A 227,834-nucleotide genomic window follows, 5' to 3' on the forward strand; every position below is an offset into this window, starting at 1 on the left:
GGGCGGAGGGAAGGCAGGTAATATTATCTCACCGAATCCGAATACGATTGCTGCTGCGCGCGGCTTTGATCTTGATCTCAGCAATGTTATGCTCGCAGGCGTAATCCCGGCAATCTGTGGATTAATTGTAACCGTTATCTTAGCAACCCTGCTGAAGAAAAAAGGCGTCATGGTTACCACGGCAGAAGCTGCGAACGGTGCGGACAACGCGAATACGGCCGCTTACCCGCCGCTTAGCAGAGCTATTGTGGCTCCGCTCGTGGCCATCGTCCTGCTCATGATTAACCCGATCGGCTCCATCTCCGGGATCGAAGCGTTGACCAAGCTTAAGGTGGATGCGCTATACATTCTGCCGCTGGCGGGGATTATCGGGATGCTGGCGATGGGGCAAGGCAACAAGGTGCTACAATATACATCCTCCGGCCTTAGCAAAATGACTGCAACCGTCCTGATCCTGATCGGAGCAGGCGGCATCGCCGGTCTGATCTCCGCTTCCGATCTGTCCGCCCAGGTGGTGCATCTGATTGAGCTGTCCGGGATTTCCGGGACGTTCCTGGCACCGATCTCCGGGATACTGATGGCTGCGGCTACCGCCTCAACATCCACGGGTGTTATTGTCGCTACCGGCTCCTTCGGACAGGCCATTCTGAATATGGGCACGGCTCCGCTGGCTGCAGCTGTAATGGTTCATACCGGAGCTACGGTGATCGACTCGCTGCCGCAGGGCACTTACTTCCATGTCACAGCGGACAGTATGAAAATGTCGATCAAGCAGCGCATGGGACTCATCCCGTATGAGGCCATAGTTGGCGGTACAATGACGATTGTGGCTACGCTGGTTTACGGATTTTTACTCTAAGATCAATATTATAGATGAGGTGTGGAAATGAGAGAGAGAACCTTTGTGCTGGCGCCGGATTCCTTCAAGGAGAGCATGACCGCGAAAGAAGTATGTACAGCGATGGAGGCCGGACTCCGCAAAATATACCCTGAAGCAACCTACATCCATGTTCCGATGGCTGATGGCGGGGAGGGAACCGTGCAGTCCCTTGTCGACGCTTCCGGCGGAGAGATTCATTATTTAGAAGTTGCAGGCCCGCTGGGACAGACGGTGACGGCACAATTCGGCATTCTCGGCGACGGCCTGACGGCGGCAATCGAGATGGCTTCGGCCAGCGGCATTCAGCTAGTGGACAAGGCGGAGCGGAATCCGCTAATCACCACCACCTATGGGACGGGCGAGCTGATTCTGGAATGTCTGAACCGTGGTATCCGCAAAATCATCATCGGCATCGGCGGCAGCGCCACCAATGACGGGGGTGCCGGAATGGCGGAGGCGCTCGGCGCCCGATTCCTGGATGAAGCGGGAGAGTTACTTCCGCGCGGCGGCGGCAGCCTGGGACGGCTGGCGAGTGTAGATGTTAGCGGGCTAGATGCGAGACTGCAGCAGGTTCAGCTCATTGTTGCCTGTGATGTGACCAATCCGCTCTGCGGGGAGCAGGGGGCTTCAGCCGTATTCGGTCCGCAAAAAGGCGCCACGCCCGATATGGTGCAGCAGCTTGACGCCAATCTGGCCCATTATGCGGCGGTGGTGAAGCAGCAGCTTCACAAGGATGTCCGCGACCTTCCCGGAGCCGGTGCAGCGGGGGGGCTGGGTGCGGGTCTGATGATCTTTACGCAGGCCACGCTGCAGAAGGGAATCGAGATCGTGATTGAATACACAGGGCTTCAGCAGAAGCTGGAGCAGGCGGACTTCGTCTTCACCGGAGAAGGCGGGATTGACTTCCAGACCAAATTCGGCAAAACGCCGTACGGCGTAGCCCGCACCGCCAAAGCCAGCGGCAAAAAAGTCATCGCCCTGGCCGGTTATATCGGCGAGGGAATCGAAACGCTCTACGCCGAAGGGATCGACGCCGTCTTCGGCATCGTTCCCGGCGCTTCGAGCCTGGAGAAGCTGCTGGCTGACGGCCCCGCCAATGTCGAGCGGACCTGCGAGAATATCGCCAGGCTGCTGAAGCTGGCCGAATAGAATGTGAGAACAGTGGCCCCGGGAATAAAATTTCCCCGGGGCCACTGTTTTGTGGTTGAGCGGCTGAAGGCTGCCTAATAGCTGCATCGGCCATATGGATGAAAGAAGTGGAAAAAGGGCATTTAATTCTCGCTAATCCGTACATTGGGGTATTTTAGATGGAAAAAGTACATTTGTTCACCCGGAAACCTGCGTTCGGTGGGGGGCTGGGCTGAACTAAATGCCTTTTTTCCAATTAAACTCCCCAGCTTGTCATTCAGCCGGAAATTAGATGTACTTAATCCACCTATGATCGTGCTGAAATTTAGCTTATAGAAGAAGCACTTAAGAAATTAACAAAAAGCAAAAAGAAGCGGAGGGGAAATTTGGAACTGGAGGAGCGTTAGCGACCGCCTTTGTGTTTGGATTTCTACCGCGAGGAGCGGTTAAAATCAGGAAATCCAAACACAAGAGCGGCCGGAAGTCCAAATGTTCACCGCAGCGACGACCAGGCTTTGAGTTCTAATCGCAAGTGCTTCTTTTATAGTATCTACTTATACAACGCCAGCAGCTCATGCGTAAGCTCGAAGAGCTGCAGCAGGTTCCTCGGGTCCTTGCCGATGATGCTCTCGATCCGCTTCAGGCGGTATTGCAGTGTATTGCGGTGGATGTTCAGCTGCTCAGCCGTCTGCGAGACGCTGCAATTGTGATTGATGAAGCTGCGGAGCGTCTCCAGCAGATCGGCGGTATCCTCCAGCTTGATCACCGTGCCGGGCTTGTCTGACAGCTTCGCCTGACTGAGCTTCACCAGGAATTCCGCATCCTCGTAGCGGATCGATTGCGCAGCAGGGCGGAGCGCCAGAAGAACGCCGAGAGCAGCTTTGGCTTGGCGGTAGCCCTCCGCGATGCTGGTCTCCAGCCGGCTTGAGGCCAGCAGGAGCTGCGGCTGATTATGCATCAGCTCCCCGATCAGTCGGCTGCAGTCCGGCCGGTTCTGGACTAGGATTACCCATGTATCCCCGTCGAGCTGGAAGGACGGGTGAAGGAACAGAAGCTTCGCCTCATCCAGCTCCGGCTGCACATGCTTGAGATACAGCACGGTGGTCTTCAGCAGAAGATCGATCTGATAGGCTGCGGCTTCTTTTCGCAGTTTCTGGGAGTACGCTCCCTGATGGTCAAGAAGCATCTCCAGCAGAGCCTTCTTGCGACTGGCTTCGCTGGCCAGATGCTCCAGCGTATTTCTTTGTTCAATGAGCAGCGATACCGTGGTTCTCACGATATTGCAGAAGGGCCGGACCTCTTCCGGGCTGCCGGAGATTCCGATTACACCTACGCGGGTGTTGCCGATGACAATCGGTTCGTTGGTGCCCTTTTTCTCATATCGCCCGTCCTCCATGACTTCGACCCTCTGCCCGGTGGACAGCGCCTCGACAGCCCCCTGATGAACGGTGCCGACCCTTGCCTTATGTCCGCTGCCGATGATGATCCCCTCATGATTCATGATGTTGATGTTATAAGGGATGTCCATCATCATCTTGTCTACAATCTCCTGCGCCTGCTTCTCCGATAGCTGAAACAACCGGAACGCCCTCCTCGTCTTGAGCGGGTAACCGCCAATATTGCCTCTACTTCACTCATTGTGCATCTGAACAAAATTATAGACCAACCTTCACCGCGAAGAAAGGAGGAACCTCACTAAGAGCCTTGCAAGAAGCCTCACTAGGCACCTTACAAGGAACCGTGCACAAGAAGCAGCCGCACTAGGAAAAGCACAAAGCACCGCCCAGCACCAAAAAAAGCCAGCCCCAATACGGGCTGACCTTAATAGAAGGGGTGATTGTGAAAAATAAGAATGGATGAGTAGGTGCTATAAATTTCGCTTACCCTTGGGCAATACCCGCCCGGCTGAAAATCAGCTTGAGCTTCTCTTCATGCTCCGCACTCCATATACCAGGCGAAGCCAGACTGAAGGTGGATACCGGTACGCCGGACAAGCGGACGGCTTCCTTGATCGAAGCGATGAACGGGTCATCGATGGCATACAGCGCCGGAATCTCAATCAGCCGCTGCTGGAAGGACAGCACTCCGGCTAAGTCCCCCTGCTTGAAGCTGTCATACACGCCGAGCATCAACTGCGGAGCGAAGTTCGCACTGGCAGCAATCGCCCCGTCTCCTCCGGCAGCCAGCGTGGGCAGCAAATATTCGTCGAAGCCGCAAAAGACGGAGAAGTCCGGACTAACCGCCTTAACCTGCATGATCATCTGGCGGATATGGCTAAGCTGATCCACGGTATCTTTGATGCCGAGTACATTCGGATAATGTGCGGCCAGACGGGCCACGAAGGCCGGAGTCAGATCCTGGCCGGTCATGGCCGGGAAGTTGTACAGCATGAGCGGTACATCGACCGCTTCCAGCACAGCGGCATAATGCGCGAACAGGGCGTCCCCGTTCAGCTTGTAGTAATACGGATTCATAATGACGATGCCGGTAGCCCCATGCTCAGCGGCATGGCGGGAGAGCCGGAGGGTCTCAGGGGCCGTGTTGCTGCCGGTGCCGATCCAGGCCGGAAGACGGCCATTCGTATATTCCAGGCATAGCTCTGCGATCTCTTCACGCTGCTCTGCGGTGAACAGGGTGAATTCTCCGGCCGTTCCAAGGAAGAACAGACCGTGAACCCCTTTGGCGATCAAGCTGTCGATGAGCAGCTTCATTCCGTCACGGTCGAATTTCCCGGCGGAATCCAGAATGGTCGGGACGGGAGGAATGACACCTGCATTCGGGTGGCTAAGTTTCATTTTATTTTTGCCTCCTGGTTTGGTATTATAAACATATGATTATTATAGTGAACTTGGAAGGCTTAATCAATGGATTTATGAGAGGGGAATGAAGGTGTGGACCAGAAGTACTGGGTTCCGGCATTGGAACGGGCTGATCTGATTCTTAAGGCCATCTCAAGACAGACCGGAGCGCTCAAAATGACAGATCTCTGCGAGGAGACCGGCATTAACAAAAGCTCGATGTTCTCGCTGCTGCGCACAATGGAGACTCTGGGGTGGGTGGTGAAGGATGCGGGCGAGAGGTATGTGCTTGGCGCCGGGATCTCCTATTATAATACCGTCTATAATGATTCTCTTAAGCAGAATATGAATCTGGTAGAGCGGTTTCTGGCAGAGTCGGTGCAGAGTGTCGGGGCGGTGGGGGAGACCTTTCAGCTGTCGGTGCTGGACCGCGATGAGATTATTTATCTGGCCAAGCAGGAGGGGCAATCCCTGGTAAGGCTGGAGTCCAGCCCCGGGATGCGGTTTCCGGCACATGCGACGGCGATGGGCAAGATGATGCTGGCGCTGCTGCCGGAGGGAGAGCTGGAACGGCGTTATTCCGGCAAAAGCTTATCCGCAGTCACCTCACATACGCTGACGGATTGGGCTGAATTCACAGCGGCCTTGGCCGATATTCGCAGAACTGGCTATGCTTTGGACCGCGAAGAGATTATCCAAGGCATCAGCTGCGCCGCTGCACCGGTACTGGATGCCTCAGGCAAGGCTGTTGCCGCTGTCAGTACTTCGATGCTTCAGCATGCCTTCACCGCGAAGCAGGAAGCTGCTGTCCGGGAGGTAGCCCTGCTTGCGGCGAAGCTCTCGTTGTCATAGACATCTGGGCACATTCATTCTGAGGGAGAGAAGGGATTCATATGAAATTGACCGTACAAGAGATTATGAAGGAAGACATCATCGAAGCTGTTCCGGTACATACCGCTGCGGAAGGTCCGGCAGGCCAGCTGCCGATCACCGGGGAGGTGCTGCGGAATGCGCCGAGCGGAGAGATTTTTGGGATGACACAGAATGCCGGGATGGGCTGGAATCCGTTGCTGCTGAACCGGCCCCAGTACCTGATTCTCGGAACGATGGGCGGCATCCGGCGTGAGGACGGTACTCCGCTGGCGCTCGGATACCATACCGGTCACTGGGAGATCGGCGTGATGATGGAAGAGATTGCGGAGGAGCTTACCGCGAATGAGGGGATTCCGTTCGCCGGTTATGTCAGCGATCCCTGTGACGGCCGTTCCCAGGGAACCACAGGCATGTTCGATTCCCTGCCTTACCGCAATGATGCGGCCATCGTGCTGCGGCGGCTGATTCGTTCACTCCCTACCCGCAAGGGTGTGCTTGGCGTAGCTACCTGCGACAAAGGCCTGCCCGCCATGCTGCTGGCTCTTGCCGGTATGCATAAGCTGCCGGGAGTTATCGTCCCCGGCGGCGTAACCCTTCCGCCGGTGGAGGGGGAAGACGCAGGTAAGGTACAGAGCATCGGGGCACGGTACAGCAACGGAGAGCTATCCCTCGAAGAAGCGGCGGACCTCGGCTGCCGGGCCTGCGCGACGCCGGGCGGAGGCTGTCAATTCCTCGGCACCGCCGCGACCGCCCAGGTGATCGCAGAGGCGCTGGGCATGGCGCTGCCGCACTCGGCCCTGTCCCCATCGGGGCAGCCGATCTGGAAGAACATCGGCCGCCAGTCGGCCCGGGCCCTTCAGCACCTGGATCAGAACGGAATCGTCATGAGCGATATTCTGACAGATCAGTCGATCCAGAATGCGATGGTGCTGCACGCTGCCTTCGGCGGTTCAACGAATCTGCTGCTGCATCTGCCGGCCATCGCCCATGCCGCCGGGCTGAAGGTTCCGACTGTCGAGGACTGGAACCGGGTGAACCGGATGGTTCCGCGCCTCGTCAGCGTACTGCCGAATGGTCCAGTACCGCATCCGACAATTCGGGTGTTCCTGGCAGGGGGCGTTCCTGAGGTGATGCTCCATCTGCGCAAGCTGGGACTGATTGACGAGTCCGTGCTGACGGTGACCGGGCGGACACTGGGCGAGAATCTGGATTGGTGGGAGAGCTCAGAGCGCCGGACGGAGCTGCGCCAGCGGCTGCTGGAAGCGGACGGCGTAGACCCGGATTCCGTGATCATGAGCCCGGAGGAGGCCAAGCGCCAGGGCATGGCGTCCACCATGACGTTCCCGGTCGGGAATCTCTGCCCGGAAGGAGCGGTCATCAAATCGGCCGCGATCGATCCTGCCGTTCTGGACAGCGAGGGTGTCTATCGCCATACCGGACGAGTGAAGGTGTTCACCACAGAGAGAGCCGCCATCCGCAGTATCAAGCTGGGTATGGTTCATGCCGGGGATATTCTGGCCGTTATCGGCCGCGGACCGAGTGGAACGGGGATGGAGGAGACTTATCAGCTCACCTCGGCGCTCAAGCATCTGCCTTACGGCAAATATGTCACGCTGATCACGGATGCCCGCTTCTCCGGCGTATCCACCGGTGCCTGCATCGGCCACATGGGTCCTGAAGCGCTGGCTGGCGGCCCGCTCGGCAAGCTGCGCGATAATGACTGGGTGGAAGTGCGGATTGATACCGTGAGTCTGGAAGGAAGCGTGAATCTGGTCGGAGAAGGAGATGAGCCGCTGACCAAGGAAGCGGGAACGCTGATTCTGGCTTCGCGGACGCCGCATCCGGGCCTGGCGGTAGACCCGGGTCTGCCGGAGGACACCCGGCTGTGGGCTGCTTTGCAGGCGGCCAGCGGCGGAACCTGGAAGGGCTGCATTTACGACACTGACAAAATCATTGCCTTACTGGAAGCAGGACGGCAAGCATTGGAGGAGAAACTATGAGCCGAAATCTGATTCATAATCCGATTCTGCGCGGATTTCATCCGGACCCGTCGATCTGCCGGGCTGGAGATGACTACTACATTGCTACTTCAACCTTTGAATGGTTCCCCGGCGTGCGGATTCATCATTCGCGCGATCTGGTGAACTGGCGGCCGCTTACGTATGCGCTGACCCGCAGCTCGCAGCTCAATATGGAAGGGGACCCTGATTCGGGCGGCATCTGGGCACCTTGCCTCACGTACGACAATGGACTCTTTTATCTGATCTATACCGATGTCAAAAGCCGCCAGGGTGCCTTCAAGGATACACCTAACTATCTGGTGACTGCGGAGAATATCGAAGGCCCCTGGTCAGAGCCTGTGTACCTGAACAGCAGCGGTTTCGACCCTTCGCTGTTCCATGATGAAGACGGGCGCAAATGGCTGGTCAATATGCTGTGGGATTACCGTACCGGCCGCAACAGCTTTGCCGGTATTGTGCTCCAGGAATATTCGGTGGAAGAGCAGCGCCTGGTCGGACCGGTTACTCCGATCTATAAGGGAACGGAGCTGGCCCTAACCGAAGGCCCGCATCTGTACCGCAAGGACGGCTGGTATTATCTGATTACCGCTGAGGGCGGTACGCAGTATGATCATGCGGTGACCGTAGCCCGCGCCAAGCAGATTGAAGGTCCCTATGAGACCGCTCCGGTTAATCCGCTGCTGACCTCGGCAGGCAACCCTGAACTGCCGCTGCAAAAAGCGGGCCATGCCAGCCTGGTCGAGACCCAGACCGGTGAATGGTACATGGTCCATCTGTGCGGCCGTCCGGTCAAGGACAAGTACTGCAATCTGGGCCGGGAGACTGCGATTCAGCGCGTCGAATTCACCGCCGACGGCTGGCTGGCCTTGTCCGGGGGCGGAAACGCTCCAGCGCTGACGGTGGAGGGACCGGATCTTCCGGCGCATCCTTTTGCCGCAGCCGCTCCGCGTGACGACTTCGAGGCTCCGCAGCTGGATGTCCGCTGGAGCACGCTCCGCGTGCCGGCTGATGAATCCTGGCTCTCGCTTCAGGAGCGTCCGGGCTATCTGCGTCTGAAGGGCAGGGAGTCGATGAGCTCCATGCACCGCCAGAGCCTGGTCGCCCTGCGTCAGCAGGCCTTCCGCTGCAGCGCCGAGACCTCGGTCGACTTTGAGCCGGAGCATTTCCAGCAGATGGCCGGCCTGATCGTCTATTACGACACGAAGGATTACCTCTATCTGCGGATCACGCACGATGAAGTCCTCGGTGGCCGAACCCTGGGACTCATCCGCTCCAAGGACGGGGTCTATGAAGACACCCTGACACCTGAGATTCCGTTGCCTGCCGGAGTAAGCGTGTCGCTTAAGATCATCATCGACGGCGAGTTCGCCCAGTTCTATTACAAGGTTAGCGAATCCACTTGGGAGCAGATCGGCCCGGCCCTGGAAATCTATCATCTGTCCGATGACTTCCCGGCCTATATCCGTTTTACCGGAACTTTCATCGGTATATGCGCCCAGGACCTCAGCGGCACGCTGCATCCGGCGGATTTTGATTACTTTGAGTATCTGGAGCAGGAGTAGGGCGGCCTATACCTGGAGCATCGAAAAGGATGCTCCCATGAGACTCCATGAGACTAAGGCTGAAAGGGAAAAATCCCACTGATTCCGCCGAAAGCGGCCGACGGGAGTAATTGAAAGGGATAAATCTCACTGATTTATCCAGATGCGCGCCAACTGAGTTAATGAGGAGCATAAGTGCCCCTGAATCCCTGAAAAGTTGGCTAAACGAGCAAATGAGGGGCAAAAGTGCCCCTGAATCCCTGAAAAGTTGGCTAAACAAGTAAATGAGGAGCACAAGTGCCCCTGAATCCTCCGGAAGCGGGCAAAGTGAGTAAATGAAGAGCAGAGTGCCCGCCAGCGCGGGCCAACTTCCGCAGTCTAGTGTGATTTGGTGCAGCAGAAACGCAACACTCAGCTAAGCAGACCGGTTTATACATTATCACCCTGCCACCGACATCCTTACAACGCTCACCATACAAGAAAGGCTAGGCCCTCCTTTTTCAAGGAGGGCCTGGTCTTTCTACTTATATTCGACGCGTATCCGCCCACACTCAGGCCGTATACTTCTCCAGCGTAGCTCTTACCGCGCCCGGACCAGCCAGCATCTCGGTGAACATGCCCTCGATAGTCCCGCCGAGTCCGGCGGCGTACAGGTCCACGCCGAAGATGGCCTGGTCCTCCAGCACCGCGCGCACGCCAGCGGCCGTGGCAGCATCCGCGCCCAAGGCAACGCCTGCAAGCCGCGCTTGCAGCGATTCCAGCAGCGGATCGGAACTGAGTGTGAACGCAGCGCCTTCATCGTTCACGCCGAGCAGATAGCGGCACCAGGCGGCAATCGCTAGCGGTATAGCGGTCAACTCCCTAGGGTCGAGATCCCCACGCCGGATGTACGACTTGATCGTCTCGCCGAAGCGGATGCCGACCTTCTGTGAAGTATCGGTGGCGATCCGTTGCGGAGTGTCAGGGATGAACGGATTGGCGAACCGTTCCTGCAGCACCTCGTCCAGGAATTGCTTCGGACTCAGGATGCCGGGATCAACCACAACCGGCAGGCCTTCCTTGTAGCCGATGGTCTCCACGAGCTTGCGAAGCGTGGCGTCCTTCATCTCATCGGCAATGAGCGTGTAGCCGAGCAGACAGCCGGTTACCGCCAGCGCCGTATGCAGCGGGTTGAGGCAGGTGGTTACCTTCATCGTCTCCACGTTATTAACCGTGTCGCGGTCCGTGAAGATAATACCGGCTTCTTCAAGCGCCGGACGTCCGTTGGTGAACTTATCCTCAATGACCAGATACTCGCTGATCTCCGCGTTAACGAAGGGAGCAGTGTACGTGTTCTTAGAGGTGACGATCACATCCATGCCGCCGATTCCCTGTTCCAGCAATGCTGCCTGGACGGATTCGGACGGGCGCGGGGTGATTTTGTCGATCATGGACAGCGGGAAGGTGATCTTCTGCTCATCCTCCAGGTAAGCCACGAACCCTTCCTCTACAAGACCTTTGGCGGCCCATTCCTTGGCGATGGTAACCATGCCGTTCTTCAGCTTGTCGCCGTTATGCGAGCAATTGTCCATGCTGACGAAGGTCATCGGGTACTGGCCCTTCAGGTAACGCTTGTAGGCGAAGGAAGCCACGATGCTCATAGCATGAACCGGATGCTCCGGCCCGCCGGCGATGTCCTTCTGCACAATGCCAAGGTACTGCCCATCAGGACCCGCCAGGGAATATCCCTTCTCCGTAATCGTGAAGCTCGCCATCTGCAGACTGGGATTCTCGAAAATCTCAGTCAGGCGGCTGTAGTCCGCTTCCCTCGTCTTATCTGCGGTGATGCCTTCGACAATGCTGCTGACGATCCGCTTCTGGAAGTCGCCGGCTGCATTCATCAGCACCAGCAGGGTCAGATTATCGTAAGGCTTATAGACCTTGTCAATCATCTCGAAGTCGAAGGTCTCGGCGGCGATGATGCCGGTATCGGCCTTGCCGCTGTCCAGCAGCTTCTGGTGCGCATTCGCCACGAAGCCTCTGAAAATATTCCCCGCCCCGAAGTGAACCCACTCCGGCTTCTCTAACGTATTCTGCGCTACCGCTGCGAAATCGAACTGCGGCAGCTCTACCCCTGCGGCTTCCCAGGCTTCCCGGTCCGCGATGCTGCTTCTGCTCAGACTCAGCATTACTTGGCCCCCTTGACATTCTCCAGGCTGTCCCATAAGCCGAGCAGATACATGATGCCCATCGCTCTGTCGTAGAGGCCATACCCCGGACGGCAGTTCTTTTCCTCGCCCCAGAGATGTCTGCCATGGTCGGGACGCACATAACCGGTGAAGCCGCTCTCATGATACGCCTTAACAACCTCCGCAACATCTACGCTGCCATCACGGCCCCGGTGGGATACCTCAATGAAGTCGCCGTTCTCGAACACCTTCACATTACGGATATGGGCAAAATAAATCCGGTCGTGGAACTCGCGGATCATCGCTGGAAGATCATTCTCCGGGTTGGTGCCGAGAGAGCCGGTGCAGAAGGTCAGGCCGTTATACGGGCTGTCCACCATGTCCAGGAAGCGGCGGATCGTATCGCGGCTGCGGATAATGCGCGGCAGTCCGAAGATCGGCCAGGCCGGATCATCCGGGTGAATCGCCATGCGGATATCCACTTCTTCACACACCGGAATGATGCGCTCCAGGAAATATTTCAGGTTGTCGAACAGCTTATCTTCGGTAACGTCAGCATAGGCCGCGAACAGCTCATCCAGCTTGGCCAGCCGCTCCGGCTCCCAGCCAGGCATCGTGAATTGTCCGGCGCCCTTCAGGATACGGTCCACCATGTCGCGCGGATTATCGGTAATGGCAGCCTTTTCATAAAAGAGGGCGTTCGAGCCGTCCGGCAGCTCCTTGTACAGCTCGGTACGGGTCCAGTCGAACACCGGCATGAAGTTGTAGCAGATGACCTTGACGCCAACCTTGGCGAGCTTGCGTATGGTATCGATATAGATGTCAATGTATTTGTCGCGGGACGGCAGTCCGATTTTGATATCATCATGAACGTTGACGCTTTCAACAACCGCTGTACTGAAGCCCTTGGCTGTGATCTGATCGGCAACCTTCTGGATGTCTTCCATCTCCCAGACCTCACCGGCCACCTTGTGGTGCAGCGACCATACGATGCCCATAACGCCCGGGATTTGACGGATGTGGTCAAGAGTGATGTTGTCATTGCCCTCGCCGTACCATCTCCAAGTCATATTCATTATCATTTTCCTCCTTAAGTAAGATAAGCATAAATACAAATGATAACCATTCGAAGCCTTGTGACAATTGACCTTACAGAACCAGCGTTACATGTGGCATAATCTTGTATACAAGATGGGATTCGTAATGATCATAGAATATGCGTTCATCTTTGTCAATGAAATTCATATCCCTTTTCTATATAATGGGGGGAAGAACAATCCCGAACAGAAAGTTGGTCTATTCCATGACTTCCAAAAAAGAAATAATGGCCTACCTCAAGCAGGAGATTCTCTCCCTTGAGCTGAAGCCGGGGGCGATGATCAGTGAGACGGCTCTGTCCGAGCGCTTCCAGCTGTCGCGGACGCCGATCCGTGATGTGCTGAAGCAGCTGTCCCTGGAGCAATACGTCGATATTTATCCCAAAAAAGGCAATCTCGTATCCTTCATAGACCTGGAGTCCGTGGAACAGATTATCTACCTGCGCAATGTGCTGGAGAAGGAGATTATGAAATCGCTGGCCGGGAATATCCCGCTTAAAGGGCTGCATGAGCTGAGGGACAACCTTGCGCAGCAGCAGAAGTGTATTGAGCAGGCGGAGGGAGCAGAGGTGTTCCTGCAGCTTGATGACCAGTTCCACCGCACCATGTTCGGCCTGGCCGGGCGCGAATTCCTGTGGGGTGTGCTCCAGCAGTTCAATGTGCACTATATCCGCTACCGGAAGCTGCACATGCTGAAGGATGAGAAGCTGGCCGCCATCCGGCAGGAGCACCAGCAGCTGCTGGATTATATCGTGCAGGGGGACACCGCCGGGATCGACGAGCTGCTGCACCACCATCTGCGGGCGGATATCGACTCCAAGAACCTCCAGGAGCATTTCGCCACGTATATCAAAAAATAGGGCTGGCCTTCAGCAAGCCCCGCCCGCAATAGCGCAAAAAGCCCGCCCTCATCAACGATGAAGGCAGGCTTTTACTAAAAATATAAGAACTTATAGGTTGCACACGATAACTTATCCTTCTATTTCTCGCTGAAACGGTACCGTCCTTTAAAAGGACGGCGAAGCCGCTTCTACTTGATATACAGCTGTACAGGCTCCGCGCTCTGCCTAGCTCCTGCCCTCGCGGTATTCCCGCGGCGACTGGCCGCTCCAGCGCTTGAACTGTCTGCTGAAATGGGCGATATCGCGGTAGCCGAGCAAGCCGGAGATCTGGCTGACGCTCAGGCTGTGGTCATCCAGCAGTACCTTGGCTTCATGCAGCATCTGCTCAGACAGGTAGACGCGGGGGGAGAGGCCGAATACCTGGCGGAAGACCCGGTAGCAGTGCGAGGGGCTGATCCCCAGCTCAGCGGCGATGTCGTCAACGCCATAATGGCTGTCATAGGGTACCTCCTGCTTGAACTGCTGATAGACCAGCCCCTGGAGACGGCTGCGGATCTGGTGGGCCAGCTCGATCCGCTCATAAGTGCCCGGGGAGGAATTGTCAGCCTCCAGGGAGAAGACCTCCCAGAGCTGGGCGAACAGCTCGAAGACGGCAGACTGCAGCCTCATGCGCTGGGAGATCGTGATGCTGCCGGAGCCGGAGGTGGAAATCTCCACCAGCCTGCTGAGGAGCGGTCCTAATCTGTGGGCAACATTGCTCTCTGAGGTGAATAATACATGATTCAACCGGCTGAGAAGTGAAATGAACAGCTTGTCATCAATATCGAAATGGATGCAGAAATAGGTGAAGGCCCCGCCGTTTCCGCTGCGGCTGGAGTGGATGTCGCCCGGCCTCAAGAGGACCAGATCCCCGGCGCGCTGAAGGTAGCTGTTGTTGTTGACGGTGAGCAGCTGCTCTCCTTCAAGCACATAATTGAATTCATATTGGGGATGGGCGTGCTGCGGATAATCCCATTCCCCGCTCACCTTGCGCAGATGCATGCCGAACAGGTTGAGCGTGGTTTTCACATCCGGGATGATAGTTTCACTAAGGCTTTGCCCCGGGACCGGCGGTTCAAAAGCTGCAACCAATAGGATCGCCCCCTGATACTTTGCGTTCTCTTGATAGGGATGTACACTTGTTATTAGTATACAGGATTCTGCTTGATTTGGGTAAATATTAGCGTGATTTGACAATGTTCCGGGGCTGCGGCTGCGTGGTAGGATGAACCTGAATGAAATCTAGTATACAAGATGTATGCAGAGGAGATATGGACATGAGACAACAATCCGGGAATGAGTATGCTGCACAATATGACAGCGGATACAATGCGTGGTTAAGCTATCCTAAGCTTCAACAAGGCCCCCTATATAAGCAATATGCGAAATGGTGCGGAGCAGTATCCGTTACAGAAGGCGGGGAGACCATCCAGGCTGCACTTCAGGAATGGACAAGAGGCATTGCCTCACTATTGGACCTTGAGGCTGTCTCCAAGCCGCAGCTGGAAGATTTCGGTGTGGCCTTCGGCACCTTCACGGGTGATCATCCGCTGCTCCAGGGCTTGTTCGAGGACAAGACCGTCCAAGCTGTAGGAGCAGAAGGGTTCGCCATCCGAACCAGCCAGTCCCTTAAATGCATCGCTGTAGGGGCTTCCTCCCAGGCAGGTGTGTTATACGGCGTCTTCCATCTTTTGCGCCTGATTGCCAGCGGCAAGGACATTGAGAATCTGGATGAAATAGTGAATCCTGTGAATTCGCTGCGGATGATTAATCACTGGGATAATTTCGACGGCAGTGTGGAGCGCGGCTATTCCGGCAGATCCTTCCTGTATGAGAATAACCAGTTCACGAAGGATATGGACAGAATTACAGACTATGCGCGGCTGATGTCCACCGCCGGCATTAACGCAATAGCGATCAACAACGTGAACGTTCATGCGCTGGAGACGCTGTTTATCTCCACCTATCTGCCTGATGTGGCAAGAATCGCCGATATCTTCCGCATCTATGGCATCCGGCTGTTCCTGTGCGTGAACTTTGCCGGACCTATGCATGAAGGGGAAGTGGGTACGGCAGATCCGCTGGATGCAGGGGTGCGGGAATGGTGGAAGTCGAGAGCAGCCGACATCTATGCTGCTATTCCCGATTTCGGCGGCTTCGTGGTCAAGGCCGATTCGGAGAACCGTCCCGGCCCGTTCACTTACGGACGGAACCATGCAGACGGGGCCAACATGCTGGCGGAAGCCCTGGAGCCTTACGGCGGCATCGTGATCTGGCGCTGCTTTGTATACAACTGCAAGCAGGACTGGCGTGACCGCAAGACAGATCGGGCCAGAGCGGCTTATGATCATTTCAAGCCGCTTGACGGCCAGTTCCATGATAACGTCATTCTGCAGATCAAGAACGGCCCGATGGATTTCCAGGTCAGAGAGCCGGTATCTCCGCTCTTCGGTGCCCTGGAACGGACGAACCATGTGATCGAATTCCAGATCGCCCAGGAATATACCGGACAGCAGCGCCATGTCTGCTATCTCGTTCCGCAGTGGAAGGAGATTATGGAATTCGATACGCAGGCCAAGGGCGGTCCGGCCCCAGTTAAGCGGATCGTTGACGGATCACTGTGGGGCAACCGCCTGAGCGGGATTGCGGCGGTATCCAATGTGGGCAATGACCGCAACTGGACCGGCCATCTGCTGGCTCAGGCGAATCTCTACGGCTTCGGCCGGCTGGCCTGGAATCCTGAGCTGAGTGCGGTGGAGATTGCGGCCGAATGGATCGCCTTGACATTCGGCACGGACACAGCGGTTGCCGGAGTGATCAGCCGGATTTTGCTGGACTCCTGGGAGATCTATGAGTCTTATACATCGCCGCTTGGCGTAGGCTGGATGATCAATCCCGAGCATCACTACGGCCCGAATGTGGACGGCTATGAATATTCAATGTGGGGCACCTACCACTATGCCGATCATCAGGGCATCGGGGTAGACCGGACCGTGGCGACAGGCACAGGGTACAGCGCCCAGTATATGGGCAGCAACGCCGTACGTTATGATTCCCTGGAGGAATGCCCGGATGAGCTGCTGCTGTTCTTCCATCATGTGCCGTACACTCATGTGCTGCATTCCGGCAAAACCGTGATCCAGCATATTTACGATACGCATTTCGAAGGTGCAGAGCGTGCCGAGGGGCTGCTGGACGCATGGGGCGGACTGAAGGGCAGCATCGCAGAAGGCCTGTACACTCAGGTGGAGGAACGCCTTAAGGGGCAGGCGGCTCATGCCAAGGAATGGCGCGACCAGATTAATACGTATTTCTTCCGCAAGAGCGGGATTGCAGATGCATTGGGACGGACTATCTATTAAGTTATAGGTAACAACAAGGAGGAGAAGATCTCATGGCACTGACGTTCAGTGATGTGATGGAGCATTTAGCCGCAGGGATACAGCTGCCCGTGAATACGGTGGATAAGCTTGAGCCGGACGCTGCGGGAACAGAAGTGCAGGGAATCGTGACTGCCTTCGCCGCTTCACAATATGTAGTGGAGCAGGCGGCCCGGCTTGGCGCCAACCTGGTGATCACGCATGAAGGTGTATTTTATAGCCACCAAGGTCACGGTAGCGCGCTGGAGCAGGATTCCGTCTACCAGGAGAAGTCTGCACTGATTTCAAGCAGCGGGGTAGGCATCTACCGCTTCCATGACACGATACACCGCTATGCGCTGGACGGGATCGTGGAAGGACTGCTGCAGGAGCTGGAATGGGAAGCCTATGTGGAGCGGCATCTGCCCGAGGTGTCGATCCTCTCCATTCCTGAGATGACCGTTTCCGGGGTTGCAGAGTATCTGAAGCAGAAGTTGAATATCCCTTATGTCCGCGTTGCCGGGAACCTCTCCGCCACCTGCTCCAGAGTGGGGGTACTGGTCGGTTACCGGGGGAATGGCCATTCGGTCATCCCGATGTATGAGCAGGAGTCGCTTGATCTGGTCATCGCCGGTGAAGGGCCCGAATGGGAGGTGCCTGAGTATATCCGCGATGCGGTCCGGCAGGGCAAGGACAGGGCACTCATCATGCTCGGCCATGCCGAGAGCGAAGCGCCGGGAATGAAGCTGCTGGCGGCGCGGCTGGCCCGGCAGTTCCCGGATGTGCCGGTGCATTACATTCAGGAGCAGCCCGTATTTCAGATTGTATAACTGGAGAAACCTCTTTGAAGGTGTAAGACCAAGGGACAATGGCTGTCCCTTCAGGTCTTCTGCCGGCAAAGGGGTTTTTAGTGTTCAACTGGATTGTTCGGCCGGATTGCGCACTACAGCGGTCTTGTTTACAAATTGTCGATGTGTTTCATATTGCGGATTGCCCGCCGGGCTCAACTATCATATAGTGGAATTCTATATGAGGTGAACTTGAAAACTTCACAAAAAAGGCAAAGTAACGAAGGTGAAGTCCGATCCATCCAGAATCCAGATAAGCAACAGTAAGGGAGCACAGCAGATGAATTACAAGCGCTTTAGGTTCAGTAAGAGTATAGCCTTTAAATGGATCGTCTCCTATTCTGTGATCATGCTTATCCCGCTTATTGTTAGCGCTATCATCTATCTGCAGACAAAACAGATTGTTGAGTATGAGATTGAACGTGCAGGCAGCGCCATGCTTAAGCAGATGCAGAATACAGTAGACAGCGAGATTAATCAGGCTGAGAAGCTGGCCATGCAATTATCCATTCATAGCAGTGTGAATAAATACTTAACACTTACACCTGAGACTGAGGGAGCAGGGGCCTTTCAGATCTATCAAACCCGGCAGGAACTGAGCAAGTACAAATCCGCCAATGATTTCATTGATGGAATCTATCTGTATTCTAGCAGTCTGGACAGGGTGCTGACGGATGAGACGTATACAGACAGTGAAGCCTTTTATGCGATGAACAGCACGATGATCGGCTTGACCTATGAAGAATGGCTGGCGCAGCTGAACGGTGAGAGTGACATTAGCGAGGCCCCCATGCCGTTTATCAAATTTAGGCGCTGGGAGAATAAGGTTGTAATGATGAAGCCGTTCACCAGCAGCGTTGCTGACAATGGACTAAAGGGGATGCTGGTTCTGCCGCTGAACGGCAGCAAGATTCAGAGCATGCTGCAGAATGTGGACTGGGTGAATAACGGCGAGGTCTACATTGCCGATGATCATAATCAGATTTTATTTCAGAATAACGAAGCTGCTCCGCAGCTAGCTGTGCCGGACGCCCGGGCTGGGGATGAGACAGCAGGCACTTCGTTCCAGGATATCGCCGGTACGGAGAATATGGTATCCTTCATCGATTCCGATAACACCAAGTGGAAATATATCAGTGTGTTTCCTTCAAGCGTATTTTGGGAAAAAGCGCGGCATATCCGCAATTTGAACCTGCTGGGACTATTTATCAGCTTTTTGATCGGGACGGTGGTCATCTCCTACTTTGCCCGCAAGAATTATAATCCTGTCCGCGAGCTGGTTAATATGTTCTCTCCCTCCACAGATGAGCAGACACAGCGGGTGCTGGATGAATTCTCATTCATCCGGGAGAGCGCCTTGGCTACTATTCGGGAGAGGGATGACATTAACAGCCAGCAATTCAGGCAGCTGCGTGTGTTGCAGACCTACTACTTATCAAGGCTGCTCAAAGGGCAGGTGGAAGATGGATTATCACTGGAGGAAGCGGCGAGAGTCCATCACTTCCAGTGGGATTCGGAGGATTTTGCGGTACTTCTATTCTACATTCAGGCCAACGGAGAAGGCAGTCCGTCGCCAAGCCTTTCCAATTTCATCGTGTCCAATATCATTATGGATTTCACAGGTCCGAATCACGGCCTGAGCTTCACCGAAATGGACGGTATGCTGGCGGCGGTGATGAATATTAACACCGGCCGCTCCGGCAACTGGAAGGAGGATATTGAAGAGGCGCTGGGCCAAACCCTGGATTTCATTCAGCAGAAATACGGTCTGCAGATTGCGATGGCTGGCAGCGGGCTGCTTCATGGGATGGGCAGGTTGCATCAGGGATATCTGCAGGCGTTGGAGGCTCAGGAATACCGGCTGGTGCTGGAAGAGAATATATCAATCTGGTATGGGGATATTGAACCACAGGAGACGGATTATTATCTGACAATCAATGATGAAGTTGTATTTATTAATCTGGTCAAAAGCGGTGAATTTGAGAAGGCTGCGGTGATGGCAGATGAGATTCTGGCCCGCTTCTTCGGTTCCCAGGCGTCCATAGAGCTTGTGAGATATGCCATGATTGATTTAACCAGCTCCATTATGAAGGCTGTCCCGCATGAAACGAAGCGCTCGAAGCTATGGGAGGAATGGCGTCCGATGAAAAGGCTCTTGGCCTGCTCCACCCGCGCAGATTTTCGTCATGAGCTGACAGAGCTGATCCAAATGGCTTGCAGCAAAGCCACGGAGAAGCTTGCACTGGTCTCAAATTCGGGAATCGGAGACGAGGTATCTGCCTATGTGCAGAATCATTATGCGGATATCAATCTTAGTGTGTCCATGATTGGTGCCAACTTCGGCATCACTCCGCAATATGTGTCCCGGTTGTTCAAGGAACAGACGGGTCAGGGGCTGCATGATTACATCAGTCAGGTTCGTACTGCCGAGGCCAAAAAATTGCTTCAGGAAGGAGTCACCATTGAGGAGGTTTCTTCCCGTGTGGGCTTCTCCAGCAGCAGTGCGTTCATCCGGGTATTCAAAAAATATGAAGGCATCACACCTGGGAGGTTCAAAACTCTGCAATAAACAAACCGGATACCCAATTTCTCTACAGGAGGATAGAAGCAGGCTGATTCTATCCTCTTTTGCGTTTTTAACAATGGATTCCGCATTTTGAATATTGTTTGTATACAAGATTCAGCTTACATTGTAGAGGCATCAAGTCGTTAACTAAACATATAACGGAGGTCGAATTAGCGATGAAATTATTTGGAACGAACAGGCTTCACAAACCGGTTGTCGTTTTGTTAGGTCTCACATTGCTGGCTTCAGGCTGCAGCAGTTCCAGGAATGTGAACAATGAGAGCGCTCCAAACACATCTGCAGGGAACGCCCCTGCTTCAAATGAAGCCGCTGCAGATTTCACTTATCCGATGACGGGCGGAATAGAGCTGACTTATATGAACGAACAGCTGGGAGGCACGCCGGAACGTCTGCCGGTCGATGACGAATACGAGAAACGCACAGGAATCATCATCAAACAGCTGGGCGGAACACCCATGACTGATCAGAAGTTCAGTCTGCTGCTGGCATCAGGTGAACTGCCGGATATCTTCCTGAATACATGGCTGCAATATCCGGGCGGTCCTGACAAGGCTGTAGAGCAGGGATATATTCTGAAGCTTAATGATCTGATTGAGCAATACGCGCCTAACCTGAAAAAGACCCTCCAGGAGCACCCGGAAATTGACAAAATGATCAAAACGGATGACGGCACCTACTATGCCTTCCCGTTCATCCGCTCGGAAGCCGGACGTGTCTATGGCGGGCCGATTATCCGTCAGGATTGGCTGAAAGAGCTGAATCTCAGCATCCCGGAAACGATTGAAGAGTGGCACACCGTATTGACTGCTTTTAAAGAGAAAAAGAATGCTGCCTCCCCTGTAACCTTTCGCACGATGTTTTTGGGTGAACGAACAGGCGGATTCGCCGGAGCCTTCGGCGTGATGGGGAACTTCTATGTCAATGATGGAAAAGTAGTGTACGGCTATCTGGAGCCGGGCTACAAGGATTACCTGACTACGATGAGCCAGTGGTACAAAGAAGGGCTGATCGACAAGGATTTCGCCTCTATTGATGCAGCTACAGTCGATAAAAAAATGACTTCAAATGTAAGCGGTGCAACGATTGGCTGGCAGTACTATATTGAGAAATATAATTCAGCCGTACAGCAAACTGATCCGAAGGCTGACTTCGTAGCCGCTCCATACCCGTCTGCTGTCAAAGGTGGACTTCCGGAGTTCGGACAGCTGGATAATGCCTATGCGGGGACAAGCTCGGCGGCCATCTCTGCCACCACCAAGAATGTCGAAGCTGCCATGCGCTGGCTGGATTATGCTTTTACCGAAGAAGGCAGAATGCTGAATACCTATGGGGTTGAAGGCACTACTTACACGCTCAAAGACGGAAAGCCCGTATATACCGATCTTGTAGTTAAGAATCCGGAGGGCCTCGGCAGTGATCAGGTCATGTCCAAATATTCTCACGGTACCAACTTCCCGATGATTCAGCAGGACAACAACCTGCCGGCAAAATATCCGGCAACTACTGAATCCATCGGCATTTGGAAACAGACCAATCATGAGAGCCACCTGCTTCCTCCGGTAACACCAACTGCCGAAGAAGCGGATGAAATGAGCAGTATTATGAACGATATCAACGCCTTTGTGAAAGAAACGGAGATTAAGATCATCCTGGGTACCGAATCTGTTGATAAATACGATCAAGCTGTTCAGCAAATGAAGGATCTGGGCATCGAGCGCGCACTGGAAATTCAACAAGCGGCCTACGAACGTTATTTGAACCGCTAACTAAACTTATAACGGCAGGGGCTGCTACAGAGAACAGATACGGGCAGTCCCTGCGTTAAACATTGCAGCAAAGGAGAGGGAAATATGCTGAAAACCAGACTGGGAAAAGACTTACTGCGCAATAAATGGCTGTATCTGATGATGCTGCCTGTCATCCTGTATTATGTTTTGTTCCACTATGTTCCGCTTTACGGAACGATTATTGCCTTCAAGCAATTTGTGCCTTCCCAAGGAATATGGGGCAGTGAATGGGTGGGGTTCAAGCACTTTGAAGCTTTTTTTTCGAGTATTTACTTTTTCCGCGTAATTAAGAACACCGTTCTGTTAAGCTTCTTCAATCTGCTCATCGGATTTCCGGCACCGATCATTCTGGCCTTGCTGCTAAATGAATTGAAAAGCCCGCTTTTCCGCCGGATCACTCAGACTATTACCTACATGCCGCATTTTATTACACTAGTAGTTGTGGCGGGAATTGTGCGCTACTTCACCTTATCGGATGGTTTGATTAACGATGTCATTGCCTATTTTGGCGGCACCCGGATCTCATTTCTGCAACAGCCCGAGTCCTTCCGCCCCATCTACATAATCAGTGAGATCTGGCAGCAAATCGGCTGGGGAACAATCATCTATCTGGCAGCCATCACCGGCATTGACCAGCAGCAGTATGAGGCTGCCAAAATCGACGGAGCGACCAAGGTTCAACAGATCCGCCACGTTACCCTGCCCGGCATTCTGCCTACGATTATGATTATGCTGATCCTGGCACTCGGAAATATTATGAATGTCGGATTTGAGAAAATCATTCTGTTATACAGCGCCAGTATTTACGAGACGGCTGATGTCATATCCACTTTTGTTTACCGTAAAGGGATTCTGGAATTCAGCTACAGCTACAGTGCGGCGGTAGGTCTGTTCAACTCCGTCATCAATTTCACCATTCTGCTGCTCGCTAACTCTTTCAGTAAACGTGCAAGTAAAAACAGTCTTTGGTAAGGGGGGACAACTATGATTAAAGCATCGCTCGGTGAACGAATCTTTGATATTTGCAATTCGATTATTATGGTGCTTATGATTATTCTGACACTTTATCCTATGCTGTATATTTTGTTCTCCTCGTTAAGTGACGGGAACCGCCTGATCTCCTTCGATGGCATTCTGCTCTGGCCGCAAGGCTTCTCGCTGGCAGCTTACAAGGCGGTGCTTAACAACCCAGTCATTCTGACCGGCTTCAAAAATACACTGTTCATCCTGGTGGTGGGACTTGGCATTAACATGACGCTTACCTCCCTGGGCGCTTATTTCCTGTCACGGGAAGGGGTCATGCTGCAAAAGCCGATCATGTTTTTCATTGTATTCACCATGTTTTTCCAAGGGGGACTGGTGCCTTTCTATCTGATCGTGAAATCCTATGGCCTGCTCGACAGCCTCTGGGCGCTGATTCTGCCTACGGCAGTTAGTACGTTTAACCTAATCATCATGCGCACTTATTTCATGGCGATTCCGAGGGAGCTGGAGGAGTCCGCTTTCCTGGACGGTGCAGGTCACTTCACGATCCTGTTCCGCATCTTCATTCCGCTGTCTATGCCAGTTGTCGCTGTGCTGATCCTGTATTATGGCGTAGGCCACTGGAACAGTTGGTTTAACGCGATGATCTTCCTGCGGAACCAGAGCCTGTTCCCGATCCAGCTTGTGGTCAGAAATATCATTCTTGAGAACGATAATGCCAGCATGCTGGGCACCACAACACTGCTCCATAGCCGGGATGTGACCGAGACGCTGAAGTATGCAGCAATTATCGTGAGTACAGCCCCAATCCTGGTGCTGTATCCGTTCCTGCAGAAGTATTTTGTTAAAGGCGTGATGGTAGGGGCATTAAAGGGGTAGGACTATCAAGGGGGAAGTGCAGCAATGAGTCTAAAAAGGAAACTCAGCAAGGGGTGGCAATTCAGCAAGCAACCGCTTTATTCGGAGCTCGCCAAGGTAGCCGCAGATAAGGAATGGATGCCGGTTACGCTGCCGCATGACTGGCTGATCTATGATACTCATAATCTCTATGAGAACGGAGAGGGCTGGTACCGCACCAGCCTTAAGTTCGATAAAGTGCCTGCCCATGAGCTCGTTTCCCTGCGTTTTGAAGGAGTGTATATGAACTCCACATTATACGTGAACGGGCAGGAGGCGGGGGAGTGGAAATACGGATATTCTACCTTTGAATTCGATATTACCCCGTACCTGATAGAGGGAGAGAATGAAATATATATGCGTGTGATCCACGAATCTCCCAATTCCCGCTGGTACTCCGGGGCTGGAATCTACCGTCCGGTCTGGCTGAAGACGACACCGAAGACGCATATTGCCGCTGACGGGATCTATATTGCAGCCAGAGCAGCGGAAGGTGATACCTGGACGGTGGATGTCGATGTGGAGCTGCGTATCGCAGACGAAGCTGCGGCACAGGGAACGAAGCTGAAGCTGCGGCACAGCATTCTGGATGCGCAAGGAGCGGTAATTACCGGGCACATCACGGAGGTGCCTATGCAGGCCGGGAGGACCGTACACTGCCTGAGCCGCCTGACTGTTGACCAGCCCTTGCTATGGGATATTTCCAGTCCCCATCTCTACACTCTGCAAACCGAACTGCTGGCTGAGGATGAAGTGATTGAAGTGGAGAAGGAGAGGTTCGGCTTCCGGACCCTGGAGCTGGACAGTGACAAGGGCCTCTTCCTCAACGGCCGTCATGTCAAAATAAACGGAGTCTGCCAGCATCACGACCTGGGCGCTCTGGGGGCTGCTGTGAACAAGGCGGCGCTGCGCCGCCAGCTCGTCCTGCTGCAGGAAATGGGGGTTAACGCCATCCGTACCGCGCATAATATGCCGGCGACAGAGCTCATGGAGATGGCCGATGAAATGGGGCTGCTGATCGTATCAGAAGCCTTCGACATGTGGGAGCGCAGCAAAACGCCTTATGATTACGCACGCTTCTACCCGCAGTGGTGGAAGCGCGATGTGGCCAGCTGGGTGCGGCGTGACCGGAACCGTCCAAGCCTGCTGATGTGGAGCATCGGCAACGAGATTTATGATACCCATGCGGACAGCCGGGGCCAGGAGCTTACCCGCGAGCTGCAGGCTGAGGTGCTGATCCATGATCCGCGGCGCAATGCGTTCGTCACCATCGGCTCGAACTATATGCCCTGGGAGAATGCGCAGAAATGCGCCGATATCGTTAAGGTGGCGGGCTACAATTATGCGGAGAAATATTATGAGCAGCATCACCGTGAGCATCCGGACTGGATCATCTACGGCAGCGAGACCTGCTCGACCGTACAGAGCCGGGGAGTCTACCATTTCCCGCTGGCCCAGTCCGTGCTGGCCGATGATGACCAGCAGTGCTCCTCCCTCGGGAACAGCTCTACCAGCTGGGGAGCCAAGAGCACGGAGGCCTGCATCACCGCAGACCGGGATGCCGCCTTCTCGCTGGGGCAGTTTCTCTGGACCGGCTTTGACTATATCGGGGAGCCTACCCCGTATCACACCAAGAATTCGTATTTCGGGCAGCTGGATACCGCAGGCTTCCCTAAAGACTCCTATTATATTTATCAGGCGGAATGGACGGATTACCGTACACATCCGATGGTTCATATCTTCCCGTACTGGGACTTCTCTCAGGGTCAGCTGATTGATGTGCGTGTCTGCTCCAATGCTCCGCGCATCGAGCTGTTCGTGAATGAAATCCCGCAGGGCATTGTGGAGATTGATCATGTTCACGGGCATAAGCTGCTTGGAGAATGGCAGCTGCCTTATGCGGAAGGTGTTCTGCGGGCTGTAGCTTATGATGAGCAGGGGGAGGTTATTGCCACAGATCAGATTTCCTCTTTCGGAGATGCAGCGTCGATTGTCCTTACTCCCGACAAACAGATAATTACGGCAGACGGTACGGATCTTATCTTTGTAACGATCAGCACCCTGGATCAGGAGGGGCGTCCGGTAGCGAATGCCAATAACCGGGTCCGTCTCCGTATTGAAGGCCCCGGACGGCTGATCGGTCTGGATAACGGGGACAGCACGGACTATGATTCCTACAAAGGCGTCAGCCGCCGGTTGTTCAGCGGTAAGCTGCTGGCAGTGATTGCCGGTACACTGGAGGCTGGAACAATTACGCTGCGGGCAGCTTCGGAGGGACTAGCTTCCGCCGAGCTTACGCTGCAATCGGTGCTGCCGGCACCGGGAACGGCTGCCGGGGATGAGCTGTATCTGTATGCGCACAATCCGCTGGAGGCAGATGCGGCATCCGGATATCCGGAGAGTGGACGGGATGGAGAGATCCCGGTCCGCAAGCTGGAGATTATCTGTCCCGAAGGCAATGTTCTGACACCGGAGCAGCCGTCGCTTCCCGTCCGCGTCAAGCTTCATCCACAGGGTGCCTCCTGGCAGGATGTCGAGTGGCGGCTTACGAACGCTGCCGGGATTGATGCCAATATTGCTGCCATGGAGACGGATGGGCATGAGGCGGTCATTACGGCTCTCGGTGACGGAGATGTATATATCCGCTGCGGAACAGCCAATGGCGCTGACGGAATACGGCTCTATTCACAAATGGAATTCAGGCTGACAGGCTTTGGTCAAGCTTATCTGAATCCGTATGAATTTGTCTCCTCCGGGTTCAGCAGCAGCCACAGCCGGAATCTGACCAATGGCAATGAACGGGGTGTTGCCACTGCCCGCGAAGGGGAGAGCCGGATCTGCTTCGAACGGATTGACTTCGGGGAGTATGGGGCTGATGAGATTATTCTGCCAATCTTCTCGCTTGATGATCAGGAATTCCCGATTGAGATATGGGAAGGCGTGCCCGGGCAGCCTGGTGCCGAGCGGCTCACCACCATGACTTACCAGAAGCCATCCCGCTGGAATGTATATCAGGAAGAACGTTATACGCTTCCCAGACGGCTGACGGGTATCACCTCTCTGTCCTTCGTGCTGCGCAAGAAGATTCATCTGAAGGGCTTCTACTTTGTCCGTAAGCCTAAGGCGTTCGAGCGTCTGAATGCCCTGGCCAACACTGCGGTCTACGGGGATACCTTCACCCTAACTGAAGATGCCGTCGAGGGAATCGGCAACAATGTGTCGCTTATATTTGCCGGAATGGACTTCGGCGGAGCGGAAGGCTCACGGGTGGTAATCTGCGGACGCTCAGCGCTTGCGAACAATACACTGCAGATCCTGTTCAGCGGTTCCGGCGGCGAAACGAAGCAACTGATAGAATTCGCCGGAAGCGGCAGCTACATTGAGCGTGAATTCACCCTGGAGCCGCCGGTCAGCGGCAGCGGGACGGTTACCTTCCTGTTCCTGCCGGGCAGCCGGTTTGACTTCAAATGGTTCCAGTTCCTGCCGCCGTCCGTCTAGAATCTGCGCAATACAGTGATCCGTCCGCAGCACTCCTGCTCCTAACATAGTGGGCAACAGCCTTCACCACTAATAAGGGATATCGTAAACGGCCAGCTATTCTGGCGTTTGCGATATCCCTTTTGCCTGTGGCGGCGGGATCTGCGAAGAAGCCCTGGAGCTTCATATCAGCAGCCGTACACCCGCCCGTCGTCTCCTCCTTCGCCAGTCCGTACCTCGATCAGCTTCATTGCACTGAAAGCTCTGAGCGTATGCTGTTGCCCCCGGGCTATTGTATAGATCCCGCCTGCCGCTGCTTCAGCTGCGCATCCATCCACCCATACCTCTCCGTGACCGGACACAATCATCCAGGACTTGGCACAATGCTCACAGGTCATCTCAGGTATGTTATGGCCCGGCAGCAGGCTAAGCATTGCCGTAAGGACAATCCGGGAGCCGTCTGATTCCCGGTCCAGCACGGTATAGCTGCCCCAGCCTGTTTCACCATACCTCGGCTGCGTTACTGAATTCTCCGCCAGAATATCCTTGATGGTGTTAGCGTCCTTCTTATCTGCGATCAGGATGCCTTCGGGACCGGCTATGGCGACTATACCGGAGACCCCAATGACATGCAGCGGCACCTCCAGCTCGTTAATAAGGTGACTGTCTCCGCATTCTCCCCATAGCCCGCCTACTCCAATGACCTGTGAGGGCAGCCGGGCCGTCAGCGTATCCCAGCTTCCCAGGTCGGACCATTCTCCTTCATGCCGTAAGACAACAGCCTTGGTGTTGCGTTCTGCCACTTCCTTGTCGAAGCTGCGCACCGGGAGCTCTGGATACAGTGCGGTTAATACTGCGAATTCCACAGGCAGCCCCAGCCTCTCCAGATGCTCCAGCAGGAAGCTGAGCCGCGCAGCGAACACCCCGCAATTCCATAAGGCCTTCTCCTGCATCAACTCCAGGGCTTTAACTTTATCCGGCTTCTCTGCAAAAGATAGTACCGGAGCATACCCGCCATCGTCCTCCTGTGCCGGGACGATATAGCCGTATTGCTCTGAGGGATAGGAAGGCCTCGTTCCAAGCAGGAGGAGTTCGGCCCCAGAATCGGCCAGAAGTGCCTCGAATTGATGGAACTGGCGGAAGAAATCATCATCCGCATACATGTCTGCCGGAGCGATACAGATGATGTCCTCCGGCTGTGCCTTTCCGGTGGCAAGCAAGTGCAGCGCGCCGAACGCGGCAGCAGTAAAGGTACCGCGCTTGCACGGCTCTCCGATTACCGGATAATTGCTTCCGGTATACCGCTGCGTGAGGGCTACCTGCTCCTGATGGGCCACGAGCAACAGGGATTTATCCAGTCCGGCCTGACTGAGCTGACGGCATACCCGCCCGATCATGGATTCTGTGCCCCCGCCCGGTGCAGGCAGCAGCTGCAGGAACATCTTGGAGCGGATGCTGCCGGACAGAGGCCACAGCCGCTGGCCGGAGCCGCCGCACAGAAGAATAGTATGCATCACGTTTCTTGCCTCCTTAAGGCTTGCCCGGAGTGGAGTATCCCTTGCGCTGGTGGAAGGAGAGCGAACGGTAAGTCCCGGCGTACTTCCGGATTTGCGCCTCAGTCAGCGAGCCCGCCGGGGTCTTCAGCGCTTTATTATTGGCATTCTTGAGCAGCACAGAGGTGCGGTTTGCGCTGTATACGTAGTTGGCATAAGTCTCGAATTCGGAGAAGCCGAACTGCCGCTTCTTGTTGATCGAGTGCAGAATAGCCGCGTGCCAGGACATGCCGTGGCGGGCTGCAATTTTTCGTTTGAGACTGGCCAGCTTTGCGGACTCAAACAGCATGTAGTGGGTCACGAACGACTTGGGTGAAGGCGCAGGGGCACCGAGCAGCTTACGGTAGGTGCGGAAATACTCCGGCTGGCTCCAGTTGCGGCAATAGAAGATGCTTTTCCCGCCGGTACGGAAGCGATGGGGACGGATGAGCACCGTATCTGCATCAATGACCAGGAAATACTTCTCACGGCACACCTGATCCCCGTTCATCTTTAGCAGCTGCTGATACAGCCAGCCTGACCGGTTCCAGCGGGAAGAGGAATAGCGGATCGCTTTTTTGGTGAATGGGAGGACGGTGGTTTCATTGACAAAGACGCAAGCTTTCCGGGAGCACAGCTGTCTGATTCTACTATTCTCCGGCGAGACAATGTAGATATTGCTGATAGAGTGCTGGACATAACGGCGAAGACTATCAATCACATAAGGGAGGGTGGCGAGATCCTTTTCGATAGCAGGAATCAGGACGTCGATCGGTGGAGCGCTTGAGGTTACACTTACAGCAGCAAGGGACATAGATTCATCTCCATACATATATTGACATTTGATCGTCTTCACTAGCGTATGCCTGCTGAGCTGCTATGGAGAGGGCAATTATCCTGCACAAGTTAATCTTTCTATACGGGGCAAATGATATATTCCACGGCACCTCCGGCGGCATAGGATGCAGTGAATATGTAATTTTATGTTAAAACGGAGCGTTGGCTCCCAGCCCGGACAGGAGAGTGCATAAGTGACAGCCAAACCAATTCATTCAGGACTGAGCAAATGGTATAAGACACAACTGCTGCTTAAGAACGAGACCATTAAGGGGTTCATCCCCGATACCCGGAGATTTAACAGGCGTAATCTGGAGCAGATGATGCACGGCTATGGAATGATCTATATCAAGCCGGAACGGGGAACATATGGCATGGGGGTGATCCGCGCGGAGCGGAAGGACCGGCAGGGATATATGTATCAGTATGAGGAGACCGTGCGCCGTTTCGCTACGTTTGAGGCTTTTCATCACAGTCTGGCGACAAGAATCGGGAAGAGGAGCTATCTGCTGCAAAAAGGTATCCACCTGCTGAAGCATCACGGGCGCCGTTTCGATATCCGGGTAATGGTGCAGCTCAGTCCCAAGGGCGTATGGGAAGCTACGGGGATTATCGGGCGGCTGGGGCATCCGCGCAAAATTGTGACCAATTACCACAGCGGCGGCAAACCGACCGCAGTGGAGCATTTGCTCTCCACCCATCTGTCTGCGCAGCAGATTGTGCAGCTTAAGGGGGAAATGAACCGGCTGGGCACACGCATAGCGCGGCAACTGAAAAAGACTTATCCGCACCACCGGCAATTCGGTGTAGATGTCGGACTAGACCACTCACTGAAGCCGTGGATCATTGAAGTGAATATGAATCCCGATCCCTACATTTTTAATCAGCTGAAGGATAAATCCATGTACCGCAGAGTGATGCGTTACCGGCGTTTGGGCTTGACCAAATAATACGATATGCCAAAGGAGGGCCTGCCAAGCTGTGCAAGGCCTTTCTTCGGCATAAGGCTGTGATGTGTAACCTTACTCCGGCATAGCTAAATCCCGCTGTCTTATAGTAAAATAAGATGAATTTAATGACATAGAAGTTATTGTATGCTAGACAGAGGTGAGGCCTTGTGTCTGGCGGGCAATAATGAGCGGAAAAGGTGGCAGGACAAGCCCATGAGAAAAAGTGTTGTATTTAAAGCGGTTTCATGTTACTTTAGAGTCAATAAAAACGTTTTTATCAAAAAGGAACATTGATATGGCTAAGATAACGATCAAAGATGTCGCACGGGAAGCCGGGGTCTCCATCTCGACGGTCTCCAACGCCCTGAATGATGTGGATGTGCTGAGCCCGGAGACCAAAGCGCATATTCTGAAGGTGGCCCAGCGCCTGAATTACGTGCCAAATCTGAACGGTAAGCTGCTGAAATCGGGTACCACGAAGATGCTGGGTTTTTTCACAACAAGTGTATCCGGTCCATACTTCTACAAGCTGGTTGAATCCATGTCCCGTCAGTGCGACCGGCTGGGCTATGGCCTGAATGTATTCGTCACCAAGGACAAACAAGTCATTATGAGCAATATCCTCGGACGGCGGGTGGATGGTGTCATTATCTATGAGGAGCTGGGCATCGACGAGCAGGACATTGCCGCTATGAAGAAAGACAAGATCAAGGCGGTGTTTCTGGACCGGGTGCTGGAGGATGAAGGGATGGGCAGCATTATCTTTGATTCCTATGAATCAGGCTATGAGGCTACGAAGTATTTGATCAGCCTGGGGCATAAGCGGATTGCCTATATCTCCGGCGTGGATACGATGTTCGACAGTGTGCAGCGGAAGGAAGGCTATCTGGCCGCGCTGCGTGAATACCAGCTTCCGGTGGAGGAGGAGTTTATCCTTCAGGGGTATTTTGAGGAGGACAGCACCTATAATGCCGTGAAGTCTTACCTCCGCCTGCATCCCGCGAGAGTCCCCGACGCCTTCCTGGCCGGCAACGATATCAGTGCCATGGGCTGTATTCAAGCGCTCAAGAGCTATGGGTATGAAGTGCCGCAGGATGTCAGTGTGATGGGCTTCGATGATATTGATATCGCTCCTTATTATTCGCCGCCGCTCACGACGGTAAGGAATCAGATTGCAAGACAGGGCATGCTGGCGATCGATCATCTGGTCCGCATGATTCAAGACAAGGAGCAGGGCGCAGCACAGAAGCTGCAGGGCGAGCTGGTCGTAAGAGGCTCAAGTCATGTGAAGCTGGAGCGGAAGGACCGCAGATAGAGGGCAGCGGGTGAAACTGATTTTACAGGAGGGGGATTTTTTGCGCCAAAATAAAAACGTTTTTATTGCTTTGAGCACCAATGTGAGCACCAACTGGATATCTAAATGGAGAGGGGGACAAGAACATGAATAAAACATCAGCGTCTGCAACATCAGCTTCCATCCCGCCAGCGATTCCGCCGTCCGCCAAGAAGCCCATGGGGCAGCGGATCAATGAATTTGTAACCGATTACAAGAGGCAGTGGGAGATTCAGTCGATGGTGCTGCCGGGCATTATTTTCATGATTATTTTCTGCTACATACCGATCTACGGGCTGACGATTGCCTTCAAGAATTACACGGTCATTGATACCTTGTCCACGGCACCCTGGGTGGGTCTGGACAACTTCAGAATTATTCTGTCAGACGAATATTTCTGGGATGCTGTCATCAATACGCTGGGCATCAGCTTCCTGAAGCTTGGGATCGGGTTCATCATTCCGATTATCCTCGCCATTATGATCTACGAGCTGAACATGGGCCGCTTCAAAAAATTCGTCCAAACGATCTCCTATCTGCCGCATTTCCTGTCGTGGATCGTCCTGGGCGGGATGCTGATCACCTGGTTCTCCACCTCGGGGCTGTTCAATGAGCTGCTGCTGAATCTCGGGCTGATCTCGAAGCCTTCCAACATCCTGCTGGATGCAGGCAAGTACTGGTGGATTGCCACGTTGTCCGATATCTGGAAGGAAGCCGGCTGGGGCACCATTCTGTATCTGGCGATTATGGCCAAGATTGACCCCACCTACTACGAAGCGGCCCGGATTGATGGAGCCGGCCGGCTGCGTCAGATCTGGAATATCACCCTTCCGAACATGAAGGCGATCATCAGCCTGAATCTGATTTTGACGGTAAGCGGCCTACTCGGCTCGAATCTGGATCAGACGCTGGTCTTGATGAACTCGCAGAACCGGGAGAAAGCAGAGGTTATCAACTCTTACGTCTACCGCATGGGGATGACGCAGGGCGATTTCTCTTATGCTACGGCTGTCGGCCTCGGTGTCTCCATTGTGTCGGTAATCCTGCTGCTTATGGCCAACAAGGTCACCAGTAAATTGAACGATAATCAATCCGTGTTGTAGAGGGGGCGTTAGAGTGAATCGGAAGGTCATACGGGAAGATCTCGACAGCCGGATCTTTGATGCGGTGAATAAGGTGCTGTTGGTCTGCTTCATGGTTATTATCCTCGTTCCCCTATGGAACGTAATTATCTCCTCCCTTAGTTCGGGCAGGGCGCTTGCCGAGGGCGGATTCATCTTCTGGTCCAAAGAATTCTCGCTGGAGAATTACCGGGCGGTCTTCAATGACAGCACGATCGGTCAATCCTTCATTGTCTCGGTCGCCAAGACGTTTCTCGGGGTGATCACCCACGTGTTCTTTTGCGCAATGATCGGCTACGGTCTCAGCAAAAGATACATCCGCGGCCGCAAGCTGTATGTGGCGATGGGCGTCATCACGATGTTTTTCTCCGGCGGAATGATTCCGACGTATCTGCTTATCAAATCGCTCGGGCTGCTAAACAGCTTCTGGGTCTACATTATCCCCGCATTATTCAGTTATTACGATGTGGTGATTCTGATGAACTTTTTCCGGAACGTGCCGGATTCGCTGGAGGAGTCGGCCAAGATTGACGGCGCAGGCGACTGGCATATTTTCCTCAAAATCTTCATTCCGCTGTCCATGCCCGCGATGGCCACCATCGCCCTGTTCAATGGGGTGGGACAATGGAACGACTTCATGACCACGAAGCTGTACATTACTGATCAGGCGCTCTACCCGCTGCAGATGAAGCTGTATGAGATTATTGTGCAGTCGCAGACCCAGTCCATGCAGAATATCGGAGGCTCCGTCGTCATTGAGACCACCACCAAAGGAGTTCAGCTGGCCACCATCGTCATTACCACACTGCCGATTGTTGCGATGTATCCCATTCTTCAGCGGTACTTCATCTCGGGCATGATGCTGGGAGCGGTCAAGGAGTAGAAGAAGTTCACTACATTATAGGAGGTCAAGAAGATGATCAAGATGACTAAGGTTCTCGGCACAAAAACGCTAAAATCCGCGCTGCTCCTGATGGCGGCTATGCTGGTGGCGGCAGGCTGCAGCTCGGGCGGCGGCTCCACTAAGGCGGTAGAGGTGTCCCTGGACAACCGGTATACGGTAGACCCGGAGACTCCGGCCTGGCAGCTCGATAAGAAAGAGGAGACTACGGACTTAACCTGGTATGTGAACGCAGACTGGTGGAATACGGACTTCGGCAAGGATGTGGTCACCAAGAAGATCAAAGAGGATCTGAACATCAATATCAAGTTCATTACCGGGGACGATACGAAGCTGAATACGTTCTTCGCGGGCGGCGATATGCCGGATCTGCTGACGATCTTCGACTCCAATTCCCCGGTTGTGCAAAAGGCCTCCACCTGGGCGCTTCCGCTCAATGAGCTGGCGGAGAAGTATGACCCGTATTTCAACAAGGTGGCCGCTGCCGACACGCTGAACTGGTTCCAGCTGAAGGACGGCAAAACCTACGGTTATCCGAACTATTCCAATACACAGGCAGATTATGACAGTGGCAATATTCCGGCGAAGACGGCTTTTGTCATCCGCAAGGATGTGTATGAAGCGCTGGGTAGCCCTGACTTCGGGACCCCGGAGGCCTTCCAGAAGACAATGAATGAAATTAAGAGCAAATTCCCGGACATGATCCCCTTCGGGTTCAATGCCATCGGGGAAGGGACCGGCTCGCTCGGGGATGCGCTGCAGGATTTCATTGGCGTTCCGCTGGAGACGGAGGACGGCAAGTTCTACAACCGCAATCTGGATGAGGATTATCTGACCTGGCTGCGGACGCTGAATGCCGTGTACCAGGACGGGGCGATCAGTGATGACAGCTTCGCGGATGACGGAACTGGCTTTGAGGAAAAGGTGAAATCCGGCAAATACGCAACGATGCTGCTTGACGGTACGCCTCAGCAGGGCGGCAATCTGCAGATCTTCATGAGTGCCAATCCAGGTAAGGAGTATATGGCTGTTGACGGGCCGCAGAGCACCGTCGGACATCAGCCGACCCTCAATCAATCCGGGATTACCGGCTGGATGATCAATTACATCACCAAGAATTGCAAGGACCCGGCCAAAGCGATTCAGATCTTCACGTATCTGCTGAGCGAAGAAGGGCAGAAGCTGATGAACTACGGGATTGAAGGTGTAACTTATAAATCCAATCCCGACGGTACGGTTGAGCTGCTGCCGGAAGTGAAGGACCTGCAGCTTAATAATGCGGATAAGTTCAAGAAGGACTACCGGATGGGCGAATTCATGTTCTTCGGACATGACCGCCACAAAGCGCTGAGCAAGGACGCCTTCCCCGAGTCGATCAAGCAGATGCAGGAATGGGGTAAAGGCAAGCTGAAGCCGCATTTCATCCTGGAGAATATTAACCCCGATCAGGGGACGGCGGAAGCCCGCGGCCAGACGGCCATTAATACGAACTGGAACACCACGCTGGTCAGCATGATCCGTGCCAAGGACGAGGCAACCTTTGACAGCATTCTGGCGGAGCATAAGGCCTTCCTGGACAAGAACAACTGGAGCAAAATCGTAGAGGTCCGCAGCGAGAAGATGAAGGCCAATAAGGCCAAGCTGGGCATTAAGTAGTCAAGGCGCAAGGGAGGGCCCGTTTTGGGCCCTTTTATATAAGAAGATGGAGGGATAACACATGCGGGAAATGATCATGTACCAGTCCAGCGGAGAGAACGAGCTGTTTATAGAGCAGTCCGCAGCACAGCTGCCGCAGATTTCTGATGATGCAGTTACGGTCACCGTAGACATTGATGCGAGTAAGACCTATCAGGAGATGGATGGCTTCGGGGCTTCCTTCACCGACTCGGCCGCCTACCTGATCCATCAGGTGCTAGGTGCAGAGCAGCGGACGGAGGTAATGCGCAAGCTGTTCGATCCGCAGGCGGGGATCGGCTTGTCCTTCCTGCGTAATCCCATGGGCGCATCGGATTATGCCAGAACGGTCTACAGCTATAATGATCTGCCTGAAGGCGGGAGTGATCCGGAGTTGGCCGGATTCTCCATCGCCCACGATGAAGCAGACATCATTCCTTTGGTGCAGGAGGCACTCAGGCTTAATCCTGAGCTGAAGCTGATGGCCTCCCCCTGGAGTGCGCCGGGCTGGATGAAGACCAGCGGCTTGATGATCGCCGGGCGGCTGAAGCCGGAGCATTACGGAGTCTATGCGGATTATTTTGTTCGCTATATTCAGGCCTATGCCGCTCATAGCTTACCTATCTATGCTGTCACTGTGCAGAACGAGCCGCTCTATGAGCCGCAGCATTACCCCAGTATGCTGATGCTGCCGGAGGAGCAGCGGGAGTTCATCCGGGACTATCTGAAGCCTGCGTTCAGGCAGCACGGGCTGGCCGCCAAAATCTTCTGCTATGACCATAACTGGGACCGGCCGGATTATCCGCTGTCTGTTCTGGAGGAAGCCGGGGCAGAGGTGGACGGCGTAGCCTGGCACTGGTACGGCGGCGCGGCGTCCGCGCAGTCGGAGGTGCAGGCGGCCTACCCGGATCATGAGGTCCATTTCACCGAAGGCTCCGGCGGGGAATGGATTCCCCCGTTCGAGCAGGCCTTCTCCAATGTGATGCGCACGGGAATTGAGATTCTGCGGAATCACAGCAAATCGTTCGTGCTATGGAATATGGCCTTGGATGAACTGAACGGCCCTACGGTGCCCGGCTTCGGGGAGAGCACCTGCCGCGGGGTAGTGACGGTCAACCAGCAGACCCGGGAGCTGACGTACACTCTGGACTACTATGCACTGGCACATTTCAGCAAGGTGATCCGCCCCGGGGCATTGCGCCTGGAGTCTGCCGCCAGCCATGAGCCCGTGCGTTCCGTGGCCTTCCGCAACCGCGACGGGTCCATCGCAGTCGTCCTGTTCAACGACGGAGAGACCCCGGAGACCGTGGCTGTGCGGATGGAGGGGGAAAAATTATTGACCCTTGATATCGCCGCGAAGGGTGCGGTTTCGGTGAGGGCGGGCAGGTAAGCGGGAGTAGAAGTATAGGCTAGACGAAGACTTAGGCTGCAGGGATTTTCCCGGGCAGCCTAAGTCTTTTTTGCGATGAGTTGTAAGCGATTATCGCACGGGCGGAATGTATTCGGAAAACCGAATACAATGGGTACTCCCGAAGGTACGTGGCGAATTGTATGCTATAAACCGAATACAATTCGCCAGCGCGATTAATTTCTAATTACTGTTTACCTTTTTACTCTTTACCCTTGCTGCCAAAAATCTCAACGATCTCATCCAGCAGCCGGTCGAGGGTAATCGGGTCATCGAAGTTATATTTGCTGTCGAAGGTGTATACACGGCCTTCCTTGACGGCAGGGATCGCTTTCCATAAGCCGCTGTCCATCAGCGCGCTCTGTCTTGCAGCCGTCTTGCTGCTGGTGTCGGTAAGGATGAACATGTGCTTTCCAATATACTGTGGCAGCACCTCGTCAGAGATGGTTACGAACCGTTCGCCGGCATCGACCAGCTTCTGTACGCCTTCAGCCGGTTTGAAGCCAAGCTGTCCGTACAGGGTTTCGTTCAGCCCTTTGCCGCCCATAATGTACAGCTCGGAGCCAAGCACCAGCAGGGAGGTAGCTGTATCACCTTCAGTTAGATTGAGCTGCTTCTTCACGGAGGCAACCTTCGCCTGGTAATCGTTGAACCAGCGGTCAGCAGCTTCCGTGCGGCCGAACAAGTCAGCGAGCTGCCGGACACGCTCCTCCGTCGGGAAGGTGCCGTCCAGTCCCACGACCACGGTCGGTGCGATTTTGCTTAACGCTTCAATCCCGGTCTCATCCCAGTCGTCGAAGATAATCAGGTCCGGGGACAAGGCCAGAATCTTCTCAGCAGAGAACGGATACCCGATGTCCTCAATCCCTTCGAGCAGATCGGGGTAAGCCACCTGAGTGCCGATGACGCTTAGCGAAGCTCCCGCAGGCTTAATCCCCAGCGCCAGCAGGTCACCCGGATTACTGCCGACATAGACAATGTGCTGCGGATCAGTTGGGATTTCAACCTCTCTTTTTTTGTAATCCGTGTACAATCTTGTTGTAGCCGCATCTCCGGTTGCTACCGGACTGGCCGTAGGGGACTCAGTTGCAGCAGCCGCAGATGGGGCGGCGTTATTCGTGTTGATTGACTGGCCGCAGGCTGCCAGGATTAAGGTGAGGATCAGAAGGGTTAACGGAAGAAATATCTTTTTTGTGCTCAGCATAGGTGACGCTCCTTTATGATGAATTTTTCCATAAAAAAACCTGTTTCCGCAGACAAATGGACACCAGTGCACTTATGTACCTTATGTATGGAAATTAACAGGTAAATGCCTGCTGGAGAGGCAATAAAGAATCTATTCTAGATAATGATTATCATTATCATTTAATTATAATAGAGAGGAATAAGATAGTTGTCAATCCTCAATAGTACTGATTAACAGCCACCGCGTACAATCGGCTTACAACACAAAGATGCCTCTACAGCATCCATATGATGCAGAGGCGTCCTTTTATATAGTGTACCTATGAGTACCGGATGCGGATACTGATCTTTCTTATATTCATTCGGAAGGCTAATTTAGTAGGAAGTATGCCAAGGAGATTAAGGCCTAACCACCTCATCATACCCGGCAGCCCCAGGATCATCTGGATCATAAGGGATTCCCTTCAAATGCTCGTTGAAGAAATCCAGTACCAGCCGGTTTACAATTTCGTTGCTTCGCGCACTATGAATGCTGCCCGTCATTCCGGTATATTTTAGCAGGCTTGAATAGAACTGCAGATCAGTAAAGTTGTAGTGTGCAGTGCCTTTGATATAGAGCCGGCCGCCCCCGTTCAGCGAGACATTATTCATTATTTTTTCCTCGGCATCGATGTCAGGATCTGTATTCTGCTTCTTCACGTTATAGTATTCCTCTGACTCTATGAACAAGAACGGTTTGCTCATTTTCGGCCCGGTAAGGGTATACAAGGATCCATCCATGTCTATCCCGGCCTTCATTGCTGGAACCGAGAACATCGCCTCGTACGCAGCCGCTCCCCCGAAGGAGTGACCTATCACCCCGATTTGTTCTGCATTTATGTAATCTGCGAATTGCTGCTTCAGTTGGCCGAGGACAAAGCGGTTATCGCCGTTCCATATGTTGCCCAGCTGGGTGCCGGTTCCTGTGAAATTATCGGCGCTTAAAGAGTCATTAAACCCGGTAACTGTGCCGTTTGGAAACAAGGTCGCTGTTGAACTGTAGGTATGATCTACGGCTGCTACAATATAACCGTTTGATGCCAGATTCTCTGCAAGCGAGGTATGCAGAAGGCTGGAGGAACCGAGGCCATGATTGATCAGGATCAGCGGATAAGGTCCTTCAGAGCGAAGCCAGTCCGCATCAGGATAAGCATTCGTATGAATGTAACGCCAATAATCCAGGGCGAAGGAGGGGACTCTCAATGATCCGGCAAAAGCGGACATCAGCTTCCGGTTGCTTTGACGGTCACCAGGGAGCCAGGGAGCAGTGTGCATCCCGTGCTTCACAGCGGCTGGATACCAGACATAAACCATCAGCTCTCTTGAATCCCCCGGATCTGGCGTCTGAGGTTCTGGCCGGCTGCTGTCGGTGAGATGAAGAGTCTGCACACCAACGGCATAGGGCCCTTCCGGAGCGGGAAGCTCCACAACCGGGAGAATGGAAGACAGCACTGCCGAGCCGATCACCATGAGTAGACCTGCAGCTACAGAGCAGCGTTTCAGCAAGCGGAAAATAGATGTTCCGGAGGTTTTTCCACTAGACAACGGTTCCTGCGAACGGCCTCTAATGATTTTGGAAATGCGGATGAACATGCCAAGAAGTACAATTACATACACGCCCGCCATTTGCCAACGGTACCCTTCGAACCAGAGCTGTGCAGCACATAATGTAATACTAACCGCAGTTAATCCCATTTGTACCTTGAGAGGTAATTTGCGAAACACAAAGCTTAGCATAAATAATAGGGTTGACACGGTTAATATAATCTCTAATACTCTCATAATATAGCTCCTATCATTACACTCATAATAAGACCGTACGTTTCTTACATTCAGCCTATCTAAAAGCATAATAAAAATGTAGTACGCCAACTTACGTTCTAACGGTTACTTCTCTAGTTTAACATGGAGGAGCTGGCAGATTCTAATACAGTAGATTTCCGATCAGATATAGCCAAATAGAATCATCGGCAAAGAGGCACGGACGGCTATAAAATGATAGAATAATAGTCATAGTCTTAAATACAGGGAGTGAATTTCTTATGAAAAAGATTGCTGCCGGAGTCATCGCCGGAGCGATATTGATGATGGGGGCGCAGGCGCTGGGCGCTTCTGCAACACTAGTAGGAAAGGCTATTCAGGCGGAGTATAGCGTGAAGGTGTACGGGAAGAAGCTGGCCGATCCGGCCATCGTAATTGACGGCAAAAGCTATGCGCCCGTTCGCGCAATCGGAGAATTAGCCGGGTTCAAAGTTACTGTAGAGGGCAAAACGATCAGCCTGGTGGAGAAGACGGGGACGGATTTTTTCTCATCCAGCGATAGAATTCCAACTGCGACTCCTGTGCCGGTTGCAACGCCGGATCCTGCTTTGACCTTGACCAAGAGCAAGCTGGAAGTTATAGACGCTAAAATTGATATTGCAGTCAACAATATTCTGACGACCAGCAGCGAGCTGAAATCAAATCCCGGCAGCGCCGAGCTGAAGCTGAAGCTTGAGCAACACAAAGCGGAATACGCAGACCTGCTGAAGCAGAAGGATCTGGAGCTGCAGAAATAAACGGAAGCCGAGTGTCAGAAAAGAAGCAGGAACAGGGTGCCAAACAGCCGTGAAGGAAGTTGATCATGGCCGGAGGGTACCCTTTTTGACGTGGATGGGCTTAAGAACAGACCGTGCAGCGTAGCGGAATGAAGCCTGATACTTCACAGAAATTCTGATCCGACGGCAATATTCTCAGCACTGTATTGTCTGTCCAGATCCCGCATGCTATATTTTGACGGTAAAAGGAATCCAGCTTCGCGGAAAGGAAGCAGCCTATGATGAAGGGGACCAGTCTCCGAATCCGGCTCCTGGTCATTATGATGTGCCTGACCACATTGCCGGTGCTCACTGTCACTACCATTGCCACCTACAACACGCGGCAATCCGTTGAGAAGGAAATGATCAATGCGAATGATTCCCGGATGCAGTGGGCCGACCAGTATCTGGAGGAGCTGATCGAACAGCTGGATACCCTGTTCTACACCCTGCAGATTAATCCGCAGCTTATGGCCGGACTTACGGATACAGACAGTCCGGACGCCGGTAACCAGTACCGCTCGCTGAACAATATCCGTGAAGCCATAACCTCGCAATTCTATACTAACTCCCGGAAGGTAGATGAGCTGACGCTATACATGCACGAGAAGCTGAAAGCCATTTCCGTTGACTTTGTCAATAGTGGAAGCGTTTCCCCGCTTAATATACACACGGGTCCCTGGAGCCGGCTGTCGCGTGAGCCAGTCAATATGTATTTCAAACAGAATGGCAGCGGGATCTACGCGTATCACGGAATCAACAGGTTTGAGGATCACCGGTTACTCGGAGGCATAGGAGTGCGGATTAATACAGAGGTATGGGAAGAGGTCAGCCATATTCTCCAGTCCGAGGCCGAGAGCTCGGTCTTCCTGCTGAATGATGAAGGGGAGCTGCTCTCAGGTTCGACGATGTCCGAGAGCTCCGGTGATATCGGCAGGCGGCTGCAGGAGCTGAATATCTCTGAGCATGGACTGGAATTCCGGCAGAAGGACGGTTACTTCTTCTTCATGAAGACAGTGGCGGATGGCCAGCTCACCCTTGTGAAGGCCATACCGTTGACTACTGTCGCCAGCAGCGCAAGGCCTACGATTGCTGCCGGATTCCTGACCGGCGGGTTATTCGTCATCGCCTCTATTCTGCTGTCCATCCTGTTCTCGCTGCGGATTACCCGCCCCATTGTCGGTCTGGCGATGTCGATGCGCAAGGCGCATGTCAGCAACTTCGAACAGCATTCTGTGCAGAGCCGCGATGAGATCGGGCTGCTGGAACGCGGCTACAACTCGATGATGGAGCGGATCAGGGAGCTGATTGAGGTAGAGTACCGCCAGGAAATTGAGGTCAAGAATGCCCAGCTGCTTGCCCTTCAGGCGCAGATCAATCCGCATTTCCTGAATAACACGCTTCAGCTGATCGGGGGGATGGCACTGTCGAGGAATGCTGATGATATCTATAGCATTACCCGGGTGATTGGCGATCTGCTGCGGTATTCCATCAGCCATGAAGGCGGGCTGGTGAAGCTGGAGGAAGAGCTTAAGCATGTGCGCAATTATGTATTCATTCAGGAGAACCGTTTCCTCGGACGCTGCACCGTAGTGATGGAGGCGGATGAGTTCTCCCGGTTCAGCCTGCTGCCGCGATTTACGCTGCAGCCGTTGGTGGAGAATGCCTTTGAGCATGGCCTGCAGCCGCAGCGGGGACCCTGGAAGCTGATCATCCGGATCAGGACCATCGGCAGCCGCACCGTGTTCATGGTGAAGGACGAAGGGGTCGGCATGGCGCCGGAGCGGCTCGGGGAGATCCGTGCTGCGCTTAGGGGCAATGTCACCATGGCGGCCGATCCCGCGCCACAGGCCGGGGAACCTCCGAAGCGGAGAATGGGGATCGGACTGAGCAATGTCCATTCGCGGCTTGTGCTGCAATTTGGAGAGAAGTATGGAATGAGCATATACAGCAAGGCCGGAGCGGGAACAATGGTTGTGATCCGGTGGCCTGCGGCCGCAGAGGGGGATGAACGAAATGCTGAAGGTACTGATTATTGACGATGAGCCCTGGTCCAGACAGGTGGTGAAATCGCTGGGGGCCTGGGAGGAGCACGGAATGCAGGTGATCGGCGAGGCGGAGGACGGAATAGAAGGGCTTGAGCTGATCGAGGCATTGCATCCCGGGCTTGTCATCACCGATATGCGGATGCCCGGACTGGACGGGGTGGAGCTGCTGGAGAGGCTGAACCGCCAGTACCCGGAGGTACAGATTATTGTAATGAGCGGGTATGACGACTTCGTCTATCTCAAGCAGGCCATCCGCTCGAAGGCGGCTGAATATTTGCTGAAGCCTGTGGACCGGACGGAGCTGAATCATGTTCTCTCAGCATGCGCGAAGGAACGGGAACGGCAGCGCTTAACCGGGTCGCCCTTAATGCTCATGGAACAATCGCTGATGGAGCATTATCTCGCCTACCGCCAGCGGATCTATGACCAGCTGCTGGCGCTGAACAAGCCGGCAGTGAGGGAGGAGCTGGAGAAGCTGGGACGGGAGCTGGAACACTCGGTGCCGCAGCATCAGCTGGAAGCGATGCTTGAGCGGACCTCCCGTGATCTGCTGCTGCTAGCAGGGGAAGCTGCGAAGACCAGCGGGATGGACCCGGGAGCTGATGCGGGAACGACAGATAAGCCGTGGCCGTCGGTCCAGGCCATGGTGACGGGGCTGGCAGCTCACTTCACAGAGCTCGTCAACACGGCTCTGGAGCAGCGCAGGAACCGCATCAGGCTGGATATGGCGGAGGTTGAGGCTTATATCCGCGGCCACTTTCATGAGCCGCTGTCTCTGGAAGGAATCGCGGCGCATTTCCTGGTGACGAAGGAGCATCTGAGCCGAGCCTTCAAGGCTGCAACCGGTGACACTGTAATCGAGCATATCACCTCCTTGCGGATGGAACGGGCCAGGGAGCTGATTGCTGCGCGTGATCTGCCGATCAAGGATGCCGCCGCACTCTGCGGTTATGAGGATCTGGCGTACTTCTACCGTGTCTTCAAGAAGCACTTCGGCATCCCTCCCGGTGAGCTGCGGAGCGAGAAGTGAATTTTGCGGATGATAAATAAAAATGAAAGCGTATCAATATAATACAACTCCCGATGTTAATATCCTCAAAAGACGCTGCCCCTTATATCCCCTACACTAAAGAGGCAAAGATAACAGAAGGGGGTAACAGAGATGAAGAAAGCGCTTAATACGGCAATGACACTGATGCTTGTTCTGGGAATTGTATCGGGGTGCAGCTCCGGCTCGAATGGAAATACGGCAAGTGACAGCCCGAGTTCCACTCCGGCGGAGAGTGCGGCAGCGGCGACAGAAGGACCGGCCCGGCAAGTCGAGCTGAAGGTATTTATGAGCTTCCCGCGCTTTAAGGATCAGTTCGATAAGTACTTCGAGCAATTCAAGGCCAAGGAGCTGGCGGAGAAAAATATTGATGTCACCGTGAAGCTGGAGATGCCGAACCCGGATCAGGCCAAGCAGATTCTGGAGACCCGCATGGCTTCCAATGATGCGCCGGATGTATTCACCCTCCATGCCATTGCGGATGTGCCCCGGTATTACAAGGCCGGCTATCTGAGCGATCTGTCAGATCAGGCTTTCGTACCGAAGCTGTATGACAGTGTCCGGGATACCGTTACCTATGACAGCAAGGTTGTGGCCCTGCCGCTGGAAAGCCTGTCCTGGGGGTATCTGTACAACAAGCAGATCTTCAGCAAGCTCGGCATTCAGCCGCCGCAGACGCTGGATGAGATGAAGGCGGCGATTGACAAGCTGGATGCGGCCGGGATTAAGCCGTTCGAGCTGAGCTTTCAGGAATCGTGGATTCCGCAGCTGATGATGGCGCTGTCTCTTGGGGGCATCGTCTCCTCCGAGCATCCGGACTGGGTGGAGAAAATGAACAAAGGCGAAGCCTCCTACGCGGATGTGAAGGATGTCTTCAACATAATTGATCTGATTATGGCTAACGGCACGGATAAACCGTTTGAGGTGGGCAGTGCGGCCGGCTCTACAGATTTTGCAAACGGCAAAGCAGCGATGTGGGTGCAGGGACCCTGGCAGGCGGAATCCATCCTGAAGGCTAATCCTGACATGGAATTTGGTGTAGCTCCGCTTCCTGTAAGCAATGATCCTGCTGCTACACAGATTAATCTGGCGACCTCCACCTCACTGGCCGTATCCCCTAACAGCAAGAACAAGGAAGTGGCGCTGGATCTGGTGAATTATGTGCTTGATGACAAGGATTCTTCGGCGCTGTTCGAGGAACTGAAATTTAATCCGGTAGCGAAGCAGCATACCTACAATACCTACCCGTGGGTAACCGAGGCCAGCTCCTATGTCTCTGAAGGCAAGGCTTATCTGGATCTGTCGCTCCCGAATGGTGTAACCGATGAGACAGCTAAGCTGCTGCAGAGCTACTACACCCAGGGGGTAACCCAGGATGAATTCATCAAGACACTCGACAAGACCTGGGCTAATGCGGTAAAAGCAGGCAATTAAGGGATTCCCAGAAACAGCATAGGAGTGATAGAGATGAGTGGAAGCCGTGCAAGAAGACGTTCCTTCATCCTGCTGGCCTTCGTGTTTCCCGCGCTGCTGTTCTACGCCGTATTCATGCTCGCTCCCGCCTTCGGCGGGGCATGGTACAGCTTCACGGACTGGAACGGACTGAATCCCGCCTACCATCTGGTGGGATTCTCCAATTATATCGAAGCGCTGACGGATGATGCCTTTTTCATTGATTCAGTCTGGTTTACCCTGAAATTTGTAGTCGTTATGGTTGTAATGCAGAATGTGCTGGCGGTCCTGCTGGCGGTCCTGATCGAATCACGCAGCCGGAGCAAGGCCTGGTTCCGGACGATCTTCTTCATGCCTAACATGATCAGCATGATTATCGGCGGCTTCATGTGGCTGTTCATCTTCACCAAAGCTTTGCCTTATATCGCTGAGCATGCAGGACTCGCCTTTCTGGACCAGTCGTGGATCGGCGATCCGAAATATTCTTTTCTGGCGATTGTCATTGTCTCCCTGTGGGGCGGCGTTGGCTATCTGATGGTGATCTATATTGCAGCGCTGCAAGGGGTGCCGGATGCGCTCAAGGAGGCGGCCGCAATCGATGGTGCGAACAGCTGGCAGACCTTCCGCAGCATCACGCTGCCCATGGTCTATCCTGCGGTAACGATTGGAATATTCGTGACGCTGAACAGCTCCTTCAAGGCATTTGATGCCGTGTTCGCGCTCACGGGGGGCGGGCCGGGGCGGGCGACGCAGGTCATGGCCCTGAATATTTTTGAGGAAGCGTTCAAGATGAGCAGCCGTTACGGCTACGCCAGTGCCAAGGCCATGATCCTGTTCCTGGCGGTTCTGGTGATCACGCTGATCCAGCTGAGCCTCATGAAACGAAGAGAGGTGGAGGCATGAGCACAGTCCGGGTGAATTCCACATTTAAGCCGGGTACGGGGGCACGGCGCAGAATCTCTTCGGTAATCGTTATTCTGATCCTGCTGGCCGGGGCATTAATTACGCTCTTTCCGATCTATATGGGCGTGCTGAACTCTCTGAAGACGGAAGGGGATATGATGAACAATATTCTCGCCGTTCCGCGGCAGCTGGAATTCGGCAATTACAGCGATGCTTTTGAGAAAACCAATTTCCTGCGCAGTCTAGGCAACACTGTGGCGGTCGCGGGTACCGGCCTTACCGGCATCATTCTCTTCTCATCCATGGCCGGCTACAAGCTGTCCAGAACACCCGGCAGACTGAGCACCTTCCTGTTCAACCTGTTCGTCCTGTCGATGCTGATTCCGTTTCATTCCATTATGATCTCGCTGAACCGGATCTCCATGAAGCTGGCGGTGCAGGGCTCAACGTTCGGCCTCGGCCTGATCTATATCGGACTTGGGGTGTCGATGGCGATCTTCCTGTACCACGGGTTCGTCAAATCGATCCCCCGGGATCTGGATGAAGCGGCGGTGATCGACGGGTGCGGGGAGCTCAGGCTGTTCACGACGATTATTTTTCCGCTTCTGCTGCCGATTACGACAACTGTAGCGATTCTCAATCTCCTGTGGATGTGGAATGACTTCCTGCTGCCGCTCTTGATGCTCACGGATGCCGATCAATATACACTGCTGCTGTCCACCAATATGCTGTTCGGGCAGTACGGCAATAATGACTGGTCGGCGATTCTGTCTTCGCTTGTGCTGACCATGCTGCCCGTTGTTGTGCTATATCTGCTGCTGCAAAAATATATTCTGAATGGCATCGCTGATGGCGCCGTCAAAGGGTGATAGGAGGAAATACAGATGATTCACCGGGAAGAGAATGAAGTAAACGGATTTCTATACGCGGACGGACACCGGATCCGAAACGGGGAAGGGCGCGAGCTGCTGCTGCGGGGTGTAGGGCTTGGGAGCTGGCTGCTTCCGGAAGGCTACATGTGGCGTTTCCCGGAGCAGGGAGACCGTCCGCGCCGGATCGAGGCGATGATTACAGAGCTGATCGGTCCGGAGGACGCGGAGGTGTTCTGGGAGACCTACTATGACCGTTACGTGGCCGAAGCGGATATCGCGCGGATTGCGGAAGAAGGCTTCAACTCCGTGCGGATTCCGATCAATGCGCGGTATATCCTGCGGGGAGAAGAGGACGGGTCAAGCTGGCACGAGGAGCATCTCCAGCGGCTGGACCGGGTTATCGGCTGGTGCAGGGATTATAGAATCTATGCGATTCTGGATCTGCACGGAGCACCAGGTGGCCAGACCGGGGCGAATATCGACGACTCTGTACAGGATCTGCCGGAGCTGTTCACGGATGAGCACAACAAGCAGCTGACGGTCGCCATCTGGCAGATGCTCGCGGAGCGGTACAAGGACGAATGGATCGTGGCAGGCTACGACCTGCTGAACGAGCCGCTGCCGGAGTGGTTCGCTGAGTATAACGATCAGGTGATGCCGCTGTACCGCGAGATTATTGCAGCCATTAGGGAAGTGGATGCCCGGCATATGATTATTCTCGAAGGTGTGCACTGGGCGACGGACTGGTCGATCTTCGAGGGGGTGCCGGGCAATGAACTGCCGGACCAGAATCTGATGCTGCAGTTTCATAAGTACTGGAACAACCCTGATACCGAGAGCATTCAGAAGTATCTGGACGCTAGAGAGCAGTTGAATGTTCCGCTGTTCATGGGGGAGGGCGGAGAGAACAACAAGGACTGGTACGCCGGTGCATTCCGGTTGTTTGAGGATCACGGAATCTCCTGGAACTTTTGGACCTGGAAAAAGCTCGATACGGATAATTCGCCCTGCTCCATCGTCCTTCCGCAAGGCTGGCACAAGCTGGTCAGTTATCTGGAGGGAGGCGCGAAGCCGGAGCGCGTGGAGGCTCAGGTGATACTGGACGAATATTTGCTCAATCTGAGCCTGGTTAACTGTGTGTACCATGCAGATGTTGTCTGCTCTTTGTTGCGGCGGCTACCGGTGCGGATTCCCGCTATTTTTTATGGTTACAAGGGGAGCGGTGTCAGCTTCGGGCGCGCTCCCGGCAGGCAGGCGGCGGCAGGTATCAGCTACCGTGAAGGGGACGGCATGGATTTCCGCTTCGTGGAGGGAAATCGTACGGCCCCCAATTTCCAGCATGGACGCGGCGAAGCCTGGCAGCCTGAGGAGAGGCTTAGCGTGGAGCTGGCGGAGGGGGACTGGGTGGCGTATACCTTCACTGTTCGGGATTCGGAGCGGCTGAGTCCGCAGGAGTGGGAGGGACCCCAGCACTGGCGGGAGTCGCAGAAGCCGGAGGGACCGAAGGATTGTCGGGAGTCGCAGGGCTCGAAGGGACCGAAGGATTGGCGAGAGTCGCGGGGCTCGCAGGACTCGCTGGCTCTGGAGTTGCGGGTGCTGATGTGCGGGCCGGAGAGTGAGCTGCTGGTGAAGCTGGACGGTCAGGAGATCGGCCGGGTGAACGGCTGCGGGCAGGATTGGCAGACGAGGCGGATCGTAAGCGGCGGACGGCTGGAGGCAGGAAGCCATGAGCTGACGGTCAGCACTGCGGCTGGCTCTGCGGCTATCGAATGGCTGGATTTGCGGTAGTGCGAATATGCAACAGACACGATTGGAAAAGCAGTCAAGCTTTCCGGTCCGCACCAATGAAGAAGCTAGTAGAGCACCAATGACTTCACTCTTTTAATCCTTCAGGCCTCATCTTGCCCATCCACAATTTAAAGACTGATGTTCTACTAGCATCAATAATTGTAATAGTAACCGGGGTCCGTAGATTGCGTTTTTGCAGTTTACGGGCCTGTTTCCTGTAGTAGATATTCATCTATTTTGAAGATGATTAATAATATGAAATTCTGTGGAGCAGGGGAAGACGCCGGATATTAAAATTCAGGAGACTGGAATTCAGAGGACTAATTTGACTGGCACAGGGATTGGAGAAAACGGTATACATCTTTTAATAACACGTGTTATACTCTCGGTGAGGTGCTGATATGGGTAAAAAAAGAGTAACCAGCTTTGACGTAGCCAAGCGGGCTGGAGTGTCCCGCAGTGTGGTTTCTGCGGTACTGAATGATACTCCCGGCATCGGGGTTGGCGCGGAGACGCGCGAAGCCGTACTGGAAGCCATCCGTGAGCTGAATTACCATGTGGACGCCGGTGCACGCAGTATGAAGACAGGAAAGAGCATGACGCTTGCTGCCTTTGGAGATACGCGCCATCCGTTGTTTACCCGGCTTCTGGAAGGGATGCAGCGGGAGTGTGAGCTCAGCGGGTATCATATACTGCTCTGCTCTCCACGTCATAAGGGAAACGCCAATGGTCGGGCCGAGCTGCTGGAGCTCTATCATCAGCGGAAGATTGACGGGATTGTGACGCTTGATCACACGAGTTATGGTGATATGGAATGGGCAGCCAAGATCGAAGCTGCCGGGATTCCGTATGTTTCAGTGGAAGGGTACGCAGAGGTGCAGGGTGTATATTCGGTATTAGCCGATTATTCAGGCAGTGTGGAGACCGCGCTGAATTATTTGCTGCGGGAAGGTTCAGCGCAGCAGCCTGGTCCGGCCTACGCTGAGATATACCATGGGGATAGCGCGGATAACTGGGCGGAGCGGAACCGCCGCGATGCTTATACCGGCTGGTGCAAGGCACATGGACTGCAGCCCGTGATAATTCAACTGGATGAGCAGCAGGGAGACTGGGCCGGGTGCCTGCAGCAACTGGCGGCGGATAACGGCCGGCCCTATGCGCCGCTGCTGGTCAACTGGTCGAGCGCCATACCCGATCTGTACCGGGCAGCGCACAAGCTTGGCCTGCGCATCGGCGAAGATGTACGGATCATGGCGGCAGACAATACGATTCAGGGCCACCGGCTTAGCCTGCCATCCCTAAGCTGCGTGGAAATCCCCTACGTCAGCATGGGCGAGGAGGCAGTCCGCTGCCTTCTGAAGCAGATGAACGGGGTCATGGAGAAGGAACAGGCGGACAAGATTTGGCTGCCTGCGATATTGCGTGCGGGAGAAAGCGCGTAAGTGCTTGTTTTGATGTTCTTTCTCTGTTGAAATGATGTGTGAAAGCTAGGATTGGGTTCTTTGGAGCTGAGGGATCAGAGGGATAAATCCCTCTGAATCCGCTGGAAGCAGGCCGGGGAGCGGCACCGTCAATTGGTGGCCGGCCGCCATAATTTTTGTTTAATAACACGTGTTATATAAGGGAGGAGAACGGAAATGAATATGTTCTGGACAGAAGAGAAGCTTGGGGCGCGGTTGAGAGAGCTGGAGAGTTACAGGTACCGTGAGGGGATTATGCTTGAGGAGTGGCAGGTTACTGAGGATCTGGAGGGGGCTAATGGTGCCTATCCGCCTGTTCTTGATGGTGACAGGAAGCTGCGGACAGGGGAGCATTGGACCGGCTATGATGCTTATCTGTGGCTGCACCGCAAGGTAACCGTTCCAGCCGAATGGCAGGGGAAACGTGTTGTCGGGCTGTTCGATTTCGGACGTACCGGCGGGGGCAATAACAGCGGGTTCGAATCGCTGCTGTACCTGGACGGGAAGCCTTATCAGGGGGTGGACTCCAACCATCAGGAGGTATTTCTGGAAGACGGCGCGGCTGGGCGGGAGCTGAAATTCACCTTCCGCTTATGGTCAGGCCTGAACGGCGACGGGCAGCTCATCCCGCAGGAGCACAAGATCAAGCGGGCGGAGCTGGCCTATCTGGATGAGTCCACTGACAATCTCTATTATACCGGCCGGGCTGCGCTGGGTACGATCAAGCAGCTACAAGACAGCCAGATTCAGAAGCATGAGCTGCTAACCGCCTTGAACAAGGCCTTTAACAAGCTGGACTGGTCCAGACCCGGAAGCGCGGCGTTCTATGCCTCAGTTCAGGAGGCCGAGTCAAGCCTGCTCGCAGACCTGTCCCGGCTGGAGCAGGAGCATCCCGTAACTGTAACCGCCATCGGCCATACACACATCGATGTGGCCTGGCTGTGGCGGCTTACCCACACCCGGGAGAAAGCGGCCCGCTCCTTCTCCACCGTACTGCGGCTGATGAAGGAGTTCCCGGAGTACATTTTTTTGCAGACCCAGCCTCAGCTCTATGCCTATATCAAGCAGGATTACCCGGAAATTTACAGTGAGATCAAAGAGCGTGTAGAGGAAGGCCGCTGGGAAGCCGGAGGGGCGATGTGGCTGGAAGCGGACTGCAATCTGACGAGCGGTGAGTCGCTGGTGCGGCAGATTCTGTACGGGACGAAGTTTTTCCGCGAGGAGTTCGGGGTGGACTGCAAATATCTATGGCTGCCGGATGTGTTCGGGTATAGCTGGGCGCTGCCGCAGATTCTGCGCAAGTCGGGTATTGACACCTTCATGACCACCAAGATCAGCTGGAGCCAGTACAACCGGATGCCGCATGATACCTTCCAGTGGAGGGGGATTGACGGCAGTGAGGTGCTGACCCACTTCATCACCACACCCGAGGGACCGGATTCGGGGGCCTGGTATTACACCTATAACGGCCTGATCGAGCCTTTCTCTGTGCAGGGCATCTGGGAACAGTACCGGGACAAGAACCTGAACCGTGAGCTGCTGTTGTCCTATGGTTACGGGGACGGGGGCGGCGGTGTTAACCGCGAGATGCTGGAGATGCGGCGGCGGCTGGATACGATGCCGGGTCTTCCACAGGTGAAGACGGGCCGGGCAGCGGAGTACTTCGAGCGTCTCCATGAGACGATAGATGCTACGGAGGAGTATGTGCATACCTGGGACGGGGAGCTATATCTGGAGTACCACCGGGGAACTTATACCAGCCAGGCCTATAATAAAAAAATGAACCGCAAGCTGGAGCTGCTATACCGCGAAGCGGAATGTCTGCAGATGCTCTGGGCGGCGGAGAGCGGCGGATTCGGCCAGTATCCTGCGGACGCGCTCCTGGAAGGCTGGCAGATCATTCTGCGCAACCAGTTCCACGATATTATTCCCGGCTCCTCCATTCATGAGGTGTACCAGGATTCCCGGGTGGAATATGCCGAAGCAGAGCAGCTTGGCCTAGCGGCGCGGACAGCGGCTGTGGAGGGACTTGTCGGTCCCGCGTCTGCGTCTGCCGAAGGTTCGCTTGCGGCGCAAGCAGACCTCCCTCCGGCGGAAGCCCCGGTGCAGACAGAATATACGCTGTTTAACAGCGCATTCTTCACCGCTCCCCGGCTGGCAACTGTGCCTCATGATGCGGAGAATGCTGTCTGGACAGATGCTGAAGGTAACCGGCTTACTGCACAGCGCTCCGGCGGGCAGTGGCTGGTGGAGACGCCGGCGGTCCCGGCAATGGGGAGCGCAGTGATTGTGGCCGCTGAGCCTGGCGGTTCCGAAGCCGCTCAGCCGGAACCTACCGTTCCTTTCCACTGGCAGGATTCCACACTAACGACTCCTTATTATATTCTGGAGTGGAATGCATCTGGACAGCTAAGCCGGATCTTCGACCGCGGCGCGGCACGCGAGGTGCTGGCACCGGGCGAATGCGGCAATGTACTCCAAGTGTTCGAGGATAAGCCGAAGATGTTTGATGCGTGGGATATCGACCTCTTCTACCAGGAGAAAATGCAGGTCATCACCAATCTGCGCTCCGTCAAGCTGACCGAATGCGGCCCGCTCCAGGCGGTGCTGGAATTCGCCTGGAGTTATATGGATTCCTCCATTGTCCAGAAGGTCAAGGTCTATGCCGGAAGCGCGCGGATTGATTTCGAGACCTATGTAGACTGGCATGAGCAGCACCAGTTGCTGAAGGCGGCCTTCCCGGTTGCCGTGAGGGCTACGGAAGCGACCTATGATATCCAGTTCGGCAATGTGAAGCGGCCGACTCACTGGAATACAAGCTGGGATTACGCGCGGTTCGAGAGCGTGGGCCATCAGTGGGCCGATCTGTCGGAGCGGGGCTACGGGGTCAGCCTGCTGAATGACTGCAAATACGGCTATGACATCAAGGATCATACGATGCGGCTGTCGCTGATCAAATCGGCAACCAGCCCTGACCGGCTGGCGGATCAGGGCGAGCATAACTTCACGTATGCGCTGCTTCCGCATGAAGGGGATTGGGTGGCTGCGGGCACGGTGCAGGAAGCATGGGCGCTGAACCAGCCGCTGCTGGCCGTCGAAGGAGCCTACACTGCCGGAGCCGGCAAATCCCTGATCATCTGCGATGCCCCGAACATTGCGATCGATGCTGTGAAGCTGGCCGAAGACGGCAGCGGCTGTATCGTCCGGCTGCATGAGTTCACCGGAACACGCTGCACTGCGAATGTCAGCAGCGATTATTCCGCCGCCTCTTGGCAGGTGTGTGATATGATGGAACGCCCGCTGGATACTGAGGCAGTAGAGGGGCCTGCGATCCGGCTTGATTTCAAGCCTTATGAGATCCATACGGTTCATGTGGCTTTTGCCTGATTCTTGCGTCTGATCTGCCCGTCCAGGCAGGGTAATGCACATCAATAAGGCCGCCATTTCGGCAGGAGAGTTTTCACACACCCTGCCGAAATTGGCGGCCTTTTTTTGAACATATAACTGTTCTTGTCTGCTTACATCAGCTTAATCAGTTCTTCCAGCTCGACTACCAGACTCTTGGCAAGCTCAAAATTATTATCCTTCAGCGCCAGTTCTACCCGGGTCTCGGCTGCTTTCTTCTTCTGCTCCAGCTCCAGATAATCTTTATCGAAATGCCGGGCATAAATCATCTTCTTGAATTTCTTGATCGTCATTTTGCGGACCGTCTTATCGTCAATGATCAGCACATAATCCATCCCGTTGACTACGGAATAGAAGTCATGGGAGATCATAAGAATCGCGCCCTTGTACTCCTGGATGGCTTGGTCCAGCGCGATTTGCGTGTAGGTGTCCAGATGGCTGGTCGGCTCGTCTAGCAGCAGGACATTGGCCTTCAGGGCAGACACCTTGGCCAGCTGTAACAAATTCTTTTCGCCGCCGGACAGGGCTGCTATTCTCTGGTTCACGATCTCGCCTTCAAAGCCGTAGCCTGCCAGATGGGAGCGGATCTCATCATACGTAGCCATCCCGGCCTCGATGAATTCTTCGAGCAGGGTGTTGGAATCGTTCAGCACTTCGCCTTGAAGCTGGGACAGATAAGCTACCGCTGCCTCTGGACTGAGGGTTATAGAGTCGTGCCGGCCCCGCGCAATATCGCGCAGCAGGGTTGTTTTGCCGGTACCGTTCGGACCGATCAGGGCGACTTTATCACCAGCATGCAGCTCGAAGCTAACCTTGTCCAGCAGCAGCTCATCGAAGGCCGCCCGGTAATCCTGGACTGTCACTACAGGAGCGTCAGTGTCCTGCGGCTCATGCACCATCCCCAAATGAATCTGCGGCTGCTTAATGTCCACGAACGGCGCTTTGATTCTGCGGGCCTCCAGTCTTTCCTGGAACTTCACTCTCGCTTTCAGCGCTCTCCCTCTGGAGGCTTCTGAATTATACGTGGCGATCGCCCGGAGGTTGTCGATGATCACATCGTTGCGCTCAATCTCTTCCTGTTCAGCGAGGGCCAGCTCCTGCAGCTCTATTTTGGTCTGAAGGAGGGAGAGGTTGTATTCCAGGTAGCGGCCGTCAAACTCTTGGAGCTCCTTATTCTCCAGGTGAATGATTTTGTTAAAACAATGGTTAAGCAGATAACGGTTGTGCGTAACCACCAGCAGAATTCCCTTATGAGCGTTAATCAGCTGCCGGAGCGCATTCAGGTTCTCGAAGTCCAGGAAGACATCCGGCTCATCCATAATCAGGAAGTCGGGGCGGTTCAGCATTTCCTTCATTACCTGAACAAGCTTGAATTCCCCGCCGCTCAGCTCGGATACCTTGAGATCCCTGCGCTTCATGAGGTCTGCCAGATTCAGCTTTTTATGAATAAGACTCTCGTAATCATCTCCGCCCAAAGCCTCAAAAGCGTCCAGAGCCAGTTGATACTTCTCCAGCAGCGGCTCAATATCCGCCGAGGTCTCCATCTCAGTGCAGATGAGCTGTATTTCCTCCTGTAGCTTAATGAAAGGTCCGGCTATATATTCAAACACGGTGGTGTCTAGAGACTGGTCAGGCTTGGCGAACTGGCTCACATACCCGATGCTGCAATCAGGCTCCATCTCTATTGTACCGTCGAACAAATATCTGTTCCGGTCGATGAGAATATCGATCAGGGTGCTTTTTCCGCTGCCGCTGGTTCCGATAAAAGCGCAATGCTGCGCCTCTTCGAGCGTAAACGAAATGTCAGTGTAGAGCTCTTTTTGCGGGAAGGAGAAGGACAGGTGTTGAACTTTAATCATAGGACTACCTTTCTGTGTAGCTGGAATGGAGTTTACCGTTGATAGCCTAACACTATTTCCTGATAACATCAATGATTCCGCGTTAAAGTTGTTCCTCCGGGTTCACCGCTTCCATCTGTTTCCTTCCCGGTGTTTGCCGGTAGATCCCCGGTGTGGTACCGATAATCCGCTTGAACACCAGATTGAACGTTGACGGATCGCGGTAGCCTACCTGCTCTGCAATGAGGTGAACGGGCGAATTGGGCTGCTGGACCAGCAGCAGACAGCTTTTCTGAATCCGGACGTTCTGCAGGTACCGGTAGAAGGTCTGCCCGGTATGCGCCTTGAATAGCCGCTGAAGATGCCGTTCACTCCAGTCGAAGCTGCGTGAGAGATGCGTCAGGGTAATCTCCTGCACATAGTTCAGGTGGACATAATTCAGAATCTGCAAAAATTGCGTCTGCTTGCCCAACGGAAACTGAATCTCATCATGCTCCAGCCTGTAGATACTGATCAGAAGCTGAATGAACAGGGTCAGCAAATAGCTGTCCGAGCCGCTCTGCGGCAGGTGAAGCTCACGGTGAAGCGCCAGAAACAGGTTCTCTATGGAACCATTCAGATCCGTCAGGGAGAAGGAAGGCAGCCGTTGTTCTCTGATCTGCTCCAGGTAGGAGGCAATCGGCGGGTCTTGAATCACGCAGGCAAGACGGTCCAGCAGCTCCGGCTTAAACAAACAATTGTACACGACGAGCGGCTCGCGCAGAGAGCTGGGTGAAGACGGACGGAAGACATGGGACACGCCGACAGGAATGAAGTGCAGCTGGCCCTTGCCGGTCGGGTGAGCCTTCTGGCCGATATAATGAAAGCCTTTGCCCTCGGCCACGAAGGTCAGCTCCATGAAGTCATGGGAGTGAAGCGGAAGATCATAGGTCTCGGTAGCGCGGTTCACATATAACAGGAGATTGCCCCGGAAGAAATACTCCCCTTTTAGCGTATGGTTGGCCGAATCCATCAGTTCCCTCCTCCAGATGGCATAAAGTCCTTTTTACCCCGGTGAAATGTCCATATTGCAGGTCATGCAAACCAAGCGGAATCCTATAATTGTAATAGAAAGCGCATCATATATACAGGTATACAGGATTAATCCTATAAAAGGTGAGGTGTATTCAATGATAGCTATCCAAAAACCGCGAGTGGAGTATAAGGAGAATCCGCTGGGGCTGGATATCCGTAATCCAAGAATCAGCTGGCAGGTGAGTGCGGATGAGCGGGATGTAAGGCAGCAGGCATATCAATTACAGGTGGCAGGCGCGGCGGACTTCGGGAGCGTATGGTGGGATTCGGGCAGAGTGGAGTCCGGTGAATCTCTCCATATCGAGCTGAAGGGGCTGGAGCTGCAGTCCAGGACGCGTTATTATTACCGGGTGAAAATATGGGATCAGCACAATCGTCCCACGGAATGGTCCGAAGCAGCCTGGTGGGAGATGGGGCTGCTCTCGCCGGAGGAGTGGACCGCTGAATGGATTACGGCTCCGCTGGCCTGCCTTGCGGAAGACGCAGAGCAAAGCCCGCTGCTACGCGGGAACTTCCAGGTGGACCGGCCGCTCGCCCGGGCCCGGATCTATGTGACCAGTCTCGGGCTGTATGAGCTGGAGCTGAACGGAGCGCGGGTCGGAGACACTTATCTCAATCCTGGTTGGACCAGTTACAGCCATCGCTTGCAATACCAGACGTATGATGTGACCCCGCTGCTTACCCTTGGGGACAATTCGGCTGGTGCCTGGCTTGGGAACGGCTGGTACAAAGGGAATCTCGGCTGGGAGCACAGGAAGCATATCTATGGCAGCCGCACAGCGCTGCTGTTGCAGCTTCATCTCACTTATGAGGACGGCACGGAGCATATCATAGGGAGCGGCCCGCAGTGGAAGGTGTTGCCCGGCCCGCTGCTGATGTCGGAGCTGTATCACGGGGAAACCTATGACGCCCGCCTGGCGCAGCACGGCTTCAGCTTGCCGGGGTATGACGACACGTTGTGGACACCGCCGGAGATTCTTCCGTATGCCAAGAATATTTTGCTCGCCCAGGAGAATGATCCGGTCCGGGCGATCCAGGAATTGGCACCTGTTGCTCTCATCCGCACCCCGGCAGGGGAGACGGTGCTCGATATGGGCCAGAATATGGTCGGCTGGCTGCGGTTCACCGTAGATGGCGCGGCGGGTCAGGAGTATCAGCTGCGGCATTTCGAGGTGCTGGACCAGGGGGGCAATGTGTATACCGACAACCTCCGGACGGCCAGGCAGACCGTTACTTATATCGCCCGTGGCGGAGGCAGGGAGAGCTTCCAGCCGCGTTTTACCTTCCAGGGCTTCCGGTATGTGCAGCTAATCGGCTTCCCGGACCCGCTGAATCTGCAGGACTTCACAGGCGTGGTGCTGCATTCGGATATGGAGCCGACTGGCACCTTCATTTGCTCCAATGCACTGCTGAACCAGCTCCAGCACAACATTCTCTGGGGGCAAAAGGGCAATTTCGTCGATGTGCCGACCGACTGCCCGCAGCGTGACGAACGGTTAGGGTGGACCGGGGACGCGCAGATGTTCATCCGCACCTCGGCGTATCTGATGAATGTGGCGCCCTTTTTCAGCAAATGGCTCAAAGACCTGTCTGCGGATCAGCGGGAGGACGGCGGTGTCCCGTACGTGATTCCGCATGTGCTGGATGAGAATTCGCATTCCTCTGCGGCCTGGGGCGATGCGGCGGTAATCTGTCCGTGGACGATCTACCAGTGTTATGGGGATAAGCGGATTCTGGAGCAGCAGTACAGCAGCATGCAGGGCTGGGTGGAGTATATCCGCCGCCAGGGGACGGAGGAGTTCCTGTGGAATACCGGCAACCATTTCGGTGACTGGCTGGGGCTGGATTCCAAGCCGGACAGTCATGTGGGTGCTACGGACAGAAATTATATCGCAACAGCCTTCTATGCCTATTCGGTCCAGCTGATGGAGAAGACGGCGAAGGTGCTGGGCCGGGCAGAAGATGTAGAGGAATACTCGCAGCTTCATAGCCGGGTCAAGGATGCGTTCAACCAAGCGTATATCATACCAGCGGGGGAGGAAGGTCCAGCTACCCAAACAGCCTGTGTGCTGGCGCTAATGTTCGGACTGGTGGAAGGAAGTGCAAAGGACCGCACGGTTGCGAGACTTGTCCAGCTGCTGGAAGCGAGCGGGTATCACCTTACGACAGGCTTCGTCGGCACACCATACTTAAATCTGGTGCTGGCGGATGCGGGACATTACGAGGCTGCCTACAAGCTGCTGCTCCAGATGGACTATCCATCCTGGCTGTATCAGATTACACAAGGCGCAACTACGATCTGGGAGCACTGGGACGGGATTAAGGAGGATGGCAGCTTCTGGAGCAAGGAGATGAATTCCTTCAATCACTATGCTTACGGGGCGGTAGGGGATTTCCTGTACCGCCATGTGGCCGGGATCGAGCAGACAGAGGAAGGGCCGGGCTATAAGCAGTTCCTGATCCAGCCGCATCCGGGAGGCGGACTGACCTCGGCTGCCGCCAGTCTGGAATCCATGTACGGGACGATCCGCTCCGAATGGACGATAGATTCCGGGACAATCGGGCTGATCGCCGTGATTCCCCCGAATACCTCAGCTACGGTGCTGTTGCCGGACGCCTTGCTGGCCGAAGTGTCGGAGACAGGAATGGCGGCCGGGCAGCCGCTTGAGCAGGTCCCAGGCATTCATTCCGCTGAGCAGCTGGCACAGGTGGTGAAGGTTACACTTGGCTCGGGGGAATACAGATTCCAGTACCCTTTGCGGAAGTAAGTGGCGTGTAGACGGGCTATTTCAGCCATTGATAATGCTGCGATGCAGAGCCCTCGGGAGTACGGGGCTCTGTTTTTTTTTTGCGGCGCGTGGGCTGGATGTAGGCGAAAAACCGAACACAATGCGCCGAGGCGGACGTAAGCGGGCTGTCTAAAGGACAACAAATCCGTACCCACTTGTTATCTTTCCCCATCCCCCCTCCCGGTGCTTGCAATCTCCCTGCATAAGGGCTATCATAGACAAATGAAGTCTGTAATTGCGGACATAGTCCATAGGTAAGGTGGAATAAGACATGAAGTACTCCAAAGCAACGAACTACGCCCTGCACACGATGCTGTTCCTGGTGGCGCACACTCCCGATAAGCCGATGGGCGTTCAGCAGCTTGCCGAGCGGCAGAATGTATCGCCAACGTATTTATCCAAGATTCTGACCAAGCTGGTCAAGGCCGGGCTTATCGAGTCTGCATCCGGTGCGAATGGCGGGTATCGTCTGCGGCGCAAGGGGAACGAAATCTCGTTCCTGGATATCATCCATGCCATTGAAGGCACAGCGTCGCTGTTTGACTGCGCCCTGGACCATCCCAGCGAGTGTCTGATTCAGCAGGAGATGGTCAAGGCCGAAGGGCAGATGGAAGACTATTTGCGTAACAAAATGATGTCCGAGCTTGCCGGGAAAATGCTGTCCATGCATTAAGCTATGGCATCTTGCTGCGTCAAACTGTGTGCTGCTATTTCCCGCTGCAACGGATACCGTCCCTTCAGGGGCGGTATAGCCGTTGCAACTTAGCGGGTATTATAGATATTCAAAATCTTTTAAGTCTGTGTAATTGTATTGCAGTTAAGACAATCAAGACACTCAGGAGAGGATGAATTAGTAATGAATAACGGATTATTCGATGCAAGCGTATGGGAGAAGGCCTGGAAGGAAGATCCCAAGGCAATGGCCAACAAGTTCAAGGCGATGGGCATGAACCCGCACACGAGCTTCGATCATAAAGCGCAGGTGTTCAATGAAGAGGTATTCAGCAGTGCCGGGCGGGACCGGAGTGAGCGGATTATCGGCTGGATGGAAGGCCAGGGTGTGGATTTTAACGGGTTGACTGTTCTCGATGTGGGGGCGGCTTCGGGCGGGTTCACGGTTCCTTTTATCGAGCGGGGGGCCAAGGTTACAGCAGTAGAGCCTAATGTTCCCTTGGCGGAGCTGTTCCTGAAGAACACGGCCGGAGCGGCTACGGGACAGGTGGAGCTGGTGCATGAAGCATTCGAGAATATCGACATTGCCGCGCGGGGCTGGCTGAATGCCTTCGATCTGGTCTTCGTGTCCATGTGTCCTGCGGTCTTCGACTGGGAGAGCACGGAGAAGGTGATCAGCTGTGCCCGGAAATACTGTTATATCAGCACCTCGGCAGGTGTGCAGGAGCATAGCCTGATGAATGAAGTATTGCCGCTGCTGACGGGCCGGGAGGTTCATGCAGAGTCCTCGGATATGGCTTATCTGACTCAATTATTATATTTGAAGGGCTATTCCTATGAGACGATCATTACCCGCGAAGCGAAAAGCAAGGAGCTATCACTGGAGGCAGCAGCCGCAGAGGTGATGGAGATGCTGCCGCTGCATCATCTGGATGGGGGAGAGGCTACCCGCAAGGCAGTTACGGATTATCTGCACACGGCATACCCGCAGCAGCAAGTCGTTGTCCGCCAAGGCGGACGGTTCGGCAAGGTGCTGATCAAGCTGCAGGACCTGAATATGTACAGCCGGGCCGTTGCCGGAACGTCCGGGAAATCTGCCGATTCTGTGAAGCGTTGAACCGGAGCGCGCCATCCCCTGCACATGAGATTGTCTTTCCCGGGAAAGATGCTATCATAGAGAATAGGTCCCTGCGCGGGATCTATTTTCTTATATGGGAGGACTGAGGGCTATGAGCAGGAACAAGCGTATTTTCGAGCATGACCTGATGAAGAAGGTAGGTGAAATCTACTATGAGCCATAGTCTCAGAACAGTTTCCTTACGCGAGGAGCTGGTGCAGCAGCTGGTCTATCTCGATGAGCATAAATTCTCCATTCTGGACAGGGGAACATGGGAGTCCCCGGCTGAGCGGGCAGAGGTACAGGCGATGATCAAGCGTTATCAGGAGACGGTGGAGCGGATTCTGTCCGGTGACAACGATGCGCTAGAGCGTTCTATGGTGCTGGTCGGGTCCCGGGTGTCGCTGCGGATCGGCCAGGAGACGCTTGATGAGCCGTACCGGATTGTCATCCCCGGTGAAGCCGAGCTGGATGAATTCTGCATCTCACTCTGGTCGCCCATGGGCAGAGGGCTGATTCTGGCGTGCCCGGGAGAGACGGTAACGATTCAGACTCCGTTCGGCAGCGATGAAGTCTTGATTCTTGATAATCGGTACGAGTGAAGCAGATTGCTGACAAAAGAGGCGTCCCTGATCATCCTGCGATGATGGGGGACGCCTCTTTGCCTTAGGCCATGCTGCTGCGGCCAGGAGCTACAGTTCTTCGATTTCCTGCAGCCAGAGCGCGGCGGAAGCATCGCTTGGCATGCGCCAGTCGCCGCGCGGCGAGAGGCTGACCGTACCGACCTTCGGTCCGTCCGGCAGGCAGGAGCGCTTGAACTGCTGGGTGAAGAAGCGGGTGACGAACACCTTCAGCCAGGCGGTTAGCTGCTCCTTAGGATAGGCTTCGCCGAAGGCGTGCTGGGCGAGATAGAGCATTTTGCCGGGAGAAGCGCCTGTACGCAGCATGTAATACAGGAAGAAGTCATGCACAATGTAAGGGCCCAGAATATTCTCGGTCAGCTGGACAATCTCTCCGGTTGCCGAAGGTGGCAGCAGCTCCGGGCTGATTCCGGTCTCGATAATGCTGTAGAGATACTTGCTCACCGTCTCGTGTGCTTCGTGGTCTGCATACCAGGCGACAACATACTGGATCAGCGTCTTCGGAATGCCCGAATTCACGCTGTACATCGACATATGGTCGCCGTTATAGGTACACCAGCCCAGCGCCAGCTCGGACAGGTCGCCCGTGCCGATGACAATCCCGCCGTTCTTGTTGGCGAGGTCCATCAGAATCTGGGTACGCTCGCGGGCTTGTACGTTCTCGTATGTCAGGTCATGCACCTCGGGGTCGTGGCCGATGTCCGCGAAATGCTGGAGGCAGGCCGCCTTGATGTCAACGACCTTCATCGAGGCGCCGAGTGCCTTGATCAAGCCTACCGCGTTGTCGTACGTGCGGCTGGTCGTGCCGAAGCCCGGCATTGTGACCGCCAGCACATCACTGGCCGGACGCCCGAGCAGCTCCATAGCCCGCACGGCAACCAGCAGCGCAAGCGTAGAGTCGAGGCCGCCGGAGATGCCGATCACAGCCTGCTTGGTGCCGATGTGGCGGATGCGCTTCATCAGACCGGAGGTCTGGATCGAGAGAATCTCCTGGCAGCGTTCGTCCCGCTGGAGCGGATTGCCCGGCACGAACGGGTTGACGCCTACGCTTCGTTTCAGCTCCCGCCGGGTGCTGCTGCTGAGCGGCGCAGCGTAGAGAATCTCGCGGTAATTGCGTCCGCCCTTGCCGGCCCGGAACGTTCCCATCACGGTGCGGGAATACTGCATCCGCGGCAGGTCAATGTCGGCGGTAATCATCCGGCTCTCGTGGGTGAAGCGTTCCGATTCGGCCAGCAGCTGGCCGTTCTCCGCGATCAGCGAATGTCCGCCGAAGACAACGTCTGTTGTCGACTCGCCGGTATTACAGCTGGCATAGACATAACCGGCCACACAGGAGGCAGACTGACTGCCGACCAGCTGGCGGCGGTAATCAGCCTTGCCGACCAGCTCGTTGCTGGCCGACGGGTTGAACAGCAGCGTGGCCCCGGCCTGGGCCAGCAGGCTGCTTGGCGGCACCGGCACCCAGAGATCCTCGCAGATCTCCACACCGAACGACAGGTTCCCGTCACTCTCACAGGCAAAAATCAGATCATTGCCCACCGGCACCGCCGATCCGCCGATCCGCAGCTCGGTCACCTCCAGCTCCTCGGCTCCGGCGAACCAGCGCGGCTCATAGAATTCGCTGTAGCCGGGAATGCAGGTCTTGACCACAATCCCGAGAATCCGGCCCTGCTGGAGGACAGCGGCACAGTTAAACAGCCTGCTCTTGATGGAGACCGGCAGACCGGCAATGACAATCATCCGGTGCTCTGCCGTTGCGGCTGTAATCCGCAGCAGCGCCTGCATCGCGGATTCCAGCAGCCGGGGCTGGAGGAACAGGTCCGCACAGCTGTAGCCGGTGATGCACAGCTCCGGGAGTACCAGGTACTCCACCTCCTGGGTGCTGGCTGTATTGATGGCTTCAATTATCTGGTCTGCATTGAATACGCAGTCGGCCACCCGGAGTTCCGGGGAAGCGGCGGCGACTCTTGCGAATCCGTAATTCTGCATTCATTTCACCTGTCCTTTATCTGTCCATTATAGAAGTAGACTATCTAATAATTGTACCCATGAAATGGCATTGGTAACAAGCAGGGATTATCACAAGCGCTTCCATTTGTCTTCTCGCGGGTATAAACTAAACAGGGATGAAACAGCCAGCTATGATGAATGAGCGATAGAAGAGGAAGGGAGCAACCCGCTATGCCATTAGCAGGACCAGAATTAATCGAAGAAATCCGCAGCACAGAGGTGCCTTACGGCTGCCTGGCGGTCTGGTTTCTCGGACAAGCCAGCGTTATTGTCAAGGGCGCAGATGTAACCGTATATATTGACCCGTATGTATCACCGAATCCGGACCGCAGCTTCCCGCCGCCGGTTGCACCGGCAGATATTAAGAATATGGAGGTCTGCCTGATTACCCACGACCATTCGGATCATCTGGATGAGGAGGCCCTGCCCGTGCTTGCCGGGCTGAATCCGCAGGCGCAGTTCATGGCTCCGGCGGTCTGCCTGGAGCGTCTGCAGGAGCTGGGCATCGGCAAGGAGCAGCTGACCGCTGCCTTGCCTCCCGGTGAAGCAGAGCCTGCAAGCGGGCTGAAGGTCATTCCCGTTGCAGCGGCGCACGAACAGCTGGACTGCGATGAACAGGGCAATCCCAAGTATGTCGGCTACATTCTGGAGCTGAACGGGGTGACGCTCTATCATGCCGGGGACACCGTGCTGTTCCCTGAGCTGATTGAGGAGGTAGGTAGCCGCAAGATCGATCTGGCGCTGCTGCCGATTAACGGACGCGACTATTACCGGGGAAGCCGCAATATCGTCGGCAATATGAATTACCGGGAAGCGGCGGAATTTGCGGCAACCTCAGGCTTTGAGACCGTGGTTCCGCTGCATTATGACCTGTTCGCCGGCAACACCGAGAATCCGGGCTATTTCGTGGATTACCTGTACCGCCACTTCCCGGAGCAGAAGTTCCATATGATGGCCAGAGCGGAACGGTTCGTGTACGTGTCGGCGCAGGCTTTTAAGCGTGAGCATTAAGACTTATTGTGAATCCGCAGGATAGAGCAGGGAGATCTGATACTTGGCAAGGAACTCCATCCATTCCTCAGACGGCCGCTGATCGGTGACGATATAATCGACCTTGTCGAAGCTGAACAGCCGGATGAAGGCGATCCGGTCGAACTTGGAATGGTCAGCCAGCAGGACCACCTTGCTCGCCTGCTGCTGCATCAGCACCTTAAGCTCGGTCTCCGCCTCGTTGGAATCACAGAGTCCGCCGTTCATGGAGAGTGCCTTGCAGCTGAAAATAGCCACATCCACATTATATTTCAGGATGGTCTGCGAGGCCGTAGGCCCTACGAAAGAGCTGGTCTCCGGCCCGAGCAGGCCCCCCGTGGAGATGAGCTTTTGCCCGGAATGCTGGAATTCTGACAATACCGCCAGGGAATTGGTGATGATGGTCAGATTTTTTTTGTCCTCGACGATTCTCCGCAAGCCTTCAAAAGCCGTTGTGCTGGTGTCCGTCATCACACTGTCCCCGTCATTAATCAGCTCCAGCAACCTTGCCGCAATCATCCGCTTCGCTTCAATGTTGACCTGATGCCTGTGCGAGTAGGAAGGGTCCTCGTTGGTGTGGACGTTCAGAATCGCCCCGCCGTAATTCTTCTTGGCAATGCCCTCCTTGTCCAGCCGGTCGAGATCGCGCCGGATCGTCTCCTCCGATACACCGAATTTCTGCGCCAGATCCGCAACGTGAACCTTCTTATGCCTGTAGAGCTCATTAATGACCAGATCCCGCCGTTCAAAAGCCTTCATATTATGCCCACCCTTACGTTATGTAGTTGTATACAGTTTACTATAATCTGCTGCCTAACATAAATCCCGCAATCACAGAGGATTCCACAGTTTAACGTCATTATATCACACAAAACCACATAACAACCAAAATTAATGTGTGGAATAGTGTTGACTTTGCAGGTGAGTGATTCTATGATGTAGAGGAAATGGAAAGCCTGCGGCGAAAGACAAGAGGGTGCAGACCGCAGAGGCTGTATTTGGTAGCGCTTACTAATCGGAGCTATAGCTCCAGTGTAATGTTCTCATACCATTAACTAATGATCCGGGGAGGAACAGCAGTGACAGCAAAATATCCGAAGATTGGAATCCGGCCGACAATTGACGGCAGAAGACGCGGGGTGCGCGAATCGCTGGAGGCGCAGACGATGGGCATGGCGCAGCGCGTGGCGGCATTTTTGCAGGAGAATGTAAGGTATCCGGATGGTTCACAGGTGGAGTGTATCATTGCCGATTCTACGATTGGCGGCGTGAAGGAGGCTGCTGCGGCGGCGCAGAAGTTCGCGGGTGCAGGTGTAGGCGTATCCATTACAGTCACCCCGTGCTGGTGCTATGGATCGGAAACGATGGACATGGATGCGACAATTCCGCTTGCGGTATGGGGTTTCAACGGAACGGAGCGCCCCGGGGCGGTATATCTGGCGGCAGTTCTGTCTGCTTATGCGCAAAAAGGCATTCCGGCCTTCGGCATCTACGGAGAGGATGTCCAGGAATCCAGCAGCGAGGAGATCCCGGCGGATGTTCAGGTGAAGCTGCTGCAATTCGCGAAGTCCGCGCTGGCGGCTGCTCTGATGAAGGGGAAGTCCTATCTGTCGATGGGCTCCGTGTCTATGGGGATTGCCGGTTCCATCGTCAACGAGCAGTTCTTCCAGGAATATCTCGGCATGCGCAATGAATATATCGATATGTCTGAATTTGTACGCAGATTTGAGGAAGGGATCTATGATCCCGAGGAGTTCGCGCGGGCGCTGGCCTGGGTGAAGGACAACTGCCGTGTGGGGGCGGATAATAACCCGCAGCATCTGCAGCTCAGTGAAGAGGTTAAGGAAGAGCAGTGGGAGACGGTTGTCAAAATGACGCTGATTGCCCGTGATCTCATGACCGGCAATCCGCAGCTTGCAAAGCTTGGCTTCGAAGAAGAAGCGGGTGGTCACAATGCCCTGCTGGGCGGCTTCCAGGGCCAGCGGCAATGGACCGACCATTTCCCGAACGGCGACTTCATGGAGACGATTCTGAACTCCTCGTTCGACTGGAACGGCAGACGGGCACCTTATATCGTCGCCACCGAGAATGACAGCCTGAACGGGGTAACGATGCTGTTCAATTATCTGCTGACGAATACGGCGCAGATCTTTGCCGATGTGCGCACCTTCTGGAGTCCGGCTGCCGTGAAGCGAGTGACCGGGTATGACCTTGCGGGAGCGGCGGCAGGCGGTCTGCTGCATCTGATTAATTCGGGCTCGGCAGCGCTGGACGGCACCGGCGAGCAGAGCATTGACGGCAAGCCGGCGATCAAGCCGTTCTGGGACATCACGGATGAAGAGGCAGCTGCCTGTATCGCACAGACCCAGTTCCGCCCGGCTTCCCAGGAATATTTCCGGGGAGGCGGCTTCTCCACGGACTACCTGACCCGGGGCGGCATGCCGGTCACCATGGCCCGGCTCAATCTGGTCAAGGGTCTGGGACCTGTGCTCCAGCTGGTAGAGGGCTATACTGTTGAGCTGCCGGGAGAGGTTCATGAAACGCTCGACCAGCGCACAGACCCTACCTGGCCGACAACTTGGTTCGCTCCGAAGCTGACCGGCAAGGGCTCGTTCCAGTCTGTCTACGATGTGATGAACAATTGGGGTGCCAATCACGGGGCGATCAGCTACGGACATATTGGCGCAGAGCTCATTACGCTGGCCTCGATCCTGCGGATTCCGGTCAGTATGCATAACGTGGAAGAAACGCGGATTTTCCGCCCGCGCGTCTGGTCGCTGTTCGGCACAGAGAATCTGGAGAGTGCCGATTACAGAGCCTGCCGCAACTTTGGCCCGCTCTACTAATCCTCCACGTGAAGAGGTGGGAAGATGACAGAGGCGAAGACGCAAGTTATGGAGGTAACCGGTAACCAAGGAATCCGGCTGCTGGCCATCGACCTGGGAGCCAGCTCCGGCAGAGTGATGCTGGGAAGCTACAGGGACGGAAAGGTGACGGTGGAGGAGATTCACCGCTTCCCTAACGGACCGGTAGAGGTCAACGGACATTTGCACTGGGATGTGCAGCGGCTGCTTGAGGAGCTCAAGCAAGGGATTGCAGCGGCTGCGGCAAAGTATGGCCCTCTGCGCTCTCTGAGCGTGGATACCTGGGGAGTCGACTACGGCCTGCTGGATGAGCAGGGCGGGCTGCTGGACGCTCCGCATCATTACAGGGATCAGCGGGCGGCGGACTTCGCTTCAGTACTAGAGGCTGCGCTGCCTCCGGCAGAGCAATTCAAGCTGACGGGCAACCAGTCCAGCCCGATTAATACGGTGTATCAATTGTTTGCCGATCTTATGGCGAAGCCGGAGCTGCGGACAACCGCCAGACAGCTGCTGCTGATGCCGGATCTGTTCAATTATATGCTCAGCGGTGTGGCCGTGGCCGAGCAGACCATCTGGAGCACCAGCGGCCTGCTGAATCCGCAGTCCACAGCGCCTGCAGCCGAAGTGCTGCGCAGGCTGGGGCTGCCGGTGACGCTTGTGCCCCGGCTGGTTCCGGCAGGCACGGTGCTGGGGGAGCTCCGGCCCGCACTCCAGGAAGAGCTGGGCAGCGGCCCGCTCCAGATCATCGCTGGAGCCTCGCATGATACGGCTTCCGCCGTGGCGTCCATTCCTTACGGCGGATTCGACTCTAACTGCACCGATGCTAGCTGTGTCGGCCCTGGCAGCGCTGATCCTAGCAACGCCGATCTTAGCTCCCCAGATCCAAGCTCCGCCGGACCTGACCGGCCCGCCGGACTCAGCCCCACGCTGCCGTCCGCTGCATTCATCAGCTGCGGAACCTGGTCGCTGGTCGGCCTGGAGACGGCGGAGCCCATATTAAGCGATGCCGCCCGGGCCAGCGGCTTCACTAACGAGAGCGGCTTCGGCGGCACCAACCGGCTGCTGAAGAATATCACCGGCCTCTGGCTGCTCCAGGAGACCCAGCGGTGCTGGGCTGAAGCGGGGGAACGGCTCAGCCATCAGGAAGCCGCCGAGCTGGCCGGGCAGCTGGACCGGTCCAAGGCGTGCATCGCCATGCTGGACCCGAATGATCCGCTCTTCAGCACACCGGGCGATATGCCGCTGCGGATTGAATCCTACTGCATCCGCACCGGGCAGCCGGTGCCGCAGACCCGGGCGGAGATCATCCGCTCGATTCTGGAGAGCTTGGCCCGGTCGTACGCGGATACGATCCGAGAGCTGGAGGCGCTAACCGGCCATCCGGTGCGCTGCATTCACATGGTCGGCGGCGGCATTCAGAACAAGCTGCTGTGCCAGCTGACGGCGGATGCCACCGGCAAAGAGGTTATTGCCGGACCGGTAGAAGCGAGCGCGATCGGTAACCTTTTGGTGCAATTGACGGCGCTCGGTGCTGTCGATCCCGCAGAGGTCCGCAGGGTGGCAGCCCGGTCCTGCTCAACGCTCCGGTATCAGCCGTCTTTAATACATCAGAACTGACAAGCTTCATACAGCAATCAAGCAGCAATCAAGGGGGCAATTATGAATAATCATGAAGAAGAACTACGGCGTCTAATCTGCGATATCGGCCGGAATCTGTTCAACAAGGATTTCATCGCGGCCAATGACGGCAATATCTCCGCCCGCCTGTCGGCCACGGAGGTCATTACTTCGCCCACAGGAGTCAGCAAAGGCTATCTGCAGCCGCATATGCTGGTCAAAGTCAATCTGCAGGGAGAGATCCTGGATGCAGCGGAGGGCTACCGGCCGTCCACGGAAGTGAAGATGCACCTGAAGATCTACAACGAGCTGCCGGAGATGGGCGGGGTGGTTCATGCGCATCCGCCGTATGCTACCGCTTTTGCCATCAAGGGTGAAGCTCTGGACAAAATGATGATGCCGGAATCCGTCATTGCCATGGGGGACATTCCACTGGCGGTATACGGGACGCCTTCGACCGAAGAGATCCCGGATTCGCTGACTCCCTTCCTGGGCAAGAAGACCGCAGTGCTGCTGGAGAGCCACGGGGCCCTGACCTGGGGCAAGGATGTAATGGCTGCTTATATGAACATGGAGCGGCTTGAGTATACGGCGAAGCTGACCTTCCTGACCCGCATGATCGGGGGAGAGCGTGAGCTGCCGCCGCACCGGATTGAGGAGCTGGTGGCGCTGAGATCATTTTACGGGATGTAATGAAGCCGAGAGGAGATATAATTATGCTCAAAAAAATACCTAAACTGCTCTCCCCCGAGCTCGTCCGCACCCTGATGGAGATGGGCCACGGGGATGAGCTGGTGCTGGCGGATGCCAATTATCCGGGACATGCGCTGCATTCCCGGGTGCTGCGGGCTGACGGGATCGGTATCCCCCGGCTGCTTGACGCCATCCTGGAGCTGCTACCGCTGGATCATTATGCTCCGGCTCAGGCGGCCTTCATGGCTGTAGTGGAGGGAGACCCCACAGTCCCTGTGATATGGGACACGTACAAGGAGATTCTCACCCGGCATGATCCTGCGGTGCAGGTGGAGTATGAAGAGCGTTTCGACTTCTATGACCGCTCCAAGCACAGCTACGCCATTCTAATTACAGGGGAAGAGGCGCTCTACGGGAATATTATACTCAAAAAAGGTGTGATTTCCCCCGAGGCCGGGGAATAGCGGCACCAAGCAACGGACCGCCCGGTTAACTATGGGCGGTCTTATTGCTATACCTAGAGCGCGCTGTTTAAGCGCGCTGCTTAGTGGAGCGCTCGTTTAGAGCAAATACCCTCAAATAACTCAAATGTTGCAAGTTATGCAACTTGGCTACCCCGAAACCGGGGCTTGCCAGAGGATTGTTGCAGGAAATGCAGGAATGTGCAGGCCAGGATGCTTAGTTAGAGGAGGATTCCTGCCTTTTGTACAACAATTCTAGTTATAAGTGTATATGTTGGGGGAGAAGCTGCAGTTTGTGCAAGATTACCCTCATCAAGTACCCAACATCCATCTGCAGAGTACTTTTGTTAAACCTCGTTATAAATTCTCCGCAGGAATTGCGCGCTGGCCTTGAGATGTTCCTCTGGAGTGCTCTCCAGCAGGCCCTGGATATGCGGGCGCTTATATTTCATGTAGCGGAGCAGCGGGGCGAAGTTCAGCATCCCTTGTCCGGCAGGAACGATGTCGATGGTGCCGTTCTTGACTGTGAAATCCTTCAGATGCAGAACCGCGATCCGGTCTCCGAGGAGCTCCAGCGCTTCTGCCACAATCTGCTCCTGCTGAAGGTAATTCTCCGGGGTCATCAGATTCGCGGCATCCAGTATAATTTGCAGGTTATTGGACGCCACGGTATCCAGCAGACGCCGGGCTAACGGAACCGTGTAGAGCGGGTGGTTGACGCCTGCCTCGATGCCCACAGTTACTCCGAACCGTTGGGCCTCAGCAACCATGGCACTGACGGAGTCAACCACTTGTTCAAAAGCCTCCTCCGTGAAGTTATCCGGTGTATACCCCTGACTTACACTGCCGGTCTCCGTACCGACCAGACTCGCGCCGAAGTCTCGGGCCAGCCGCAGATGAGTGTTGAAGTCGCTCAGCGCCTGCGCGCGCTTGGCAGGGTCAGCATCAATAATGTTCACATAACAGCCAAGGACAGCAATCTTGATACCTGCTTGTCTGAAGGCATCGCCATAGTACGCAGCAGCACCCGGACTTAGTGCGCCAAGCTCAGCCACACTCTCCGGAAAAGACTTATGCAGCGCTAACTGAATCGCCGGGAAGCCATGCTCCTTCAGCTTATCTATTAATTGCGGCAGCGGACAACGCTTGAAGTCATGGGCACGGACGCCCAGGTGAAATGGAACGGTCATAGGGTTAGACTCCTTTGTATTCAGATATAAGAGTTCGCATGGAGCGCCACTAAAAAGGCCGCCTATGTCCAAAAGTGGTCACAGGCGGCCCGATCATACTGTCTGAGGATTGAAGCAACATGTAAGGATGGCGAATAATGTGCGCTATGTTTGCAATGCTCCACAGGCTCATGCATAACCTAATCCAAACTACACACTTGTCTGCTTCCCACAGCTACACCCGCAGATACGGGTGCAGTAGTTTCAGCTTCGCGGACTGCGCTAGCGTTTCGGCTACCTCGCCTGCCGACCCCCAGCTACACCCGCACGCAGATACGGATGCAGCAGCTTCAGCTCCGCGCACTGTGCGAGCGCTTCGGCTACCAGCGCTGCGATCTGCTGCGCCCCGGAGCTGCAGAAATGCGTGTCATCGGTAATGCCGTCCGGGTAGTTGGGGCGTGCGCCCGGCGGCAGGTGCATGAACAGCCCGGCCGATGCTTCCACTCCCAGTCTGCGGTAGAGCTGCTGGGAGGCGGCAAAAATATCAAGCAGAGGTGTTCCGGTCTCCCCTGCAACCTCCCGCATAACCTGCGGATAGAGTCCGACAGCCTGCGGGTCTGGTTCCCCGTCCGTAGTGAAGCGGCGGCGGCTCACGGAAGTCAGCAGTACAGGGAAGCTGCCCCGGCTGCGGGCGGAATCAATGAATATCTTCAGATTCCGGCGGTATTCGGTATGCGGCTCCGTGTAACGGAGAGGGTCCTCCAGCTTCTGGTCATTATGGCCGAACTGGATCAGGAGAAAGTCTCCGGGGAGGAAATCCCGCTCCATGTCTGCCAGTCTGCCCTCTGCCAGGAAGGAGCGTGTGCTCCGTCCGTTGATGGCCCGGTTCTCAATCTGCACCTTCCGGCTGACATACTGCTGCAGGTACTCGCCCCATCCGGCCATTGGCCATTCCCCGCCGCCCTTCTGGGCGGCGGTAGAGTCTCCGGCGATATAGATAGTCGGCATCTTCAGCATGCCTCCATCTAGACGGTGACTCCGGCTTCGCTGCCGGCAGTCTGGAAGCCGAAATATCCGGCTGCGTTATTGTAGGAGATATCCCGGACCATAGCCCCCAGAACTTCTAGGTCATCCGGCGCTTCCCCGCGTTCGGCGAGTTCACCGAGCAGCCCGCACAGGACCCGGCGGAAATATTCATGCCGGGTATACGACAGGAAGCTGCGCGAATCGGTCAGCATGCCGACGAAGTTGCCGAGCAGGCTGTTCTCAGCCAGCAGGGTCAGCTGCTGGCGCATGCCGCTGCGCGTATCGTTGTACCACCAGCCGGAGCCAAGCTGGAGCTTGCCGGGGGTGTCCTTCTGGTAGCAGCCCAGCAGAGCCAGCAGGGCAGGGTAGTCGCCGGGATTCAGCGAGTAGAGGATCGTCTTCGGCAGGCCGCTGCCGCTCTCGGCCCGGTCAAGCAGCTGCGACAGCGCTGTGGTCAGCGGCAGATCGTTGATGCCGTCATAGCCGGTATCCGGTCCCAATCGCTGGAACATCGGCGTGTTATTGTTGCGGTAAGCATGCAGGTGAAGCTGCATGGTCCAGCCCTTGTCATGATAGAAACCGATCAGCGCGGTCAGCAGCTCTGTGCGGTAGCGGGTGATTTCCTCCGGTGACAGCACAGCACCCTGCATTCTTTTGGCGAATATAGCTTCAACGATCTCAGGCGCACCTGCTTCGTAACGCAGGATATCCAGCGCATGGTCCGACAGGCGGCAGCCCTGCTCGTGGAAGAAGGCAACCCGGTTACGCAGGGCATCCAGCAACCCGGCATAGCTCTTGACCGGCAGGCCGGAGGCCGACTCCAGCTTAAGGGTCCAGGCGGCGAAGCCTTCGGCATCGATGTTCAGCGCCTTGTCAGGACGGAAGGTCGGGAACACCTGGAAGGCGGTCTCACTCCCCTGCAGCAGCTTGTGATACTCCAGGGAATCTGCCGGATCATCGGTGGTGCAGATCACCTTGACACCGCTGCTGCGGATCAGGCCGCGCCGGGTGAAGCCCGGTTCAGCCAGCTTGCGGTTGACCTTCTCCCAGATGGCCGGCGCCGTGGCTTCATTCAGCAGCTCCTCTACACCGAAGAAACGGCGGAGCTCCAGATGCGTCCAGCTATACAGAGGGTTGCCTACTGCCTTAGGCAGTGTACGGGCCCAGGCCAGAAATTTATCATAATCAGAGGCGTCGCCGGTAATATGCGATTCAGGAACGCCGTTCGCACGCATCAGCCGCCATTTGTAATGATCGCCGTACAGCCAGGCTGCGGTCAGATTCTCAAAGGGCTGGTCCTCATAGATTTCGCGCGGGTCCAGATGGCAATGGTAATCGATAATGGGCATGGTTTTGGCGTGATTATGAAAGAGTAGCCGTGCTGTTTCGCCGGACAACATGAAGTCCTCGTTTAGGAACATGAGTAGGATCTCCCTTTGAATGGATTGGAATAAGTTCTACAAGGTAACGCCTGTTTTGAAAATAGCCAGCTCACGCACTTCATTCTGCTCGTTCCGTGTTTTTTGGCCGCTGGCGACATCAATGATATACGTGATGAATTCCTCCAGCACATCGGCCATCGGCGTTTCCAGCAGGGGGCCTGCGTTGAAGTCCATCCAGTGGCCTTTTTTGGCAAAAAGGTCGTTGTTCGTTGCTATCTTAACCGTAGGCACAAAGCTGCCGAAAGGCGTGCCGCGGCCGGTGGTGAACAGCACGAGCTGGCAGTCGGAAGCGGCAAGCGCAGACGCAGCGACCAGATCGTTGCCGGGAGCCTGTAAGAGGCTCAGCCCTTTTTTGCGCAGCTTCACGCCATACTGCAATACATCCACCACCGGCGACGAACCGGCCTTCTGGGTGCAGCCGAGCGATTTGTCCTCCAGTGTGCTGATGCCGCCGGCCTTGTTGCCCGGAGACGGATTCTCATAGACTGGCTCGCCGTAAGAGAGGAAATACTGCTTGAAGTTATTGATCAGCGAGACGATATCATCATAGACCTCCTTGCTCTCAGCGCGGGCCATCAGCACCTTCTCCGCACCGAACATTTCCGGCACCTCTGTCAGCACCGAGGTTCCGCCCTGAGAGATGATGAAGTCGGAGAATGCGCCCAGCAGCGGGTTGGCCGTAATGCCGGAGAATCCGTCCGAGCCACCGCATTTCAGCCCGATGTTCAGCTCACTGAGCGGAACCGGCTCACGAACGTCGTTCGCAGCGGCTTCATACAGCTCCTCCAGCAGCACAAGACCGGCTTCCAGCTCATTGCCTACCTCCTGGGCCACCAGGAACTTAACCCGGGACCCGTCATAATCGCCCAGCATGCTGCGGAACTCGGAGACGATATTGTTCTCGCAGCCAAGGCCGAAGACGAGTACACCGCCTGCATTGGGATGATTAACGGCATCGAGCAGAATGCTGCGGGTCATGCGGTGATCATCGCCCAGCTGGGAGCAGCCGTAAGGATGCTTCAGCACGGTCAGGTTGTCGAATCCGCCAAGATCGGGATGCTCGGCCTTGAACTCCTGAAGCATCTGCTCGGCAACGCCGTTCACACAGCCCACGGTCGGAATAATGAACAGATCATTACGGATGCCCACCTTGCCGTTACTCCGCCGGTACCCCTGGAAGGTCAAATCACGGCGCGGATAAATCACCGGATGGACATCAGGCACATACTCGTATTCTTCCTCCCCGGACAGATTGGTTTTGATGTTATGCGTATGAATCCAGTCGCCTGCGGCAATCGGAGCCGTGGCATGGCCGATCGGGGAACCGTATTTGGTAATGATGTCTCCGCTGCTGAAACCGGTCAGGGCAATCTTATGCCCCTGCGGAATCTCCTGGGCGGCCTGAAGCGTTAGTCCGTCTATCGTGAGTTCTTCTCCGGCAGCAATCGGCCGTAAGGCTACAGCTACCGTATCTCTCGGGTTCATTTTCATTAAGTTTTTCATGTTGGCCCTCCTAAAAGTTTGTAAGCTGCGCTTCTCTGAACTTCTTCGTGCAAACTCGCCGGTTCAGCCGACGAGTTCCTGTAATGCTGCGCGGGAATCTTCATGCTCCAGCTGATGCAAATGGGCGGCTATCGCATCAGCCAGTCCCGGCAGCAGGGTAAGATCCTGTCCCCACAGGCTGCTGTCGCCAAGAATGGTGTTCACGAAGCTGGCCGGCTGGCTCCAGGCCTGATCGAACACTGCCAGTACCTCTGCGCCGTCCTGCCGGCGAATACGGTCGCCCCGGTAGCTGAGCAGCAGGGCGGCGAAGGCGAGGGTCATCCGCTCCGGAAGCTGGCCGCGTTCCTGCTGGTAGCGAAGCAGAACCGGGAGCAGGCGGGCCTTGAATTTGGAAATGCTGTTGAGCGAGATGGAGGTCAGCTCATGGCGGATGAACGGATTGCGGAAGCGCTCCTGTACGGCATCGGCGTATGACAATAGCTGCCCGGCAGGCAGATCCAGCATAGGGATCAGCTCCTCTTCAATCAACTGCTTCACGAAGCGGGAGAAGGTACCGTCATTCATGACGTCTTCAACCGTCTCAAGACCGGCGAGCAGGCCCAGAGGGACCATAGCGGTATGCGGTCCGTTCAGCAGATGAACCTTGCGTTCGCGGTAAGGCGTCATATCCGGTGTCACCACGACATTCAGTCCGGCCTTAGCCAGCGGCAGGCGCTCTGTCAGAGACTCCGGTCCTTCAATGACCCAGAAGAGGAACGGCTCTGCGGTTACCATTACGTCATCAAGATAGCCGAGCTCAGCTTCGAGGGCGGCAGCCTGGTCACGCGGATAACCAGGGACAATCCGGTCCACCAGACTGCAGCAGAAGGTATTCTCGGACTTTAGCCATTGGAGGAATTCTGCACCAAGATTCCAGTCAGCCGCATAACGTTCTACGATCTCCAGTAATTTCTCGCCGTTGCGGTCAATCAGCTCGCAGGGGATAATGACGAAGCCTTTCTTGCCAAGCTCGAAGCGGCGGTGGAGCAGCGCAGTCAGCTTGCCCGGGAAGCTCTTAGGGGGGGCATCGTCTGCGCGGTCGCCTGGAAGATAGGCAATGCCGGCTTCGGTAGTATTGGAGGTGATGAACTCCAGATCATCATTCTCGGCGAGCGCGAGATAAGCTTCATAATCCATGTATGGGTTAATCACCCGGCTGACCGAGCTGATAATTTCGCGGGAATTGACGGTCTCGTTGTCCATGATGCCATTAAGCAGCACGGTGTAGAGGTTGTCTTGAGCGGCCATCAGGTCAGCTACGCCTCCGGTTCCCTGCGCAATGGGCTGAATGAGGACAGCGCTTCCGTTGAACAGACCCTGATTGTTCATTTGCTGCAGCTGCCAGTCTACGAACGCACGCATGAAGTTGCCTTCGCCGAACTGAATCATCCGTTCCGGATGGAGGGTTAGCCCCGGGTGAGTGCTTCTGGATAAACGGTTTGTCATAGTGGTCATGATCTCCTTTAAAATACAGTGATAAATTGCACACGTTAACATTTTATTTTAAGCAAGATACGGAATTCCTTCTCTTGTCCAGGAAGGCTCCGTATCTGCAGAAAATAGCGGGTAGGTTGAAATAGAGTTATACTTCTGCAACCGTATCCCTTACCACCAGCGAAGTCTTAACGAACAGCTGCTGCGGCGGGGTCTCCGGCTGCTGAAGCAGCTGGATCAGCATGGTAATGCCCAGCTCACTGATCTCGGCAATCGGCTTGCGGACCGTGGTTAGGGCAGGATTCGTATAGCGGGCGAACATCATATCATCGAAGCCGATCAGTGAGATCTGCTCCGGCACCTGCACCTTGTGGGCATAGCAGGCATTCATGGCGCCAATCGCCATATCATCATTGGAGCAGAACACAGCCGTAGGCCGGTCCTCCAGGCTAAGCAGCTTGCTCATCGCCGCATATCCGCTCTCGATGCTGTAATCTCCCGGGGCAAAATAATCAGGGTTCAGCGGAAGCCGGCCTGCAATCAGACTGTCCAGGAAGCCCTGCTTACGTTCGCTTGAGGACTTGAAGCCGGGCTTGCCTTCAATAATAGCCAGCTTGCGGTGACCCTGCTGCACAGCATAATCAATCGCTTCCTTGACGCCTTCGCGGTCATTGGCGACCACGTTCATGATGCCGGGGTCCTCCAACTGGCGGTTCAGCACCACTAGCGGAATGCCGGTCTTCTTCACATGATAGATGAAGGCATTGTCTTCATCGCTCTGGCTCATGACCAGAATGCCGTCGAAGCGCTGCGGCTGAATATTGCTGAAATGCTGCACACCGTCGATCCCGTTCACCGTCAGATTATAGTTCTCATCGAGAATGTGCGTAATGCCTTTGATGGCATCCACCAGGAAGCTTGAGGAAGTCCCCTGCTCAATACTGGAGAAGAACAGGCCGATGATGAACGATCTTTTGGTGACCAGGCTCTTGGCACTGTAATTGGGCACATAATTCATTTCGGCGGCAATCCGTTCAATCTTATCCCGGGTGGCCTTCTTGATCAGCGGGTTGCCGTTCAGCGCCCTCGATACAGTAGTATGGGACACACCGGCAACACGGGCAATATCTTTGATGGTAATCATAGGTTCTCCCCGGGTACATGGAATTGTTAACGATTTCAGTTTAGTTCTCCAGCAGCGTCAAGTCAATAGTTTATTGGAATGCACACGTTAATATTTTGTGAATAGTCAACGCAAAAACAGACCCGGATCAGGGTCCAGGGTCTGCGTTTGAAGAGGGGAGGGAGGATCACAGGCGAGCGCTGTTTCTCCTTTGATGAAGAGACCCCGAAGCTTCTCAGGCATGGTTATGCTGAAATTTCGTAATATCGCGGGCGTAATGCGAGGTGGAGCCGTCGAATCTTTTCAGCCGGACATACTCATCAGAGAATTTGTCAACGACTCCGCTGCCTACCTGGGAGTACATTCCGTCAGGGTCAAGCTGGAGGGCGGATACGAAGGTCTGTGACAGTGCGGCTACGAAAAAATCAATGTTTTTAACAAGTGTCTGTGGCAAAAGTCCCAGTCCTTTCATCAAATAAGTTCATCGTCAGCGGAAAAAACTTAAATCTTATTGTACGACAGGCTGCCGGATTTGAACATAGGCTATACTTGGTGTATATATATCCAGCCGAAAGTTGACACAGGGATGTCCGGTTCGTATGGTATGCTCTCATTATAAGAGAATCCAATTACATCAGCAGGAGGAATTCAAGAATGGCCGAACCCCTGAAAGCAATGTACAACCAAGAATTCCTGCATAGCCTGGGAATGAAGATTAAAGCCGTCTACGGTTCGTTCGAGCTAGGCCGCTTCATGGCTGAGGCGATGAGGGAGCCGTGGGAGGAGCTGGAGCTGAAGGCACGGATGCGGAGGATTACAGAGACACTGGGCAGCTGCCTGCCCCCGGCCTATGAGGAAGCGCTGAAGATATTGTATGCGATAGATAAGGACTGTGTCGGCTTCCCGTATCTGATTTTCCCGGATTTCGTAGAGGTGTATGGTGGAGGTGAGGAGCACTGGGAGCTGTCGATGGAGGCGCTGGAGCGGTTCACCCCGAAGTCCTCGGCGGAATTTGCCGTCAGGCCGTTCCTGCTGCGTGACCCGCAGCGGATGATGGCTCAAATGCTGGTCTGGGCGGAGCATCCGGGGGAGCATGTGCGGCGGCTCGCCAGCGAGGGCAGCCGTCCCCGCCTGCCCTGGGGCCAGGCATTGCCGATGTTCAAGCGCGATCCGTCTCCGCTATTGCCGCTGCTGGAGAAGCTGAAGGCTGACCCGTCACTCTATGTGCGCAAAAGTGTAGCCAACAACCTGAACGATATCGCGAAGGATCACCCTGATATCGTGATAGCTACCGCCCGCCGCTGGCTGGGCAGTAATGTAAAGACGAACTGGATTGTGCGGCATGGCTGCCGCTCTCTGATCCGCAAGGCGGACCCTGAGATCATGGAGCTGTTCGGATATGCCCCGGAGGAGAGCGGTACCCCGCTGGTCAGCTTGGCTGTCCTAACGGCCGACCCGGCCGAGCTGCGGATTGGGGAGCACTGTGAGCTGCAATACACTCTGACAATCCGGGAGGGCGGTCCGGTGCGCATCCGCATTGAATACGGGATCAACTTCGTCAAGGCCGGCGGCAAGACCTCGCGCAAGCTGTTTCTGTTATCCGACAAAACCGTGCCCGGCGGCACCAGACTCTCCGGTACACGGACCCACCGCTGGGCCAACCTGACTACACGGAAGCACTATCCCGGAGAGCATACCCTTGTGCTGCTTGTGAATGGGCGGGCTGTTGCCGATACCTCACTGCTGCTTGAGCCGGAGTTATAAGGCAGAGATCTTAGAAGTATCCATACCCAAACAAAGCGGATGTTCCGGCAGCCAGTTCATGGCTTCCGGGACATCCGCTTCTCTATCGGTGCTATTATCCGCTAGGCTTGGCTCAAGCTGCTAGTCATGAATATTCCCGGCCATTTTCAGCCGTTTGGCAATCTCCTTGAATTCCTCGGCAGAGATGCCCGGTGCGAATTCTTCCTTCACTTCCGGGGCCTCGGGGATAGGGAAGCCTTCCGGTACGCCCTGAATGACCTCAAGCGGCAGCCCGTCCTCCGGGTGAGTCCCCTTCCAGATCTGGTCAATGGAGCTGAAATCCTTATCGCTCCAGGTGTACAGCTTCGTATGAACGCCTTTTTCCTCGTACTTTCTGGCTTCATTGAAAGCTTTGTTGTCCAAGGAAGGAATGGGCACCAGCTTGGTAACATTGACGCCTGTGGCAATCTCCAGCGCCTTGGCGTAAGCGACCACGTGAACACCTCCACGGACAAGCAGGAAGCCGACTACCGCCCGGGCTGCAGGGTGGTCGGTCATTTCGTAGACCTTCATTTTATGGGTTCTGGCCCCGCACTCCAGGAAGAAGTTATGAAGCAGGTCCTCCACCAGATTACCGCTGTTGAACACATTAGCTCCGGTCCATGGATTGCCCATCGAATCGAACGGCATGGCCCCCTGTGCGCCTGCCAGGAAATGATAAGACAGCCGTGCGTCTTTGACATCCGCAAGCGGTGTGGAATCCGGTTTCTTATAAGCCGTGGAACCTCTTAGACATTTGTTCACGGCGTGGGAGACCAGCTCAACATGGCCCAGCTCTTCGGCGGTAATGCTCATTACCAGGTCGTAGAAGGGCTTCAGCTTGTCCTTGGACCGGAAGTTGAAGGACTGGTACAAGTAGTTATTGAGTGTTGACATCTCACCGAATTTGCCTCCGAGCAGCTCTTGTACGGCTGCTGCAGCATTAGGATCTGGTTTCTCGACGTCCGGGATTTCAATCATAATCTCATCCATACGTGTGAACATGGTGATTATCATCTCCTCAGCAGTAGGTGTAAGCATACTTGTCTATTTTACACCTATTTCCAGTTTTTCAAACATCACCGCTGAGGAAGCTGGACATGCAGTTCATGATTGTTCTTCGGCTGCTGCGAGGCCATCTCCAGAACATAGCTTCTCGTTCCACTTGGCGGGGCGTCTTGCCAGAGCCGGTAGCCTTCTGTGGCGGTCACGGCTGCATTGTCCGTACTAGCAGAGCCTGCGAAGTAATTCTCGTTCAGCCTTCCCACAACGTCAGCCATTTGCTTCAGCGCAGCCTCCGTATAACGGGCGTAAGCGGGGTCTTCAGCCAGACGGTAATAACTCCGGGTGGCAGACCGCTTGCGGAAGTTGACTTCACTGTAGGCTCTGAAGTCCAGCAGATTTGGATCGGTATTGCCGGAGGCTGCTGCCCATTGCTCCATCCCTAATCTTGCCGTGCTGTAATCCAGAGTCTGACGGGCGGAGGAATAGGTTAAGAGTCCGTATTGATGGGGAAAAACAGATAAAGCACTGCTGGCGATGTCATAGATACGCTCCCCGTCATGGCTATATTCACTGATGTCCTGAATGTGTATATGCCCGCTGAGAACCGTCCGTACACCGCTCTGCATCAAGGCATCTGTAACCTTGGCATGGTCCTCTACAGTGAAGCCCTCCTGAATGAATTCACTGTGATTCAGCAGGCTGTGATGCATGACCGTCACGAGCTGCGCGCCTGCGGCAGCGGCCTTCGCGCCGCAGGCAGCGATCCATTCCAGGGTCCGGTCACTCACCCGGCCCTCCAGCTGGGGATGGCCCAGCGCTTTATTGTCTCCGTACTGTGCAGTATCCAGCATGAGCAGCCACAGTTCCTCCGAAGGGGCAGCCAGATAACTGAGCGAATCCTCGTCTCTCAGCAGGGCCTCATCATAACCGAAGCTGCCATAGATCTGGCGGAATGCCTTGGCGCTCACGGAATCTGTGGCGTATTGGCGCTTATCGCGGAAGCTCCGGGCCCAGGGATTCCGGATATCATGATTGCCCGGGATCACATAGATCCGGGTTCCGGTGTCTTGCTCGATGCGCTTCAGATGTCCGGCCAGCTCCTTATGGCTGGCTTCTTCCCCGTTGTTGCTGAGATCCCCGCTGATAATCACCACATCCGGCTTGCGGATTCCGATATCATAGCCCAGCGCCTCCATCATCTCCTTGCTGTAGCCGAGCTGCTTGCCGTCACCGGCAGCCAGAAACTGCTGGAAGGCAGGTCCGAGATCCCTTAGCTCCTGCGCTAAATAATGGGTGTCGCTCGTTGTCAGAATACTCAGATCATGGCCGGACTGAATCCGGTATTGCGGCTCCGGCTCCGCTAAGTCCTGTCCGCCGCAGGAGGAGAGCATCAGGAGCAGAAGGGGAAGGATAGCATACTTATGGATGAACTTCATTAGGCCAGCACCTCTTTTCGCGGGCAACAACAAGAAAAAGGGGTATTCTCCCCGGCCGCTTGCCCGAAGAGGAACACCCCGCACCCTGCCGCATTATTTTTTCACTTCGGTGACGCCGGTTACCTTACCCTGGTCTGCTGCGGAATAGGTAGCCTGATATTTGTCATCGGAGAAATAGACATTACCTTCAATGGTGGCATTCACGACGGCGAAGCCGTTAGCCTCTACATAGACATCACCCACAAAGGTCCCTCCCTGAATCCGGGCATTCTCGCTACGGATCGTCAATTTGGGCGCGGTGAGCTTGAAGGAGTTCGTGATGTTGTGATCGGCATCCTGGGTATAGAGCGCGATTTTGCGGGCAGGCTCTTCCTTATGGATGAATTGTCCGTCGAGCACAAGCTCCTCGGAGAAGCTCAGGTCCTTCAGCGTAGCTGCAATCCAGGTGCCGTCTTTGCTGATCGCCTTCTTGAAGGCTTCCCCGTTATCGACTACCGAAGCTGAAGTGACTGCATCCGGGGCAGCAGTAGCTGCCGTATTGCCCGTGTTCTCTGCTGTGCCCGTGTTGCCTGCATTTTTGTTTGCGTTGCCGCAGCCGATGAGCAGGGTCAGGGTGAATGCCGCCAGTATTACTGCGAACTTTCTCATTGTGTTAACCTCCTTGGGGTGTGTAATGCTGATGGTATTTTCCTTGAAATTAATATAGAATGATTGGTGCGGAATTAATGTGATTTAGTTAACACTGCTACAATAATATTTACCGATCGTTCTATAAATGGTAAAATAGACCGCGAAAGGAGCATGATCATGGCGCGAAGCAAAGAGTTTGACATTGATGATGTATTGCTCAAGGCAATGACGATTTTCTGGCAGCAGGGCTATGAGAAGACGTCCATGCAGGATCTTGTAGCCGGCATGGGAATTCACAAGCGAAGCATGTATGACACCTTTGGAGACAAGCATACCTTATATATAAAAGCGCTGGAGCGCTTTGCAGCCCTTCAAAGCTCCCGGCTGGAGAGCCGGATCGAGGGCATCACCTCAGCCAAGGCTGCCATCCGCCTCTTATTCGAAGCCACAGTTCACAGAAGTGAAGCGGAGCCGAAGGGCTGTATGCTGGTGAATACGGCAGTGGAGCTGTCGGCTCATGATCCGGAAGCTGCTGAGCGGGCCAATGAGGCTTTTTTGAATACCGAGAGATTAATGGAACAGCTGATCCTGCATGGACAGGAGACCGGAGAACTCTCCTCCCGTCATGCGGCTCCGGCGCTTGCTGCTTATCTGCACAATGCCTTGGTTGGACTGCGGGTTATGGTCAAGGCAACGAGGGATGCGGGCAAGCTCCAGACCATTATTGATACTACGCTGGCTGTGCTGGACTGAGCTGCCGTATTAGTATGAACGCGCCTGCCGGTATTTATCCAAATAGATATTCGGGCTGGCAGCAGGCGTGTGAGTGTGTTCAGGCTTCAATATGAACGCGGTATGCATTACAATAGATTTCTGGATAAGGTTACACCGGCAGGAGGGAGCAACAGGAATGGCTAAGCAGAAATACTACGTTGTATGGGAAGGCAAGCAGCCCGGAGTCTACAATACATGGGCGGAATGCCAGGCGCAGACGGATCATTATACCGGAGCGAAATATAAGTCTTATGAGAGCAAGTCGGCGGCTGAGACAGCCTTCAAGGCAGGCTGGAAGGGCAACTGGGGAACCGGTGCTGCAGCTTCAGGGGCGTCCGGCACAAGCAAATCAGGCAAGTCCTGGAGCCGGAGTGCCGGCGTGGAGACATCTGAGGAGATTGATTATGACAGTATCTCCGTGGATGTAGGCACCCGGGGGAATCCCGGACCGGTCGAATACAAAGGCGTAGATACCCAGACCGGGGATGTGATTTTCTCCTGCGGTCCGATCCGCAAAGGGACTAATAACCTTGGAGAGTTCCTGGCGATTGTGCATGCGCTGGCTCATCTTAAGCAGGAAGGCAGCAGCAAGACGGTCTATAGTGATTCTGTCAATGCAATGAAATGGGTCAAGCAGAAAAAGGTGGCCACGACCTTGCCCCGGGATGCCTCTACAGAGGAGATCTGGCAGCTGATTGACCGGGCGGAGAGCTGGCTGCGCAGCCACACTTATGACAACAAGGTGCTGAAATGGCAGACGAAGTCATGGGGCGAGATCAAGGCGGACTATGGCCGCAAATAAGTTCCTGTTATTCTGGTTAATAACAGGTAATGAAACAATACTAATAGCAGGGGAATTGGGAGGAGAACCGAATGTTTGGCAACGATTGGGATGAAGTGCTGCAGGAAGAGACGCAGAAGCCTTACTTTGAGGAATTGCGCTATGCCCTGGCACGCGAGTATAAGCAGTATACAGTCTATCCCCCGAAGGACAAGCTGTTCTCGGCGCTGAAGCTGACGCCTTACAGCAAGACCCGGGTAGTGATTCTCGGACAGGACCCTTATCACGGCGCAGGACAGGCCCATGGCCTTAGCTTCTCGGTAGAGCCGGGTGTAAGGATTCCGCCGTCGCTGCGCAATATCTACGCTGAGCTGCACAGTGATCTCGGTATAGAGGTGCCGGGCCACGGATCGCTGCTGCACTGGGCGGAAGAGGGCGTGCTGATGCTCAATGCCGTCCTGACAGTACGCGAGGGCCAGCCGAATTCGCATAAGGGGCTGGGCTGGGAGACCTTCACGGATGCTATTATGGAGAAGCTAAACGAGCGTACAGAACCGATGGTGTTCATCCTGTGGGGCAGTCATGCCCAGCTCAAGGGCGCGGTAGTTGACCGCAGCAGGCATAAGGTGATCCAGTCTCCGCATCCGAGCCCGTTCTCTGCACACCGGGGATTTCTCGGCAGCCGCCCGTTCTCTCAGGCCAACCAGTATCTGGAGCAACATGGGCTTAAGGGCATAGACTGGTCCATACCGAAGGTATAAGTAGTTCAGGCACAGGGAAGGGCGTGGAGCCATGAAGCATTGGGTTGGCAGACCGGTCATTATGTACTGCGGCGAGCAGCCATATACGATCATGAAAGGCGTTCTGCGCAGATGGGATCTTGCAGCTTCGGTAGCCGTCATTGGGCATCAGGAGATTGCCGTCCCTTTCCGCGATATTGTGTACATCAAAGCCCTGGCTCCCAAAGAGAGGGCTTTGCCCCCGGTTCTCCATTCGGTCGGATATATCATGAGAGAACGTCTGCAGTTTGATAATGCCGTCTATTTCAAATCAGCGGTTACTGTCTGGAAAGGGGACCAGCTGGTGGCATTCAATGCGACGATCATCGCACATACCAAAGGCTCCGTGACGCTGCATGGCGGGCAGAACCTGCCTAAGGGCAACCACACTTTCGTGGTCCGCTCGCTGCGGGGCTAAAGTCTGGACACATTCAAGCATGTACATTGAAAAGCCCTCCGGCGCGGAGATCATCAGCGCCGGAGGGCTTTTTATTAAAAGATAAGAATTTATATGTTTTGGAGCCCCCGCAAAGTACCTGAGTTATCACCTACGCTAAAGCCCCGCTTTGTGGGGTTGTTTTACTATACCTTATCGTCCTTGACGATCTCAATCTCAATCCCCGGCGGAGCACTTGGCTCGGGTACGGGTTGATCCACCCGTTCAGCGATAATGATCTCGTATATGCGCAGGAAGATGATTTTGATAATCATATAGACCGGAAGCGCAATGAGGACGCCGATCAGTCCATAGAAGTCGCCCCCCACAAGTACAAGCAGCACTGTTGTCAACGGGTGAACATCCAGCGACTTGCCATAGATGACCGGTGACAGCACGTTATCCTGAATCTGCTGCGCGATCAGAATGACGACCGCTGACCAGATAGCCATAGAAGGCGATTCTATGAACCCCACGATAACAACCGGAACCGCCGCCAGCAGCGAGCCCACATAGGGAATGAAATTCAGCGGGATGGAGATCACGGCGAGCAGCAGAGAATAAGGCAGGCCGATCAGCAAAAATCCGATGTATAGCAAGATGCCCAGCACCACATTAAGCAGGACACGTGTAACGATGAAGCCGCTGAGTGCAGAGTCAATATCCTTGAACATCTCCTGGCCTTCCTTGCGGTACTTTCTCGGAATCAGGCCCTGAAGAATCGGTGACAGCTTGTGCCCGTCCTTCAGCATGTAATAGAGAATGATCGGCAGGGTAGCGATAACCACGACAATACTGGAGATCACTGTGATCAGATTGGACATCGAATTGGTCACCCAGTTAATGGCACTGTTCACATACTCCGTCAGGCGTGTGGTCACATCCGTGTCACCCTTGAAGAAGCGGGAGAACGACGGATCATTCTGGAGCTTGTTGAACTGATTCTGAATACCCTCGACCAGATAAGGCGTATTGTCAATGAAGTTCTGGATTTGCTCGCGCAGTGTAGGCCAGACCAGCACCCAGAATAAGACGAACAGTCCGGTAAACACAAGATAAATCAGCAGGACGGACAGCCCGCGGTTAACATTTTTGGTCCCCAGATAGTTGACAATCGGCCGCAGAAGATAATACATAAAGCCCGACAGCATCATGGGTACGAGCAGCAGTTGAATGATAGATACCAGCGGTGTGAACAGAAAAATGACCTTCGAGCCCAGGTACAGAATCGTCAAAAAGGCGATAATGGCCAGGCAGGTCCGAAAATACTTGCTTTGAAGCACAGCAGCCCCCCCTATCTCTTAAGTTATGTTTATGTATACGTATCTTTATAACCCAATTAGAAGAGATTGATTCAGACCTGACCGGGAGCCGCCGCCACATGCGGGATTCAAGCCACAGGCAGAGTGGTAATATCGCAGTAGCTGTAAGAGGAGGGATGCCGCATGCCAACATTGGTATTGGGGATTTTTGGACACCGGAGTGATGCGGTGCTGGCGATCGAAGAATTGAAGAAGAATGGGATCAAGGCGAAGCATATCTCTGCTGTCACGAAGCAGAAGAACACGCTGGAGATCATCAGCAAGGATGCCGCGATTGGAGATGTGGAGACGGGGCAGGGGAATAATGGCTTGTACGGTACAGCCCGCGGGCTTGGGGTAGGCCTGGATATGGTCGCGGATTCTGCGGTCGCAGCAGGTCCGGCAGCCCGCAAGCTCGCGGGGGCGGATCTGGAGACAGACGGCCTAGCGGTCAGCCTGATCGGAATGGGGATTCCGCAAGATGACGCGGAGGCGTATGCGGAGCATGCTGATCTGGAGCATATTATTGTCATTGTCCTTCTGCCCGAAGAGGAGCTGAGGGAGAAGGTGCAGGTCATATTTGCGAAGCATGAGGTCATTCCTTTGAAGTGAGTGATGGGTTCGGAAAATATAAGGGATCAACGCAGCCGGCGGGACTTTCGTCTGGCTGCTTTTTTTTTGCGGTTCTGTACGAACAGCACCGGGTCGATGCCGGCACCTACCTGTCCGCCTGTTTCCTTGGTCACCTGCTTGGCTTTTACCAGAGAGAAAAAAGCAAACAGTTCCCCGAGTACGCCGAAGCCGGCGGCAATAATCGCATAATCCTCTGCACTGAGCTCCTCGGTTTCTACTGGGCCGTCACTGCCGCCCCCTCCGTGGCCGTTAATGCCGCTGCTACTGCCATTACCGCCGTTACCGCCTGCGCTGCCATATCCGTTGTTATTGTAATAGGCCATCTCCTGTTCACCCGCTTTTCCCCATATGTAATATAAATATGTCGCTCGCTGCCATTGTGAAATGGGCAATCGGGAGGTAATTTACCGCACCGGATGATATAGTTACAAGGCTGAAATGAGCATAAATGAGCAGAGCATACGCCAATTCTTACAGCAGTAGTGTATCCGGCTGAATAGTAGCCTCTTTACAGTTCATGAAAACGCTGTTACAATCATAAATGAGCACAAATGATCAACATCAGTCACAAGTGATTTGAATCCAGTCATCTTATCTTTCAATTCAGTAGTTACTGTATATATAGGAATCCGGCAGCGGGTAGCTGCACATCCTAAGGAGTGAGCTGCATGTTTGAAGAAGAACGCAAACGGATGATTCTGCTGTTTGTCGAGAAGCATACAAGAGCTTCGGTTCAGGAGCTCGGCCAGGAGCTGTCCGTCTCTGAATCCACCATCCGCAGGGACCTCAAGGAGCTGGAGGAGGCGCGGCTGCTGAAGCGTACGCATGGCGGGGCGGTGTCCCTGCAGAGTGTGAACTTTGAAGCGGCGGTTCCTGACAAGGAAGACCGGTTCCTGGAAGAGAAGCTGCGGATTGCCGGGAAGGCTGTGGAGATGATTGAAGATGGTGATGCCATTCTCCTTGACGGAGGTACCACCACCCTGCAGATTGCCCGGGCGCTGAAATCGTTCCGTAATCTCAAGGTCATTACCAACTCAATCATGGCGCTGAACGAGCTGAAGGACTGCCGCCATATTGAGGTGTCTATTACAGGCGGGATGCTAAGGCCGGACACCATGGCTTTTGTCGGACCGATGACCGAACGCTCGCTGGATATGGTTCGGGTAGATAAGGCATTCCTCGGCACCAATGGGCTGGATATCCGCGAAGGGATTACGACCCCGAATATGCTGGAAGCGGCCACCAAGCGCAAAATGATCGCGGTAGCGAAGCAGACGATCCTGCTGGCCGACCATAGCAAGATCGGGCAGATCTCCTTCTGCAAGGTTGCGGATCTGCAGGAGATGGACCACTGCATTCTGGATACGGGGATTCCGGATAGCTTCCGGAGGCAGCTTGAGAAGCTGGATGTGGATTATACACTGGTGTGATGGGATGGGAAGACAAACATTATAAATGAGGGATGAATGATGATTTATACGGTGACACTCAATCCTTCCGTCGATTATATCGTGGAGGTAGAAGAGCTAACACTGGGCGGACTCAACCGGATGAAGCGCGATATGAAGCTGCCCGGAGGGAAAGGGATTAACGTATCGCGTGTTCTGAAGCAGCTCGGCGTGGAGAATACGGCCACCGGATTTCTTGGCGGATTCACCGGCGGCTACATTGACACCTGGCTGGGCCAGGAAGGGATATCCGGCGACTTCGTTCATATTGCGGACGATACCCGGATCAATATCAAGCTTAAGGCCGGCCAGGAGACGGAGATTAACGGGGCCGGTCCTGTCATTACGGAGACCGAGACGGCTGCACTGCTGCTTAAGCTGGAAGCCCTGAAGCCGGGTGACATTGTGATCCTGTCAGGCAGCACGCCACCTTCGCTGGGCGGAGATTTCTACAGCAGGCTGATTGCAGTATGCAGGCAGAAGGGCGCGGAGTTCGTTATTGATACGACCGGGCAGGCCTTGCAGGACGCCTTATCCCAGGGACCACTGCTGGTCAAGCCGAATCACCATGAGCTGGCAGAGCTGTTCGGAGTTCAGATCAGCACCCGGGAGGAGATTATCACTTACGGACGCAAGCTGCTTATGGGCGGCGCCAAGCATGTACTGGTCTCCATGGCTGGCGAAGGCGCATTGTTCATTACGGGGCAAGAAGTCTACCACGCCAGCGCTCCTAAGGGCCAGGTGAGGAATTCAGTAGGTGCGGGAGATTCGATGATTGCCGGATTCGTGGGCACCTTGTCGCTGACAGGGAATGTGCTGGAAGCATTCCGTGCCGGTGTGGCATCAGGAAGTGCCACAGCGTTCTCCGATGATCTGGCAGACCGGGCATTAATTGAAGAGCTTCGTCCGCTTATTGCCATATCTCAGCTATGAATAACAGAGGTTAACAGGTTCAAGTACATTCGGGGAGTTGAGAATTGATGAAAATTACAGATTTGATGATACAGGAAACGATGATTATGGAGCTGCAGGCTACCACGAAGGAAGGGGCCATTGACGAGCTGATTGCCAGTCTCGCGGCCAGCGGACGCATCGCGGATGCGAAGCTGTTCAAGGAGAAGATTCTGGAGCGTGAAGCCCAGTCGAGCACGGGCATCGGCGGAGGCATTGCCATGCCTCATGCCAAGACCAAGGCTGTTAGCGAAGCAACGGTGGTATTTGCGAAGAGCAGCGCCGGAATTGATTTTGCCTCCCTGGATGAAGCGCCGGCCCACCTATTCTTCATGATCGCCGCGCCGGACGGAGCTGGAAATATGCACCTGCGAACACTCGCAGCACTGTCCAGGTTGCTCATTGAAAGCGAATTCATCGAACAACTCATGAATGCCAAGACACCTGCCGAGGTGTCCGCCTTATTCGATGCCAAGCAAGCGGAGGCGGAAGCCCAGGCAGAAGCGGAAGCCAAGGCAGCGGCGGTGAAGGATGCTGCACCGAAGGCAGCTGCGCCGCAAGCTGAACCTGCACGGATGATTACCGGGAACCCCGATTCACAGAGCTTCGTTGTTGCTGTAACAGCGTGTCCTACAGGAATCGCCCATACCTATATGGCAGAGGATGCCCTCAAGAAGAAGGCCAAGGAGATGGGTGTCAATATCCGTGTCGAAACTAACGGCTCGGAGGGTGCGCAGAACGTGCTGACTGCAGATGAAATTGCCCGGGCCAGCGGCGTGATTATCGCTGCCGACAAGAACGTGGAGATGGAACGCTTCAGCGGCAAGCCTGTACTCCAGCGTCCGGTTAGCGACGGTATCCGCAAGTCAGAGGAGCTAATCCGGATTGCAGTTACAGGAGATGCGCCTATCTATCGCGGCTCTGGACGCAATGAAGAAGGCTCAGCACCTGTGAAGTCCGGTTCTATTGGAAGCAAAATCTACAAAGACCTGATGAACGGCATCTCGCATATGCTGCCGTTCGTAGTCGGCGGAGGCATTCTGCTGGCGATCTCCTTCCTGATTGAACAGGTGGCCAGTCCCGACAATGCGCTGGTCAAGCTGCTGCAGAGCATCGGCGGCGGTGACGGAGCCTTCCACTTCCTGATTCCGATCCTTGCCGGATTTATCGCGATGAGCATCGGTGACCGGCCTGCGCTGATGCCGGGTATGGTCGGCGGTCTGATGGCCCTTAACTCCAATTCAGGTTTCCTCGGCGGTCTGGCTGCCGGGTTCCTGGCTGGTTATGTAGTGGTAATGCTCCGCAAAGCCTTCTCCGGCCTGCCGCGCACACTGGACGGTCTGAAGCCGATTCTGCTCTATCCCGTATTCAGCTTGCTAATTACCGGCGCGGTTATGTTCTTCCTGTTCGATCCGTTATTCAGCTGGATTAACGGAGGACTGACCGATGCGCTTAACAATCTGGGCACCGGCAACAAGATTCTGCTGGGCTTGGTGCTTGGCGGGATGATGGCCATTGATATGGGCGGTCCATTCAACAAGGCAGCCTACACCTTTGCCATCGGCGTGTTTACGTCCAGCGGCAATACAAACGGAATGATGATGGCAGCAGTGATGGCCGGAGGGATGGTGCCTCCGCTGGCGATTGCCCTGGCAACCTCGTTCTTCAAAAATAAATTCACGGAGACCGAACGCAAATCCGGTGTAACCAACTATGTGCTGGGCTTGTCGTTCATCACCGAAGGGGCCATTCCGTTCGCTGCGGCTGATCCGCTGCGGGTGCTCACCTCCTGTATTCTGGGCTCTGCCGTAGCCGGCGGACTTACCCAGCTGTGGAACCTCAATGTTCCCGCACCGCATGGCGGTGTGTTCGTAGCCTTCCTGTCCAGCAATGCGGCACTGTTTCTGCTGGCTGTGCTGATCGGCTCTGTAATTTCCGGGCTGATCCTGGGACTTTGGAAGAAGCCGGTCACAGTGAAATAACGTATTTTACCTATCCCTGGAACCGCCTGGGGGCAGAGACTCTTCTCTGCCCCCAGGCGGTTTCTTTGCCGTTGAACTTTTGAACAAATGGCTGTTTTACGCTTGCCCCTCCATTTTAGTGTCTTATTTCGGTATAATTAAAAATATATATACAGAGAACGCAAAGGAGAATGCGAAATGATTCTGCACAGAGGTGAGGTCTTATTCCGCCAGGGAGACGGCGGCCAGAACCTGTTCAAGGTGAAGAGCGGACTGTTCAAGGTCACGAGACTGCATGAGAACGGGAACATGGTATTGTTCAACCTGCTATATCCGGGTGAGACCGTTCCGCATCATTCCCTCATTTCGCCGAAGGAGGCGCATGGAACCGCAGTGGCAATGATGAAGAGTGAGGTTGAGCTGATTCCGGCTGCAGAATGGTACCGGGAGCTGAGGGAGAAGCCTGAGAAGGTGATGGAGATCGCCCTGTTGCTTCAGGAGAAGGTGCGGTTCATGCAGACGAGGCTCGATCATCTCACGGTTGGAACGCCGGGGGAGCGGATGGCCCTGCTGACCCGCTGGCTGACCGAATATTCTCATGGCGCACAGCTCACAGATCTGCTGACACAGGAAGAGATCGGACAATTGATCGGCGTCCGCCGCGAGACCGTCAACCGTCTGCTGCGGAATCCGGGCTGATTGCTTATTTTTAATGGAAACTGTTTAGAGTGGCCCCTCCGCGTGGTATAATCTATTCAGAACATATCAAACTAAAGAAAGGATCAGGATACCATGTGTCCCCGAAGGACGATTCCCCAAAGGACGATTTGGAAACGTTATGATCTGTCTTATACTTAGCTTCCCTGTAGAATGTGCGCGAACCGTTGTTCATTGACGAAGCCGCTTCTGCGAAGGGAAGGGAGTATTGTATGCGAAGGAGCAACATCTCCTCCGGTATAACCCCCCGTAGAGGCTGGCACGAACGTCTAGCCGCCATATACGATAAGGGGAGACCGAGTAATGAGGAAACAAGACAGTGGCATGAGTTTGCCGCTCCGGTTAGCTATTATTTTGACCGGAACACTATTGCTTGCATTTACGTATTATCACATTAATTATCAGAACCACTTGACCGAAGGCGGATTCGTAGGATTGTCGCTGCTCGGCAAGTATGTACTGGGGATTTCACCATCACTTAGCATCCTGATTTTGGACATTCCGGTACTCATCATCGCAATCATTTTCAAAGGAAAATCATTCGTAGTGAACACCTTCATATCCGTAGTGGCCTTCACGGTATTCTACGGGCTGATGGAACGCTATTCCGGCTGGGTTATTGACCTGCAGGATAACTTGCCGGTTGCGGCGCTGTTGTCCGGGGTATTGACAGGTCTGGGCGCAGGAATGGTCCTGCTGGGCGGCGGGGCGAGCGGCGGGGACGATATTTTATCCGTGCTGATCAGTGAATGGAAAGGTATTAAGGTAGGAACCGTATTTATCCTGATGGATGTAATCGTTCTGGCTTTTTCCCTCTTCTATATGCCGTTAAGAGAAACCCTGTACACTGTGATGGCTGTAGTTGTAGCCGGTTATGTAATCACTTTTACAACCTCTCTGGGCAGACGGAAGCTGGTTCAGGCACCTAAGATTCCGTCCGCACTTGCCAAGACTCAGGAAGGCACAGTGAATGTGAATAATGCAATGTGAACTCCGTGAACCACGGGGATGATAAAAGGTCAGCGGACTACCGTCCGGCTGGTCTTTTTTTTGTGCTATAAGATTAGTCTGTTGACTGCTTCACCGCTGACAGCAGCAGGAACATCGGACGCCGCGTCTCCTCCTGCCAAGCCGGATTCTTCTCCAGCATCTCAGGGGTCGGCTGCAGCTCCGACAGCTGCTTCAGGACGAATCCGGAATCGAGCAGCGTACCCAGGTAGGTGGCGGTGGTCCGGTGGTATTTTGCAACCTCGTGTTCGAGAAAATCAGCCAGTCTTAGCCCTTCGAGATGGTAGTTGTCCACGGGCCAATGCAGCTTCTCCCCGTCCGGGCTGTAATGCCAATCCTGCGCGGCGAGCGCGGTGAAGATCGGATGCTCTACAGAGAAGACGAAGGCTCCCCCGGGCTTCAGGCAATGCCGGACCTGGCGGCAGAGGCTGCCGAAATCTTCAATATAGTGGATCGCCAGCGAGCTGATCACGGTATCAAATTGCTCTGCCCCGAATGCGGCATCCTCAATCGCGAGCTGGAGATACTCAATCTTCGGGTCGTCTGTCATCGTACGGGCACGCTCCAGCATATTGGCGGAGAGATCTATGCCTACGACGGAAGCCGCCCCCTGCTCCCGGGCATACCGGCAGTGCCAGCCGAACCCGCACCCCAGATCAAGCACCCGCTGGCCCGCCAGATCAGGCAGCAAAGTACGGAAGACCTCCCATTCTCCGGCAGCCTCCAGTCCGCCCGTAGAGCGGGGCATCTGGCTGTAATTCGCAAAAAAACCCGCGTCGTCATACTTATTTTGCTTCATTCATTGAACCTCCCACATCCTTTTATTACAGAAAGTATAACGCAGATGGGACGGAGGTGCAGCCTACTGAGAGAATAAGACCGCCAACCAGCTGCATAGCTGTGAATAACATATGCTGCACCCCGCTATACTTAATTTCTTAATAGTATGGTGTATGCTCAGGGGGAGAGGGAGGTTCAGGCAAAAACCCGCCGCCCCTCGGGAGGGACGGCGGGTTCACCCGGCAGGCAGCTGCCCGGGTCTAGGATTGCTTCAGCTGGATAAGCTGCTCCAGCAGCAGCTGCGTGTCGTCTACAGGAAAGGCTTCCTGCAGCACTTCATGAACGGTCTGCTTCGCCCGGTCAACCTTGTCCTGCCCAATGGCAGTCAGGGACGTATAGATGCTTCTGCGGTCTGCCTCGCAGGACTTGCGCTCCAGCGCTCCGCAGCCCTTGGCTTCGAAGCGGCTGACCAGCCGGGACACAGCACTCTGGCTAAGCCCGACCATCGATTCCAGCTGCTGGAGCTTCAGCTTTTGCTCAGGGGCTTCGGACAGAAACAGCAATACATAGAATTCCTTAAGCGATAACTCATAGTTCTCGGTCAGCTTCGCTTCAAGGACTGCGGCCACCTTCATCTGTATCAGAGAGAGCGATAACCAGCTGTTAATCAGATCATTTGAAGGGGGGTTAGTCATGTCTTCATCCTCCCGGTGTATACCTGTAATGAATAGTAGTTGTTATACAGTATACCATCACCATAGGCAAGCTGCTGACGAATTGTCCTTAACGCGGGAATCCTAATGCATACTGCTTAGGTATATCTGCGTCTTTGTGCAGCGTTACACCGGCTTCCAGCGTCCAGTAAGGATTACGGAGCATTCCCCGGCCCACCGCCACCAAGTCAGCTTCTTCATTGCTAATGGCGGCGTTGGCAAGAACCGCTTCATCCAAGCGGCCGACAGCAATCACCGGTACGTTCAGCTCCTGGCGGATGGTTCTTGCCAGCGGTAACTGATAGGCTGCATGGTTGCCCGGTCCATTCTCTGCGTCAACGGCTCCTTCACCACCTGAACTGATATGGAAAATATCGGCCCCGGCTTCCTTATAGGCTCTGCTGATCTCCAGACCCTCTTGGAGGCCGTAGCCGCCTTTCACATATTCTCTGGCGGAAATCCGCATGATCAGTGGCATATCCTCAGGCATCACGCTCTTGGCGGCAGCGATAACCTCCCGGCCGAACAAGGTCAGATCCTGTCCGTATTCATCAGTCCGCTGGTTGGTCAGCGGCGAGTGGAACTGGTGAATCAGATAGCCGTGGGCGCCGTGCAGCTCAATAGTGTCGAACCCGGCCTGGACCGCACGCTCTACGCCCCGTTTGAATTTCTGTACCATGTCTTTAACTTCTTCTGTTGTCAGGGCATGAGGAGTCTTGGACTTGCCGTCAAAAGGAATTGCGGAAGAAGAGACAGGAACCTTGGCATCCTCCGCCTTGCGTCCGGCATGGGCCACCTGAATTCCGATTTTGGCTCCATGGGCATGACTGGCTTCCACAATCCGCGCCAGCGCAGGAATCTGCTCATCAGACCAGAGGCCCAGATCATAATCGGTAATCCGGCCGTCCGGGTCCACATCAGCCATCTCGACAATGATCAGTCCGGTGCCGCCGACAGCGCGGCTTACATAGTGGTTGTAATGCCAGTCGTTAGCGATGCCATCCTTATTGGTAACTGAATATTGGCACATGGGCGGCATTACCACCCGGTTCTTCAGTTTTAAGTTTTTATACTCATAGGGGGTGAACAGATCTTTCGTCATGAATTTCGCTCCTTCGTTCTACATGGGATGGATAAACAATAAATGCATGCGCATGCATATAAATATATGCTGTTGGTTTCTGCCTGTCAAGTCAGCGTTATGATTAAAATTTTCCATACTGCAAGAGAGCTGTAAGTTTCAGAAATAGCTGTGCGAGTTTACAATTATTATATTGAAAACAATAAAGGGGGATCGCCATGGAGCTGCTGACCATTGTCAAAGCAATCATTCTGGGAATTGTGGAAGGGCTGACCGAATTCGCTCCGGTATCCTCGACAGGCCATATGATCATCGTAGATGATATGTGGCTTAAATCGCAGGAGTTCCTGGGGAAGTACACGGCCAACTCCTTCAAGGTAGTGATTCAATTAGGTTCCATTCTTGCAGTCGTAATTATTTTCCGTAACCGGTTCATTGATCTGCTGGGCCTCGGGAAGCTCAGCCGCAAGGACTTGGCCGTAGTGCCGGAAGGGCAGCGGCAGGCTCCGGCGGAAGGGCGGCTGAAGCTGACGCATATCCTTGTCGGACTGCTACCGGCCGGAATCTTCGGATTTCTACTGGAGGATTACATCGATGAGCATCTGTTCTCTACCTTTACTGTGCTGATTGGACTTGTGGTTGGAGCGTTATTCATGATTTGTGCCGACCGTTTTGCGCCTGCGAATGCCCGGACTGAGAGTGTGGATCAAATTACATATAGGCAGGCGCTATCAGTCGGATTGATCCAATGTATCTCCCTGTGGCCGGGCTTCTCGCGGTCCGGCTCGACGATATCCGGCGGGGTTCTGCTGGGCATGAGCCACCGTGCGGCAGCCGATTTCACCTTCATCATGGCGGTGCCGATTATGGCCGGGGCGAGCCTGATTTCACTGCTGAAGAACTGGCAGTATTTTACGCTGGATGCCTTGCCGTTCTTCATTGCCGGGTTCATCAGCGCCTTCATATTCGCACTGGTATCGATGCGTTTCTTCCTGAAGCTGATTAACCGGATCAAGCTGTTGCCCTTCGCAATCTACCGGATTGTGCTTGCCGGTGTGGTCTATCTGATCTGGTTCTGATTTCGCCGGGACTCCATGTTTAAGCTGCTCCTCCTTCATGGGGGTGCAGCTTTTTTTGGCGTTTTGCTATAGGGAATCTGTATAGCCGGATTGCGTGGAATCTGTTGCGGGGCGCGGTAGGCGTGCAGTAAGATGGCATCAGATTAAGGCTTGCAGACATGAGGGCAGACAATTATACAGAGGAGTGGACACCTATGAGTAAAGGAATCAAGACAAGCAGCCTCGGTTATCCGAGAATCGGCAAGAACCGTGAATGGAAGAAATTATTGGAGGCTTATTGGGCCGGGAAAATCGATGAGCAGAGCTTCCGCTCGCAGATGGAGGATATACAGCTTCAGCATTTGCAGACCCAGCAGCAGGCCGGAATTGATCTGATTCCGGTGGGCGATTTCACCTTCTATGACCATGTGCTGGATACCGCCGCTATGTTCGGGATCGTACCGGCGCGTTACGGATATAAGGGCGGAGAAATTCCGCTTGATCTGTATTTTGCAATGGCGCGCGGCAATGCAGAGGCCCCGGCCTGCGAGATGACGAAATGGTTCAATACGAATTACCATTACATTGTGCCTGAGATCGGCAGCCTGACTCCGGTATTGACAGCGAATAAACCGCTGGCTGCCTACCGCTTCGCCAAGGAGCGGGCAGGCATTGAGGGCAAGCCCGTTATAGTCGGACTGTATACCTTCCTGAAGCTGTCCAAGGGCTTCCCGGCAGCAGACATCGCCGCCGTTGCCGCACGCTTCCTCCCGTTGTATGTACAACTGCTGCAGGAGCTGCAGGCTGAAGGAGTGGCCTGGGTACAGATCGATGAACCGGCGATTGTTACCGGCTTAACGGCTGAGGATACCGCACTGCTCCAGAACATTTACAGTGAGATTGCTGCTGCCGTACCAGGACTGAACCTGATGCTGCAGACGTACTTCGAAGCTGCGGAGCCGCTTGAAGCATTGCTGGCGCTGCCTGTACAGGGTCTGGGTCTTGACTTCGTCCATGACGGCGGCAAGAATCTGGAGTCGGTTGCACGCCTCGGGTGGCCGCAGGATAAGACACTCGGAGCCGGTATCCTTGACGGACGCAACATCTGGCGCGCCGATACCGATGCCAAGCTGGAGCTGGTAGCGAAGCTGCTGACCTATGTGCCTCAGGAGCGGTTAATTCTCCAGCCAGCGTCAAGTCTGCTGCATGTGCCTGTAACGGTTGAGGGCGAGGTCAAGCTGAAGGCTGCGGTCAAGAATGCCTTGGCGTTTGCCAATGAGAAGCTGGCCGAGCTGGTTCTCATTGCGGCAGCCGCGAACGAGGGAAGAGAGCGTTATGCCGCCGAGCTGGAGCGCAGCCGTGAGGTGCTGGCCGTATTCCGTGCTCTGCCGGAGCGCGGGCGTGAGGATGTAGCCGAGCAGGTGCGTGCCCTTGCCCAGCTGCCGGACCGCCGCAGTCTTCCGTTCGCCGAGCGTGTCAAGGTTCAGCAGGAGAAGTGGCGTCTGCCGCTGCTGCCGACCACGACCATCGGCAGCTTCCCGCAGACGGCTGAAGTCCGCCAGGCCCGTCTGAAATGGCGCAAGGGAGTCTGGAACCAGGAGCGTTATGACTTGTTCATCAAGCGGCAGATCGCTGAAGCGATTACGCTTCAGGAGGAGCTTGGTCTGGATGTGCTGGTACACGGAGAGTTCGAGCGTACGGATATGGTGGAATTCTTCGGGGAGAAGCTGGCCGGCTATCTGTTCACCGCAGGCGGCTGGGTTCAGTCCTACGGATCACGCTGCGTGAAGCCGCCGGTAATCTATGCCGATGTTGCTTTTATCGAGCCGATGACCGTCAAAGAGAGCGTGTATGCCCAGTCACTAACGAAGCTGCCTGTTAAGGGAATGCTGACTGGACCGGTCACGATCCTGAACTGGTCCTTTGTCCGCGATGACCTCAGCCGGGAGGCGGTGGCCGGACAGATCGCCCTCGCCCTGCGTCATGAAGTATCCGCACTTGAGGAGGCTGGTATCGAGATGATCCAGGTCGATGAGCCGGCGATCCGCGAAGGCCTGCCGCTGAAGGCGAGAGATCATGAGTATTACCTCAACTGGGCGGTGAAATCCTTCCGGACCGCCACGAACCATGTCAAGGACACCACGCAGGTGCATACGCATATGTGCTACAGTGAATTTAACGACATGATCGGTTCGATCTCGGCGATGGATGCGGATGTCATCTCCATTGAGACCTCGCGCAGCCATGGTGAGCTAATCGTCAGCTTCGAGGAGCAGGAATACGACAAGGGGATTGGACTGGGTGTGTATGATATTCACAGTCCGCGCGTGCCGGTGGTAGAGGAGATGACTTCAGCCATCGAACGTGCGCTGCGCGTGCTGGATGTCCAGCAGTTCTGGATTAACCCCGACTGCGGACTGAAGACACGGGGCTGGGAAGAGACCACAGGCGCACTGCGCAACATGGTAAAGGCCGCTGTCCTGGTGAGAGAGCAGCATGGCGCAGTGACCCGTTAACAGGGCGGAGCTATTCCGTTTAAGATTCTTAGATTTGGACAGAAAAACCACTGCAAGCGGGAGAGTATAATCTCCGGCCCGCAGTGGTTTGTTTTTTGCAGGAAACACTTGATAATAATTCTCATTCTTGATAGAATGAGAAAAGAAAGAAGGAACCTGTGGAGGGCTCCTTCATATTCTGTAAAGATTCATTATTTGCTTTCGAAGGTTTTGCAATCTGTTTCCTCAGATTGTGTAGGCTGCTTGGAGCTGTGGTAGGCAACGAAGATGGACTCAGCGTTGCATTTGTTCTCTTCAGCCCAGTAGGTGCAAGAATTAACTGCGCACAATACGTCTTTTGCCATGAGGGTTCACCTCCTCTTGTAGTAGTAGGCATCATAAATCGGCAAGAAATCAATTACAGCTGCCCGGGCAAGGTGGAGCTTGTCCGAATAGCGCCATAACCTTATTCTATGCGAATAGGGTTTTTGGTGTTTTTTTGCCGTTTTATCATCGTAATTGTAACAAATAAAGAGGCAATACGCAAACAGGACCCCACTCGGCTATTCATGACTGAATGGTCTTATTTGTTATTTTCCTTAAATGGCTGCAACCTTCCAGCTTTTGGAACGTCAAGAGGGATAAGCGCGGAACGGACCGATACAGATAACGGCCTTTCTCCGCGGAAGCTGAAGCACCGGAAGCAGTATACAATTACACTTTGTGGAGGAATGAGCATGCGAAAATGGGGTCTGCATTACTTATTGTATCTAGTGGTTGTGGCCGTGGTTCTAACGGGATGCGGCGCGTCGAGTAACAATTCAGATTCGGCCGCGAATTCAGAAAGCGCGTTCAGTAATCAAGCAGCATCAGACGGATCAGCGGAGAGTGCGCCTGCTGCGGTAGAGGCTAAGGAGGATAGTCTAGCTAACACGGCGATGGCTGTCAATGATCAGGCTGCAGTGAAGGGCGGCGGCGGAAATTCGGCAGTCCCTGGGGCGGGGGCTGAGCAAGGGACAAATGCTTCTGCCGGATTCACCGGCACCGATGTGGTAGCAGGGCTGAACAAGAAGCTGATCTACAAGGCGAACCTCAATATGGAGGTAACCGACTACGGGGCAGCGCAGACTGAAGTGCGGAATATGGTTACTCTGGCCGGGGGCTACATTATCGAATTTTCAGAGAATATGTCTGAATATGAACAGGGTGGAACCTTTATCCTAAAAGTGCCTGCGGCGGGCTTCTCTCCGTTCCTGAACAATCTGGAGAAGATTAAGCATGAGAAGCTCCAGAGAAGCATCCAGGGGCAGGATGTGTCGGAGGAATATGTGGACCTGGAGTCACGTCTTAAGGCGAAGCAGATGATGGAGGCGCAGTATATTGATTTTATGAAAAAAGCAACCAAACCGGCCGATCTCGTCCAGTTCGCCAACCAGCTTGGGGAAATTCAGGAGCAAATTGAACAGATCAAGGGCAGAATGCGGTATATCGATCAGAACGTATCGTTCTCTACAGTGGAGCTTCGCCTCTACCAGACGGAGAAGAGTCTTACCCTTACACAGACTAATTCCGAGGGTCCGCTGGGTGAACGGGCTTCGGAAGCGCTCAAGAGCAGCATGAAGGCGTTGTCTGTGATGTTCCAGTGGCTTGTTGTTGTACTGGCGGCTGCTCTCCCCGTCCTGCTGGTAGCTGGAGTGGTGGTTGCGCTGGTGCTCTGGTTACGGAAAAGCTTCAAGCGGCGGCAACCCGCGCACCCTGAACAGGCACGGCTGGGCGGCAACCGTCTGCCGGGCCGGGAATCGCAGCCTCATCCTGAAGCGGCACCTGTAGTACCGGCTGCAGCGGATGAGGAGAATTCAGATAAGCAGAATAAGTAGAGCGGGCTGTACGAATAAACATAGGATCATTTATGTAAAGAATAAAGCCTCCCTACCCGTGAATCCGGGCTGGAGGCTTTGTTTTGTTCAGGAAATTATGATTTTTTTCTGTTGTGGATAAAGTGTGTGCCCGAATGTATGTGGAAAACAGCACACATTGTACAGGTACGCAGGCGTGTGCCCGAATGTATGCGAAAAACAGCACACATTGAACTGGCGCGAAGACGTGTGGCTCCATTGTATGCGGAAAACAGCATACATTGTGCTGATGCGCAGGCGTGTGGCCCAAATGTATGCGGAAAACAGTATACATTCGGGCCACACGTAAGTTATGCAATTTATGAAGCTATAGCTTGAGGCAAGCCGGGATCTCCAGCCTTAAGCATGCTGGAAGAGCACACGGTACTCGCCATAGCCTTCCTTCTCCAGGTCCTCTTTGGGAACAAAGCGCAGAGCTGCCGAATTGATACAGTACCGCAGTCCGTTCGCTCCGGGGCCGTCATTGAATACATGGCCCAAGTGGGAATCCGCTGTCTTGCTGCGAACCTCAGTGCGGACCATCAGGTGGCTGAGGTCGGTTTTTTCCTTGACCACATAGTCCCGGATCGGACGCGTGAAGCTCGGCCAGCCGCAGCCGGAATCGAACTTATCCTCTGAGCTGAACAGTGGCTCCCCGGAGACAATATCCACATAGATCCCGTCTCCGTGGTGATCCCAGAATTCGTTGCGGAATGGAGATTCCGTAGCGCTGTTCTGCGTTACTTCATATTGAAGCGGAGTCAGGCGCTCCTTCAGGCTCTGCGGGTCCTCCTTATGCGTCCAGTGAGCTTCGATGAATGCTTCCCGGCCCGAACCCTTGCGGTAACGCTTGTAATGGGCTGGATTCTTGTGATGATAGCCCTGATGATATTCTTCGGCTGGGTAGAAGGGCTTAGCCGGAAGAATAGGTGTCACAATGGGAGCAGAGAAGCGTCCGCTGGCCTGAAGAGCTGCCTTGGAAGCCTCTGCTTGCTCGCGCTGCTCCTCCGAATGGGTGAAGATTGCCGTTCCATAAGAAGTGCCACGGTCATGGAATTGCCCTCCGGCATCGGTAGGGTCAATCTGCTGCCAGAACAGCTCAAGCAGCTTGCTATATGGGAAAATATCCGGATTGAACGTAATCTGCACCGCCTCAACATGTCCGGTGGTTTCTGAGCATACTTCCTCGTAGGTCGGATTCACGGTATGTCCGCCTGTATAACCGGAGATAATCTTGACAATGCCTGGAAGCTCTTCAAAAGGGGATACCATACACCAGAAGCATCCACCGGCGAAGGTGGCTTGCTCGGTCTTGACATTTATAGAATCAGCTTGAAATTCACTCATTGTTATCCCTCCATCTGTAGAATGCAATTAAATAGATCACAATTTAATTATAAATCAAATAGAGGCTTACTGCCAGCACACCGGAAATTCTTGAAGCGTCAGCGGCCCGCAGAAGGACGGCGGCGCATGGATAATCCGGCTACAGCCAGTACGGCAATATACACGATTATAGCTACTGCAGCACTTCGCGGATGCTGGAACATCTGTCCTCCGAGGAAGGCGTAGAGGGCGATGCCGGGAATTTTGCCAAGTGCGGTAGCTCCAAGATAGCTCCAGAAAGGCAGTACGGCGGCACCAGCGTAGATATTCACAGCCATCTGCGGAATGAACGGTGCCAGGCGGGCAATCACTACGGATGCAAAAGGACGCTGCTGCACAGCAGACACAAATCTGTCCAGCGCCGAAATACTGCTTAGATAGGCCATTGATTTGCTCTGGAACATGTATTTAACGAAACCATATACAAGGGCCGCCGCTATCGTAGTAGCACTCCAGCATATTAACGCTCCTGCGAAGCTTCCATAGGCATACCCGAACAATCCGATAATCAGCTTGTAGGGCAGGACCGGAAATAAGGCCAGCACTGTGGCGGCGAGCATCGACAAATACAAAGGATGATCCTCTCTAAGCCAAGCCAGGAGTTCATACCTGTAGATAAACGCGAGGATTATGCACGAAACATACAGAACAACCGTTAGCCATTTTCTCATTATACTATGCCCCTTCTTCACTCCATCCATTTCATCATACTGAAAAAAAAGCAATTAAAGCAATTATTGAAGCAAAGATCATTGTTCCCGCAGCATGTCACGGTATAATACATCTATAAGGGAATTGAATTTCCCCCAACATGTAAGGGAGATGCTGTTAATGAAACTACCTGTCCGCAAAAGAGTGGCAATGATCGGCATAGGCGATATTGCCCGTAAAGTCTATTTGCCGCTGCTCTCCCGGCATGATCAGGCCGAGGTGGTGGGAGTGCTCAGCCATTCCTCTGCTACGGTCGAGCGGGCAGTCCAGGCGTATCGCCTTCAGCGGGGCACAACCGAGCTTACGGAGCTTCTGTCCTGGGATCTGGATGCTGTGTTCATACATAGTCCTACAACTACGCATTATGAGCTGGTGACCTCTTGCCTGGAGCATGGGGTGTCCGTGTATGTGGACAAGCCGCTATCCTATGATCTGGAGGAATCCCGCCGGATGGCAGAGCTTGCTGAGAACAAGGGGCTGCTGTTGGGAGTGGGCTTCAACCGCCGCTATGCCCCGATGTATGCCGCCGCCAAATCCTGGCTGCATAAGGCCGGAGGCATCAGCCAATCCACCGCAGTCAAACACCGGACGAAGCTGCAGCAGGGTAACAGCCATGAGACGATCCATGATGACCTGATTCATATGCTGGATCTGCTGCTCTGGCTGTCAGGCGGGGATTATGAGCTGCTGCACACCAGCCTGAGGGCGGATGCGGAGGGGCGGCTTCTGCACGCCTCGGGAATGCTGGGCTGGGAGAACGGGACCACCGGCCATTACAGCATGGTCCGGGATGCAGGGGCCGATCTGGAGAAGCTGGAGCTGCACGGCCATGGCAGGTCGGTTGAGGTGACAGACATGGAACGGGTTATATTATATGAGCAGGGCTCGTTGCCGCGCACGCAGAACTTCGGCAGCTGGGATACCGTGCTGGAGCGAAGAGGCTTCAGCGGAGCGGTCAGCCATTATCTCAGTAATATAGCGACACCGGAGCAATGCAGTATTTCCGCTTCGGCCGTATTGCCGAGCCATGAATTAGCAGCAAGATTAAGCCGCTGAGCGGTCAGCATCGCAGCAGAGAGGAGAACAACATGGAGGATTATGACAACAAGTCGATGGAAGAGAGGATTATCGAGAGCTACAAGCGGGACGAGGAAATGATGATTCTTGTATTTGCCCAGTGGTGTGTGAATAATAAGCTGGACCCGCATGCCCTGTATCTGCAGGCTTATCCGCAGCAGGAGGGCAATCAGGCGCTGGCCAATGCGCTGGCCCTGACGGTATCCGCGGATGAGGCCGGGTTCATCTCCGATGATACGGTGCTGGGCGTACTCTCCCTGTACAGTAACGATGATCTTGCCTATGTGGTTACAGAGGCCATCCAGCTAAGACGCAAGGCAGAAGACACCAAGGATTGAGAGCGTAAATATAATAATAGGGGTTAATGAACTTTTTTTTGGCAAACGATGTTCATTCCAGAATAAATGTGGTAAAATTATATATACTAACTAATTGTAAGCTTCATAAGTGAGAGGTGATAACCATGGAAGAACATCAACTGACGATGTGCCCGAGATTTGAGACGGCTTTTTCGTTTCTGGGCAAGCGTTGGAACGGACTCATTATTCAGACCTTGATGAGCGGTCCCAAGCGGTTCAAGGATATTTCCGGACTGATTCCGTCAATGAGCGATAAGATGCTGTCCGAGCGCATGAAGGATCTGGAATGCGAGGGCATTCTGGTACGACATGTGTACCCGGAGACACCGGTGCGCATTGAGTATGAATTAACAGTGAAGGGCCGTGCGCTTGAGCCGGTCATGCAGCAAATCCAGTCCTGGGCCGAGAGCTGGGTGGAGTAGCAGTACCGTAATATATTTTTGATGACAGCCTCTTGCCGGGTATCCGGGTAAGGGGCTTTTCATATGCTGTTCTGCTTGAAATATAAGAATTTATAGGTTTCACACGATAACTTATCCTTCTATTTCTCGCTGAAACGGTACCGTCCTTTATAAGGACGGCAATGCCGTTTCCGCTTGTTTATGCAAATTTTGCCCAAATAAACCTTGCACTTAGGCCCTACCTGTGTAATATAATAGAACATACTAAATATTACGGATGTGTGGAAGCGTTAACAAAAGTAGGAAAAGCCCAGGGTTATAAGGCAGACGGATGCTTACGGGATGTGTTTTGGACGATGCTGATGGAAGGAAGCGGAGGGCTCACACAACTTTTAGGAGGCGAGGACCATGACCATCACCTTGTTTTCCCGGGAAATAACCTATGGAAAAAAGGATGTCGCCGAACTGGAGACTGCTTCGATTAAAGTACAGCTGATCTATGACAAGGTGTTGTTCATGCTTCATAGCTATCTCCCGGATTCTCTGTGGGATGCTTGGATCGGTGTGCCCTATGAGATCATTTCTTCTCTATATAAAGGGGACAATGACAGCGGGAGCGTATTTCAGAAATGGATTCAAGGCCCGTCCGGCTGGAAATGTATCGGTTGTGAACGGCATTGCCTGGAGCCGGTAACGGCTAAGGGAGGGAGTGGCTCAAATGCTCAGCGCCGTTTTACTTTTCATAATGGAATTAGCCAGAGCATGGTACTTCAAGCTGTGATCTGGTCTATGTATGAGAACACGCGGCTGCTCCAGCCTTACTTGGGGGAGGAGGCTTTTCTGAGTGAGGAGGATATGGAGCTGATCTCTGTATATTTCGTGCCCACCTACCCTACCCCGGCACCGCTAAGCGAATTGAACAAACCGGCCAAAGAATATAAGGATAAGAACATCAGAGTGTATCAGGAATGGATCTCTGCCCCCGATCTGGTGCTGCAGTGGAACGGCGGCCTGACCGAAGGCAGATGGATGACGGGTGTATATGTGGATCGTTCGCGGTTCGCCGGACTTGGCCCCTACCTGAAGGATGCGCAGGGCAAGCGGACTTACATGCAGGCGACGGTTCGATAGAAAAGGTGAAGCTCGAAAAAAAGAGTTGAACTTGAAGCCAGGTCGTCGCTGCGGTGAACATTTGGACTTCCGGCCGCTATTGTGTTTGGATTTCCTGATACAAACCGCTCTTCGCGGTAGAAATCCAAACACAAAGGCGATCGCTCCGCTCCTCCTTTATTTGTACTTCTAGTCACTCACAGCAGTACAAGCCACTCTACTCCGCCCGGTTATTCCTCCGCCGGATCAAGTACACGGTGCTTAAGATGACCAGTCCTGCTGTAACGGAAATGACCAGAATCACCTTCCCGTTCGCACCGCTGTTTGTTGCTGATTGGGCGGCTGGATTCACGAAAGTAACAATAAGGATGCAGGCTGCCACCACGATCGCCAGCAGTGCACCCAGAACGTTTTTCCCTTTTGCTCCGCCCTGTGCTCCGCCCGGTCCCACATATGCACCGCTCCAGATCAGCCGTACGAGATAGAAACCCACACCCAGCATGAAAATTGCGTAATTACTAAGCGGATATTCCAGCCACTTCATTCCGTAGTTTTGCAGCGCCATGTCTGCCAGCAATAAGAATGCCATCAAAAGAAATGCCTGATTCCCCGCCTTGTGCCGCTGCTGCAATTGTCTCTCATCCAGGTTCGTTCTGCTCATCCTTCGTTCCCTCCCAAAATAATTGATCCAGCGTCTTCCCAAGTGTTACACAAATGTCAATGCACAACCTCAGGGTGGGGTTGTAATCACCATTCTCAATCGCGATAATTGTCTGTCTTGTGACCCCCACGGCATCCGCCAGCTGCTTTTGCGACATGTCTTTTGCCGCTCTCGAGGCTTTGAGCCTCAGATTCTTCCCCATTCCCTCACCTCACGCATATTGTAAAATATATAAAACAAAATGTCTAGTATATTTAACATTGAAAACAAAAAGTTCGCGTTCATTAAAATTTGTTATATTTAGTGCGTACAATCACAAGTTCCGCCTAAGGCCAGTGATAAGGTGTAGAAGTGAAAAGAAGCACAAACCTACATCTAACCTGAGGAGGGGCCAACATGGCGTCCAATCAATTAAACGATACAACAATTCATCCCGGGTTCACCCCGGAAGCAATGGTCAGAGATATTGTCCTGCAGTTCCCCAAAGCAGCAGATTATTTCAAGGCACAACGGATCGATTTCTGCTGCGGAGGTGCCAAGCCGCTGGCTGAAGCCGCTGCCGAGAAGGGTCTTGATCCGGCAGCAATGGTGCAGGAGCTGAACAAGCTGCAAGAGCAGCACCCGGTTCTGGAAGAGGATACCGCCTGGAACGAGGCTTCTTCGGAGGAGCTGGTGGATTATATTGTGAACAAGCATCACCGTTATCTGCGTGAAGAGCTTCCGCTAATCAGTCAAAATGTAACCAAGGTGTTCCGCGTTCACGGTGAGGATTCACCGCACCTCGGAGAAATGCACCGTCTGTTCAATATGCTGCGTGAAGAGCTGCTGCAGCATACAGCGAAGGAAGAAGAGAGCGAATTCCCTAAGATGCTGGCCTACACTCAGAACCCAACCGAAGAAGGACTTGCGGAGCTGCGCGGACTGCTGCATAATTTGGAAGCTGAGCATGACGGGGCCGGAGAGATTCTGCGCGAGCTGCGCAGAGTTACTAATGACTACACACCGCCCGCACATGCCTGCACGACTTATCGCCTGACCTATGCCCGCCTTGAAGAACTGGAAGGCATGACTTTCGAACATGTACATCTGGAGAACAATATTTTGTTCCTGCGTTATCAATAGGACCTGCTGCAAGGTAGAAGTCCCTTCGGGGGCTTTTTACTTTTTCTTCCGGCAGAAATGATTTGAGAACCCTTCCTCTATGCGTTATCCTTAAAGAGTCTGGGAAAATACATATGAAGGCGGTGCCGTGGGATGTCCACGAAATGGATGCGCTTCATGCTGTGCCTTCTCTTGCTGGCCGCGGCAAGCGGTTGTGGATTGGGATCAGAGAATGGCGGCAGCAGTAACGGAGGCCAAGGATTAACCTTTTCAGTCAAGGTGGGTGACAGTGAAATGGCCGGAAGCTCGGCCAGATTGCTTAACGAAGCTTATGTGCCTGGGAATTCAATAATAGAGCTGTTCAGAAAGAGCGGCGTTGTTACATTTTCAGCGGATGGAACTAGTATTCTTGAGGTGAATAAGGTTTCCCTGGGTGAGGATATGAGCTGGGAGATTCAGGTGAACGGCAAGAAGGTTCAAGAGCTGAATACGACGCTGGAACCGGGTTCGGCCATTACGATGTCAGCAGGGCCTGCCGGAACCGGAAAGATGTTTCAGCCTGTCATCATCACGGTGAACGGGGGGAGCGAGCAGCCGGAGCTGACACATTCGCATGTGCTTTCTTTTATGCAGGATATGTCCGTCAAGGGACTGCTCAAGAACAGCGGTATGGTCCGGCTTGCCGAGGATAACCGGACGGTGCTTTCCGTGATGGAATATACCCCGCTCAGCAGCGAGGAATGGAGACTGAAGGTCAATGATAAAGGTCTGCTCGGTAATGGAGTGGACATGAAGCTCAGTCCGCAGGACAAGCTGGAGATCTCTCTGGTACTGAAATAAGTGAATGAAGTATAGGAGTGAGATCGTGTATCAAATGAATGGATATCTGTGCGAAACTGCATGGGTATCCGTTTATTTTGGACAGGAGAAGTCATATCCACTTGTGTGAAAAAATTCACATAACGTGTGACTGTGGTCACACTTGTCATGGAATTGGGGACAGTATAATTTCTCTATCAGGTAAAGTTATTGAAGAAATCAGAGTTTCTGAAGGAGGGTCTACCAGTGGCAGCGGAAAGAGAAAAGTTAGTGCTGATTGGGAATGGCATGGCGGGAGTAGGCACTATTGAGCAGATTCTGAAGCTGGGCGGCGCTTATGATATTACTGTCTTCGGCAGTGAGCCGCATCCCAACTATAACCGGATTATGTTGTCCTATGTACTTGAAGGCAGCAAAACGATTGAAGACATCATTCTTAATGATCTTGGGTGGTATGAGGATAATCATATTACACTGTATACTGGCACGACGGTTACCCGGATCGATGAACAGAACAAACTCATATTGACCGATAATGGACTGGCGGTTCCTTACGATAAAGCAATTATTGCAACAGGCTCGAATTCTTTCATTCTCCCCGTACCCGGCAGCACCAAGGATGGGGTAGTCGGCTTCCGCGATATCGCAGACTGCGATGCGATGCTGGCAGCGGCGAAGCAGTACCGCACGGCGGCTGTGATCGGTGGAGGACTGCTAGGTCTTGAAGCTGCAAAAGGCCTGGTCAACCTGGGTATGGATGTTACCGTTGTGCATCTGCTGGAGGATCTGATGGAGCGCCAGCTGGACCGTACCGCTTCTTCAATGCTGCAGGCAGAGCTTACACGTCAAGGTGTGAAATTCGCCATGGGCAAGCAGACGGTAGAGCTGACAGGCGAAGAACGGGTTACCGGTCTGCGCTTCAGTGACGGCAGTGAGCTGCCGGCAGAGTTTGTCGTGATGGCTGTTGGAATCAAGCCGAATGTCCAGCTTGCGAAGGACAGTGGAATCACCGTTAACCGCGGGATCGTAGTTGACGATTATATGCAGACTTCTATGGCAGATGTGTATTCTGTCGGCGAATGTACAGAGCACCGGGGAACCTGCTACGGATTCGTCGCACCGTTATTCGAGCAGGGCATGGTTCTCGCCAAGTATCTGTCCGGTGTACAGACTCCAGGCTATGAAGGCTCAGTTGTAGCAACCAAGCTCAAAATTTCCGGGGTAGATGTATTCTCCGCTGGTGAATTCACCGAAACACCGGAGCATTCCGTCATTTCTGCCAAGGATGAATGGAAGCGAACCTACAAGAAGATTCTGCTTAAGGATAATGTGATTGTCGGCGCCGTTCTGTTCGGTGATGTAACGGAATCTGCCAACCTGCAGAAGCTTGTGAAAAACAGCACAGAGATGAACAATGAAATCTATGATGAAGTTATGGGCACAAGCTGCTGCGGCGGAGGCGGAGCCAAGAAAGGCATGTCCGTTGAAGCGATGGCTGATGAAGAAATCGTCTGCGGCTGCAACGGCGTAACCAAAAAAGCGATTGTGGATGCTGTTACGGAGAACGGCTTCACTACGGTGGATGAGATCAAAGCCTGTACGGGTGCAACCCGCTCCTGCGGCGGCTGTAAGCCGGTGGTGGAGCAGATTCTGCAATTCGTTCTCGGAGACAGCTTCCAGCAGAGCGCCAAGCAGGGGATCTGCAGCTGCACCTCGCTTAGCCGGGATGAGATCGTAGCCGAGATTACGGCTAAAGGCCTCCGGACCACCAAGGAAGTCATGCATGTCCTGGACTGGAAGCAGGCAGAAGGCTGTTCGAAATGCCGCCCTGCAGTGAACTATTATCTGGGGATGATCTATCCTGACACACACGAGGATGAGAAGGAATCCCGATTCGTCAATGAACGGATGAGCGCCAATATTCAGAAGGACGGAACTTATACAGTTATACCGCGGATGTATGGCGGGGTGACCACTCCTGAGGATTTGAAGCGGATTGCAGATGTGTCCCTGAAGTATGATGTGAAGGTTGTGAAGGTAACGGGCGGACAACGTCTTGACCTGATCGGTGTCAAAAAAGAAGATGTACCTAAGGTGTGGGAGGAGCTGGATATGCCGTCCGGCTATGGTTATGCGAAGTCACTGCGCACGGTAAAAACTTGCGTGGGTTCACAGTTTTGCCGCTTCGGCACACAGGATTCCATGGGCATGGGCGCTATGCTTGAGCGTAAATATGAGCGGCTGGATATGCCGGCCAAGTTCAAGATGGCGGTTAACGGCTGTCCGCGTAACTGTGCCGAGTCCTGCACGAAGGATATCGGGATTGTCGGCAATGACGGCGGCTGGGAGGTATTCATCGGCGGCAACGGCGGGATTAAACCACGGATCGCAGATGCCTTCTGCAAGGTGAAGACCGACGAGGAGCTGGTTGAGGTCTGCTCCGCTGTTATCCAGTACTACCGTGAGACCGGTAATTACCTGGAGAGAACCTCCGAATGGGTAGAGCGTATGGGTCTTGAGCATATCCAGACAGTGGTTATGGGGAATGACGACAACCGTAAAGAGCTTGCGGCACGTATTGACTTTGCACTGGCCCAGGTGAGTGATCCTTGGCGGAAAATGCTGGATGACAAAAACACCCGTACTGCGCTGTTCGAAGAGACACAGGTATAGTCTAAAGGGAGAGGGAGAGAGCATAATGGAACGGAGCAATCGGGAATATACGATAGGTGCAGTGGAAGAGTTCATGCTGCAGATCGGCCGGGTAGTTCATGCAGGAGAGGTGGAATTAGCCATATTCCGCACATCGGACGGCGCAGTCTATGCGGTCCGCAACCACAGTCCCCACCCGAAGGGCGGTCCGCTCGCGGAAGGCATCGTATCAGGCTATTATTTATATGATCCGCTGCATGACTGGAAGATCGACCTTCGTACCGGAGAGGTTCAGGCACCGGACCGGGGGCAGGCAGAAGTCTATCCGGTTACAGTAGAGGGCGGAGTTGTTAAGGTCACTCTGCCTGCGGCAGTAACAACCCTAAATTAAAGGAAGAGCAGGTGCGGATATGTTTACGCAGAGCGTAGAGAATATCGTTGAGACAGCCGTAGGGAAACGCGACAAAATGAATGAGAGCCTGCCCAAATATTTTTTGGCGGCCCTCCTGGCAGGAGCATATGTGGGGATTGGTATTATTCTGATCTTCTCACTGGGGGCACCGCTGGCAGCGATTAAGTCACCGTTCCAGCCGCTGATTATGGGAGCATCCTTCGGGATTGCCTTGACCTTGGTTGTATTCGCAGGCTCAGAGCTGTTTACAGGTAATAATATGTTCTTCACGGTAAGCACACTTGCCGGGAGAACTACAGTCTGGGACACGGTGAAGAACTGGGTCCTGGTATTCCTCGGCAATGTGGCCGGTGCTGTGGTGCTGGCGCTGCTGATTCAGGGATCGGGCCTCTTCAAGGCAGCGCCTGCCGAGCATCTGATCTTCGCAGCCGCCGCCAAAAAGATGAGCCTACCGTTCTCGGAGTTGTTCTTCCGCGGCATCCTCTGTAATTGGCTGGTCTGCCTGGCGCTGTGGATGTCCTCCCGCGCCAAGAGCGAAGCGGCGAAGCTGGTCCTAATCTGGTGGTGTCTGTTCGCCTTTATCGCGAGCGGCTATGAACACAGTGTAGCGAACATGACACTCCTCAGCGTAGCCGTGCTGCTGCCGAATCATCCAGAGACAGTGAGCATCGCCGGCTGGTTCCACAACATGATTCCGGTCACGCTCGGCAATATCATTGGCGGCGGTGTCTTCGTCGGCATGGCCTACTGGCTGATCTCGCCTGTACGGACTCCGCGTAACGTATCTGCTACCCCTCAGACTAAGAAGGCAAGCTAACTTTAATATAAAGCCCCGCAGCTGCTACATGGCTTCGGGGCTTTTTTGCCGCTCTATCCCTGCTATAATAGGGATAATTCTTACCAGGAGGTTATTTTCATATGAATATATTGATTCTAGGTGCCACAGGCCGGGTGGGGAGCCACATGGTTACCCATGCTCTTCAGGATGGACATCATGTGACCGTACTGGTCCGCAGGCCGGAGAGGGTTCAGCCGCTCCATGCCAACCTGACGATCATTCAAGGTAATGTGCTTAATCAAGAAGATATCGCCCGGGCAGTGCAGGGGAATGATATAGTTATTAGTGCATTGAACACCGATGGGACAACCACGCTTACAGACAGTATGCCTTTTATCATCGGAGCCATGTATGAAGAGGGTATAGAGCGCATTATAACCGTAGGAACTGCGGGCATTCTCCAGAGCGAGCTTTCCCCGGAACTCCTGCGTTACCAATCCAGCGAATCTAAACGCAGGTCCACCCGTGCTGCAGAAGAACATGAACAAGCCTATCGCTTGCTGGAGCGATCGACTCTGAAATGGACCATTGTGTGCCCAACCGCTCTGGTGGAAGGAGAACGTATGGGGACCTATCGTGTGAGACGAGATATTTTGCCCGGAGGCGGTACTGAAATATCTGTAGCGGATACAGCGGAATTCACTTATAGTCAAATTGATGCTAGCGATTTCATAAGAGCCCGTGTGGGTATAGCTTACTGATAAGGGGAAGTGGGCAGAAAAAAAGACGCCGGACAGGGCGCCTTGACCACTCTATTAAATTTATTGGGTCAGATATGTTTCAATGAGGTGAATAGAGGGTATTATTGATAGGAAATTAAATTCGGCAAATTTCATTAGGACATAATTCGCAGTGGCAGATTTCCTGAAGCATCGCCAGATCCTTGATGACGATCATGCCATTCTCATACTCCACTGCATCTTTTTTGCGCAGATCACTAAGCATCCGGTTAACGCTCTCACGGGTAGCGCCGATCATGTTGGACAGATCTGTATGCGTGATTTTTTTGTTGATTAGAATGCTGTCTCCCGTCTTCTCGCCATAGGTGTTGCCAAGACGGATCAGTGTGGAGCAGAGTGCGCCCGGTTTGCCGTACATCATCAGATCGCGGAATTTGGTCTGTGTGAGACGGTGATGGATCCCCATCCATTTCATGAAGTCAATGGAGAAGTCGCAGTGCTGGCAGATCAGAATCTCCAGATCCTTCTGCTCGATTACGCCAACTTCACTCTCTTCAATGACTTCGGCCGTGAAGCTATGCTTCGTGCTGAAGAACGGGTCAGCCTGACCTACCATATCGCCAGCCTGATACATATACAGAATCAGTTCCTTGCCTTCGTCTGTAGATTTGGTCAATTTCACACGTCCACGCTTGATATAAAACAGTTTATCCGAGAAATCGCCTTCCCAGAACAGGTGTGATCCTTCAGGGACTACACGTTCCTTCATGGTGACCAACAGGCGGTTAAAGTTCTGCTCGGAGAAACAGTTTGTATTGCCGCGGGCTTCGATAACATTATAATGTTCCTTTATCATAATCGACATCCCCTTTATTCCCTCAGTTTTTCAGTAAATTTTAAATTAATTATACCTTGAAATTCCTCTTTATGGGTAAGTATTTTCGTATAAAAGTGTCGAATTTTTAACATTGTGATAAATTTCACTTCATTTTTGTGAGAAAGCTTATGTTTTTGGGCGTATGATAGGCTTCTTTACATGATTCAAAGGATATTATATCAGTTGTCACCTGTTCTGGATAGATGCAGAGGGGGGCGGCTTTTTTGCGTTTGTCGTCCGTATTCCATATGATCCGTACAAATGCACATAACTCGCTTACAGGCGGACCTTGGTCACGGGCGGGCTTAGCGATACTCTGGAACTAAAGTGTCTGTTGTTTCCGCTGTGTGAGCGGAGGAGCGGACAAAGCCTCACTTAGCGAAGGAGAGTTTCAATTATGGCAAAAGTAGCAGATCCCTATCTGAAGGTCGATCCCTGGGCAATTATTGAGGAAGGCTTTGATCCGGAACGCAACCGGACTTCGGAATCTATTTTTTCACTGGGCAATGAGTATATGGGGGTACGGGGGTATGCGGACGAGGGCTACAGCGGCGATTCCTTGCCGGGGAGCTATTTCAACGGGTTGAATGAGCAAATGGAGGTTGGCAATCATTATAAAGGCATTATCCGGTCGCTGCGCTACATGGTGAATAGCGTGGACTGGCTGCATACCCGGATCTCGGTGGACGGTGAAACCCTGGATCTGGCGCACTCCCGCATAGGGACGTATACCCGCAGATTGGACTTCCGGACGGGAACCTATACACGGGAGTTCATCTGGCTGCTGGCGGACGGGAAAAAGCTGAAGCTCTGCTTCACACGCTTGGTCAGCATGACTCTGTCCCATCTGGGACTGCAGCAGATTAGCTTCACCGCGCTTAATTTCACGGGTAAGGTAGATATTTGTACTGGCCTTGACTTCGGCATGGTTCATGAGGAACACGGCCAGAGTATGTGGAAAGAGCAGCAGCGCGGCGGGGAAGGAGCAATAACTGCCATTATGGCCCGTACGCTGACAACCGGAAATCAGCTTTTCTCGGGCTTTGTCCTGAAGTCTTCACAGGCGCTGCATACGGAGCTTGTGGAAGATGACCGGTATATCGGGCGGCAATTCTCACTTATGCTGGCTGAAGGGGAGCCTGCATCCTTCACGAAGCTTGTGGTCAATGTGACAGGCACGGATGCTGCCCCAGCTACAGACCGTCTCTGGACAAAAGGCATGGAGCTTGCAGCAGCGGCGGACCGGCTGGTGGAGGAAGAGGTGGTTGCTGACCAAGCCTCCTATTGGAGCAGCATCTGGGCAACCAGCGATATCCGGATTGAGGGCGACCCGGAGAATCAGCAGGGCATCCGTTTTTGTATTTTTCAGCTGTATCAGACATATCACGGGGACCATCCCGGGTATAACATCGGTGCCAAAGGGTTAACCGGCGAAGCTTACCGGGGGCTTGCCTTCTGGGATACCGAGTCCTACTGTCTGCCGTTCTATCTGTTCAATAACCCGAAGGCGGCCCGCAGTCTGCTGGAATTCCGCTACAAGACGCTGCCTCAGGCGCTCCAGCGCGGGAAGGATGTGGATTGCGCGGGCGCATTCTATCCGATTGCCACGATTGACGGGACAGAGAGCTGTGACCTGTGGCAGCATTCTAATCTGCAGCTTCATGTCGGGACAGCAGTCGCCTACGGCATCTGGCATTATGTGAAGAACACCGGCGATCTGGAATTCCTCTACAGCAAAGGCGCCGAAATGCTGATTCAGATCAGCCGTTTCTACGCATCCCGCGGCCAGTGGGGTCAACGCACCGGGGAATACGGATATTTCGGCGTGATGGGGCCGGATGAATTCCAGCTGATGGTTAACAATAACTGCTACATCAATCTGTTGGCTCAGAAGTTATTCGAATATACGCTCGAAACAGTAGCCCTCATGAAGGCGGAGGCGCCTGAAGAATATGCGGCGGTTATAGCGGTTACTGCACTCCGCGAGGAGGAATTGGCTGACTGGAACCACAAGCGTGTCCATATGAAAATTCCGTTCGATCCCGGCAGCGGCATCTACGAGGAGCATGACGGATTTTTTGATATGCCGCATATCGACATTCATTCGATTCCGGTTGCAGAATTCCCGCTGTACTCGAATTGGTCGTATGACCGCCTGTACCGTTACGATATGATCAAGCAGCCGGATGTGCTGATGTTCATGTTCCTGTACAACGGGCAGTTCTCCCGCGAGACCAAGCTGGCGAATTATGAATATTATGAACCGAGGTGTATTCATGAGTCCTCGCTCTCGCCGTCGATTCACTCGATTCTGGCCAGTGAGCTGGGCAAATCGGAGGAAGCGTACCGGTTCTTCGAGTTCGCCACGCGCCTGGATCTGGACAACTATAACCGCAATACCCGGGAAGGGCTGCACACCACATCGATCGCCGCAGCGTGGATGAACATCGTCTACGGCTTCGGGGGGATGCGCTCGGATGGAGATTGCCTGTCCTTCCGGCCGGTGCTGCCGCAGCGGTGGACCGCTTACAGCTTCCAGGTGATGTGCAGGGGCGTACTGCTGGGTATTACGGTAAATGCAGAGTCGGTTTCCTTCAGAGCAGTCAATGGCGGAAGCACAGAGGTGCTGATCTATGATCAGCGGGTGACCGTAGATGAAGCAGGAATCGAGCTTCCTCTCGCTGAAGGGATGACTGTGTAATGGACTGGACGGTAAGTGAGCGCAGCTTCGAGCCTGGGCGGATTACGGCGAACGGCAACAAATTTATGACCGGCAATGGCTATATGGGCTTCCGGGGAGTCCTTGAGGAGTTCGGGAAGGAGCAGCTTGCGGCGGTTACATTGGCCGGAGTGTATGACCGGGCGGGCGACAAATGGCGTGAGCCGGTGAACGCACCGAACGGGCTGTATACGGTAGTCAGCGCCAACGGCTGCAAGCTAAATGTGTTGGATACCGAACCATTGGCTCATACTCAGAGCCTGGATCTCCGCTCAGCTATCCACCGGCGGGAGACAATGTTCAGCATCCCGGGAGGCGGGAAGCTGACCCTGACCGCAGAGCGGTTCCCCAGCATGGATCAGCTCCATCTGCTGGCCGCCAGATGGACCCTTCACTGCACCGCCGACTGCCGGATAGAGATTACGACAGGAATTGATGGCGCGGTGTGGGATATCAACGGCCCCCATCTGCTGGAGCAGCAGAGCCGCTCTGCTGGCGGCGCGCTGCTGTCAACAGCAGTTACCGGGGAGCTGGGGCTGCCGTTGGCGGTGGCGGAGCTTACAGTGTTCGGCTTGGCAGAACAGGAGAAGCGGGTAGATGCTGTTATCGAGCTGGATAGGGGAACCGCGCTGCGCCATATTTCTGTAGAAGCCAAGGCTGGTGAGTCTTATGCATGGTGCAAATATGCAGCCGTGTACACGGGCCTGGATATAGAAGGCACTCCTGCGGAAGGCAGCCCTGATGAGCAGGCGGTGCGGGCTGTCCAGGAGGCCGCCGCTACAGGGTATCCCGGCCTGCTGGAGGCTCACCAGCGCAAGTGGGCGGAGCGATGGTCACGCAGCGATTGTATCATTGAAGGCGATGAAGAGGCGCAATTCGCGCTGCGGTACAGTATGTATCAGCTGCTGATCATTGCACCGACGAAGTCGGAGAAGGTCTCGATTCCGGCGCGCGGCTTGTCCGGGCAGGTCTATAAGGGGGCCGTATTCTGGGATACGGAGATGTTCATGCTGCCCTTTTTCCTGCACAGTGATCCTGGGATTGCCCGCAATCTGATGATGTACCGCATCCACACGCTGGACGGAGCACGGCGGAAGGCGGAGGAATACGGATATTTAGGCGCCTTCTACGCATGGGAGAGTCAGGACTCCGGGGATGATGCCTGCACTCTGTTCAATGTGAACGATGTATTTACCGGGCGCCCCATGCGGACCTATTTCCGTGATAAGCAGATTCATATCAGTGCAGATGTCGTGCACGGACTCTGGCAATACGTGACCTTCACGGGAGATGACAGCATCCTGGCGGACGGCGGGGCGGAGGTGATCTGGGAATGTGCGCGTTTCTTCTATTCCTATGCTTATTATAATCCCGTGAAGCAGCGGTATGAGCTGCTGGATGTTACCGGACCGGATGAATATCATGAGCGGGTGAATAATAACGCATTTACGAGCGCCATGGTTCAGGAGACACTGAAGATTGCCTTGCAGACAGCAGAAAGGTTGCAGGACAAATATCCGGCTGTGTATAACGGTCTTGCTGAATCGTATGCAGACGGGCCGTTCCTGGATGAATTCACAGCAATGCTGGCACAGCTCTATGTTGCGCAGCCGGACCCGGATACGCTGGTGATTGAACAATTCGACCGTTATCTGCAACTGGAGGATGTGTCTCTGGCTGAGCTGAAGGCACGGGTCATTCACCCGAATGAGTACTGGGGCGGAGGCAACGGGCTGGCTGCAACCACAAGAATCCTGAAGCAGGCCGATGTGGTGCTCATGCTTCATCTGTTCCCGGACAGATTCAGCAGGGAAGTGAAGCAGGCCAACTGGAAATTCTATGAGCCGCGAACCGAGCATGGCTCCAGCCTCAGCGCGTGTATCTATGCGCTGGCTGCAGCGCATATCGGCTTGCCGGATTGGGGATATCCGTATTTCATGCGCACTGCCACCGTAGATCTAACCGGTGAATCGAAGCAGTATGTCGGTGACCTCTATATTGGCGGGACGCATCCGGCGGCGAACGGGGGCGCGTGGATGGCTGCGGTTCTTGGCTTCGCGGGTGTGCGATTTGATGGCCAGACCGTCACCCTTAAGCCGTCTCTGCCGGAGACCTGGAGTTCCATTGAGCTGCCGGTAATCCTGCGCGGAGGCAGCTTCCGGCTGCGGATCGGCCGCGAAGAGATCACGGTTACGGCAGCGCCGGGCAACAGCGAAGCGGTTAGCTTCGCCGGGTTCGGCGGTGAGGCGGTGCCGTGCCCTCCCGGTGCGATCCTGAAGTTAGCGTATGAGTCCAATCAGAGAGGAGCATGACAATGATGCTGGAGCATATGAAGGGCGCTATCTTCGATCTGGATGGCGTGATTGTAGACACGGCGAAGTATCACTATCTGGCCTGGCGCTCGCTCGCCGGGGAGCTGGGCTTCCCGTTCACCGAACAGGACAATGAGCGGCTCAAGGGTGTCAGCCGGATGAGATCCCTGGATATTCTTCTAGAGATTGGCGGCCTTGAATACAGTGAGGCGGAGAAGCTGGCGATGGCGGAGAAGAAGAACCGCCTCTATGTAGAATATATCTCAGGTCTGGATGAATCAGAGCTGCTGCCCGGAGTCAGAGCCTATCTGAATGCGCTCAGAGCACGCGGCGTGGGTATTGCCCTTGGCTCTGCGAGTAAGAATGCGGAATTCATACTGGATAAGCTGAATATTGCGGGGCTGTTCGACGTTGTTATTGACGGCAATAAGGTAGCCCGGGCTAAGCCGGACCCTGAGGTGTTCCAGTCTGCCTGCCGGGAGCTGGGGCTGCAGCCGCAGGACTGTGTGGTATTCGAGGATGCCGAGGCCGGAGTAGCCGCCGGCAAGGCGGCAGGAATGCAGGTGGTCGGCATCGGGAAGCCTGAAGTGCTGAAGGCAGCGGATCTGGTGATATCCGGATTGCATGAATTGTAAGGGCTTGATAGAATGGCTCTTGAGGAACTTTTTTCCTCTATTATCTATTCTATTATAGAAGGAAAGCTTGAGGGATGATGATGGAAACGTTGTTGCTATGGCCTGAAGGGGCGCCTGGAGCGCTGGGAACCAGCGAAGAGGATCAGCCTGCGATTATACCGTATTTAGTAGAAGGCAAGGGGAATGCTGCTGTGCTGGTCTGTCCGGGAGGCGGGTATGCGATGCGTGCCGACCATGAAGGCGGTCCGGTTGCGCAGTGGCTGAATACACTGGGCATCTCCGCCTTCGTATTGCGCTATCGTGTAGCGCCCTATCAATACCCGAGTGCGCTTCAGGATGCGCAGCGGGCGCTGCGTACGATCCGCTTCCGCGCGGACGAATTCGGCATTGACCCGGCTCGGCTCGGCATTCTGGGCTTCTCGGCAGGCGGACATCTCGCTTCTACCGCAGGGGTATCTTATGATCTCGGTAATTCTGATCACCCGGAGCCATTGGAGCGGCTGTCCAGCCGTCCTGACCGCCTGATTCTATGCTACCCGGTCATCTCGATGACCGAAGGGGTCACACATCAAGGCTCGAAGGAGAATCTGCTGGGAGACATTCCTGATGCGGAGCTGTCGCTTAAGCTCAGCAGCGAGTTCCAGGTAACCCCGGACACGCCGCCAACGTTCCTCTGGCATACCTCGGACGATGATTATGTCCCGGTGGAGAACAGCCTGCTGTTCGCTGCAGGTCTTAGCCGTCATAAGGTTCCATTCGATCTGCATATCTATGCGCACGGTGTACACGGTCTGGGCTTAGCCCCTGAAGAGCCGCACACCCGGACTTGGACGGATGCCTGTGCCTCGTGGCTGCAATTGAATGGCTATACCAGAGCGTGAACTTCTGCTTCAATGTCCGTGTCCAAGGATAGGGTGATACGAGAGGCTCAGGAAAGGCAGGTACATATTATGGAGCTTAGATTTTCACAAGTGAATACAGCGGAAGAAATTGCTGAGGTTGCCCGGTTGGCAGCAGAAATATGGCACGAACATTATGTCTCCATTATTACCGTCGCGCAGATTGATTACATGATTGAAAAGTTCCAATCGGTTCCCGCGATAACGGATCAGATCCATCATCAGGGCTACGAATATTACTTGATCCATAACGGCGAAGGCTCCACAGCCGGATATATGTCGGCCAGAGAAGAGGAAGGGAAGCTCTTTTTGAGCAAGTTTTATATCGGCAAGGAGTACAGGGGGCGCAGCTATGCCAGCCAAGCGTTGGCCTTCCTGGAGAAGCTGTGTCAGGACCGTAATCTGACTCATATCTGGCTGACAGTCAATCGTGATAACGAAACCAGTATTGCAGTATATAAGAAAAAAGGCTTCCGGACCCTACGGGGACAAATGGCGGATATCGGCAATGGATTTGTTATGGATGATTTTATAATGGAAAAAGAAATTCCTGTTCCCTAAGCGAGGAAGCGTGGAAAGGAACTACATATTCATGAACAAGGGTTCGGGTTCATCCTCAATTAGACCCTATGACTCCTTACCGCTTCAGCAGACCATTTTATGACCATCTTAAAAGCAGAAAAGAATCTGTGATTCTAGAGGGTGCAGGTCATTTTCCGATTGAACAACCGGGGCTGGAGCAGATGATTGCTGCTGTGCTTGCTTTTTTGAGAACAGTAGAGGAAGAATTACAGCTAGCATAAGCCGTCCGGCTCAATGTGCTCAGGATGAAGCACTATAAAACCAGTCCAACGCGGGATGTTCGTGTGAGGGCTGGTTTTTACTTGGGTGAGAAACTCCATATAAATGGACATAAAGAACTTTGAAATAAACCTGTGTAAGCGCTTATACGTTTGTTAAAATATAAGAAATTATAGGTTGCACACGATAACTTATCCTTCTATTTCTCGCTGAAACGGTACCGTCCTTTAAAAGGACGGCAAAGCCGTTTCCACTTGTATTATTGAAACTGGAGGTGAATCCAGATGTTGTCCATGCTTGTGAAACCCATTGTCAGGCTCAGTGTTAAGCAGCAGTTGATTCTGCTGTTCCTGATCATGATTACGCCTATTCTGATTCTGAACAGCTACGGCAACTACAAGGCAGAGGAGATTCTGAAGCGCCATGTGACCAATGCCTATGTGGAGCTGAACAAGCAGAATTTCGCCATCATTAACAGAGACATCGATACGGTGAATAAAATAACGACCACCGTCATCCAGAATCCGGTCCTGCAGCAGCTCAACATGAGCGGGAATGATACGGTGCTGGAGCGGGTGGAACGTTATGAGACCATCGAGAAGCTGCTCGGCAGCTATTCGCAGGGAGCGGAGCGGGGGGACGGCATTTACTACTCGCTGTACGTATATGATCCAGATAACTACTACTTTTTCGCTCCCAATTTTCCGCAGGTGAAGAAGGCGGGGGTTTATTTTTTCTCCAAAGAGGAACAGCCGTACTGGTTCGAACAGGTGGTGCAGCAGAAAGGCCGCGGTACCCTGATGTTCACCGAGAAGCTGAGTCCGCAGGCCGAAGATCTGAAGACGCTCACTTATGTCAGGGCTGTCAATAATATCTACCGGGGGGAAGGAACGCTCGGCGTGCTGGTGGTGACCAAGATGGAATCGAAGATCGGTGAATCGCTAAGGTCCATCTCACTGCCGGACGGGGAAATCTATCTGACGGATATGAGCAACCGTGTATTGGCCTCCACCACGAATTCAACCGGAGAGGTGATCGTTCTGCCGGACGGCTCGGAGGCGGGAGATCCGGAGGGAACCGAGGATATTATCACTGATGACTTCATCTATGTGGTGAACAACAATCATGCCTTTGAGCAAAAGCTGGTCTACAAGGTACCCGTCAAATCCCTGCTCCAGCAGCAAAACGAAATGAAACGCGTCATTCAATACATAACAGTGGCCTACGCGCTGTTCGGACTGATCATCATTACCTACTTCTGGCGTTCGCTGATGACCCCTTTGCAGAAGCTGGCTTTTTTTGTGCGCAAGTATGAGCCGGGCAACCGTGTGCCCGAGACTCCCCGCAGAGGAAGCAACGATGAGGTCAGTGTGCTGATTAACGCCACGTATGATATGGCCCGCAGGCTCAACAGCCTGATTATGTACAAATACCAGATGGAGCTGAAGCAGAAGGAATCACAGCTGCAGCTGCTCTATCAGCAGATCAACCCGCATCTGCTGTACAACACCCTGGAGAGTATTTATTGGAAAAGCTCGCTCGAAGGCAACGTGGAATCCGCGGAAATGATCAAGGAATTATCCAAGCTGATGAAGATCAGCTTAAGCCGGGGCCGGGAGCTGATCACGCTCGAAGAGGAGCTTGAGCATGCCGGTGCCTACATCAAGCTCCAGCAGCACCGGCATGATTATGTGTTCGCCGTTATCTGGAATATTGCTCCCGGGACGATCAGGAATCTGATCCCCAAGATCACGCTGCAGCCCCTGATCGAGAATGCGATTATCCACGGGGTTAAGCATATGGAGGAGGACGGCGAAATCATTATTACCTCTGTGCTGGAGGATGGCCGGATTCGGATTACCATTGAGGATAACGGCTATAAGCAGGTCGATTATAAGGCTATCGAGCAGATTCTCAATGACGACAGCCCGAACCCGGTGAACGGCTACGGTATCCGGAATATCCATCAGCGTGTGCAACTGCACTTCGGCGGGGATTACGGGATCAGCTACAGACCGCGCGAGTGCGGAGGCACGATAGTAAGTGTGATCCTTCCGAAGTCAGAGACTATAGAGTAGAGGAGAGAATACGGTGTTCAATATACTTGTTGTTGATGATGAGCCGCTCATTTGCAAAGGACTGAGCAGTCTGCTGGCTGCTTCCGGGCTGGATATTGACCATATCTATACGGCTGGCAGCGGGTATGAGGCACTGGATTGTATCCGCATGGAGGAGATCGATCTGCTTGTGACGGATATCCAGATGGGGGCTATGAGCGGGATCGAACTGATGCAGCATGCCAAAATGACCAGGCCCTGGATGCAGACGATCGTCATCTCTGCGCATGAGACCTTTCAGTACGCCCAGATGGCCGTCCGGCTGGGGGCGAGAGACTATCTGATCAAGCCGCTGAACAGTGAGCAGTTCCTGGATTCGGTGCGCAGTGTCGTCCTGAAGATGAATAGACCGTCGCCGGAGCTGGCCACATATATGGATGGGAATGCAGACCGTTTCCGCCTGGAGGAGCCGCTTCCCGAGTACAGCGAGCTGCTGAACAGCCTGCTTACGGAGACTGCGGCGGTGCTGGGGGCAGAGGAGAAGCGGCGCAAGCTGGATGAGCTGAGTCTGCAGGGGCCGTTTTTTGCGGTGATCAAAATCAAGCTTCCCCTGCCGCAAGACCGGCCTGAGCAGAGGTACACTACCCACGATCATAGCCTGCTGCGTTACGCTGCCTTGAATATTGCCAAGGAGCTGCTCGACCAGGAATGGAATTCTACCGCGTTCTATTCGCCGGACGGGGAGATTACCGTGTTGATTCAGTGGGATGAGCAGAGCTACGAGGAGCCATCCACCGGCCAGCTGAGCCGCCTGGAGGTGCTGGGCCGCAGCCTCCATTACAATATTAACCGCTATTTGCAGCTCCGGGCTGTCATCGGCATTAGCCAGATTCTGAAGGGGCTGAGCTTCATGGATGTGCTGAACCGGCAGGCCTCGAAGGCGATCCTCTGGAACAACGAGCATGCCGATCATTATGTGTTCTATTATGGGGATTTCAACTGGAACAACTATGCTGCTGATCCGTCACCTGAGGAGCTGCATACGCATAGCAATCTGATCGTTCAGAAGGCGAAGGAATACATTGACGGGAATTACGCCCAGAAGGGTCTGACGATCCATGAAGTAGCGAAGAAGAATCATGTCAGCCCTAATTACCTGAGCTATCTGTTCAAGAAGAATACAGGCTATAACCTCTGGGAATATGTCATTAAGCTGCGGATGGAGGACAGCCGGGAGATGATTCTGAACACCGATCTGCGGCGGTATGAGATTGCGGAGCGGGTAGGATACGAGTCGCCGGAGCATTTCAGCAAAATTTTCAAAAAATACTTTGGACTCAGCCCCAGCGAACTGAAGAAGTAAGAACGCTTACGATTGCCATAGATATAGACATGTTAAGTCTCTCCCTCATTTCCTACAATGAAGACAGGAGGCGCTTTCCCATAAAGTGCTGAAAGACGACAGGAATGAGGGAGCCGGAATGAATCAGTCTGCTGCGTTACATGATCACCTTCCAGCGGAGCTGGAGAGCAAGCCGTACAAGCAGAACCGCTGGAAAAAGAATTATTGGGGCGTGATGTTTCTTGTCCCCGCATTGATTATCTTCATTATGTTTATGTGGGTGCCTATCTTCAAAGGGTTCCTGTACAGCTTCTACACCGTTGATTTCGTCAAAGGGAATACCTTCGTCGGCCTGGACAATTATGCCAGGGCCCTTACTGACCCCGATGTACTGATTGCTGTCAAAAACACCTTGTACTATATGCTGCTCTGCCTGGTGATCGGCTTCTGGGTTCCGATTGCCTTTGCCATTGCCATCTCCGAGCTGCGGAAATTCGGCGGATTCGTGCGCGTTGCTGCGTATTTGCCATATGTCATGCCTGCTGTAGTCCTATACGGGCTGTGGCGCTGGCTGTATGATCCGGTTGGACCGATAAATGCCGTAATTGGCAGCACCGGAGCGGAGCAGATCGCCTTCCTGACCGATACCCGGTGGTCGATGATCTCGCTGGTCTTCATGGAGACCTGGCAGCAGTTCGGCTCGGGGATGCTGATCTATCTTGCTGCGGTGTTAAGTATTCCCCGGGACTGGTATGAAGCCGCCGAGATTGACGGAGCCGGAGTCTGGGCCCGTATCCGCCACATCACCCTGCCTTCGCTGCGCAACCTGATTCTGCTGATGCTGATTCTTCAGGTGATTGCCACCTCTCAGGGCTACCAGTCACAGCTGGCCTTGCTGGACGGGGGGCCGAACAATGCTACGCTGACGTATGCGCTGCTTATTGTGAAGTATGCTTTTACCAGACTGGATTATGGTACGGCGACTGCGCTGGGGATGCTGATGTTTGTTGTTCTGGGCGGTTTGGGCATTCTACAGTTCAAGCTTAACAAGGAGGACAACTAGAATGAAGAGCGCAGACAGAGGTATTCTCTCGGAGCATGACCTGAAAAAGACCAGCAATAGGGTGGTCTACGGAATTATGGTGCTGTTCATTGTCCTGATGATATTCAGCATGCTGTATCCCATCCTCATGACGATGTTCAACGGTCTAAAGTCGAATATCGAGGTCAATTCCTTTCCGCCGCATTTTTTTCCGCAGGAATGGCATTTCGGTAATCTGAAGGATGCGCTGGATTATATCGATCTGGCTATGTTTCTGCGGAACACCCTGTATATTTTTGCAGGGAATATGGTCGCTACCTTGATTGTACTGGGACTCGCGTCCTTCAGTATCTCACGGATGAATGTGCCGTACCGCAAGGTCTTCTATTTCTTCTTCCTGATGACGCTGTTCATTCCGGCTACGAGCTATATGATTCCGAACTTTGTTAATCTAAAGGAGCTGGGCCTGCTCAATCAATATGCGGCCTTCTGGCTGCCGGCAGGCGCGAACACGTTCTTCTTCCTGCTGCTTAAGAATTTCTTCGACGGGATTCATCCTGAGATTCTGGAAGCCGCGCGGATGGACGGGGCCTCGGAGCCGAGAAGCTTCTTCACCATCGCGGTGCCGCTGTCGATTCCGATTTTTGCAACACTGGCGATCTTCATCTTCTCCACAGCCTGGAATGACTGGTTCTGGCCATCGCTGGTCATGCACAGTGAGGAGAAGTATACGCTCGCTACCGCTATCTATAAGTACGTTATCAATGTAAAAGCGCTGAATACGAACATCAAATTCGCAATTCTGTTCATTGTCTCTCTGCCGCCGATCCTGGTATTCCTGGTCTTCCAGAAGTTCATTATGCGCGGAGTTTCATTGTCTGCGGTCAAAGGCTGAGCAGGAAGGATGAGGTCCGGTAGAGATCGTACTCCTGCACATGAAGGGAATATAAATACACCTCGTTTGTAAACGGTTTCTCTTTTAAGATGAATTTGTAAGCTCATTATGATATGGAAAAGGGGAGTTACCATGCGTAAAGTTTCCAGCGTATTCGCCTGTCTCCTGGTCACGGGGACCTTATTGTCCGCTTGCGGCGGCAATAATAACGGCAACAAGCCGGCGGCTGACGGGGGAGAAGCGACACCTGCACCAGCAGCAACCCAGGCGGCGGAAGAGTCAGCCACTCCGTCTGCAGCACCGGCTGACGATATCACCCAGAGAAAGGTAACAATCAAAATCCACTATCCTACGCCGGACCTGACCGAGGTGAGAGCGCAGGAGGATGACAAGATCAAGCGGTTCCAGGAAGTCTATCCGAACGTGGAGATCGTCAAGGACGACTGGCAGTATAATGTAAGCGAGATCGGAGTGAAGATGGCAGCGAATGAAGCGCCGACCTTCTTCAACACGTATGCCACCGAAGCCAAATTCCTGATTGAGAAGGGCTGGGTAGCTGACATCACCGATCTGTGGAACAATTATGAGTTCAAGGATCAGATCAATCCTGTGCTGCAGAACCAGTTCATCATTGACGGCAAGGTGTATGGAGTTACCCAGAAGGGTTACGTCACTACAACAATGATCAACAAGAAGATGCTGGATGACAAAGGTGTAGCCGTACCTCCAATGGATTGGACCTGGGACGACATGCTGAACACAGCCAAAGGAGTGGCCGATCCCAAGAAAGGTATCTCAGGGATTGCCCCGATGGGCAAAGGCAACGAAGCCGGCTGGAACTGGACCAACTTCCTGTTCGAAGCAGGCGGGGAGATTCAGAAGATTGAGGGCGGAAAGGTGGTGGCCACCTTCAATTCCGAAGCTGGTGTTAAAGCGCTGGACTTCTATAAAAAGCTGAGATGGGAAGCCAAAGCGGTTCCCCAGGATTGGGCGCTCGGCTGGGGCGATGCGGTAGGTGCCTTCCAGCAGGGCCGTACCGCGATGGTAATGGCCGGATCTGACGGAGTCATTGAACAGGCGCTTAACCAGGGCGGGTTCAAGCCGGAGGATGTGCTGACCTATCCAATGCCTGCGGCTGAGAAGGGCGGCAAGCATACCGGTGTTCTCGGCGGCGACTATCTGGTCATCAACCCTAATGCCAGCAAGGATGAGCAGGAGATGGCCTTCCGTTATATTACCTTCGACTATTTCTCGGATAAAGGTCTGGAAGCGCTCGATGCCATTCTGCAGCAGCGCAAGGCGGACGGCAAATACTTCATTCCGCCGCTTCTTGATTACTATGCTGCCGATTCCGACTTCGGCAAGAAGACCAAAGCAGTGTATGACAAATACTCTGATATTGTATATCAATACAATACAGATATTATGGCTCTACTCGACGGCAAACCTGAGGCGCAGTACAATACCCAGGACTACTATGCAACCATGTCCAATGTCATTCAGGAGCTGTTCGCCAAGGAAGGCACGGACTCCAAGGCCCAGCTTGATGCAGCAGCCGCAACCGTACAGAAGAAATTTTTCGATACCATTAAGGTGGAGTAGCCTGGGACGTCTCTTTCTAGACTTAGGGGAAGAGATGAATAAGGGGGGGACAGCAGAGATGCTGTCTCTTTTTTTATAAAAATATAAGAATTTATAGGTTGCACACGATAAATTATCCTTCTATTTCTCGCTGAAACGGTACCGTCCTTTAAAAGGACGGCAAAGCCGTTTCCACTTGGCAGAAATTTATATTTATATTCACCGTCAGAGTGAGTCTCTAGAAGAGCGACGGATGAACCGAAGTGATGGCTTGGCATTCATGAGCAAAATTCCCGAAGCCCAACCGGCATTGCAAGGCAAGATGGGCTATCAACGCTGCAGACTATCGTATTGCGTTCGCAGAATAGACAAATTTCAATTAAATATTACATATAATATGGTAAAAACACTAGTATATGATCGAATGAAAGCGCTTTGAAAACAACTCAAAAAAAACTTTATACTTTGTGAAAGATTTCACTATACAAGGTGAAAAGGATGTGCTAAGATAAATGTATAGAAAGAAACAACCTAAAAATTGACAGGAGGACGAGGGAGATGGCAGTTAAAAACGAAGTCGCCGCCCAAGTGAAACAAACCACCGCTGAAGAGTATATTCAGGTTTTGGTGGATAAAGCAAAGAAAGCCCACGAAGCGTTCATGGGCCTGGATCAAGAGCAGACAAACACAATCGTTCATGCAATGGCGCTGGCCGGACTCGACAAGCATATGTACCTGGCAAAACTGGCTGTTGAAGAAACAGGACGCGGAGTATACGAAGACAAAATTACAAAGAACATCTTCTCCACTGAATATATCTGGCACGGTATTAAGTACGACAAGACTGTAGGCGTTATTGAGGATAACGCTTATGACAGCTTCCAGAAGATTGCTGAACCAGTCGGAATCATTATGGGTATCACACCGGTAACCAATCCAACATCCACCACGATGTTTAAAGCTTTGATTTCCGCTAAGACACGTAACCCTATTATATTCGGTTTCCACCCGTCAGCGCAAGAGTGCAGTGCGGCAGCAGCCAAAATTCTGCATGATGCAGGCGTAGCAGCAGGCGCACCTGAGAACTTCATCCAATGGATTGAGCTTCCTACGATGGACAAAACAAACGCACTGATGAACAATCCGGACGTTGCACTGATTCTGGCAACCGGCGGATCGGCAATGGTCAAGGCAGCTTACAGCTGCGGCAAACCGGCACTCGGCGTAGGTCCTGGTAACGTGCCTGCTTTCATCGAGAAGAGTGCTGATATTGATCAGGCTGTAACAGACCTTATCCTGTCGAAGACTTTTGATAATGGTATGATCTGTGCTTCCGAGCAGGCAGTTATCATTGAAGAAGCCATCTTCGATCAAGTGAAAAAGAAAATGATTGCAAACGGCTGTTACTTTGTGAACAAAGAAGAAGCAGCTAAGCTGACCAGCGGCGCAATGAACGTAGAGAAATGTGCAGTTAACCCGGCTATCGTTGGCCAATCCGCTGTGAAGATCGCTGAAATGTGCGGCATTCAGGTTCCTGCCGGAACGAAGATCCTGGTAGCTGAGCTTGAAGGTGTAGGTACTAAATATCCATTGTCCGCTGAGAAGCTGAGCCCGGTTCTGGCTTGCTACAAGGTGAAGAATGCTGACCAGGGTATCGAACGCGCAGCTCAAATCGTTGAATTTGGCGGCATGGGCCACAGCTCGGCTATCCATTCCAACAACGAAGAAGTAATCATGAAGTTCTCCAACCGTCTGCAGACCGGACGTATTCTCGTCAACTCGCCATCGACTCACGGCGCAATCGGCGACATTTACAACACTAATATCCCTTCATTGACACTGGGCTGCGGATCTTACGGACGCAACTCGGTATCGCAGAACGTCACTGCAATCAATCTGATCAACGTGAAAAGGGTGAATCGTCGTACCGTGAATATGCAATGGTTTAAAGTACCTGACAAGATTTACTTCGAAAAGGGAGCCACTCAGTACCTGGCCAAAATGCCTGACATCACACGCGTTGCTATCATCACTGACCCTGTAATGGTTAAACTGGGGTATGTTGAAAGAGTTGAGCACTATCTGCGTCAGCGCCAGACTCCTGTAGCGATCGAAGTGTTCTCGGAAGTTGAACCGGATCCATCGACTACTACTGTAGAAAAAGGTACAGCTATGATGAACAGATTCCAGCCGGACTGCATCATCGCACTCGGCGGTGGTTCCCCAATGGATGCTGCCAAGGGCATGTGGCTGTTCTACGAACATCCGGATGCAGACTTCAACGGCCTGAAACAGAAGTTCATGGATATCCGCAAACGGGTATACAAATTCCCTAAGCTCGGCAACAAAGCGAAATTCGTTGCCATTCCAACCACTTCGGGTACAGGTTCTGAAGTAACATCGTTCGCAGTTATCACAGACAAGACAACAGGCAATAATACCAAGTATCCGCTCGCTGACTATGAGCTGACTCCAGACGTAGCAATTATTGACCCTGAGTTTGTCTACAGCTTGCCTAAGACTGCAGTTGCCGATACAGGAATGGACGTATTGACACATGCTATCGAAGCTTATGTATCTGTAATGGCCAGTGACTATACCGATGGTCTGGCAATCAAAGCCATCCAACTGGTGTTCCAGTGGCTGGAGAAATCCGCACTGCAAGGTGACAAGCTGGCCCGTGAGAAAATGCACAATGCTTCGACGCTTGCCGGTATGGCCTTTGCCAACGCATTCCTGGGGATTAACCACAGCTTGGCACACAAATGGGGCGGACAGTATCACACCGCACACGGCCGTACCAATGCGATCCTGATGCCGCATGTTATCCGTTACAATGCCAAGAAACCTACGAAGTTCGCTTCGTTCCCTAAATATTCGCACTTTGTAGCTGACGAACGGTACGCAGAAATCGCCCGTATTCTGGGATTGCCTGCACGCACTACCGAAGAAGGCGTAACCAGCCTGATCAATGCAATCCGCGACATGAACAAAAAACTCGGTATCGAAGAATCCTTCTCGGCTCTTGGTTTCGATCCTAAGGACTTCGAATCCCGTGTAGACTATCTGGCTGACCGTGCATTTGAAGACCAATGTACTACTGCCAATCCTAAAATGCCGCTGGTATCCGAGCTTGCTGATGTATACCGCAACGCATTCTACGGAAAATTCGATAACTAATTAACGGTTGCCTGGCAAAGAATAAGGTTAAAGGTTAATATGGGACTGGATGGAAGTGACAAATATCACCGAAAGAGTGATATTTGTCACAGTCCTTTTTCAGAAAATAAACTAAAATGTTTATATAGACAACGATCCCCGTTATGAAGATGTGATTGTGAATTTTATAACAACTATTAGCCTCGGGATCACGAGACACGGGATTAACCTTCAAGCCCGCGATCTCTACAAATATAATAAATATAAATGGAGGGATTTAGCATGTCGGTGATTGAAAAAGAAGTATTAGAAGCAAAATCGGGTTGGAGAAATTTCACAAAAGGTGTCTGGGCCAAGAAAGTTGACGTTAACAACTTTATTGCAAAGAACATCAAGCCTTATGAAGGAACTGAAGATTTCCTGGTTGGACCTACCAGCAATACAACTGAACTGTGGAAGATTATCTCCCAGCTGAGCAAGGAAGAAAGAGAAAGAGGCGGCGTATGGGATGTATCCCTCGATACTGTCTCCACCATCACTTCCCACGCTCCTGGCTACATTGACAAGGATAAGGAACAGATTGTCGGCGTTCAGACTGACGCTCCTTTCAGACGTTCCATTCAGCCGTTCGGCGGTATCAAGATGATGATCGATGCTACTAAGGCATACGGCTTCGAGCTTCCGCAGAATATCGTTGACATGTTCACGAACATCCGCAAAACGCATAACCAAGGCGTATTTGATGCATATACACCAGATATGAGAGCTGTGCGTAAATCCGGCGTAATCACAGGCCTTCCTGATGCTTATGGCCGCGGACGTATCATCGGCGACTATCGCCGTATTGCTCTGTATGGTATTGATTTCCTGATTAAAGACAAGAAGCAGCAACTGGCTGAGCTTGAAGTTGACTCCATGACAGAAGATGTTATCCGTCTGCGTGAAGAGCTGTCCGAGCAAATGCGTGCTCTGGGCGAACTGAAACAAATGGCTGCAGCTCATGGTATGGATATTTCCAAACCGGCTACGAACTTCAAAGAAGCTACACAATGGGTATACTTCGGTTATCTGGCAGCTGTTAAAGAACAGAATGGTGCGGCTATGTCCCTTGGACGCGTATCTTCCTTCCTCGACATCTATGTTCAACGTGACTTTGAAGAAGGTACTCTGACAGAAGAGCAAGCTCAAGAAATCGTTGACCATTTCGTAATGAAGCTGCGTATCGTGAAATTCCTGCGTACGCCTGACTATAACGACCTGTTCTCCGGCGACCCAACTTGGGTTACAGAATCCATCGGTGGTATGGCTGAAGATGGTACAACCCGCGTAACCAAGAACAGCTTCCGCTTCCTGCATACCCTGTACAATCTGGGACCGGCTCCAGAACCAAACCTGACTGTACTGTGGTCCGAGAAGCTTCCTGAAGGCTTTAAGAAATATTGTGCTAAGGTATCTATTGAGACCAGCGCTATTCAATATGAGAACGATGATGTAATGCGTCCATACTGGGGTGAAGATTATGCAATTGCCTGCTGCGTATCCCCAATGCGTATCGGTAAGCAAATGCAGTTCTTCGGTGCCCGTGCCAACCTGGCTAAGGCTCTGCTGTATGCGATCAATGGCGGTAAAGATGAGAAATCCGGTGCTCAGGTAGGTCCTGAATATCCTGCGATCACTTCTGAATACCTGGATTATGATGAAGTAATGAAACGCTTCAAACCAATGATGGAATGGCTGGCTAAGACTTATGTCAATACGCTGAACATCATTCACTATATGCATGACAAATATTCCTACGAACGTATCGAAATGGCGCTGCATGACCGCGACATTCTGCGTACTATGGCTTGCGGTATTGCCGGACTGTCCGTTGCTGCTGACTCCCTGAGCGCAATCAAATACGCTAAGGTTAAGCCAATCCGCAACGAAGAAGGTATTGCTATCGACTTTGAAACTGAGGGTGAATTCCCTTGCTACGGTAACAACGACGACGCTGTTGACGGCATTGCTGTTGAGCTGGTTGAAACCTTCATGTCGATGATCCGCAAAAACAAAACGTATCGTGATGCTGTACCGACTCAATCGGTACTGACTATCACTTCGAACGTTGTCTATGGTAAAAAGACTGGTACTACTCCTGACGGACGTAAAAAAGGCGAACCATTCGCTCCTGGTGCTAACCCAATGCACGGACGCGACAAGAAGGGCGCCCTGGCATCCCTGAACTCTGTTGCCAAACTTCCTTACTCCGATGCACAGGATGGTATCTCGAATACCTTCTCCATCGTTCCTAAGGCGCTAGGTAAAGACGAAGATTCCCGTAAGTCCAACCTGGTCTTCATGATGGACGGATATTTCCACAATAACGCTCAGCACTTGAACGTTAACGTATTTAACCGTGAGCAGCTGCTTGACGCTATGGATCACCCAGAGAACTATCCACAGTTGACCATTCGCGTATCCGGCTATGCTGTTAACTTCATCAAGCTGACCCGTGAACAACAGATGGATGTTATCAACCGTACATTCCACGATTCCATGTAAGAAGCATTCTTGTTCTACAAGAACTGAAACCAATCAAAGAGCTGCCGCCCTTGCAAGAGGGCGGTACACTCTTGTCTGAAAGTGGTTAAAATTTTAAGTTTTTTTTCGAAAGGATGACATCTCATGCTTAAAGGACATATCCACTCTTTGGAGACGTTTGGAACGGTGGATGGCCCGGGTATCCGCTTCGTGCTTTTTATGCAGGGCTGCCTGCTCAAGTGTCAATACTGCCACAACCCGGATACATGGGAACTCAATGAAGGCAAGGAAATGACCGTCGAGGAAGTACTGGCGGAAATTGAGCCTTACCTGAATTATTATAAAACGTCCGGCGGCGGCCTGACCGTATCCGGCGGTGAACCAACCCTCCAGGCGCATTTCGTGAAGCAACTGTTCACCGAGGTGAAGAAACGCTGGAATCTGCATACCACGCTTGATACCAACGGCTATAATGATGGATCGAAAATCAGCGACCTGCTGGATGTTACCGACCTGGTACTCTTGGATCTGAAGCATATTGATGATGAAGCGCATATCAAGCTGACCGGTAAGTCCAACGACCGTACCTTGAAGCTGGCCCGCTGGTTATCCGATAATAACCGTAAAATGTGGATTCGCCATGTCTATGTTCCAGGCATTCACAACAAGGAAGAGGATTTACAGAATCTTGGACGGTTCATTGGCACACTTAATGGAGTTGAGAAGTTCGAAATCCTGCCTTATCACGTAATGGGCATCTACAAATGGAAGGAGCTTGGCCGTCCCTATGAGCTTGAAGGGGTAGAGTCACCTTCCGATGAAGAAGTGCAGCGTGCGTACCGGCTGATTGAAGAGGGTCGTATGCAGACCGCATTGGTCTAATTGCATATAATAATTTCGAAAGCGGAGCTTCTATTCTGAGGAGTTTCGCTTTTTTTCTATGTCAGGAAACCTAACTGAATCCGCTTCCATTAGAGGATTTTATCCCTATTGAAGATAAATCTTAACCTTACGATTACAAATGTGATTTTCTATAATTAGAGTTGTAAGGGAAATCATGAAATAGGGAGGGTCACCCGTAATGAGAAAAAGTCTAACACTGCTGTTGTCCCTGATGTTCGTTAGCTCGGCGCTGCTGGCTGGCTGTGGAGGCAACAAGAATAACAATGCTGCTGCCACCAAAGAGCCTGCTGCAACGAATGAAGCTGCTGCTACCAATGCTGCCGCAACGGAAGAACCGGCTAATGCTGAGCCTTTTGAAATGACGATCCGTCATACCCAGGTTGGAGCGGACAAACAGAAACGACTGGCTATTCTGGAGGATGTGGTGGGCAAGGTGCAGGCGGATGTGCCTGGACTGACCTTCAAGCTTGATGGAGTAGATTCGGATGTGAACCGTAAGGAGAAGCTGCGCGGTGAAATGGCGGCCGGTAACCCTCCGGAGATCTTCGACCTGTTCGGTAGCCCGGACTCCAAGATCTATGCCAAAGAAGGCAAGCTGCTGGACCTGACCCCGATCCTTGATGAATTAGGCATCAAAGACAAGTTCTCTAATCTGGACCCGTTCACCTATGAAGGTAAGATTTACGGTCTGCCGATCGGCGGCTCCGGAGAAGGCTTCTTCTATAATAAAGAATACTATACCAGCAAGGGCTGGAAGGCTCCGACAACCTTCGCTGAACTGGAGCAGCAGCTGGCCGATATTAAAGCGGATGGTAAAGTGCCGATGGCCGGTGCCTCCAAAGCAGGCTGGGTACCGCTGATGCTGGCCAACCATCTCTGGTCCCGTTATGCCGGACCGGATGTGACCGCGAAGTTCGCTACCGGTGAAGCGAAGTGGAATGATCCGAACGTTATCAAGGGCTTGGCGAAATATAAGGAATGGGTGGATAAAGGCTACTTCAAGAAGGGAGAGCTGGGCTTCGAATATGCTGAATATACGACCCAGTTCACCAGCGGTGAAGCCATCCTGATGTATGACGGGACCTGGAAGTCTTCCGTGTTCAAAGCCGGCCAATCCGGCGAAGGTCTAATCGGCAAGGTCGGCTTCTTCAATATTCCTGCGGTTGAAGGCGGAGTGGGGGATCAGACGGCGCTTATGCGCGATGTGAACAACGGTTATGGCTTCTCCGCTTCGGCGGGTGAAGATGAGCGGCAGCTTGCAGCAGTGAAATCCTTCATTAAGAATATGTTCAATGAAGAGATGCAACTGCGCGGTCTGGTAGAGGACGGAGTCCTGCCTGCCATGAAGATCGATCAGGCTGTGCTGAACAAGAACATTACGGATGATCTGATGAGTGAGATTGTCGCTGTATTGAATAGCTCCCAGTCGTCCTTCCCGGCCTTTGATTCGCTGGTGCAGGCGGATGTCACCACTGAAATCAGTAATATCCAGATTCAGAGCCTGATCGGCGGGCAGACGACTCCTGAGAAGATGGGCGAAGCGCTTCAGAAGATACAGGAAGAGGCTAATGCAGCGGTGGAATAAGAGACGGTGAACTGTATGTGCCCTGGTGCTTGCTCCAGGGTGCATTTTTCAAAAGAAAGCAATATGGAGGTAGCTATGAATAAGGCACTGAGAAATCCTCTGGTGTTCATTCTGTTCGTTATTCCGGCACTGGTGCTGTTCGTAATGTTCTTCATCTATCCCATCTTCAGCTCAATCTACTATAGCTTCACTAGCTGGAACGGTGTATCCGAGACGGTCAAATATGCCGGAGTGGACAACTTCAAGAAAGCGCTGGGAGATGAACGCTTCTGGATTTCTGTGAAAAATAACGGGTGGTTCATTCTCTTCTCCGTAGGCATACAGGTGCCGCTGATTGTGTTCTTCTCCTTACTGATTGCGAATGTGAAGAAGCTGAAGGGGCTGTACAAGACGGCGGTATTCATGCCATCCATTATGTCTACAGCGGTTATCGGGATTCTCTGGGGCTTCATCTATGAGCCGAATATTGGCTTGTTCAACAAAGTGCTTGGCCTTGTCGGCATTGAGCCGGTCTACTGGCTGTCGGATGAGCGCTTCGCCATGCTGTCAATTCTGATTACGAACGCCTGGCAGTGGACCGGATTCTACATTGTAATGGTACTGGCGGCGATTCTCTCCATTCCCGGTGAGCTGGATGAAGCAGCGGCCATCGATGGCGCTACAGGGTTCCAGCGGGCTACACGCATCACTCTGCCGCTGATCGTACCGATCATCTCGGTGGTAATTATGCTCTCCATTGCCGGAGCGATGAAGGCTGCCGATATCGTCATTGTTATGACCAAGGGCGGTCCTGCGGGTTCAACCGAGGTAATGGCCACCTATATGATTAAGTATGCGATTACCAACTTCAAATACGGGTACGGCAATACGATCGCTGTTCTGATCTTCTTGTTCACACTCGTGGTAACCGCCCTCTACCAGCTGGTGTTTGCCCGCCGTACGGAAAGGATTGAATACTGATGCCGCGCGCGCTGAAAAAAAGTCTGCCGCACATCGCCCTGCTGGGGTATCTGGTGATTGTGCTGTTTCCGTTCCTCTTTGTCCTTTTCTCTTCGGTGAAGAAGGATAATAATGCGATTGCCCTCAACCCCTTCGGCATTCCGAAGAGCTTCGAATGGTCCAACTATGTGGAAGCGTGGGTGAATGCCAAGATCAGCACTTATTTTTTCAACAGCTTATATATTTCGGTTCTGGCCTCTGTGGTGTCTATTCTGCTGGCGTCTATGTTCGCCTTCGCGGTCACGCGGATGCGTCAGGGGAAGTGGAACGGCATCCTCTTTTCGCTGGTCCTGATCGGAATGCTGATTCCGAACAATGCGCTGATGCTGCCCATCTACACGATTGTCCGCAAGCTGCATATTCTCAATACCCACTGGGCGCTCATTATTCCTTACATTGCCAACGCGATTCCGTTCACGATCATTATTCTGGCGGCCTTCATGCGTTCGCTGCCCAGTGAAATTGAAGAAGCGGCGGTCATGGATGGCTTGAAGGCCCCGGGTATATTTGCTAGAATTATTGTACCTTTGACAGTTCCGGCGATGGTTACTGTATTCATTGTTAATTTCCTGGGAAATTGGAATGAGTTCCTGCTGGCCAACTATTTTCTCTCCAATGACGAGCTGCGTACGCTCCCGGTGGGGATGGTCCAGTTCCGCGATCAGTATCAGATGAATTACGCACAGATGTCGGCGGGGATTGTCTACAGTGTGGTTCCGGTTATAGTGATTTATGCGGTTCTGCAAGAGAAGATTATTGAAGGCGTCACCGCAGGCAGTGTAAAAGGATAATATCAATCATGTCAGGAGCAACAGCCGATGAATCTGCGCTACAAATTGTTTACGGCATTCTTAGGCCTGATTATCATTCCGCTGTTCATTCTTGGCATGATTATGTTCTTCGTGACTTATAATTCCATTGAGAAGAAATACAGCCAGCAGTCCGAATATTCGCTCAAAGCGATCAGCTACAGCATTTCTAATGTGTTCAAGGATATGGACAATGTGACTGACAACGGAATTGCCACCTCGGTCTTTCATATGGCGCTCAGTGCGGATGATCCCTCCAAGCAGGATTTAACCGATGCCGAGCAGCTCAGCCTGAATGCCAGCCAGCGCAATTTCCGCAGTCTGCTCTATAATCATCCGTCAATCAGCTATGCTTTCCTGTATAATTTCAACGGAAAAGGGAGCTCGGAGATCGTGTCGGTCTTCAACAAGGAGAACTTCCGCACCCTGCCCTATGATAAGTTCAAAGGCAGCGAGCTGTACCAGGAGGTCATGAAGCTGAACGGGGTTCCGAAATGGCTGGCCCCGCATGAGTACCCTGAGCTGACCGGGACGGAGGCTGTATTTACGCAAATCCGGCTGATTAAGGAGCTTAGCTTCTTTCAGAATATCGGCATTCTGGTGGTGCAGATCAAGAACTGGGAGTTCGAGTCGATTTTTCGCAATCTTAAGATTGGCGGCACCGACCAGAAGGTGTCTTTCATGCTGGTTAACGATGACGGGATGATTCTGCTGGACCCGGACAGGCAGCTGGACGGGCAGGATTTCCGCGGCTTCACCACGAAGGAGATTACGTTTAAGCCCGGCTTTCAGAGCTTCAAGACGCAGTTCGGCGGAGAGAAAAGCATTCTGTCAGTCTACCATCTCAAGGAGTATCCCTGGAGTCTGGTCTCCATCACTTCTTGGGATACTTTGTCTCATGAGGTGACGGTGTTCGCCCGCTGGTTCGTCGTAGTGATGTTCCTGTGCCTCCTGGGTGCTGTCATCTTCAATCTGTTCTTCATGAACCGGATTACAGGCGGGATTGCTGTGATCGTGCGCTTCATGCGCCGGGTGGAGGACGGTGATCTTACTACCCGTGTTGAGGAGAAGGGCAACGACGAGATGACGCTGCTGGCCAGAGGCTTCAATGATCTGATGGACAAAATCAATACATTGTTCAGCCGGGTTCATGTGGAGCAGCAGCGCAAGAATCAGGCGGAAATGCGTGTGCTGCAGGCCCAGATCAAGCCGCATTTTCTGTTCAATACCCTGGAATCGATCAATGTGCTGGCTGTGCAGAATGAAGGCCGCAAGGTCAGTGAGATGGTCTACCGGCTGGCGAGTATTCTGCGGATCAGCATTCAGGACAGGGATGAGATTACACTGGAGGAAGAAGTTAAACATCTGCGCAATTATCTGGATATCCAGAAGTTCCGGTTCGAGGATCTGTTCGATTATGAGCTTGAAATTCCGCCAGAGCTGATGGGCTGCGGGATTCTGAAGCTTACGCTCCAGCCGCTGGTGGAGAACAGTATTCAGCATGGTTTTGAGGGGATCGGGTATAAGGGTCTCGTGAGTGTCAAGGTGTGGGAGACCCAAGGCAATCTGGTGCTGCGGATACAGGATAACGGAATCGGGATGACCCCGTCTCAGCTATCGATGTTTCAATACATGGTAAATGACGCGGCAGAGCAGCAGCCGGAAAGCAAGCCTGGGCAGGGCATTCATCTGGAGCGGCGAGGGCTAGGGGTACGAAGTGTTGCGGACCGGATACGGATCGAATACGGCGACAGATATGGGATTTTCATATGTGCAAGTCCTGGGGAAGGAACGATCATCCAGTGCGTCATTCCGAAATACGGGCAGGGGGAAGGCCATTATGCTAAAAGTATTATTGGTTGACGATGAAGCGCCTATTCTGAGCAATCTCAACACTGTGCTGCCCTGGCAGGACATGGGGATGGAGGTTGCGGGGATGGCCCGCAGCGGGATGGAGGCGCTGCGCATAGCCGAGGACTGTCCGCCCGATCTGGTGCTCTGTGATATCCGGATGCCGGTCATGGATGGGCTGACATTCATCGGCAAGCTGCGGGAGATGGGGCTTACGAGTGAGGTGCTGCTGCTCAGCGGCTACCAGGAATTCGATTATGCGCGTGAAGCCATACGGCTGGGTGTGAAGGAGTATATCTGCAAGCCGATTCATTACGGGGAGCTTGGCGACAAGGTGCGGGAGATCGGTTCGCGGATTCGCAGCAGGCAGTATAAGGATAAGTTGTACAACAGCATCCCGTTGTTTCAGGAAGTGCCTGTGGCTGATGAGCCTGCCAAAAAAACAGCGGAGCAGCTGATGAACCAGGCCGCACAGTTCATTACGGAGCGCCTTCATGCGGATCTCGGCATTGATGAGGTGGCGAATACGATTGGCATCAGCAGCAGTTATTTCTGCCTCCTGTTCAAGAACCGCTTCGGGGTGACCTTCGTGGAATATGTCACCCAGCAGCGGATTGATGCTGCCAAATTCATGCTCGCCAGCAGTGATAAGAGCATCACGGCCATCAGCTCGGGCGTCGGTTATCAGGAACGCCGTTATTTCACCAAGGTGTTCTTGAAGCAGACGGGAATGACCCCCAAGGAATACCGCAGCAAATTCAGGACGGCTGAAGCACAGTAAGTCTGCTTTTCCAGTAATTAGGGCTGTCCCGCAAAGCCGTGAAATGGCCTTGCGGGACAGCCCTCTGTTTTTTTAAAGCAGGAACCGGCTACGATCTCTTGTCAACAATTATCCGAATGGTTGCCTTCTATAACTGTCAGCAAGTCTACAGCAGCAGTACGCGGTTTTGGAGCAGGCTTGTCTTCGGGATCGAAATATCCCATATGCAAGGTGCCAACGATTTTCTCGTTAGGAGTTACACCTGCTGCTGACCGAAATGAGGAATCTTCATTAAAAGCAGTGGTCTTCCATACCACGCCGATTCCTTGTTCCCAGGCCAGCAGCTGAATGTTCTGAATCAGAGCGGCAGTTGCTGCCAGGGCCTCCTCCCAGGCTTTTGGAGGAAGGGCGCTATGCATTATCACGATGAGGTGGACCGGAATCCGCCTGCAATACGTATCATGTATCTGTGCACCGAATTGTTGAACGAATGCTTCCGGGCGTGTCTTCAGAACAGCGTCGGCAAATATTGTCCGGCCCTCCCCTGTGAACAGGATGAATCGCCAAGGCTCTTTTTTGGAATGAAAAGGTGCCCATACCGCATTGTCCAGCAAGTTGAGCAGTGTGCTCCGGGCAATGGGCATTCCATTAAATTCCTGTATGGTTCTTCTGTCGCGTATCGTTCGTATGAGCAGGCTGTCAGGAGTGGGAGTCATGGCTCGTCCCTCACGATTCCGGCAGGTAGGCATTCGAGATTTCATCGATAACCTTGCTTAGTCCGATTGGGCCATAGCCGGCAAACCACAGATTTGCATCACCGATATACACATGTTTGTTCTTGACAGCTGTAAGGTTGGCCCAGATTGAAGTACTCATAATATTATCCAGAGCCGTCTGGTTACTGTCACCTGGGCGAAGAATGATGAACATACGGTCAGGATTCAGCTCGGGAAGTACTTCTTCGGAGATGGCTACATTCCATGAGTCCTTGAAATCTATACCTTCTGTGGAAGCGGGGGTTAGTCCCAGAGGGCCGAAGAGCGTAAAATTATCTCCCGGTTGAATCAGCTGCAATTGCTTGTCCTGTATTCGCATATAGGCGACAGTCTCAGTGGCAGCAGTGGCAGCCAATTCGTTCCTTACCGCAGCTATCTTTGATTCATAATCGGCGTGGACCTGATCAGCCACAGTTTCTTTTCCGAAGATTTCTGCCGTTTGCCGGAATCGGGTCCAATCATCTTCATTTTCATTGTCGAAAAGTATCGTTGGCGCAATCCTTGATAGCTGCTCATAGTTCGCTTCGTTCAGTGTCTTAGAAGCAAGAATGAGATCCGGCTCCGCTTCGAGCAGTGCTTCCAAGTTAGGTGCTTCTCCTGAGCCAATAACGATAGTATCCTTCATTTGGTCTGACAGGTATTGGGGGAATCCCAGATCGTTGTATGTAACCATTGCATGAGGTTCAATTCCAAGTGCCAGCAGATGGTCAGCAAAAACATAAAGCATGCCCGCAACCTTTTTCGGATGTGCCGGAATTTCTATATCTCCTTTAATGGTTGAGATGATACGGGTATCCGTATTTTCAGCCGTCTTGGCAGGTACTGGAGAAGTGGAGCCGGCAACCGCCGAACCTCCATTATTCCCGCTGTTGCTGCATCCAACGACTAGCCCCAGCATTATTACTCCAAGCAGGCCGATGACTCCACGGCTAAATTTGTGTTTGAATTTTCGAGTATAAGGAAACACAAGCCACACACCTTTCGTAATTGATTTTGATAATCATTATCACAATTTAATTATAAGGAGTGGCATAGGTGGGTGCCATGGACAAAAATGCTCATCGCCTGGACATATGGCTCAGGAGCAAATCGCTTGAACGGCGCAGAAATAAATCATGGGCCATCGAGGTGTAACAGGAATAGAGACTTGAATCAGCGGCCTCGTAGACGTTTCCTTTTCGTACGGCATTTAACTCCCTCCATGCTTCTTGTGAAGCTAGCGAACGATGGATCAAATCACGCTGTGCGGAGTTACCCGATGTAAACAGAATCAGATGGTCAATGCTGCATTCCGAAAGCTGATCTGGAGTAAGAAGAATGGAATGCTCTACATTCAGTAATTGCCGGGGTCTCTCAAGCTGCAGATCTTTATACAGCACGGTACCCAAGTTACGGTTGCCGAACAGGCGGAAGCACCCGTTCTCATATTGCGCCACAGCAACTTTTTCGTCCTCCAGCTTTTCTCTGACACTGAGCCGAAGACTCTCAGCCAGCTCTTCGTACGCCTCAAGCCACTGCCGGGCGATCTCCAGACGGTTCACCGCTCTCGCAATTATCCGGAGATGCTCACGCCAATCCCCTTCAAATGGCACGGTACACGTTGGGGCAATATGGGGGAACAAGCCTGCTTTGTCCGGTTCCGCATAATCTGAATGTTCGAAGCTGATAATCAGCTCCGGCCGGGCATTTGCCAGTCTGCCGAGGTCGGGCTGATCATCCCCCAAGCTGATAACGTTATTCAAGCTATAGGCAGATCCGCGTGAATTATTAATCAATGCCGCATAAGGCGTTAAACCTAATGCCAGCAAATGAGAGGTGTAGGGATGGGCCATGGAGGCAATACGAGTGGACATACGGTGTTTTTTAACATATACAGATGGTGAAATACCAATGGCTGATTTGAATTTACGGCTGAAATAGAACTCATCCTGATAGCCTACATGGTGCGCTGTGTCACGGAGCGTCATTTCAGAGCGGAGCAACAAATCACCCGCATGACGAATGCGGACAGAATTCAGATATTCCATCGGGCTCCGGCCCACCTGTTTTTTGAACAGCCGGGAATAATGGGCGACGCTCATTCCTGTCATTTCGGCAAGCTTTTCTCTGGTCATGGGCTGCCCGAAATGACTGTCTATATAGGCTTTGGACTGGTCAATTATTGCAGTTGAGGGAGTGCGATGCTTAGTCTCCGGACTGTCTGGTCTCCATAACTGAAGCAGCAATTCCTGGAAACGGATAGATGACTCCATTCTGTCCCAGCTGCTGCCCTGCCAGCAAGAGCAGATCAGGTCAGTCTTAGCTAACGCTTCAGACCAAAGGGCAGGCGGGAAAATATCGGCCTCCAGCTCTCCGCGCTGAAGCGTATGCTGTCCGTCCATAGTATATACATCAAAGGTAAAACAGCAGTATTCCAGAGAGTGCTTCTCCTTCACTAACAAGCGCCACGGTGTATCAGGGAGCAGCAGCAGTACATCGCAAGAACCAAATTCAGAGCAATAGCCTTTAGCTTCAACTTCGCCGCTGCCTTTAATTCCTATGAGGAGGGTATGCCTGTCTGACTTATGTATTTCAGATTCAGATCCAGCCGGATTAACACAGCGGGCGTCGATAAGTTTGTATAACCCTTCAGATGGATTCATTTCAGCTTAAATACTCCTTTCACATGAAGTCTGCTACTATTATACTCTTCTGGTGACAGGTGGGGGCACCCCATTAATAATGGAGCTAATTGGATTTATATAGATCTTTCTTTACACAGAATGAAACTTTTCTCCGTTGCTTGCGTCTAATACTATGTTTTGTAAAATGAACGTGGCAAAATATGCTGACGTCCTGAAGAGGGCGGTTGCGTTTTTGCGGGGATTATAAGGTGGACAGAAAGCATTAAATATACTGCCTTATACACTACAATGGGAGCAGAAGGAGTCGTACAATGAATTTTAGGAAAATGTTCTTGGTAACAGTATTAGCTGTATCACAATTAGCAGCAGCCGTTCCGGCTTTTGCAGCTCCAGTCAGCACACAAACCGTAACAGGCCATGTTGCCGCAGCGGTGGATACTTCTGAAACACAGCTTCAGCCTGAGTCAACAGACCCGTTGCCTCCGTTAATGACTGAACCGCCTGCAGGTACAGTGGTACCCACACCAACACCTGTTCCTACAGCATCACCGGTTCAAGGCATTCCAGCAATAACAGAGACTCCAGCTCCGGCTGCTACTGAGGTTCCAGGCGCAACAGCTGCTCCTGTGGACGGTACTGTGCCGACTGATGCCGTTGTGCCTACGGCTACTCCGTTAACGGATACGCCTGTAACCCCAAGCATGACTACTACCTCTGCTGCAGGGGCAGGCCAGCTTATTCTGATGATGAACAGCAACAAGATGTTCAGAAACGGAACGCCTTACACCGCCAATCAGCCGATGGCAGTCAAGAACGGCGTCTCCTACGTATCGATCCGCGCAATGGTGGAAATGGTCGGCGTTGCCTTTACCTATGACGCCAAAACCAAAGAGGTCATTGTGACCAAGGGTACCAGCATTATGCGGTTCAAGACCGACAGCAAAATCTATACCGTCAATGGTACCAAGTTCACTATGAAGGGACCGGCTTACCAGTTCAAAGGCACCTTCATGATTCCGTTAACGTCCATTACCTCTGCACTTAATATTCCTTATACCGTGGACAATGTGCAGAAGCGGGTTATTCTTACGCTGAATACGAAGCCGACTGCCTCCTTCACAGTTCAGCCCAAAGAAATCTATGCCGGCGAGACTACTGTGAATTATGTTACCTACAGCTCTTCCCCGAACGGTACGCCGATTGTTGAAGAGCGTTGGAGCGACAACAAGCAAAATATCTATGATCAGCCGGGCTTCTATACGGTTATGTATTCGGTACGGGATGCCAACAACATGTGGAGTGACCCTTATCCGGTAACCATTCAGGTATTGCAGCCTAATCAGCCGCCAGTAGCCCAATTCACAACAGATAAAGAAGAATACAAAATGGGTGAGCCGGTAGTCCTGACCGATACCAGCTATGATCCTGAGAATGAAGAGCTGACCGCAACCTGGAACAATCGTTCCCTGGCGTACTTCACCCCGGGACCGCTGTCCATTCAGCTGACGGTTACGGACAAGCACGGTCTTAGCAGTACTTTTGAGAAGATGATTACAATCACCAATGAACAACTGTATACACAGGATGAAGTAACGAAGCTGTTCACCATTCCGGGGGATATCATCAGTATGGACGGCGGGATGATTCCGGCGCTCCCTAACCTGCCGTATACGCTGTCTTCCGAAAGCTACACCCTGATCCGCAGTAACAGCCCGGAGACCGTTCAGACGGAAGGTGTACTGTACCGGGAGAGTTCAGTGGGCAATACGCGCTTCCTGGTGCATCATATGAACAATATGGCTACCAGACAGAAGCTCTATGTGATTGCAACGAATAACAACCTGTATCCGACAACTATTAACATCCAATATTTAGGAATTGCCGGACCGGTGACCTCACCGGAATATACTGGAAAAGTATCGATGGAGAAATACTTCAATTCCATGGTTACCGGCTTGGCCCAATCGCAAATTACCCTGCAGCCTGGGCATAGTCTTCCGATTATGACAGACCTGAACAAAATCGCCATGAAGCCCAAAGACGTAATGTCGCTGAGCGCAGACCTGTTCAGTGATCTGCCGATTCAGTATAATGTAGTTATGGTGGAGCAGAGCAAAGATCCTGTCGCCGAGCTGCCTTATCTGCCGATTCTTGACATTGACGGCGTGCATACCCGGGGAACCTTCCCCGATTCTACCCGCGTCATGAACGTGACCGATCTGGTGGGTACCACGCAAAGCAAGCTGCTTCTGGGCGACAATAAAATGGACAAAAACCTGGACGGCATGGATCCAATGAATGGAACATATGTTTCTAACGCCGGTAACTTCGGGGTACTGTACAAAATCGTATTGGATCGTGTTGCAGCAAACACGCTGATCACCTTCAATCCGCGCGGGGGTCCTTATCTGGGGCCGTTGATCGTAAACGGTACAATGGTGAACCTGCCCAATAAGGGCGTATTAGGCTTATCCTCAGACACGAATGCTGTCATCTACCGCACCGGAGAATATGAAGGGCGTGTGGAGATTGTGTTCTCCGTCGCCTCCGGCAGTAACCTGCCTGTGAACTTTGTCTTCACCCCGCTTCCGGCGAAAAAATAATTTCTTCTGCAATACAAGCGGCAGCGCTCCTGAGGGGGCGGCTGCCGTTTTGTATTCTGCCGCAAGTATTTGGATGCAGGCAGGCAACGGGCACTTTTATTGACGGGGCAGTGCTTTTGGGGCATTATAAAGAGAGTGCAACACAAACGATCTAATGTTATGGGAGATGAGCGAATGCTGTCGACAGATCAAATCCTGGAAGCCATGTCGGGGCAGGGGCTGCGAATCACCGATCAGCGCAAGACGCTTGCCAAATTATTCGGCGAGAATACGGGATATTTGTCTGCGAAGGATGTATATGAGCATATGGGCCGCAAGTATAGCGGGCTGAGCTTCGATACAGTCTACCGTAACCTGCGCGTTATGGAGGAGCTGGGGGTACTGGAGCAGATTGTATTTGAAGAAGGCGTCAAATTCAAGGCAAGCTGCAGTCAGGATCACCATCATCACCATATGATTTGTCTGCAGTGTATGAAGACGTACCCGATTCAATTCTGCCCGATGAATCTAACCGATCCGCCGGATCAGTTCCGGGTGGTCAAGCATAAATTCGAGGTCTTCGGCTACTGCAAGGATTGTGAGCAGGGAAGAGAAGAAGAGCCGGCAGGGGCCGCACGTAGCAAAGAGGGACGCTGAATATGGCTAACCTACGAAGAACGGTACAGGCTCCTATCCGGGTCTACCGCAAGTTCATTTCACCGCTCAAGCCCGCTACCTGCCGTTTCTACCCGACCTGTTCGGCTTACGCGCTGGAAGCGATTGAGGTCCATGGGCCGCTGAAGGGTTCTTGGCTCGCTGCCAGGCGGATCGCCCGCTGTCATCCCTTCCATCCGGGAGGTCTTGACCCGGTACCGCCGCGCAAAGAGCAGCCATCCGGGGACAAGCCGCTGCATACGACTTGACACAGGCCGCCGGGATGGGTATATTTTGAATAATAAGTGATATTCCGAGGAACGGATAAGTAGATGTGGACACCATTACAGAGAGCCGGGGCTGCTGGGAGCCGGTATGGGACGCCAGATTGAATATGGTCCGGGAGGAACTGTGTTCGAGCAGAAGGCCTGAAGCCGGGGCCTGCGTAAGCGCACGGCGTGTTCCAGCGTTAATGGACAGTTCCGTTAAGGAACTGACGAAGCCTGCGCTCTGTGAGGAGCCGGGGAATGTTGGGTGGTATCGCGTGAGTTTACTCTCGCCCCATAGAGGGGCGGGAGTTTTTTGTGTGAAATGGACGATTAGGGATAACGAAGGGATGATGAAGTAATGAGTGAGAACAAAACCTTTTATCTGACAACACCGATCTATTATCCGAGCGACAAGCTGCATATCGGGCATGCGTATTCTACGGTAGCCGGTGATGCGATGGCCCGCTACAAGCGGCTGCGCGGCTATGAGGTGCGCTATCTGACCGGAACGGACGAGCATGGGCAGAAGATTGAAGAGAAGGCCGGGAAGGCCGGGAAGACCCCTCAGGAGTTCGTGGACGGGATTGTAGTCGGCATTAAGGATCTGTGGAAGAAGCTGGACATCTCGAATGATGATTTCATCCGTACCACGGAGGAGCGCCATAAGAAGGTGGTTGCGGATATTTTTGACCGCCTGCTGAAGAAGGGGGATATCTACAAAGGGGAGTACGAAGGCTGGTACTGTATTTCGGATGAGACCTTCTACACCGAGACCCAACTGGTGGATATTGAACGAGATGCTGCCGGCAAGATTACCGGAGGAAAAAGTCCAGACAGCGGTCATCCGGTGGAGCTGGTCAAGGAGGAGAGCTACTTCTTCCGCATGAGCAAGTATGCTGACCGCCTGCTGAAGTTCTACGAAGAGAACCCGGAGTTTATCCTGCCGGAATCCCGTAAGAACGAGATGATTAACAACTTCATCAAGCCGGGTCTGGAGGATCTGGCTGTATCCCGTACGACTTTTGACTGGGGTGTTAAGGTAAAAGGCGACGAGAAGCATGTAGTCTATGTATGGATCGATGCCCTTACTAACTACATTACGGCCCTTGGCTATGGCTCGGAGGACCGCAGCCTGTATGACAAGTACTGGCCTGCAGATGTACACATCGTCGGGAAGGAAATTGTCCGCTTCCATACGATCTACTGGCCGATTATTCTGATGGCGCTCGGCGAACCGCTGCCGAAGAAGGTATTCGCACATGGCTGGCTGTTGATGAAGGACGGCAAGATGTCCAAATCCAAGGGCAATGTGGTTGATCCGGTGACGCTGATTGACCGCTACGGTCTGGATGCCCTGCGCTATTATCTGCTGCGCGAGGTTCCCTTCGGCTCGGACGGAACCTTCACGCCGGAGAGCTTCGTGGACCGGATTAACTACGATCTGGCCAATGATCTTGGTAACCTGCTGAACCGGACGGGGGCGATGGTGGAGAAATACTTCGGCGGCGAGCTTCCGGCTTATGCGGGGCAGGTTACCGCATTTGACGGTGAGCTTGAGGCAATGGTGCAGAGCACTTACGCCAAGGTGGAAGAAGCGATGGAGAAGATGGAATTCTCCGTAGCTCTGACTGCCATCGGCGCGCTGATCAGCCGGACGAACAAATACATTGACGAGACCCAGCCTTGGGTACTCGCCAAGGACGAGAGCCGCAGCGGGGAGCTGGCTTCGGTGATGAGACATTTGGTCGAGGGACTGCGCACCGCGTCCATTCTGCTTCAGCCGTTCCTGACCGGCGCTCCGGCGAAGATTTGGGAGCAGCTGGGCATTCAGCCGGGCGAGCTGACCACCTGGGAGAGCGGCAGGTCCTTTGGCCTGATTCCAGCAGGTACTAAGCTGGTGAAGGGCGACCCGATCTTCCCGCGCCTGGATGTGGCGCAGGAAGTAGCGTACATCGCCGAAGCGATGGGAGCCGGGAAGCCGGCCGCTGCAGAGGCGGCGCCGGCAGCGGTTGCTGTGACTCCGGAGGCGGCGGCTGCCGATCCGGAGGAAGAGGAGCATAAGGAAGAAATCGGCATCGACGATTTCGCCAAGGCGGAGCTGCGTGTAGCCCAGGTCATCGCCTGCGAGCCGGTGAAGAAAGCGGATAAGCTGCTGAAGCTGCAGCTGGATCTTGGTTATGAGCAGCGCCAAGTGGTATCCGGCATTGCAAAGTTCTACACACCGGAGGAGCTGGTGGGCCGCAAGGTGATCTGCATTGTGAACCTGAAGCCGGTGAAGCTGCGCGGTGAACTGTCGCAGGGCATGATCCTGGCCGCTTCCAAGGGCGAGCAGCTGACTATCGCTACCGTGCCGGACAGCATGCCGAACGGAGCGATTGTGAAATAAGGATGCCAAGAGCATCCGCATAATGACCGTACAGCAATCTCCGCAGGCCACAGGCAGCGGGGATTGCTTCTTTTTGCTCCAAGATAACCGGGTAGAAGGCAGCTTGCAGACTACGAAATGCAGATCGGAGTTGACTTATCGTAACGATTACTATTATAATTCTGATAGTAAATTTTACGATTTAAGGGGTCGATAGAGAAATGGTTACAAAAAGCTTGCAAAAAGGGCTGCTGCTCGCCGCTGTCCTGTTGCTTACGCTGTCGCTGGCCGCATGCGGACCGAAGAGCAACGGAAGCATTGTGGAAGGAAAAGTGAACGTTATAACTACTTTTTATCCTATATATGAATTCACTGCCGAAATCGGCGGCGAAGATGCCAATGTTATCAACCTGCTTCCTGTAGGGGTAGAGCCGCATGACTGGACCCCGCGCAGCCAGGATATCATCGCTACCTCCAAGGCGCAGCTGTTCCTCTATAACGGAGCCGGGCTGGAGGGTTGGGTTCCCAATTTCCTCAAGAGCCTCGATGGTGACAGTAAGACCAAGGCTGTAGAGGTTAGCCAAGGAGTGAAGCTAATTACAACCGATGAAGACGATGGGCATGATCACGGCCATGAAGGTGAAGAGGCTGAAGCAGACGGGCATGGCGACAGCCTGCACACGGACCCGCATACCTGGGTAAGCCCGAAGTCGGCGCTTGTGATGGCCAAGAATATCAAGGATAGTCTTCAATCCGTTGATCCTGCGCATACTGAAGCCTATGAGGAGCGCTACCAGAAGCTGGCGGACCGCCTGAGCGCGCTGGATCTGAAGTTCACCGAAGAGCTGGGCAATCTGCCGGGCAAGGAGATTGTCGTATCTCATCAGGCATTCTCGTATCTGGCGCGTGATTATGGACTGTCACAGCATGCCATAATGGGGCTGTCGCCGGACGCTGAGCCGCGCGGGCAGGATCTGGTGAAGCTGGCGGCGCTGGTTAAGGCAGAGGGCATCCGTTATATTTTCTTCGAGGAGCTTGTATCTGATAAGCTGGCTAAGACACTGGCAAGTGAGACCGGTGTATCCACGATGGTGCTGAATCCGGTAGAAGGGCTGACCGAGGCCCAGCAGAAGAACGGGGACAATTATTTCACCTTAATGGAGAAAAATTTGCAAAATCTCATTCTGGCCTTACAATAATAAGGAAAGTATAAGTGAAAGGCGGTACTTCACATGCAACCGGTATCCCTGGACTGCCATCAGCATATGATCGAAATACAGGATTTGTCCTTCTCCTACGGGGAACAGAAGGTCATCTCGAATCTGAATTATACGGTAAAAGAACGTGATTTCCTCGGTATCCTCGGCTCGAACGGTGCGGGCAAGACGACACTGCTTAAGATGATTGTCGGTTTGCTGCCTGCCACCAGCGGGGAAATCAAATTATTCGGCCAGCCGGTGCGGAGGTTCAAGGACTGGGAGCGGATCGGCTATGTGCCGCAGAAGAATGCGTTCAACCCGCTATTCCCGGCAACCGTCCGTGAGGTCGTATTGTCCGGCCTGTATAACAACAAGAACCTGATCCGGCGGGTCTCGAAGGCCCAGCACCGGCAGTGTGAGGATGCGCTTGAAGTGATGCGGATTCAGGATATTGCCGAGAAAAGAGTCGGCCAGCTGTCCGGCGGCCAGCAGCAGCGTGTCTTCCTGGCCCGTGCGCTGATCAACCACCCGGATCTGCTGATTCTGGATGAGCCTACTGTCGGCATTGACGCCGAGACCCAGGCCGGCTTCTTCGAGCTGATCATGCACATGCATGCCCATCATCATATGACCTTCCTGATGGTCTCGCATGATATCGACATGATGAAGAATTACCTGGGCAGCGAGCCGGTCCAGAAGAACGGTAAAATCAACTTCTATTGCCGCCACTCGCATGATGTGCAGGACTGTGCTGTGGATAACCTGCAGCATACGTTGTCCTGATCGTTGAGATTGGCTGATAAGAGGATAGTTACCCTGATCATTTAACGGTTTTACTGCTCGAACCGCAGCCTATTGTACTTTGTACATCGATTGCACGAATTTCTGCCCTTTTTGCTCTTCTGTTGCAGTTTGTACATTAGATTTTTTGAAATGGACCTTTTTCCAGCCTTTCTGCCAATATCAATTGTACGAAATACAACAGAATCTGATTATACGCTCAAAAGTGATAGTTCTGTTGTACATTCTGCAATCAGTTTTAAACGTGTGAGGATTACTTTTAACTCTCGCTTGCTGAGGGTTGCCGTGCCCAGATTAGGGGGAAAGGGTGGGTTAATTGCAATTCGTACAACTAAATCGTCAGATGCGCCGCCAAATCTCTGTTTTGATGTATTTCGTACAATTAAAATGCCTTCGTACCTGGATTTTCGGCCATCCGGGCAAATATAGTTGTACAGAATACAATTAGAAGAGGAAAGCCTTCCGTTTTACTGTTTTTAGTTGCACAGACTACACTTATCTCTGATTACTGAGGCCAGCAGGTCAAATATATGAGGTGAAAGTCTTGGGACGTAAGTAAATCCCGCCTGCTGTAAAGCGTATCCCGCAGGGAGGAAAAGCGCTCTTTTCACCAACGTCCCTAAGCTGCGACAACCCCTCCTCCCACGCCAATTGCACTTAGCGGGTGTCCAGAGGGCAGAGCCCTTGGGGCCCTCCCTTGGCGAAGGGAGGGTTTGGGAGGGATCGAAAAGGGTTTCGAAAAAGGTTTCGAAAAAGGTTTCGAAAAAGGTTTCGAAAAAGGTTTTATAATTGTAAAGGAGATATACATCTTGGAAATCCTGTATAGTGATTTTTTCCAGCGGGCGCTGGCCGGCGGGCTGATGATTGGCATTACGGCGCCGCTGATCGGCGTTTTTCTGGTGCTGCGGCGTCTGTCTATGATCGGAGATACGCTGGCGCATGTTACGATTGCCGGGGTAGCGCTGGGCTTTCTGACGGGTTTTTATCCGCTCGGGGCGGGGCTGGTCTTTGCGGTTGTGGCCTCATTTGCGATTGAGAAGCTGCGCAAAGCCTATAAAAGCTACGCCGAGCTGTCCATTGCCATCATCATGTCGGGCGGTGTAGCGCTGGCCTCCCTTTTTTTCACCCTGGGCAAAGGGTATAATGCAGATGTAATGAGCTATCTGTTCGGCAGCATCTATACGCTCAATACTACTGATCTTATCGTGGTGGGAATCGTAACGATTGCCGTTGTGGTCGTCGTAACCTTATTCTTCAAGGAATTCTTCCTGCTCAGCTTCGAGGAGGATGCAGCCAGTGTTAGCGGACTTCCGGTGAAGCTGCTCAATATGCTGATTACGGTGTTAACGGCTCTGGTGATTAGTACGGCGATCAAGATTGTGGGCTCGCTGCTGGTCTCTGCGCTGTTGACCATTCCTGTAGCGATCAGCCTGCTGCTGTCACGGAGCTTCAAGTCTTCGGTTATTCTGTCCGTGGCGATTGCCGAGATTGCCGTTATTGGCGGACTGGTCATTGCTGGAGTATGGAATCTGGCTCCTGGAGCAACGATTGTTCTGCTGTTAATTGCACTATTGACCCTAACTCTCATCGGCAAAAAAGGGCTGCCAGCCTAACAAACAAGCGTATAACCGGCCGCCCTTAGCACCAACTACATAACTGTATCTGTACTGCTGCTACATGAAGTGACCCGAGTGACCCCGACTATGGAAGGAGATGCGCCCGTGTCCAACCTGAATGCAGGAATCGCTTTTGCCGCCGGAGTGGCGTCATTCATATCGCCTTGCTGCCTGCCGCTCTATCCTTCTTATCTATCTTATATTACCGGCTTATCAGTGCAGGAGCTGAAGAGCGGCAGCAACAGCAAAGAGGTCCGTCTCCGGACCCTTTCGCATACGCTGGCGTTCATTCTTGGCTTCTCGGCAGTGTTCTATACGCTTGGCTTTGGAGCCGGCTTGTTCGGTGAATTCTTCAACGGCCAGCGGGATCTGATCCGTCAATTATCGGCGATCCTTATTATTGTCATGGGTCTCTTCCTGTTGGGGGTATTCCAGCCGCAGTTCCTGCTCCGGGAACGCAAGCTGGAGCTGAGATGGAAGCCTGCCGGGTACCTGGGCTCTTTCATCTTCGGCATCGGGTTCTCAGCAGGCTGGTCGCCCTGTATCGGCCCGATTCTAACAGCCATTATCGCGCTGTCGGCCAGTGATCCGGGAACGTGGTTCATGATGATTACGGCATATAGTATCGGCTTTGCACTGCCGTTCTTCGGACTGGCCTTTTTCCTGGGCGGGGCGCGCAAGATCCTGAAATACTCCAACCTGCTGATGAAGCTGGGCGGCGGGCTGATGGTATTCATGGGCATCCTGCTGTTCACCGACCAGATGTTCCGCATTACGATTTGGCTGCAGGGCATCACGCCGCGCTGGCTAATTTTCTAAGCTTAAGTGAAATAATCAATAGCCGCTTCCGGAAAATGTTCAAAAATCCGCTCTGTGATGAATTCGCGCAGGGCGGTTTGTTGTTCGTCCGGGTAGACATATTTGTTCTGTCCCCATTTGCCCCATTTCTTCTTGCGCTTCTCGATGTCCATCTCCAGCTTCGACTTCGGATAACGCTTCTCGATGACGGTCTTGGCCGTCTTGGTGAAGCGGTGCTGGATCATTTCAAAGGTCAGCCCTTGGCCAATCCCCGGCGGCAGGGCATGCGCCAGCTTCTCTAATAGCTCGCTGTAGCCTTCTTCCCAGCCGTCATGCCAGATAATAGGGGCAATGATGAAGCCCAGCGGATACCCGGCACGGGCGATCTGTCCGGCGGCCTCAATCCGTTCCTCGAAGCGTGAGGTGGCCGGCTCGAAGTTCTTGATCACATAGTCGGCATTCACGCTGAAACGTACACGGGTATGACCGTTATGCTTCAGCTTAAGCAGCGGCTCGACATGCTGGTATTTGGTCACGAAGCGCAGCCGCCCGAGCGGCTCCTCCGCCATGAATTCGATCAGTTCCGTCAGCGAGCCGGTAATATGCTCAAGGCCGAGCGGATCTGAGGTACAGGCCGCTTCGAACGTCGTGATTTCCGGGGAACGCTCGGTGATGTATTTTTTGGCGGCATCGATGATGTCCCCGGTGTTGACATAGACACGGATGTAGGGCTTCGCTCCAAGCGTAGTCTGCAGGTAACAATAATGGCAGTGGCCCATGCACCCGGTGGCAATGGGAATCGCATAATCGGCTGACGGCTTCGACTGGTCAAAAGTGAGCGTCTTGCGCAAGCCGACCACAAGCGTCCGTTTGGCGATTTTGTATTGCTCGACTTCTGTCTCGCCCGGCAGATTGGTAATCCGGTTATGCGAGGTGGTCATGCGGTAGGGAATATTGCGGGACTTTACCCATTCCATAATCCGCTCCCCTTTGGGATAATTCAGCGCATCAGGTTCAAAGAAGACAAGCTCTGGGATGAACAGGCCGGTAGGCTTGCGCGTTCTTTTGGCAGGAGGGCGTTCGGGTGTGACTATGCTCATAATTTCACGCTCCTTAGGGATGAGGATACCGTTATTGTGCCAATCCGTAGGCGAATGGAATCATGGTAAACATCACTAAGCGGGGAAGCGGATGACCGGCAGGACTTGCCAAGGAGCGGCAGAAGCATGTATCATTGTTAGAGCAAGGCCCGGTCCCACCGTTACGCTCATTATAGAAAAGAGGTAAGCTAGAATGCCAACACCCAGCATGGAGGATTATTTGGAGCGCATATATAAGCTCATCGACGAGAAGGGTTATGCGCGGGTCTCGGATATTGCCGAGGGGCTGGAAGTCCATCCCTCCTCTGTGACCAAGATGATCCAAAAACTGGATAAGGACGAATATCTCATCTATGAGAAATATCGTGGGCTTGTCCTAACAAGCAAAGGAAAAAAAGTGGGGAAACGTCTTGTGGACCGCCATCAGCTGCTGGAGGAGTTCCTCGGGATTATTGGGGTACAGCAAGAGCATATTTATAAGGATGTTGAAGGCATCGAGCATCACTTGAGCTGGGATTCCATCACCCGGATCGAAACGCTGGTGGAGTATTTCCGCCGGGATGAAGCGCGTGTGCAGACCTTGTACGATATTCACCATGAGATAGCCAGCGATTCATAAACGTGGCTTTTTTTGTTTGATTAGCGCAACCTTTCCAGTTTTTTTACGTCAAAACGGATACCGTTCCTTTTTCACTAAGGAAGGATTCCGTTTACAAAAGAACGGCCTTCTCCCTGACCCAAGGACGAGAGGGCTATTTTTTTGTCTATACAACTTCAAGACCTGGGAGGAATTATGAATTACCGTAAATGGATCGTAGGATTGCTCGTGATTATGCTATGTCTGCCTGTGTGGACGCCGGGTGTGCGCGCAGCTTCTGTGCAAATCACCATTGAACTGGATGGGGAGACGCTGAACCCGGATGTGCCGCCGTATATTACACGTACTAATGTTACGATGGTGCCGGCTGGAGTGATTAGCCAGGGACTGGGGGCCGGTGTGAAATGGGATCAGGCCAGTAAGACAGCAACCATAAGCAAGGATAATAATGTACTGCAGCTGACCAGCGGCAAAACAAGTGCTATCGTTAACGGTACAGCCGTCCGTCTGGATACTTCTGTCCAGATCACACAGGGCCGGGTCATGGTGCCGCTGCGGTTTGTAAGCGAGCAGCTTGGGCTTCAAGTACTCTGGGATCAGGCTACGAAGCATATCTCCTTATATTCCGGCATGGAGATCGGCGGCCCTTCTACACCTGTGACGCCGACAGTTCCGTCAGTGCCTACACCAACTGTACCTACGCCATCTGTGCCAATACCAACGGTACCGTCACCAACCGTACCTTCCATTCCTGGTGCCAAGACCAGTAAGGCGATGAAGGGCGCCTGGGTATCCACCGTGTATAATCTGGATTGGCCCTCAACGTCTTCGGCAGGCAATCCCGACAAGCAGAAAAAGGAGTTCGACAGCCTGCTGGACAAGCTGAAGGCGGCCGGATTCAATAGTGTATTCGTCCAGGTCAGACCGTCTGGAGATGCACTTTATCCTTCTCAGATCGTGCCCTGGTCCAAGGTGCTTAGCGGGACTCAGGGTAAGGAGCCCGGCTACGACCCGCTGGCCTATATGGTTAGCAGTGCCCACAGCCGGGGAATGCAACTGCACGCCTGGTTCAATCCGTTCCGGGCTACGACAGACGCTTCTACCAGCAGTCTAGCCCCTAACCATGTAGCCAAGCTTCATCCGGATTGGATCGTCAAGGCGGAGAACAAGCTGTACATAAACCCGGGAATTCCGGAAGCTCGGCAGCATATTATTGACACGGTGATGGAGGTGGTCAGAGGGTATGATATCGACGGAGTACATCTGGATGATTATTTCTATCCGTCCAATGTAGCTTTTGCCGATGATACGGCCTTCAAGACCTTCAATACACAAGGGATTAGCAGCAAAGGCAACTGGCGGCGGGATAATATCAACCAGTTCATCCGTCAGCTGGGGCAGGAGATTCATGCAGCGAAGCCGTCCGTCTCTTACGGGGTCAGCCCGTTCGGGGTATGGCGCAACAAAAAAGCGGACAGCACCGGCTCAGATACTACAGCAGGGGTGTCAGCCTATGATGACATGTATGCGGATGTGCGCACCTGGATTCAGAGCGGCTGGATCGATTATGTTGCCCCGCAGGTCTATTGGAGCCTCTCCTTCAGCGCCGCCCGTTATGATAAGCTGGTGGACTGGTGGGTGAACGAGGTTAAGGGAACGAAGGTTAAGCTGTATATCGGTCTTGCCTCCTACAAGGTAGGGGATACCAAACAGACTGCGGAATGGCAGAGCGGAGATCAGATTATCAACCAGCTCAAATATAATGAGAAATACGATGAGGTGGCTGGCAGCATCCTGTTCCGGGCGAATGATATTGTGGTCCGTGACCCGTACGGGCTAGCCAGTCTGCTCAGCTTCTATTTCAAGAGTTAAGTCATGAATAGTCCCCCGTGCTCATAGATAACAATACATTCTATGGAACGGGGGTTTGCCATGTATGGAGATTAACGCGGTATTTGAAGGCGGGGGAGTCAAAGGAATTGCCTTGGCAGGTGCGGTGGAGGCGACGGAACGCGCGGGCCGTACCTTCGGGCGGGTAGCAGGAACCTCTTCCGGTTCGATCATTGCCTCGTTGTTGGCAGCGGGGTACAGCGGAGAGACCATGAGCCGGATTATCCGGCGTACACCGTTCACCTCCTTCCTGAAGCGGGGAGCGCTCTACAACACCGCCTTCGTTGGGCCGGCCTTGCGTGTGCTGCTCAAGAAGGGGCTGTACTCAGGCCAGGCGCTGGAAGCGTGGATACGCAACCTGCTGCTGGAGCAGGGGGTTGTTACGTTCCGGGATCTGCCGCGCGGCAAGCTGCGGGTGATTACATCAGATATCACCAACGGGCGGATTGTGGTGCTGCCAGATGATCTGGTGCTGTACGGGATCGAGCCTGACAGCTTCGAAGTTGCCAAGGCGGTGCGGATGAGCTGCAGCATTCCGTATTTCTTCGATCCGGTGATCCTGCGGCTGGCCGGAGAGGCGGCCCGGGGGAAATCGTTCAGCGGGCAGCTGGTCTATATGGTGGACGGGGGAGTGCTGAGTAATTTTCCGCTCTGGCTGTTCGATGAGAAGAAGGACGGCTTCCTCTCACCGCTGCGCAGGACACCAACCATAGGCTATCAGCTGATTGGGAAGACAGCTCCGCAGCCGCATCATATTACAGGGCCGTTCAGCATGCTGGAGGCGATGGTGGAGACAATGCTCTCCGCGCATGATGAACGGTATATTGAGACGGATAAATTCGTTCGTACGGTCAAAATCCCTACGCTGGGCATCTCCACCACCGAGTTTCATATCACGCAGGCACAGACGGACGCCTTGTATACGGCGGGCATCGCAGCCGGAGAAGAGTTTTTCGCTAACTATCGTCCGGCACCGCCGTCCTACACCAGGAGGGCAATCCTTCAGCCCGCTGCTCCAAGGCGGTAACTAAGCCACAACATATAAATTCTTATCTTACCAGAAAAAAGGCATCCCCACGTGATGAAATCACGTGGGGATGCCTTTTGCAGCTCTGCTTCGTTACATTCAGTATTCAGTGATATTTGGGCAACTGATCGTCATTCTTACCCTTACTGCCTTCGATGACCTGGAAGGGATAGCTTTTGCGCTTGCCTGGTGAGCCAGTGGTCTTGCGGATGCCGGCAACCTTGGACATCGTCTTGGCCGAAGGCTTAACCTTAGTGCGCGGACGTCCGGGTCCGCCTCCCATTCTGCCGGGGGCTACCTTGTAGGCGTAATACAACAGTCCCAACAGAATCAGGGGTAAGATGAAGATGGACAGGGCCATCAGGCCGCGTGCCATAATATCTACCATCAGGCCCCATACGGCAAGAGCTGTCGTAATCCAAAATATCAAAGCATGTCTGATCATTGGCTAATCATCCTTTCGCAGGATCCAAAATGCCGCCTGACACACTTGCCTCCGAATATCCTTTTGCTTCAATTGCAGCGTCCAGCTCCCGCATCCGGTTGAAGGAAGCGATCGACACCTCTACCATATCGTCCTTAGGTTCCTTGGTAGTCAACAGCTGCAGCCACAGGCCTGGGTATCCCAAATACTTAAGGCCGGGAATATCTCTTACCGCATTCGTGCCCTTCAGTACCTCGAACGAGATTCCGATGACCACCGGTAAAAGAACGATACGCTGAAGCACCCGTTCCATCAGGGAATCCCACGGGACGACCGAGTAGATAATTACACCGAGGATAATCGTCAGCATCATGAAGCTGCTTCCGCAGCGGTAATGCAGACGGCTGTATTTCTGTACGTTCGCTACGGTCAGCTCTTCACCGGCTTCAAAGGCGCTGATGACCTTGTGCTCAGCTCCGTGATATTGGAAGAGCCGCTTGATCACTGGCGTCTGCGAGATCGCCCAGAGATAGACGAGCAGGAGAATCAGCTTGATGCCGCCTTCCACAAGGTTGTGCAGAATATAGTTGTCAAATACATTTTTGAACAAAAAATCTTCTACGAATACCGGGACCAGCGTGAAAATCAGCTTACCGAACAGGAAAGACAGAATCCCCATTATAGCTACGCCGAAGATCATTCCGAGGCTCCAACCTTCGTCCTTCTTCTTGTTCTTCGCCTGCTGCTTGGCAAGCTCTTCCGGCTCCGTCTCATCCTCGGCATAGGATTCTGCCGAATAGTTCAGATGCTTCGAGCCTTTGGCGCTGGAATCTATAATACTGACAATGCCGCGAAGCAGTGGAATCTTGCGCAGTTTAAGGACCCAGCTCTTATCGCTCTTCGGCACCTCCAAAAATGTAATCTCCTGATTCTTTCGTCTTACGGCTGTTACGTTGACATGCTTGCCGCCGAACATGACGCCTTCGATGACGGCTTGGCCGCCGTAACTGGGAGTTTCCTGGGACAACCAATTCACCTTCCCGTATATTGATATGATTTATATAATACATTGTAACTAATTTTTAAACACATTACTAGTTGGATTGCCGTTAGCTGTACATACTAGCTGTAGAGAGCGGAGTGGAAACCGGATTAACCCCATACCGAAAGAGAGGGAGCTCTATGAGTTCTTCAAGCAAGCACAAGAGCGTCCAGACGAATCCTTTTTATTTCTCCATTGAACTGGGTTATTTCGCCGGTTTAATCTGGGGAGGGTTGCACTGGCTGATGTATGTTCTGCACTTCACTAAGGTCATTCCGGGATTTTTGGCGGAGCCTTTTTTCAAGCATGAATTTCTGCTGACCCCTGCCGGGCATCTGCTCGGATATTTATGCTTCATTGTACTCTCCGTATTAGCTTCCCTGATCTACGTGTTTATTCTCCGGAAGCTTAACGGACCTTGGCCTGGGATGATATACGGGGTGCTGTGGTGGTCGGTCCTGTTCCTGGCTTGCTCGCGCTTATTCCTGCTCCAGCCGCCGTTCAAGCTGCCGTGGGACACGGTGATCAGCGAATTCTGTCTCTTCCTGCTCTGGGGATTATTCATCGGATATACAGCGGCAATCGAGTATACGGATGAACGCAAACGCGAACAGCAGACGAAGCTGGCCTAGGCCCTTCGAAAAAACTTCTCAGTTGGCCTGCCGCTATGGTAAAATACAATGTGGCTATTTCGAGAGGAGAATGAAAATGGGCAACAAGCGCGTCTCCAAGCTGCGTAAGGTTCTGCAGGAACTGGGACTGGATGCGATGTTAATTACCAGCGGATATAACCGCCGCTATTTGAGTGGGTTCACCGGCTCCTCCGGGTACGTACTGGTTACCGGTGATGACAGTTATCTGCTGACGGACTTCCGGTATATGACACAGGCCTCGGAACAGGTGAATGGCCTCAAGGTGGTACAGCATGACTCGAAATTCATTGACACCGTGCGGGAACTGCTGCCGAAGGGCGGACAAGTCCGTGTCGGCTTCGAGCAGGATGATGTGACCTTCAGTGCGTACACCGCTTATGCGGAGGCTCTTGCCCCGGCAGCCATGGTACCGGTATCGAAGGCTGTTGAGAACCTGCGCATGTTCAAGGACGAGGAAGAGCTGGCTGTGATGCAGCGGGCTGCCGATCTGGCAGACGCCACCTTCAGTCATATCCTGAATGTGATCAAGCCGGGTATGACGGAACGCGATGTCGATCTGGAAATGGAATTCTACATGCGTACGCATGGCGCAACTTCGTCTTCGTTCGATACAATCGTCGCTTCCGGTGAGCGTTCAGCTATGCCGCATGGTGTAGCGAGCAGCAAGGTTATCGGGAACAACGAATTCGTCACCTTCGATTTCGGCGCGCTCCTGGACGGTTACTGCTCCGATGTGACCCGCACGATTGCTCTGGGATCACCGGACCCTAAGCTGAAGGAGATCTACGATATTGTGCTTGAAGCGCAGCTTCATACGCTGGCGCATATCAAGCCCGGCATGACCGGCCGTGAATGTGATGCCCTGGCCCGAGATATCATCACCCGCTACGGGTATGGTGAATACTTCGGCCACAGCACAGGCCATGGTCTCGGGATGGAAGTACATGAATGGCCGCGCTTGTCCAAGCTGGCAGATGAAGTCATCCAGCCGGGGATGGTTGTCACTGTAGAACCGGGAATCTATCTCTCGGGCCTTGGCGGCGTACGGATTGAAGATGATATTGTCATTACCGAGAGCGGCATCACGCTGCTGACACATTCATCGAAGGATTATTTGGTACTGTAAGACACTATCATTCAGTTCATTTATGGATTCCAGGAGGGATTTTTTGTGATTTCAGTTAACGATTTTAAGACAGGCCTGACCGTAGAAGTAGAAGGGGACATCTTCACCGTCCTAGATTTCCAGCACGTGAAGCCGGGTAAAGGCGCAGCCTTCGTCCGCTCCAAGCTGAAGAACCTGCGTAACGGAAATACGGTTGAGCGCACGTTCCGTGCCGGTGAAACCATTGGCCGCGCCATCATCGAGAACCGTGGCGTACAGTACCTGTATGCAAGCGGCTCTGAACATGTGTTCATGGACAACGAGACTTATGACCAGTTCGAATTGACAGCCAAGCAGCTTGAATGGGAGCTTAACTTCCTCAGAGAGAACATGACCGTGAATATCGTCAGCTACCAGGGCGAAATCCTCGGGATCAACCTGCCGACCAGCGTAGAGCTGAAGGTAACTGAGACCGAACCGGGCGTGAAGGGCAACACGGCTCAAGGCGCGACCAAAGCCGCTGTTCTGGAGACCGGTCATACGGTCCAGGTACCGCTGTTCATCAATGAAGGAGATGTTCTTCTGGTCGATACCCGCGAAGGTAAATATATCTCCCGCGCGTAGAGCCTTTTTGGATTTCGGATGTAACTTGAGGGCCTCCCCGCTTGATGCGGCGGAGGTCTTTTTGCTGTGTCAGGCTGGGAGAGAGGGAAGAAGTGAAGGGAAAGGGGATGAAAATGATGAAAGGGATAAATCCCTCTGATTTGCAGAAAGCGTACGCCATTATTGGGAATCAAAGGGATAAATCCCTCTGACGGACGTCTCCGGTGGGGCTGAATGTGGTGTGTAGGTGAGTAATAAGGAGCATTAGTGCCCCTGAATTGGGCCGAAGCGGGCTGGATGAGCGAATGAGGAGCATTAGTGCACCTGATTCCGGCCGTACGGGTTCGGGGTTAAGGCCGGGTTCATCAAAAATGGGCATTTTATTTTGTGAAACCATTAACGCATGTTATGATTTTCGTATTATACTGTGTTAAAGCATTAACCAAAATTTAAGCTACTTTAGAGCGAAATAGGGAGTGAATGGAACTTTGTCACTTTATGTCATGAAATTCGGGGGCAGCTCCGTCGGCGACATTGAACGTATGAAGCGGGTCGCCGGGCGGATCGCAGCCAAGCAGGATGAAGGACATCGCTGCGTTGTGGTGGTCTCCGCTATGGGAGATACCACAGATGATCTGATCGATCAGGCGAATCAGCTGAACGGTCAGCCCCCCGCACGCGAGATGGATATGCTGATGACTACAGGGGAGCAAATCTCCGTAGCGCTTCTGTCGATCGCGCTTCACGGGATCGGCCGGAATGCCGTATCCTATACAGGCTGGCAGGCCGGGTTCCGCACCGATGAGACCCACGGCCGGGCACGGATCAGTGAGATTGTCCCGCGCCGGGTGCTGGAGTCGCTGGAGCGGGAGCAGATTGTGATTGTAGCCGGCTTCCAGGGCATGACGCTGGATGGCGAGATCACTACGCTGGGCCGCGGAGGCTCAGATACGACAGCGGTTGCGCTGGCTGCAGCCATCAAGGCGGATGTCTGCGAGATTTATACCGATGTAGACGGAATCTACTCTACTGACCCGCGGATTGTGAAGACGGCGCGCAAGCTGAAGGAAATCTCCTATGACGAGATGCTGGAGCTGGCGAATCTCGGGGCAGCCGTGCTGCATCCGCGTGCCGTGGAATATGCCAAACGATATCAAGTGAAGCTGGTCGTAAGATCAAGCTTTAACCATAATGAAGGTACTGTGGTGAAGGAGGAAGCAAGCATGGAGCAAGGTGTAGTAGTTAGCGGAATTGCCTATGATAAAAATGTGGCCCGGATCAGTATTCTGGGAGTTCCAGATGTGCCGGGGGTACTCGCCCAGGTATTCGGCAAGCTGGCCGATGAAGGTGTGGATGTCGATATTATCGTGCAGAGCGGAGTGCAGAACAAGACGGCTGACTTCTCCTTCACTGTAGCGCTTGGAGATCTTGTGAAGGCCAAAGAGGTCATCGAAGGGCTGCACAGCGTATTGCCTTACCGTGAAGTGACTTCCGAGGACAGTCTGGTCAAGGTGTCGATTGTCGGCGCCGGGATGGTCAGCCACCCGGGGGTTGCCGCCAAAATGTTCGAGGTGATCTCGAATGAAGGCGTGAGCATCAAGATGGTGAGCACTTCCGAGATCAAGGTATCCTGTGTGATTGAATCCGGCAACCTGCAGCAGATCATCCAGGCGCTGCATACCGCCTATAACCTGGATACACAAGAGCAAGCCTTCGTTGGAGGTCCACAGGACCGCCGCTAAGCCGCTGGATAGTTAGTTACAACAATACATCGGGGATGTTCTTCAGCCGGAAGGCTGGCGGGCATCCCTGTTCGGCGTATGGCGGCTGGGGAGTCCTCTTCGGATTAGGGAAAGTCCTGTACATGCCCGAAAAAGGCTAGGCGGGCTGAATGTATGTCAAAAACCGAATACATTACGCCTACGAAAGGCTAAATGAGCCGGTTCTGTGCCGGCGTAAGCGTAAAGCGGTTTATGTATAAGATAAAGACACAGTGAACAACCGCTCCCTTAATCTTAAGTTAAAAAGAGTGCTGTTACCCGCAAAAGCGGAGAACAGCACTCTTTTCTTTTGCCGCAAAATATGTTGCTTGCCTGACGCTCCGGCGGGTGGCAGCAAGCTCGCTCCTGCTTAGCTCAGCCGCCGGAACCTGCCCATAATCTCCACGGTCTCCAGCACGTTAACGAAGGATTTCGGATCGGTCTCCAGAATCGTCTTGCGCAGATCTGCCAGCTCATAGCGGGTGGTTACGGTCATCAGCATCGTATTGCCTTCGTGACTGTATCCGCCCTCGGCGTTCACAACCGTGATGCCGTGCGGCAGACTGGTCAGCCGGTTCAGCATTTTCTCGCGCTCCTTCGTGACGATGAAGCAGGTCAGCTTGATATGGCGGATGTGGATCATGTCCACCACCCGGCTTTTGACGAAGATACAGAGCATCGCGTACAGCGCGGAATCCCAGCTTTTGAAGAAGCCCAGACACAGAATGACGAGACCGTCCATAACGAACAGCACCGTCCCCATGGGAATATCCCGCTTGCGGGTGATGATGGAGCCGAGAATGTCGAAACCCCCGGAAGATCCTCCCGCCCGCAGAGAGAAGCCAACCCCTCCCGCAATAATCACCCCGCCGAAGATACTGGCCAGAATCGGGTCCTTGGTAAGCTTCACCACAGGGATCACGTTCAGGAACCAGGTGGTGGAGAGTACAGACAGCATGCTATAGCAGATGTACTTTTTGCCCACGGCGACGAAGCCCCAGATCAGGATCGGGAGATTGATGGCGAAATAATACAACGAAATATACTTTGGATGGGTCAAATACCCGATGATGGAAGCTGTCCCGGCTACACCGCCGCTGAGCAGCTGATGCGGAATCAGGAACAGGCGGAGCCCGGCTGCTACCAGAAAGGCTGAAAATACAATAATAGCCACCTCTTTTATCTGTCGGCCTATCGTTCCTGATACAAGCGGTACTACGAAATTACGAACTTGCATGATTGTGATCCCCTTCTTTGCTCAGTTATCTTTGGATGCGGAAAAATTAATTTTATCATACCGATGATATTTTTTTATGGAGGGCGGCACTATGATATCTTTCACACCTCCTGAAATCTGTGCTAGTATCCCCATTTCTTCTTGTCTAAAGTCGCCCCCTTCCGCATATCCATGGATAACAGCTTGTTTGATTTGCAGTGAAATGGCGGGCGGGCCCATAGATTTGGAAAAGGGAGATGGGATATTTGGACAAGTATGTAAGCTGGATGTCGGCCCTGCGGCTGCTGTCTGGCAGTGTAGAGATTGCGGCGGCTTTGATTATGCTGAAGCTGAATCAGGTGGATAAGGCACTGGCTGTCAATTCGGGACTGGCGCTTGTCGGCCCTACGATTCTCATTCTGACCACGGCTGTGGGCCTTACAGGGATGGCAGAGCAGCTGTCCTGGGGGAAGCTCGGCTGGATTGGCTGCGGGGTGGCTATTCTCTTATTCGGGATTCTCAAGAAATGATAGATGATAGGCATAAAGCATAAGTACAAGCATAAATATGAGATAAAGCTATTTAGTAGAGGACAGCTTGGGGGTACCTGGTATGGCAAATGACTGGCTTTTGTTGTTTCCCGAAAAAGTAAGAGCGCTGCTCGGCGGCCTCCCCGCTGCGCTCCTGGACAAGGTGGAGGAGATTCGCGTCCGTGAGGGACGGCCGCTAGAGATCAACTATTCCGGCAAGTATCATTTCATCGGTGCCGGCGGCACCCTGACCCAGCTTCCCGGCGAGGCTTACCGGCCGGACCGGGAGGATACGCACCGGCTGCTGGACCTCATCAGCAATCATTCCCTCTATACGATGGAAGAGGAGCTGCGCAAGGGCTTCATCACGATTCCGGGCGGACACCGGATCGGTCTCTGCGGCCGGACGGTGCTGAGCGGGGGCGGCGTGGAGCATCTGCGTGATATTACCGGCTTCAACGTGCGGATTGCCCGTGAGGTGCACGGCATCGCCGACGGTGTGCTGCCTTATCTGCTGGACCGGGGGCGGCAGCGTGTGATGCATACGCTGATTCTGTCCCCGCCGCAGCATGGCAAGACTACGCTGCTGCGCGATCTGGCCAGGCAGCTGTCGGCAGGTACAAGCGGCGGCCGGGAAGGCAGCCGGCCGGGGCTGAAGGTCGGCATCGTCGACGAACGCTCTGAGATCGCAGGCAGCCGCCGGGGAATTCCGGCCTTCGATGTCGGGCCGCGTACGGACATTCTGGACGGCTGTCCCAAGGCGGAGGGCATGATGATGATGATCCGCTCCCTGTCGCCTGATGTGCTGATCGCCGATGAAATCGGCCGCATGGAGGATGCAGAGGCGGTGACCGAGGCGCTGCACGCCGGGATCTCGGTGGTCGCTTCTGCGCACGGCAAGGAAGTGTCCGAGCTTGCCCGGCGGCCCGGACTTGGCGGGCTGCTGGAGCACCGGATGTTCGAGCGGTATGTGATACTGCACCGCGGAGCCTCTGGCTTGTCCTTCCGCATTCTGGACGCCCAGAAGCGGGCTCTGCTGCTGGTCTCGCCGGAGCAGCAGCCGGTGTCAGGGGGTGACCGCTATGCTTAAGCTGCTTGGCGCGGTACTGATCGTGCTGGCGGGAACCCTGGCCGGCTTCAAGCGGGCGGCCCAGTATGCCGACCGGCCGAGACATATCCGGGCCTTGATTGCAGCGCTCCAGCGGCTGGAGACCGAGATCCAGTACGGCTACACGCCGCTGCCGGAGGCGCTGCGCCGGATTGGAATGCAGACGAAGGAGCCGCTGCGGGCCTTCTTCCTTACGGCGGCGGAGGAGATGAACCCGCCGCATAACTACAGTGCGGAAGAGGCCATCCGGCGGGCGATGGAAGCCCACTGGAGCAGCGCATCGCTGCAGGGCACGGAGAAGGAGATCATCCGGCAGCTAAGCTGCACGCTCGGAACCAGTGACCGGCCGAATCAGAGCACGCATATTGCACTGGCTTTACAGCAATTGAAGCAGGAGGAGACAGTGGCCAGAGAAGATCAGGGCAAGTATGAGAAGGTGAGTAAAAGCCTGGGTCTGCTGCTTGGAGCATTGATCGTCATTTTGATCTTTTAGCGAGGTGCCAGGAATGAATATTGAAGTCAACGCGATCTTTCAGATTGCCGGCATCGGCATCATTATCGCCATGATCCATACGGTGCTTAAGCAGATGGGCAAAGAGGATATCGCCCACTGGGTAACGATTGTCGGCTTTATCATCGTCCTGTTCATGGTCATCCGGATGCTGGATGGGCTGCTGCAGGAAATCAAAACGATTTTTCTTTTTCAATAGGCTGGAGTTATGGAAATCATTCAGATTGTGGGAATCGGCATCTTGGCGACGGTCCTTATCCTCGTCCTGAAGGAACAAAAGCCGGTATTCGCCTTCCTGCTGACCACTGCGGCCGGCATCCTGATCTTCCTGTTCCTGATCGGCAAGATCGGAACGATTCTCGGTACGCTGGAGCGGGTGGCAGAGTCCTCCGGGATGGAAATGATCCACATCAAAACGGTGTTCAAAATCATCGGCATCTCCTATATCGCGGAATTCGGAGCGCAGATCGTGAGGGATGCCGGGCAGGAATCGATTGCTTCCAAGATTGAGCTGGCCGGCAAGGTGCTGATCATGGTGCTGGCTGTTCCGATTATCAGCATTATTATTGAAACGGTCATGAAGCTGCTGCCAACCTGATGCAGCGGACATGCCGGACAAGTTGGAGTAGAGCGGAGGTGAGGGGAATGCAGGAGCATAGGTTTTTTCGGCCGCCAAAAGGGGTAAAAGCGCTCCTGCTTCTGCCAGCTCTGCTGCTGGTGCTCCAGCTGCTTCTGTTGTGTGGAAGCACGGCAAGTGCGGCAAGTGTTGCGAATGCTGCAAGCGCGGGAAGTGTGGCAAGTGTTGCGAATGCTGCAAGCGCGGGAAGTGTGGCAAGTATTGCAAGCGGGTCCCCTGTTCCTTCAGCTCCGGCTACAGGCGGCAGTGGAGGTCTGGCGTCTCCTGTTGACCAGTGGGTGAAAGGGCAGGTGGAGCATCTGCCAAAAGACAAAGTTGAGTCTTACTGGGACCAGCTGATGAAGGATTACGGTGGGTTTTTCCCGGAGGGACGGACACCTTCCTTGATGGATATGCTGCTGCCGGGGGATAAGGGCTTAAGCTTCAAAAGCGTATTGTCCGGCCTGATGAACTTCATGTGGCATGAGGTGCTCTACAACGGCAAGCTGCTGGTCACGATTGTGATGATCAGTGTGCTGAGTATGATTCTGGAGACGCTTCAGACCGCTTTTGAACGGAAATCTGTCAGCAAGATTGCTTATATGCTCTGCTACATGGTGGTGCTGGTCATCGCCGTTAACAGCTTCAATGTCGCTATCGGCTATGCCAAGGATGCCATCGACCGGATGATCGACTTCATGATGGCTATGATTCCGCTGCTGTTCGCGCTGCTGGCCTCAATGGGCAATATCGTCACGGTGTCGGTGACCCATCCGCTGATCGTATTCATGATCCATACCGTAGGCACGCTGATTCATACGCTGGTCTTCCCGCTGCTGTTCTTCTCGGCGGTGCTGCATCTGGTGAGCGCCATGTCTGAGAAATACAAGCTGACCCATCTGGCGAATCTGCTGCGCAATATCGGAGCCGGGCTGCTCGGGGTGCTGCTGACGGTGTTTCTCGGCGTGATCTCCGTCCGGGGGATTACCAGCTCGGTTACAGACGGAGTGACCATACGCGCAGCCAAATATATTACAGGAAATTTCGTGCCGGTGATCGGAAAAATGTTCGCGGATGCCACGGACACGGTCATCTCGGCCTCACTGCTGGTGAAGAACGCCATCGGGCTGTCGGGAGTGATCATTATCCTCTTCCTGTGTGCGTTCCCGGCAATCAAAATTCTGATCCTTGCCCTGATCTACAATCTGGCCGCCGCCGTTATGCAGCCGCTGGGCGAGACACCGATCGTGACCTGCCTGCAGACGATCGGCAAAAGCATGATTTATGTCTTCGCGGCGCTGGCCGCCGTCTCGCTGATGTTCTTCCTGGCGGTAACCATTATGCTGACTGCGGGCAATGTGACCGTGATGATGCGCTAGAACGAAATGACAAGGAGGTGCGCCATGTCCTGGCTCAGCAGTTGGCTCCATGAGCTGATTCTCGTCGTGCTGATGGCTGCATTCGTGGAGATGCTGCTGCCCAGCAAATCCATGGAACGCTACGCCAGACTGGTGCTCAGCCTGCTGGTTCTGCTGACAATGCTAAGCCCGATAATCTCTCTGCTGAAAGGGGATGCCAGCAAGGAGCTGACCGTGGCGATGCAGCAGCAGGAGAGAAGCGGGGGGCTGCTGAACAGAGCGGAGGGCGCACCGGATTCGCTGGACAAGATTCTGGCGGACGGGCGGATGCTGGCTGCCGGAGCCCGCGACCAGAGCCTGAAGCTGGCTGCAGAGGAAATCGCCGGCCAGATGCGCGACCAGATTGCCGGGAGCACCGGGCTCGGCGGGGTGAAGGTAACGGTGGCCCTTGCCATGGGCCCGAATCCAAATGCGCCGCTCGGCGAGGAGGTGCCGCTGATCTCCTCGGTCACAGTAGCGCTTCCGCCGGAGCAGAGCGCCTCTGGAGGGGCTGTGCCGGGCAATGGTACTGCATCCCTCCCGTCAGCCGGGCCGATACAGATTAACCCTGTAGAGCCGGTCCAGGTCAGCCTGGAAGGCAGCGGGGGAGATGGTGAAGCGCAGGAAGCGTCATCCTCAGGTGGTTCGGCTCCGGCGTCCTCCTCTTCCGGGAGCGGCACTGAGGGAGTGCAGGAGACCCTGGCGGAAGAAGCCGGAACAATTATCCAGCTGCTGGAGAAGAACTGGAACCTGGACCCCGCTCTGATCAAGGTGCAAAGCAGCGGGGGCGATACCGTGAAATCATAATTGAAGGAGGGAAATCAATGGGCAATTGGCTGAAAAAGCTGGAGCAGTGGGCCGGAGGCGGCAACGGCAGCCCGAAGCGCAGCCACACCTTCCGCTGGCTGATCATTATCGGCCTGCTGGGTGTTGCAATTATGCTGTTCAACTCCTTCGTGAATGTGAAGAAGCTGGACAACGAGAACACAGGGCGTGAACCGCCGGACAGCGGGACCTCGCAGACAGTCCTGCAGCAGGAGACCGGGAGCGCGAATTCTTTTGACAGCATCGAACTGGCGATGGAGAACCGCACGAAGGAGATTCTGGAGAAAATCGTGGGGGTCGGTACTGTGGATATCATGGTCACCGTAGATTCCACAGAGGAGATTATCGTGCAGCGCAATATGAACGACTCGCAGCAGCAAAGTGAAGAAACAGATGCCAGCGGCGGTAAACGCCATACCACCCAGTACACCAGGGACGGCCAGATCGTCACTTACAGCCAGTCAGGGAACGAGGCTCCGATCATCACCAAGCGGGTGAAGCCTCAGGTACGGGGAGTGCTGGTGGTCGCCAAAGGGGCAGAGAACAAGGTCGTGCGCAGTCTGATTGAGCAGGCGGTTGAAAAAGGGCTTAACGTACCGGTCTACCGGATTTCTGTTGTCCCGCGCAAGCAGGAATAGGCATGTCTCCGGCAACCCCGGCATATGCTTTAACAGAAGAGGCTTGTACGATGCACACGACTCAGAGACGACAAGAGGGCTGGCAACAAAATTATAGGAGGTATAAACAATGAAGGGCAAAAGACAAACGATTTGGCTGGTTTCTATGCTCAGTTTGATGGTAGTGCTCTCTGCATATTATCTGTTCACGGAAGATACGGGGGCTCCCATCCCCAAAGAAACCGCAGGCAGTATCCAGGTGGACACTATAAAAGACGGAACGGGCGGCGGAACCGCGACTACGCTGGACAGCGGACTTGTCATTAAAGAGGTCAGCACGGACAAAGGAATTGCAGTAGGAACCGTGGATGACAGCAGCAAGACCACCAAGGATGAAGCGGCATCGACAGTGGCAACGGATGACAGCACGACTCCGGCCGTGATAGATGACAGTAGTGTGGTTGCTGACAGCAGTAACACTGCCAAGGATACAACTGCTGCAACGGACAAGGCGGCCACTACTACGGCTGATAAAGGCAAGGATACGGCTGGCAGCAAGGATACCAAGGAAAATAAGGACACCAAGGATGCCAAGGATACTAAGGACAGCAAAGACAGCAAGGATACGTCAGCTGCTGTAGACAAGACTCCGGCGAAGGACGACGAGGCGATTCTGGATGAAGTGGCTTCGCAGAGCGTATCGGCGAGCAGCCTGTTCACGAACTACCTGTACGAACGCGAACAGAAGAACCTGAAGGATCACAATGATCTGCTGGCGCTGATTAACGATATGGATAAGACACCGGCTGAGAATGCAGCAGCCCAGGAGCAGCTCAGCAAGCTGGAAGAGAAAGAGTCCAAGATCACCGGGATTGAAGAGAAGCTTCAACAAAAATACGGTGAGGCCATTGTGAAAGAAGAAGCCGGTGATGCCTACACGATCGTGGTGCTTAGCGATAAGCTGGATGTGAAGCAGGCGGTCGGCATCGTGGATTTTGTAATGAAGGAACTGAGCGTTACCCAGGACAAGATTAAGGTCCAATACGTCTCGGAGCAGTAAGCCGGCTGAATAAAATCAGGGAAAATAGAATAAAATGCCGAAAGAGCCCGGGCGCGTCCCAGGCTCTTTCCATTTCTAGCGTTTGTGATATAATACATAAAGTTATCGATGCATAGAAAAAGAAGATTACGCAGGCAGCGGTTACACAAGGTAGCGATTCAAGAGAATTACAGAGCAGACCCGCGTTACGGGTATGCTTGTCAGGACGGATATCGTACCCTGCTCAGCCAGCGTCCCAAAATGGCTTCGAGAGAAAGCTGAAGGAGTGAACTACCCAATGTTCAAGTTAAGCGAGATTAAGGAATTGATTCAATTGCTGGACCAGACTTCCTCCGTGCACGAGCTGGAGATTGAAAGCGAAGGTATGAAGCTGGCTATCCGTAAACCGGATCGCTCTGAAGCTGAAGGAACAGTAATTCAGGCGGCTCCTTATACCTACCCCTTTACGCCAGCCCCGCAGCCGCAAAGTCCGCAGATTATTGCCCCTCAGGCTGTTAGTGAAGTTCCTGCTGCGGCGCAGCAGCCCGCAACCTCCGCTGAAGGCGCATTACATAAAATCGTCTCGCCGATGGTTGGGACCTTCTATAGTGCCGCTTCACCGGAGACGCCTTCCTTTGTTAATGTCGGAGACCGGGTGAATGAGAAATCTACGGTCTGCATCATTGAAGCGATGAAGCTGATGAATGAGCTGGAAGCCGAAGTGAAGGGCGAGATTGTCTCTGTCCTGGTTGAGAACGGCCAACTGGTGGAATACGGTCAGCCGCTGTTTCTGGTGAGAGCGGAATAATTGCCGCGAGAATGAAGAGGAGCTTGCAAGCTTCGCTAAACTTTGGGAGGAAACGCATGAACATTCAAAAAGTGTTGATTGCCAACCGCGGCGAGATTGCGGTCCGCATTATCCGGGCCTGCCGCGAGCTGGGTATTGCCACCGTGGCTGTCTATTCGGAGCCGGACCGCGATTCCCTGCATGTACGTCTTGCGGATGAGGCGTACTGTATCGGACCGATGCCCGCCAAGGACAGCTATCTGAACTTTACTAATATTATGAGCGTTGCCACGCTGACGGAATGCGATGCTATTCACCCCGGCTATGGCTTCCTGGCCGAGAACGCGGATTTCGCCGAGATCTGTGAATCCTGTAACATTACCTTCATCGGCCCGTCTCCGGATGCGATTACCCGGATGGGCGACAAGGCTGTTGCCAAAGAAACGATGAAGCTGGCCGGAGTTCCGATTATACCGGGCTCGGACGGGATTGTCGGTGACTTAGAGGAAGCCGTGATGCTCGGCCGTGATATCGGGTACCCGCTTATCGTCAAAGCTACGGCAGGCGGCGGAGGCAAGGGCATCCGCATCGCCGAGGATGAAGAGTCACTGGTGAAGCAGATTACCGCTGCCCAGCAGGAAGCGCAGAAGAATTTCGGCAACGCCGGAGTCTATTTGGAGAAATTCCTGACCGGCATGAAGCATGTGGAGATTCAGATCATCGCCGATAATCACGGCAACGTCGTCCACTTGGGCGAGCGTGACTGCTCTGTGCAGCGCCGCCGCCAGAAGCTGATCGAAGAAGCGCCTTGCGCCGTACTTACCCCGGAGGTCCGCGATGCGATGGGCCAAGCGGCGGTACGGGCTGCACTGGCGGTTAATTACTCGGGGGCAGGTACCCTGGAATTCCTGCTGGGTCCTGACGGACATTTCTATTTCATGGAGATGAATACACGCATTCAGGTGGAGCATCCGGTAACGGAGATGGTCACCGGCGTCGATCTCATTAAGGAAATGATCTCAGTAGCGGAAGGTAATCCCCTCTCCTTCACCCAGGAGGATATTGTGATCAACGGCTGGTCGATTGAATGCCGCATCAATGCCGAGGACCCTGAGCGTAATTTCATGCCGTCTCCGGGCAAAATCGGCTTCTATCTGCCACCGGGCGGATTTGGGGTGCGGGTCGACAGCGCGGCGTATCCGGGCTATACCATTTCACCTTTTTATGACTCCATGATTGCCAAGCTGATCGTCTGGGCACCGACCCGGGAAGAGGCTATAGCCAAGATGAAGCGTGCACTGGCTGAATTTGCGGTGGAGGGCATACATACCACCATTTCATTCCACCAGAGACTGCTGGAGCATCCTGTGTTTTTGGACGGGAACTTTGATATCAAGTTCCTTGAGGAGTATGAAGTTTAGGACGGCTTCTCATGGTTTGTCATAAAGTTCGTCAAATGATATAGTATGTTTAATAAGAGGCGTACTGCCCGCTTGAAGTGCCCCTACAACTTTTTTGCTGGAAAGGTGTGAAGTCCAAATGAGTACATTGCCGACAGAATTTGAACGTACGGAAATCGGTGAAATCCAGATCGCTCCAGAGGTGATCGAGGTTATCGCCGGTTTGGCAACCGTTGAGGTGAAAGGTGTGGCCGGAATGAGCGGCGGTTTCGCCGGCGGAATCGTGGAGCTTCTCGGACGCAAGAACCTGTCCAAAGGGGTTAAGGTTGAGGTTGGACAGCGCGAGGCTGCGGTGGATGTGTCCGTAATTATCGAATACGGCTACCGTCTTCCGGAAGTGGCTGCTGAAATTCAGCGCAATGTTAAGCGTTCCATCGAAACCATGACCGGTCTGACCGTTGTGGAAGTGAACGTGCATATCCATGATGTGCAGTTCAAAAGCAATACAAGCATTGACAAGAGCGAGGACACGGATGCGGTTATCCGCGTGAAGTAAGGGTTCAGTTCTTCCATAAACCCCCGACAGTGCGTCGAGGGTTTACCTTAATTTAAGGAGGTTGTGAGACTCGTGGCCAAAATTCTGGACAGGCTTCTGCTGTTCCTGTACAGCTTAAGCATTGGAATACTATCTGTAACTGCCATCCTCCTCTTAAGCGGTGTCATTCCGGACAAGTATGAGATTTCGGACGGACCGGCGGTCTATATCGCTGCGATCTCGGTGGCGGTCATTCTGTTCCTGCTGAGCATCCGCTTCTTCTACATCTCCCTGCGCCGCGACCGCGCTTCCCTGCCGTCTGTGGATCAGCGTACAGAGTATGGGGATATTCAGATCTCAATGGAGACCATTGAGAACCTGAGTCTGAAGGCTGCGGGCAAAGTGAAGGGCATCCGCGACCTGAAATCGCGCATCCGTGTCTCACAGGCGGGTCTTGAGATTATGATCCGGGCGGTCGTCGACGGTGAGCATTCACTGCCGCTGCTTACTACGGATGTACAGCGCCAGGTACATGATTTCGTACAGGAGACAACCGGAATTCCGGTTGCAGATGTGTCTGTATACATTGCTAACCTCACACAGGCACCAAGCTTCAAAAGTCGAGTGGAATAGAGGTGAGTTTCCCTTATGTCCTGGAGAGAAGTATGGGAAAGTCACGGGGGTAGAATTACCGGAGTTGCCTTCGGTGTCTTTCTCGGATTGATTTATCTGATTAGCGGTTTTTGGGATATGCTGTTCTTTGCACTGGTAGTGTTCATCGGATATACGTTCGGCAAACGAAAGGATACCGCGCAGGGTCCCCTGTTTCAATGGCAGGAGATCGCAGAGCGGCTGTCCGGACGCTGGCGTCCCTTCAAATGAACCGCGATAGTCTTTCTCCCGGAAGCCTGGAACCCGTTACTTTGAGTTGCTGACCTGCGGAAGAAAGGCTGCGCGGTTTTTTGCTGAAAAGACAATATAAATTGCCCGGAGTGGGCTTTTTGAGAAAATTAAGGGTATAAATGCTCCTATATCAGCCTATGCGGCTGTTTATGTGAGGAAATGTAGTATAGAAGCTGGTCCGGTTATAATCGTTGTAATCTGTAACACCAAAACATGAGGTTAGTTCGTAGGAGGAACACATGAAGAGACGTTTAGCGAGAGAAATTATTGTACAAAGCCTGTACCAGATGGAAATGAACGATGTAGAGGTTACCGAAGCGGTTGACATGCTGATTGAAGAAGCGGCAGATGAGAATGAAACCGAGCGCGTTATTACAGATGAGATTGAACTGAAGGCATATGTAGTTACGCATGTAAACGGCGTGTGGGAACACAAAATGGCGATCGACGATATGCTGGAGCATTATCTTAAGGGCTGGCAGATGAGCCGCTTGTCACGTGTAGACCGTCAGATTCTGCGTCTGGCTACCTTCGAGATGATCTTCGCCAGCGATGTGCCGGCCAAGGTGTCTGTCAATGAGGCGATTGATCTGGCCAAGCATTTCGGCACAGAGGATTCCGGTAAATTCGTGAATGGTGTCCTCGGTAAAATGATTCAGGATGTGGACACGCTTAGAGCCGAGCTGTAGTCCAGTTTCAGCTTCGGATTCAGATTCAGATTCACAGCAAGCGGCAGTAACAGGCTTATAAGCCTTCAATAGACAATAGGGGAGAGACTTACATGACAGCAGCGATTATCAGCGGTAAACAGGTATCGGACGACATTCGGATCGGGATTGCCCGGGAGGTTGCAGACTTAGCGGAGCGCGGCGTGAAGCCGGGTCTGGCTGTCGTTCTGGTCGGTGAAGATCCGGCTTCCCAGGTCTATGTGCGCAACAAGGAGAAGTCTTGTATTGAACTGGGCTTCCATTCCGAGGTGCACCGGCTGGATGCAGCTACCACCCAGCAGGAGCTGCTGGCACTGGTGGCAGACCTGAACGGCCGCAGCGATATTGACGGCATCCTCGTTCAGCTGCCGCTTCCGAAGCATATTGAAGAGAAGGCTGTGATTGACGCCATCTCGGTAGAGAAGGATGTGGACGGCTTCCACCCGGTCAATGTGGGGAACCTCGTCATCGGGGACGACAGTCTGCTTCCCTGTACACCTGCCGGGGTTATTGAACTGATCAAGCGGACCGGTACGGACATTTCCGGCAAGCATGCGGTAGTGATCGGCCGCAGTAATATTGTCGGCAAGCCTGTATCCCTGCTGTTACAGCGGGAGAATGCCACAGTAACCATGTGCCACTCGCGCACAGCGAATATGGCTGAGCTTAGCCGTCAGGCCGATATCCTGGTGGTAGCGATTGGACGGGCCAACTTCATCGATGCTTCGTTCGTGAAGCCGGGTGCGATTGTGATTGATGTCGGCATGAACCGTCTGGATACCGGTAAGCTTGCCGGCGATGTCGATTATGAGAGTGCCCGGGAAGTGGCCGGGTTCATTACGCCGGTGCCGGGCGGAGTGGGACCGATGACCATCACCATGCTGATGAGCAACACGCTGATCGCGGCCAAACGCCGCCGCGGCCTGAAGTAGGCCGGACTTATGGCGGCAGAGCGGCAGATCTACTCCATCAAGGAGCTTAACAAATATATCCGTATGAAGCTGGATTCGGATGCGCTGCTGTCCGACGTATGGATTCGCGGTGAAATCTCGAATTTCACCCATCACGGAAGCGGGCATATGTACTTCACGCTGAAGGATGAGAGCAGCCGGATCAAAGCCATCATGTTCGCTTCGCATAACTCGCGGCTGCCGTTCGTGCCGAAGGAAGGCACGAAGGTAATCGCCAGGGGAAATGTGACTGTATATGAACGGGACGGGCAATACCAGTTCTATGCGACACATATGCAGCCTGACGGAATCGGCAGCCTGTATCTGGCTTACGAGCAGCTGAAGAGCAAGCTGGAGAAGGAAGGCCTGTTCGCAGCGGAGCGCAAGCGTCCGCTGCCGCAATTCCCGCGCTGCATCGGGGTTGTGACCTCCCCGACAGGAGCGGCTGTGAGGGATATCATCATCACCCTGCAGCGGCGCTATCCTCAGGTGGCGATTGTTCTCTACCCTGTACTTGTACAAGGTAAGGGTGCTGGCCCGTCCATTGTACAGGCCATACAGAACCTGAATGCCATGGGAGAGGCCGATGTGCTGATTGTCGGGCGCGGCGGCGGTTCCCTGGAGGAGCTGTGGGCCTTCAATGAAGAGGCCGTCGCCCGGGCGATTGCGGCCTCCGGGATTCCGGTCATCTCGGCCGTGGGCCACGAGACCGACTTCACGATCGCCGATTTCGCCGCCGATCTCCGGGCGGCCACCCCTACGGCAGCGGCGGAGCTCGCTGTGCCGAGCGCAGCCGAGCTGGCCGGGCAGCTGCGCATGGCCCGGCAGCGGCTGCGCCAAGGGCTGCTGCGCCGCTCGCAGCGCGGCGGCGAACGCCTCGCTGCGCTGCAGCGCTCGCTGACGCTGGCCGGCCCCCGCCGGCAGCTGGCCCAGCACGCGCAGCGGCTGGACATGCTGCGCGCGGCCCTGCTCCGCGCAGCAGAGGCAAGGCACAGCCGCGCGCAGGGGCGCAGCGCGCTGCTGCACCAGAGCCTGCAGCGCTTCCATCCGCTTAGCAGCGTCAGCGCTGCCCGCCGGCGCACGGATGGCCTCACCCGTGAGCTGACGGCGGCCATGCAGGCGCGCCTTGCAGATAAGCGCGCGCGGTTCGGGGCAGAGCTGCGCCATCTGGATGCACTCAGCCCGCTTAAGGTCATGTCACGGGGCTACAGCCTTGTGTATGACGAGAAGGAGCAGCATTTAATCAAATCGCTGAAGGAAGTAGAGCTTGGCGATGTGGTCAACATAAAGCTTAATGACGGACAACTAAACTGCCACGTATGGGGAATGAAGGAGGATGGCAAAGCGAATGGCGAAGGAAGCTGAACTGGATTTTGAGGGAGCCATGGAGCGCCTGGAGGGTATCGTGCGTGAGCTTGAACACGGTGACGTTCCCCTGGAGAAGGCGATTGATTTATTCCAGCAGGGAATGAAGCTCTCGCAGCTATGCGGCAGTAAGCTGGAGCAAGTGGAACGCAAGATTGAAATGATCACTGTGGAGGATGGCGAACTTCGCAAGAAGCCATTCGGCAACCGGCTGGAAGGCGATAGCGATGAGTCATTCTGAGCTTGAGCCATCGGGCGGTTCGGCAGCGGCGCAGGGCCGCAAACCGCTGGAGGAATATATAGCAGACGTTAGCCGCTGGGTTGCCGTTGCTCTCAGCGGGGTTGTACCGGAGCAGTGGGACGTCCCCCGGGTCCTAAGAGAGTCGATGGAATACTCACTGCAAGCTGGTGGTAAGCGCCTGCGGCCGCTGCTGGTCACCGCTGCCTGCGAAGCGCTGGGCGGCAGCCGTGAAGCTGCGCTGCCTGTAGCAGCAGCGATTGAAATGGTGCATACCTATTCTCTGATTCATGACGATCTTCCGGCGATGGATAATGATGATTACCGGCGCGGCAAGCTGACGAACCATAAGGTCTTTGGGGAAGCGATGGCCATTCTGGCCGGGGATTCGCTGCTGACCCATGCGTTCTACAGTGTGGTACAAGCCTCCCGTAAGCATGGGGTTCCGGCAGAGCGCGTGTTGTCCATCGTGGAGGATCTGGCTGAGATGGCCGGCCCGCGCGGTATGGTCGGCGGTCAGGTAGCTGATATGGAAGGCGAGCAGGGAATGACCGATCTGCAGCAGCTTCAGTACATTCATCTGCACAAGACCGGCGATCTGATGATCTTCTCCTTGCTTGCGGGCGGCAGAATCGCCGGTGCGAATGAGCAGCAGCTGGAAGCCCTGCGCCGGTTCGGCACACAGATTGGCCTGGCCTTCCAGATTCAGGATGATATTCTGGACCTCATCGGCGATGAGAGCAAGCTGGGCAAAAAAACCGGCAGTGATATCAAGCAGCAAAAAGTAACCTATCCGTATTTCATCGGCCTTACGGCTTCGCGCGCAGAGGTCAAGGAATTGACCGCAGCGGCGCAAGATGCAATCCTGGAAGGCGGGTTCAACGACCCGTCCCGGCTGCTGGAAATTGCCGATTATTTGATGTCACGCGATCATTAAATGAAGTTTCGCAAACGGCTGTGTTTCGACAGCCGTTTCGTTTGTGTTATAATGGGGTTTATATTTTACAACATCTAGGAAAGCGGGGAATACTCGTGCTGCTTCCACAAATAAATGATCCTCAGCAACTTAAATCTCTATCAGTCGGGGAACTGGCTGCACTTGCGGAGGAGATCCGCCAGTTTCTGATCGAGAAGCTGTCTGTAACAGGGGGGCATCTCGCATCCAATCTGGGCGTCGTGGAGCTTACACTGGCCCTGCATTACTGTTATGACAGTCCACGGGACAAAATGATTTATGACGTAGGGCATCAGGCGTATGTCCACAAAATATTAACCGGCCGCCAGGACCGGTTCGATTCACTGCGCAAGCACGGCGGATTATGCGGCTTCGTCAAACGTACAGAGAGCGAGCATGATGTCTGGGAAGCCGGACACAGCAGTACCTCTTTGTCCGCAGCCATGGGTATGGCGATGGCCCGTGATTTGAAGGGCGGAGACAATAAGGTAATTGCCGTGATCGGCGACGGTGCCCTTACCGGCGGTATGGCTTTTGAAGCCTTGAACCATATTGGACATGAGGGCCGCAAGTTGATGGTTATCCTTAATGATAATGAAATGTCGATTGCTCCGAATGTAGGGGCTATGCATAACTATCTAAGCAAGATCCGTTCAGACCGTCATTATCTGCGGGCCAAGGACGAGGTCGAAGGCCTGCTGAAGAAAATTCCGGCCATCGGCGGACGTCTGGCGAAGACTGCGCAGAATGTGAAGGACGGCCTGAAGAACATGCTGGTGCCCGGCGTTCTGTTTGAAGAACTCGGATTTACCTATCTGGGACCCGTGGACGGTCATGATCTGGAGAAGATGATCGACACCTTCCATCAGGCGGATAATGTATCTGGGCCTGTGCTGGTGCATGTGCTTACCACCAAAGGCAAGGGCTACAAACCGGCGGAAGTCGATTCCTATAAATGGCACGGTATTTCCCCCTACAAAATCGAATCTGGCCAGGTGCTTCAAGCTGTCGGCAATCCGATGTACACGGAAGTCTTCGGACAGACGTTAATTGAGCTGGGGCATCAGGACAAGCGGCTGATTGCCGTAACACCGGCGATGCCGGGCGGCTCGGGACTTTTCCCGTTCGCCAAGGAATTCCCGGACCGGATGATTGATGTCGGGATTGCGGAGCAGCATGCCGCCACATTATGTGCGGCCTTGGCTATGGAAGGCATGAAGCCGGTATTTGCCGTCTATTCCACCTTCATGCAGCGTGCCTATGATCAGATCGTTCATGACATTTGCCGCCATAATGCCAATGTTATGTTCGCCATTGACCGTGCGGGCTTCGTCGGCGCGGACGGGGAGACCCATCAGGGCGTGTACGATATCGCTTTTATGCGTCATATCCCGAACATGGTGCTTATGATGCCGAAGGATGAGAATGAGCTGCGCCACATGATGAAGACGGCGCTGGACTATAATGAAGGACCGATTGCTTACCGTTATCCGCGGATTAACGGCACGGGTGTGGCTATGGATGCTGAGCTGCACAGTCTGCCTATCGGCACCTGGGAACGTCTGCGTCCTGGTGAGGATTATGCCGTGCTTGCCTGCGGCCCGATGGTTCAGGTTGCTGAAGAGGCGGCAGAAGTGCTGAAGCGTGAAGGGATTCAGGTCGGTGTTGTGAATGCGCGCTTCCTGAAGCCGCTGGATAACACCATGCTGCTTGATCTGGCACATGCCGGAACAGGGATGGTGGTGCTGGAAGAAGCGAGCCAGGCCGGCAGCCTTGGCAGTGCGGTGCTGGAGTTCTTTGCAGAGCATGAGATATACGATGCGCATGTCCACCTGATGGGCGTGCCGGATATTTTCGTCGAGCATGGATCGATTAAGGAGCAACGCCAGGAAACCGGCCTTACCGTTGAAGCCGTGTGCGCACGTATAAAGTCAATGAAGGGTCTTAGCACTTATACCTATAAGTCAACTTCCACCTCGTAAGGGCAGGGGCGGAAGGCGGACCGAAGTGATCGGGAGATGAACATGGAACACCCTAAGGAACGAATTGATGTGCTGTTAGTGGAGCAAGGCTTCTACGACAGCCGGGAGAAGGCCAAGGCTGCCATTATGGCGGGGCTTGTGCTTGCGAACGAAGAACGGATAGAAAAGCCGGGGATGAAGGTGCTGCGCAGCTCTGTCCTAAGAGTCAAGGGAGCACTGCACCCCTATGTCAGCCGCGGAGGCTTGAAGCTGGAGAAGGCCTTGCGGCAGTTCGGCATCGAGCTGACCGGTCGCAACATGCTGGATATCGGCTCCTCCACAGGAGGCTTCACCGATTGTGCACTTCAGAACGGGGCGGCCCATGTGTACGCGATCGATGTGGGACATAACCAGCTCGACTGGAGCCTGCGTAATGATGAACGGGTAACCGTAATGGAACAGACCAACTTCCGTTACATGACCCCGCCCGATTTGAAGGGACCGGTACCTGACTTTGCAAGTATCGATGTCTCCTTCATTTCACTGAAGATCATCCTGCCGCCGCTTATGGCGCTGCTGAACCGTCCTGCTGATATCGCTGCGCTGATTAAGCCGCAGTTCGAAGCCGGCCGCGAGAAGGTGGGCAAGTCTGGAGTTGTGCGCGAACCGGCTGTTCACCGGGAGGTGCTGATAAACGTACTGTCCATGGCAGCCGAACTGGGCTACACGCTTGCAGGACTGACGTATTCCCCCATTACCGGCGGGGAAGGCAATATTGAATTTCTGGCACACTGGAAGCTGCTGCCTGCTGAGGCTGCGGAGCAGCCTTCAGTGCAGCAGACTTCTGCGGCTGAAGCACAGCCGAATAATTTCGCCGCGCTTGCCGACTCGGTCATTAAGGAAGCGAATGCAACCTTCAGCGCTGCGGGCCATGGAAACTCATCCAAGCGATGAGTTTCTTTTGCTGCCTAATATAAGAATTTATTGGCCGCCTTGAACCGGAAATTAGCGGCAGATTGTCAGACCGAAGCAGGATTTCACCCGCCCTCGCGCGAATAGATTCACCGAGGTGATGGGAGTGGCGAGCTCGGACAAGGCTGTAGTGGCACTTATGGGACTGGCGGCGGCAATCTTTATCCTTTATAGAATCTATATCTGGCTGCAGGGGTCCCCGGGTTCCTTCATGAAGGACCGGGTGCCGATCAACAAGGTCATTCAGTCCCATCCGTCCATCGCTCTGCTGGAGGATGCGGGATATGAGGTCATCGGCGGCAAGCTGAAGATTCCGCTGTCTTTTCAGGTGAATGGGGCACCGATGTACAGCAGGCTGTTCATTGATTATGTAGCCACCAGGAATGAGGAGCATTATTATCTGGTCATCCTGTCCCGCCCCCGCAAGGAGCTTGAATTCACCGGCAGCGGACTCCGGGACCACATCCTCCCCTATCTGCTGATCTACCCGGATTGCAGCGGGGTACTCTATGTGGATACGGTGAATTCCAACATTCATGTAATTAATTTCGGCAAGGACGACGGAGAATCCAGTTAAGCACTATATAAATACGGGAGGCAACAATGAAGGGACACAGGCATATCAAGATTAGAGAAATTATCTCGCAAAAGGAAATCGAAACCCAGGATGATCTGGTGGAGGCACTGCGTGAATCGGGTTTTCAAGTTACACAGGCTACCGTATCCCGTGATATCAAGGAACTGCTGCTGATCAAGGTTCCGATGGATGACGGGCGTTACAAGTATTCCCTGCCCACCGACCAGCGTTACAACCCGACCCAGAAGCTGAAGCGGGTGCTGGTGGACAACTTTGTACAAATCGACTATTCCGCGAATCTTGTGGTGATGAAATGTCTGCCGGGAACGGCCAATTCCGTGGCTGCGCTGATCGATAATATCGACTGGCCGCAAATTATGGGTACGATCTCAGGAGACGACACTATTCTGATAATCTGCCGCCAGCCGGAGGACAGCAAGGACGTTATTTCACAAATTATGGGCTATATATCGTAGTTCTGCTTACGGGCAGACAGGCAATCATCATGTCGGAGGTGCTGTATTCGTGTTAGAGACATTGTCTATACGCAATCTGGCCGTGGTTGAGGCGGTGGATGTGCATTTTTATCCGGGGTTCCATGTCCTTACAGGGGAGACCGGTGCCGGAAAATCAATTATCATCGACGCGCTTGCACTCATTGCCGGGGGACGCGGTTCCGCTGACTCCATCCGGTATGGGTGTGAGAAGGCCGAAATGGAAGCGCTTTTCAGCCTGCCGGGAAGTCACCCGGTCTGGGATACGCTGGAGCGGCTGGGCATCGGGGCAGAACGTGAGGAGCATCTGGTGATCCGCCGGGAGATTACCTCCCAGGGCAAGAGTACTTCGCGCGTGAACGGTCAGATGGTCAATCTGAGCATGCTGCGCGAAATCGGGGAGCAGCTGGTCAATATTCATGGACAGCATGAGCATCAGAACCTTTTGAAGGCTGAACGTCACCTGGGTCTGCTGGATACCTATGGGGAGGCGGTAATCGGACCGCTCAAAGCGGATTATCAGGAGAAATATACAGCCTTCGCCAAAGTGGAAAAAGAACTCCGGGAACTTCAGGAATCCAGCCAAAAGGCGTATCAGATGCTTGATTTGTACCGTTTTCAGCTGGAGGAAATTTCTGCTGCGGGACTAAAACCGGGAGAAGATGAATTACTTGCCGAAGAACGGGTAAAACTATCCCACAGTGAGAAAATGATGGATTCAGTATCCGGCGCATACGAGCTGCTGTATGACAGGCAAGGGCTGGAGTCCATTGGCAATGTAATCTCCAGGCTTGAAGATGCGGTGCGGTATGACGAGAAGGGTCTGCGGGCAGTCTTCGAGCAATTGCAGTCGGCTTATTACCAGCTGGAGGATGCGGCGTTTCAGCTGCGCGACTACCGTGAAGAGATCGAATTCAATCCGGCACGGCTGGAGGATATTGAGAACCGGCTGGATCTGATCACCGGACTGCAGCGCAAATACGGGGATAGCGTGGAGCAGATTCTGGAGTATTATCAGCAGATTGAGCGGGAGACGGATCTTCTGGAGAATAAGGACGAATATATTGAGAAATTAACGGCCAAACGCGATGGCCTGCTTCATATCTTAATGGAGTCAGCCGAAGCGTTGAGTGGAGCGCGGCGGCAGTGTGCAACTGAGCTTGCTTCACAGGTCGAGGGAGAGCTGAAGGACCTGCAGATGGAACGGACCTCCCTCCAGGTGAAGATGGAGACGCTCGAAGATCCGCGCGGCATGGAGTATCAGGGACGGCGGTACCGTCTGACCCGGCAGGGGATCGACAGTGCTGAATTCATGATCTCCCCGAATCCCGGCGAGCCGCTGCGTCCGCTGGGCAAGATCGCCTCCGGCGGAGAGCTGTCGCGGATCATGCTGGCGATGAAGAGTATTTTTGCGCGGCATGATGCGATTCCTGTCCTTATCTTCGATGAGGTGGATACCGGGGTCAGCGGACGGGCGGCCCAGTCCATCGCGGACAAGCTGTATAAGCTGTCCTCCACCTGCCAGGTGTTCTCCATTACCCACCTGCCGCAGGTGGCCTGTATGGCAGATCATCAATATCTGATTGCCAAAAAAGTCGAAGACGGACGCACGATGACTGAGGTGGACTCGCTCTCGGCCGAAGGCCGCGTAATGGAGCTGGCCCGAATGCTGGGCGGTGTGGAAATTACCGAAAAAACATTGCATCACGCGCAGGAGATGCTGGGTCTGGCCGAGGCCAGCAAGGCAGCTGCAAGCTAAGCGGGACAATGATTGACAGTAATAAAAGCCTGAGGGCAAGGTTATCTTATAGGTACGCAATTGGCGACCACCTTTTTCGTCAAGCGAAAGAAGCAAAAGGGAGTGTGACAGCCATTGAAGCCTAACCTCAGGAAGTTAATGCCCGGCCTTTTATTTGCCTTCTTTCTCAGTTTATCAGGCATAACGGGACCCTCACAGATCCACGCAGCACCGCTTGAACATCAGCCGCTTAGGGCGGTACAGGGAACCGAGAGTGAACTTAAGGTCATCCCCGGAGGTCAGACGATTGGCGTGAAGGTGAAGTCGGCAGGCGTGCTGGTGGTAGGTCATCATCTGATTGAAGTATCGGAGCAGTCCAAGATTTCACCAGGCGAGAACAGCGGCATCCTGCCCGGCGATCTGATGATCTCCATTAACGGGGTGAAGCTGGACGAGGTATCGAAGGTAGCAAGGCTGGTCGAGCAAGCCGGCCGGAGCAATGATTCCTTAAGCATCGTCTACAAACGCGGCGGTAAAGAGCACACAGCTCAGCTAAAGCCCGCGTATGACCGCACAGACAAGGTGTGGCGGCTCGGGCTCTACATCCGTGATTCCGCAGCTGGTGTAGGGACCCTCACTTTCTACGCCCCGAAGCAGGGTGTGTACGGGGCCCTTGGGCATGTCATCACCGACATGAACACAGGTACACCGATTGTGGTCGGCAGCGGCCATATCGTGCAGTCCAGCGTCACTTCAATCTCCAAGAGCCAGGATGGCGATCCTGGGGAGAAACGGGCCCATTTTCTGAAGGAAAGCCAGGTTCTCGGGAATGTGGAGAGCAACACGGATTTCGGAATATTCGGTAAAATGACCCGTAATCCTGAGCACAGCCTATATCAGGAGCCGATTCCGGTGGCCATGAGCACTGAAGTGAAGGAAGGACCGGCGCAAATTCTTACCGTTGTCGATGGTCAGCAGGTCGAACGCTTCAACGTAGAGATCATCCATGTGGCCCGTCAGCAGACCCCTGCTACTAAGGGTATGGTGCTGCGCATCACCGACCCGCGTCTGCTCGATAAGACCGGAGGGATTGTCCAGGGAATGAGCGGCAGCCCGATTGTCCAGAACGGCCGTCTAATCGGTGCAGTGACCCATGTGTTCGTCAATGATCCCAAGTCAGGGTATGGCTGCTTCATTGAGTGGATGCTCAGGGACTCCGGTGTGGTTCAACAGGATCAGGAGCCTCAATACAATCTTAAGGCGGTTTAGCCTTAAGATTTTTTTGTCGAAGGGCAGCGATTATTCTCGAAACGTGAAACAAAATATTTAATTATAAATCAACACCGAAAAAAAATAAAGAAAAATAATTTTCGACAGAAGGATATTCAAACCTGATGTCGAAAGTTATAGGGAGAGAAGATGATCATTATTTTCTGAATAGCAGATATATAAGGAGGAAGTAGCCAGTGCAGAATATTGAAGTGTTGTTGGCCGATGATAACAGGGAGTTCACGAACTTGCTCGCCGAGTACATTACTGAACAAGAAGATATGACCGTAACAGGCATTGCCTATAATGGGGAAGAGGTACTACAGATGCTCAGCGGAGCACGTAAGATCCCCGATGTCCTTATTCTTGATATCATTATGCCGCATCTGGACGGCCTCGGCGTGCTGGAACGCCTGCGTGATATGGATCTGAACCCGCAGCCCAAGATCATTATGCTGACCGCTTTTGGCCAGGAGAATATTACGCAGAGAGCCGTTCAGCTTGGCGCCTCTTATTATATTCTGAAACCGTTTGACATGGAGGTTCTGGCGAACCGTGTGCGCCAGCTGGTTGGCACGCAGGGCAGTATGAGCACTTCCGGAAGCATGTCCGGCTATTCTTCTTCCAGATCTTCCAGTAATGTGGTTCCGCTGTCCAAGGGCAAGAACCTGGACGCGAATATTACCTCAATCATTCATGAAATCGGCGTCCCTGCGCATATCAAAGGCTATCAGTACCTGCGTGAAGCCATCACCATGGTCTATAACAACATTGAGATCCTTGGTGCCATCACCAAGACGCTGTATCCGGCTATAGCCGAGAAATTCAAGACCACGCCTTCCCGCGTAGAACGCGCCATCCGCCATGCGATTGAAGTCGCCTGGACCCGTGGCAATATCGACAGCATCTCCCACCTGTTCGGCTATACCATTAATATCTCCAAATCCAAGCCAACTAACTCGGAATTTATTGCCATGGTAGCGGATAAGCTGCGGATTGAGCATAAGGTTTCTTGAAAGGGTTAGGATCTGGATACGTGAGGGTTTATACGGGGATGTTTGTATGCGGAAAACAGCATACATTGTGCTCACATGCAGCCGCATGGCCCGAATGTCAATTGAATAAGTAACAAATCAAGTCACTCCTTCATGGAGTGGCTTTTTTTAGTTTATAATGAAGGGATAAGCAAAGGAGGTGGGAGAAATCATAGCGCAGATTCTTTTAGGGATCTGGATGCTCACACAAGCGGCTTGTCACTTTTTTGGACTTGATGTGTTCCTTCGACAATCCGTTAGGGATAGTTTGAGTAAGGAGGAGCGGGCCTCTTTTCAAAGAGGGATGGTCCTGCCCTATCTCATATTAGGGATGACTTTTATTGGAATGGGGATTGTTGAGCGTAAGGCGGTCCTGTCCATGCCGCTTTTCCTAGGACTCTATATTATATTGTGTGCGGCGTCCTTGGCCGGAGTATTAAGGAATAACAAAAAACATCTAGGTCATTACATGTGGTGAATCTATAGGCGCTAGTTACCGGAATGGCTGCTACTGTTATGTAAAAGAAACCGACCAAGCCATTGCTTGGTCGGTTTTGTTATAAATATAAGCTTATATTTCATATACCTTAATTAACGGACTGGTTGCCCAGACTGCTCAGGTAAGCATCGGCTTCTTGATATGTAGGATAATGCACGGCGAATTTGCCGAACAGTCTTTTCATTTGCATTTTCCAGACTGGGGAGTCTGCAACGTATACCCAGCCGCCTACTCCTGCTTCTACCGCGCGGTCACCGGTGGGAGCGAGCATTGCGGCTACTTCAGGAGAGAGCACGGTTGGGGAACCTGTCACATCAGTTACTCCGGTAAAGCCTGGCTTCAGCTGCTTCAGAGCGTTTTCAAAATCTGCTATGTAGGCGGGTACGTCACTCTCAGTGAGGCCGTAGGCTCTAACGATCACCTGGTTTTTTGCAAGATTGACTTCCATTGTGTAAGACATGAACATTCCTCCAGTTGTGGTATTAAGTTTACATTAGGTTATATCGGATAAGATTGGGGTCTATTTGAGAGAATAAGGAAAACGGATTAGAATGGTTCTCATTTATGGGAATTAACCCCATATATTAAGGGGATATGGAGGGTTTTACGCTTCTCGCCTAAAGAATTTACACAAACAATTGTTATTATGAAACACAAATTGTTGTCTTGTGTTATGATATAGGTAGAGGTGGCTCTTATGAACGATTTCGATAATTACCCCGATGAGCTGGGGAATTTCATCCGGCACTTCAGGAAGGCCCGGGGGTTAACCCTCAGGGGGCTGGAAGAGAAGAGCGGCATCAGTTATTCACAGCTCAGCAAGATTGAACGGGGAGAGAGTATCCCGCTTAAGGATAACCTGGATAAGATCATTGAAGCACTCGGAGGGGATCTCAAGAACCGGATGTATCATTTGGCCGACTATATGCCTGATATTGAGTACATCAAGACGCTGAAGCAGGGCTACAAGCTGCCTAAGCATAATCAGTCCCAGGACTACATTTACGAGACGGCGTTCAACAAGCTGAAGGAATTCCGGGCGAAGGAAGACAAAGAAACGTCATATGTTTCCTTTGATTCTGACGAGGTCATCGTTTATGAGACGGAATATGGGGCAGGAATGGTTATAGAGAAGATCGAGAAGTACAACCTGACCGATGTGCTTAACGATATATTCGAGGGAAGTCTGGACAGTCTCCGCAGGCAGCCGCGCCAAGGGCGTCAGGCATACTTATTCGGAGAATGGCTGCGTGAAGGTATCTTCGAGCTGAAGGAAGAGGAACAGGATCAGGTCATTCAGGCCTTGAAGGAATTCACCCAGTTCAAAGTACAACAGATCAAGGGCGTGTACAAGTAAAGAAGGGCCCGGCTTAGCGTGCTTGCAAAATGAATAATGTTGCCCTTTCTTGCAGCCATCTATTCATCTTGATCCATAAACAAACTACAAATGGTTAGACAGAAAAGGGGATAAGAATCATGAGAATCAATATGAAGTTCACCAGCAAAGGGAAAGCGGCCATCGAGAATTTCAACAACGAAGAGCTGTTGGAGATTTTTGCAAGATACATCAAGACACTGACCAAAAAATACGATATTGAAGTAGATGTGCCGCTTGAAGTGAATCAGAATATCGTTGCCGATGGAACCGTCATTGCTATGGCCCAGAACGTCAAATGTGATGCCGAGACCTTCTTCAAAGAGCTGGGACGCGATATCAAGGTTCCCCTCAAGAAGCGGCTCGGCGGGAAGCTGGAGAATGTGTTCAAGACCGAAATCATCGAGTAGGCGTAAGCTTGTTGCTCACCAAAAACCATCCCCACACATTGTGGAGGATGGTTTTTTGGCATCTGTGGAGGTATATCCTATGGGTGGAGAGCTTCGCATTCTAATGATGTTGGGTTCCTGAAAGATTCCGCGTGGTGAGAACATTCCTGATAATCTGGATAAAATCCGGTGAAGCCTTGGCTTCCAGCGCCAATTCGTAGATGTTCATTAATTGTTCGTTAGACAATAGCTCAAGTGATGAGGGGCGCGGAGAAGGATGAAAGTAAGTATCCATTGTATTCCTCCATCATGGTTGAGAGTAGTGGAAAAGATAATTAAGATATTAATGAAATGCTTCTATGTAAATGGTACCATCTGGAATATAATCCGTCTGCTGTCATTCGCCCTCTGAATTTTACTTTACATAAGTTGGATAATATGTGATAATAGTTGATTTTGTTTCTCTTAGCCTTTCATGACTACAAAAAAGCAGCGAACCTATAAAAAGGATCGCTGCTCTCTTTACATTCTATGACTGTGGTTCGTTCTTATGCAAAGCCAAAAATCTGCGGATACGTGGTTCATTGGATTCAGATACCGTTGCAAATTGTTCCCCTTGATTGAACAGAACAATCTTCCGTTCCGGATCATAACCGTCAATATTGCCAATGTTGACTACATTGCTGCGGTCAAGACGTTCAAAGCCCATGCCTCCGTAAGCTATGTACAAATCGGAAAGAGTGGTAGGGAGAACAAATTCGCCTTCTTTCGTATGGACAAATATCGTATTCTTATGGTTAGAGAAATACAATATCTCCTCATCCTCAATATTGCGGGATGAGCCGTCGTTTAGTAAGACACGCATGTACTCCCCATCCTTGTGTAATTACTTACGTAATTCTTTTGGTGCTTCCGGGCTGTGAATCCAAATTTTCAGTATTTTCGTAAAGAACAGTGCTGATGAAGTCAAAATTACGGATGAATAGCGTGCAAAGTTCTTTTTCACTTGACTGTCTCCTTTTTGGGCAATGAAATTATAGTTAAGGACTGAGCGAAGAAAGCGAGTCCTAGAACATGGGATTGAATAAAAAGATTAGAACTAACCATTAACACTGATAATACTTTTAATAATGGATAATAGCGTAAAGGAACATGCACATTGGCATCAGGGTTAGGCGCGAATATCACAATTATAATCAAAGAGAACATATTAATAAGTATAAAGTGTTGTTCAGATAGGAATGTAATATGAGGCAAAGAAGAACATAAAATGATGGAGATAATATTACAAGCTGTTGCAGATTTTAGATGCTTACCACCAGATATAAATCTAAGAATAGCGAAACCAAATAGGGCAATGGCAGTTGTTGCAATACTTCCAGTTGACCACCCAATGAAAAAAGATATGAATATAATAAGCAGGGAGTTAAGTATTATACTGAGAGAATATTGCATGATCTCAATGGAACTGGTTTCCTGGGGATTGGCTCGTTTTATCATAGAGGCAATCTTAAAACATAGTGTATTCATGCCCACTTCTATCCTTTTTATAAGATAAATAAATATAACAAAACATTAGTGCAAAATATAGTAAGGGTAGAGTGATGAAGTATCCTGAGTTGAAAAAATGCATTATAGAAATTACAACCGCGGCTGTTGGGAGATTCAGAATAAACAACAATTTTTCGCGCTTGCTAATTTTAATAGAGCCATTAGGTTTATCTGGCACGTAGTCGAAGCCTTTGCGCTTATAACCAATATAATATCCGATGAAGATAGCTGTGGAAGCCGTTAAAAGCTGCAAAAAGTAAGTGGTTAAGTCCAATCCAAGAAAGGTTTTTTCTGATAATACACCAACTTTGTTAAAGAAGAGTGCATAAAGCAATTGGATGAATGTGTAGGCTTGGTATGTCATACCAGTTAATATTGCTGAGTAAAATATATGTATTCTAAAAAGCAACCAAAAGAAACATAGAATTAAGCAATACTGTAAGATAATATCAACTTCTAATTTTGAATAATTTATCCGAACGACATATGAGAAGAATGAAAGTATAAATCCAGCAAATAACATCTCTTTTGGATAAATATCAATCTTAAAAGCTTTGAAAGCTAAATAAAACATAGCGTATGCTTCCAGAATGGAAAACACCATATAAAGCACAAAATCCAGCATGCTTACACTCCCGGGAAATAGATTAACAAATCTGTAATCCTGGTGATATTATACATAATAGGCTAAGATACAACAACAGGTTTTGACACAATCCGGCAAATATTTCTTAAAAATTGGTTTGGAGAGGGGTTTTTACCATGGATCAGCGTCCTGCGCAAGGAGAGTATACCGAATTTCAGTCCAGATATATTACACTGGTGCCGCCGGAAGGAGCACTGGGCGTTATTCTAAGAGAGCAGACTCAGGAGGTGCTGGCTCTGCTTGGCGGGCTGACAGAGGAGCAAGGGGCCTACCGCTATGCCCCCGGGAAGTGGAGTATCAAGGAAATGCTAGGGCATCTGACGGATAATGACCGCATTATGTCTTACCGCTTGCTTTGTTTTGCGAGGGGAGAACAGGCGCCGCTGCCGGGCTATGAGGAGAATGATTATGCGGCTGCCGGGGCGTTCGACCGCTTCACGCTGCAAGAGATGATTGCGCACTACCGGATCGTCCGCGAGTCCACCTTGGCGCTGGTAGACAGTCTGGTGGATAATGATTATACCCGTACAGGCAGCTCCAATGGCATTGCGATGTCGGTTAGAGCGCAGATTGCTCTGATCATTGGACATGAGCGGCATCATCTGCGGATTCTTCGTGAACGTTATTTGAACTAAAGGGAGGTGACGCACGTGGGCTTACTTAGAGGCATCTGGCATTTCTTCGTCCCGAGGGAGCGCACGTTAATATACACCACGTTCGATCAGGGACAATATCTCCGGGTCAAAAGCCGCCTTGCAGCAGCAGGCATCCCGCACCGTTCCCGGATTAATGGCGGAATGAGAGAGACCACACGGCGTGCTAACTTCGGCGGGAAGGCTACGATCCAGCATGATCTGTTCGTCCTCAAGGAGGATGAGCACAGGGCGCTTCAAGCGGTTCAATAGACTGGCACACAAAAAAACGCATTCTGGCCTGTTGAGGGCTGGAGTGCGTTTTAATGTTCTGTTTTAGGGTATTTTACAATGGAGGATTCTTGTGGCATTTACGGCAGACCGGGTAATAGGCTTCATTGCCGCCGATCTGGATCTGTTTGCCGCTGTATACCGGCTTGCCGTTCTCGACCCGCAGCGCCATGGTGGCTTTCCGTGCGCAGAACCAGCAGATGGTCTTCATTTCTTCAATCTTGTCGGCGTAGATCAGCATATATTTGCTGCCTTCGAACAGATTGTTCTGGAAATCATTTTTGAGGCCGAAGGCCATCACCGGAATGTCCAGCTCATCCACAATACGCACCAGCTGCAGGATGCAGTCCTTGCTCAGGAACTGGCACTCGTCGATCAGTACACAGTGCGGCTTCGGCAGACTGCTGCTGACAATGCTGTAGATATCGGTCTGCTCGTCGATAGGAATGGCCTGCTTGCGCAGTCCGATCCGGGAGGAGATGTATCCCACTTCATCCCGGTTATCAATGGAAGGTGTGAAGAGGAGCACCGACTTGCCCTGCTCTTCATAATTATGTGCAACCTTGAGAATCTCAATGGATTTGCCGCTGTTCATAGCTCCATACCTGAAAAATAATTGTGCCACGTCCATCTATCCTTTCACTGTTGAGCTAATCTGCAACACGACCCAAAAATCGACCTTTCTAGAGTATCATACTCGGGGCCGGAGTAGCCAGTGCAAACATTGCTTCCGCCCGGGATGTGCTATAATGAACGCAATTGTGTCTTCAGCAGGAGAATATAGTGAACAGAAGGGAAGTTAGTCAGGTGACAGAGAAATTGGAGCAATATAAGGAACGGATCCATGCGCTGAAGGAGAAGGGGGAGCTCATCCCCGATACGGAGAATTTACTGGAAGACATGCTGGCCGAGCTCACCGAGCTGAACCGCAGCAACAAGGCACTGCGCCGGGTCATTTTGAAGTCGGGACAAGGCTCTGCCATGTCTACCCGCCTGCGGGATGCGCTCTACGAATAAGCAAATGGGGTATCTTCGATGAAGCTAATGTTGACTTTTCTTAAAAAATACCGGGTCGCCGCCATTGCCGCGCTGGTCATGATGCTGATTGAGCTGGCCGTGGAGCTGTCGCAGCCGCTGCTGATCTCCAAAATCATTGATGACGGTATCCGGCAACAGGACACGGCTGTCGTCTGGCTGTGGGGCGGGGTGCTGGTAGGGAGTGCCGCTGTGGCGTTTCTGGCGGGAATACTCAGCTCCTTTTTTGCGTCGCATGTCAGCCAGGGGTTTGCATTCGACCTGCGTGACAAGCTGTATGAAAAGGTACAGTCGTTCTCTTACGATATTTTTAGCCGCTTCCCTACCTCGTCCCTGATCACCCGCCTTACCGGGGATGTAACACAAATTCAGGATACGATATTCATGGGGCTACGGTTCATGACCCGTATTCCGCTGGTTGTGATCGGAAGCGTGATTATGGCGCTTGTTGTACATATCAAGCTGGGGCTGCTGCTGACCGTGACGCTGCCGTTTTTGGTGATTTTCATGATCTGGCTGATGCGCAGAGCGTCCGAGCTGTTCCGCAATGTGCAGAGCCGGCTCGACGGCGTGAATGGTGTGATTCAGGAGAATTTGACCGGAATCCGGCTGATCCGTGTATTTGTGCGGATGGGCCATGAGATTGGACGGTTCGCAACATTCAGCGGAGAGCTGATGAGATCGACTATTGCTGCGCTGCGGCTTACTGAGACCTCAACCCCGTTCATAATGATCATCGTCAATGCCGGGATTCTGGCTGTGCTGTGGTTCGGGCGGATTGAGATCTCTGCAGGGGATGCGACGCTGGGGCAGACGGTTGCTGTCATTAACTACTCGCTGCGGACGATGGGAGCGCTATCAGCGCTATCCTGGATTATGGTCAGCTTCTCCCGCGCACGGGCGTCTTCGGGACGGGTCACTGAAGTGATGGCGGCAAGCGATGGCCCGGGCGAGCTGGGTATGACTTCTGGAGAAGGTCTTGCGTCAGCTGTTCAAGGCAAGGTTGAATTCCAGCGGGTCAGCTTCAGCTATCCCGGCAGTGATATTAAGGTGCTTGACGATATCTCCTTCACGGTGCAGCCGGGGGAACGCGTGGCGATTATGGGCGCGACCGGCTCAGGCAAATCCTCTCTGGTAACGCTGATTCCCAGGCTGTATGAATGCGGCAGCGGGAGCATCCTGGTGGACGGACAGAAGCATACGGAGATGGATATGCAGACCTTACGGGGCTCGATTGGCTATGTACCTCAGGAGGTGCTGCTATTCACCGGCTCGATCCGGGAGAATATAGCCTGGGGAAATGCAGCGGCGAGTCAGGCAGAGATTGAGCAGGCAGCAGCGGCAGCGCAGATTCATGACACAGTTGCCGGGCTGCCGCAGGGCTACGATACTGCCCTTGGGCAACGCGGAGTTAATCTGTCGGGCGGGCAGAAGCAGCGTCTGAGCATTGCACGGGCGCTGGTGCGCAGACCGGCGATCCTGATTCTGGATGACAGCACCAGTGCGCTTGATGCGGTGACGGAGGGGCTTTTGCTGGCAGAGCTGAAGAAGTTGTCCTGCACGACCTTCCTGATCACACAGAAAATTAGCTCCACTGCTTCGGCGGATCTAATTCTGCTGCTGGACGAAGGCCGGCTCATTGCGCAGGGGACCCATTCCGAACTAATGGATGAGTCCGCGCTGTACCGCAAAATCTATCAATCGCAGACAGGGGAGGGGCAGCATGTTCAAAGCACTCATTGAGCCGTTCCGCTATCCGAAGCTGGAAGTAGGCCACGGTGAAGCCAAGGTCTTCGGGGCGATGGGCAGCCGGAAGCCGAAGGCGAAGGCCAAGAACTGGTCTGGCACATTAGGACGTATATGGACTTATCTCGCTGAACGCCGGACAAAGCTGCTACTGGTGCTGTTCATGGTTCTACTAAGCTCAGCTTTGTCGCTCCTTGGACCCTACCTGATCAGCCGGGCAGTGGACGACTATCTGGGCGGGGAGGGCGGAAGAACGTGGGGCCTCTTCCTGCTGGTGCTGGCGCTCGTCTACCTGCTGAATTCCCTGGTCTCCTGGCTGCAAAATGTCTGGATGATCGAAGTGGCCCAGGAGACGGTCTACCGGATGCGGACGGATCTGTTCTCACACCTGCACCGCCTGCCGATCTCCTTCTTCAACCGCAGGCAGCAGGGAGAGATTATGAGCCGTCTGACCAATGATATCGAGAATATCAGCTCGACGCTGAACAGCTCGGCGATTCAGATTTTTTCCAGTATCCTGACGCTGGTGGGAACGGTTGGCGTAATGCTATGGCTCAGTCCGCTCTTGACGCTGCTAACCTTCATTGTGGTGCCGCTGATGATGCTGGGGATGCGCTGGATCACCCGGCGGACCGGCCCGCTGTTCAAGGAGCGGCAGCGGAATATGGGTGAGCTGAACGGGTTCATCGAAGAGACCTTGTCTGGACAGCGGATTATCAAAGCCTTCTCGCAGGAGGAGCGGGTAATTACCGGCTTCAGAGAGCGCAATACACGGATTATGCTGTCGGGGTATTGGGCGCAATCGATTTCGGGCTTCATTCCTAAGCTGATGAATGGTCTGAACAATCTGAGCTTTGCCATCGTGGCCGGAGTCGGGGGGCTGCTTGCAATCCGCGGGCTGGTGACGGTGGGGATTATTATCGCTTTTGCCGAATATGCCCGCCAGTTCACCCGGCCGCTGAATGATCTGGCGAACCAATGGAACACGCTGCTGTCGGCGATCGCCGGTGCGGAGCGCGTCTTCGAGGTGTTGGATGAAGAGACCGAGGCCCGGGATGAGGGCGCGGCGGTGAAGCTTGCGCATGTTGAGGGCGCTGTGAAGTTCTCGGAGGTCTCCTTCTCCTATGATGGGGGGGCAGATACGCTGCAGGATATTTCATTTGAAGCGAAGCCCGGTGAGATGATTGCGCTGGTCGGACCTACCGGTGCTGGCAAAACGACGCTAATCGGCCTGCTGTCCCGCTTCTACGATCCGAGCCGGGGCAGCATTACGCTGGACGGGCGGGAGCTGTCAACGGTCACCCGTGAGAGTCTGCGCAGCCATATGGCCTTCGTCCTCCAGGACTCCTTCCTGTTCAAAGGTACGATCCGCGATAATATCCGCTACGGCCGGCTGGATGCAACCGATGAAGAGGTGGAGGAGGCTGCGAAGCTGGCCAATGCCCATGCCTTCATCATGAGACTCCAGGACGGCTACGACCGGATGCTGTCTGTGGACGGCAGCGGTATCAGCCAGGGACAGAAGCAGCTCTTGGCTATTGCCCGGGCAATTTTGGCGAATCCGTCTATGCTGGTGCTGGATGAGGCGACGAGCAGCATCGATACGGTGACCGAGATCAAAATTCAGGAAGGGCTCCAGGCGCTGATGCGCGGCCGGACCAGCTTCGTGATCGCCCACCGGCTGGGCACGATCCGCGCAGCCGACCGCATCCTGGTGCTTGAGGGCGGACGCCTGCTTCAGCAGGGTTCGCATGAGGAGCTGCTCCGGCAGGGCGGCCTCTATAGTCAGCTGGTGCGGGGAAGTAAGGACGCGGCCGGGGAGTAAGGATGAGAGATGGTTGAGGCATGAGTGAGGCATGGTGAGGGTGAAGCACGGGAAGTGTAACGCTGATGCTGGCGCTGATGCTCACGCTAATGCTGATGCTCACGCTAATGCTCACACTTGCGTTGAAGGCTGTACGTAGAGGCTACGGCGGTGGAATTGGTAAGGTAACTGTATTTTGTGCAGTAGAAATCTGATTTTTGAGTGGAAAATGGTATTCTACTGTATTTGGTACATTAGATTTTGCTGATTTGAGCAGAAAAGTGGGGGTTGTTCGAATTCTACTGTACGAAGTGCAATAGCTTCTGAATTTTGCTGGAGATTACCCTTTTCTGTTGTACATTGTGCAATTGTGCTGTTCGTAAGCTCTAATATCGTATCACATACCTGTGAACCGTATCTCTTATCTCGCGGATAGTTGTATTTCGTGCAGCTATAATGCTGCGGATTAACGAATAAGCTGGCATAGATGTATTCCGTACAACTAAGATCAGGCACATTAGTCTTTAAACGCAATGTAGAGATTTATAAGTGTACGAAGTGCAGCTAAACCTCACAATGGGCCTGATCCGAGCATTTTAGTTGTACAAAATGCACTTAGCACTTGAGTAACAGGCACGTAATGCTTGAACGATAGACTCGTAGCGCACTCTCACAGAGTACAGCGTGCTGTTCACGCGGTGTCTGGCGTGGATCGGGAGTCCTCCAGTTAAAAGTTCGATAGCTACTAACAAGGGGATGCCTCAGCAGCCGGTTCGTTCATGGCTTGAGGCATCCCCTGTTTCAATGGAATATAATTAGGAGCGGGCTTCGGAGGACGGGGGCTGCTGTGCTTGCTGCTTCTCCCGGAAGCGGGGGCCAACGTAGTTCTTTTTGCGGTCACGGGCCAGAATCCAGCCGCCGAGGAAGGTCATGCCCGCCAGGAATAAAAGCAGGCCGCCGCCGAAATGCAGCCACGCAAATTTGGGAATAGCAGTCTCATCGCCATGCATGGCGAAATAGTTGAACAGATCATCTTTCATCATCAGGAAGCCCGTCATCGCCAGGAGGCCGGGGATCACCAGAATAAGGATGGCAATGAAGCGTGAAATCAGCAGTTTCATCACAGTCGCTCCTCTTCGCAGCCGTTTGAATTCACCCATATGATAACGCTTTAACCTGCAAAAGTCCATGAATACATGACGTTTGTATGTTTTGTATTACTCCCGAAAGAGAGTACAATATAATAGATTGAACTGAATTCAAGAGGAATGACTGGAGGATACATATCATGACAATGACCTGTGATGTGGCGATACTTGGGGGAGGCACCGGCGGTTATGTGGCAGCGATCCGCGCTGCGCAGCTGGGCAAATCCGTTGTCGTTATTGAAATGGACAAGCTGGGCGGAACCTGCCTGCACCGCGGCTGTATTCCCAGCAAATCACTGCTGCGCAGTGCAGAGGTATTGGCTGAAATCAACGAGAGCGAAAGCTACGGTATAGAGACTACGGGCACCAAGCTGGTGTTCCCCAAAGTGCAGCAGCGCAAGGAAGCGGTAGTAGAGCAGCTACATCAGGGGGTGCAGTATCTGATGCGCAAGCACAAGATTCAGGTGCTGAAGGGCAAAGGCCGGATCATCGGGCCTTCGATCTTCTCCCCGCGAAGCGGCGCTGTAGCTGTAGAAATGGAGAATGGCGAGATGGAGACCGTGGTCTCCACGAATCTCATCATCGCTACCGGCTCGCGTCCGCGCATTCTGCCTGGCCTGGTGCCTGACGGCAAGGTGATTCTGAGCAGTGAAGAGGCGCTTACGCTTGAGGAGCTACCGGCCTCGATTATTATTGTGGGCGGCGGGGTAATCGGAGTGGAGTGGGCATCCATGCTGGCTGATTTCGGAGTGCAGGTGACTGTCGTCGAGGCAGCCGGGCAGCTGTTGCCGCAGGAGGATGAAGAGGTGGCCCGCGAGCTGCTGCGTCTGCTGAAGAAACGCGGAGTCCGGGTGCTCACCGGAACAACGGTGGATGCCGAGACCTGCACAGTGTCGGAGACAGGGATTACGATTGAAGCCCGCAAGGGGGAGCAGAGCCAGAGTCTATCGGCTGATAAGCTGCTCGTATCCGTGGGACGCGTGGCGAACATCGAGAATCTCGGACTGGAAAACACAGATATCCGCTTCGATACAGGTGTCATTGCGGTAAATGCCAATATGCAGACGGGTGAGCCGCATATCTATGCGATTGGCGATTGTATCGGCGGACTGCAGCTGGCTCACGCGGCCAGCCATGAAGGCATCCGTGCGGTCAACCATCTGGCGGGCGAAGCGCTCCATCCATATGAGACTCATCTGGTTCCCCGCTGTGTCTATACACGGCCGGAAGTGGCAAGTGTCGGTTACACAGAGAAGGAAGCGAAGGAGCTCGGCCGTGAGACGGTGACCGGCAAATTCCCGTTCTCCGCCATCGGCAAAGCCATTGTCTACGGCATGAAGGACGGCTTCGTGAAGGTAGTGGCTGACGCGAAGAACGGGGATATCCTCGGTGTGCAGATGATCGGCCCGCATGTGACCGATCTGATCGGCGAAGCGGCGCTGGCCCAGATCCTGGATGCTACACCTTGGGAGGTCGGGGAGGCTGTACATGCTCATCCGACACTGTCGGAGGTGCTGGGCGAGGCGATGCTGGCGGTGGATGGAAGAGCAATCGGATTCTAGCGTGCGATAGAGAGCTTAACAAGAAGGCCGGAGGGAGCGGGAGGCGCGTAATGCGCTGATATCGCTCCATACCGGCTATATTTGTTCGGTTCCAGAGCCTTGCCTTGGCGGAGGGATTTTGGCTTTTCTTTTTGCCGCGAAAAAGATTATAATGGATTTAGTACCTGGTGATAGGATCAGGGCATATATATTTAGTATTAGGGTCAACCCGCCTGGCGGACGCATCCTGAACCTGTTAGAGATAGCGGGGCTGGAAGCTGAGCGCCGGCAATACTTTTTAGGAGGTACCTCTTATATGGAATCCCAAGGTACTGTAGACACCGTTAACAGACATAAGCAGCTTGGACTCACAGACGGCCAGGTTATCGATATGTACAGATTCATGCAGCTCGGACGGAAATATGATGAGCGCAGTCTGCTGCTGCAGCGTGCGGGCAAGATCAATTTCCATGTATCCGGCATCGGGCAGGAGGCGGCACAGGTCGCGGCGGCATTTGCACTGGACCGGGAGAATGACTATTTCCTTCCCTATTACCGGGACTATGCGTTTGTCCTCTCTGTCGGAATGACCACGCGCGAGCTGATGCTCTCCGTCTTCGCCAAGGCGGAAGATCCGAACAGCGGCGGCCGGCAGATGCCGGGCCATTTCGGCAGCAAGCGCCTGCGGATTGTAACGGGCTCCAGCCCGGTCACGACCCAGGTTCCGCATGCGGCAGGCTTCGCGCTGGCGGCGAAGATGCAGAAGAAGAAGTTCGTCTCTTTCGTTACCTTCGGGGAAGGCTCCAGCAACCAGGGGGATTTCCATGAAGCGTGTAACTTTGCCGGTGTGAATAAGCTGCCTATGATTATTTTTTGCCAGAACAATCAGTATGCGATCTCGATTCCTGCTCACAAGCAGCTTGGCGGCAAGGTCAGCGACCGTGCGCTCGGCTACGGCTTCCCCGGCATCCGGGTGGACGGCAATGATCCGCTTGAGGTGTACCGCGTAGTGAAAGAAGCCCGCGAACGTGCGCTTGCCGGTGAAGGCCCGACCCTGATTGAAGCGATGATGTACCGCTTGTCGCCGCACTCCACTTCGGATAATGATCTGGCTTACCGGACCCAGGAGGAAGTCGATGAGAACTGGAAAAAAGACGGCATCGCCGCGTTCCGCACTTATCTGACCGGACTCGGTCTATGGAGTGACGAGCAGGAGCGTGATCTGGCTGCCGAATATAATCTTGAACTGAAAGAGGCTATAACCTACGCGGAGAATGCGCCGTTCCCGAAACCGGAAGATACGCTGCTGCATGTCTACGATGAATCCGGCCTGAAGGGGGGCGCTTAAGCCATGGCGATGATGGAATATATCGATGCAATCCGGCTGGCGATGAAGGAAGAGATGGAACGTGACGAGTCGGTGTTCGTGCTGGGTGAGGATGTCGGCGTGAAGGGCGGCGTCTTCACAACGACCAAAGGCTTGCAGGAGCAGTTCGGCGCAGAACGGGTACTGGATACGCCGCTTGCGGAATCTGCTATTGCAGGGGTGGCCATCGGCGCTGCGATGTACGGCATGAAGCCGATTGCCGAGATGCAGTACTCGGATTTCATGCTGCCCGCAACGAACCAGATTATCAGTGAAGCCGCCAAAATCCGCTACCGTTCCAATAATGACTGGAATTGTCCGGTCGTCATCCGTGCGCCGATCGGCGGCGGCATCTTCGGCGGGCTGTACCATTCGCAGTGCCCGGAGTCGATCTTCTTCGGCACGCCGGGGCTTAAGATTGTGGCTCCTTATTCGGCTGCAGATGCGAAGGGACTGCTCAAGGCCGCTGTCCGTGATCCTGATCCGGTGCTGTTCTTCGAAAACAAGAAATGCTACAAGCTGATCAAGGGCGATGTGCCGGAAGGCGACTACACGGTGCCGATTGGTGAAGCGAATCTGCTGCGTGAAGGCAGCGATATTACGGTGATCGGGTATAGCCTGCCGCTGCATTTTGCGATGCAGGCAGCGGAGGAGCTGGAGAAGGAGCATGGCGTAACCGCACATATCCTGGATCTGCGCACCCTCCAGCCGCTGGACCGCGAGGCGATTATCGCCGCTGTCCGGCAGACCGGCAAGGTGCTGATTGTCCATGAGGACAACAAGACCGGGGGCATCGGCGCTGAAGTGGCTGCGATTATCGCCGAGCACTGTCTGTTCGACCTCGATGCCCCAATCTTCCGCCTGTGCGGACCCGATGTCCCGGCGATGCCAATCTCACCGCCGATGGAGAAGTTCTTCCTGCTCAGCAAGGATAAGGTTAAGGCTGAGATGCTGCGTCTGGCGCAGTATTAAGTTCAATAGTTCATCCTACCTGGACACCGCGACCGGGACCCGAGCAAGAATATTGCAGAAAGTGCAACTTGGATATGAAATATACAGTGAATTGGGAAGAATGCTGCACGAAATACAACAATATGTCCGCTCAGCCGCCCGAATGAAGAGAATTGCTGCGTTTTGAGCAACATTTTTGATTTTGGGCAGATTTGTATGAGCGAATGTTGTATTAAGTGCAGGATTTCATGGCTGGCTTTCGAAGCCAGTTTTGTACGAAGCAAATTCAAGAAGTCCACGCTTACAAAACTAAGCCTATGCTTCCGAAGCAGTTTTGTACGAAGTAAATTCAAGAAGTCCACGCTTACAAAACATTAAGGAGTGACATTATGTCTGACAATACAACGCTGACGGATGTAATTATGCCGCAGCTGGCTGAATCGCTGGTGTCAGCGACTATCGGGAAGTGGCTGAAGCAGCCGGGTGATTCGATAGAGCAATATGAGCCGATCTGCGAGCTGATCACGGATAAGGTGAACGCGGAGCTGCCTGCAACGGTAGACGGCACCATGGCCGAGCTGCTGGCCGAAGAGGGCCAGACGGTCAGCGTCGGCGAGATCATCGCCCGCATCGCAGTGGCTGGCTCCGCTGCGCCAGCCGCTGCGGCCCCGTCACCGGCAGCTTCCGGTGACGCCACTGCACCTGCCGCTGCCCCGGCTGCGGCATCCGGCACCGCCCCGCAGGCGGCCCATGCCGCCGCGCGGCCGCCCATGCCCGCTGCGGCTTATGACGCCGCAGCTCCAATGCGGGCCCGTTACTCTCCGGCTGTGCAGACGCTGGCCGCCGAGCACGGCATCAACCTGGCGGCCGTGCCGGGCACCGGCCTGGGCGGACGTATCACACGCAAGGATGTGCTCACGTTCCTGGAGAACGGCGCCTCCGTTCAGCCGCCGGCACCCGCAGCAGCCCCTGCAGCTGCGCCTGTACCTGACGCCGCTCCTGCACCCGCTGCGCTGCAGCCTGTGTTCCAGCCGGTACATGATGAGCATCAGCAGGTCCGTAACTCCGGCCTGCACCTTAGCGAATCACCGAAGATTCCGACGATTGAGATCGAAGGCGGACGGGGCAGCAGCTCGGAATATCTGATCGATGTTACGCCGATCCGTAATACGATCGCTACAAGAATGCGCCAGAGCGTCTCAGAGATCCCGCATGCCTGGACGATGATCGAGGTCGATGTGACCAATCTGGTGGTGCTGCGCAACAAGCTGAAGGATGAGTTCAAGCGCAAAGAGGGCATTAACCTGACCTATCTCGCTTTTCTGATGAAGGCTGTGGTCAGTGCGATCAAGGATTACCCGATCATGAACTCCGTCTGGGCCGTTGACAAAATCATCGTCAAACGCGACATCAACATCTCGCTGGCTGTAGGCACAGAGGATTCCGTCATGACGCCGGTCATCAAAAAAGCCGATCAGAAGAATGTCGCCGGGCTGGCCCGCGAGATCGACGAACTGGCACTCAAGACACGGGAGGGCAAGCTGCGTCTGGACGATATGCAGGGCGGCACATTCACGGTGAACAACACCGGCTCGTTCGGCTCGATTCTGTCTTATCCGATAATTAACTATCCGCAGGCGGCAATTCTGACTTTTGAATCCATTGTCAAAAAGCCTGTCGTCATCAATGATATGATTGCCGTACGTTCGATGGCGAATATCTGTCTGTCGCTGGATCACCGGATTCTGGACGGAGTCATCAGCGGACGGTTCCTGCAGCGCGTGAAGGATAATGTGGAAGGCTACACCCCGGAGACGAAGCTCTACTAAGTAAGGCGGCTGCGGACTCCTGGGACAGGGAGAATGAGAAGCAAAGGGGAACTTATGATGATGGAGAACCTGAACCTAAGCAAACTTACAGTTACCATTCTTCCGGTGATGGAGTACGGGGCGGCCTGGGAGCTGCAAAAGGAAGCGGTGCATGCGATTGACGCGGGCACTGCTTCCGAGCAGCTGATTCTTTTGCAGCATCCGCCCACATACACCATCGGTTCGCAGAATCATCCGGAGCATCTGCTCCTCAGCGGGGAACAGCTCAGGCAGCAGGGAATTGCACTGTTTGAGATTGACCGCGGGGGAGATATTACATATCATGGGCCCGGCCAGCTGGTCGGGTACCCGCTTTTGAAGCTGGGCGAGAACGGCAAGGTTGATCTGCACGGCTATCTGCGCAAGCTGGAGTCGGTGATTATAGCGTATCTGGAGGCCTATGGCATTACGGGAACCCGCAAGCAGGGGTATACCGGGGTGTGGGTCGGGGATGAGAAAATCTGTGCAATTGGCGTAAAGTTCAACAAGTGTAAATTCCGCCGTGGGTTTGTCACCAGTCATGGCTTCGCCTTCAACGTATCGGCCGGGATCGGGCAAAGCGGCTTCACAGGCATTATCCCTTGCGGTATTGCGGAATACGGAGTGACCTCGCTTGAGGAATGCACAGGGCGCGCTTTTGACATCGGGACGGTTGCTGAAGAGCTGGTGCCTTATTTCCTGGAGCAGTTTCCGTATAGCCAAACAGCGCCCGGGGAACCGGACGCTGTTAATTAGCGCTAAGCATGATTAACCGGCCATAAACGGTTCGATGACGAACAGCACCGTAGAGGCGATCATAGCGAACAGCATGATGTAGATGATAATGCGAAACCATTTTTGTCGTTGCATGAGTGACTCCTTTGAGATTAGTTTAAGTTATGAGCATAAGCCCACAATTGAACGCAGTACAACCATTGTAACGTATCTGAGAAAGAGAGGGAAGTCCATATGATATCAGAAGACCGATTGATCCATGAGTTCATGGAGCTTGTCCAGATTGACAGTGAGACCCGGAATGAACGGCAGATTGCCGATGTGCTCAAGGAGAAGTTCAGCAGCCTGGGGCTGACTGCGGTGGAGGACGATTCGCAGGAGAGAACGGGGCACGGAGCCGGCAACCTGTTCGTGACCTGGCCTGCGGACAGCGGAGTGAGCGCGCCGAAGCTGCTGTTCACCTGCCATATGGATACCGTGGTGCCCGGCCAGAAGATCAAGCCTGCCCTGGGGGAAGACGGCTGGATTCGAAGTGATGGCAGCACCATTCTCGGAGCGGATGACAAAGCGGGGCTGGCTGCCCTGTTCGAAGCAATCCGCGTCATTCAGGAGCAGAAGCTGCCGCATGGCCAGATTCAGTTCGTCATTACGGCAGGCGAAGAGTCCGGGCTGATGGGCGCACGTGCGATGGACCCGGCACATCTGGATGCAGACATGGGCTTCGCGCTGGATTCCAACGGAGAAGTGGGAGCCATCGCGATTGCAGCACCGGCACAAGCGAAGGTAACGATGCAGATCTTCGGCAAGTCTGCCCATGCAGGCGTGAACCCGGAGGATGGCATCAGCGCCATTCAGGTAGCGAGCAAAGCGATCTCGGCGATGAAGCTTGGACGTATCGATAACGAGACGACAGCGAATATCGGCAAGTTCGCCGGCGGCGGACCGACGAATGTGGTCTGCGATCATGTGCAGCTCGATGCGGAGGCCCGCAGTATTGTGCAGGAGAAGGTTGAACTGCAGATTGCCTCCATGCGGGAGGCGCTGGAGACTACCGCACGCGACCACGGCGCGCAGAGTGAATTCCGCAGCGAGATGATCTATCCGGCGTTCAGCTTTAATGGGAATGATCCGGTTGTTCAATTGGCTGACCGGGCGATCACTTCGCTGGGCCTGACTACCCGGCTGTTCGCCTCCGGCGGCGGCAGTGATGCCAATGTGTTCAACGGTCTGAACGTTCCGGTTGTGAATCTGGCGGTTGGCTACGAGGATATCCACACCACGCAGGAGCGGATCAAGGCCGCAGACATCGTCAAGGTGGCCGGCCTGGTTGTAGCCATTGTGGCCGAGAGCCAGAAGGGCTAAGCCGAACAAGAGGCTGTGCAGGGACCGGCCAGGGCAAGGCTTTTGCTGAGACGGTCTGCTGCCGCTTAAGAATAACATTAAAGGAGCTGCTTCCGGGATGATCCGGGAGACAGCTCCTTCTTATACCCTGGAATATCATAGACGCTGACCGGAAGAACGAAGCGGCATTATCCAGCCTTGGAAGCTTTGATCCGCGAATCTGACTGGAGCAGCAGGATGTAAGCCAGGGGCATATCGCGCCCATATTGCTTCATCCACCCGGCCATTACGGCCATAATCTGTTCCGGTTTACCTACCATTGTAACTGCGGATGAGCTTGCCCGGACAAGACGATCATTCATGCCTGCATTCCTTCTTTCTTCTTAAGTTTGCTATAATACACCCTATGCATAACGATGCCAAAGGAGACCACAAATCTATGAAAAAAGATGAAATAAACCGCAACCCCACATTGGATGAGGAAACATTGTCGACGAAGCCGATTTTTGCAGGCCACATTATTTCGCTTCAGGTGGATACTGTGAGACTGCCGGACGGCAACACCGCAACCCGCGAGGTCGTGAAGCACCCTGGAGCTGTAGCCGTGCTGGCCCTGAATCAAGGTAAAATGCTGGTCGTGGAGCAGTACCGTCAGCCGATGCACCGTACCGAGGTAGAGATTCCGGCAGGGAAGCTGGACCCGGGTGAAGACCCGCTGGCGGCTGCGGGGCGTGAGCTTCAGGAGGAGACCGGATTTCATAGCGGAGGGCTGAAGCTGCTGAAGTCGTTCTACACTTCTCCCGGCTTCGCCGACGAGATCATTCACCTCTATGTGACCGAAGATGCCCAGCCGGGCGAGATGGCGCTGGACGAGGATGAGTTCCTGGAGGTCTCCGAGCTGACGCTGGAGGAAGCCTACCAGTACATTGCGGACGGACGTATTGCCGATGCCAAGACGATGATGGCGGTCTATGCCTGGCATCTTTACACGCTGACAGGCCAATGGCACTAGCGGAGGAGCTCAGCAGCGTCTACTGCGATCTGCATGTGCATATCGGACGGACTTCGGAGGGCCAGGCGGTCAAAATCAGCGGCAGCCGTGATCTGACCTTCGCCGGGATTGCCAGGGAAGCGGCGGAGCGCAAGGGGATTGGCCTGATCGGCATTATCGACAGCCACTCACCGGGCGTGCTGCGTGATATTCATACCGCGCTGGATTCCGGTGAAATGACGATAGCCGCAGGCGGCGGAATTGCGTACCGGGGGACAACGATCCTGCTGGGAACCGAGATTGAGATCCGTGAGCCCGGGCGGCGGGAGTGCCATGTCCTGGCCTTCATGCCGGAACTTGGAACGATGGAGGATTTCAGCACCTGGATGAGCGCCCATATGCGTAATGTGAATCTCAGCTCGCAGCGCCTGTACGCCCCTTCCAGGGTGCTTCAGGACGAGATTACCGGGCGGGGCGGGCTGCTGATTCCGGCACATATTTTCACGCCTCATAAGGGGCTCTATGGCTGCGCGGCCGAGCGGATGGCGGAGTTATTCGATCTGGACCGCATCGCGGCGGTGGAGCTTGGCCTCAGTGCGGATTCAGAGATGGCAGGGTATATCTCGGAGCTTGACCGTTACAGCTTCCTGACCAATTCCGATGCCCACTCCCTCGGCAAAATTGGCCGCGAGTACAATGTCATCGAGATGCGGGAGCCCTCCTTCGAGGAGCTGAAGCTGGCGCTCCGGCGCTCGGAAGGACGCAGGGTCAGTGCCAACTTCGGGCTGAATCCCCGGCTGGGCAAATATCACCGGACCTACTGCGGCGGCTGCGGCAGCATCATCGATGAAGCCTACAGCACCTCGGAGCGCTGCCCGTATTGCGGCAGTCCGAAGCTGGTCCAGGGTGTGCTGGACCGCATTCTGCATATTGCCGACCGTCCGCTGCCGCAGGTTCCGGAATATCGGCCTGCGTACCATTACCAGGTGCCGCTGGAGTTCATTCCCGGCCTCGGCAAGCGTAAGCTGAACCAGCTGCTGGAGGCTTTTGGCACAGAGATGAACATTCTGCACCGGGCTGCGGAAGCCGAGCTTGCCGCTGTAGCGGGAGCGGAGCTGGCCGGGCTGATCGTGCTGGCCCGTACAGGACAGCTCGTTCTCTCCTCGGGTGGCGGAGGCACCTACGGCAAGGTGCTCAAGAACTAAGGACAAGTCATAGATCAGGACATTCCCTCATATGGTGTAACATGTGACCGGAAAGGGGAATGTCAGGGTGCGCAGTCTAAAGCTGATGGTGAAGGAACAGACGCCTCTTTATATTTTTGTCGCGGTATTATTTCTGGTCGGGGTGGTCTTCGGAGCGCTTATCGTCACTGCGCTTACGCTGGATCAGCAGCAGGAGCTGGGCGATTACTTAAGCAATTTCTTCGTGACGGTCGATCAGCAGGGACTGCCTGCCGCGCAGGATTCATACTGGAGCATCGCCGCTTTTCATCTGAAGTGGGTCGGCCTGATCTGGGTGCTCGGCTTGTCCGTGATCGGACTTCCGGGCATTCTGATTCTGGATTTTCTCAAAGGCGTGCTGATCGGCTTCACCGTCGGCACTCTCGTCAGCCAATATTCCTGGCACGGTATGCTGTTCGCCCTGGTCTCCGTCGCTCCGCATAATCTGGTGCTGATTCCGGTGCTGCTGGTATGCAGCGCGGCGGCCCTCGGTTTCTCCCTGCTAATGATCCGCAGCCGGGTACTGGGACAGCAGCGCCGCACGCAGGTGACTCATCCGTTCATGATGTATACGCTGCTCTCGCTGGGGATGGCGCTGCTGGTGATGGGGGTCTCGGGCTTCGAGGCCTACTTGACGCCCGCGATGATGCGCTGGGTGACGCCGCTTCTGGTGTCGGCCGGGTGAGGAAGAATTTTCAAATATGGAGGATCTGTGAATGTGCGGGCCAGCCCGATCGAGATGCTAAAACCGTTTGACTTCTCAAAGGAAATCCCCCTATAATGGAAGAAGTGGCTTGAAGCCCGGTGTGGTAATTTTCCAAGGGGGAGGCAGACAATGGAAGCCCGAATAGACAAGATTAAGCAACAACTACAATCCCAAGGATACAAGCTTACACCTCAACGGGAAGCGACCTTAAGAGTTCTCCTGGAGAACGAGGATGATCATTTAAGTGCGGAAGATGTATTTATGCTTGTAAAAGAAAAGGCGCCCGAGATCGGTCTTGCCACCGTGTATCGTACCCTGGAACTGCTTAGCGAGCTTCATGTCGTGGAGAAGATCAATTTCGGAGACGGTGTGGCCCGCTATGATCTGCGTACGGATACGGCGAAGCATCATCACCATCATTTGATTTGTGTGCAGTGCGGAAGTATGGATGAGATTCGTGAGGATTGGCTGGGTCCGCTGGAAGAGCGGCTGGAGCAGGAATACAACTTCACGGTGGTTGATCATAGACTTGATTTTCACGGAATATGCCACCGCTGCAAGGATAAGAACCCGGCAGAGGACAATACTCCAGAATAAGCGTATATAGAACGTGGACTTAAGAATGCTTCATTGCGGATTTCCTAAGTTCATCTTCAAATGAGGAATGACCGCGCAAGCTCTCCCCCGGCTGAATGGCTGGAGGGGGAGCTTTTTAATTGCCGGGAGAGCAAGGATAGTGGGCTGTAGCGGGGGGACGAAAGGGATAAATCCCATTAAATTCGCTGAAAGTGGGCTGGATGAGGGGATGAAAGGGATATATCCCATTAAATCCGCTGAAAGTGGGCTGGACGGGGAGATTAAAGGGATAAATCCCATTAAATCCGCTGAAAGTGGGCGGAACGGGGAGATTAAAGGGATAAATCCCATTAAATTCGCTGAAAGTGGGCGGAACGGGGGAGTTTAAGGAGAGTAACGAAGAGCACAAGTGCACCTGAATTCAGCCAAAGTCGGCTAAACGGGCAAATGAAGAGCACAAGTGCACCTGAATCCAGTCCAAGTACGCTATATTGAGCAAATGAAGAGCATTAGTGCACCTGATTTTGGCAAACGTGGACTAAACAGGCGAATAAGGTGTAAAAGTGCACCTGATTTCGGCAGAGCCGTCTCAGTGAGAGCGGCCAGGGAGCCAAATATTACTTAACATACATAACACGGCCCTCCGGCGCATATAGTGAAGGACGAGTTCTGCGTACTGGCCTGACGTTCAGTGGAAGCGGCGGGCGGGAAGCAGATGCTGTTATCCTTTTTTTGAGGAGGCTGCCTGGATGATTATTTCTCTGCCCCGCACGGTGCGACGGCTGTATTTCATGACGATGCTTGTGGCGGTAAGCTGTGTGCTGTATTATGTTTTGAGCTGGGTCAGCGCATGGATCAGTCCGGCCCGCAATGTTGAGATTCCGGAAGGCACCGCCGTCCGGGCGTTTCAGGATGTCCAGTATGGGGAACAGGGGATAAGTGCGGGGGAGCGCCTGCGCCTTTTTTACTGGTACGGGGAGTAACGGGACGGATTGCAGGATTAAGGGAGAAGTATGTCGAATCAATCTATAGCATGTCATGGAACAACGCTGTTCCGGCTGCTGGATCTCAACCCGCTGCGAAGCCGCATGAAGCAGCCTGAGTCTGACAGGAGCGTGAATTGATGAAGTCATACTTACAGCCGTTTATGCAGTATTTGTCCGGGGACAAAGGATTGTCTCCTAGTACGCTGGAATCCTATGGACGGGATATTTCGCAGTTTCTGGAGTTTACGGAAGAGCGGGGCCTGGACGCGGCCGAAGAGATTAGAAGAACGCATATTATGCTCTATTTGGGTGCCCTGCGCGGAGCAGGGAAGGCAGCAGCCACGGTGAACCGGAATACGGTATCGCTGCGCGCCTATTTTCATTTTTTGCTGAAGGAACGGCTGATTGTCCAAGATCCTACGCTGGATATGGAAGCCATGAAGCCGAGTCACAAGCCGCCGATCATTCTCAGCATTGAGGAGATCGAGCGTCTGCTGGCGGCTCCGGATGAAGCTGCTCCCCAGGGGATGCGCGATAAGGCTATGCTGGAGCTGCTGTATGCGACGGGTATCCGTGTGACGGAGCTGATCTCGCTGAATGTGGAGGATGTGAACACATCCTTGCGGTTCGCACGCTGCAGCGGTGCCTCCGGCAAGGAGCGTGTGGTCCCGATCGGCGTGATTGCGGCTGATTGCGTAGCCCGTTATACCTCAGGGATGCGGGACAAGCTGCTGCGTGCAAGCCGGGAGGAGCCTGCGCTGTTCCTGAATAGTCTGGGCGGACGGCTGACCCGTCAGGGCTTTTGGAAAATCATCAAAAAATACGCGCGTGAAGCTCAGATTGAGCAGGACATCACACCGCATACTCTGCGCCACTCCTTCGCTGCGCATCTGCTTGAAGGCGGGGCGGACCTGCGCTCTGTGCAGCAGATGCTGGGCCATTCCGATAGTTCGACCACTCAGATATACAGCGGAATTGCCCGCAAGAATATGAAGGAGGTCTACGAGAATCATCATCCCCGGGCGAAATAGCCGGCTGTACAGGGATGAGGGACCTTAGGAATACGGGCGGGCGGATCGGATTGGGCCGAAAAGATGCTTTTTGTGAGTAAGAAAGTTATGATGGAATCATACTGAAGAAATCGCTCCCGGGAGAGGGTCTCCCGGAGTTTCTTCATGCTTAGAGCAGACGACAAGATTAGGCAAACTATAAAAGGAGTGAAGACGGCAATGTCCTCATTTAAACGCATCGGATTTATTGTTCTGGACAGTGTAGGTATCGGTGAAGCGCCGGATGCCGCTAATTTCGGAGATACAGGCTCCCATACGCTGGGCCATATTCTGGAACGGGTTCCGGGTCTTAAGCTTCCGAATCTGCAGCAGCTCGGGCTGGCGAATATCGCACCGCTGCCACCGCTTGAGCCGGTATCCGCCCCTACAGGCTACTACGGAAAAATGCAGGAGGTATCTGTAGGCAAGGACACGATGACCGGCCACTGGGAGCTGATGGGGCTGAAGATCGAGGTTCCTTTTAACACCTACTTTGACGGCTTCCCTGCGGAGCTGATCGAGAAATTCGAAGCGGCTACCGGACGCAAGGTCATCGGCAACAAGCCGGCCTCCGGCACGGAGATTCTTGTGGAATACGGCGAGGAACAGATGAAGACGGGGGCATGGATTGTCTATACCTCGGCGGACAGCGTGTTCCAGCTTGCGGCACATGAAGATATTATTCCTCTGGAGGAGCTGTACAGCGCCTGTAAAATTGCCCGTGAGCTGACGATGGCACCCGAGTTCTCCGTAGGCCGCGTGATCGCCCGCCCTTATGTCGGCGAGCCGGGGAATTTCGTGCGTACACCGAACCGCCATGATTATGCGGTGAAGCCGCCGGAGCCTACGGTGATGAATGCGCTGGAGGATATCGGCAAGGATGTGATTGCAGTGGGTAAGATCAATGATATTTTTACCGGTGAAGGGGTAACCGCAACCTATCCGACCAAAAGCAATGAACACGGCATCCAGATAACCATTGACGAGCTGCGCAAGCCGTTCGACGGATTCCTGTTCACCAATCTGGTGGACTTCGATTCCCTCTACGGCCACCGCCGTGATCCGGAAGGCTACGGCCGTGCGCTGGAGGTATTCGATCAGGCGCTGCCTGAGCTGCTCGCTACGCTTGGTGAGGATGATCTGCTGATCATCTCCGCAGACCATGGCAATGACCCGGTTCATGCAGGAACAGATCATACGCGCGAATATGTGCCGCTCCTGGTCTACAGCCCAAGATTCAAGACACCCGGCAGCCTCGGCATCCGCCAGACCTTCTCGGATGTGGCCGCGACAATCGCCGATAACTTCGGGGCGAAGGCTCCGCAGTACGGGACAAGCTTTTTGTCTGAATTACAGTAATCACACCACAGCTTGAACTGGATTTTTTGAAAAAAGAAGGAGTGTAACCCATGACCACTATAACCTCAAGCAAAATTCAAGAAGCCGCCGTATATATCAAAGATAAATGCACCGTCGCCCCCGAAATCGGTCTGATTCTGGGCTCCGGCCTAGGCATCCTGGCGGATCTGATCACAGATGAAGTCGTTATTCCTTATCATGAGATTCCTCATTTCCCGGTGTCCACGGTAGAAGGACATGAAGGTGAGCTGCTGATTGGCATGATCGAAGGCCGTCGCGTGGTCATGATGAAGGGCCGCTTCCACATGTATGAAGGCTACGGCCCTGAGGTTACAGCCTTCCCGGTGCGGGTAATGAAGGAGCTGGGCGTAACCAGCCTGCTGGTCACCAACGCTGCCGGTGGCGTCAACACCGAATACACACCGGGCGATCTCATGCTGATTACGGACCATCTGAACCTGACCGGACGCAATCCGCTGAGCGGACCGAATGACAATGCGCTGGGCGTACGGTTCCCGGATATGTCCTCAGCTTACAGCCCGCGTCTGATTGCAGCCGCCAAGGAAGCAGCCGCCGCACTGAATTTTGAGTTCAAGGAAGGCGTATATGCGGGTCTGCTCGGACCGAACTATGAGACGCCTGCTGAGATCGTGATGCTGCGCCGCCAGGGAGCAGATGCCGTGGGCATGTCCACCGTATCCGAGACCATCGTTGCCCGCCATGCCGGGATTGAAGTGCTGGGTATTTCCTGCATCACCAACATGGCAGCCGGTATTCTTCCACAACCGCTGAATCATGCAGAGGTGATGGAGACCGCTGAGCGTGTGCGCGAGCAGTTCCTGAAGCTTGTGCTTGCTTTTATTCCCAAAATGTAGGTACTGCTTCACATACGCGTTATTCTATACACAATCCATATCCGGGAGGATCAACCTATGACAACACCAACAACAGTCCCATACGGCACCCAGGTTCAGGAAGCCGCTGCATATATTCAATCCAAATTCGGCGGTTATACACCATCTATCGGCCTTATTCTGGGTTCAGGTCTTGGCGACCTGGGCGATCAGATCGAAGATGCAGTCTACCTGCCTTATGAAGAAATTCCGCATTTCCCCCATTCAACGGTAGAAGGCCATGCCGGACGGTTCGTGATCGGTAAGCTGGAAGGCAAGGATGTTATGATCATGCAGGGCCGTTTTCACTACTATGAAGGTTATGAGATGCGCAAGGTAGTTCTTCCGGTCTATGTAATGGCTAAGCTGGGCATCGGCACCCTTGTTATTACCAACGCAGGCGGCGGGATGAACAGAGCGTTCAAGGCAGGCGACCTGATGCTGATTACCGACCACCTCAATATGACTGGCGACAACCCGCTGATCGGACCGAATGATCCGGAGCTGGGCGTAAGATTCCCTGATATGTCCAGTGCTTATGACCCTGAATATATCCAGCTTGCGAAAAAGCTTGCAGGCGGAGTTACAGGTGTGGACGGTGAAGCGCTTGTTCTGCAGGAAGGCGTATATGCCGGCATCAGCGGCCCGACTTATGAGACCCCGGCTGAGTTGAAAATGCTGGCCTATCTCGGCGGCGATGCCGTGGGAATGTCCACCGTACCGGAGGTTATCGTGGCCAGTCACAGCAAGCTGCGTGTGCTCGGCATTACCTGTATCACAGACATGGCAATCGGCGATGAGCTGGAGCCGCTGACCCATGAGCAGGTGGTAAAAGTGGCGAACCTGACCAAGCCCAAATTCATCGGACTGGTGCGCTCCTTCGTCCGTGAGGTACAGATCTAATGCGTGCTGTTGATCTTATTCAGAAGAAAAGAGACGGCGGTGAGCTTAGCCGCGAAGAAATAGCATTTCTGATTCAAGGCTACAGCAAAGGGGAAATCCCGGATTATCAGATCTCCGCCTGGGCAATGGCCGTGTATTTCCGCGGAATGAACGCCCGCGAGACCGGTGACCTGACCCTGGAGATGGCAATGTCCGGCGACCAGGTGGACCTTAGCCCGATTGCGGGCATCAAGGTGGACAAGCATTCTACCGGAGGCGTGGGCGACAAGACGACAGTTGTGCTGGCACCGCTGGTTGCGGCTGCCGGAGTTCCGGTAGCCAAAATGTCCGGGCGCGGCCTCGGCCACACCGGAGGCACACTGGATAAGCTGGAGTCGATTACGGGATTCTCGGTGGAGATGGACCGGGAACGGTTCTTCGCCCAGGTGGGCGAGATTGGCGCGGCGGTGATCGGCCAGTCCGGCAACATCACGCCGGCCGACAAGAAGCTGTATGCGTTGCGTGATGTGACGGCCACGGTGGAATCGATCCCGCTGATTGCCAGCTCCGTCATGAGCAAGAAAATCGCCGCAGGCGCGGACGCCATCGTGCTGGATGTGAAGACCGGCAGCGGCGCATTCATGAAGACGCTGGAGGATTCCATCGCGCTTGCCCAGGCGATGGTGGATATCGGTACTCACCTTGGCCGCAACACGGTTGCGGTCATCAGCGATATGGACCAGCCGCTGGGCTTCGGCATCGGCAATGCCCTGGAGATCAAGGAGGGCATCGAGACATTGAACGGCCACGGGCCGAAGGATCTGCAAGGGGTCTGCCTGATCCTGGGCAGCCAGATGCTCGTACTTGGCGGCAAGGCAAAGGACGAAGAAGAAGCACGTTCCATGCTGCTGTCCCATATCGAGGACGGCAGTGCGCTGGATAAGTTCAAGCAGATGGTGTCGGCCCAGGGCGGCGATGCCTCACAGATCGATTCGCCTGACACCCTCCCCGCTGCCCGCAGATTCATTGAAGTGAAGGCGGCAACCGCAGGCTATGTGGAGAGCATCCAGGCTGAAGAGATCGGTGTGGCTGCGATGCTGCTCGGTGCCGGACGCGAGACGAAGGAGTCCGTGATCGATCTGGCGGTCGGCATTCAGCTCTCGCTGAAGGTCGGCGACGCGGTGGCCGCAGGCGATACGCTGGCAGTGCTGCATGTGAACGATGCCAGCGAGAGCAAGGTGCAGGAGGCCGAAGCCAAAGTGCTGGAGGCTTACCGCATCTCCGCCCAGCCGGTTCCGCCGCAGCCGCTGGTTTTTGCGCTGGTGACCAAGGATGGGGTAACGCGTTACTAGCCGGACCGGAGTACACTTTGGAATCTACGTTTATACAAACAAGCCGTACGAATCAGCAGATTGCTGGCGTACGGCTTGTTTTTTTTGAAGCGATCCGGCTTACCCCTTCGTCTGTTCCCTACATACATAGTAACTCCTTTATACATAGCCTGAACCCTGGTACGAATTGAACTAAAAATCTGGTTACTAGGGTCAACGGCATACGCAGTTGGAATTAGCATGAATAGGATAGACTACATACTATTTTATTACCGGATTCATATAGAAGGAGCCGATAGGTTCTGGATGAATGTGTAGTTCAATCTAGATAAGGAGGGCGGGTAATGGCGGTATGGAATACAGGGCCTATTGAGAATAACGCTGTTAACGGCTCTAGACCAACGGTATCAACGACTATAATCATCGTCAATGAAAGTACAACTCAAACCGCAGTTGTCTTAACACAGGGATACAATCTCAGTGGGACCAGAGCATTATTTATCTTGAGTCAGGATGAGATTCTGCCGAATACGGTGTTTTCAAAGAATTATTATAGTAATCTTAATTCCTTTGAGTTTGTATTTACAATCACTGGCGGAGCTGTAGAAAATACAGATATATCCGTATGGGGAAAAGGAAGCTCAGGACAGCTAACTACGCCTCATCGCCTAGTCTCAGCAGAATTATTAGGTTATTCTGGAGCCGTTGGCGTGACTGGAGTAACGGGAGCGACTGGTGTAACTGGAGCCACAGGGGCGACTGGCGTAACGGGCGTGACAGGTGCCACGGGAGTGAGTGGTGTAACAGGAGTGACGGGGCCGACAGGCGTTACGGGAGGAACGGGAGTCACCGGGGTAACTGGAGTTACGGGAGGAACGGGAATCACCGGGGCGACAGGAATTACGGGGGCGACGGGAGAGACTGGAACCACAGGTATAACGGGAGTAACCGGATTAACAGGAGCTACAGGCGCAACGGGAGCCACTGGAGCTACCGGAGCGACAGGTGTAACAGGAACAACGGGAATCACCGGGGCAACGGGAGGAACGGGAGCGACTGGAATTACGGGGGTGACGGGAGAGACCGGAACCACAGGTATAACGGGAGTGACAGGAGTAACCGGAGTAACAGGAGCTACAGGCGCAACGGGAGCCACCGGGGCAACTGGAGTTACGGGAGGAACGGGAATCACCGGGGCGACAGGAATTACGGGGGTGACGGGAGAGGCCGGAACCACAGGTATAACGGGAGTGACAGGAGTAACCGGAGTAACAGGAGCTACAGGCGCAACAGGAGTCACTGGAGCTACAGGAGCTACCGGAGCGACAGGTGTAACAGGAACAACAGGAATCACTGGAGCAACCGGAGTAACAGGAGCGACAGGTGTAACAGGAACAACGGGAATCACAGGAGCAACGGGAGGAACGGGAGCGACTGGAATTACGGGGGCAACGGGGGAGACCGGGACCACAGGTGTAACGGGAGTGACAGGAGCAACCGGAGCGACAGGTGTAACAGGAACAACAGGAACAACAGGAATCACCGGGGCAACGGGAGTAACTGGAGCGACTGGAATTACGGGGACAACGGGGGAGACTGGGACCACAGGTGTAACGGGAGCTACGGGAATCACCGGGGCAACGGGAGTAACCGGAGTAACAGGAGCTACAGGCGCAACGGGAGTCACTGGTGCTACAGGAGCAACCGGAGCGACAGGTGTAACAGGAACAACGGGAATCACAGGAGCAACCGGAGTAACAGGAGCGACAGGTGTAACGGGAGCTACAGGAGCAACCGGAGCGACAGGTGTAACAGGAACAACGGGAGTCACAGGAGCAACTGGTGTAACAGGAACAACAGGAGTCACAGGGACAACAGGTGCTACCGGAGTAACAGGAGCGACAGGTGTAACGGGAGCTACAGGAGCAACCGGAGCGACAGGTGTAACAGGAACAACGGGAGTCACAGGAGCAACTGGTGTAACAGGAACAACAGGAGTCACAGGGACAACAGGTGCTACCGGAGCTACGGGTACACCTACTCTGGCATTTTCCAATACTGCAGGCTCGATAGCGGTCTATCCGCCATTGAACACAGAAGTCATTGTTGTTTCGGTGACTCAGAACGAAGTGATCTCTCAGCAGCTGAAAATAGATTACGCTATATCATTAGAAGCGATCACTTCGTCTAACTGGTCACTTGTTGCTGAACTTCGTATCTACCGCTCTGCTACTTTGATCTCTACCAGAACACTTAACCGTAGCGGAAATGCATCGGGAACGCAACGTTTTCCGATTGCGGACACTTATGTTGATACAGCTCCGGCTACTGCTTCTGTATCCTACCAAGTTCGTGCAATTGTTACCACGGATAGCAATATAACCTCAGCAACAGTTATCAATCGAAATCTCAATATTATTACTTTCACTCCCTAATTCCGCTCCACCCAGCAGATTAAAAGTAAAATAGCCTTAGCCCAGAAACTGAGCTAAGGCTATAAATGCATCTGAGGACAATTGAATCATACTCCGTAACTGCTAAACGGAACATACCGCTACCCCACCGGCAGATAGCCCTCCACGGCAGACATCATCATATAAGCCCCGTTGCTCTTGTTGCAGAGAGCAGTAATGGTCATGCCACGTTCGGGATAGTATGCGGAGTGGAAGCTGATCCCGGGATCGTAGCCCATGATATGGTACTTTAGCACCTTTTCGCTGGGGCCGGCTTGTATCCACACGCCATAACCATAATAGCTGTCCTTCCGCTCATAAATATGCGGTGTCAGCAGCAGAGCCGTAGTCTCTGCCTGTAACAGCTTGTGTTCAAGCAAGCCGCTCCACAGCTTATGCATATCCGCCACCGTAACAAATGCCCCTCCGTCCCCGCCTCCGACCACCGGAATGGAGTAGATGTTGCTGGTCTTTTTCCCATTGCTGCTGTCGATGTATCCCTGAGCGGTGTGGGCCGGAAGCGCATCAAGCTCGAAGTAACCGGAATCCTTCATCCCGCAAGGCAGAAAAATATACTGTTCTACATATTCCGTGAACGGTTGCCCGCTGATGGCTTCTACGAGCATAGCAAGCATGATATATCCTGCATTGTTATAGTGAAAACGCCCGCCTGGGACGAATTTCATAGGAAGTCCGGCGAACAGCGGGAGGAAATCTCCAGGCCGCCTCAGCGTGTACATCGGGGTCTCCTTCCACAGTGCCGCGAAATCCTCCATCTCTTCTTCATCGAAGTAATCCGGTATGCCCGAGCTGTGAGTCAATAGCTGGTGCACGCTGATCGCTGGGTCGAACAATGGGAATTCCTGCTTCGGCAGGATGTCCAGTATTTTGGCGTCAAAAGAAAGCAAACCCTGCTCTGCGAGCTGGCAGACCGCAATGGCGGTAAATAGTTTGCTGCCGGAAGCAATGGCGAAGCGGGTATGGGCCTGGTTGAGCCGTACGTCCCCTATATTAGCTATCCCAAAAGCTGCGGCTGCAAGGACATGCTCCCGTTCCGTCACTTGTACGACCCCTGAGAACCCCGTCCGCCGGGCCTCTTCACTGATAATCTGGACCAGCTTGTCCTTATTAATCTGATGTGCAGGCTTCATCGTATGAAGCACCTCCTGTCTGAAAATAAGCACCATTACCCTGTTATATTTCGCTGCTTGGGAGAATTAACCTTTATTCATTGGCGGTAAGCCGTAAGAGTGTACTCTGCGCGTAAGGTTTATCTGCAAAGGACAAGAAATGCTGTTCCAGTTTGGCAGGACGGTACATTGTGGACATTTTGCCGGATGAGATAGTATAAATGCAAACATGACAAACATGAGCATGCACCCGGGGAGGAATTAGAATGGCACTTCATCAAACGATTACAGTCTTGAACGCACTGGACAGCGCTTATGTTAACGGTAAGCAGGTCAAGCAGTTATTCGCAGAATATCCTGCGGTTAAGGTTGAGATTCAGAAGGTGGAAGGGGAGAAGGGCAGCACAGAATTCGTCAAAATCACGATCCCGGGCAGCGAAGGCAAGCTTGGCGGCGGATCTGCACCAACGTTCGGCATTGTCGGCAGACTGGGGGGGATCGGGGCGCGCCCGAGCCGGATTGGCCTGGTCTCTGATGCAGACGGTGCGGTAGCGGCGATTGCTTCTGCGCTAAAGCTGGCAGACATGCAGACCAAAGGGGATGTGCTGCTGGGAGATGTGCTGGTGACCACCCATATTTGCCCGGATGCGCCGACCCTGCCGCACGAGCCGGTGGATTTCATGGATTCCCCTGTTGATATTCTGCAGATGAATGAGCATGAAGTGCTGCCGGAGATGGAAGCGGTTCTTTCGATTGATACGACCAAAGGCAACCGTGTGGTTAACCACAAAGGGATCGCCATCTCACCTACTGTCAAAGAAGGCTATATTCTGCGGGTCAGCGAAGATTTGCTGCGGATCAAGGAGATGACGACAGGACAGTATCCGGTTACTTTTCCGGTGACGACTCAGGATATTACCCCTTACGGCAACGGGCTGTACCATATCAATTCCATTCTTCAGCCTGCGGTAGCTACCTCTGCTCCGGTGGTGGGTCTCGCGATTACTGCCCAGTCTATGGTTCCGGGCTGCGGTACTGGTGCCAGTCATGAGGTGGATATTGCTCAGGCGGTGCGTTTTGCTATCGAGACGGCCAAGGAAGTAACGCAGGGGACATGTTCCTTCTACAACGAGGCGGAGTTTGCCAAAATTACTGAGTTGTACGGCTCCATGAGCGTGCTGCAGACGCTTGGTAAACCGGCAGTCACTTCTCACTAACAGGATAACAGATGTACATGTACAGTCAGGCGCTGAGCTTCCTTCAGCGCCTGCTCTGTTAGCACAGCTTGGTTTGTAACCCACAGCGTCTGGAGGGACAAGGATGAAGAATATCGGGCTGATTACGATTGGGCAAGCGCCCAGGCAGGATGTTGCACCCATCATTGAGAAATATCTGGAAGGCAAGGCGGGACTGGTTCAGTCCGGGGTGCTGGACGGGTTCACGGCGGAACAGGTGCGTGAATTCTACAGTCCAGGGCCGGGAGAGTATGTGCTGACCACCCGCATGGCGGACGGGTCCGCTGCGGTAATCTCGCGGGAGCGGATACAGTCCGTTCTCCAAGGGAAGATTGATGCTATGGAAGCCGCTGGGATTCGGACGATCCTGCTGGCTTGCACGGGAGTTTTTCCGGGGCTGCATACATCTGCTGCCCATCTGATTGAGCCGGACCGGATCATTCCTCCGGTCGTGCAGGCGATGCTGGACGGGCGTCGTCTGGGACTGATTGGCCCTTTGCCGGAGCAGGAGGACGCAATGATTGAGAAATTCGCAGGCGCCGGAGCCAGGCTGCCGTTCGCTGCGGCTTCACCTTATACGGGTACGGAAGCGGATTTTCGCGCCGCAGCAGAGCGTCTGAGCGGTCATGCGGATGTGTTAGTGCTTGACTGTATGGGATATGTGGAGCAGCATAGACAGTGGGCGGCCTCCGCAGGAGTGCCCGCCGTGCTGTCCAATGCCCTGATGGGCAAGCTGGTCGCAGAAATGGTGTAATTCGGGAGGAAATGAAGATGAGTGAAGCAAGAATCGGAATTAGCATGAATGTTCTTAAGGATTGTCTCGGGCTTGCCGGCGGAGAACTGCTGGCCGTAGTAGCCGACGATGATAAGCGTGATCTGGCCGAGTCGGTCTATGAGGCGGGCAAAAGGCTGGGAGCGGAATCAATGCTGCTGGTCATGCAGCCGCGAAGCAGATCGGGGGAGGAGCCTCCGGCTCCAGTTGCCGAAGCTATGGCTAAGGCGGATGTGGCTGTATGCATCACGACACATTCGATGACACATACGGCGGCGCGCAAGCAGGCAGCCGCGGCAGGAACCCGGGTAGCTACCATGCCGGGGATCACCGATGATATGTTCAGCCACGGCGCGATCACTGCGGATTACGGGCAGGTGAAGGCGCTGACCGAGCAGGTCGCTGCGCTGCTGTCTGCGGGCAGCCGGGTGCGCGTGGAGAAGGAGGGGCTTGCGCTCACCTTCTCCATTGACGGCCGCGAGGGCATCCTTAGCACCGGATTATATCTAAATCCGGGCGAATCAGGCAATCTGCCCTCCGGTGAAGCTTATATTGCACCGCTGGAAGGCACAGCTAGCGGCCAGATTAAGGTGGATGGCTCGGTAGCAGGGATTGGCGCACTGGATGGCCCGATGGTGCTGACAGTGGAAGATGGACGGCTGATCCATGCCGGCGGGGAGCATGGCGGCAAGCTGCTGGACATGCTTGGCGATGGCGATGGCCGGCTGCTGGGCGAATTCGGCATCGGGACCAATAACAAGGCCCGGATTACAGGCGTGGTGCTGGAAGATGAGAAGGTATACGGGACGATCCATGTGGCTTTTGGCAGCAATAATACGTTCGGCGGGGTCGTTGCCGCTGGCGTGCATATTGATGCTGTGGTCATGAAGCCGGATGTGTATATCGACGACAAGCTGATTATGCAGGCTGGGGAATTGCTGTAAGCAGAATGGAAGCTGCTGATTGCAAGGTTAAATAAGCCGCACCACAGATTTGTACGGGTGGTGCAATCGCCACTGTAGTGAACCTTTGGATTTCCGGCTGCTATTGCTGTTTACGGCTGAAATAGGGTGGCTGGTTATGCTTTTGCAGCATCTAAATCAAGGCGGTCAGGAGGAGATAGGATGCTTGGAATCATACGTGTCATTACATTGCAGGAGAACTCTGCAATCCAGTTACATGGAGATTTAATTGAGCGGCGGTATGGTCTGCCGGTGATGAGCCGCTGCATCCCGGATCAGCCCCGGGGTGTGTATGATGCGCAGACTGAGGCGGAATCCATTCCGAAGATTATAAGGCTTGCCGGGGAACTGGAGCAGCAGGGATGCACGGCTATCGGCATCAGCTGTGCTGCCGATCCGGCACTCTTGGAAGCCAGGGCAGTGGTGAATGTTCCTGTGCTGGGAGCGGGCTCCTGCGCGGCCCATATGGCTATGGCTTACAGCAACCGGGTGGGCGTGCTGACGATCCTGGAAGAGGTGCCGCCGCTCATCCGCGGTATTCTCGGCGGGGCTTACATTGGCATGGACCGCCCCGACGGCGTGACGACCACGCTGGATCTGAACACACCCGCCGGACGGGCAGGCGCGCTGGCGGGGGCCGCCCGGCTCGTAGAACGCGGTGCTGAAGTCTTGGTGCTGGCCTGCACCGGCTTCGCGACCATCGGACTGGCGGCGGAGCTGGAAGAACAGCTCGGCATTCGGGCGTTCGATCCCATACTCTGCCTTGGTGCCGCTGCTGCTGCGTCAGCCTCTGGTACGGGAGCTTCTGCTGCGGGAGAGGTGCATCGCTCGTAGCAAAGCCTTGTCTTGGGTGGTATTGCAGTTTGCTGAAATTCGACGTTCCTGTAGGTGTGGGGCAGACGTGTGTAGGCGATGTGCGGCAAACTAATGTGTGGAAATTAATGAGTGGCAAACTAATGTGTGAAAACTAATGTGTAGCAAACTAATAGCTATGATCTCCTTAAAGCGTTCCTCCTGGCTCAGGCCCGGGGGACGCTTGTTTGTTGTTAGGGAATTGGTGGAGCATTAGTGCCCCTGAATTCAGCGGATGCGGGCAAAGGGAGAGAATGAGGAGCATTAGTGCCCCTGAATTCGGCGGATGCAGGCAAAGGGAAAGAATGAGGAGCATTAGTGCCCCTGAATTCGGCGGATGCGGGCAAAGGGAGAGAATGAGGAGCATTAGTGCCCCTGAATTCGGCGGATGCAGGCAAAGGGAAAGAATGAGGAGCATTAGTGCCCCTGAATTCGGCGGATGGACTATGAGGGTAGTAGGTCCGGGGAGCAGGAGAGTGGCGGGGCGTGGATGAGTAACATCTGACATTTACTGTGTTCAGTGAATGGTAGCGGAAACAAATTAGGGAATAGTTAGTTACAGAACCGTTGAATTGTTGTTGTGCGCCGTGCTGATTAGAGCAGTTAGTGAGGAGAGTCTGACATAGGTAACATATCTGCATACATCTGCCGTCCGTAACCAAAGGGATAAATCCCTTTGAATCCGGCGAAACATGCCCGCCGCCTGTAATTAAAGGGATAAATCCCTCTGAATCCGGCGAAACATGCCCGCCGCCTGTAATTAAAGGGATAAATCCCTTAGAATCCGGCGAAACATGCCCCACGCTCGTAATCAAAGGGATAAATCCTTTTGATCCGCCCCCTGCACCCGCCTCCGATTTATCCACCACCTTCCAATTTATTCCTAATACGCTTTCACACCGAAAATATCGCCAACTGGATATGATTTTCCTGTGGCTCGGCGGGAATCTCTGATAAACTAGCGGGAACGCAAAAAGTCGGCTGGCGGCATTGTCATGGAATATTGGCATATTTCAGGAAAAATCATGAAATACTGAAGACAGCAGAGGGAGGCGGAAGGGTGAATACACGAGGAATTACGCTACGGGAGCTAATGGAGCTCTCGGTTCTTGGGAAAGCGAAGGTCATCAGCGGGGAGCAAGGGCTGGACCGGGTGGTCCGGTTCGTGGATATTATGGAGGTTCCGGATCTGAAAGGCTGGATCAGCGAAGGGGTGATGCTGCTGACGACAGCCTATTCGATCCGCCATGATCCTTCGCTGCTGACTGAGGTGATCTATACGCTTGATAATCTGGGCGCAGCGGCGCTGGCGATCAAGCCGGCCCGCTTCCTGAAGGAGATCCCCCAGGGGGCCATCGAGGCCAGCAATGCCTGCGGTCTGCCGATTGTGGAGATCCCGCCCGAGATTCCGTACACGGATATCACCCAGCCGGTGATGGAGCTGCTGCTGGGACGGCAGGCGATGCTGCTGCGCCGGGCGGAGGAGGTCTACCGCACGCTGACCACCATGGTGCTGGAGAACAGCGGCATTCAGGCGGTCAGCGACAGCGTGGCCGAGTTCCTGAAGGCCCCGGTAGCACTCGTGGATACGGAGCGGAAAATTATCGTATCCTCCCCGGCAGACTATGACTGGGCGCAGAGCGACTCTCCGCTTAGCTGGAACATCCATGTGGACCGCCGGACGGTTGCCCGGCTGCTCGTCGACAAGGAGCGGCTGGATGATATGGAGGAGGTGGGCATCGAGCAAGCCCGGCTTGTGTTTGCCCTTGAAATAATGCGGCGTAAGGTAGCCGAGGATACGGAATTCCGTCTGCGCGGCAACTTCATCGATGAGCTGCTGACCCCGCCGCTGCCGTCGAGGCATGAGGTGCAGCGGCGGGGCCGCCCG

Annotated in this window: 201 protein-coding genes (1 of these 201 cut by a window edge); 150 read left to right on the forward strand and 51 right to left on the reverse strand. The window is 53.6% G+C overall.

The window, feature by feature from the left end:
• Both C173_RS28690 and C173_RS28695 read left to right on the forward strand, forming a co-directional pair.
• Positions 1–859, forward strand: partial view of a GntP family permease gene (locus C173_RS28690; RefSeq protein ID WP_036731666.1) — the 3' portion only. The gene continues 443 nt to the left of window position 1, outside the view; the window shows 859 of its 1,302 coding nt (coding positions 444–1,302); the start codon falls outside the window, past its left edge; the stop codon is at positions 857–859.
• Between the two features lie 27 nt (positions 860–886).
• Positions 887–2,029, forward strand: coding sequence for a glycerate kinase (locus C173_RS28695; protein WP_036731667.1), 1,143 nt, complete (start codon positions 887–889; stop codon positions 2,027–2,029).
• A 529-nt stretch (positions 2,030–2,558) separates the two neighbouring features.
• Here C173_RS28695 and C173_RS28700 read toward each other — a convergent pair.
• Together C173_RS28700 and C173_RS28705 are read right to left on the reverse strand one after the other, a co-directional pair.
• Positions 2,559–3,587 (reverse strand): CdaR family transcriptional regulator, encoded by a 1,029-nt coding sequence (locus C173_RS28700; RefSeq protein WP_036731669.1) that lies wholly within the window; start codon positions 3,585–3,587, stop codon positions 2,559–2,561.
• A 301-nt stretch (positions 3,588–3,888) separates the two neighbouring features.
• Complete coding sequence (locus C173_RS28705; protein WP_036731670.1) at positions 3,889–4,803, reverse strand: dihydrodipicolinate synthase family protein; 915 nt, start codon at positions 4,801–4,803, stop codon at positions 3,889–3,891.
• 96 nt (positions 4,804–4,899) lie between these two features.
• Between C173_RS28705 and C173_RS28710 the strand changes: the two genes are divergently transcribed.
• Genes C173_RS28710 through C173_RS28720 form a run of 3 tightly spaced genes read left to right on the forward strand, consistent with a single transcriptional unit; the run spans position 4,900 to position 9,262 of the window.
• Complete coding sequence (locus tag C173_RS28710; protein ID WP_036731671.1) at positions 4,900–5,658, forward strand: IclR family transcriptional regulator; 759 nt, start codon at positions 4,900–4,902, stop codon at positions 5,656–5,658.
• A gap of 41 nt (positions 5,659–5,699) precedes the next feature.
• On the forward strand, positions 5,700–7,679 hold the full coding sequence (locus tag C173_RS28715; protein WP_081751386.1) for a YjhG/YagF family D-xylonate dehydratase: 1,980 nt from the start codon (positions 5,700–5,702) through the stop codon (positions 7,677–7,679).
• Entirely contained in the window at positions 7,676–9,262 is a 1,587-nt protein-coding gene (locus C173_RS28720; protein ID WP_036731673.1) for a glycoside hydrolase family 43 protein, read from the forward strand. The genes C173_RS28715 and C173_RS28720 overlap by 4 nt, the downstream gene beginning before the upstream one ends.
• 530 nt (positions 9,263–9,792) lie before the next feature.
• Here the strand turns inward: C173_RS28720 and C173_RS28725 are convergent.
• Both C173_RS28725 and uxuA read right to left on the reverse strand, forming a co-directional pair.
• Complete coding sequence (locus C173_RS28725) at positions 9,793–11,409, reverse strand: mannitol dehydrogenase family protein (RefSeq protein ID WP_036731675.1); 1,617 nt, start codon at positions 11,407–11,409, stop codon at positions 9,793–9,795.
• The gene (gene uxuA, locus C173_RS28730; protein ID WP_036731677.1) at positions 11,409–12,485 is read right to left on the reverse strand and encodes a mannonate dehydratase; all 1,077 of its coding nucleotides are present in this window, start codon (positions 12,483–12,485) and stop codon (positions 11,409–11,411) included. The genes C173_RS28725 and uxuA overlap by 1 nt, the downstream gene beginning before the upstream one ends.
• Before the next feature lie 227 nt (positions 12,486–12,712).
• Between uxuA and C173_RS28735 the strand changes: the two genes are divergently transcribed.
• Complete coding sequence (locus tag C173_RS28735; protein ID WP_036731680.1) at positions 12,713–13,366, forward strand: GntR family transcriptional regulator; 654 nt, start codon at positions 12,713–12,715, stop codon at positions 13,364–13,366.
• A gap of 207 nt (positions 13,367–13,573) precedes the next feature.
• Here C173_RS28735 and C173_RS28740 read toward each other — a convergent pair whose 3' ends face one another.
• Complete coding sequence (locus tag C173_RS28740) at positions 13,574–14,479, reverse strand: AraC family transcriptional regulator (protein WP_036731682.1); 906 nt, start codon at positions 14,477–14,479, stop codon at positions 13,574–13,576.
• A 185-nt stretch (positions 14,480–14,664) separates the two neighbouring features.
• On the opposite strand from C173_RS28740, the gene C173_RS28745 reads away from it, so the two are divergent.
• The 7 genes from C173_RS28745 to C173_RS28775 all read left to right on the forward strand — a co-directional run bounded on the left by C173_RS28745 (position 14,665) and on the right by C173_RS28775 (position 27,347).
• Complete coding sequence (locus tag C173_RS28745) at positions 14,665–16,749, forward strand: alpha-glucuronidase family glycosyl hydrolase (RefSeq protein ID WP_036731685.1); 2,085 nt, start codon at positions 14,665–14,667, stop codon at positions 16,747–16,749.
• A gap of 32 nt (positions 16,750–16,781) precedes the next feature.
• Positions 16,782–17,576, forward strand: a complete 795-nt coding sequence (locus C173_RS28750) for a Nif3-like dinuclear metal center hexameric protein (RefSeq protein ID WP_036731687.1) — start codon at positions 16,782–16,784, stop codon at positions 17,574–17,576.
• A 298-nt stretch (positions 17,577–17,874) separates the two neighbouring features.
• Positions 17,875–20,163, forward strand: a complete 2,289-nt coding sequence (locus tag C173_RS28755; RefSeq protein WP_036731689.1) for an AraC family transcriptional regulator — start codon at positions 17,875–17,877, stop codon at positions 20,161–20,163.
• A gap of 173 nt (positions 20,164–20,336) precedes the next feature.
• Complete coding sequence (locus C173_RS28760) at positions 20,337–21,947, forward strand: extracellular solute-binding protein (protein WP_036731692.1); 1,611 nt, start codon at positions 20,337–20,339, stop codon at positions 21,945–21,947.
• An 84-nt stretch (positions 21,948–22,031) separates the two neighbouring features.
• Positions 22,032–22,940, forward strand: coding sequence for an ABC transporter permease (locus tag C173_RS28765; RefSeq protein WP_036731695.1), 909 nt, complete (start codon positions 22,032–22,034; stop codon positions 22,938–22,940).
• 12 nt (positions 22,941–22,952) lie between these two features.
• On the forward strand, positions 22,953–23,831 hold the full coding sequence (locus C173_RS28770; protein WP_036731696.1) for a carbohydrate ABC transporter permease: 879 nt from the start codon (positions 22,953–22,955) through the stop codon (positions 23,829–23,831).
• 24 nt (positions 23,832–23,855) lie between these two features.
• Positions 23,856–27,347: a sugar-binding domain-containing protein gene (locus C173_RS28775; protein ID WP_036731698.1), complete on the forward strand. Its 3,492-nt coding sequence runs from the start codon at positions 23,856–23,858 to the stop codon at positions 27,345–27,347.
• Positions 27,348–27,514: 167 nt separating this feature from the next.
• Here the strand turns inward: C173_RS28775 and C173_RS28780 are convergent, their stop codons facing one another.
• Together C173_RS28780 and C173_RS28785 are read right to left on the reverse strand one after the other, a co-directional pair.
• Positions 27,515–28,840 (reverse strand): sugar phosphate nucleotidyltransferase, encoded by a 1,326-nt coding sequence (locus C173_RS28780; protein WP_036731700.1) that lies wholly within the window; start codon positions 28,838–28,840, stop codon positions 27,515–27,517.
• 16 nt (positions 28,841–28,856) lie between these two features.
• Complete coding sequence (locus tag C173_RS28785; RefSeq protein WP_036731702.1) at positions 28,857–29,672, reverse strand: DUF6492 family protein; 816 nt, start codon at positions 29,670–29,672, stop codon at positions 28,857–28,859.
• Between the two features lie 217 nt (positions 29,673–29,889).
• Between C173_RS28785 and C173_RS28790 the strand changes: the two genes are divergently transcribed.
• The 6 genes from C173_RS28790 (at position 29,890) to C173_RS28815 (ending at position 37,064) form a co-directional block, all read left to right on the forward strand.
• A complete protein-coding gene (locus tag C173_RS28790) occupies positions 29,890–30,645 on the forward strand; it encodes a YheC/YheD family protein (protein ID WP_036731704.1) in 756 nt (251 codons plus the stop codon).
• A 295-nt stretch (positions 30,646–30,940) separates the two neighbouring features.
• Positions 30,941–31,960, forward strand: coding sequence for a LacI family DNA-binding transcriptional regulator (locus tag C173_RS28795; protein ID WP_036731707.1), 1,020 nt, complete (start codon positions 30,941–30,943; stop codon positions 31,958–31,960).
• A 125-nt stretch (positions 31,961–32,085) separates the two neighbouring features.
• A complete protein-coding gene (locus C173_RS28800) occupies positions 32,086–33,081 on the forward strand; it encodes an ABC transporter permease (protein WP_051478573.1) in 996 nt (331 codons plus the stop codon).
• Between the two features lie 13 nt (positions 33,082–33,094).
• Positions 33,095–33,982: a carbohydrate ABC transporter permease gene (locus C173_RS28805; RefSeq protein ID WP_036731709.1), complete on the forward strand. Its 888-nt coding sequence runs from the start codon at positions 33,095–33,097 to the stop codon at positions 33,980–33,982.
• Positions 33,983–34,015: 33 nt separating this feature from the next.
• Positions 34,016–35,656, forward strand: coding sequence for a sugar ABC transporter substrate-binding protein (locus C173_RS28810; RefSeq protein WP_036731712.1), 1,641 nt, complete (start codon positions 34,016–34,018; stop codon positions 35,654–35,656).
• 61 nt (positions 35,657–35,717) lie between these two features.
• Complete coding sequence (locus C173_RS28815; RefSeq protein WP_036731715.1) at positions 35,718–37,064, forward strand: glycoside hydrolase family 30 protein; 1,347 nt, start codon at positions 35,718–35,720, stop codon at positions 37,062–37,064.
• Positions 37,065–37,284: 220 nt separating this feature from the next.
• Here C173_RS28815 and C173_RS28820 read toward each other — a convergent pair whose 3' ends face one another.
• Together C173_RS28820 and C173_RS28825 are read right to left on the reverse strand one after the other, a co-directional pair.
• Complete coding sequence (locus tag C173_RS28820) at positions 37,285–38,286, reverse strand: ABC transporter substrate-binding protein (protein ID WP_051478575.1); 1,002 nt, start codon at positions 38,284–38,286, stop codon at positions 37,285–37,287.
• A gap of 380 nt (positions 38,287–38,666) precedes the next feature.
• Complete coding sequence (locus C173_RS28825; protein WP_036731717.1) at positions 38,667–40,088, reverse strand: alpha/beta hydrolase family protein; 1,422 nt, start codon at positions 40,086–40,088, stop codon at positions 38,667–38,669.
• A 260-nt stretch (positions 40,089–40,348) separates the two neighbouring features.
• Here C173_RS28825 and C173_RS33200 point away from each other — a divergent pair, with 260 nt between their 5' ends.
• From C173_RS33200 to C173_RS28870, 9 genes are all read left to right on the forward strand, one after another.
• Positions 40,349–40,864, forward strand: coding sequence for a hypothetical protein (locus C173_RS33200; RefSeq protein ID WP_051478579.1), 516 nt, complete (start codon positions 40,349–40,351; stop codon positions 40,862–40,864).
• Between the two features lie 257 nt (positions 40,865–41,121).
• Positions 41,122–42,921, forward strand: coding sequence for a sensor histidine kinase (locus C173_RS33205; protein WP_051478581.1), 1,800 nt, complete (start codon positions 41,122–41,124; stop codon positions 42,919–42,921).
• The gene (locus C173_RS28840; RefSeq protein WP_036731719.1) at positions 42,899–43,960 is read left to right on the forward strand and encodes a response regulator transcription factor; all 1,062 of its coding nucleotides are present in this window, start codon (positions 42,899–42,901) and stop codon (positions 43,958–43,960) included. Before C173_RS33205 ends, C173_RS28840 begins: the two co-directional genes overlap by 23 nt.
• 132 nt (positions 43,961–44,092) lie before the next feature.
• On the forward strand, positions 44,093–45,412 hold the full coding sequence (locus tag C173_RS28845) for an ABC transporter substrate-binding protein (RefSeq protein ID WP_036731721.1): 1,320 nt from the start codon (positions 44,093–44,095) through the stop codon (positions 45,410–45,412).
• 33 nt (positions 45,413–45,445) lie between these two features.
• Positions 45,446–46,333: a carbohydrate ABC transporter permease gene (locus C173_RS28850; protein WP_036731723.1), complete on the forward strand. Its 888-nt coding sequence runs from the start codon at positions 45,446–45,448 to the stop codon at positions 46,331–46,333.
• 11 nt (positions 46,334–46,344) lie between these two features.
• On the forward strand, positions 46,345–47,202 hold the full coding sequence (locus C173_RS28855) for a carbohydrate ABC transporter permease (protein WP_235192063.1): 858 nt from the start codon (positions 46,345–46,347) through the stop codon (positions 47,200–47,202).
• A gap of 15 nt (positions 47,203–47,217) precedes the next feature.
• A complete protein-coding gene (locus tag C173_RS28860) occupies positions 47,218–48,993 on the forward strand; it encodes a glycoside hydrolase family 5 protein (protein WP_036731725.1) in 1,776 nt (591 codons plus the stop codon).
• 401 nt (positions 48,994–49,394) lie between these two features.
• Positions 49,395–50,435 (forward strand): LacI family DNA-binding transcriptional regulator, encoded by a 1,041-nt coding sequence (locus tag C173_RS28865; RefSeq protein WP_036731728.1) that lies wholly within the window; start codon positions 49,395–49,397, stop codon positions 50,433–50,435.
• Positions 50,436–50,636: 201 nt separating this feature from the next.
• On the forward strand, positions 50,637–53,840 hold the full coding sequence (locus C173_RS28870; protein WP_036732132.1) for an alpha-mannosidase: 3,204 nt from the start codon (positions 50,637–50,639) through the stop codon (positions 53,838–53,840).
• A 131-nt stretch (positions 53,841–53,971) separates the two neighbouring features.
• Here the strand turns inward: C173_RS28870 and C173_RS28875 are convergent, their stop codons facing one another.
• Together C173_RS28875 and C173_RS28880 are read right to left on the reverse strand one after the other, a co-directional pair.
• Complete coding sequence (locus C173_RS28875) at positions 53,972–55,717, reverse strand: ABC-F family ATP-binding cassette domain-containing protein (RefSeq protein ID WP_036731730.1); 1,746 nt, start codon at positions 55,715–55,717, stop codon at positions 53,972–53,974.
• A gap of 82 nt (positions 55,718–55,799) precedes the next feature.
• Positions 55,800–56,708, reverse strand: coding sequence for a helix-turn-helix transcriptional regulator (locus C173_RS28880; RefSeq protein WP_036731732.1), 909 nt, complete (start codon positions 56,706–56,708; stop codon positions 55,800–55,802).
• 157 nt (positions 56,709–56,865) lie between these two features.
• Between C173_RS28880 and C173_RS28885 the strand changes: the two genes are divergently transcribed.
• From C173_RS28885 to C173_RS28900, 4 genes are all read left to right on the forward strand, one after another.
• Entirely contained in the window at positions 56,866–59,538 is a 2,673-nt protein-coding gene (locus C173_RS28885) for a glycoside hydrolase family 78 protein (protein ID WP_036731735.1), read from the forward strand.
• A 292-nt stretch (positions 59,539–59,830) separates the two neighbouring features.
• Positions 59,831–60,232, forward strand: a complete 402-nt coding sequence (locus C173_RS28890) for an Rrf2 family transcriptional regulator (RefSeq protein WP_036731737.1) — start codon at positions 59,831–59,833, stop codon at positions 60,230–60,232.
• A 183-nt stretch (positions 60,233–60,415) separates the two neighbouring features.
• Positions 60,416–61,348, forward strand: a complete 933-nt coding sequence (locus C173_RS28895) for a class I SAM-dependent methyltransferase (RefSeq protein WP_051478586.1) — start codon at positions 60,416–60,418, stop codon at positions 61,346–61,348.
• Between the two features lie 173 nt (positions 61,349–61,521).
• Entirely contained in the window at positions 61,522–61,950 is a 429-nt protein-coding gene (locus tag C173_RS28900; protein WP_036731739.1) for a GreA/GreB family elongation factor, read from the forward strand.
• A gap of 90 nt (positions 61,951–62,040) precedes the next feature.
• Here the strand turns inward: C173_RS28900 and C173_RS28905 are convergent, their stop codons facing one another.
• On the reverse strand, positions 62,041–63,978 hold the full coding sequence (locus C173_RS28905) for an NAD(+) synthase (RefSeq protein ID WP_036731742.1): 1,938 nt from the start codon (positions 63,976–63,978) through the stop codon (positions 62,041–62,043).
• 192 nt (positions 63,979–64,170) lie between these two features.
• On the opposite strand from C173_RS28905, the gene C173_RS28910 reads away from it, so the two are divergent.
• Complete coding sequence (locus C173_RS28910; protein ID WP_155991678.1) at positions 64,171–65,010, forward strand: MBL fold metallo-hydrolase; 840 nt, start codon at positions 64,171–64,173, stop codon at positions 65,008–65,010.
• Between the two features lie 3 nt (positions 65,011–65,013).
• Here C173_RS28910 and C173_RS28915 read toward each other — a convergent pair whose 3' ends face one another.
• Positions 65,014–65,787: a DeoR/GlpR family DNA-binding transcription regulator gene (locus C173_RS28915; RefSeq protein WP_036731747.1), complete on the reverse strand. Its 774-nt coding sequence runs from the start codon at positions 65,785–65,787 to the stop codon at positions 65,014–65,016.
• Positions 65,788–66,086: 299 nt separating this feature from the next.
• On the opposite strand from C173_RS28915, the gene C173_RS28920 reads away from it, so the two are divergent.
• From C173_RS28920 to fucU, 4 genes are read left to right on the forward strand one after another with little or no spacing between them, the layout of a single operon-like run.
• A complete protein-coding gene (locus C173_RS28920) occupies positions 66,087–67,874 on the forward strand; it encodes an L-fucose isomerase (RefSeq protein ID WP_036731749.1) in 1,788 nt (595 codons plus the stop codon).
• A 24-nt stretch (positions 67,875–67,898) separates the two neighbouring features.
• Positions 67,899–69,509 (forward strand): rhamnulokinase, encoded by a 1,611-nt coding sequence (locus C173_RS35220; protein WP_063830961.1) that lies wholly within the window; start codon positions 67,899–67,901, stop codon positions 69,507–69,509.
• A gap of 42 nt (positions 69,510–69,551) precedes the next feature.
• The gene (locus tag C173_RS28930; RefSeq protein WP_036731751.1) at positions 69,552–70,202 is read left to right on the forward strand and encodes a class II aldolase/adducin family protein; all 651 of its coding nucleotides are present in this window, start codon (positions 69,552–69,554) and stop codon (positions 70,200–70,202) included.
• Positions 70,203–70,225: 23 nt separating this feature from the next.
• Positions 70,226–70,666, forward strand: coding sequence for an L-fucose mutarotase (gene fucU / locus C173_RS28935; protein ID WP_036698546.1), 441 nt, complete (start codon positions 70,226–70,228; stop codon positions 70,664–70,666).
• 344 nt (positions 70,667–71,010) lie between these two features.
• On the opposite strand, the gene C173_RS28940 is transcribed toward fucU, so the two are convergent.
• From C173_RS28940 to C173_RS28970, 7 genes are all read right to left on the reverse strand, one after another.
• Positions 71,011–71,853, reverse strand: coding sequence for a sugar phosphate isomerase/epimerase family protein (locus C173_RS28940; RefSeq protein WP_036731753.1), 843 nt, complete (start codon positions 71,851–71,853; stop codon positions 71,011–71,013).
• A gap of 273 nt (positions 71,854–72,126) precedes the next feature.
• The gene (locus tag C173_RS28945) at positions 72,127–72,840 is read right to left on the reverse strand and encodes a rhamnogalacturonan acetylesterase (protein ID WP_051478621.1); all 714 of its coding nucleotides are present in this window, start codon (positions 72,838–72,840) and stop codon (positions 72,127–72,129) included.
• Positions 72,841–72,857: 17 nt separating this feature from the next.
• Positions 72,858–74,279 (reverse strand): glucuronate isomerase, encoded by a 1,422-nt coding sequence (uxaC, locus tag C173_RS28950; RefSeq protein ID WP_036731756.1) that lies wholly within the window; start codon positions 74,277–74,279, stop codon positions 72,858–72,860.
• 36 nt (positions 74,280–74,315) lie between these two features.
• Positions 74,316–75,803, reverse strand: coding sequence for a UxaA family hydrolase (locus C173_RS28955; protein ID WP_036731758.1), 1,488 nt, complete (start codon positions 75,801–75,803; stop codon positions 74,316–74,318).
• Positions 75,804–75,866: 63 nt separating this feature from the next.
• Positions 75,867–77,288 carry a tagaturonate reductase gene (locus C173_RS28960; RefSeq protein ID WP_081751389.1) on the reverse strand — a complete coding sequence of 474 codons (1,422 nt, stop codon included), beginning with the start codon at positions 77,286–77,288 and terminating at the stop codon, positions 75,867–75,869.
• Positions 77,289–77,424: 136 nt separating this feature from the next.
• Positions 77,425–78,420, reverse strand: a complete 996-nt coding sequence (locus tag C173_RS28965) for a LacI family DNA-binding transcriptional regulator (RefSeq protein ID WP_036731763.1) — start codon at positions 78,418–78,420, stop codon at positions 77,425–77,427.
• 214 nt (positions 78,421–78,634) lie between these two features.
• Positions 78,635–78,871, reverse strand: coding sequence for a hypothetical protein (locus C173_RS28970; protein ID WP_036731766.1), 237 nt, complete (start codon positions 78,869–78,871; stop codon positions 78,635–78,637).
• Between the two features lie 182 nt (positions 78,872–79,053).
• Here C173_RS28970 and C173_RS28975 point away from each other — a divergent pair, with 182 nt between their 5' ends.
• Positions 79,054–80,163 (forward strand): hypothetical protein, encoded by a 1,110-nt coding sequence (locus tag C173_RS28975; RefSeq protein ID WP_036731769.1) that lies wholly within the window; start codon positions 79,054–79,056, stop codon positions 80,161–80,163.
• A 120-nt stretch (positions 80,164–80,283) separates the two neighbouring features.
• Here C173_RS28975 and C173_RS28980 read toward each other — a convergent pair whose 3' ends face one another.
• The 3 genes from C173_RS28980 to C173_RS28990 all read right to left on the reverse strand — a co-directional run bounded on the left by C173_RS28980 (position 80,284) and on the right by C173_RS28990 (position 83,270).
• Entirely contained in the window at positions 80,284–81,186 is a 903-nt protein-coding gene (locus C173_RS28980) for a manganese catalase family protein (RefSeq protein ID WP_036731772.1), read from the reverse strand.
• Between the two features lie 74 nt (positions 81,187–81,260).
• Entirely contained in the window at positions 81,261–82,622 is a 1,362-nt protein-coding gene (locus tag C173_RS28985; protein WP_036731775.1) for a metallophosphoesterase, read from the reverse strand.
• Positions 82,623–82,715: 93 nt separating this feature from the next.
• On the reverse strand, positions 82,716–83,270 hold the full coding sequence (locus tag C173_RS28990; protein ID WP_036731778.1) for a hypothetical protein: 555 nt from the start codon (positions 83,268–83,270) through the stop codon (positions 82,716–82,718).
• 159 nt (positions 83,271–83,429) lie between these two features.
• Between C173_RS28990 and C173_RS28995 the strand changes: the two genes are divergently transcribed.
• The 4 genes from C173_RS28995 (at position 83,430) to C173_RS29010 (ending at position 86,004) form a co-directional block, all read left to right on the forward strand.
• Entirely contained in the window at positions 83,430–84,005 is a 576-nt protein-coding gene (locus tag C173_RS28995) for a TetR/AcrR family transcriptional regulator (RefSeq protein ID WP_036731780.1), read from the forward strand.
• 157 nt (positions 84,006–84,162) lie between these two features.
• Entirely contained in the window at positions 84,163–84,828 is a 666-nt protein-coding gene (rnhA, locus tag C173_RS29000) for a ribonuclease H (RefSeq protein WP_036731783.1), read from the forward strand.
• A gap of 71 nt (positions 84,829–84,899) precedes the next feature.
• Entirely contained in the window at positions 84,900–85,568 is a 669-nt protein-coding gene (gene ung / locus C173_RS29005) for a uracil-DNA glycosylase (protein ID WP_036731786.1), read from the forward strand.
• A 31-nt stretch (positions 85,569–85,599) separates the two neighbouring features.
• Positions 85,600–86,004 carry a hypothetical protein gene (locus C173_RS29010; protein ID WP_036731789.1) on the forward strand — a complete coding sequence of 135 codons (405 nt, stop codon included), beginning with the start codon at positions 85,600–85,602 and terminating at the stop codon, positions 86,002–86,004.
• Between the two features lie 164 nt (positions 86,005–86,168).
• Here the strand turns inward: C173_RS29010 and C173_RS29015 are convergent, their stop codons facing one another.
• Positions 86,169–87,305: an AI-2E family transporter gene (locus C173_RS29015; protein ID WP_051478588.1), complete on the reverse strand. Its 1,137-nt coding sequence runs from the start codon at positions 87,303–87,305 to the stop codon at positions 86,169–86,171.
• 162 nt (positions 87,306–87,467) lie between these two features.
• On the opposite strand from C173_RS29015, the gene C173_RS29020 reads away from it, so the two are divergent.
• Entirely contained in the window at positions 87,468–87,935 is a 468-nt protein-coding gene (locus C173_RS29020; protein WP_036731792.1) for a general stress protein, read from the forward strand.
• Positions 87,936–87,961: 26 nt separating this feature from the next.
• On the opposite strand, the gene C173_RS29025 is transcribed toward C173_RS29020, so the two are convergent.
• Positions 87,962–88,279 carry a hypothetical protein gene (locus C173_RS29025; RefSeq protein WP_036731795.1) on the reverse strand — a complete coding sequence of 106 codons (318 nt, stop codon included), beginning with the start codon at positions 88,277–88,279 and terminating at the stop codon, positions 87,962–87,964.
• Positions 88,280–88,624: 345 nt separating this feature from the next.
• On the opposite strand from C173_RS29025, the gene C173_RS29030 reads away from it, so the two are divergent.
• The 5 genes from C173_RS29030 (at position 88,625) to C173_RS29050 (ending at position 94,023) form a co-directional block, all read left to right on the forward strand.
• Positions 88,625–89,386 (forward strand): DeoR/GlpR family DNA-binding transcription regulator, encoded by a 762-nt coding sequence (locus tag C173_RS29030; RefSeq protein ID WP_036731798.1) that lies wholly within the window; start codon positions 88,625–88,627, stop codon positions 89,384–89,386.
• A 39-nt stretch (positions 89,387–89,425) separates the two neighbouring features.
• Positions 89,426–90,337 (forward strand): 1-phosphofructokinase, encoded by a 912-nt coding sequence (gene pfkB / locus C173_RS29035; protein ID WP_036731801.1) that lies wholly within the window; start codon positions 89,426–89,428, stop codon positions 90,335–90,337.
• A gap of 47 nt (positions 90,338–90,384) precedes the next feature.
• Positions 90,385–92,337, forward strand: coding sequence for a PTS fructose transporter subunit IIABC (locus C173_RS29040; RefSeq protein ID WP_036731805.1), 1,953 nt, complete (start codon positions 90,385–90,387; stop codon positions 92,335–92,337).
• Between the two features lie 177 nt (positions 92,338–92,514).
• Positions 92,515–93,015: a Crp/Fnr family transcriptional regulator gene (locus tag C173_RS29045; RefSeq protein WP_036731809.1), complete on the forward strand. Its 501-nt coding sequence runs from the start codon at positions 92,515–92,517 to the stop codon at positions 93,013–93,015.
• Between the two features lie 321 nt (positions 93,016–93,336).
• On the forward strand, positions 93,337–94,023 hold the full coding sequence (locus C173_RS29050; RefSeq protein WP_036698508.1) for a YitT family protein: 687 nt from the start codon (positions 93,337–93,339) through the stop codon (positions 94,021–94,023).
• Between the two features lie 73 nt (positions 94,024–94,096).
• Here C173_RS29050 and C173_RS29055 read toward each other — a convergent pair whose 3' ends face one another.
• From C173_RS29055 to C173_RS29065, 3 genes are all read right to left on the reverse strand, one after another.
• On the reverse strand, positions 94,097–94,840 hold the full coding sequence (locus tag C173_RS29055; protein ID WP_036731813.1) for a class I SAM-dependent methyltransferase: 744 nt from the start codon (positions 94,838–94,840) through the stop codon (positions 94,097–94,099).
• 241 nt (positions 94,841–95,081) lie between these two features.
• Entirely contained in the window at positions 95,082–95,516 is a 435-nt protein-coding gene (locus C173_RS29060; RefSeq protein WP_036731817.1) for a MarR family winged helix-turn-helix transcriptional regulator, read from the reverse strand.
• Between the two features lie 88 nt (positions 95,517–95,604).
• Positions 95,605–96,636, reverse strand: coding sequence for an NADH:flavin oxidoreductase/NADH oxidase (locus C173_RS29065; RefSeq protein ID WP_036731820.1), 1,032 nt, complete (start codon positions 96,634–96,636; stop codon positions 95,605–95,607).
• Positions 96,637–96,833: 197 nt separating this feature from the next.
• Between C173_RS29065 and C173_RS29070 the strand changes: the two genes are divergently transcribed.
• Positions 96,834–97,694 carry an undecaprenyl-diphosphate phosphatase gene (locus C173_RS29070; protein WP_036731823.1) on the forward strand — a complete coding sequence of 287 codons (861 nt, stop codon included), beginning with the start codon at positions 96,834–96,836 and terminating at the stop codon, positions 97,692–97,694.
• Between the two features lie 194 nt (positions 97,695–97,888).
• Positions 97,889–100,189 carry a 5-methyltetrahydropteroyltriglutamate--homocysteine S-methyltransferase gene (metE, locus tag C173_RS29075; protein ID WP_036731826.1) on the forward strand — a complete coding sequence of 767 codons (2,301 nt, stop codon included), beginning with the start codon at positions 97,889–97,891 and terminating at the stop codon, positions 100,187–100,189.
• Positions 100,190–100,380: 191 nt separating this feature from the next.
• Here the strand turns inward: metE and C173_RS33975 are convergent, their stop codons facing one another.
• Positions 100,381–100,533, reverse strand: coding sequence for a DUF1540 domain-containing protein (locus tag C173_RS33975; protein WP_076079942.1), 153 nt, complete (start codon positions 100,531–100,533; stop codon positions 100,381–100,383).
• A 372-nt stretch (positions 100,534–100,905) separates the two neighbouring features.
• Between C173_RS33975 and C173_RS29080 the strand changes: the two genes are divergently transcribed.
• The gene (locus C173_RS29080; protein WP_162174721.1) at positions 100,906–102,045 is read left to right on the forward strand and encodes a DUF4349 domain-containing protein; all 1,140 of its coding nucleotides are present in this window, start codon (positions 100,906–100,908) and stop codon (positions 102,043–102,045) included.
• A 378-nt stretch (positions 102,046–102,423) separates the two neighbouring features.
• On the opposite strand, the gene msrA is transcribed toward C173_RS29080, so the two are convergent.
• Both msrA and C173_RS29090 read right to left on the reverse strand, forming a co-directional pair.
• The gene (gene msrA, locus C173_RS29085; protein WP_036731829.1) at positions 102,424–103,410 is read right to left on the reverse strand and encodes a peptide-methionine (S)-S-oxide reductase MsrA; all 987 of its coding nucleotides are present in this window, start codon (positions 103,408–103,410) and stop codon (positions 102,424–102,426) included.
• 98 nt (positions 103,411–103,508) lie between these two features.
• A complete protein-coding gene (locus C173_RS29090; RefSeq protein WP_036731832.1) occupies positions 103,509–104,120 on the reverse strand; it encodes a TVP38/TMEM64 family protein in 612 nt (203 codons plus the stop codon).
• Positions 104,121–104,280: 160 nt separating this feature from the next.
• Here C173_RS29090 and C173_RS29095 point away from each other — a divergent pair, with 160 nt between their 5' ends.
• The 4 genes from C173_RS29095 (at position 104,281) to C173_RS29110 (ending at position 107,128) form a co-directional block, all read left to right on the forward strand.
• Positions 104,281–105,216, forward strand: coding sequence for a Gfo/Idh/MocA family protein (locus C173_RS29095; RefSeq protein ID WP_036731835.1), 936 nt, complete (start codon positions 104,281–104,283; stop codon positions 105,214–105,216).
• Positions 105,217–105,248: 32 nt separating this feature from the next.
• Positions 105,249–105,575 (forward strand): hypothetical protein, encoded by a 327-nt coding sequence (locus tag C173_RS29100; protein WP_036731838.1) that lies wholly within the window; start codon positions 105,249–105,251, stop codon positions 105,573–105,575.
• A 125-nt stretch (positions 105,576–105,700) separates the two neighbouring features.
• The gene (locus C173_RS29105) at positions 105,701–106,018 is read left to right on the forward strand and encodes a winged helix-turn-helix transcriptional regulator (protein ID WP_036698497.1); all 318 of its coding nucleotides are present in this window, start codon (positions 105,701–105,703) and stop codon (positions 106,016–106,018) included.
• Between the two features lie 387 nt (positions 106,019–106,405).
• Entirely contained in the window at positions 106,406–107,128 is a 723-nt protein-coding gene (locus tag C173_RS29110; RefSeq protein WP_036731841.1) for a hypothetical protein, read from the forward strand.
• A gap of 196 nt (positions 107,129–107,324) precedes the next feature.
• Here the strand turns inward: C173_RS29110 and C173_RS29115 are convergent, their stop codons facing one another.
• Together C173_RS29115 and C173_RS29120 are read right to left on the reverse strand one after the other, a co-directional pair.
• Entirely contained in the window at positions 107,325–107,768 is a 444-nt protein-coding gene (locus C173_RS29115; protein ID WP_036731844.1) for a DUF6773 family protein, read from the reverse strand.
• Positions 107,746–107,970, reverse strand: coding sequence for a helix-turn-helix transcriptional regulator (locus C173_RS29120; protein ID WP_036698494.1), 225 nt, complete (start codon positions 107,968–107,970; stop codon positions 107,746–107,748). Before C173_RS29120 ends, C173_RS29115 begins: the two co-directional genes overlap by 23 nt.
• Before the next feature lie 224 nt (positions 107,971–108,194).
• Here C173_RS29120 and ric point away from each other — a divergent pair, with 224 nt between their 5' ends.
• The 6 genes from ric (at position 108,195) to C173_RS29150 (ending at position 114,291) form a co-directional block, all read left to right on the forward strand.
• The gene (ric, locus tag C173_RS29125; protein WP_155991686.1) at positions 108,195–108,890 is read left to right on the forward strand and encodes an iron-sulfur cluster repair di-iron protein; all 696 of its coding nucleotides are present in this window, start codon (positions 108,195–108,197) and stop codon (positions 108,888–108,890) included.
• A gap of 132 nt (positions 108,891–109,022) precedes the next feature.
• Complete coding sequence (locus C173_RS29130; protein WP_036731847.1) at positions 109,023–109,709, forward strand: hypothetical protein; 687 nt, start codon at positions 109,023–109,025, stop codon at positions 109,707–109,709.
• A gap of 267 nt (positions 109,710–109,976) precedes the next feature.
• Positions 109,977–112,361: a nitrite reductase large subunit NirB gene (nirB, locus tag C173_RS29135; protein WP_051478624.1), complete on the forward strand. Its 2,385-nt coding sequence runs from the start codon at positions 109,977–109,979 to the stop codon at positions 112,359–112,361.
• Positions 112,362–112,386: 25 nt separating this feature from the next.
• Complete coding sequence (nirD, locus tag C173_RS29140; protein ID WP_036731853.1) at positions 112,387–112,731, forward strand: nitrite reductase small subunit NirD; 345 nt, start codon at positions 112,387–112,389, stop codon at positions 112,729–112,731.
• A 19-nt stretch (positions 112,732–112,750) separates the two neighbouring features.
• Complete coding sequence (locus C173_RS29145) at positions 112,751–113,569, forward strand: formate/nitrite transporter family protein (RefSeq protein ID WP_036731856.1); 819 nt, start codon at positions 112,751–112,753, stop codon at positions 113,567–113,569.
• Positions 113,570–113,670: 101 nt separating this feature from the next.
• Complete coding sequence (locus C173_RS29150; protein ID WP_036731858.1) at positions 113,671–114,291, forward strand: NAD(P)-dependent oxidoreductase; 621 nt, start codon at positions 113,671–113,673, stop codon at positions 114,289–114,291.
• 115 nt (positions 114,292–114,406) lie between these two features.
• Here the strand turns inward: C173_RS29150 and C173_RS29155 are convergent, their stop codons facing one another.
• Positions 114,407–115,126, reverse strand: coding sequence for a Crp/Fnr family transcriptional regulator (locus C173_RS29155; RefSeq protein ID WP_245368069.1), 720 nt, complete (start codon positions 115,124–115,126; stop codon positions 114,407–114,409).
• Positions 115,127–115,544: 418 nt separating this feature from the next.
• Between C173_RS29155 and C173_RS29160 the strand changes: the two genes are divergently transcribed.
• The 19 genes from C173_RS29160 (at position 115,545) to C173_RS29245 (ending at position 142,040) form a co-directional block, all read left to right on the forward strand.
• Positions 115,545–117,848 (forward strand): glycoside hydrolase family 65 protein, encoded by a 2,304-nt coding sequence (locus tag C173_RS29160; protein ID WP_036731860.1) that lies wholly within the window; start codon positions 115,545–115,547, stop codon positions 117,846–117,848.
• Positions 117,848–120,178 carry a glycosyl hydrolase family 65 protein gene (locus C173_RS29165; protein ID WP_036731861.1) on the forward strand — a complete coding sequence of 777 codons (2,331 nt, stop codon included), beginning with the start codon at positions 117,848–117,850 and terminating at the stop codon, positions 120,176–120,178. Before C173_RS29160 ends, C173_RS29165 begins: the two co-directional genes overlap by 1 nt.
• 5 nt (positions 120,179–120,183) lie before the next feature.
• On the forward strand, positions 120,184–120,813 hold the full coding sequence (gene pgmB / locus C173_RS29170; RefSeq protein ID WP_051478626.1) for a beta-phosphoglucomutase: 630 nt from the start codon (positions 120,184–120,186) through the stop codon (positions 120,811–120,813).
• A gap of 80 nt (positions 120,814–120,893) precedes the next feature.
• Positions 120,894–121,694, forward strand: a complete 801-nt coding sequence (locus C173_RS29175) for an alpha/beta hydrolase (RefSeq protein ID WP_036732148.1) — start codon at positions 120,894–120,896, stop codon at positions 121,692–121,694.
• A 69-nt stretch (positions 121,695–121,763) separates the two neighbouring features.
• Positions 121,764–122,273 carry a GNAT family N-acetyltransferase gene (locus tag C173_RS29180; RefSeq protein WP_036731865.1) on the forward strand — a complete coding sequence of 170 codons (510 nt, stop codon included), beginning with the start codon at positions 121,764–121,766 and terminating at the stop codon, positions 122,271–122,273.
• 68 nt (positions 122,274–122,341) lie between these two features.
• Complete coding sequence (locus C173_RS35225) at positions 122,342–122,515, forward strand: alpha/beta hydrolase (protein WP_209871228.1); 174 nt, start codon at positions 122,342–122,344, stop codon at positions 122,513–122,515.
• A gap of 282 nt (positions 122,516–122,797) precedes the next feature.
• Positions 122,798–124,591, forward strand: a complete 1,794-nt coding sequence (locus tag C173_RS29185; protein WP_036731867.1) for a cache domain-containing sensor histidine kinase — start codon at positions 122,798–122,800, stop codon at positions 124,589–124,591.
• 13 nt (positions 124,592–124,604) lie between these two features.
• Complete coding sequence (locus tag C173_RS29190; RefSeq protein ID WP_036731869.1) at positions 124,605–125,933, forward strand: response regulator; 1,329 nt, start codon at positions 124,605–124,607, stop codon at positions 125,931–125,933.
• Positions 125,934–126,147: 214 nt separating this feature from the next.
• Positions 126,148–126,975, forward strand: coding sequence for a carbohydrate ABC transporter permease (locus C173_RS29195; protein ID WP_155991687.1), 828 nt, complete (start codon positions 126,148–126,150; stop codon positions 126,973–126,975).
• A gap of 1 nt (position 126,976) precedes the next feature.
• The gene (locus C173_RS29200) at positions 126,977–127,849 is read left to right on the forward strand and encodes a carbohydrate ABC transporter permease (RefSeq protein WP_036731871.1); all 873 of its coding nucleotides are present in this window, start codon (positions 126,977–126,979) and stop codon (positions 127,847–127,849) included.
• A 132-nt stretch (positions 127,850–127,981) separates the two neighbouring features.
• Positions 127,982–129,451 (forward strand): ABC transporter substrate-binding protein, encoded by a 1,470-nt coding sequence (locus tag C173_RS29205; RefSeq protein WP_036731872.1) that lies wholly within the window; start codon positions 127,982–127,984, stop codon positions 129,449–129,451.
• Between the two features lie 537 nt (positions 129,452–129,988).
• Entirely contained in the window at positions 129,989–132,610 is a 2,622-nt protein-coding gene (gene adhE, locus C173_RS29210; RefSeq protein WP_036731873.1) for a bifunctional acetaldehyde-CoA/alcohol dehydrogenase, read from the forward strand.
• Positions 132,611–132,871: 261 nt separating this feature from the next.
• The gene (pflB, locus tag C173_RS29215) at positions 132,872–135,133 is read left to right on the forward strand and encodes a formate C-acetyltransferase (protein ID WP_036731874.1); all 2,262 of its coding nucleotides are present in this window, start codon (positions 132,872–132,874) and stop codon (positions 135,131–135,133) included.
• Positions 135,134–135,256: 123 nt separating this feature from the next.
• Positions 135,257–135,994 (forward strand): pyruvate formate-lyase-activating protein, encoded by a 738-nt coding sequence (pflA, locus tag C173_RS29220; RefSeq protein WP_036731876.1) that lies wholly within the window; start codon positions 135,257–135,259, stop codon positions 135,992–135,994.
• Positions 135,995–136,193: 199 nt separating this feature from the next.
• Positions 136,194–137,600: an ABC transporter substrate-binding protein gene (locus tag C173_RS29225; RefSeq protein ID WP_036731878.1), complete on the forward strand. Its 1,407-nt coding sequence runs from the start codon at positions 136,194–136,196 to the stop codon at positions 137,598–137,600.
• Between the two features lie 75 nt (positions 137,601–137,675).
• On the forward strand, positions 137,676–138,560 hold the full coding sequence (locus C173_RS29230) for a carbohydrate ABC transporter permease (RefSeq protein WP_036731879.1): 885 nt from the start codon (positions 137,676–137,678) through the stop codon (positions 138,558–138,560).
• Positions 138,560–139,390: a carbohydrate ABC transporter permease gene (locus C173_RS29235; RefSeq protein ID WP_036731881.1), complete on the forward strand. Its 831-nt coding sequence runs from the start codon at positions 138,560–138,562 to the stop codon at positions 139,388–139,390. Before C173_RS29230 ends, C173_RS29235 begins: the two co-directional genes overlap by 1 nt.
• Positions 139,391–139,417: 27 nt before the next feature.
• A complete protein-coding gene (locus C173_RS29240) occupies positions 139,418–141,271 on the forward strand; it encodes a cache domain-containing sensor histidine kinase (RefSeq protein WP_036731883.1) in 1,854 nt (617 codons plus the stop codon).
• Positions 141,249–142,040 (forward strand): response regulator transcription factor, encoded by a 792-nt coding sequence (locus C173_RS29245; RefSeq protein WP_036731885.1) that lies wholly within the window; start codon positions 141,249–141,251, stop codon positions 142,038–142,040. The genes C173_RS29240 and C173_RS29245 overlap by 23 nt, the downstream gene beginning before the upstream one ends.
• 101 nt (positions 142,041–142,141) lie before the next feature.
• Here C173_RS29245 and C173_RS29250 read toward each other — a convergent pair whose 3' ends face one another.
• The 3 genes from C173_RS29250 to C173_RS29260 form a co-directional block, all read right to left on the reverse strand.
• Positions 142,142–142,768 carry a nitroreductase family protein gene (locus tag C173_RS29250; RefSeq protein WP_442792683.1) on the reverse strand — a complete coding sequence of 209 codons (627 nt, stop codon included), beginning with the start codon at positions 142,766–142,768 and terminating at the stop codon, positions 142,142–142,144.
• A complete protein-coding gene (locus C173_RS29255) occupies positions 142,746–143,762 on the reverse strand; it encodes an ABC transporter substrate-binding protein (RefSeq protein WP_155991679.1) in 1,017 nt (338 codons plus the stop codon). Before C173_RS29255 ends, C173_RS29250 begins: the two co-directional genes overlap by 23 nt.
• 91 nt (positions 143,763–143,853) lie before the next feature.
• Positions 143,854–145,437: a helix-turn-helix domain-containing protein gene (locus tag C173_RS29260; RefSeq protein WP_036731888.1), complete on the reverse strand. Its 1,584-nt coding sequence runs from the start codon at positions 145,435–145,437 to the stop codon at positions 143,854–143,856.
• Positions 145,438–145,745: 308 nt separating this feature from the next.
• On the opposite strand from C173_RS29260, the gene C173_RS29265 reads away from it, so the two are divergent.
• The 8 genes from C173_RS29265 to C173_RS29300 all read left to right on the forward strand — a co-directional run bounded on the left by C173_RS29265 (position 145,746) and on the right by C173_RS29300 (position 155,724).
• Positions 145,746–148,022, forward strand: a complete 2,277-nt coding sequence (locus C173_RS29265) for a copper amine oxidase N-terminal domain-containing protein (RefSeq protein ID WP_327196506.1) — start codon at positions 145,746–145,748, stop codon at positions 148,020–148,022.
• Between the two features lie 174 nt (positions 148,023–148,196).
• Complete coding sequence (locus C173_RS29270; protein ID WP_036731890.1) at positions 148,197–148,658, forward strand: Fur family transcriptional regulator; 462 nt, start codon at positions 148,197–148,199, stop codon at positions 148,656–148,658.
• Positions 148,659–148,660: 2 nt separating this feature from the next.
• Positions 148,661–148,924, forward strand: coding sequence for a membrane protein insertion efficiency factor YidD (gene yidD / locus C173_RS29275; RefSeq protein ID WP_036698448.1), 264 nt, complete (start codon positions 148,661–148,663; stop codon positions 148,922–148,924).
• A gap of 358 nt (positions 148,925–149,282) precedes the next feature.
• Positions 149,283–151,310, forward strand: coding sequence for a methionine--tRNA ligase (metG, locus tag C173_RS29280; RefSeq protein WP_036731893.1), 2,028 nt, complete (start codon positions 149,283–149,285; stop codon positions 151,308–151,310).
• Positions 151,311–151,510: 200 nt separating this feature from the next.
• Entirely contained in the window at positions 151,511–152,488 is a 978-nt protein-coding gene (locus C173_RS29285; RefSeq protein WP_036731895.1) for a metal ABC transporter solute-binding protein, Zn/Mn family, read from the forward strand.
• Between the two features lie 33 nt (positions 152,489–152,521).
• Complete coding sequence (locus C173_RS29290) at positions 152,522–153,271, forward strand: metal ABC transporter ATP-binding protein (RefSeq protein WP_036731897.1); 750 nt, start codon at positions 152,522–152,524, stop codon at positions 153,269–153,271.
• Between the two features lie 827 nt (positions 153,272–154,098).
• On the forward strand, positions 154,099–154,902 hold the full coding sequence (locus tag C173_RS29295) for a metal ABC transporter permease (protein WP_036731899.1): 804 nt from the start codon (positions 154,099–154,101) through the stop codon (positions 154,900–154,902).
• A gap of 90 nt (positions 154,903–154,992) precedes the next feature.
• Positions 154,993–155,724, forward strand: a complete 732-nt coding sequence (locus tag C173_RS29300) for a cytochrome c biogenesis CcdA family protein (RefSeq protein WP_442792684.1) — start codon at positions 154,993–154,995, stop codon at positions 155,722–155,724.
• 2 nt (positions 155,725–155,726) lie between these two features.
• Here the strand turns inward: C173_RS29300 and splB are convergent, their stop codons facing one another.
• Positions 155,727–156,797, reverse strand: a complete 1,071-nt coding sequence (gene splB / locus C173_RS29305) for a spore photoproduct lyase (RefSeq protein ID WP_200869605.1) — start codon at positions 156,795–156,797, stop codon at positions 155,727–155,729.
• A 199-nt stretch (positions 156,798–156,996) separates the two neighbouring features.
• Between splB and mntR the strand changes: the two genes are divergently transcribed.
• The 3 genes from mntR to C173_RS29320 all read left to right on the forward strand — a co-directional run bounded on the left by mntR (position 156,997) and on the right by C173_RS29320 (position 160,318).
• Positions 156,997–157,422, forward strand: coding sequence for a transcriptional regulator MntR (gene mntR, locus C173_RS29310; protein WP_036698430.1), 426 nt, complete (start codon positions 156,997–156,999; stop codon positions 157,420–157,422).
• A gap of 174 nt (positions 157,423–157,596) precedes the next feature.
• Positions 157,597–159,273 carry a family 10 glycosylhydrolase gene (locus C173_RS29315; RefSeq protein ID WP_036731906.1) on the forward strand — a complete coding sequence of 559 codons (1,677 nt, stop codon included), beginning with the start codon at positions 157,597–157,599 and terminating at the stop codon, positions 159,271–159,273.
• 64 nt (positions 159,274–159,337) lie between these two features.
• Positions 159,338–160,318, forward strand: coding sequence for a patatin-like phospholipase family protein (locus C173_RS29320; RefSeq protein ID WP_051478598.1), 981 nt, complete (start codon positions 159,338–159,340; stop codon positions 160,316–160,318).
• A gap of 106 nt (positions 160,319–160,424) precedes the next feature.
• On the opposite strand, the gene C173_RS29325 is transcribed toward C173_RS29320, so the two are convergent.
• Both C173_RS29325 and C173_RS29330 read right to left on the reverse strand, forming a co-directional pair.
• Positions 160,425–160,748, reverse strand: coding sequence for a hypothetical protein (locus C173_RS29325; protein ID WP_235192065.1), 324 nt, complete (start codon positions 160,746–160,748; stop codon positions 160,425–160,427).
• A gap of 22 nt (positions 160,749–160,770) precedes the next feature.
• A complete protein-coding gene (locus tag C173_RS29330; RefSeq protein WP_143803754.1) occupies positions 160,771–161,718 on the reverse strand; it encodes a DUF1385 domain-containing protein in 948 nt (315 codons plus the stop codon).
• Between the two features lie 206 nt (positions 161,719–161,924).
• On the opposite strand from C173_RS29330, the gene C173_RS29335 reads away from it, so the two are divergent.
• The 4 genes from C173_RS29335 (at position 161,925) to C173_RS29350 (ending at position 165,887) form a co-directional block, all read left to right on the forward strand.
• Positions 161,925–162,416, forward strand: coding sequence for a YqhR family membrane protein (locus C173_RS29335; protein ID WP_036731912.1), 492 nt, complete (start codon positions 161,925–161,927; stop codon positions 162,414–162,416).
• 76 nt (positions 162,417–162,492) lie between these two features.
• Positions 162,493–163,563: a M24 family metallopeptidase gene (locus C173_RS29340; protein ID WP_036731914.1), complete on the forward strand. Its 1,071-nt coding sequence runs from the start codon at positions 162,493–162,495 to the stop codon at positions 163,561–163,563.
• A 45-nt stretch (positions 163,564–163,608) separates the two neighbouring features.
• Positions 163,609–164,166, forward strand: a complete 558-nt coding sequence (gene efp, locus C173_RS29345; protein WP_036731916.1) for an elongation factor P — start codon at positions 163,609–163,611, stop codon at positions 164,164–164,166.
• Positions 164,167–164,633: 467 nt separating this feature from the next.
• Entirely contained in the window at positions 164,634–165,887 is a 1,254-nt protein-coding gene (locus C173_RS29350; protein ID WP_036731918.1) for an aspartate kinase, read from the forward strand.
• Between the two features lie 388 nt (positions 165,888–166,275).
• Here the strand turns inward: C173_RS29350 and C173_RS29355 are convergent, their stop codons facing one another.
• Positions 166,276–167,142: a YitT family protein gene (locus C173_RS29355; RefSeq protein WP_200869602.1), complete on the reverse strand. Its 867-nt coding sequence runs from the start codon at positions 167,140–167,142 to the stop codon at positions 166,276–166,278.
• Between the two features lie 236 nt (positions 167,143–167,378).
• Between C173_RS29355 and C173_RS29360 the strand changes: the two genes are divergently transcribed.
• The 26 genes from C173_RS29360 to spo0A all read left to right on the forward strand — a co-directional run bounded on the left by C173_RS29360 (position 167,379) and on the right by spo0A (position 189,631).
• Entirely contained in the window at positions 167,379–167,651 is a 273-nt protein-coding gene (locus tag C173_RS29360) for a YqhV family protein (RefSeq protein ID WP_036731920.1), read from the forward strand.
• An 82-nt stretch (positions 167,652–167,733) separates the two neighbouring features.
• Positions 167,734–168,741, forward strand: a complete 1,008-nt coding sequence (spoIIIAA, locus tag C173_RS29365; protein ID WP_036731922.1) for a stage III sporulation protein AA — start codon at positions 167,734–167,736, stop codon at positions 168,739–168,741.
• On the forward strand, positions 168,734–169,252 hold the full coding sequence (gene spoIIIAB, locus C173_RS29370; RefSeq protein ID WP_036731925.1) for a stage III sporulation protein SpoIIIAB: 519 nt from the start codon (positions 168,734–168,736) through the stop codon (positions 169,250–169,252). The genes spoIIIAA and spoIIIAB overlap by 8 nt, the downstream gene beginning before the upstream one ends.
• Positions 169,253–169,265: 13 nt before the next feature.
• Positions 169,266–169,469 carry a stage III sporulation protein AC gene (gene spoIIIAC / locus C173_RS29375; RefSeq protein ID WP_020426549.1) on the forward strand — a complete coding sequence of 68 codons (204 nt, stop codon included), beginning with the start codon at positions 169,266–169,268 and terminating at the stop codon, positions 169,467–169,469.
• 9 nt (positions 169,470–169,478) lie between these two features.
• Entirely contained in the window at positions 169,479–169,868 is a 390-nt protein-coding gene (spoIIIAD, locus tag C173_RS29380) for a stage III sporulation protein AD (RefSeq protein ID WP_036731928.1), read from the forward strand.
• A 47-nt stretch (positions 169,869–169,915) separates the two neighbouring features.
• Complete coding sequence (spoIIIAE, locus tag C173_RS29385; RefSeq protein ID WP_235192066.1) at positions 169,916–171,265, forward strand: stage III sporulation protein AE; 1,350 nt, start codon at positions 169,916–169,918, stop codon at positions 171,263–171,265.
• Between the two features lie 24 nt (positions 171,266–171,289).
• Positions 171,290–172,090 (forward strand): stage III sporulation protein AF, encoded by an 801-nt coding sequence (gene spoIIIAF / locus C173_RS33210; RefSeq protein ID WP_051478600.1) that lies wholly within the window; start codon positions 171,290–171,292, stop codon positions 172,088–172,090.
• 17 nt (positions 172,091–172,107) lie between these two features.
• Positions 172,108–172,746 carry a stage III sporulation protein AG gene (gene spoIIIAG, locus C173_RS29395; RefSeq protein ID WP_036731930.1) on the forward strand — a complete coding sequence of 213 codons (639 nt, stop codon included), beginning with the start codon at positions 172,108–172,110 and terminating at the stop codon, positions 172,744–172,746.
• 109 nt (positions 172,747–172,855) lie between these two features.
• Positions 172,856–173,785, forward strand: coding sequence for a SpoIIIAH-like family protein (locus C173_RS29400; protein WP_036731932.1), 930 nt, complete (start codon positions 172,856–172,858; stop codon positions 173,783–173,785).
• 277 nt (positions 173,786–174,062) lie between these two features.
• On the forward strand, positions 174,063–174,572 hold the full coding sequence (gene accB, locus C173_RS29405) for an acetyl-CoA carboxylase biotin carboxyl carrier protein (RefSeq protein ID WP_036698397.1): 510 nt from the start codon (positions 174,063–174,065) through the stop codon (positions 174,570–174,572).
• Between the two features lie 56 nt (positions 174,573–174,628).
• A complete protein-coding gene (gene accC / locus C173_RS29410; RefSeq protein WP_036731935.1) occupies positions 174,629–175,972 on the forward strand; it encodes an acetyl-CoA carboxylase biotin carboxylase subunit in 1,344 nt (447 codons plus the stop codon).
• 118 nt (positions 175,973–176,090) lie between these two features.
• Positions 176,091–176,507 carry an Asp23/Gls24 family envelope stress response protein gene (locus C173_RS29415; protein WP_036698392.1) on the forward strand — a complete coding sequence of 139 codons (417 nt, stop codon included), beginning with the start codon at positions 176,091–176,093 and terminating at the stop codon, positions 176,505–176,507.
• A 72-nt stretch (positions 176,508–176,579) separates the two neighbouring features.
• Positions 176,580–177,119 (forward strand): alkaline shock response membrane anchor protein AmaP, encoded by a 540-nt coding sequence (gene amaP, locus C173_RS29420; RefSeq protein ID WP_036698389.1) that lies wholly within the window; start codon positions 176,580–176,582, stop codon positions 177,117–177,119.
• Positions 177,120–177,134: 15 nt separating this feature from the next.
• Complete coding sequence (locus C173_RS29425) at positions 177,135–177,368, forward strand: DUF2273 domain-containing protein (RefSeq protein WP_036698387.1); 234 nt, start codon at positions 177,135–177,137, stop codon at positions 177,366–177,368.
• 260 nt (positions 177,369–177,628) lie between these two features.
• Complete coding sequence (gene nusB, locus C173_RS29430) at positions 177,629–178,078, forward strand: transcription antitermination factor NusB (protein WP_036698385.1); 450 nt, start codon at positions 177,629–177,631, stop codon at positions 178,076–178,078.
• Positions 178,079–178,170: 92 nt separating this feature from the next.
• A complete protein-coding gene (gene folD, locus C173_RS29435) occupies positions 178,171–179,028 on the forward strand; it encodes a bifunctional methylenetetrahydrofolate dehydrogenase/methenyltetrahydrofolate cyclohydrolase FolD (RefSeq protein WP_036698383.1) in 858 nt (285 codons plus the stop codon).
• 9 nt (positions 179,029–179,037) lie between these two features.
• Positions 179,038–180,411 (forward strand): exodeoxyribonuclease VII large subunit, encoded by a 1,374-nt coding sequence (gene xseA, locus C173_RS29440; protein ID WP_036731941.1) that lies wholly within the window; start codon positions 179,038–179,040, stop codon positions 180,409–180,411.
• Complete coding sequence (gene xseB / locus C173_RS29445; protein ID WP_036731943.1) at positions 180,395–180,652, forward strand: exodeoxyribonuclease VII small subunit; 258 nt, start codon at positions 180,395–180,397, stop codon at positions 180,650–180,652. Before xseA ends, xseB begins: the two co-directional genes overlap by 17 nt.
• Positions 180,639–181,586 (forward strand): polyprenyl synthetase family protein, encoded by a 948-nt coding sequence (locus tag C173_RS29450; protein WP_051478603.1) that lies wholly within the window; start codon positions 180,639–180,641, stop codon positions 181,584–181,586. The genes xseB and C173_RS29450 overlap by 14 nt, the downstream gene beginning before the upstream one ends.
• Positions 181,587–181,681: 95 nt before the next feature.
• Complete coding sequence (gene dxs, locus C173_RS29455) at positions 181,682–183,586, forward strand: 1-deoxy-D-xylulose-5-phosphate synthase (RefSeq protein WP_036731946.1); 1,905 nt, start codon at positions 181,682–181,684, stop codon at positions 183,584–183,586.
• A gap of 42 nt (positions 183,587–183,628) precedes the next feature.
• Complete coding sequence (locus C173_RS29460) at positions 183,629–184,519, forward strand: TlyA family RNA methyltransferase (RefSeq protein ID WP_036731950.1); 891 nt, start codon at positions 183,629–183,631, stop codon at positions 184,517–184,519.
• Positions 184,520–184,643: 124 nt separating this feature from the next.
• Positions 184,644–185,114 carry a hypothetical protein gene (locus C173_RS29465; protein ID WP_235192067.1) on the forward strand — a complete coding sequence of 157 codons (471 nt, stop codon included), beginning with the start codon at positions 184,644–184,646 and terminating at the stop codon, positions 185,112–185,114.
• Between the two features lie 26 nt (positions 185,115–185,140).
• Complete coding sequence (gene ahrC / locus C173_RS29470; protein WP_036698370.1) at positions 185,141–185,590, forward strand: transcriptional regulator AhrC/ArgR; 450 nt, start codon at positions 185,141–185,143, stop codon at positions 185,588–185,590.
• Positions 185,591–185,639: 49 nt separating this feature from the next.
• Positions 185,640–187,367 carry a DNA repair protein RecN gene (gene recN, locus C173_RS29475; protein ID WP_036731954.1) on the forward strand — a complete coding sequence of 576 codons (1,728 nt, stop codon included), beginning with the start codon at positions 185,640–185,642 and terminating at the stop codon, positions 187,365–187,367.
• 138 nt (positions 187,368–187,505) lie between these two features.
• On the forward strand, positions 187,506–188,615 hold the full coding sequence (spoIVB, locus tag C173_RS29480) for a SpoIVB peptidase (RefSeq protein WP_081751394.1): 1,110 nt from the start codon (positions 187,506–187,508) through the stop codon (positions 188,613–188,615).
• Between the two features lie 197 nt (positions 188,616–188,812).
• Positions 188,813–189,631 (forward strand): sporulation transcription factor Spo0A, encoded by an 819-nt coding sequence (gene spo0A, locus C173_RS29485; protein WP_036731960.1) that lies wholly within the window; start codon positions 188,813–188,815, stop codon positions 189,629–189,631.
• A gap of 605 nt (positions 189,632–190,236) precedes the next feature.
• Here spo0A and C173_RS29495 read toward each other — a convergent pair.
• Entirely contained in the window at positions 190,237–190,608 is a 372-nt protein-coding gene (locus tag C173_RS29495) for a hypothetical protein (protein ID WP_036731966.1), read from the reverse strand.
• Between the two features lie 237 nt (positions 190,609–190,845).
• On the opposite strand from C173_RS29495, the gene C173_RS29500 reads away from it, so the two are divergent.
• Both C173_RS29500 and C173_RS29505 read left to right on the forward strand, forming a co-directional pair.
• The gene (locus C173_RS29500; RefSeq protein WP_036731967.1) at positions 190,846–191,505 is read left to right on the forward strand and encodes a helix-turn-helix domain-containing protein; all 660 of its coding nucleotides are present in this window, start codon (positions 190,846–190,848) and stop codon (positions 191,503–191,505) included.
• Between the two features lie 119 nt (positions 191,506–191,624).
• Positions 191,625–191,933 carry a hypothetical protein gene (locus tag C173_RS29505; protein WP_036698353.1) on the forward strand — a complete coding sequence of 103 codons (309 nt, stop codon included), beginning with the start codon at positions 191,625–191,627 and terminating at the stop codon, positions 191,931–191,933.
• 100 nt (positions 191,934–192,033) lie between these two features.
• Here the strand turns inward: C173_RS29505 and C173_RS33985 are convergent, their stop codons facing one another.
• The 4 genes from C173_RS33985 to C173_RS29520 all read right to left on the reverse strand — a co-directional run bounded on the left by C173_RS33985 (position 192,034) and on the right by C173_RS29520 (position 194,088).
• Positions 192,034–192,207, reverse strand: a complete 174-nt coding sequence (locus C173_RS33985; protein WP_081751395.1) for a sporulation histidine kinase inhibitor Sda — start codon at positions 192,205–192,207, stop codon at positions 192,034–192,036.
• A gap of 234 nt (positions 192,208–192,441) precedes the next feature.
• Positions 192,442–192,777: a LytTR family DNA-binding domain-containing protein gene (locus tag C173_RS29510; protein ID WP_036731968.1), complete on the reverse strand. Its 336-nt coding sequence runs from the start codon at positions 192,775–192,777 to the stop codon at positions 192,442–192,444.
• 137 nt (positions 192,778–192,914) lie between these two features.
• The gene (locus C173_RS35730; RefSeq protein ID WP_036731970.1) at positions 192,915–193,442 is read right to left on the reverse strand and encodes an accessory gene regulator B family protein; all 528 of its coding nucleotides are present in this window, start codon (positions 193,440–193,442) and stop codon (positions 192,915–192,917) included.
• Positions 193,423–194,088 carry a hypothetical protein gene (locus C173_RS29520; RefSeq protein ID WP_036731972.1) on the reverse strand — a complete coding sequence of 222 codons (666 nt, stop codon included), beginning with the start codon at positions 194,086–194,088 and terminating at the stop codon, positions 193,423–193,425. The genes C173_RS35730 and C173_RS29520 overlap by 20 nt, the downstream gene beginning before the upstream one ends.
• 137 nt (positions 194,089–194,225) lie before the next feature.
• Between C173_RS29520 and C173_RS29525 the strand changes: the two genes are divergently transcribed.
• Positions 194,226–194,744, forward strand: coding sequence for a DinB family protein (locus tag C173_RS29525; protein WP_036731975.1), 519 nt, complete (start codon positions 194,226–194,228; stop codon positions 194,742–194,744).
• A 15-nt stretch (positions 194,745–194,759) separates the two neighbouring features.
• Entirely contained in the window at positions 194,760–195,014 is a 255-nt protein-coding gene (locus C173_RS29530) for a hypothetical protein (protein ID WP_036731977.1), read from the forward strand.
• 73 nt (positions 195,015–195,087) lie between these two features.
• Here the strand turns inward: C173_RS29530 and C173_RS29535 are convergent, their stop codons facing one another.
• A complete protein-coding gene (locus C173_RS29535) occupies positions 195,088–195,657 on the reverse strand; it encodes a thymidine kinase (RefSeq protein WP_036731981.1) in 570 nt (189 codons plus the stop codon).
• 182 nt (positions 195,658–195,839) lie between these two features.
• On the opposite strand from C173_RS29535, the gene C173_RS29540 reads away from it, so the two are divergent.
• The 3 genes from C173_RS29540 to C173_RS29550 are packed head-to-tail and all read left to right on the forward strand — an operon-like array spanning position 195,840 to position 199,638.
• A complete protein-coding gene (locus tag C173_RS29540) occupies positions 195,840–196,049 on the forward strand; it encodes a hypothetical protein (protein ID WP_036731984.1) in 210 nt (69 codons plus the stop codon).
• A gap of 18 nt (positions 196,050–196,067) precedes the next feature.
• The gene (locus tag C173_RS29545) at positions 196,068–197,810 is read left to right on the forward strand and encodes an ABC transporter ATP-binding protein (RefSeq protein ID WP_036731987.1); all 1,743 of its coding nucleotides are present in this window, start codon (positions 196,068–196,070) and stop codon (positions 197,808–197,810) included.
• Complete coding sequence (locus tag C173_RS29550) at positions 197,791–199,638, forward strand: ABC transporter ATP-binding protein (protein ID WP_036731990.1); 1,848 nt, start codon at positions 197,791–197,793, stop codon at positions 199,636–199,638. The genes C173_RS29545 and C173_RS29550 overlap by 20 nt, the downstream gene beginning before the upstream one ends.
• A 794-nt stretch (positions 199,639–200,432) precedes the next feature.
• Here C173_RS29550 and C173_RS29555 read toward each other — a convergent pair.
• Entirely contained in the window at positions 200,433–200,738 is a 306-nt protein-coding gene (locus C173_RS29555; RefSeq protein ID WP_036731993.1) for a DUF2627 domain-containing protein, read from the reverse strand.
• Positions 200,739–200,905: 167 nt separating this feature from the next.
• Between C173_RS29555 and lpdA the strand changes: the two genes are divergently transcribed.
• From lpdA to lipB, 5 genes are all read left to right on the forward strand, one after another.
• Positions 200,906–202,327, forward strand: a complete 1,422-nt coding sequence (gene lpdA, locus C173_RS29560; protein ID WP_036731996.1) for a dihydrolipoyl dehydrogenase — start codon at positions 200,906–200,908, stop codon at positions 202,325–202,327.
• Between the two features lie 295 nt (positions 202,328–202,622).
• Entirely contained in the window at positions 202,623–203,654 is a 1,032-nt protein-coding gene (locus tag C173_RS29565) for a thiamine pyrophosphate-dependent dehydrogenase E1 component subunit alpha (RefSeq protein ID WP_036731999.1), read from the forward strand.
• Positions 203,655–203,657: 3 nt separating this feature from the next.
• Positions 203,658–204,644, forward strand: a complete 987-nt coding sequence (locus C173_RS29570; RefSeq protein WP_036698320.1) for an alpha-ketoacid dehydrogenase subunit beta — start codon at positions 203,658–203,660, stop codon at positions 204,642–204,644.
• 368 nt (positions 204,645–205,012) lie between these two features.
• Complete coding sequence (locus tag C173_RS29575) at positions 205,013–206,452, forward strand: dihydrolipoamide acetyltransferase family protein (RefSeq protein ID WP_036732002.1); 1,440 nt, start codon at positions 205,013–205,015, stop codon at positions 206,450–206,452.
• A 33-nt stretch (positions 206,453–206,485) separates the two neighbouring features.
• A complete protein-coding gene (lipB, locus tag C173_RS29580) occupies positions 206,486–207,226 on the forward strand; it encodes a lipoyl(octanoyl) transferase LipB (RefSeq protein ID WP_425355100.1) in 741 nt (246 codons plus the stop codon).
• Positions 207,227–207,238: 12 nt separating this feature from the next.
• On the opposite strand, the gene prli42 is transcribed toward lipB, so the two are convergent.
• The gene (prli42, locus tag C173_RS34390) at positions 207,239–207,340 is read right to left on the reverse strand and encodes a stressosome-associated protein Prli42 (RefSeq protein ID WP_155991680.1); all 102 of its coding nucleotides are present in this window, start codon (positions 207,338–207,340) and stop codon (positions 207,239–207,241) included.
• Between the two features lie 99 nt (positions 207,341–207,439).
• Between prli42 and C173_RS29585 the strand changes: the two genes are divergently transcribed.
• A complete protein-coding gene (locus C173_RS29585) occupies positions 207,440–208,567 on the forward strand; it encodes a M20/M25/M40 family metallo-hydrolase (RefSeq protein ID WP_036732007.1) in 1,128 nt (375 codons plus the stop codon).
• 167 nt (positions 208,568–208,734) lie between these two features.
• Here C173_RS29585 and C173_RS34395 read toward each other — a convergent pair whose 3' ends face one another.
• A complete protein-coding gene (locus C173_RS34395; protein WP_155991681.1) occupies positions 208,735–208,908 on the reverse strand; it encodes a hypothetical protein in 174 nt (57 codons plus the stop codon).
• Between the two features lie 77 nt (positions 208,909–208,985).
• On the opposite strand from C173_RS34395, the gene C173_RS29590 reads away from it, so the two are divergent.
• The 11 genes from C173_RS29590 to C173_RS29645 all read left to right on the forward strand — a co-directional run bounded on the left by C173_RS29590 (position 208,986) and on the right by C173_RS29645 (position 220,977).
• A complete protein-coding gene (locus tag C173_RS29590; RefSeq protein WP_051478605.1) occupies positions 208,986–209,558 on the forward strand; it encodes an NUDIX domain-containing protein in 573 nt (190 codons plus the stop codon).
• Positions 209,549–210,742, forward strand: a complete 1,194-nt coding sequence (locus tag C173_RS29595; RefSeq protein ID WP_036732011.1) for an endonuclease Q family protein — start codon at positions 209,549–209,551, stop codon at positions 210,740–210,742. The genes C173_RS29590 and C173_RS29595 overlap by 10 nt, the downstream gene beginning before the upstream one ends.
• 67 nt (positions 210,743–210,809) lie before the next feature.
• Positions 210,810–211,445: a stage II sporulation protein M gene (gene spoIIM / locus C173_RS29600; RefSeq protein WP_036732014.1), complete on the forward strand. Its 636-nt coding sequence runs from the start codon at positions 210,810–210,812 to the stop codon at positions 211,443–211,445.
• A 150-nt stretch (positions 211,446–211,595) separates the two neighbouring features.
• Positions 211,596–212,063 carry a ferric iron uptake transcriptional regulator gene (gene fur, locus C173_RS29605; protein ID WP_036732017.1) on the forward strand — a complete coding sequence of 156 codons (468 nt, stop codon included), beginning with the start codon at positions 211,596–211,598 and terminating at the stop codon, positions 212,061–212,063.
• Between the two features lie 728 nt (positions 212,064–212,791).
• Positions 212,792–213,025 carry a DUF4227 family protein gene (locus C173_RS29615; RefSeq protein WP_036732023.1) on the forward strand — a complete coding sequence of 78 codons (234 nt, stop codon included), beginning with the start codon at positions 212,792–212,794 and terminating at the stop codon, positions 213,023–213,025.
• Between the two features lie 140 nt (positions 213,026–213,165).
• Entirely contained in the window at positions 213,166–214,059 is an 894-nt protein-coding gene (xerD, locus tag C173_RS29620) for a site-specific tyrosine recombinase XerD (protein ID WP_036732025.1), read from the forward strand.
• A 198-nt stretch (positions 214,060–214,257) separates the two neighbouring features.
• On the forward strand, positions 214,258–215,436 hold the full coding sequence (gene deoB, locus C173_RS29625) for a phosphopentomutase (RefSeq protein ID WP_036732027.1): 1,179 nt from the start codon (positions 214,258–214,260) through the stop codon (positions 215,434–215,436).
• A 50-nt stretch (positions 215,437–215,486) separates the two neighbouring features.
• Positions 215,487–216,311 carry a purine-nucleoside phosphorylase gene (locus tag C173_RS29630; RefSeq protein ID WP_036732029.1) on the forward strand — a complete coding sequence of 275 codons (825 nt, stop codon included), beginning with the start codon at positions 215,487–215,489 and terminating at the stop codon, positions 216,309–216,311.
• A gap of 57 nt (positions 216,312–216,368) precedes the next feature.
• Positions 216,369–217,232, forward strand: a complete 864-nt coding sequence (locus tag C173_RS29635) for a purine-nucleoside phosphorylase (protein WP_036732031.1) — start codon at positions 216,369–216,371, stop codon at positions 217,230–217,232.
• Entirely contained in the window at positions 217,232–218,563 is a 1,332-nt protein-coding gene (locus C173_RS29640; protein WP_036732033.1) for a pyrimidine-nucleoside phosphorylase, read from the forward strand. Before C173_RS29635 ends, C173_RS29640 begins: the two co-directional genes overlap by 1 nt.
• A gap of 323 nt (positions 218,564–218,886) precedes the next feature.
• A complete protein-coding gene (locus C173_RS29645; RefSeq protein ID WP_081751396.1) occupies positions 218,887–220,977 on the forward strand; it encodes a hypothetical protein in 2,091 nt (696 codons plus the stop codon).
• A gap of 119 nt (positions 220,978–221,096) precedes the next feature.
• On the opposite strand, the gene C173_RS29650 is transcribed toward C173_RS29645, so the two are convergent.
• A complete protein-coding gene (locus tag C173_RS29650; RefSeq protein ID WP_036732035.1) occupies positions 221,097–222,146 on the reverse strand; it encodes a serine hydrolase domain-containing protein in 1,050 nt (349 codons plus the stop codon).
• Positions 222,147–222,391: 245 nt separating this feature from the next.
• On the opposite strand from C173_RS29650, the gene C173_RS29655 reads away from it, so the two are divergent.
• The 5 genes from C173_RS29655 to C173_RS29675 form a co-directional block, all read left to right on the forward strand.
• Positions 222,392–223,342 carry a DUF1177 domain-containing protein gene (locus C173_RS29655; protein ID WP_036732037.1) on the forward strand — a complete coding sequence of 317 codons (951 nt, stop codon included), beginning with the start codon at positions 222,392–222,394 and terminating at the stop codon, positions 223,340–223,342.
• 103 nt (positions 223,343–223,445) lie between these two features.
• The gene (locus C173_RS29660) at positions 223,446–224,114 is read left to right on the forward strand and encodes an AroM family protein (RefSeq protein WP_036732039.1); all 669 of its coding nucleotides are present in this window, start codon (positions 223,446–223,448) and stop codon (positions 224,112–224,114) included.
• Positions 224,115–224,131: 17 nt separating this feature from the next.
• Entirely contained in the window at positions 224,132–225,076 is a 945-nt protein-coding gene (locus tag C173_RS29665; RefSeq protein WP_036732040.1) for an aminopeptidase, read from the forward strand.
• A gap of 180 nt (positions 225,077–225,256) precedes the next feature.
• Positions 225,257–225,928: an aspartate/glutamate racemase family protein gene (locus C173_RS29670; RefSeq protein WP_051478607.1), complete on the forward strand. Its 672-nt coding sequence runs from the start codon at positions 225,257–225,259 to the stop codon at positions 225,926–225,928.
• A gap of 1,078 nt (positions 225,929–227,006) precedes the next feature.
• On the forward strand, positions 227,007–227,834 hold an 828-nt coding region (locus C173_RS29675; RefSeq protein WP_036732041.1), incomplete at its 3' end, for a PucR family transcriptional regulator ligand-binding domain-containing protein.

This window comes from Paenibacillus sp. FSL R7-277 (assembly GCF_000517965.1).
GTDB lineage: Bacteria > Bacillota > Bacilli > Paenibacillales > Paenibacillaceae > Paenibacillus_AQ > Paenibacillus_AQ silagei.

Coding starts and splice junctions, on each gene's coding strand:
- C173_RS28695 (WP_036731667.1), top strand. CDS start 887: ATGAGAGAGAGAACCTTTGTGCTGGCGCCGGATTCCTTCAAGGAGAGC.
- C173_RS28705 (WP_036731670.1), bottom strand. CDS start 4,803: ATGAAACTTAGCCACCCGAATGCAGGTGTCATTCCTCCCGTCCCGACC.
- C173_RS28715 (WP_081751386.1), top strand. CDS start 5,700: ATGAAATTGACCGTACAAGAGATTATGAAGGAAGACATCATCGAAGCT.
- C173_RS28720 (WP_036731673.1), top strand. CDS start 7,676: ATGAGCCGAAATCTGATTCATAATCCGATTCTGCGCGGATTTCATCCG.
- C173_RS28725 (WP_036731675.1), bottom strand. CDS start 11,409: ATGCTGAGTCTGAGCAGAAGCAGCATCGCGGACCGGGAAGCCTGGGAA.
- uxuA (WP_036731677.1), bottom strand. CDS start 12,485: ATGAATATGACTTGGAGATGGTACGGCGAGGGCAATGACAACATCACT.
- C173_RS28735 (WP_036731680.1), top strand. CDS start 12,713: ATGACTTCCAAAAAAGAAATAATGGCCTACCTCAAGCAGGAGATTCTC.
- C173_RS28745 (WP_036731685.1), top strand. CDS start 14,665: ATGAGACAACAATCCGGGAATGAGTATGCTGCACAATATGACAGCGGA.
- C173_RS28750 (WP_036731687.1), top strand. CDS start 16,782: ATGGCACTGACGTTCAGTGATGTGATGGAGCATTTAGCCGCAGGGATA.
- C173_RS28755 (WP_036731689.1), top strand. CDS start 17,875: ATGAATTACAAGCGCTTTAGGTTCAGTAAGAGTATAGCCTTTAAATGG.
- C173_RS28760 (WP_036731692.1), top strand. CDS start 20,337: ATGAAATTATTTGGAACGAACAGGCTTCACAAACCGGTTGTCGTTTTG.
- C173_RS28765 (WP_036731695.1), top strand. CDS start 22,032: ATGCTGAAAACCAGACTGGGAAAAGACTTACTGCGCAATAAATGGCTG.
- C173_RS28770 (WP_036731696.1), top strand. CDS start 22,953: ATGATTAAAGCATCGCTCGGTGAACGAATCTTTGATATTTGCAATTCG.
- C173_RS28775 (WP_036731698.1), top strand. CDS start 23,856: ATGAGTCTAAAAAGGAAACTCAGCAAGGGGTGGCAATTCAGCAAGCAA.
- C173_RS28780 (WP_036731700.1), bottom strand. CDS start 28,840: ATGCATACTATTCTTCTGTGCGGCGGCTCCGGCCAGCGGCTGTGGCCT.
- C173_RS28785 (WP_036731702.1), bottom strand. CDS start 29,672: ATGTCCCTTGCTGCTGTAAGTGTAACCTCAAGCGCTCCACCGATCGAC.
- C173_RS28795 (WP_036731707.1), top strand. CDS start 30,941: ATGGCTAAGATAACGATCAAAGATGTCGCACGGGAAGCCGGGGTCTCC.
- C173_RS28800 (WP_051478573.1), top strand. CDS start 32,086: ATGAATAAAACATCAGCGTCTGCAACATCAGCTTCCATCCCGCCAGCG.
- C173_RS28810 (WP_036731712.1), top strand. CDS start 34,016: ATGATCAAGATGACTAAGGTTCTCGGCACAAAAACGCTAAAATCCGCG.
- C173_RS28815 (WP_036731715.1), top strand. CDS start 35,718: ATGCGGGAAATGATCATGTACCAGTCCAGCGGAGAGAACGAGCTGTTT.
- C173_RS28820 (WP_051478575.1), bottom strand. CDS start 38,286: ATGCTGAGCACAAAAAAGATATTTCTTCCGTTAACCCTTCTGATCCTC.
- C173_RS28825 (WP_036731717.1), bottom strand. CDS start 40,088: ATGAGAGTATTAGAGATTATATTAACCGTGTCAACCCTATTATTTATG.
- C173_RS33200 (WP_051478579.1), top strand. CDS start 40,349: ATGAAAAAGATTGCTGCCGGAGTCATCGCCGGAGCGATATTGATGATG.
- C173_RS33205 (WP_051478581.1), top strand. CDS start 41,122: ATGATGAAGGGGACCAGTCTCCGAATCCGGCTCCTGGTCATTATGATG.
- C173_RS28840 (WP_036731719.1), top strand. CDS start 42,899: ATGCTGAAGGTACTGATTATTGACGATGAGCCCTGGTCCAGACAGGTG.
- C173_RS28845 (WP_036731721.1), top strand. CDS start 44,093: ATGAAGAAAGCGCTTAATACGGCAATGACACTGATGCTTGTTCTGGGA.
- C173_RS28850 (WP_036731723.1), top strand. CDS start 45,446: ATGAGTGGAAGCCGTGCAAGAAGACGTTCCTTCATCCTGCTGGCCTTC.
- C173_RS28860 (WP_036731725.1), top strand. CDS start 47,218: ATGATTCACCGGGAAGAGAATGAAGTAAACGGATTTCTATACGCGGAC.
- C173_RS28865 (WP_036731728.1), top strand. CDS start 49,395: ATGGGTAAAAAAAGAGTAACCAGCTTTGACGTAGCCAAGCGGGCTGGA.
- C173_RS28870 (WP_036732132.1), top strand. CDS start 50,637: ATGTTCTGGACAGAAGAGAAGCTTGGGGCGCGGTTGAGAGAGCTGGAG.
- C173_RS28875 (WP_036731730.1), bottom strand. CDS start 55,717: ATGATTAAAGTTCAACACCTGTCCTTCTCCTTCCCGCAAAAAGAGCTC.
- C173_RS28880 (WP_036731732.1), bottom strand. CDS start 56,708: ATGGATTCGGCCAACCATACGCTAAAAGGGGAGTATTTCTTCCGGGGC.
- C173_RS28885 (WP_036731735.1), top strand. CDS start 56,866: ATGATAGCTATCCAAAAACCGCGAGTGGAGTATAAGGAGAATCCGCTG.
- C173_RS28890 (WP_036731737.1), top strand. CDS start 59,831: ATGAAGTACTCCAAAGCAACGAACTACGCCCTGCACACGATGCTGTTC.
- C173_RS28895 (WP_051478586.1), top strand. CDS start 60,416: ATGAATAACGGATTATTCGATGCAAGCGTATGGGAGAAGGCCTGGAAG.
- C173_RS28900 (WP_036731739.1), top strand. CDS start 61,522: ATGAGCCATAGTCTCAGAACAGTTTCCTTACGCGAGGAGCTGGTGCAG.
- C173_RS28905 (WP_036731742.1), bottom strand. CDS start 63,978: ATGCAGAATTACGGATTCGCAAGAGTCGCCGCCGCTTCCCCGGAACTC.
- C173_RS28910 (WP_155991678.1), top strand. CDS start 64,171: ATGCCATTAGCAGGACCAGAATTAATCGAAGAAATCCGCAGCACAGAG.
- C173_RS28915 (WP_036731747.1), bottom strand. CDS start 65,787: ATGAAGGCTTTTGAACGGCGGGATCTGGTCATTAATGAGCTCTACAGG.
- C173_RS28920 (WP_036731749.1), top strand. CDS start 66,087: ATGATCCGGGGAGGAACAGCAGTGACAGCAAAATATCCGAAGATTGGA.
- C173_RS35220 (WP_063830961.1), top strand. CDS start 67,899: ATGACAGAGGCGAAGACGCAAGTTATGGAGGTAACCGGTAACCAAGGA.
- C173_RS28930 (WP_036731751.1), top strand. CDS start 69,552: ATGAATAATCATGAAGAAGAACTACGGCGTCTAATCTGCGATATCGGC.
- fucU (WP_036698546.1), top strand. CDS start 70,226: ATGCTCAAAAAAATACCTAAACTGCTCTCCCCCGAGCTCGTCCGCACC.
- C173_RS28940 (WP_036731753.1), bottom strand. CDS start 71,853: ATGACCGTTCCATTTCACCTGGGCGTCCGTGCCCATGACTTCAAGCGT.
- C173_RS28945 (WP_051478621.1), bottom strand. CDS start 72,840: ATGCCGACTATCTATATCGCCGGAGACTCTACCGCCGCCCAGAAGGGC.
- uxaC (WP_036731756.1), bottom strand. CDS start 74,279: ATGTTCCTAAACGAGGACTTCATGTTGTCCGGCGAAACAGCACGGCTA.
- C173_RS28955 (WP_036731758.1), bottom strand. CDS start 75,803: ATGAAAAACTTAATGAAAATGAACCCGAGAGATACGGTAGCTGTAGCC.
- C173_RS28960 (WP_081751389.1), bottom strand. CDS start 77,288: ATGACAAACCGTTTATCCAGAAGCACTCACCCGGGGCTAACCCTCCAT.
- C173_RS28965 (WP_036731763.1), bottom strand. CDS start 78,420: ATGATTACCATCAAAGATATTGCCCGTGTTGCCGGTGTGTCCCATACT.
- C173_RS28970 (WP_036731766.1), bottom strand. CDS start 78,871: ATGAAAGGACTGGGACTTTTGCCACAGACACTTGTTAAAAACATTGAT.
- C173_RS28975 (WP_036731769.1), top strand. CDS start 79,054: ATGGCCGAACCCCTGAAAGCAATGTACAACCAAGAATTCCTGCATAGC.
- C173_RS28980 (WP_036731772.1), bottom strand. CDS start 81,186: ATGTTCACACGTATGGATGAGATTATGATTGAAATCCCGGACGTCGAG.
- C173_RS28985 (WP_036731775.1), bottom strand. CDS start 82,622: ATGAAGTTCATCCATAAGTATGCTATCCTTCCCCTTCTGCTCCTGATG.
- C173_RS28990 (WP_036731778.1), bottom strand. CDS start 83,270: ATGAGAAAGTTCGCAGTAATACTGGCGGCATTCACCCTGACCCTGCTC.
- C173_RS28995 (WP_036731780.1), top strand. CDS start 83,430: ATGGCGCGAAGCAAAGAGTTTGACATTGATGATGTATTGCTCAAGGCA.
- rnhA (WP_036731783.1), top strand. CDS start 84,163: ATGGCTAAGCAGAAATACTACGTTGTATGGGAAGGCAAGCAGCCCGGA.
- ung (WP_036731786.1), top strand. CDS start 84,900: ATGTTTGGCAACGATTGGGATGAAGTGCTGCAGGAAGAGACGCAGAAG.
- C173_RS29010 (WP_036731789.1), top strand. CDS start 85,600: ATGAAGCATTGGGTTGGCAGACCGGTCATTATGTACTGCGGCGAGCAG.
- C173_RS29020 (WP_036731792.1), top strand. CDS start 87,468: ATGCCAACATTGGTATTGGGGATTTTTGGACACCGGAGTGATGCGGTG.
- C173_RS29025 (WP_036731795.1), bottom strand. CDS start 88,279: ATGGCCTATTACAATAACAACGGATATGGCAGCGCAGGCGGTAACGGC.
- C173_RS29030 (WP_036731798.1), top strand. CDS start 88,625: ATGTTTGAAGAAGAACGCAAACGGATGATTCTGCTGTTTGTCGAGAAG.
- pfkB (WP_036731801.1), top strand. CDS start 89,426: ATGATTTATACGGTGACACTCAATCCTTCCGTCGATTATATCGTGGAG.
- C173_RS29040 (WP_036731805.1), top strand. CDS start 90,385: ATGAAAATTACAGATTTGATGATACAGGAAACGATGATTATGGAGCTG.
- C173_RS29045 (WP_036731809.1), top strand. CDS start 92,515: ATGATTCTGCACAGAGGTGAGGTCTTATTCCGCCAGGGAGACGGCGGC.
- C173_RS29050 (WP_036698508.1), top strand. CDS start 93,337: ATGAGGAAACAAGACAGTGGCATGAGTTTGCCGCTCCGGTTAGCTATT.
- C173_RS29055 (WP_036731813.1), bottom strand. CDS start 94,840: ATGAAGCAAAATAAGTATGACGACGCGGGTTTTTTTGCGAATTACAGC.
- C173_RS29060 (WP_036731817.1), bottom strand. CDS start 95,516: ATGACTAACCCCCCTTCAAATGATCTGATTAACAGCTGGTTATCGCTC.
- C173_RS29065 (WP_036731820.1), bottom strand. CDS start 96,636: ATGACGAAAGATCTGTTCACCCCCTATGAGTATAAAAACTTAAAACTG.
- C173_RS29070 (WP_036731823.1), top strand. CDS start 96,834: ATGGAGCTGCTGACCATTGTCAAAGCAATCATTCTGGGAATTGTGGAA.
- metE (WP_036731826.1), top strand. CDS start 97,889: ATGAGTAAAGGAATCAAGACAAGCAGCCTCGGTTATCCGAGAATCGGC.
- C173_RS33975 (WP_076079942.1), bottom strand. CDS start 100,533: ATGGCAAAAGACGTATTGTGCGCAGTTAATTCTTGCACCTACTGGGCT.
- C173_RS29080 (WP_162174721.1), top strand. CDS start 100,906: ATGCGAAAATGGGGTCTGCATTACTTATTGTATCTAGTGGTTGTGGCC.
- msrA (WP_036731829.1), bottom strand. CDS start 103,410: ATGAGTGAATTTCAAGCTGATTCTATAAATGTCAAGACCGAGCAAGCC.
- C173_RS29090 (WP_036731832.1), bottom strand. CDS start 104,120: ATGAGAAAATGGCTAACGGTTGTTCTGTATGTTTCGTGCATAATCCTC.
- C173_RS29095 (WP_036731835.1), top strand. CDS start 104,281: ATGAAACTACCTGTCCGCAAAAGAGTGGCAATGATCGGCATAGGCGAT.
- C173_RS29100 (WP_036731838.1), top strand. CDS start 105,249: ATGGAGGATTATGACAACAAGTCGATGGAAGAGAGGATTATCGAGAGC.
- C173_RS29105 (WP_036698497.1), top strand. CDS start 105,701: ATGGAAGAACATCAACTGACGATGTGCCCGAGATTTGAGACGGCTTTT.
- C173_RS29110 (WP_036731841.1), top strand. CDS start 106,406: ATGACCATCACCTTGTTTTCCCGGGAAATAACCTATGGAAAAAAGGAT.
- C173_RS29115 (WP_036731844.1), bottom strand. CDS start 107,768: ATGAGCAGAACGAACCTGGATGAGAGACAATTGCAGCAGCGGCACAAG.
- C173_RS29120 (WP_036698494.1), bottom strand. CDS start 107,970: ATGGGGAAGAATCTGAGGCTCAAAGCCTCGAGAGCGGCAAAAGACATG.
- C173_RS29130 (WP_036731847.1), top strand. CDS start 109,023: ATGTCCACGAAATGGATGCGCTTCATGCTGTGCCTTCTCTTGCTGGCC.
- nirB (WP_051478624.1), top strand. CDS start 109,977: ATGGCGGGAGTAGGCACTATTGAGCAGATTCTGAAGCTGGGCGGCGCT.
- nirD (WP_036731853.1), top strand. CDS start 112,387: ATGGAACGGAGCAATCGGGAATATACGATAGGTGCAGTGGAAGAGTTC.
- C173_RS29145 (WP_036731856.1), top strand. CDS start 112,751: ATGTTTACGCAGAGCGTAGAGAATATCGTTGAGACAGCCGTAGGGAAA.
- C173_RS29150 (WP_036731858.1), top strand. CDS start 113,671: ATGAATATATTGATTCTAGGTGCCACAGGCCGGGTGGGGAGCCACATG.
- C173_RS29155 (WP_245368069.1), bottom strand. CDS start 115,126: ATGATAAAGGAACATTATAATGTTATCGAAGCCCGCGGCAATACAAAC.
- C173_RS29160 (WP_036731860.1), top strand. CDS start 115,545: ATGGCAAAAGTAGCAGATCCCTATCTGAAGGTCGATCCCTGGGCAATT.
- C173_RS29165 (WP_036731861.1), top strand. CDS start 117,848: ATGGACTGGACGGTAAGTGAGCGCAGCTTCGAGCCTGGGCGGATTACG.
- pgmB (WP_051478626.1), top strand. CDS start 120,184: ATGCTGGAGCATATGAAGGGCGCTATCTTCGATCTGGATGGCGTGATT.
- C173_RS29175 (WP_036732148.1), top strand. CDS start 120,894: ATGGAAACGTTGTTGCTATGGCCTGAAGGGGCGCCTGGAGCGCTGGGA.
- C173_RS29180 (WP_036731865.1), top strand. CDS start 121,764: ATGGAGCTTAGATTTTCACAAGTGAATACAGCGGAAGAAATTGCTGAG.
- C173_RS35225 (WP_209871228.1), top strand. CDS start 122,342: ATGACTCCTTACCGCTTCAGCAGACCATTTTATGACCATCTTAAAAGC.
- C173_RS29185 (WP_036731867.1), top strand. CDS start 122,798: ATGTTGTCCATGCTTGTGAAACCCATTGTCAGGCTCAGTGTTAAGCAG.
- C173_RS29195 (WP_155991687.1), top strand. CDS start 126,148: ATGTTTCTTGTCCCCGCATTGATTATCTTCATTATGTTTATGTGGGTG.
- C173_RS29200 (WP_036731871.1), top strand. CDS start 126,977: ATGAAGAGCGCAGACAGAGGTATTCTCTCGGAGCATGACCTGAAAAAG.
- C173_RS29205 (WP_036731872.1), top strand. CDS start 127,982: ATGCGTAAAGTTTCCAGCGTATTCGCCTGTCTCCTGGTCACGGGGACC.
- adhE (WP_036731873.1), top strand. CDS start 129,989: ATGGCAGTTAAAAACGAAGTCGCCGCCCAAGTGAAACAAACCACCGCT.
- pflB (WP_036731874.1), top strand. CDS start 132,872: ATGTCGGTGATTGAAAAAGAAGTATTAGAAGCAAAATCGGGTTGGAGA.
- pflA (WP_036731876.1), top strand. CDS start 135,257: ATGCTTAAAGGACATATCCACTCTTTGGAGACGTTTGGAACGGTGGAT.
- C173_RS29225 (WP_036731878.1), top strand. CDS start 136,194: ATGAGAAAAAGTCTAACACTGCTGTTGTCCCTGATGTTCGTTAGCTCG.
- C173_RS29230 (WP_036731879.1), top strand. CDS start 137,676: ATGAATAAGGCACTGAGAAATCCTCTGGTGTTCATTCTGTTCGTTATT.
- C173_RS29235 (WP_036731881.1), top strand. CDS start 138,560: ATGCCGCGCGCGCTGAAAAAAAGTCTGCCGCACATCGCCCTGCTGGGG.
- C173_RS29240 (WP_036731883.1), top strand. CDS start 139,418: ATGAATCTGCGCTACAAATTGTTTACGGCATTCTTAGGCCTGATTATC.
- C173_RS29245 (WP_036731885.1), top strand. CDS start 141,249: ATGCTAAAAGTATTATTGGTTGACGATGAAGCGCCTATTCTGAGCAAT.
- C173_RS29250 (WP_442792683.1), bottom strand. CDS start 142,768: ATGCCTACCTGCCGGAATCGTGAGGGACGAGCCATGACTCCCACTCCT.
- C173_RS29260 (WP_036731888.1), bottom strand. CDS start 145,437: ATGAATCCATCTGAAGGGTTATACAAACTTATCGACGCCCGCTGTGTT.
- C173_RS29265 (WP_327196506.1), top strand. CDS start 145,746: ATGTTCTTGGTAACAGTATTAGCTGTATCACAATTAGCAGCAGCCGTT.
- C173_RS29270 (WP_036731890.1), top strand. CDS start 148,197: ATGCTGTCGACAGATCAAATCCTGGAAGCCATGTCGGGGCAGGGGCTG.
- yidD (WP_036698448.1), top strand. CDS start 148,661: ATGGCTAACCTACGAAGAACGGTACAGGCTCCTATCCGGGTCTACCGC.
- metG (WP_036731893.1), top strand. CDS start 149,283: ATGAGTGAGAACAAAACCTTTTATCTGACAACACCGATCTATTATCCG.
- C173_RS29285 (WP_036731895.1), top strand. CDS start 151,511: ATGGTTACAAAAAGCTTGCAAAAAGGGCTGCTGCTCGCCGCTGTCCTG.
- C173_RS29290 (WP_036731897.1), top strand. CDS start 152,522: ATGCAACCGGTATCCCTGGACTGCCATCAGCATATGATCGAAATACAG.
- C173_RS29300 (WP_442792684.1), top strand. CDS start 154,993: ATGGAAGGAGATGCGCCCGTGTCCAACCTGAATGCAGGAATCGCTTTT.
- mntR (WP_036698430.1), top strand. CDS start 156,997: ATGCCAACACCCAGCATGGAGGATTATTTGGAGCGCATATATAAGCTC.
- C173_RS29315 (WP_036731906.1), top strand. CDS start 157,597: ATGAATTACCGTAAATGGATCGTAGGATTGCTCGTGATTATGCTATGT.
- C173_RS29320 (WP_051478598.1), top strand. CDS start 159,338: ATGGAGATTAACGCGGTATTTGAAGGCGGGGGAGTCAAAGGAATTGCC.
- C173_RS29330 (WP_143803754.1), bottom strand. CDS start 161,718: ATGTTCGGCGGCAAGCATGTCAACGTAACAGCCGTAAGACGAAAGAAT.
- C173_RS29335 (WP_036731912.1), top strand. CDS start 161,925: ATGAGTTCTTCAAGCAAGCACAAGAGCGTCCAGACGAATCCTTTTTAT.
- C173_RS29340 (WP_036731914.1), top strand. CDS start 162,493: ATGGGCAACAAGCGCGTCTCCAAGCTGCGTAAGGTTCTGCAGGAACTG.
- C173_RS29355 (WP_200869602.1), bottom strand. CDS start 167,142: ATGCAAGTTCGTAATTTCGTAGTACCGCTTGTATCAGGAACGATAGGC.
- C173_RS29360 (WP_036731920.1), top strand. CDS start 167,379: ATGGGATATTTGGACAAGTATGTAAGCTGGATGTCGGCCCTGCGGCTG.
- spoIIIAA (WP_036731922.1), top strand. CDS start 167,734: ATGGCAAATGACTGGCTTTTGTTGTTTCCCGAAAAAGTAAGAGCGCTG.
- spoIIIAB (WP_036731925.1), top strand. CDS start 168,734: ATGCTTAAGCTGCTTGGCGCGGTACTGATCGTGCTGGCGGGAACCCTG.
- spoIIIAC (WP_020426549.1), top strand. CDS start 169,266: ATGAATATTGAAGTCAACGCGATCTTTCAGATTGCCGGCATCGGCATC.
- spoIIIAD (WP_036731928.1), top strand. CDS start 169,479: ATGGAAATCATTCAGATTGTGGGAATCGGCATCTTGGCGACGGTCCTT.
- spoIIIAE (WP_235192066.1), top strand. CDS start 169,916: ATGCAGGAGCATAGGTTTTTTCGGCCGCCAAAAGGGGTAAAAGCGCTC.
- spoIIIAF (WP_051478600.1), top strand. CDS start 171,290: ATGTCCTGGCTCAGCAGTTGGCTCCATGAGCTGATTCTCGTCGTGCTG.
- spoIIIAG (WP_036731930.1), top strand. CDS start 172,108: ATGGGCAATTGGCTGAAAAAGCTGGAGCAGTGGGCCGGAGGCGGCAAC.
- C173_RS29400 (WP_036731932.1), top strand. CDS start 172,856: ATGAAGGGCAAAAGACAAACGATTTGGCTGGTTTCTATGCTCAGTTTG.
- accB (WP_036698397.1), top strand. CDS start 174,063: ATGTTCAAGTTAAGCGAGATTAAGGAATTGATTCAATTGCTGGACCAG.
- accC (WP_036731935.1), top strand. CDS start 174,629: ATGAACATTCAAAAAGTGTTGATTGCCAACCGCGGCGAGATTGCGGTC.
- C173_RS29415 (WP_036698392.1), top strand. CDS start 176,091: ATGAGTACATTGCCGACAGAATTTGAACGTACGGAAATCGGTGAAATC.
- C173_RS29425 (WP_036698387.1), top strand. CDS start 177,135: ATGTCCTGGAGAGAAGTATGGGAAAGTCACGGGGGTAGAATTACCGGA.
- nusB (WP_036698385.1), top strand. CDS start 177,629: ATGAAGAGACGTTTAGCGAGAGAAATTATTGTACAAAGCCTGTACCAG.
- folD (WP_036698383.1), top strand. CDS start 178,171: ATGACAGCAGCGATTATCAGCGGTAAACAGGTATCGGACGACATTCGG.
- xseA (WP_036731941.1), top strand. CDS start 179,038: ATGGCGGCAGAGCGGCAGATCTACTCCATCAAGGAGCTTAACAAATAT.
- xseB (WP_036731943.1), top strand. CDS start 180,395: ATGGCGAAGGAAGCTGAACTGGATTTTGAGGGAGCCATGGAGCGCCTG.
- C173_RS29450 (WP_051478603.1), top strand. CDS start 180,639: ATGAGTCATTCTGAGCTTGAGCCATCGGGCGGTTCGGCAGCGGCGCAG.
- C173_RS29460 (WP_036731950.1), top strand. CDS start 183,629: ATGGAACACCCTAAGGAACGAATTGATGTGCTGTTAGTGGAGCAAGGC.
- ahrC (WP_036698370.1), top strand. CDS start 185,141: ATGAAGGGACACAGGCATATCAAGATTAGAGAAATTATCTCGCAAAAG.
- spoIVB (WP_081751394.1), top strand. CDS start 187,506: ATGCCCGGCCTTTTATTTGCCTTCTTTCTCAGTTTATCAGGCATAACG.
- C173_RS29495 (WP_036731966.1), bottom strand. CDS start 190,608: ATGTCTTACACAATGGAAGTCAATCTTGCAAAAAACCAGGTGATCGTT.
- C173_RS29500 (WP_036731967.1), top strand. CDS start 190,846: ATGAACGATTTCGATAATTACCCCGATGAGCTGGGGAATTTCATCCGG.
- C173_RS29505 (WP_036698353.1), top strand. CDS start 191,625: ATGAGAATCAATATGAAGTTCACCAGCAAAGGGAAAGCGGCCATCGAG.
- C173_RS33985 (WP_081751395.1), bottom strand. CDS start 192,207: ATGGATACTTACTTTCATCCTTCTCCGCGCCCCTCATCACTTGAGCTA.
- C173_RS29510 (WP_036731968.1), bottom strand. CDS start 192,777: ATGCGTGTCTTACTAAACGACGGCTCATCCCGCAATATTGAGGATGAG.
- C173_RS35730 (WP_036731970.1), bottom strand. CDS start 193,442: ATGAATACACTATGTTTTAAGATTGCCTCTATGATAAAACGAGCCAAT.
- C173_RS29520 (WP_036731972.1), bottom strand. CDS start 194,088: ATGCTGGATTTTGTGCTTTATATGGTGTTTTCCATTCTGGAAGCATAC.
- C173_RS29525 (WP_036731975.1), top strand. CDS start 194,226: ATGGATCAGCGTCCTGCGCAAGGAGAGTATACCGAATTTCAGTCCAGA.
- C173_RS29545 (WP_036731987.1), top strand. CDS start 196,068: ATGAAGCTAATGTTGACTTTTCTTAAAAAATACCGGGTCGCCGCCATT.
- C173_RS29550 (WP_036731990.1), top strand. CDS start 197,791: ATGTTCAAAGCACTCATTGAGCCGTTCCGCTATCCGAAGCTGGAAGTA.
- C173_RS29555 (WP_036731993.1), bottom strand. CDS start 200,738: ATGAAACTGCTGATTTCACGCTTCATTGCCATCCTTATTCTGGTGATC.
- lpdA (WP_036731996.1), top strand. CDS start 200,906: ATGACAATGACCTGTGATGTGGCGATACTTGGGGGAGGCACCGGCGGT.
- C173_RS29565 (WP_036731999.1), top strand. CDS start 202,623: ATGGAATCCCAAGGTACTGTAGACACCGTTAACAGACATAAGCAGCTT.
- C173_RS29570 (WP_036698320.1), top strand. CDS start 203,658: ATGGCGATGATGGAATATATCGATGCAATCCGGCTGGCGATGAAGGAA.
- C173_RS29575 (WP_036732002.1), top strand. CDS start 205,013: ATGTCTGACAATACAACGCTGACGGATGTAATTATGCCGCAGCTGGCT.
- lipB (WP_425355100.1), top strand. CDS start 206,486: ATGAGAAGCAAAGGGGAACTTATGATGATGGAGAACCTGAACCTAAGC.
- prli42 (WP_155991680.1), bottom strand. CDS start 207,340: ATGCAACGACAAAAATGGTTTCGCATTATCATCTACATCATGCTGTTC.
- C173_RS29585 (WP_036732007.1), top strand. CDS start 207,440: ATGATATCAGAAGACCGATTGATCCATGAGTTCATGGAGCTTGTCCAG.
- C173_RS34395 (WP_155991681.1), bottom strand. CDS start 208,908: ATGAATGATCGTCTTGTCCGGGCAAGCTCATCCGCAGTTACAATGGTA.
- C173_RS29590 (WP_051478605.1), top strand. CDS start 208,986: ATGAAAAAAGATGAAATAAACCGCAACCCCACATTGGATGAGGAAACA.
- C173_RS29595 (WP_036732011.1), top strand. CDS start 209,549: ATGGCACTAGCGGAGGAGCTCAGCAGCGTCTACTGCGATCTGCATGTG.
- fur (WP_036732017.1), top strand. CDS start 211,596: ATGGAAGCCCGAATAGACAAGATTAAGCAACAACTACAATCCCAAGGA.
- C173_RS29615 (WP_036732023.1), top strand. CDS start 212,792: ATGATTATTTCTCTGCCCCGCACGGTGCGACGGCTGTATTTCATGACG.
- xerD (WP_036732025.1), top strand. CDS start 213,166: ATGAAGTCATACTTACAGCCGTTTATGCAGTATTTGTCCGGGGACAAA.
- deoB (WP_036732027.1), top strand. CDS start 214,258: ATGTCCTCATTTAAACGCATCGGATTTATTGTTCTGGACAGTGTAGGT.
- C173_RS29630 (WP_036732029.1), top strand. CDS start 215,487: ATGACCACTATAACCTCAAGCAAAATTCAAGAAGCCGCCGTATATATC.
- C173_RS29635 (WP_036732031.1), top strand. CDS start 216,369: ATGACAACACCAACAACAGTCCCATACGGCACCCAGGTTCAGGAAGCC.
- C173_RS29640 (WP_036732033.1), top strand. CDS start 217,232: ATGCGTGCTGTTGATCTTATTCAGAAGAAAAGAGACGGCGGTGAGCTT.
- C173_RS29645 (WP_081751396.1), top strand. CDS start 218,887: ATGGCGGTATGGAATACAGGGCCTATTGAGAATAACGCTGTTAACGGC.
- C173_RS29650 (WP_036732035.1), bottom strand. CDS start 222,146: ATGAAGCCTGCACATCAGATTAATAAGGACAAGCTGGTCCAGATTATC.
- C173_RS29655 (WP_036732037.1), top strand. CDS start 222,392: ATGGCACTTCATCAAACGATTACAGTCTTGAACGCACTGGACAGCGCT.
- C173_RS29660 (WP_036732039.1), top strand. CDS start 223,446: ATGAAGAATATCGGGCTGATTACGATTGGGCAAGCGCCCAGGCAGGAT.
- C173_RS29665 (WP_036732040.1), top strand. CDS start 224,132: ATGAGTGAAGCAAGAATCGGAATTAGCATGAATGTTCTTAAGGATTGT.
- C173_RS29670 (WP_051478607.1), top strand. CDS start 225,257: ATGCTTGGAATCATACGTGTCATTACATTGCAGGAGAACTCTGCAATC.